The organism is Bacteroidota bacterium (assembly GCA_016711505.1).
GTDB lineage: Bacteria > Bacteroidota > Bacteroidia > AKYH767-A > 2013-40CM-41-45 > JADKIH01.
In genome coordinates, this window is the sequence record JADJSV010000009.1 from 1 (window position 1) to 194907 (window position 194907).

Below are 194907 nucleotides of genomic sequence, written 5' to 3' on the forward strand. Positions count from 1 at the left end.
TGACTCATGTGACTTTACTGACAATGTCATGGACGATCGTTCATCCGATCGATGAAGAAAGTCCGATGTATGGCTGGACAGCCGACGATTTCATTAAAAAAGAAGTAGAATTTCTTGTATTGATCAAGGCCTACGAAGAAACATTTGCTCAAACCGTTCACACCCGTTCTTCCTACAGGGCTGAAGAAATTATATTTGGTGCAAAATTTCTTCCAATCTTAAAACCCGGCGACAATAATTCCGTAACAGTTGAGCTCAATCGAATAAATGAATATACAACCACTCCACTTTTTGAAGAGTTGAAATATTCTGAAGAACCGAAATAATTTAAAATCATATCCATTGAACAAAAAAGCAATATCCGTTATTAAGTACATTATTTTACTTGCCATTGGTGTCGTATTATTATGGATAGCATTCAGGAAAGTCGATCTTCCAAAAATGATCGCCGATATTAAGAATGCAAATCTTTTTTGGGTTGGATTATCAGTTGTAACAAGCCTGGTAGCATTCACAAGCCGGGCAATCCGCTGGAATTTATTGATAGAGCCATTAGGTTATAAACCTAAACTCAGTAACACTTGTGCTTCACTAATGATCGGTTATCTGGCTAACCTGGCAGTACCCAGGTTAGGAGAAGTTACGCGATGCGGATCTCTCAACCAAACTGAAAATGTTCCATTTGATAAATTGTTAGGCACTGTTATTTTTGAACGCATCATTGATGTATTGTGTCTTCTTACATGTATCATTCTGGTAGCAGTATCAGAATACGAACGACTGGGAAATTTCTTAAATGAAAATATTTTCGATCCGATGAAAAGCAAGGTACATTCATTTATCAATTCACCGATATCAATTGCAATCGTCCTGATCATATTTCTTTCACTTTTAATTTTCTTATTCAAGAATAAAAAAAGCAAAGGTTTTATTTCGAAGTTTACAGTGATCTTAAAAGGAATCGGAGATGGAATGGTTTCTGTCAAAAGAATGAAAAAACCGTTTCAGTTTATTTTTCATACAATACTGATCTGGGCTATGTATTTCATGATGTCTTATCTCTGCTTTTTTGCTTTACCTGCAACTTCACAGTTAAGCTGGCATGCAGGTTTGTTTGTATTAGTAGTTGGCGGTTTAGGTATGAGTGCGCCATCTCCCGGAGGAGTTGGATCCTATCATGTTTTAGTCGCTGCAGGATTATATCTTTATGGCATATCGGACCAGGATGGAAAAACTTTCGCAACATTGATGCATGCCTCACAAACCTTGGTGGTGATTGTATTCGGAGCATTATCTTTCCTATATTTATTCCTCAAACAAAAGAATGGAACCGCTAACGCATCTTGATATTATAAAACGAAAAGTTGTTGATCTGAACCAACTTCAGCATTTGATTTACAGATGGCGTTTTTTATCAAAAAAGATAGTTTTCACCAATGGATGCTTCGATATTCTGCATTTAGGTCATATAGATTATCTGGCAAAAGCGTCAGATTTAGGAGATATTTTAGTGCTGGGAGTCAATTCTGATGCCTCCACCAGAGGATTAAAGGGCCCGAATCGCCCAATCAACAATGAAGAACAAAGGTCAGTTTTGCTTGCTTCACTGCATTTTATGGACGCAGTCATCATTTTTGACGACCCTACACCCATCGAATTGATAAAAATCGTACGTCCGGATGTTTTAGTGAAAGGTTCTGACTATAATTTGAGCAACATCGTCGGAGCCGATATCGTTCAATCTTATGGCGGACAAGTAAAAACCATCGATTTTTTGCCGGGTTACTCAACGACAATGATCGAGGAAAAAATTATTTCCGGCAGAAAGTAAATCTTGAATCAATAATAATTTTATATTTACAATAAAGAATAAAGAATGAAACCAATTCGACAATTTTCGGGACTCGTATTATTGCTATGTTTTGTAGCATTGTACTCCTGCTCTAAAGAAGAATACTTCAAATCTGAGTCAGGTATAAAAAAACAATTAGAAGGTAGTTGGAGTCTTATTCCAATTCCCCGGACTAATCCGGATCAGAACTGGGCATTTGACAATAATGACAAAATGACCAGAAGTGAATTAAACGTAAATTACACGGGCGATTTTACAGTGAGCACTTCACTTACTAAAGCTGAGATCAAACTTGAAAATTTCACTGTCGTTTCCGGTTCGTTCGACTATAATGGAACATGGGAAATCGTTCAACTGGATGATGATTTTCTTATCATCGCCAATGACCGGGAAGGAACTTCAGGTATAAAAGAATTAGAATTCACTAAGAAAAAATAATACTTCACACAGATATTTAATGATGAGCCAATTCCGGAAGGGGTTGGCTTTTTTCGTTTTTAATTTGAAGTTGGAGATTAGAAATCTCAACCGTCCGATAAAACTAATTTCATATTATAGTAAATCCTAGATGCAAGTTCCAGGTTTCAATTTTTCTTTTTTTGTTTGCCCAAATCGAAAATTAAAAATTGCTTCAACACTTTGAAATTGATTTTGATGAACGATATATTTCAAACAACCGATTTCAATTTTGGGTGACAATTTGGTTTTAATGATTAGACTTTTATTTCAGGAAAAAGCTGTGTGTTTAAAGAGTGCGCCCCTAAAGGTGCTTAGCGCTCTTGTATAGTCCAAAAGTTACCAAGATTTTGGCCCTAACGGGCCTTATCATCTATAAATTAAAAGCGAATACATCATTGCTTTTAACAAATGATATTACTCTGCTGACAATAATAGAGGCTAATCTGCAAACAATCTTTTATAAATAATCTCATTTCAATAAAACGAAATTTCAATTCATTTCAATAAAAGCAACTTTTATTCATTTTTCATTCTTCATTATTAATTTTAAACTACTTTCACACTTCTAAAAATTGATCAGTGGCTAAAATTAAAACGTCTTTCTTTTGTCAGAATTGTGGTGCGCAAGCGCCTAAGTGGACCGGAAGATGTCCTTCATGCGGACAATGGAATACTTTTGTTGAAGAAGTAATTCAACGAAAAGAAGATCTTCCCGGCTGGAAAAAAAAAGATGGTGTAAAAAAGAAAGTCGCACAAGCTCAGTTACTCAGCGAAGTAGCAATAAAAGATGAGCATAGAATTGCATTGCCCGATCAGGAAATGCATAGAGTACTGGGTGGTGGACTTGTTCCCGGATCATTGATCTTAATGGGTGGAGAACCGGGTATCGGTAAATCTACATTGTTACTTCAACTTGCATTGTCAATGAAGAAACAATCTGTTCTATACATCAGTGGTGAAGAGAGCGAGCAGCAGATAAAAATGCGCGCAGACAGACTGAAGCTTTCAAGCGAAGCCTTTTTTATTCTGACAGAAACTTCGCTGGAAAATATTTTTCAACAGATCTCTGCAATGCATCCGCAGATCCTGATCATTGATTCAATACAAACGATCTTCAGTAATAAAATAGAATCATCACCGGGAAGTGTTTCTCAGATCCGCGAATGCGCCGGAGAACTTTTACGTTTTGCAAAAGAGAGTTCTGTTCCTGTTTTTCTCATCGGACATATTACAAAAGACGGAACTATTGCTGGCCCGAAAATTCTTGAACACATGGTTGATACAGTTCTTCAATTCGAAGGCGATCGTCATCATGTATATAGAATTCTGCGTGCAAATAAAAATCGTTTTGGTTCAACGGCCGAGATCGGTATCTATGAAATGCAAGGTTCAGGTCTTCGCGAAGTAGATAATCCTTCTGAAGTACTGATCGCAAATCGCGAAGAAAGTCTATCAGGTGTTGCAATCTCCGCAACGATGGAAGGTATCCGTCCTCTTTTAATAGAAACACAAGCGCTTGTAAGTTCAGCTGTGTATGGTACACCGCAACGTTCATCAACCGGTTTTGACTTACGTCGATTAAGTATGTTGCTAGCTGTACTTGAAAAACGATGTGGCTTCCGACTGGGCGCAAAAGATGTTTTTTTAAATATAGCCGGTGGAATAAAAGTTGAAGACCCTGCAATTGATCTCGCTGTGATCTGTGCAGTATTATCATCAAGCGAAGACATTGCAATTTCACCAAGGATAGCATTTTCAGCAGAAGTAGGTTTGAGTGGCGAAATTCGTCCGGTCACAAGAATAGAGCAACGAATCAGTGAAGCCGAAAAAATGGGCTTCGAAGAAATTCTGATCAGCAAGTACAATCTCAAAGGATTAGACAAGAGTCGTTATAAGGCGATCCGGATTAATGCTGTTTCGAAAGTTGAAGAGGTGTTTCAGCATTTATTCGCATAGAGCAATTCTATAATTTAAACTGAATAAAATTTTTAACACTAAGATCACTAAAATTTGTCACAAGAACACATTGCGCTCTTGTGACAAAATTTAGTGATCTTAGTGTTTTATTTTTTTAATTTTTAATTAATTTTTTCAATACTCTTGAATTCTCATTTTCGATCGATAAGAAATAAACTCCCGAAGCAAGTTCGCCAACATTCATAGTCATTTGCATTTCAGAATTCGCCTGTTGTTTTTCGGAAATAAGTTTTCCATTCGCAGCAAACAATTTTACAACCTTATCGGAGTTAGTATTATCGAATTGGATAGTTATCTGATCAACAAATGGATTCGGATATATTTCCAATTGCATTGAATTTGAAATTGAACCGTTTCTACTAATAATAGAAATACTGATCGTATCACTTGCGCTACATCCATTTGCATCAGTTACCATAACAAAATAATCACCGCTGATCGCAGTTGTAATAAACTGAGTCGTTGCCGTTGTATTCCATGAATAAGAAGCAAACCCTGAACCCGCATCAAGCACTATTGAGTTTCCTGATTCCAGAGCAGTGTCATTTCCTAAAGAGATCACAGGAATAGAATTGATATTTGCATTTACTGCAATAGGTTCACTAGGACAAATCCCACCGGCAACAGCAAAATACTGAACACTGGAATTAAGAACAGGCGTAATGAATGTACTACCTGTACCGAGAATTGTTCCACCCGGTGCATCGAACCATGTAATCGTTTCAGATGAATTTGCATTTAATGTCAGAGAAGCACTTCCACAATTTGAAGCATCCGTTACTGAAATCGCTGATACAGGATTTACTGTTGCTTCAACCGCAACGAAATTACTCGGACAAATTCCTGCAGTCTGAATGTACATGGTAGTTGTCGTTGTTAAGATCGGAGTAGTAAATGAATTTCCTGTTGTGATAAAATTTCCATTGACAGCATCGTACCAGTTAATTGTACCACTACCATTTGCAAGTAGTGTGAAAGATGTCGGTCCGCATGCTGATGCATCAATACCTGTTGGATCAGCTTCAATTGGATTGACTGTTACATTTACTGCAACAAAATTACCAGGACAAACATCACCTGCCTGTACGTAATAAGTTGAAGACGCACTTAAGACAGGCGTTGTAAATACAGAACCAGTACCGATCACTGAGCCATTTGGTGCATCATACCAATTTATAATATCAGGAGAATTTGCTGTCAGTTGAACAGAAACTGCACCGCAAGCATTTATGTCAGCAACTGCAGGATCTGCAGGGATCTGATTGATGATTGCATCAGCAGCAACAAAATTACTTGGACAAATTCCTGAAGTCTGCGCATAATAAGTTGTGCTTGTATTCAAAACAGGAGTATTGAAAGTTGTTCCAGTTCCAACTAATGAACCGTTAGGCGCATCAAACCATGTTATAGTTCCTGAAGAGTTTGCAGTCAAAGAAAGTGCAGATGCTCCGCAAGAATTATCGCTTGTTGTTACAGGATCAGGAGAAACGGTATTGATAGTTGCCGTTACGGGAATAAAATTGCTGGTACAAACAGCACCTGCCTGAACATAATATACCGTTGTTGAATTTAAAACAGGCGAAGTAAAATTACTTCCTGTAAATAGAAGCGTTCCGTTTGGAGCATCATACCATTTTAATACTTCAAGTGATGATGCAGAAAGATTAACAGTTCCATTTCCACAACGGTTGTTATCAGTAACCGTAGGATCAGCTGCAAAGGCATCAATATTAGCATTTACTTCTACGAATGAACTAGGACAAATTGTACCGGCCTGAAGATAATACGATGTAGAAGTTGTCAGCGCCGGAGTTGTGAACGCAGATCCTGAAAAGAGCAAGTTTCCGTTCGGTGCATCATACCAGTTAATAGTTGAAGCTGAATTTGCCTGAAGAGTAATGATCCCCGAACCACAACGTGTTACATCATTTGTTGTTGGATTAGCAGTGATTGCATTTATTGTAGCAGTGACAGGAATTCTGTTGCTGATACAACCTACTCCGGCTTCAACATAATAAGTTGTAGTTTGTGAAAGTACAGGCGTACTATAATTTGTTCCTGTAAAAATTGAAGAACCACCAGTAGCGACTGTGTACCATCTGACAACAGCTGTGTCATTTGCAATAAGGGTAACAGAACCATTTCCACAATTCTCTGCACCTGTTACTACAGGATCTGCTGTAAACTGATTGATGATTGCATTAGCAGCCACTCTTGAACTCGGACAAGTTGTACCTGATTGTACATAGTATGTTGTTGTTGAATTCAAATTTGGCGTTGTATAAGTTAAACCTGTTCCTAAGAGTGTTCCTCCGGAAGTTGAAGAATACCAGGCAGCAGTAGAAGAATTTGCTGTTAGAGTTACAGTACCATTTCCACATCTTGCAACATCTGAAACAGCAGGCGGACTTGCAACAACATCAATCGTTGCAGTTGCAATTACACGAGAAGAAGGACAAACAGTACCTGCTTCAACAAAATAATTTGTTGTCGACGGAATTGAAGGTGTATTAAAATTTGTTCCTGTAAATAATAATGTTCCGCCGGTTGCTGCAGAGAACCAGTTGATAACTGCTGTATCAGATGCAGTAAGCAAAACACTTCCGGCACCACAACGGCTGGCATTTGTTACAACAGGCGCAGCTGTTATTCCATTGATTATTGCACTGACAGAAACTCTCGGACTTGGACAGAATGATCCTGCAGAAAGATAATAAGTTGTAGTTTGATTAAGTGAAGGCGTTGTAAAAGCAGTGCCGGTATTAACCAGGTTTCCTCCTACTGCTGCATCAAACCAACTGATAGTAGCTGTATCCGATGCAGTTAAATTTACATTTCCTGTACCACATCTTGAAACATTGCTTGTTACCGGAGAAGCCGTTACTGCATTGATGACAGCATTCACTCTTACCCGGACACTTGGACAAACACCTGAAGCCTGTACAAAGTAACCGGTAGATTGCGTTAATGAAGGTGTAGTAAATGAAACTCCTGTTCCAACAATTGTTGCAGAAGTAGAATCAGCAAACCAATTTAAATTCGATGTACCTGCTGCAGAAAGTACCAGAGTTCCGGTACCACATCTTGAAGCTGATGTTGTTGAAGAAATTTGTTCAACAGCACCTACTGTCAATGCTACACCTGATGAACTTGCCGAGCAACCGGAAGCTGTAACTTTTACAGAATAGGAACCGGCAGTTGATACTGTTATGCTTGTTCCTGTAGAACCTGACATCAGATTATTGTCTTTGTACCATTGATAAGTTGCACCACTAACTGAACCGACATTTAAAACAACAGAAGAACCATTACAAATTCCTGTAGAACCCGGAGTTGTGATCTGAGCAACAGGTCCTGAATATGCACGACCCGGTGACCCTAATAAACATCCGGCGAACCAATTGTTACCATCGTCTGCACTTGCAGTTTCATTAAGTCTTTCAAGTGTATATCCACCCGCATCAGCTGTTGTTGCAAATGGTAATTGATCTGAATACAAAACAGACATTTGCAACTGATCATTTCTGTCAAACAATCTCAACTCTTCTCCACTATTGGAGAAATCAAACTTAAAGTCTCCGATAACATTTGATACTGTGGGATAAACTGCACTAAATTTCTCAAGATCCGATGCTAAAACTAAATAACCATTTGCAGGAATAGAAGTTGTAACCGGCAATATGTAAGTATGATTATCAGCTTCATCTCTGAACATCCAGTTTGAAAGATCGATAGCCTGGCTGCCTCTGTTGTGGATCTCTATCCAGTCACCCGATTCATTCAACGAATCACTGTGATAATTCAATTCACTGAATGCTAATTGCGGACTAGCAGCTGAACCTGTGAAGTAACATGTAATAACATCGCTGGAAGTAAAGTTATAGGTTGCACTTTGATTCGTGTTATTCGATGAAATCACAACATTACTTCTCCAGTGATCAAATGTATATCCGGGATTTGGTATTGCAGTTATTGTTACCGGATTTCCATTAAAGTAAACTCCATTCCATGGATAAGTTGATGGAGTGATTGTTGAAATCTGAACAACACCTGCACCGGCCGGACTTACTTGTAAAGTTAATGTCACCTGACCTGACAGTTGAAATTCACTTTGAACAAAATTTCTTGCATAAGTAGGTCTGCTATTTGCAAAGGATAGCATGGAAGCAATATTTGTTATCCAGGTTGCTGAATCAATTCCGCCCCATTTTTCACTTTGCAGATGGTAATCATATTTAAGAGAATCTCTCAACAAATATGCATTGGCCTGAACATTTGAAGGAAGGAAGATCGTATTGACAAGATCGGCATAACGATTAATAAAATATCTTTTAAACGTTGCATTCTGTGTAAAATATTTAAAGAGATCTGAATTGTAATTATGCGGCGAAGCATTTCTTGCAACAGAAAGCATATTATTAGTAACACTACCATTATATCCTAATCCAAACTCAAGATCATAGATCAGATATTTAAATTTTCCATCGCCTTTTTTCGGTCTCCACAATTTTAAATTATTATTTGTTCCACCCATCCAGTCATCATTCGGATAATATGTTTCAGCGATAAAATAATCTGCCATATTCTGGAGATCCATCATCGAAGATATTGTATTGTAATAATCAGGATCAGAAGGAGAAGTGGTTGTAGCAAAATTGTGCATTGCGAAAAAAGCAGAATCACTTCCCTTTTTTACTTCAATACCCGTATAGAAATAACTTTCTTTCAAAAAATCGATCTCATCAGCTTTGTATCCATAATTACCTTCGACCCAATGATGATCATCATTTTCACGGAAATAATAAATTCCCCAGTTCTGACCATTGAGTGTTAAGATACAAGGTTCATAGGCAATATAATTATTGTAAGTGCCTTTCAGGATCCGGTTCATCAATGCATCCCGCATGTTGCATTTGTTACGGTCATTTCCTGCCATGTGAAGAATGAAATTATCCCATTTATCGTTCCATGGCTTAAGTGATTGTAAACTGTAATTAAGATTAGACAGACCATACTTATCACCAAGTTTTATTTCCAGACTCTTCTGTGGTGCTGAACGTGACCATCCTCCTGTTACTGCAAGACCAGAGTTAAATTTAAATTGCAGACTTTTATCTCTTTCATAAAATTCCAGTGTAACATCTTTTTCTAGATCCAGCCAGTAGTTTGCTCCCCAATGCGGATTGGCTGATGTATAACCGGGTCCGTCTGCAAAAATTCCGGTGTTATAATCATATAGGTTATCCGGATCAGTAGTTAATGCAACTACAGGTAACCTGGTCGTGAAATTTATAAAGTAAGTATTCGTGACCGTTGTGCTACCAATTGCATTTGGCGCAAATACTCTTGCACGAATTGTTTTAGTTGAAGAAATTGAAATCGGTGATGTATAAAGAGTACTTGTTTCAGTTACATCACTTCCATCATTTGTGTATCGAATACTTCCACCGGGAAATGTTGTAGTTAAAGAAAGTGAACGTGTTCCTGAATAAAATCCACCTTGCAATGAAAAAATAGGAAATGTTGCATAAGAGGTTTTGCAAATTGATCCGTTATTTGAAGTATTCGGAGTGGGCTGATCAGTTAAACACCAGCTTGAACCTCCATCCGGAATTCTGGCAATTGAATTATCGATCTCAAGATTTCCTGTTGACTTTTTATCAAGCAAAGAGTTACTCGCATTTGTCAGAAAAATTGTTTCTCCTGTTTTACTGATTTTAAAATCAGCATGAAAATATGTTGTTGATGAATAATGAAACCATGATGGTACAGAGGAAAAAAGTACTGAACCATTTTTGACAGAAAAAGTCAGATATGGATTTGAACTCATGTCATTATATGTTCCGGTAGTGTTGTGGACTTCAACCGCAAGTACGTTTGTTCCATTCACCAGAAGCGTTCGCAATTTACTGTAATCAAGATAAAAGCTATCCGGATATTCATTTTGAAAAAGAAGAGCTTCATGACCAAGAGGTGAAAGTTCATTCCATGCAGGAACAATTCCGGGCGAGCCTATATTCATTCTTGCAATTTCTACTCCGTTCAGATAAGCAACAAATCCATCATCGAAATCCATATTAAATACAGCACTCATAATTTTAGAGGTATCGGAAATAGAAAACGATCTTCTCATATAAACAGAAGCGCAACCGGTGATAGTTGTTCCGTCATCTGAATCACCCATTCCAATACCACCGTTTCCTGACGACCATGAACCATCATTGAAAGATGGTATTCTCCAGTTAGAAGTAAACGATGAAGTATTTGCACGATACTTCCAGTTATCACTTGCTTTCACAGCAGTTTCCCAATGTGTGAGAACAGTCTGATCAGTGTCTGCTGCAAATACAGTGACATAAGAACCGGCTGAAAGACTATAATCAGGAAAGCGGAATTTATAAGGTTTCAAAGAATCATCAGACAAACCATAACCACTAAGATTTACAGGTGATGAACCGGCATTGTAGATTTCAATCCAGTCATCATACTGATAATTTTCATCGGAGATCGTCTTCGTATTAGAGCTCTGAATTTCATTGATAACAATCTGTCCATTTGAAAAAAAACTGATTGTTACCAGAACTAAAAAAAGGATTAATTTGTAGGTGTGTTTCATCAATTAATATTAAATATTACTTTGCTAAAATGCGCTCCGAAACGTCTGAAATCAAGCCTTTGTGGTTAACACCCGGATATACTTCGCTAAAGCCCTATATAGCTTGGCCAAAAGATGATTTAACGTGGTGACGAAAAGAACCAACTTTACCTCAATTCTTTTTTAGTTTTCATTAACTATTTTAGTTTTGTTGGTTCCTCAAAAGTTGAAAATTTCATATTTTAAGGCGAAAAACTGATACAGAATCAGCAATCCGGATATCGTAAAGTCAGAACCTTTGCTAAAGTCTTGTAAATAAAGACTTTATAAACTTTCAGTACTCGGCCGTTCCGGAAGTAAAAATCTATATTAATTACTTGATTTTCAATTAAATACGCTTATAAAATTGATTCGTAATAAGAAATTATGCAGGATTACAGGAAAGTTTCGGCTTCTGGCACTTCTTGTCCTTGCATTTGTGACTATGGATAAGGTGCAAGCCAGTCATTCCATGGGTGCAGATCTTACTTACAAATGTCTTGGCGGAAACTCTTACGAAATCGAATTATCATTTTATCGTGATTGTGCCGGCATCGAAGCGGATTCTATTGCTAACATATTTTTTCAATCCTCTTGTTATCCTTCTTCATCAATACAAATTTCTTTGATTCCCGGAACCGGACAAGAAATTAGTCCGGCATGTCCGAATAACACAACAACATGCAACGGCGGAACATTCACCGGAATTCAGGAATATATTTATCGCGGAATAATTAATCTACCGGGACCATGTGTCGACTGGCAATTCAGTTATAATTTATGTTGCAGAAATAATGCGATCACAAATATTGATCTACCGGGAAGTACAAATATTTACATCTATGCAAATCTGAATAATGTAATTACTCCATGTAATAATTCACCTACATTTTCAAACAAGCCTGTTCCTTTTGCATGTCGTGGTCAGCAATTTTGTTACAATCATGGTGCATACGATATTGATGGCGACTCTCTCGTGTATTCTCTGATCACTCCGTTTGACAGTCCCGGAGTACCGATTACTTATTCGAGCCCATGGACAGCAACAAATCCATTGACATCATCTCCGGGCGTTACCTTGAATCCGCAGACAGGCGACATCTGTATGACGCCAACGAATCTTGAGATCACGGTGATGGCAGTATTAGTTCAGGAATTCCGGAATGGAGTTTTGATCGGTGAAGTTGAACGTGACATACAATTTACGATCATCGATTGCAATAATATCATTCCAACTGTTTCAGGAATAAATGGAACAAATAGTTTTTCGCAGACAGTTTGTGCAGGAACACAAACTTGTTTTAATATTAATTCAGGAGACGTAAACGGAACACAGAATACTTTTTTAGACTGGGACTACTCTATTCCGAATGCGACCTTCACAACTTTTCCCGGACAGAGAGAAACAGCAACTTTTTGCTGGACGCCAACATCAGCACAAATAAGTACGAATCCATATTGCTTCACAGTTACAGTCCGTGATGATAATTGCCCATTTGTCGGAAGTCAGATCTATGCCTTTTGTATAACAGTTACGGGAATTGTAGCAAACGCAGGCCCGGATCTAAGTGTCGCTTGTAATGCAACAACTCCAATCACTGCAACCGCTTCGGGAGGAAGTGGAATTTATTCCTATCTATGGAACACAGGCGCAACAACACAATCAATTTCAGGCGGAGCAGGAAATTATATTGTGACTGCTTCTGATGGAAGTTGTACTGATACAGATACTGCAACTGTTAATCCTGCACCCGGATCACCGTTGGCAGCATTTAGCAATAATGCAAATTGTACAAGTCTTGCCATTCAATTTACAGATCAATCTACAATTACAGGTGGAACAATATCAAGCTACAACTGGAACTTTGGTGATGGCTTCACAAGTAATCTTCCAAGTCCTTCGCATACTTATCTCGCACAAGGAAATTATCCGGTTCAATTAATTGTAACTTCCTCTACAGGTTGTATTGATACTGTTACTCAAAATTTGCACCCGACGCTAACTGCATCTAATGCAGGATTTGCCTTTAACAGTGGCTGCCTGGGATCAGAAATAAATTTTACAAACCAATCCACTTCACCATCAGCGATTACGTCAGTGTTATGGTATTTTGGTGATGGAGCAACATCTACTGCACCTAATTCTTCACACATATATTCAGCAGCGGGAATTTACACTTCCTCGCTTGTAGTAACAAATGTAGATGGTTGTAAGGATTCCACTATAGGAGTACTTTCAATTTTCGGTTTACCTGTAGCAAATGCAGGAGCTAATGATACGGTATGCGAAGGCTTAACAGCAAATCTGATTGCCTCAGGAGGCGTGAGTTATTTGTGGAACCCCGGAACATTAACTACTGCTGCTATAACAGTGACACAAAGTGCTTCTACAAATTATGTAGTCACAGTTACAGATCTCAACGGATGTTCTGCTACTGCAACTGCAAGAGTAGTGATATCACGCTTGCCGCAATTGAATCTACAGGATCCTACAATTTGTCCGGGAGCAACAACAAATCTGACCGTAAATGTTTTTGGTGGTGGTGGTGGTCCACAATCAAATTATACATACCTATGGAATCCCGGTGGACAAACGACACAACAAATAACTGTTGGTCCGGCTATAGACACAGATTATCTGGTAACCGTAACCGGAAGATATGGATGTGTTGTAACAGATACTGCAAGCGTCACAGTTGATCCGGCTGTAATTGCAAATGCCGGACTCAACCAGCAGATTTGTCCCGGTGATACCGCTACACTTTCAGCGGCTGGTGGAACTTTTTACCAATGGGATCAAGGGGCCGGCAATTCACAGCAGGTAAATGTTAATCCAAATATTACAACAACATATACAGTTACAGTTTTTTCAGCAGCAAATTGTACAGCCACTGATCAGGTCGATGTTATAGTACTCGCACCACCTGTTGCAGATGCAGGACTCGATGAAAATATTTGCTTCGGCGATTCTGTAATTCTGAACGCAAACGGCGGAAACAATTATCAATGGACACCGGGGAATATCAATTCACAGCAGGCAATTTTTTCTCCTGTATCAAATTCTGCCTATACTGTTTTGGTTACAGATGTGAATGGATGTAAAGCAACAGACACAGTAAATGTATTTGTGAATGCTCTTCCAGTTGCTGATGCCGGCCTCGATCAGGCAATTTGTTTTGGTACAAGTGCGACTTTATCTGCAACAGGCGGATCAGCATTTCACTGGCAACCTAACAATGACACTTCGCAATCAACTTCAGTAAGTCCTGATTCAAATTCTGTTTATATTCTCACAGTTGTAGATACCAATGGCTGTAGTGATATCGATTCTATTCTTGTAAATGTAAATCCATTGCCAAATACTGTTATGTCTGTAAACAATGGTTTGTGTTTTGGTGCAGTTAATCTCAATGCAAGTGTAAATGCAACCGGAGCGAGCGGTCCTTATACTTATTTATGGTCGCCGACAGGTGGAACTGCAGCAACTGCAACCGGACTTGCTCCGGGAATGTATTTCATAACTGTAACAGATGCGAATAATTGTATTCGTAATGATTCTGCGTATGTCGATTTTCCAACTGCTGTCAGTGTAGTTGCAAATGCAATTCCTGTTTCCTGTTTTGGTGGAAACGATGGAACAGCAAGTGCAATTGCAGCAGGTGGAACGTCAACATATACTTATCAGTGGTCGCCCAACGGTGGTCAGTCGAATGTTGCAACAGGACTATCATCCGGAAATTATATTGTTACAGCAACAGATGCTAATGGATGTACAAGTACAACAACTGCAATCATAGACGAACCTGATGCGCTTACCTTGAATCCGGCAGTAAATTCTGTCGCTTGTTATGGTGATAGTACAGGAAGTATTATTATGTATGTAACAGGAGGAACACCGGGATATTCTTTTCATTGGAATCCACTTGGTGGAACAACTTCAGTTGCAACTTCATTACCGGCAGGAACCTATTCTGTGATCGTTACAGATCTGAATGGTTGCACGTCCACATTAAATACTATTGTTCAACAAGCACCGCAGCTTAATCTGAGTGTTGCTTCTGTTCCGACAATTTGTATCGGACAATCCAGTGATTTACTTGCTGTGATATCAGGAGGCGTAATGCCTTATACAGCACTATGGAATACATCCGATACCGGAGCAAGTATCAATGTGTCGCCAACAACAACAACAAATTATACTGTTTCAGTTCATGATGCAAATAACTGTCCTGTTGCTCCTGCGAGTGTTTCAGTACCTGTTTATCCTCCACTGAATCTGACAACTGTTAGTGTGCCACCAATGTGTGAAGGCGGTACTGTTAATTTACAAGCTGATGGTTCAGGCGGTAATGGTGGTCCTTATTATTATTCATGGAATGACAGTTCAATTTTTGGAGCAACACCTGTTGTGCTACTTGTAAATGATACAACATTTACAGTAACAGTAAGCGATGGCTGTTCACCGGATGTGAATCAATCTATTCCTGTTACTGTATACCCATTACCGGAAGTAGATTTTACTCCACATGCAATTGCAGGTTGTACACCTGTTGAAGTTAATTTTGCAAACTTCTTTCCGCAATCACCGGGTTCACTTTATTACTGGGATCTCGATGACAATGTTATAACCAATGATACGAATCCTGTTCACACATATGTTACACCCGGTGAATATGATATTTCACTTACAATTGTAACAACCGATGGTTGCGCTGCAAGTCAGAATGTAAACAATGCTGTTACTGTTTTTGGTTTTCCTGTTGCAGATTTTTTCCAAAGTGCTGATGAGGTTCCTGAATTTTTACCTTCTGTGACTTTCACAGACAACAGTACTGATGCCGTAACATGGCAGTGGGATTTTGGTGATGGAAGCTCAGTACTTGATATAACACAACCAACACATGAGTATGCAGACAGCGGAACTTATCAGGTCAGATTGATCGTAATGAATAACGGTGGATGTATAGATACTACCTATGGAATCATCAGAGTAGAACCTGAATTTACTATTTACGTTCCAAATGCATTTACACCCAATGGTGATGGTGTGAATGATTCATTCTTTGCAAATGGTCTTGGATTTGTAAATTATGAAATGTGGATCATGGACAGATGGGGAAAACAAATTTTTTATTCTCAGGAAGCAAAGCATCACTGGGATGGATCATATTTTGGTGGTGAAAGAATCTGTCAGAATGATGTTTATGAATATATCATCAACGTGAAAGACTACAAAGGAAAATCACATAAGGTGATTGGGCATGTGTCGCTGGTGAGGTAGTACAAATTTTTCCGGTTCAGACCAATGGTTAATAGTTGGCTCTTAAAGTTACCACCGACCTTTAGAAAATTTAAAACTTGGTAAACAGCCACTTTTGCGTGGTAGCGGATTTTCCTACATTTACCTCAATTGTTTTTGTGGATTCATTAACAATGATAGATTCGTCATGTGTAGGAAGTGCCGAAATTTGAACGATTTCGGCTTTGGAGGCATAAATTGAGAGATTAAAGCACCATTAAACTTGCAGACCATAAAAAAAACTACCTGCTTATTTCGCATAAAAACGCTGTTTTTATTGCTGGTTTCTTTAACAATGGCAAAGCATGGAATGGCCAGCCATTCCATGGGGTCAGATCTTACCTACCGATGCCTGGGTGGAAATTCCTATGAGATCACACTTTCCTTTTACCGTGATTGCGCCGGTATCGATGCTGATCAATCAGCGGAAATATTCTTTCAATCTTCATGTTTCCCTGCCAGTTCAGTTACCATTAGTCTGATTCCCGGAACAGGTCAGGAAATCGGTCCGGCTTGTCCCAACAATACTACTACCTGTAACGGCGGAACATTCACGGGTATTCAGGAATTTATTTACAGAGGAGTTATTAATTTACCGGGACCTTGTGCAGACTGGCAATTCAGTTACAATTTATGTTGCAGGAACAATGCGATCACAAACATTCTTCTTCCCGGACAAACTCAGATGTATATTTATGCTAATCTGAATAACACTATAACTCCTTGCAATAATTCACCAACATTTTCAAATAAACCTGTACCGTTTGCATGCAGAGGACAACAATTTTGCTATAATCATGGAGCATATGATGCGGATGGTGATTCACTTGTATATTCATTGATGACACCATTCGATAGTCCGGGCAATCCGATAACATATTCCAATCCATGGTCAGCAACAAATCCGTTAACATCATCACCTGCTGTAACAATAAATCCATCGACAGGCGACATATGTATGACTCCGACCAATCTTGAAATTACTGTCATGGCAGTGCTTGTAAAAGAATACAGAAACGGAGTATTGATCGGTGAAGTAGAACGTGATATTCAATTTACAGTTATTGATTGCAATAATATTGTTCCGACAGTCACAGGGATAAATGGAACAAATAGTTTTTCTCAAACAGTATGTGCAGGGACTCAATTCTGTTTTAATATTTCTTCCGGTGATGCGAACTCATCTCAAAACACTTTCATTGAATGGGATTATTCAATTCCGGGAGCAACTTTTACAACATATCCGGGCACAAGAGAGACGGCAACTTTTTGCTGGACACCAACAACATCACAAATAAATTCCAATCCATATTGCTTTACTGTAACAGTTCGCGATGACAACTGCCCTTATGTCGGAAGTCAGATCTACGCATATTGCATCACAGTAACAGGATTAAATGCAAATGCAGGACCTGACCAGACAGTAGCATGTAATGCAACTACTAATCTGTCTGCAACTGCTTCAGGTGGAAGCGGAACATATTCCTATCAATGGAATACAGGTGCAATTACACAAACTATTACTGCCGGAGCAGGAACTTATATAGTTACAGCATCGGACGGATCATGTACAGATTCAGACACAGTAACTGTTACTCCTGCAGTAGGTTCACCGATGGCAGCTTTTAGTACAAATGCAAATTGTTCAAGTCTTGCTGTACAATTTACCGATCAGTCAACAATATCAGGTGGTGCAATTTCAAATTACGAATGGAATTTCGGCGATGGAAATATCAGTACACTACAAAACCCTTCGCACACATATGCAGCAACGGGAAATTATCAGGTTCAGTTGATAGTAACATCTTCAACAGGATGTATAGACACACTCATACAAACTTTGCATCTTTCTTTGAATGTTCCTGATGCGCTCTTCTCTTCACAAAACGGTTGCATTGGTTCGCAGATAAATTTTACTAATCAATCAACTTCTCCAAGTGCAATTAATTCATGGCTATGGTATTTTGGAGATGGCAGCAATTCAACAGTTTCAAATCCGGCGCATACTTATTCAACTGCCGGTGTATTCAATACATCATTGGTAATTTCAAATATTGATGGATGCAGAGATTCTATAGTACATCCTGTTACTGTATTCGGTTTACCTGTTGCAAATGCAGGAGTGAATGATACAATCTGTGAAGGATCTGTAGCAACTCTCTCTGCTACCGGTGGTACAACTTATCTATGGAATCCGGGAACTCTAACGAGTGCTTCGATAAATATAAGTCCAAGTGCATCAACGACTTATTCAGTAACAGTAACAGACAACAATGGATGTTCATCATCTGATGCAGCAAGTGTCCTGGTAGTAAGACAGCCGCAGATCAATGTTCAAAGTCAGACTATTTGTCTGGGCGCAACGGCAAATCTAAGTGTTAACTTTGGGGGTGGTGGTATTGGAAATCCTGCCGCTTATAATTATCTGTGGAATCCCGGAGGATTCACAACACAGCAGATCACTGTTGGTCCGGGAATTACAACCGACTATTATGTAACAATAAATAATTCTTATGGATGTTCAGTCAGTGACACTGCAACAGTAAATGTCAATTCAGTTATTGCAGCTGATGCAGGACTGGATCAACAAATTTGTCCCGGCGATTCTGCAACATTGATCGCATCAGGAGGAAGTTTTTTTCAATGGGATCAGGGCGCGGGAGCTTCACAACAAGTTACAGTGTTTCCAAATGTCACAACCATCTATACGGTAACTGTGAGTTCAGGTGCAAGCTGTACAGGAACTGATCAGGTAGAAGTCCGGGTACTGTCACTGCCACTGGCATTTGCTGGAACGGATGAAAACATTTGTATAGGTGAATCAGTAGTTTTAAATGCCTCGGGCGGTAATGATTATTTATGGTTACCCGGAAATGTAAATGGACAACAGATTACTGTTTCTCCAATCATAAATTCTACTTATGATGTTATCGTTACAGATACGAACGGATGCACTGCATCTGATCAGATCAATGTTGTCGTAAACAATTTGCCTGTTGCATATGCAGGTCCGGATCAATCGATCTGTCATGGAACGACAACAACGTTAGTCGCAACAGGCGGCAATAGTTTTCTCTGGACACCGGGAAATGATACTCTTCAAAATTTTGTGATCAGTCCTGATACAATTACTACCTATACAGTGCTTGTAACCGATTCGAATGGTTGTCAGAGTACAGATCAGATAGAAATAACTTTTTATTCATCACCCACTACAATCACATCTTCAACAGATGCATTTTGTTTCGGATCGTTTGATGGAAGTGCAAATGTTATTGCATCGGGATCACCAGGCCCTTACTCCTATTCATGGTCACCCGGAGGAGCTGTTACGCAAACTGCAACAGGCCTGTCATCCGGAATGTATTTTGTCACCGTCAGTGATTCAAATAATTGTATGGTTGCTGATTCTGTTTTTGTCGGACAAGCAAATGCAATAAACTTATCGACCGATTCTATTGCTGCATTGTGTTTTGGTTCTTCTACCGGCATTGCTACAGTTTCGGCATCCGGTGGTGCTTCAACATTTACTTATCAATGGTTGCCTGCAGGTGGTACAGCAGATACTGCATCAGCACTTGCAGCCGGAGTTTATTCAGTCATCGTTACTGATGCAAACGGCTGCACTCAAAGTGCAACAACTACTATTACACAACCTGCGAATATCAGTTTGCAATTTCAATCTGCTTCAACTCTTTGTAATGCCGACTCAAGTGGTACTGCAAGCGTTAATGTTAGTGGCGGAACAGCAGGATTTCAATATGAATGGGCACCAATGGGAGGAACATCTTCACTCGCCAACAATCTCAAAGCAGGAAATTATTCTGTAACAGTTACAGATAATAATGGATGTACATCATCAGGTTCAGTCACAGTCAATGAACCATCACCATTAATTCCGGTTACAAGTACGACAATGGCAAATTGTAATGTTGCAGATGGTAGTGCGACAGTAATTGTAAATGGCGGAACACCGAATTATTCTTATTTATGGTCGCCGGGCAATAGTACTTTGGCAAACCCTACGAATTTATTCGCAGGAATTTATACTGTCAGAATAACTGATAACAATGGCTGCACTCAGAATGCAATAGCAAATATTCCAAGTGGTGGCGGTCCTGTGATAAATGCAGTGACTACTCTGAATGCAACTTGCTTTGGTAGTAACAATGGAGCCGGATCAGTAAGTGTTACTTCGGGAAATGGTCCATTTACTTATAGCTGGTCACCAGGAAATTTTTCTAATGCGGTTGAAACAACTTTAGTTGCAGGTCAATATTCAATTCAGGTCACAGATGTGAATGGTTGTTTATCGATCGATTCAATAACAATATCGCAACCAACAATTCTTACATCTTCACTCAGCTCTGTACCTGCATCTTGCTATGGACTGACAAATGGAAGTGCCTTTGTAAACGTTACAGGTGGTACTTCACCTTATTCTTATTCATGGTCACCGTCGGGCAGCACAAATTCAAATGCGACTGCGCTATCAGCCGGAAATTACACTGTAACAATTAATGATAATAACGGCTGTTCACTATCAACTTCCATCTTTGTTGCACAACCACCTGCTTTGAATCTTATTATGAATTCAATTCCTGTTGCCTGTTATGGTGGCTCAGATGGAAGCGTAAGTGCAAGTGTTTCCGGAGGAACCGGAAGTTATACATACCAATGGAATCCTTCCGCAGCAAATACAAGCATGATCTCAAATCGTCCTGCGGGAAATTATTCTTTGGGAGTAACAGATGCAAATGGCTGCACAATTTCATCATCAGAATATATAGATCAACCGGATTCATTATCTCTGATAATAAATTCTTCTCCCGTTTCATGCAATGGTGGAAATTCCGGAAGTGCAAATGTAGTAGTAAGCGGGGGAACTCCTGTCTACAATTATCAGTGGCTACCTGCAGGTGGCACAAATTCAAATGCTATTTCACTTGCAGCAGGAAATTATTCTGTGACTGTAACAGATCTCAATGGATGTATTTCAGAAGCAACGACAATAGTATCTCAGGCGATTCCACTTACTGTTTCAATTATGAGTGTGCCTACGATTTGTATTGGAGAAAATACAAACTTGTCTGCACAAATTGCCGGGGGAGCTTCACCTTATTCTGTTCTATGGAACACATCGGATACCTCTGTAAGCATTGAAGTTTCACCTGTTACAACTACAACATATACTGTAGACGTTCTGGATGCAAACAATTGTCCGACAGCACCGGCAATCGTAACAGTGAATGTTCATCCACCACTTTCTTTATCAACTATTGGAGCACCGCCAATGTGTGAAGGAGAAACTGCTACTCTTCAGGCAAACGGATCCGGAGGAAATGGCGGACCTTACACTTATATCTGGAATGAAGGATCTGTCTTCGGAGAAACGGTATTAGTTGCACCTGTTTCTGATTCAGTATTTACAGTAACCCTGAATGATGGTTGCTCACCTGCAGTAAGTCAAACTATTCCACTAATCATTTATCCATTACCGGAAGTTGATTTTACTCCACACATGATTTCAGGGTGCACACCTGTGGAAGTCAATTTTGCTAATTATTTCCAACAACCATCAGGAACTTCATATTACTGGGATCTCGACGACAATACATTCAGTAATGATACAAATCCTGTTCATACCTATACAACACCGGGCGAATACGATGTTACACTTACAATCGTAACTCCTGAAGGCTGTGCAGAAAGTCAAACAGTAAATAATGCAGTAACAGTTTTTGGATTTCCTGTAGCCAATTTTTTCCAAAGTGCAGATCAGGTTTCAATTTTCCAACCGGTTGTTACTTTTACAGATAGCAGCATTGATGCAGTTACATGGGATTGGAATTTTGGCGATGGAAGTTCGGTCGTTGATATTACACAACCTATACATGAATATGCTGATAGCGGAACATATCAGGTACGACTTATCGTTATGAATAACGGCGGTTGTATTGATACAACATATGGAACAATAAGAGTAGAACCTGAATTTACACTCTATGTCCCAAATGCATTTACTCCGAACGGAGACGGAATGAATGATTACTTTTTCGGTACCGGTGTTGGTTTTGTAGATTATGAAATGTGGATCATTGATCGTTGGGGAAAAGTGATCTTTCATTCTCAGGAACAATCACAGCACTGGGATGGCTCATATTTTGGGAATAATAGTTCTTGTCAGAATGATGTCTATGAATTTATCATCAATGTAAAAGACTACAAAGGAAAAGCACATAAGGTGATTGGGCATGTGTCGTTGGTGAGGTAGAAAGGAGGGTACATTTTCTTTATTAAAAAATTAAACACAGAGAACACTAAGAAAAAAAATAAGGCCACAGAGCGAAGTCGTACACTCTTGTGCTCTTAGTGCAGAACTTAGTGATCTCTGTGTTAAAAAAAAAATCGAAGCCGCGAACTCCCAAATTATAAAAAGGTCGACTAGGAACCAGGAATTTTTAAATCAACGACAACGCTCCACTCGGACACTTCCCAACCTGATCCTTTATCTGTTGAGTAGTTGCACCTTCCGGTCGAACCCATGGTCTAACGCGGGGATCAAAAACAGAAGGCAAACCATTGAAACAATTTGCACAGTGAATGCACAACTTCGGTTGCCATAAAATGGTGACTTCGCCATTTGTATATTTCTTTTTTATTTCCATAGGATTAAAGTTAGAAATAAATTCACTATTTCAAAAAATGATAGGTGCTTTTTGTCAAAGGTCAAATACTTACTATTGTGTAGTAAACATATTTTCATAGGCAAAAAGTTACTTTTCGCTTACAATTCTCCGGTTAATTCTGTTCCGATTATTGAATATTACCTTATCTTGGGAGCCTAAACCAAATCACTCAGATCGTGAAAAAAATATTACTATTCTTAGCTTTCCTGTATTCTGTTACTCTTGTAGCATCGCCATTCCACGGGAAAATTGTGCCTTTTAAACAAGCTGATGGCACCAGTGTCGACATCAAACTTTTTGGAACGGAATATTACATGCGCGCAGAAGGATTAGATGGTTATACTCTTATCCGCGACAAAGTTTCAAACAACATTGTTTACGCTAAATTATCTGAAGACGGTGCAGAATTACTTTCTACCGGAATCATTTATAAAGGAACAAAGAATAACATTGTTACTCCAACAGCAGTATTGCAGTTTTCAAAACACATTGACATTAGTGTAAAAGCACGTAACAAAGTCATTGAGGAAAACAAACAAGCACTGAGTGGAAATGAAAAAGGAATATTTGAAAGAAATAGCAGCGGTGGTCAGGGCGGAAATCATACAGACGGAACTCCGATCAATCCTGTTTCCGGAAATATTACAGGTCTTTGCATCGTAGTTGATTTCTCCGATGAGCCGGGAGTTTTACCGATGAGTGAATTCGAAGATTTTTGTAACGATACAAATTATTCAAACTTCAGCAACAATGGTTCATTGCGTTCATATTACAGAGACATTTCAGGCGGATTGGTTAATTATGAAAATGTTGTTTATGGTTACTACCGGGCACCATTGACTTTCGCTGACTATGATGCAATGGGATACGCAGTCGGTGCGCAACAAATTTTAGGTCTTGCTTTAAACTGGATCGATGGACAAGGTTTTGACTTCAGCACCCTTTCATTGAATCCGGATAATAGCATAAAAGCAATCAACCTTATGTACACCGGTAATCCACCGGTGTGGGCGCAAGGCATGTGGCATCATAAAGGAAATTACAACGGATTTACTGCTGATGGAGTTCATTCCAATGATTACAATTGTTCGCCGGCAAACAGTCCGCTTGAACTTGCAGTTGTAGCCCATGAAAACGGACACATGATCGGCAAATGGCCGGATACATATAAATACGACAGTTCAACCGGTCCTGATGGAATCGGGTCGTTCGATCTCATGTGTTGGTATGGAAATTCATTTAACCCTACTCCACCGAATCCGTTGTTTAAAAATAACTGCGGATGGAATACTGCAGTTGATGTAACAAATTTCAATGGTATCATAAACGACACTGCAAATTCACTGACATGTTATCGTTACACTAATATCAATGACACAAATGAATTCTTCCTTTTAGAAAACAGATTTATGACAGACAGAAGTCTTTACATTGACGACGAAGGTTTAACGATCTGGCATATCAACAGAAACGGAAGCAATCAGAGTTTTGATCATGAAGTTTATTTAGTTCACGCCGGTAATGATATAAATGATCACTCTACTGCCTGTTTTAATTTAAGTTTCTCCAATGAATTCAGTGAGAATACTACACCTAATTCGAATTTCTACAATGGAGATCCAAGTGGATTAAGAGTTTGGGATATTGGCAATGAAGGTCCGATCATTACTTATAAATTAGGAACAGGCGCACCGGGACCTTCACTTAATCTTGCCTACAATACAATTTCCGGCGATGACAATGGAAACGGATTTCTTGAGCCCAGCGAATCAGCAAACATTGATCTGACATCAACTAATACCGGACAACTTAGTTCGGCTTCAGCAATTCTTTCCTGCGTTCCAATCGGTGCAAATGCATCTCTTGTAACTGTCAACACAAATCCAATTACTCTTGGAGTGATCAACGTTTCTCAGACGATCAATTCCGTTATAAATATTACAGCAGATCCTACACTTACAGTTGGATCGACGATTGACTTGAGATTTACCCTTTCGGATGGCAGTGATTCAATCTATATTACAAGAACGATCATGATTGGTATTTTGTGATCATGGACAATAATCTTCTTACAACATGTGAAGCAGTATTTTTAGATCCGGGTGGTTCAAATAATTACAATGATGATCTTGATTTTACGAAAACGATCATGCCAATTTCCGGTGGACAATTTATCACAGCAGATTTTCAGGCATTCGAACTGGAAGATGAAACAAATTGCAATTATGATTACTTAACTATTCATAATGGTCCGGATGCGTTTGCTCCGATAATTGGAAGTTATTGCGGATTAAACAGTCCGGGTATTGTTACTTCAACAGACAATTCAGGTGCGCTTACATTTGTTTTTCATTCCGATCAGGGGGTTACAAAATCCGGATGGGAAGCAGCGATCACATGTAGCGGACCTGTTGGTATAAACAATACAGATCTTGCAAATGTTGTTGAAGTCTATCCGAATCCAACAACAGGAATGATCAGTATCAGACTTAAAAGTAAAATCGAAGGTGTAATTACTATTACAGATATTCTAGGCAAGGCGATAACACAAGTGATGCTTAAAGATTCCGAAAAACACACGATTGATCTTTCCGGAAATGCAAAAGGGACATATTTCCTGAAATTCCGCTCTGAATCAGGAACTAACACTCAAAGAATTATTATTAATAATTAATAAGAATAATTAATAATTTTGCTGCCGGTTCAATTTCGAAACAACGGAATTGAATCGGCATTTTTTTTACGAATTACGAATCTCGAATTACGAGCTTAAACGACATCAACCTAAACCAAATTACAAAAATGAGTTCCCACGAAAGAGCACAACACGACGAAGCCAATAATGTAACCTATCAACGATGTCAGTATGCATATGAATATGCAAAACCGTTTATAACAGGAAAGAAAGTTTTAGATGTCGGTTGTGGTAATGCATATGGTACAGCATTGATGGCAGAGTCAGCGAGTGAAATCATGGGACTTGATTATGATCAGTCGACGATCGATGATAACAAGAGCAGATATTCTACAATTAAAAATCTTTCATTCAAGCGTGCAGAAATTCCACCGTTACCATTTGAAGATAATTCGTTTGATGTAGTAACTGCATTTCAGTTCATCGAACACATTCATGCACGCAAAGAGTTCATGAAACAATGTCTGCGGGTTTTAAAGCCCGGAGGCAAAGTAATGATCACTACACCGAATTCTAAAAAGTCGTTAGCACGAAATCCATTTCATGTTCATGAATATACATTCGATGAGATCAAAGGCGAGATCAGTTCATTGACCGGCGGTTATGCATTACAAGGTTTGAATGGCAATACGACCGTAAATACATATTACGAAGAGAACGGAAAATTTGTCCGTATGATCCTGAAATGGGATATTTTCAAATTACATCAAAAGCTACCTTCCGCCTGGCTTGCAAAGCCTTACAACCTGATCACGAATATGATGCGGAATAAGTTGAAAGAAAAAGTCGACACAACTACCCAAATCACCACCAAAGACTTCTTCCTCCAGCGCGAAAAACTCGACGATTGCTGGGATATCTACTTAGAAGCCAGTAAAAACTAAGCACTTAGCTAAGGCTTTCCATTTCAATTTCTAATAACCATCAATTTAAAATCCATTAATCCAATAATCCATTAATCCTGGTAAATCTTAGTTATTGTTTGCAAATTTGAATCAATTCACTACTTTTGCCGTCCCAAAACTGTCCTATGGTGTAATGGTAACACTGCAGATTTTGATTCTGCCTTTCTAGGTTCGAATCCTGGTAGGACAACATTTTGCGAATTCAACGCCCTGTAGGTCATATACTTACGGGGCGTTTTTCTTTTAATGAAAGTGCTGAGAGTCTGTGGTCAGATTTGTTATATTCACAACATGAAAGCACTAATTCTATTTTTCGTTCTTTTTACTACTCAGCTTTACCCACAACCAGTAATTACATTTCTAAATATTCCTGATTCATCAACTACAATATCACAACGAAGTTGTCAAAATGTAGATTTGATCATAACTCCTCCTGGGCCTAATCAGCTCTGGGATTATTCAGATCTGGATTCTTGTAATACTCTACCGGTTTATGCAACAACATTCTTTGGATGCTCTCCGGACATGTATCAATCGACCAGTTTTGATACAGCTAATATTGTAACCAATGAATATTTGTATTTTCAAATAAGTCCGGATATCTATCGCGAATTTGGTCGTAATCCACTGTCATATATAATCTCAACAAATGACCCAAGAGATATTTTACGATTACCTGTGAATTATCTTGACTCATTCAGCGATTACCATAGTTTTTCTGTAACTGCTCCCGGAACTGGAGGAAATACGATTGGAACCTCGTATGTAGTTGCTGATGCATAGAACATTAATTACAAATGCTGTAACATTGAACGATGTATTAAGAATTAGAACTTATACTGTAACTGATGGCTCATATGTCGATTCACATGGAAATCCATATTACAATCATTCTGTCAGTATAACATACTCTTTCTTTTCGGCAACTGCAAGATGCCCTGTATTGGAAATTCAAACAGATTCCATTGAAAATATCACTAGGATATACTATCAGGATTTCCTCAATCCGGTATTTGAATCAACCACAAATCCATATTTCAAAATTTCGCCAAATCCATCTACCGGAAAATTTTCAATTAGTAATGCGAGAAATGAAGAAATAGAAATCACTATTTATAATTCAGTTGGAAAAAAGGTTTATAAAACTTTATCTGAATCAAATAAAAAAGACATTGATCTGACAGAAGAGAATAACGGTATATACTTTTGTGTTATAATTGATGAAAACAATTCAGTTATTACAAAGAAACTAATCATTCATGATTGATAAGTTGATTAATGAAACGAAACAAGGAAAATTACAAATTTTAATTATATTTGTTTTAGGTTTCACAATGGCAAGTTGCACGAATCCATTCGCTAAGGGAACATGGGCACCGCTTCCATTTAAAAAGAAACAATTAATGAATGCTCCGGCAGATACAATCAAAATTAACAGAAATAAGTAATACTCTTTTTAAACATAAACAAAATGAAAAAAATAAGTACCATTCCTAAATTTTTCTTACTTATTGCATATTGCTTACTTTCTACATTTAGTGCAAGCGCTCAGGATACTATTTATAAACGCAACAAAGAAATTATCCAGGCAAAAATCATTGAAATTGGACTGGACGAGATAAAATATAAGATGCCTAATTATGTAGATGGGCCAACGATAGTAATTGCAAAAGATCAGATCTGGAAAATTATTTTTGCAAGCGGAGTTATACAACTCATGACACCGGAAATGTTTAATCCGGAAAATTATTCAACACAAAAGAAGAATGCTATCAAGATCGATTTTCTTGCTCCTATGTTTCGACACGTTACTTTTATTTATGAGCATAGTTTAAAACCCGGTCAAAGTATTGAAGCGAGTATTGGTATAATAGGAGTAGGATTTAATTTTGATGAGGGCACCGAGCAAAAAGGTGCGTTCGTGCGCTTTGGATATAAATTTATTAAAAGCCCTGACTATTATTTGAGAGGCATGAAATACGCACATATCCTGAAAGGAAGTTATATTCGTCCGGAAATTTTATTCGGAAGTTATTCTGAAAGCTATTCGTATCAAGAATATAACTATTATGGATATCCATCAAATACAACTACAACAATCAATGACCGTATCACTTACGGAGCATTTCAACTTTCTTTTGGAAAGCAATTTATATTCAACGATCTGTTTCTTGTAGATTACTACTTAGGAGTAGGCTATGCATTTTCCCATAATAAGGGAAGTTATTACAACGAAACTGTCCCTTATTTTGGAGTTTCAACTGCCGGCGAATCAAATCCATTATCTTGTAGCGGCGGTTTGCGAATCGGGTTTTTAATAAAATAAACTTACATACACTTTATTTAAGTCCCAGACAAAATCATGCCTGCAATAAGCAACGACCCCTTACATGGTATCACACTTGAATCCATCGTCAACAAACTTGTAGAGCATTACGGTTGGGAAGAACTTGGGAATATTATTCCAATAAATTGTTTTCGAAGCAACCCAAGTGTTAAGTCAAGCCTTACGTTTTTACGAAAAACACCTTGGGCGAGATCGAAGGTTGAAGCACTTTTTATAGAAATGAATAATGAATAATGGGCTGCTTAAGAAAGGGCTTTACTTATTGTGAAGGAAAATGAATTTAAAAAGAGTTAGTGAAAAGTGAAAAACGAAAAGTGAAAAGTGGGTACTTTGCAAAGTCATCTGTCATTGCAAAGTACCCGCTTTTCACTTTTCACTTTTCACTTTTCGTTATTCGTTACTGTAAGACAATCCGTTCCGTCTTCAACAACCTCCCATCAGTGATGAGCTTGTAAAAATAAATACCCGGAGAAAATTTGTTGATGTCCATAACCATTTCCTGTGCTTTGCTGAAAGAAGAAGTGGCTACCATTTTACCGGTGATATCGTATAACTGAACGGTAACTGAATTGAATTGCTTGCTGAGATCGAAGTGAATAATTTCAGTTGCAGGATTCGGGTAAACATTTGCTGATGAATTCTCAACTTCGTTCACAGCAGTTGTAGTACTTGCAGCGATGTAATTTGAAAGACTCAGATAATAAACGTTATTTCCATTTCCATTATCTTCATCAGCAATGTAGATCTCATTATCACTCGTAAAAGCTACTGCCTCTTTTTGTGTCCAGCCACCGCTGATATTAACTTGTGTGTGATCGCCACCAAAAAAATCTGAACCACTGAAGTTTTTGAAAATGTGTATGTGTGAATTCGACATTAATATCATTGCATCACCACTCGGACTAACATCGGCAGCTGTTGTGCGGTCGTTTGTATAAAAGCTATCAACTAAGTTTGCAACTTTAGTTCCTGCATTTTCAGAGAGTGAATACATCTTTGTGTATCCTATTGCTGATCCGTCTGCTTTTGTAAACAGATAAAGACGTCCGTTGAAATGCAAAAATGCTTCGACATCAAAGTTCATCCACGCAGAAGGAAAATCAGTTTGATCAGAAAAAGTAAACTCTATGATCTCTGGAGTTACTGTCGTTGTTGACGAATTGGATGTAGTATTTTAAGATCTTCCCAGTCAAAATTTGTTGCACCGGTAAGGGTTATTGTCTGTTGTAATGAGCCTGTCATTCCAACCTTATACAAACGATTATCTCCAAAACCATCGTTATGCGTCCAGAAAGAAGCGTTGCCGTTGAAGTCCAATCCTGAACATTCACCAACCGATGAAGGAAGCGACCCTTTAAGTGTCGCAGTAATCGCTTGTGAAGTATTGATAGTCAAGCACAAAGCAAGGCCAATAAGAATCCGAAAAGGATTTTTTGAAAGCATGTTTCCCATTATTAATAGTGATTGTAGTAATTCTTCCGATTCCCCTCAGAAGATACTGCAATGTAAGCGCGGCAAAGATAAAAATATTGTAATACGATGACTTCCTTACAATTATGAGGTTTTGAACAGTTTTTGCACATTTTGACCCTTCAAGAGGTCCGATAGTTTGATTTCGTTAAAAAAACCTAATTTTCTTTTTTGGAGGAAATATGAAGTTAGTCTTATTTCATTATTTTTCTACCTTCGCAGGCACTCAAATTTCTTTGATTCTATGAATTACCAGCGCATTAATAATGTAGTAGGTTGGATTGCTTTCCTGATCGCCTCTTTTACTTTTATTTCAACCATCGAACCGACCGGAAGTTTCTGGGATTGTGGTGAATTCATTGCAACAGCACACAAACTTGAAGTAGGTCACCCACCGGGTGCACCATTCTTTTTGATGCTTGCAAGAGTATTCATTCTTTTCGCCGGAGATGACATTTCGAAAATTCCAATAATGGTGAACATCCTCTCAGCATTGATGAGTGCGTTCACAATATTGTTTTTATTCTGGACGATCACAGCGCTTGCAAAAAAGCTTGTGTTGAAGAAAGCAGCAGAACTTACAACTGATAAAATTATTGCAATCATGGGAGCCGGTTTAGTTGGTGCCCTGGCATATACTTTCAGCGATTCATTCTGGTTCTCTGCTGTTGAAGGTGAAGTTTACGCAAGTTCATCATTCTTCACTGCTATCGTTGTATGGGCAATGTTCAAATGGGAAAATGCTTCTGAAGAACCACACAACCTGCGGTGGTTAATTCTTATCGCATATCTTATGGGATTAAGTATCGGAGTCCATTTATTGAACTTACTTACTATCCCTGCACTTGCATTTGTATACTATTTCAAACGTTATACAATTTCAACAAAAGGAATTATTTATACTGCACTTGTTGGAACAGCAATTCTTGGTTTCATTCAGTATGGAATCATTCTTGAAATGATCACTCTCGCAGGATCCATTGATTACTTATTTGTGAATGGACTAGGAATGCCTTTTGGAACAGGTATTATACTTTATAGTATAGTCATCATTGCATTTTTATTCTGGGCGTATCGTTACACCCGCAGAAAAGATATGCCGGTATGGAACACTGCTGTACTTTGTGTTTCATTTATACTCATCGGCTATTCAACGTTTGCACAAATTGTGATCCGATCAAATGCAAATCCGCCGTTAGATGAAAACAATCCTGAAAACGTTTTCAACTTTATCTCTTATTTGAAACGTGAACAGTACGGAGAACGTCCATTGTTCATGGGACAATATTATAATGCAAAGGTTGTTAACCAGGAAGAAGGCGACATGAACTACGCAAAAGTTGATGATGCCGATAAATATGTAGAAGCGGGTCGTAAGATCACTCCGGTATATGAAGCTGACAAGACCACTCCATTTCCAAGAATGTGGAGCAATCAGCCTAACCATATCAACGAATATAAAAAGTGGGCAGATATAAAAGGTGACCGGACCCCAACGTTTGGTGAAAATCTGAAGTTCTTCTTTGTCTATCAGATGGGTGAAATGTACTGGCGTTATTTTATGTGGAATTTTGTCGGACGTCAGAATGATCTTCAGGGTCCGGGTGGAATTACAAAAGGAAACTGGATCAGTGGTATCAAAGCTGTTGATGAATTCCGTTTAGGACCACAGGATAAAATTCCCGAAGGAATGAAAAACAATAAGGCGAGAAATACAATGTTCTTCCTCCCTTTTATACTTGGAATAATTGGAATGATCTATCACTATTCGCGCGACAATAAAGATGCATGGGTAGTAATGTTGCTTTTCTTCTTTACAGGAATTGCAATTGTGATCTATCTGAATGGTACACCACAACAACCTCGTGAACGTGATTATGCTTATGCCGGATCGTTCTATGCATTTGCCATGTGGATCGGTATTGGAGTATTATCCATTTATGAATTCTTAAAGAAAAAGATCAATGGCAGCACTGCTGCAGGTATTGCATCTGTAGTTTGTCTGGTAGCTGTTCCATTTGTAATGGTGAAAGCAGAATGGAATGATCACGATCGTTCAAATCGTTTTACTTCACGTGACTTCGCAACAGATTATCTGAACTCTTGTGAAAAGAATGCTATCATTTTTACAAATGGTGATAATGATACTTTCCCATTATGGTACGCTCAGGAAGTTGAAGGTGTCAGAACGGATGTTCGCGTTGTCAATTTAAGTCTACTGAATACTGACTGGTATATTGATCAGCTGAAAAGAAAATATTACGACTCAGAACCGATTGATATTTCATGGGCATCCGACAAATATAATTTAGGTAAACGTGATTACTTACCATATTATGACCGTGGAGTAAAGGGCTCTGTTGAGTTGAAAGAATTAGTTGACTTCATGGGAAGCGATAAAGCGGAAGCAAAAGCTAGAACAAATAGCGGTGAAGAAATCAATTATTTCCCAAGGAAGAATATTCGTCTGACAATCGATTCAGCACAGGTTATTGCAAAGGGAGTTGTTTCTCCGGAGAACGCAGACATGATCGTTAAAACAATGGAATGGTCAATCGGCGGAAGTTATCTGATGAAAAATGATCTGATGATCCTTAACATTCTTGCAAACAATAACTGGAAACGTCCGATCTATTTTGCAACAACTGTTGGATCTGACAACTACCTGAATCTTGAACCATACTTCCAGTTAGAAGGACTTGCATATCGTGTTGTTCCGATCAGGACAGAAGTTGCACAACAGGAAATCGTTCCCGGTCGTGTTGAAGTTGACAAGATGTATAACAACGTCATGAACAAATTCAAATTCGGAAACATGAACGATGAAAAAGTTTATCTGGACGAAAACAATTTAAGAATGACAACAAATTTCCGTATCAATTTCTCTCGTCTTGCAGAAGAATTAATGGTTACAGGAAAACGTGATTCAGCAATAAAAGTGCTGGACAAGTGTCTTGAAGTAATGCCTGACAAAACTGTTCCATACAATTACTTCATGGCGAAAGTTGCTGAATTATATTATCGTGCTGCCGGTGTGATGAATAAACCAAATGCACCACTTACGATAAATGATGCAGAAATGACCAATAAAAATGAACTTGTTGCAAAAGGAAATGCAATCACAGAACGATTATTAGCAATCTACGGCGATAACATGGAATATTATGCAAGTCTGAAAGGAACTAAATACTACAAACTTGTAGATGCAGAAATGAATCAGGCATTGTATATTCTTCAGGCAATGTCACAGACAATGAAACAAACTGATCAGAAAGCTCTGTCAGAAAAAGCTGAGAAAGCATTTGTTGATGCTGTTTCAAAAGCAGGAATGTAATTGAACTAATAAATTTGAAGCCGGTATTTCGAAAAAGGGACCGGCTTTTTTTTGATTCAATTATTTCCCTCAGTCGCGATACATATCGCTTAGGTGTCAACTTCAGATAAAAATAAATGAATAGTATATCGTTCTGTTGAAATGAGATTAATTAGAAAAAAATATTTTTTTCTAATTAGCCTTTACTGCTGTCAGCTAAAGCTAAATGTCTTTGGTAAAGGCTAATGAAGTATTCGTTGTTAATTTATAAATTATTCGGCCCGTTAGGCAAACTTTTGGTAACACTAGACTGTACATGAGCGCTAGAGCTACAGCTGATTGCAATATAATAGACGACATCTCACTTAATTTCAATAGAGATAAATATAATTAAGTTGATGTATAAGCGATAGTTATCGGGATCGCAGAAAAATACGCAGATAAGGCGCAGATTTTTGGAACGCTTTGCAAACCGTTCTAATATTAATTTGAATTGAAAAATGTTGTTTGATAAAAGTAAAACAGATCTGCGCCTTATCTGCGGAATCTGCGGGATACACATTAATATAATCCTAAAAATTGTACCTTGCAATTGAAAGGTATAACCAAATACCAATAAGCACATTATTAATTACAATTACTAATTGTCCACTCTCCTAGCTTCACTTACGAAAAACCTCTGTCTGGTCTGTGAAAACAGACAAGCGCGAAGTCTTTCTTACCTTTGATGATGGCCCAATTCCAATTATAACACCATGGGTACTTGAAACTCTTAACAAGTACAATGCAAAAGCAACTTTTTTTTGTGTTGGAGATAACGTGAAAAAAAATCCGGAGGTGTACAAAATGATAATAGAGAATGGTCACAAAATTGGTAATCACACCATGAACCATTTAAATGGCTGGACGAATTTCAACAAAACCTACTTCGAAAATATAGAAAAGTGTAATGCAATAATTCACTCCGATCTGTTTCGTCCGCCTTACGGAAAAATAAAACCTACTCAGATAAATCATCTTAAAAAAAATTACAAGATCATCATGTGGGATGTCTTGACAAAAGATTATGACGAAAGTGTAGTCGGCGAATATTGTTTCGACAAAGTCCGAAAAAACTGTAAACCAGGTTCAATCGTTGTCTTTCACGATAGTCTGAAAGCAGAAAAAAGATTACGGATTGCTCTTCCAAAAACCCTGGATTATTTATCGAAAGAAGGATATACTTTTTCTGCACTGCAATGAAAATAACATTTTTGATCTTTTATTCCATGTTGTTGTTATTAATTTTACAATCAACAACTTCTGCTCAGGATACACGTGGTACAATAGGCGTTGGAATTTCAGGCGGAGCCATGAATTATGAGGGCGACCTCGACGACAATTTTACACTCGTCTTTACAAAACCTGCTTTTGGATTGCATGCAATCTTCGTTGTTTTTCCAAGAATACATTTTCGTGTTGCAGTATTACATGGAAGTATTGCTGCGAATGATGCACAGGCTAATTTCACGAGCAATGGACAAAGAAACCTGAGTTTCTATAGTGACATCAATGAAGCAGGATTTCATATTCTGTATTCATTGCAAACGAGAAAGAGAGGATTTACGAAAAGAAATTTTGCTGTTCCATATGTATTTGCAGGGATAAGTTATTTTCAATTCGCTCCAAAGCGTTCAATTAATGGTGTAGAATATGATCTGCAATCAATCGGAACAGAAGGTCAGCATTTACCGGGAACATATCCTGAGCCTTATAAATTGCAACAATTTTCAGTTCCACTTGGAATCGGTTTCAAAATAAAAGTGAGTAAAAATTTTGATGCAGGAGCAGAAACGGGTTTCAGAAAAACTTTCACTGATTATTTAGATGATGTTAGTGGCAACTACCCCGACAAATCAGCATTATATAATGCACAAGGTCCGGTAGCATTGTATCTGAGTGATTCATCAGTAGAACCTAATGTTTCATTTTCACCACGTGGTAATCCAAAAAACAGCGACTGGTATGTTTATACAAATATCCATTTGACTTTTTATCTGACAACATCACTTTTCAAACCTTACCGATTGAAAAGTCAGTTTCGTGGGAATACTTGTAAAGGTTTGATGCCGGGGAAATAATCGCACCTCCATTCTCCTTATCCTATCTTCTCCTCCAGCCACAACCGATAATTTAAAATGTCGGCATCAGCAGCTTCTTTGTTGGAAGGAGTCAGAATGAGGTTTTTTATTTTGGTCATCAACGTTTTTTCTTTTCGAAGTGAATCGGTTTTGATCAGGTTTGAAATGGCTTCTATCATCAATACTTCTCTTTCATTTGATTTACGGGTGAAGAAATCGTTGTATTCTTTTTTAATAAGACGGATTTTATTTTCAAGTACGTCAAAGTCTTTCAACTCATAACGGATCATCAATTCAGCAATAGCGATTTTAAATTGCAACGACTGATCGGCAGTTATATAACCCTTCAGAATAAAAAGTTTATTCAGGCTCCGGATTGACTGATGATAATCTTTCGTATCAAAATATGAAACTGATAAATTCAGGTAGATAAACATTTCATAGAATGGAACAGAAACGATCTTTTCATTCGTCCGCATTTCATTTAAAATTTCAATAGCCCGGCCACGGTCAGATTTACTGTAATTGATCACCAATGAATTGTAATAAAAGAACAAATACTTGTCATAAAGCGACCGGCTAAATTCTTCCATTGCTTCACGCAATTTATTTGCATACACCAATGACTCTTTCACTTTGTTGTTCTTGAATAAAGCATTGATGATGTAAACAAGCATTTGAAGTTTTACATCATGATTTGTTTTATTAAAAAGTTTGTCGGATGTAAAATCGCCAAATGTTTTTAGCAGATATTCTTCAAGTGAAAAATAATCCCGTTTCTGCAATAAGATCTGACTAACGGAGTGATAGATCTTAAAACGCAACATCGGACTTTTCTGCAATTCTACATCTGATGAATATTGTTTGACCGTTTGTTCAAGAAGTTCGAGGACAGGGTTTTCATCTGACGAAAAATTTTGTGTAACCTTCATTTTATAACTTACAACGGCCAATACATCATCGATCGTTCTCACTTTTCTTATCTGTTCATGGTTTTGTAAACGGAGTTGGATGTATTTTTCAGGATCGATGCTTACCATCTCATGTGAGAGCCGGATGTAGTCACCATAAATTATATCCAGCAATTCTGCATTCTCGGTTTTGAGGGCTTGCGCTTCTGCCTTTTTTAAAAAATACAATGTTGTTTTTGTATTGTTCTTTCCTAAAAAATATTTCGCCAGAGAAAGCAAATGCAACAGATATAAATTTTCGTCATCATCAACATGCTGTAACATCAGACTTTTATTCAGATCCGCAAGCAATCGATTTCTTAAGCGGTAGAACGCATTCTTATCGCTCTTACGATAAAGTGTATGAACGATCTTTTCTTCATCGTATTCGTCGCCCGACTTCCGCATGTAGTCGAACAGTTTTTCATCCATCCTGTCTTCATGGTAATGACTTCTGCCCATAAAGAGCTTGAAGAAACGAACTTGTTCCTTCGACATACCTGAAACGATAGAATTTAATACATCCATGACAAAATTATTCTCAAAAAAGCTGATTTTTAGCTTGAATTTGCAATTACACCTATTTTGAATAAGTAAGAAATATAAAAAATTAAATAGTGTCTGTCAAGGCATTGTTTAAATTTGATTATTCAAATAAGAACAGAATGAAAATACGCTACATACTTTTGACCCTTTTCATGGCAGGAACTTTCCTGTCGTCTAATGCACAGGTGCATTTACAGATTTCAAGTCTGAGCAGATTCCCTGTTTCACCGACTGATACTGCTTATGAAAGTCTGACCTACGACAGCATCCTGATCCAGGTTCAGAACATTGGCAATACTCTTCTGAATGCTGATAACATTACGATTTTTATACAGGGAGGGACGCCTGCATCAGGGCCTGATATCCTCTATGAGGACACCAATGCGCTTTACTCTATTCAGCTCGGCAGTTCGGCATTGATCAATGCATCTGGCTTTGTTTTTAAGCCTACGCATTTTGAAGATGGAGATAATATTGTAGTTGTTTGGCCACAGGCCAGAACCACTCCTCATATATCAGACAGTCTTACTTTTCATATCTATTATGTTTCTCTGCTTGGTGGTTTAACAAACATAGCCGAAGAACCGGTTATTATCAGTCCAAACCCTTTAAACGATTTTGTTGCCCTCGAAATTCCGTTAAATATAGCTGCTAAACAGGTAAGAATTGTCGATATGTTGGGACGAACAGTCATTAAATTGAACGAAGGGTTCAACTATATTCCAACGACCGACTGGACTCCGGGTATGTACATTCTGCAATACACCGACAAATCCGGTAAGCCCGTTAGCAGAAGGTTGATTAAAAGGTAAGTGGAAATTGGTAAGTTGTGATTAGCACTGTACACCGGATTGAATGTGTTATTAGTTATTCGTTATTAACTATTCGTCCCTATCTTTGTTCTTTCTAAAATTATGGAACAAAAAAACCTCGAAGGAGGCTATTGTCGCAGTTTAACAGCTTATGAAAGATTGATCACCCGTGAAGTGAAAGTGGGTGATCTTATCATTGGCGGAAATCATCCGATCAGGATTCAGTCGATGACGACAACTGATACGATGGATACAATTGCAACTGTTGAGCAGAGTATCAGAATGATCGATGCCGGTTGCGAACTGGTTCGCATTACAGCGCCAAGTCTGAACGACGCAAAAAATTTAGCCAACATCCGAAACGAACTCAAGAAACGTGGCTATACGGTTCCTTTGATCGCTGATATTCATTTCACACCAAATGCTGCAGAAGCTGCTGCAAGAATCGTTGAGAAAGTTCGTGTGAATCCGGGAAACTATGCAGACAAAAAGAAATTTGAAACGATAGATTATTCCGATTCAACTTATGAAGAAGAACTTGATCGCATCCGTGAACGATTTGTTCCACTCGTAAAGATCTGTAAAGAATACGGAACCGCTATGCGAATCGGAACTAACCATGGCTCTTTAAGTGACAGGATCATGAGTCGCTATGGAGATACTCCATTGGGCATGGTTGAATCAGCTTTGGAATTTTTACGTATTTGTGAAGATGAAAATTATTTCAATATCGTTTTGTCGATGAAGGCAAGTAATCCGCAGGTGATGGTTCAAGCCTATCGTTTGTTGATTGCGAAAATGAATTCTGCCGGTATGAATTATCCACTACATCTCGGAGTAACAGAAGCCGGTGAAGGAGAAGACGGACGAATTAAATCTGCAGCAGGTATCGGAACATTACTTGAAGATGGTATTGGCGATACTATTCGTGTTTCGTTAACAGAAGATCCGGAATTTGAGATCCCTGTTGCTAAAGCACTTGTTGACCGGTATTCAAAGCGTAAAGTTCTATCTAAACCAATTCACGACATTACAATTACCGGAAAATTGAATATTGAATCGGATCTTCAATTATCATATTCACCATTTGAATATCAAAGAAGAAAAAGTACTCCTGTTGGAAATTTTGGCGGACATGATGTCCCCCGGGTAATTGCAGATTTAAGTGGGCTTGAAAACATTTCTGCTGCAGCATTATTTTCATGTGGATATCAATATGTGGTTGATGCTGACAAATGGAATATCGGCGACCAGGCTTGTGATTATATTTTCACCGGAAACAATCAGGTAGACTTTGATATTCCCGGAACACTGGGAGTTATTGTCAATCAAAAATCGTGGGAGCAAAACAGGATCAGAAATTATCCGCTTTTTACTTTTAACGAATATCTGAATTCAGAAATAAGATCAGCTTCATTGAACTTTGTTTTAGTTACAATTGAAGATATTTTTAGCGATACATTTAATTCAATAAAAAAATTCAGTTCAACTACAGTTTTAGTTTTTGAAACAGAAAATGAACATGGCATGGCTGAACAGCGCCGGATGTTTATTGAATTAAACAGATGTAAAATTGATTTACCTGTTATCATCCGCAGATCATATTCTCTTGACAACGTCGATGAAATCTCGCTTTATGCATCAACAGATAATGGCGCATTGTTCCTTGATGGTTTTGGTGATGGAATCTGGATCTCAGCTCCTCGCATTACTGCAAGAAAGCAATTGAATTCAACAGCTTTTGGAATTCTTCAGGCAAGCAGAACAAGAATATCTAAAACAGAATACATCAGTTGTCCGAGTTGTGGCCGTACATTATTCGACTTGCAGGAAACAACAGCAAAGATCCGAACAAGAACTGATCACTTAAAAGGAATTAAAATTGGGATAATGGGTTGTATAGTGAATGGTCCCGGAGAAATGGCAGATGCTGATTATGGATATGTCGGAACCGGAGTTGGAAAGATCACACTCTATAAAGGAAGAGAAGTTGTCTCAAGAAACATAGACTCTGAAAAAGCTGTAGACGAGTTGATCAATCTTATCAGGGAAAACGGAGATTGGGTAGAGCGAAGAAGTTAGAATTTTAAAGTTTCTCTATTACAACAATTAATTGCATTCCTGTTTTGGTCTTTTCCATAAATTTACGAAGTACACTATTTAAAAACGAAGGCAGGTAAGTAGGTCCGACAAAATAATGGTGGTCAACTACTTTATAGTTATTTATTGCGCCATTTAATTTGAACGACTTCAAGTCGAATTCGAAAAGATGGTATGGCGGATGCATCGGACTTATATTTGCCACAAAAGGCTGAAACGTAAATTTGTAGAATAGATTAAAAATTTTGTTTACAGTCCATGAAGAATTAGGAACTTCAATTTCAATTTTGCCACCTTTCTTAACGTATTGAAGAGCTTGTTTCAAGCTTTCAGAGGGCGAAGCGAGGTGCTCAAGTACAGCACCCATATTTATGTAATCAAAATAGTCATTCTGAAATTTTGCATTTTCAATAGAGCTCCGGACTATTCTTGATTCGGGTATTCCGGTTTTTTTTATAGCATAATCACAAAATTCTTCTGATGGTTCTACTCCTATTACATCCAGTCCTGCATCAAGCATTGCTTTCATTGCAAAACCAACACCGATACCAATGTCCAGAATTTTTCCATTCTGGCCCCCGTACCTGGTTGCTTTCAGTACTCTTGCATTATTACCGATGATATCGGGTTTAAAATAGCTTTCATTCCAATATTCAGCAGGTTCTACTCCATAATGATCCTGAATATTTATCGGCAATGGTTGCGGATTAGAAAAGATCAATCCACAGTTCATGCATTTCTGAATTGAAGTGATCAATGCAGGTTTTCGCCTCGGATTTTTACCTTGAGAACGATCCATCCTTCGACCTACCATTTTAAACCTGGTAGATGGACATTTACACATATCACATTCAGTGATATACCTGAATTTATAGGAGATTTCTTTCAATCGTGTCGTTGAATTATTCTACAAAGAACAAAAAAGAATTGAACAATCCATGGGGTTATCAAACTTTTAAGGCACCCTTTTGACTTTATTTTTTGATGTAATTCTGGAGAGCCTTAACATATCCTTCAAATGCTGCGATTCCTTTCTTTGTAATTTGTACGGTTGTCAATGGATAATTATCACGGAAAGTTTTCTCAACGGAAATGTAATCAGCCTCACTCAATTTTGAGATCTGCACACTCAAGTTTCCTGCTGTGGCTCCTGTCTTTTCCTTCAAATAAGAAAACTCCGCCTCTTTTACGCCGATGAGTACCGACATAATTGCGAGGCGAAGTTGCGAATGTAAAAGTGGATCTAATTCATCAAACATATTCACTGTGTTAGTATTCAGGAAGCTTTCTTAAACTTATTCTTGAGCATATGTCCTGGTATTATGTAACCAAGCAGTACGGCAAAGGCAAGGGCAATTAATTGCTGTTCAAAAAAAAGAAAGAAAGAAAAAGCTGCAAGGATCCAGTTGATGATCCCGCCTACAATGAGAGGTTTAAATTTCAATGCTCCTCCGGAAATAAATAACCAGAAGCCATACACAATCATTACCATCGGATAAGTATTTAATTGCAACTTCGACATGAAGAAGAGTACCATAAATAGTGAAACTAAAAATGATACCAATACATATTTCATCAATGAATCGATATATGATTTCACTTTAACTTTCTTTTCCTGTCTGCTGCCATAGATTGAAGTAACTATTCCGGCGGCCGGCATTAAGATCATCCAGCCTATATATGGATATTCATAATCGATCTTCAACAGAACAAAATTCAGAACCGTTGCAGCAAAAACTGTCCACCCCCAAAGCAGAAAATAAAAGCTCTCATCTTCCACTTCATGTTGGGCTGTCCTTATCATTCGTTCGATAAGTTCAAGACCTTGTTCAGAATTAATTATTTTATCATTTTCCATATTATTTCTTTTAAAGAATTATGAAACACTATACCTTTTATTTGCATTGCTCTAAAAGTTGTTCAGTTACTGCTTGTCCCCAATGAGGAACGATCTTATTTATCGGTTTTTCAGCTTTAAATTTATCCAACGCAGTCTGAAGAACAGGTAAAGCTTTATCTTTTCCACCACCATAATTTGCAGGAGTGTAAAATAGTCCGGAACCTTTCAGAAAATATGCACGTGGATTTTCCGGATTTAACATCAGCGATCTTTCAGTAAGCATTCCTGATTTAGGTCCAAGTTTTTGCCCTCGAGTCATCGGATCGATACTGATCTTCATTGAATTCACCCATGACTGAATCACAACGATCTCAGAGTTGTCAGGACTGATTTCATCAGCACGATTGATAATTGCTTCGGCTTTATCAAAGTACTCGTCCTTCTTTGCAGGAGTTTCCTGTTTCATGCCGATCATTACAGTGCAGAAAGCCTGGTAATACAACGGTAGCCATTCAGTAAGATTTGCATTTGCAATCCGTTCGAAGGTATTATTCGCAACGCTGTATGTTGTAATTTCTGTTGCAGAGTCGAGCATTGCAACATTTCTTTCCATGACAGCCATATATTTCGGATCACCTGCTTTTGAAGAAATGGAGATCACACTGATTAGGAGAATAAAAAGAATCTTTTTCATGAGTTTTTTGTTTTGAAGTAGTGTATGAGTATTACTTAATTGAATTTATCAGAATCATCTTTTTGTGAACCAATATTGACGAACATTCCTATAAAGAAAAATCTCGCTGATGTCGGTCCAACTTCCTGTCTTCTTGAACCATCGGAAGAATAATTATAGGAGAAAACATTTTTCACTCCCGGCACATTGTTAACGGAGAATACAAGTACCGTGAATGATTTTTTAATACTTGTAAGGTAACTGAAACTCACACTCAGGTTATGATAATCACGGGTGCGGTCACTAAGAAAGTCAGGATTATTGGGATTGTAATATGGCCGACCGGTGCTATATCCGTATGTGAGACTCGGCGCTAAACTTATCTTTGGAAAGAAATATTTGAACACTATACTACCTGTATGATTCGCAGCAAAAGTTGGCATTGCTTCCTTTTCAAAATTATTGTACAATCTTTTTGTATCGAGAAAAGAATATGAGATCCAGTAATCAGCTCTTTTAATTGTTTTCTTATCACGATAAAAAAATTCAATTCCTCTTGAATGTCCGTATCCATTATTCGTTCCCGAAAAATTATTCTGATTTAAGTAGAACAAGTTGCTGTAATCTTTATAATATGTTTCTATTCTATAAGTACGTTTATCACTTACATATTGATAATTCAGAATGTAATGCGTTGCCTGTTCGAAATTCAAACCGGTATTTGTATAACTCAGTATGTTATTTTTTTGCGGCACTTGGTAAAAATCGCCGTATGCAAAAGAGAACTGACTGAATTCACCGGTTTTATATGCCAGCGAAATTCTTGGAGCAAGATTTTGTTTACTCAGGATTTCAGAATTCTCTCCTCTGAGTCCAATTCTTGAAACCAGTTTCGTAGTTATGTAAAGATCTGCTTCGACAAATGCTGCAGTATATTTTTCTTTGAATTCAGTTGATGAGAATGTGGAGTAAGCTGTTGAACTATTCACATTTTGAAATTCTCCACCAAATCGTATGACAGAAAGTTCGCTGATAGGATGAGAAAAAGATAATCTTGTTTCAAGAAATGAATTTTTATTCTGAATCGGAAAATCATTTATAAAAATGAAATCTTTATTATCACTATAAGATGCAGCAGCATTTAATGTCCATGATTTCAAAACTATTTCTTTATAAGACAGGGAAGAATAAAAATTATTGTTGCGTAAACTAAAATCATATTTTCTTTCCAAGAGTGGATCTGCTGTATCAGAAACTGCAAGCGCAAGTTCATTCCATGAATAAGAAGCAAATGCTTTCAGCAATCCTGTCTTGGAAGTTTTATGACGCATAATGAAAGATCCGTTAGCAGCACGTGGTGATTTTTTCCAGTCGCGGTTCTGTGAAAACAATTTAAAATATGGACCAAGATCTGTGTAACCGCCAAAAACTCCGATTGATGTTTTTTTATTTTTAAGAAGTTTTGTTGTACCTCCACTTAATCCTATTGACATGACGCCGATATTTGTCATACTTTGATCAGGGAAATCCTGTGATTCCAGAATTAAAACAGACGACATAGCTTGACCGTATTGCGCCGAATAACCTCCGCTACTGAATGAAGTTCCTTTGAAAAGGAAAGGAGAAAATCTTCCACGTTGTGGTACATCAGGAACCGAAGAGAAATATGGATTGTCGACGAGTAAACCATCGATGTATGTTTTTGTTTCCGATGCATCGCCACCTCGAACAAAGAGTCCTTCTCTTTCACCTACTAAACCTGTACCCGGTAATGTTTGTATTGCACCATAGATATCACCGGAAGCTCCGGCTGTTGTAACAATGTCGAGCGGACGAAGCATTACCATTTTCTTTTCATCACTTGCTTCGAAAGAACCTGCGGAGATGGTTACCGTTTTCAATTCACTCACTGCATCTTTTAAAATGATATTGATAGAGAGTGGTTGTGATGACAAAGAAATTTTTTGTTCAAATGCCTGAAAGCCGATTGAAGTAGCGGCCAGGATTTTTTCTCCTGTCTCTGTTGTTTCGAAAGAATATTTTCCGGCTGCATCGGAAGTTGCGCCATCATAAGTGTCTTTGATGAAAATGTTAACGCCCGGAAGACTTACACCTTTTGAATCCTTGACGGTCCCGAAAATGGTCGTCTGGCCTGAAGCGGTTACCTGAATAAGTAGCAGGCTAAATAGTAGGAGTAGTTTTGTTTTCATGACCTAATTACATGACAAACATAAATTAGTTTACGTTATAAACCAAATTAAATGCACGAAAAATTTGTATTTTATTGTATTTGAGATGTTTATGGGTTTGGGTATTTCAGAAAAAAATTAAACACGGAGAAAAAGGAGTAAAAAAGGGAGAAAAAGGAGAATAAGAGGTTAATGTCTTTCGCAGCAGTCCATTTCATTTCACTTCACTTCATTTTACTTCATTTTACTTCATTCAATTTTTCTCCCTTTTTTCCTCCTTTTTCTCTGTGTTTAAAAAAATATTACCCAATCACACTGTCAACCCAGCTTTTCCCCCACTCCGACATTTCCTCTTCAGTCCATAATTCAGGGAAAAACACCCGGCGCTGGAAACGCGGAGGCAGATATTTTTGCCAGTTCGTTCCACCGGTTGCTTTGATGTCTTCCGGATCTTTTTGCAGATAACGGACTGCAGATTTATAATGACTTAATGGCCAGTTGATATTGACGCAAACATCTAATGTCCTTAATGCTGCTATCAACTTCGGATTACTTTTTTCTGCTTCAGGAAGTTTGTTATATAGCGTATGAAAATTAGTTGCAACTCTTTGCTTTGCCAAAGATATCAGAGTGTCAGAATATTTCTGCTCAAATTGTTCGAGAGTCAATGTCTTTTTCCCTGTTGCTAATTCTGTCGCACCTGCTTTCCAGTAGATGAATTCAAACATTTCTTCAATCGGAGAAGTTGAATTGAATTTATCTCGATGATCTTTACTCACCAAACGAATGAATTCTGTTGAACAGATCTCTATCATTCTGTATTGAGCGCTTTGGAAACCACTTGCAGGAAGCAAACTCATTCTGAATTTTAAAAATTGCTGATGCTCCATTCCATCCACCATGATATCGAATGAACGAATGAGGTTTTCAAAGTATGAATTGATGCGTGTTAAACGTGCAATAAAAAATTTAGCATCCAGATTTTCTTTTGCAGCTATCTGATCGAATTCATGCAGGCATAATTTGAAATAAAGTTCTGTGATCTGATGATACATAATAAAAATATGTTCATCCGGAAAACTTGTCTTTGGATTTTGCAGCGACAACAAAGTATCGACATGAATATAATCCCAGTAGGTAAGAAAATCTGCATACAACAATCCATCAAGGTAAGACAGCAGATCCTGTCCCATGGCATTGTACTTTTTCTCCAGCTCTTCTATTCGTTTGGCAACTTCGGGTTTGATTTCCATGGGGACAAGGTCGGAAAAAAATTCAATTCCTTGGAAGTTGTTACTGGGAAAGGATTCAGGTTTACAGGATACGCAATTTCCTTAGGAGCAAACAAACAGCTTATTGAATTGATAATTTTTGATTTGCATCTCCCGACCCCAGAGGGGTCACATATTGGTAGAAAAAAAATATGATTGTAATCACGACCCCAGCGGGGTCGCATATGAAAACGCCATGCAACATGCAACGAAAATAAAATTTATTTTTTCAAATGAAACAGATTGCCCAATCACATACGACCCCTCCGGGGTCGTGTTCACGAAAAACATTCGTTTTTCTACCAACATGTGACCCCGCTGGGGTCGGGCGTCGAATCATGCGACCGATATACAATTCTATTGAATCAAGATGACAAACCCAGAAGGGTCACATTTTGGCAGAAAAAAAATGTTTTTAATCATACCCCCCTTCTGGGTGGGGTTTCGCATCGAGTTTATGATAAATAATTTATGAAGTAATTTCTGAAAAATTAAAAGTTACCTATTGCAGGTTGACTTGTCAGGAAAGTATAATAACGTCCTTCTAACAAATTTCCATTTACTCAAGAACTTTTGACATATTGATACTTTCTCTTTACCAATGACAAATCCTTATTTCACTATAGCCGGCGGCCCTGCAAGATTCGAATAATCCACAAGATCCATCTTTATCGAACCAACCATAATATCTGTCTGAACCCGAACCGGAATTTTATTCTGGTCATCGCTTACCCAGATCGTCATGTCTTCCTGGTCTTTGAATACACGACCTTGTTGAAGCATTGGACGGAGTTTGATGCAACGGAAATTTCCTTTTTTGCTGGAGACAATTTCTCTTCCAAGGAATTTAAGATTCAGTGGAATCACTGCATCATCTAAATATCCTGTGACTTCAAAAATATCACCTTCTTTTGCTGATGTGAAATCAATTGTCCGCGCATAGTAGAATGCAGAAACTAGATCTTGTGTATTATCAGGAATAGCGATCGTTGCTTTTTCACTTTTTGCAGAATCAGAATAATGATTGAAGCTGACATTCTGATTGATGATATATCCACCTTCATTTACACGTCGGATAAACAACCATGGAATCATTGCGTCTCTGTCGACAATACTTTCATAACGATCACGAACTTTGAAGAACCAATCGAATGCTCCGACAGATTTACCACTTCCTACGAAATGATAACAATCGCGGCCACCTAAATTTGTATAATCGGGTTTGACTTCTAGAGTTGCTTCACCGGCATCCATGATACCATAATGGATCCTGAATTTTAAAACTTCGCCCGGCTTGAAGGCTGTATTATTTACTGATCGAAGTCCTGTTGGCGTTACACTGTCGGCTGAAAATCCGACGAAGAGTAATGCAATGAAAAGACTGATTTTATTTTTCATGCTAGCGGTTTTGCAAACACTGTACCGAAATGAATTTTCATATTTAAAGTTAACGAAAAAAGCGGCTGAAACATAACGTTTTCAGCCGCTTTTTATTTCTATAATGACAGGAGATGTTTATTCTTCTTCGTTTTCGTTCTTAATTTCAGCATTCTCATCGATTGCCTCAACATTATGCTCATTTTCCAGATAAATAGCCTTGCGATCAGGAATTTCCATCACTTCCTCAGCATCTGCCAATTCTTCTGATTCCATTGAAATTTCCTGAATTTCGGACATATCAGGTTCAACTTCAGGAGCAGATTCCAATGCTGTTACTTCTTCTGAATTTTCAGGAATATCTATCGAATTTACATCCGATTCCGGGTTTTCATTTTCAGAAGGAGCTGCATTTTCAAGATCAGAAGAATCCATCATTTCAGTAGCAGTACCGATCTCATTTCCATCTACATGAAGGTCTTTCAGTTGAGGAAGATCTTTCACATTCTTGATACCGAAGTAATCCATGAAATTACGGCTTGTGCTATAAAGTACAGGACGACCGGGACCATCACTTTTTCCTGAAATTTCAACTAATTCCTTTTCGAGAAGTTTCTGAACAGCATAATCACAGCTTACGCCACGAATGTGTTCAATTTCAGACTTTGAGATTGGCTGACGATAAGCAATGATAGCCAACGTTTCCATCTGAGAAACCGAGAGTTTTTTCTTCGATTTATGCTGAATAAGGGAGTTGATCGTAGGGTGATATTGCTTTTTCGTCAAAAACTGGTATCCTTCAGAGATCTCAATCAATTCAAATGCAAAGTCGTCCGATAAATATTTCGATTTAATTCCTTCAATAGCCTCGATAACCTCTTCATCTGTCAGTTCCCATTCGAACGACAATTTCAAAGAAGCCTTAATTTCATCGAGCGAAATACTTTGTTCTGAGCAAAATATGAGCGCTTCGACCTGTTGTTTTAATAACTCCATTCTTTCCTTTAATTAACGATGCGAATATTGATAAATAAACGGTTGAAAGCAAAATTATTTGTTGACAAATGTTAGTAAGTAGTGAGTGGTAAGTAGCACTGTCAAGTTAAATGGTAAGAGTCTGGCTCTGATGCAAGACATTGACAGCTATAATTTAATAAACTTTTCAACGATTGAATAATTCTTATCTTTTATTCTAAGAAAATAAATCCCAGTGCAGCTGTTACATCAATTTCATTGACAAATAAACCTGACTTTATAATACTTCCATTCATATCGAATAATTCAAATATACCATTTTCAACTTCTTTTTCACAACTTATTTTCAAGGTCTCGATAACAGGATTTGGAAAAACACAATTGGCAGATCCAGGATTTATGAGATCAGTGTTTGATTCAAGGGTTAAGCAAATTGGGTGAGATTGGTCGTGGTGGTAATTGAAAAAAGAATATGCAGTGATTGTAGGATGATTTGAAGGTAAAAATGAAGATAAAATTTGACCGGAAGCTGTTCCTGTATTCAATTGCTCATGAACAATGGACGCAGTTGTTGTAATTCCTGGTCCAAGACATGAATCATAGAGTTGGTAATTAAACTCAAATAAAGAAGTGTTATCATCAAAAAGAATTTTACCATTTGCAAACTCCAAATTTCCGTAACAAAATATTGAAGACATAGGCCATACTCTTGTCGCAAGAACAACACCATTTGGATTAGAATCCACCATGGTGAAAAAATTTCGTGGTTGGTCGCTGAAAAAGAGAATTGTGTTATTAGGAACCTCACTCTTTGCAGATGAGCTGATTTTTTTTGTTGCTTTGCTACCGGGGGCCAAAAGATGCTGACTGATTTGAAAGTAAATAACTTGAATCACTCATTAATTTGATTGAAGAAAAATAAGTATTAGATCCACGCCAAACTTCAAACCCTCCGCTAAAAACTCCATTTGTATCTATACGATTTGCTCCAAAATGATGAGTATTTCGCAGATCCACCACGCCGATTTTGTATGATTGAATAATGATGGATATTTTTGGGATAAAAATTTCTAACACTCGTTAGTATCCATAACAATTATTGAGGGATAATAATGAAGAATACCAGTTCCAGAAGTTTGCATTGATGAGAGATAGAGCAAATTTCCATCGCTTGAAATGGTCAATAGGGGTTAGTATAATAGTAGTAACTATTTTCCACTAAAATCTTTCCAACAAACACCCGCATTGCTGAAACAATTGCTCTTATTCCAATTGTGAATACTTTACATAAATAGTCGATTGACTAATTGATTGAAAAGAAAACAAGAATAGGAAAGTTAAGACACACAGAACCTTTAAATTCATAAATAAGTCTTTGGATTTGTAAAATATTTTCATGACCAATTTTCTTGTTTAAAAGTTGAATGTAAAATTTTAACTTCATAAAATTTGTTAATTTACGTGAATGAAATTAAAACACACGCGTTACCTAATAAGTCTTGATCAGATCTATAATTTCTTTTTCTTTAAAAAGTGGGCGATACTGGGCTCGAACCAGTGACCCCTACCTTGTCGAGGTAGTGCTCTAAACCAACTGAGCTAATCGCCCTTTTTCATGTAGGAATTGAATGTAAATAATCACATCTTGACAAATTTAGATAAATTGATCCGGTTGTCAGAAATTATTTTGAGCAAATACATTCCTTTTTGATATTCGCTCACATCGATAATAGTTGTCTCATCATTTTTTATACTCAGGTTTCCTTTTTCGATAAGACTATTATTTAAATTATAAATTTCATACGTAATTTCTCCATGATTGCTCTTAACTCCACTGGAGCGAATTCGCATGATGCCGGATACAGGGTTCGGAAACACGTCAAATGAAACTCGGTTATCTAATTGTTCATTATTTAAAACCAAACAGTAATCTATAGAATTAAATAAAGGTGGAGTAATGGTATGGTAGGCTCCAACTTGTACAAGTGAATTTTGTACAGGTGAAAAAGTTGATGTATTCTGAACTACAACCGAACTCACTTGCAATGTTTCAGGAGTAATTACCAATGTATTAGTTATACCTGATCCTAGACAAGAATCTAATAGAGAATAATCGAAATTGAATTTCGAAGTCCCATCATCATAAATTATTGTTTGGTTTTGAAACTCAATTCTCCGTTCGGTGAAATAGAATCATTTGGCCAAATTCTTCGCGCAAGGACTGCACCTGTCGGATTAAGGATTGCACCACCTGAAAAACTAACTGATCCATTATCCGTAAAATTAAAAAACATTATAGTGTTTCCGGCAGAATCAACTTCACTAGTTCCAGGATAACAATGGTAGCTATTTAGTGAGATTGACTTTCTCCAAATTGCAGAACCTGATCTGTTGATCTTTGTAACAGTACTCTTACTGCTAAAACTGCCAGTTGGAGTTATAGTACTTAAAATATAAGAAGAATCTTTCATCAATTCCATTCCATTGAAATACGTATCAGTTAACATCCAGGCACCAATTGCATTGGTCATGTTGCCTAGTGTGTCAATTTTGGTTCCTTTCAGATGATAAGAAAGAGTTATATAATAGTCAAATAGCCATATACCTCCGTCTATGTTGGCGATTGAACGTGAGCTCGAATAAGCGCCAGCTAAATTCACTTCCCAATATCGTATGGCTCGAGTATTTCCTGTTGTATCCAAAACAATTATTGCAGGATAATATGTAAGAATTCCTGTTCCAACTGTTTGCATGGAAGTGATGTAAAGAAATTTTCCATCACTCACAATCGCTTTTAGGTGATTTGTATCTGAAATTCCTGTTTTAATCTTCCCAGTGAAATCAAAAACCCACTCTGTATTTCCCAATGTATCTGCTTTATAAATCAGGTTATCTGAAATTCCATACATCGAGACTTCCGACTATACGATCTTGGCTGAATAGACTTTTAAAAATAAAAGTTAAGAAGAATAAAATAAAGAATTCATTATCAATTGATTTTTAATCAATGTACCGTTAAAATAAAATTTACTTTTTCAAGATCAGTTAATTGATTGTAAACAATCAGCTAATTTGGTTCAAAACATACAAAAACCTTGATCTAAAATCAATCAATACACACCTACACCCACATTGACAATTTTCCCAAAACAACAATAAGTTTCTTAGGTGATTGTCCATTAAGAAATTTTTGCATGTCAGCATTTGCTAATACTTCTTTCTCTATTTCTTCTTTTGTAATGACATAGATGAAAGCGCCAGATTAAATTTCGTTTTCCCGTTCAATGAGATCGGATATGCAAATTCTGATTCAACTAAATATTCTTCTTTGAATTCAGGGAATGTTGTTTTGGTTACGCTCTCTTTGTTTCCTAAAAGCTGCCATAATTCTTCTGCAATGTGCGGAGCATATGGAGATACAATGACAGTAAGCGGTTCAAGGATCTTTCTTTTGTTACATTTAAGATCAGTCAATTCATTTACACAGATCATGAATGTACTCACAGAAGTATTGAATGAGAATTTCTCTATGTCTTCCTTTACTTTCTTGATTGTTTTATGAAGTGCTTTGTATTCAGCTTTGGTTGGTTCTTCATTAGAAACATCAAACACAAGATCTTTTCCCGGCTCGGGAGTTTTGTGATACAATTTCCAGAGTTTGCGAATAAAACCTGAAGTTCCTGTGATGCCATTCGTATTCCAAGGCTTGGAAAGTTCTAGTGGACCGAGGAACATTTCGTATAGGCGCAAACAATCGGCGCCGTATTTATCGATCATCAGGTCCGGACTTACAACATTCCATTTCGACTTCGACATTTTTTCGACTTCGTTTCCGCAAATGTATTTTCCGTCTTCCAGAATAAATTCTGCATGTTTATATTCTTCACGCCATGCTTTGAAAGCTTCAACGTCCAATACATCGCCTTCAACAATATTCACATCGACATGCAATTGCGTATATTCGTATTGTTCTTTCAATCCGAACGATACAAACTTATTACTGTCTTTTATTCTGTAAACAAAATTCGAGCGACCCTGAATCATTCCCTGATTGATCAGTTTCTTTGCAGGCTCATCAATAGAAATATAACCACGATCGCATAAGAATTTCGTCCAGAAGCGAACGTATAATAAATGTCCTGTTGCATGTTCGGCACCACCTAAATAAAGGTCAACATCTTTCCAGTAATCAAGTGCTTTCTTCGATGCGAACTCTTTATCGTTGTTTGCATCCATGTATCTCAAAAAGTACCAAGATGATCCTGCCCAACCCGGCATTGTTGTCGTTTCAAGCGGATGACCTTTGTAACTCCAGTCTTTCGCTCTTGCCAAAGGTGGTTCGCCATCTTCTGTAGGCAGATATTTATCTACTTCGGGTAATACAACAGGCAGATCTTTTTCATCAACTGCATTTGCAATTCCATCTTTGTAATAGATAGGAATTGGTTCGCCCCAGTATCGTTGACGACCAAATACAGCATCACGCAAACGGAAATTTATTTTTCCTTTCCCAATTCCTTTTGATTCAATTTCAGCAATTGCCTTTTTGATTGCTGCTTTTACATCCAATCCATTCAGAAAATCTGAATTGATCAGCTTGCCTTCTTTAGCATCGTACGATTCATTTGAAATATCGCCACCGGAAACAACTTCTTCGATCGGTAGTTTAAAATGTTTTGCAAATGCATAGTCGCGTGAATCGTGTGCAGGAACTGCCATGACTGCTCCTGTTCCATATCCTGCAAGAACATAATCGCCTATCCAGATCGGAATATGTTTTCCTGAGAATGGATGAATGGCGTATGCTCCCGTAAATACTCCGGTAATATTTTTCACTTCAGCCATCCGTTCGCGTTCGCTGCGGTTCTTTGCTTCGATCACATAACTGTTGACTTCATTCTTATAATCATTCGTTGTAATGATGTCGACATATTCATGTTCAGGTGCAAGTGTCATATAGGTTGCACCAAAAATTGTATCAGGACGAGTAGTAAAGATCAATAGTTCAAGCTCAGAGTGCGCAATTTTGAAACGCACTTCTGCACCTTCACTTCTACCGATCCAATTTCTTTGTTGTTCACGAAGTGAATCAGGCCAGTCGATCTTATCTAATCCATCGAGCAAACGCTGAGCATAAGCAGTGATCCGCATCGACCATTGCTTCATCTCTTTTCTTTCAACAGGATAACCACCACGCTCGCTTACTCCATCTTTCACTTCATCATTAGCAAGTACAGTTCCCAATGCCGGACACCAGTTGACCATTGCTTCAGAGATGTAAGCCAAACGATAATTCAACAGTATCTCTGCTTTCGTTTTTTCATCAAACGATTTCCAGTCAGCAGCAGTAAACAACCATTCATGTGAATGAACAGCCTGAACATCTTTATTACCCGATGATTCAAATGTTGAAATAAGCAATGAAATATCTTCTGCTTTATCTTTAGCAGTATTGTACCATGAATTGAACAATTGAATAAAGATCCACTGAGTCCATTTGTAATATGAAGGATCTGAAGTACGAACTTCGCGCGACCAGTCGAAAGCAAAACCGATGTTATCGAGTTGCTGACGGTAACGGGCAATGTTTTCCTCAGTTGTTACTGCAGGATGTTGTCCTGTTTGAATAGCATATTGTTCAGCAGGCAAACCAAACGAGTCGTAACCCATTGGATGCAGAACATTGTAACCAGACAGTCTTTTGTAGCGGGCAAAAATATCAGAAGCTATATAACCAAGTGGATGACCGACATGTAATCCGGCTCCGGAAGGATAAGGAAACATATCGAGCACATAATACTTTTCTTTTGATGAATCAGTATCGGCGCGATAGGTCTGATTTTCTTTCCAGTACTGCTGCCACTTCTTTTCAATGATACTAAAATTGTACTCCATAATGCATTAACAATGATAAACAGGAATTCTGTTCAGTGAGGTTTAGTTGATGAACATGCGAATGTAGAAAAATAAGACGAAAGGTCATTTTTTTCGACCGACATACCGATAATCTTTTTATACTTTCGTTTCCTGAAAGTTATGCATCTCGATCAACCAAAAGAAGGCAATAAACGCCTCCGCTCCTCTTATGCTTCCTCCATAATCAGCGTTTCGCTCGTGCTGTTTATGCTGGGTTTGCTTGGTTTATTGATTTTAGATGCAAACAAGATCTCTGACTATGTGAAAGAACACATTCAGTTGAATGTCTATTTACAGGAAAATGTCAGTCAGCAAGACTTAAATATGTTTCTACAGGCTTTGAATGAATCAGATTTTGTTCGTTCAGCCAGATATGTTTCCAAAGAAGAAGCCCTTGACAGTCTGAAGAAAGAACTCGGCGAAGGTGCAATGGGTATGATCGATAATAATCCATTGCCGGCTACGATTGACATCAATCTGAAAGCCAGCTATGCCAATCCTGATAGTCTGAAACGAATCAAAGACCAGCTTTCTTCCATTCGTCTGGTTCAGGAAGTAGCATATCAGCAGACGGAGATCAAGAAGATGAATGAGAATTTCAGGACAGTTGCAATGGTCATTCTGATCTTTTGCGGATTGTTACTTTTTGTTGCAGTCGTACTGATCAATAATACCATCCGGCTTGCAATGTATTCAAAACGTTTCCTGATCAAGAGTATGCAATTGGTTGGCGCAACAAAAGGATTTATCCGGTGGCCATTTTTAAAGAAAGGATTTGTCCATGGTTTTTATGCCGGCATCATCAGCAGCATTCTCGTTGGGGTCATCATTTATTTTATCCATACCCAGTTTCCCGATTTCGGTCAGCTTTCCGATCTGAAATTGATTGGAATTCTTTTCGGCGGAATGATAGCCATCGGCATTCTTCTTTCGGGATTGAGTACTTTTTTTGCGATCAATCGGTATTTGAGGTTGCATGGGGATGAGCTTTATCTTTGAAATGGTGATTGGTGAGTAGTAAGTGGTGAGTAGCACAGCACGACTTTATAATAACCTGTTTTTCACTGATTTAAGCACCTTTAATAATTGCATATTGTTATTTATTAAATCGTACTGTGCGACTCACCACTTACTACTTACTACTTACTATTTTTCCCTATCTTGCGACCCGTTAATAGCAAAAAGCAATGGCAAAAAAAGAAACTAAATCGAATCTTGACTTTCCGTTTGGGAAGGAGAACCTGACATGGATGTTTATTGGCATCGGAGTTATTTTTGTGGGGTTTTATTTGATGATAGGTGGCGGTTCAGAGGATCCAAAAGTTTTCAATCCGGAAATTTTCAGTGCACGTAGAATTACTGTTGCACCTGTTTTAGTGATCCTTGGATTGGCGATTGAAGTGTATGCCATTATGAAAAAGAGTAAAGACTAGTTCTTTCACTTTTTTCTAAACGAATTCAACTCAAGAATTGAATTCATTCTATACAATAACAAATGACAATTTTCCAGGCCATTATCTTAGCCATCATTGAAGGGCTAACAGAGTTTTTACCTGTCTCTTCTACAGGTCACATGATAATCGGTTCATCGATGATGGGAATTGCCTCCGATCCTTTCACAAAATTATTTACTGTGAGTATTCAATTCGGCGCCATTCTTTCGGTAGTAATGATCTATTGGAGAAAATTCATTCCCGGAAATAATTTCGCAGAGACGTTTAAGTTTTATAAACGATTAGTAATCGCTTTCATTCCTGCAGCGATAATTGGTTTATTATTCAAGTCAGAGATTAATGCACTTCTGGAGAATGTTGTTGTAGTTGCAATTGCATTACTTGTTGGTGGAGTAATATTTATTCTGCTCGACAAATGGTTTGCATATGCAGAAGAGCGTGGTGAAAATGAACTAAAATCTGACAAGAAAGCATTTGTTATTGGTTGTTTTCAGGTCATAGCAATGATACCGGGAGTATCACGATCAGCGGCAACTATCATAGGTGGGTTGACACAAAAGCTGAATAAAAAAGCGGCAGCGGAATTTTCATTCTTCCTTGCTGTTCCTACCATGTTTGCTGCAACTGCAAAAGATCTTTTAGATTATGTACAGGATGGCGGAGTTGGATTGCAGGGAAATCAGATCATGTTATTAGTGATTGGAAATGTAGTTGCATTTTTTGTTGCACTGTTAGCCATCAGATCATTTGTATCTTATCTCACAAAACACGGATTTAAAATTTTCGGATATTATAGGATCATTGTTGGTCTGGCGATTCTCATTCTTTATGGAATGGGATATAATTTGCAGATCATCTGATGAGTAATTCAACAGACAGAATTATTCTCATTAACAAACCTCTTCGCTGGACTTCATTCGATGTTGTAAAAAAACTGAAGAAGCCTTTGCTTGAAGAATATCGTTTACTTTTTCCTGAAGAAGAACGAAAGCTGATCAAGCGATTTAAAGTTGGTCATGCCGGAACATTGGATCCATTAGCGACAGGACTTCTTGTACTTTGTACTGGTAAGCTGACAAAGAAGATCAGCGAAATTCAGGATGCAGAAAAAGAATATACAGGAACGATAGTCATAGGGTCAACGACTGCATCATATGATCTGGAAACTGAGCCGGAGAATTTCCAAAATTTTGATTTTGTCACTGATGAAATGATAAGAACGCTTGCAAAAAATATGGAAGGAGTTCAACAGCAAACACCACCGATTCATAGTGCGATTAAGGTTGAAGGACGACGAGCTTATGACATGGCCAGAAAAGGAATTGAAGTAGAATTAAAGTCGCGGGAGATCGAGATCCGTGAATTTGAAATTACCCGTATTGCGCTACCTGAGATCGATTTCAGAATAGTTTGTACCAAGGGTACCTATATCCGTTCATTGGCACAGGATTTTGGGAAGAAGCTGGGAACGGGCGGACATCTTTCGGCGCTTTGCAGGACACGCATAGGGAACTATGACTTGAAAAATGCGGTGAATCCACTGGATTTTTTGGCTCAAATAACTGAAAACAAGAACGTTAGTTCCGAATAAAAATATTAGGTCAAATCCTTTACAAGGGGGGTATCGCTGTAGTATATTTGCCGCCCGTTTGGGGTCAGCCTAACTACCCCAACAATTAAAACCAAACTATGAAATTATCCCAATTTAAAGTGAATGTCCCGGACACTCTGATAGCGACCCATCCGGCTAAGAATCGCGAAGATGCACGTTTGATGGTGTTAGACAGAAAGACAGGAAAGATCGAACACAAGCACTTTAAAGACATCCTTGAATATTTTACTGATGGCGACACGATGGTAGTGAACAACACCCGTGTATTTCCTGCACGTCTTTATGGAAACAAAGAGAAGACCGGAGCAAAGATCGAAGTGTTTTTACTTCGTGAATTGAATCGTGAAAGTCGTTTGTGGGATGTGTTGGTTGATCCGGCGCGTAAGATCCGTATCGGGAACAAACTTTATTTCGGTGATGATGATCTGTTGGTTGCTGAGGTGATCGACAATACTACATCAAGAGGAAGAACATTGCGTTTTCTTTTCGATGGTCCGTATGAAGAGTTCAAAAAGACAATTACAATTTTAGGTAACACTCCACTTCCAAAATACATCAAGCGTAAAGCTGAGCCGGAAGATATGGAACGTTACCAGACAGTTTTGCACGTAACGAAGGAGCAGTTGCTGCTCCGACAGCAGGATTGCATTTCAGTCTGCCATTAGTAAAACGTTTAGAATTGAAAGGCGTGAATTTCGCTGATCTTACTCTACACGTTGGACTGGGAACTTTCCGTCCGGTGGAAGTAGAAGATCTTACAAAGCACAAGATGGATTCAGAGCAGGTGATCATCACTCCTGAAGCATGTACTATTGTGAATAAAGCGAAAGCGCAGAAGAAAAAGATCTGTGCAGTTGGAACGACAGTGATGCGTGCAATTGAATCATCTGTATCTACTCAAGGCGAATTAAAACCATTCGACGGCTGGACAAACAAATTCATTTTCCCGCCATACGATTTCAGTGTAGCAAATTGCATGATCACGAATTTCCACATGCCTGAGTCAACATTGTTGATGATGGTTTCTGCTTTTGGTGGATATGATAATATCATGAATGCATATAAAGTAGCTATAAAAGAGAAGTATCATTTTTATAGTTATGGGGATGCGATGTTGATTATCTGATCGAGCTTTTTAATTAGATATTTGAAAATATAAAAGGGATTAAGGTGCGATGCACTTTAATCCCTTTTTATTTTGACGGAAATCATGCTTAAGATAATGTGGATGGCTTTCTATTTTTATTGGTAGGTGATTCTCTTGTCGAATTAACAAGCATTGTCTGTAACCCCGGCAGGAATGTCGCTTGACAGGTTACTGGTTTGAAAGAGCTTTCTTAATTTCCGCTCAACATTCCGCCTAGCGCGCAGGGTATTTACAAATTTATTCCATGGTGGAAGTTAACCTATATATAATATCAAACGCGCGCATAAGAAATTGGTAAATGCCCTGCACGCTAGGCGAATGTTAAGCGCAAGCTTGTATGCACTTTCAATAAGTAATACATCAAGCGTCATTCCGCCGGGGAATAAGGTACAACGTTTAAAAAAACAAAGGGGCTTAAAATGTTTTTACACACCTTAAGCCATTTAATATTTGTAAATTTAAATCGAAGCAATTCCCCTGCTAAGCGAAATATTGAATCCATCAACTCTCTCCTTTCCATTCCAATTGAAAAACTCGTAACATGATAGGCGGAATATTGAGCGGAAATTAAGAACACACTTTCAAATTAAGGGCATCATCAAGCGGTATTCCGCCGGGGAGTTTGGAAGTATTCAGTTAAAAAAAATATTTATTCCATGCATGTGTGACAGTGTATTCCTAATTCCCCGGCGGAATACCGCTTGAAATTTTCCTGGCATGAAACCGGCTACTTAATATCCGCTCAATATTCCGCCTATCATTGTACCTTTTATCAATTTCGAATTCGCAAATGCATAAATTACAATTCCCCTCCCATGCGTCCTTAGAAACCAAAAAGTTCCCCTTCGGGGATGACGATTGCGCGTGTAAAAATTGATGAGAGAAAAAAAGAAAAAGTTGCGCCTGCGGCGCAACTTTTTCTTTTTTTCTCTCATCATTATATGACTTTCCGGCCGTCACCCCCGAAGGGGAACTTTTTGGTCTCTGGAAGATTTCGTGGTCATCTATTGGTCAATGTTATCCATTATGTATTTAAAAGAGTATTAAACAAAAAAAATGGTTTAAAATGCAAAGCATCTTAAACCATTTGAAGCAATTCGAATCACGAATTACAATATTATTATGGAAAAATACCCAACGACTGATAACTCACGCCAAGCTTTCTGATCCCGCTTACAAACGCTGCAGTACGAAGGTCTTCAATTCGCTTATCCGATTTTTTTATTTCGCGGATCTCGTTGAAAGCGGAGATCATTGTTTCTTCTAATCCGGAACGGACAAGATCGATTTCATCAGCACCGTGTGTAATCACTTTTCTCTGGCGGGAATCAAGACTTTTTCCGGTCATCTGTTCAACAGACTTTATCATTTCAAGTGTTGAGGTTTCCTGGAAACGTTTTTCCATTCTTCCGAAACGGACGTGAGAAAGATTTTTCAGCCATTCGAAATAGGAAACTGTCACACCACCGGCATTCAGATAAAGATCCGGAATGATCATTACGTTTTTCTTGTTGAGGATGATCTCTGCGTTTTTTGTTACAGGACCATTGGCACCTTCAGCAATAATTTTTGCTTTGATGTTTGGTGCATTCTCTCTTGTGATCTGGTTTTCCAATGCTGCAGGAATTAAAATATCGCATTCCAGTTCAAGCATTGCCATTGCATTCTCATAATTCTTCGATCCCGGGAAATGAAGGATACTTCCTTTTTCTTTTCTGTGTTTGAAGAGTTCTTCAATGTCTAAACCTTTGTCATTGTAAACACCACCTTCTCTTTCAATCACACCGATAACTTTCGCTCCACCTTCCCTGGCAGAATTTTGCCGGTAGAAACCAACATTACCAACTCCCTGTACAATTACAGTCTTGCCCTCGATACCTGTTGTCAATCCAATTTCTTTCATGTCCTCAGCGTGACTCAATGCTTCACAGATGCCGAAGAAAATTCCTTGTCCTGTTGCTTCTGTTCTGCCTTGAATACCACCCTGACCTAAAGGTTTTCCGGTAACGCAACCCAATGCATTTATATCGTCATACTTAAAAGTTGCATACGTATCAGCGATCCATGCCATTTCGCGCGGACCACTTCCGTAATCAGGAGCAGGAACATCTATTCCGGCACCGATCATACTTTTCTTGATCAACTCAGTTGTATATCGACGCGTAATTTTTTCCAGTTGCTTTACAGTATAGTTCTGCGGATTTACTTTGATCCCGCCTTTTGCTCCACCGAAAGGAACATCAACAACTGCACACTTGAATGTCATCAGTGTTGCAAGTGCTTTTACTTCTTCTTCATTCACGAATTCACTGTAACGAATCCCGCCTTTTGTAGGTGTCTTATGATGACTGTGCTGAACACGAATTCCTTCGATCACTTCCAGCTTTCCATCTTTCTCAAGCGGGAAAGAAAATTTATAGATACTGTTACATATTTTTATCTGATGAAGCAGTCCCGGTTCAAAATCCGTCAGGGCTGCTGCTTTATCAAAGTAAGCCATGACGTCATTATAAAACTTCTGGCCATTCTCTAGATCATTGCTCATAGAAAGAGTTATTTTTTTATGTAAAAATAAGTAAGTTTTTAGATTGTGCAACTGACGGTTGTAGGAAGTAATTCAACCTTATTCGTTTATTCGTAATCAGAGATTTGAGAATAGGAATTAGATTGAATACCCGAAAAATTAAAATAGAAAATGCTAGTAATCACAATGTTCAACTAAAAAATAGTGTAGTAATTCTAATGAGTGAAGATTGTTCTTTCAATTAAGAAAACACTAATCCTGACTTTGCTCACGATTTAGTGCATTGAAAATTGAATTGATCAATGCTAAAATGATGCTGAAGAAAAAGGCAGTCCAGAAACCATCAACATTAAAGCCGGGAACAATTTTATCAGCAAGTAAAATAAGGCCGGCATTGATGACCAGTAAAAACAAACCGAGAGTAACGATGGTAATGGGTATTGTAAGCACAACTAAGATCGGTTTTACAATTGCATTGAGCACAGCCATTACAGCAGCAACTAAAAAAGCGGTAACTACAGAATCAACATGAACGCCTTTAAAAAGAAAAGATGCGATCATAACAGCAAGCGTACTTGTAATTAATTGTGCGAGAAGTTTCATGATTGATGTCGATTAAACAGTTAACGACTATTTCAATTTAATATCCTTTACATTCATCTGAATGCTGGTTTTATTATTGAATGTATTTTCATCAAGGCATAACAAATATCGAAAGGAATTTTTTCTCGATATAAATGAAAATGTTGTCCCATCTGAAATGCAATTCCATCCATACCGAAACGTGTGTTCTCGTCTTCAGCAAGATTTAATTTCAGGTGATTGTTTCCTACTACTCTCGACATTCCTGTATCACGTACATTGTCGATACGGAAAACAGGATTCATATTTCCCGGACCAAATGGTGCAAATTGTTTGAGGATATTAAAAAACGCCGGAGTAATTTCTGACAATTTCAGCATTGAATCAATTTCAATTTCCTGTGTCAGACTGTTTTCTTCAATTGTAGAAGCAACAATTTCTTCAAAGCGTTCTTTGAACTTTTCAATATTCTCGATTTTCATTGTCAATCCTGCAGCATACATATGTCCACCGAATTGTTCAAGCAGATCACTGCAACTTTCAATTGCATTATATATATCGAAATCTTTTACAGATCGGGCAGAACCCGTTGCCATACCATTTGATTCTGTGAGAATGATAGTAGGGCGATAATATTTTTCTGTCAACCGGGAAGCAACAATTCCGATCACACCTTTATGCCAGTTTGCATTGAATAAAACTGTAGAGCGACGTCTGGAAAATTCAGGATCTGTCTGAATAAATGAAAAAGCTTCCTGTGTAATTTTCACATCCAGGTTTTTGCGTTCTTCATTATGTTCTTTTATACGAAGAGAATTGGTAATTGCTATTGCAGCATTTTCAGAGATGAGCAATTCAACAGCATGACGTGCATCGTGAATTCTTCCGGCTGCATTGATCCGCGGTCCTATGATGAATACAAGATCATTCACAGTAAGATTATAATGTGGCACTCTGCGGTCATCTTCCGTGACATCTACAAACACAGGAACTTTTTCCATTTCAAGAATGGCTTTTATTCCCAAGCGTGGTTTGTAGTTCAATTGCTTTAATCCGAAATGAACCAGCACACGATTTTCTCCTACAAGCGGAACGATATCGGCAGCAGTACTGATTGCTACCAGATCAAGATATTGTTCAATTTCTTTAAAAGGAATTTTATGTTTCTGCGCATATCCTGAAATAAACTTGAACCCGATTCCGCATCCTGAAAGTTCGTCGAACGGATAAGTATCATCAGCACGTTTTGGATCCAGTACTGCAACAGCATCCGGCAATGTATCGCCCGGACGATGGTGATCGCAGATAATAAAATCGACACCCATTAATTTTGCAGCATGTACTTTATCGATTGATTTGATCCCGCAATCAAGTGCAATGATCAATTTGAAATCATTCAACGCTGCGTATTCAATTCCGGCAGTTGAAACGCCATAACCTTCTTTGTAACGATCGGGCAGATAGAAATCTACATTTTCATAAAAGCTTTTGATGAAAGAGTAAACCAAATGCAACGGCAGTTGTTCCGTCAACATCATAATCACCATAGACTAAAATTTTCTCATTTCTTGCAATGGCTTCTTCTAAACGAATAACAGCCTTGTCCATATCGGTCATTAAAAAAGGATCATGCAGATCCGTTACCGAAGGCCGAAAGAAAAGTCGGGCCTGATCAAATGTGGTGATCCCGCGACGAACCAGAAGATTAGCAAGAGTCTTGTTAATGTTCAGTTGCGAAGCGAGCGCACTGACCTGTTCCGGTTTCCCGTCAGGTTTCAATGCCCATCTTTTCTCACGAATTTCCACGTCTATCATACTGGGGTGCAAGATAACTAAAATGCACCCTTAAAATTAAGTTAACATTAAAAAGAAACATACAAGATGTGGTGTATAACTCCAAACGATTGGTGAAATCATTATTTAAAGGGCAAAAAATTAAGTTTTCACTCTTAAATTATCATGAAACTTTCATCATTCATTATCCTCATCATCTGCTGTATCCGCATCCACATCATGCTTAAAATTCTTTCCGGCAACAACGATTACTATTTCACCTTTCACTGTTTTTGCAGCGAAATGTTCTTTGCATTGCAATAAAGAACCGTGATAATTTTCTTCAAACATTTTAGAAATTTCCTTGAAACTCCTGCTCTTCTTTCGGGACCAAATATTGTTATGAATTGATCCAATGCTTTAACAAGTCGATAAGGTGATTCATAGAAAATCATTGTCCGTTCTTCTTCCCGTAATTTCTCCAGTCGTGTCACGGCCTTTTTCTGAGGTAAAATCCTTCGAACGTAAATCTGTCTGCAGGCAAACCGGAATTTACCAAAGCAGGAACAAAAGCAGTCGGTCCGGGCAGTGTTTCCACTTTGATACCATTGCGAATGCATTCTCTTACCAATAAAAAACCGGGATCTGAAATTCCGGGAGTTCCGGCATCAGTAACTAAAGCAATTGTTTCACCGGCAGCAATACGGTTCACAATATCAGCAACGATCTTATGTTCGTTGTGCATGTGGTATGACTGCAAACGTTTATCGATTCCAAGATGTCGCATGAGATTTCCACTCACGCGCGTATCTTCCGCTAAAATAGTATCGGCTTCTTTTAAGATCCGGATTGCCCGCAGCGTAATATCTTCTAAATTACCTACAGGAGTTGGAACCAGGTAGAGCCCTGTTTTTTCCATTATCCAAGATAACGTCTTTCCACTATATCCATGAACAGAGAAGCAACAGAAGGTTGTTTTTCCCAGTTATAATCAAGCGAAATTGTTTTCATGAATTCCTGAGCTTTATTCGAAGAGCCGCATGTATTCAGGTGTTCAACTGAAGAATTGTATTTCTGAGAATCACCATTAAAAAGCTGGTTGATGAATTGAAATTTTTCATTGAGTCCGATCGCTGCTTTCAGATCTTTAACAGGAACTTTATGCAAGTGATCAGAAACACTATGTGAACTTTGATTCATTGCAATCCGGTCGGCCAGTGTTTCATGGTCTTCGAATTTATGTGCTATAGAAGGCGAAGAAGCGAACATCTCATGCAGATCCGAATTTGATTTTTTCAGGTGATTGATCTCAGCTGCGTTTTCTGATTTAGAAATATCAGCCATTAATTTATCCATTGAAATATGACCATTTGTTTTCCGGAACTTCAACAGGCGCTTCACTGATCTCTTCTTTCCGGATCGGTTCAGGAGTTGAGGGAACATTCGTTGCTGCAACAGGAATATTTTCTTTCACTGAAGGAATTTCAGGAATGATTTCAGAAGTATGATTTGCAACAGGAGAATTAGGAATCACATTTGCCGGAGCCGGATTCGCAGGGAAATTCATTTTCATTTCCGCTAAATTGGAAACCTGCATTTCATTAAGTAGCTGAAGTGCATTCTGATAATTAAGTTGAAGTGCTAATTCATAAACTTTACGAATTTCAGCTAAAAAAACATCCATTTCAGCAGCAGGAATTGCCGAAGAATGTGCTTGCATGGAACGATGGAGGTCTCTGAGTCTTTCAGTCGAAAGAATCAATTGTTGATGAAGAATAGGGCTTTGCATGGGAATTCTAACGGAATATTCTGTAGGATGTTGTGGTTTTGGTAACATATTTCGGAGGCACGGTAGGGTAAAAGGTCAAGGGTCAAAGGCCAAGGGTCAATCGTTTCAATTCAAAGTTTGAATTAATTTATACAAAAAAATTATTACTTAATTAAAATTAGCACTTTATGAAAGACGAGCAGTATTGACCTTTGACCCTTGACCTTTGACCTTAATTTCGTACGTTTACGGCTCCTAAAAACCTTGTATGTTCCTCGAATCCCTATACGCCCGTGAAGTCCGAAAAGGTCATATTGAAGTGGTTTGTGGATCAATGTTTTCGGGGAAAACGGAGGAATTGATCCGTCGGCTGAAACGTGCAAAAATTGCCAAACAGAAGGTGGAGATCTATAAACCGAGAATTGATACCCGGTACGACGAAGTAAATGTCGTTTCTCATGATTCAAATTCCATTCACTCCACACCTGTAGATTCAGCAGCGATCTTATTATTGGCCAACGATGTCGATGTAATTGGCATCGACGAGGCGCAGTTTTTTGATGAAGAATTACCGGGTGTTTGTCAGGTTTTAGCAAACAGAGGTATTCGTGTAATTATTGCCGGACTTGATATGGATTTCCTTGGAAAGCCATTTGGTCCCTATCCCTACTCTGCTTTCTATTGCTGAGTATGTGACGAAGGTTCATGCTATCTGCATGAAGTGTGGAGAGCTGGCAAATTATTCGCATCGGACTGTTGCCGGAAAATCAAGAATATTATTAGGAGAGCAGGAAAGTTATGTACCACTTTGCCGTCATTGTTTTAATCAGGAAAGAAAAGAGAATCATTAATGAGCGAAACCACTTATAGCATCAATCAGATTGCAGTGGTTACAGGCGGACAGTTGATCCTGAACTGTCCTGGGCAATCTGAAATCCGAAATCTACTTACCGACAGTCGCAGAGTTCTTGTTGCAGAGAGTGCATTATTTTTTGCAATAAAAGGTGAGCGACACGATGGACATAAATTCATAGCCGATCTTTTCAATCAAGGTGTCCGCAATTTTATCGTCAGTGAATTCACTGACGAATTCAAAGACCTGAAAGCAAATTTTGTTGTAGTTGATGAAGCATTGAAAGCAATGCAGCAGTTGACTGCTCATCATCGTCTGAATTTTTCATATAATGTAATTGGCATCACAGGAAGTAATGGAAAGACCATCGTTAAAGAATGGCTTTACTCAATTGCTTCGTGCTGATCTGAATATTGTCAGAAGTCCAAAGTCGTATAACTCACAGATTGGAGTACCGCTATCAGTCTGGGAAATGCAGGAAGAACATCAGCTCGGAATTTTCGAAGCCGGAATTTCTATGCCCGGTGAGATGAAAAAACTGGAAGCGATCATTCATCCGACGATTGGAATTTTTACAAATATCGGTTCTGCCCACGATGAAAATTTCAAAAGTGAAGCAGAAAAAGTTCATGAGAAGCTGGAACTTTTTTCCGGAGTAAAAACTCTGATCTACAATAAAGATTATACGACCATTCATGAAAGTATTGCAACATTTCCTTTCAGAGAAAAAGACATTCAGATTTTTACCTGTTCAAGGAAATCGCGCGCAGACTTGCAAGTTGGTCGTGTAACAAAAAGTAATGACGATACTGAGATTCAGGCCGTCTATAAAAACGAATTCATCAATATTACTATTCCGTTTACTGATGATGCATCAATAGAAAATGCAATTCATTGCTGGTCGTTAATGCTGGTGATGGGATTTGATCAGGAAGTGATCATGGAACGCATGCACATGCTGAGTCCGGTTGCAATGCGTCTGGAAATGAAGACAGGAATCAATAATTGTTCTGTGATCAATGACAGCTACAACTCTGACATTGGTTCATTGACGATTGCATTGGATTTTCTCAATCAGCAGAAGCAACACGATACAAAAACATTAATTCTATCCGACATTTTACAAAGCGGAAAGAATGAAGAGAATTTATACAAAGAAGTTGCCGACTTATTACAGGCAAAGGGAATTCATTCGTTAATTGGCATTGGGCCGGCTATTTCGCGTCAGGAAAAATATTTTCCATGGCGAAAAAGTTTTTCCGTTCGACCGACGATTTCCTCCGCGATTTCAGTCCCGGCGATTTCCGTGATGAAACAATTTTATTGAAAGGCGCACGACTTTTCGGATTTGAAAAAATTTCAAAAGTGCTTCAGCAAAAAGCGCATGAAACTGTTCTGGAGATCAATCTGAATTCTATCATTCACAATTTGAATTATTATCGTTCAAGGCTGAAGCCACAGACAAAGATCATGGCGATGGTTAAAGCCACATCGTATGGCAGCGGTAGTTTTGAGGTAGCGAATATTTTACAATTCCATCATGTTGATTATCTCGCTGTAGCCTATTCAGACGAAGGAGTTGATCTGAGAAAAACAGGGATCACACTTCCTATCATGGTGATGAATCCTGAAGTGATGAATTTTGAAATGATGATGAAATATCGTCTTGAGCCGGAGATCTATAATTTCCGTCAGCTCAATCAGCTTTCAGAAGTTTTAAAGAAGCATGTTGGCGAACCTTTCAAGATTCATTTGAAACTGGATACAGGAATGCATCGGTTAGGGTTTGAAGAAAGAGAGATCAACGAATTAGTTGTTCGTCTGAATAACAATAAGCATTTACACATTCAATCTATTTTCAGTCATCTTGCTGGTAGTGATGAAGCCGAACACGATGGATTTACAAAACTTCAGGTCGATCGTTTTAAAAAGATGAGCGATGACATTATGAAGAATTTTAATTATCCGATCATGCGGCATATTCTGAATTCATCGGGTATCCTCCGCTTTAGTGAAGCGCAGTTTGAAATGGTGCGATTAGGAATTGGCATGTATGGATTTGCTGCTACACCGAATGAACAAAATCATTTGGAGCAAGCGGCTACTTTAAAGACAACTATTTCGCAGATAAAAAATGTTGCTTCCAATGAAACGATAGGTTATTCGCGCAAAGGAAAATTAAAACGCGATACCATCATTGCAACAGTTGCAATTGGTTATGCTGATGGGATCAATCGACGTTTAAGTAATGGTGTCGGGAAAATGTTGGTGAATGGAAAACTTGCACCGATCGTTGGAAATGTTTGTATGGATATGTGTATGCTTGATATAACCGATATTCCTGCGAAAGAAGGTGATGAAGTGATTGTATTTGGAACTGATTATCCGGTTACTGAAATGGCAAAGGCTACGGGAACGATACCGTATGAGATACTAGTGAATGTTTCGCAGAGGGTGAAAAGGGTTTATTTTCATGAATAGTTTTGGAATGCGGATTGCGGATTGCGGAATTAGGGGTCTTGCAAAAAGGTTTTATATTGAAAAGCCGTTACAAGTAATTTTTTAAAACACTAAGTTCACTAAGTTTTTAGCACTAAGAACACAAGTGAAGAGAGTTCAACTTGTGCTCTTAGTGCTAAAAACTTAGTGATCTTAGTGTTAAAATTTTTTGATACTAGAAGAACTTCGGCATCCTATTATAATGCCTTGCACGCTGACCAAGTTTGATCAGACTAACATAAGTAAAGTTGATTTCAATTGCGCTTGTTGAAGCTGCAGAATTTGAAAGTGAAGAAACATTAGAATCATAACTCAAGCCTAGTCCGACGGAATTGTATTCGAAGCGGGCAACCACATTCACTGCATCATTCCAACGATAGAATCCGCCGAGATAGAAATAGGCTTCTTTCTGATAATTTGTATAGCGTGATTTGAATTGAATTTTATTCTTGAACAAACCACCGAACATTAATTCTTTTTGAGGACCCTGAGACATGAAGATTGCTTTTGGCAAGATCCACATGTATTGTTCTTTATCGAGACTGATCTCGCCACTTGAATGAATAGTTATCTTTCTATTGAGAGGAGCATCTTGCTTTAAAAAGAAACTCACATTCGGACTACCGATATGTGCCATTGAAGCACCGATGTTGAAGAAATTCGAACCATCAGGAACATAGTAATAGTTCACACCGGCGTTGAAATCGAGATATGAGAATGTTTGCAGCTGAATGCTTTCTCCTGTTAATGTGAGTGGATCATAGCTATCACCATTCCATTGTTCATCCCATGTAGCTTTAGTAAGATCGAGTGACTGCTGATTGAGTCCGGTTTGAAAGCCGATCGTGAAAAACTGATCACCTTGATCAGTTAAACCCTGAGTATAAGACAATGAACCCTGGAACAAAGTTGATTGATATCCTGCTTCACCGGCTTTATCCTGATTTACCAATAAACCAATACCAAAGAAATTACTTCCCAGCGTACCTTTTCCAATTGGTGCATCAGCAGAAACATGGATGGTCTTATAACCATTTCCCAGACCTGACCATTGACTTCTGTAAATATTGCTAAGTCTGAATTTCCCGTCGAACACACCAGTGAGGGCAGGATTAACAACTAAAGGAGCATTATAAAACTGAGAGAAATGGACATCCTGTGCATGCAAAGTAGTTGCAACCTGCATTGCAAAAGCAATCAGCACAAGAGTTATTTTCTTAATTGGTAAAATTTTTCGCATTGAAAAATTTATTACTTGCTTATCGAATTAAAGTTACACTTCCCGTCTTACTAACTGAGGATTCATCATCGAAGTTGATAGTGAATACATATGTAAAGACGCCCGGATTAAGATCTTTGCCTTTATAAGTACCATCCCAACCAACAGATTGATTAGTTGTTTCAAATACTTTTTCACCCCATCTGTCATAGATCGTAAAGCGGATACCATAAAGATTATTTCCGCGAAGGAAAAGATAATCATTACGGCCATCACCGTTAGGCGAGAATGCAGTAGGGACAAAGAAATCGTTATTATGCAATATTGTGACTACAACCTGACGGGTTGTAAAGCATCCGAAGCCATCAGAAATTGTAACTACGTAAACGGTAGTTTCAAGAGGAGAGGCAATAGGATTTGGTGAAGTTGCGCTGTCTAATCCGAGTGCAGGTGACCATGAATACGAAACACCACCGCCGGCATTCAGCTGGTATGAACTTCCCCAATACATAGCAGTATCAGGTCCTACGAATGCAGTTGGAACACTTTCAATTCTTATGAAAGAATATTTTATGATTGTATCAGATCCGTATTGATTCGTGACGATCAATTGAACATCATATAATCCATCGGCAAGATATAATATGCCCGAAGGATTTTGCAGTGAAGAAGTATCAGGTACAGCACCCGGGAACGACCATGACCATGAAGTGAAAGGACCGCCGGCTATTATTTGTCCCTGGAAAGAGAATGGTGTATTTGAACAAGCCATTTGTACCGGAGCGATGAAATCAGCTTCGGGAAGCGGGCACGTGTCTGCTCTTATATATGCGGTCTTGGTGAACGATGCCGTTCCGTATTGATTACCTGCGGTAAGTGTTACATCATACGAGCCAGGTGCACTATAACATACACTTGGATTAGGCAATGTACTTGTTGCAGGCACTCCGCCGGGGAATGACCACGCCCATGTTGTTGCGCCACCTGTAGAAAGGTCAGTGAATGTGATACATTCTCTTTCGCAGATCAATGAATCGCTTGCAACGAAATCCGGATTTGGGGGAGTACAAGCATTTACAAGAATGTAATTAGCCTTCGTCATAGTATCTGCACCTGAAGGTCCACTAACTACTAATATTACAGAATAAGTTCCTGGATTAGCAAAAACAATGTTTGTAGGATTTTGTAACGAAGAAGCTCCGGGAGTTCCGCCTAAGAAAGTCCAGCTATAAGAAGCAGCTATAGTAGTTGTGTCAGCATAAAAATTTACAGTGTCACCTGCACACACAACTGTATCAGATGCAGTAAAATCTGCAATCAATTGTGTAGCGCTATAAACAGCAATGCTATCAATAGCTATAGAATAAAGTGCTTCTCCAACACCATAACCATCATTCGACCATTCAAATCCGATTTGAACTGTTGGATTATTTGCTGCTGAAGGAGGTAGAGCAACTGTATAAACTCCCCATGTTAACGAATCACTATTGCAAACAGAACTTGGAGGAATTCCTGTACCAATTGGAACCCATCCTGAACCACTATTATATTGTAGAGTTGCAGATGCTGCTATAAGATTATCAAGTATGTAGCTGAAAGAAACATAAAGGTCTGCAGCGCCTGTACAATTAATAACGGGAGATTCAACTCTTCTTCTAGTTGATTCAGTTGAATCAACTCCGCCTGGATCATAAATTGCACCACAATCACCAAGAGGACAATTTACCGGAGCTTGATTTGATAGTTCAGAACCTGCAGCATTTCCAATATGTAATGTTCGGTTTGTTTCAGAAGGAGAAGACATGCAGCCAACACGATTACAAGATCCAATCGGTCTACCTGGCTCTGTAGAACTTACATACCATTGATTTGCAAAATTTCCTTGGATTCCAATATCAGTAATCGTCCAAGTACCATAAGAACTTGCAATACTACCTGCATCGCAGACACCGGTCGAATTCGTACCGAAATCTTCAAAGAACACGGGAACCTGCGCATGAGAGTTCACTGATGAAATCAATGAAATCAGCGTAATAAGTAGGAGTCGGTAGATTTTACCGGAGAGTAATTGGAAATCCATACGGTTTAAAAAGCGAGTCAATTTACAATTATTTTGGAAATCCAACAGCATCTCTTTAGTGGTTCTGCATTAATTGATTAGTAAACAAATACAGGTTAAAATCAGTTTTTTGGGCTGCTTTAGTTATTTGTTCTTTGATTTGTTCTTTGTTAACATCTTTCATTCGGTTTCTCCTGATCAGATGCATGACCTTTTCTGTTAGGAGAAAGATCTTTTTTTCATTGTAACCTTCTGATTTAAAATGCTTTTCAATCTGTTCGATGAGTTCGTGAACACCATCGGATTGCGAAGCAATTGTTTTCAGAACGGGAATGGTCCAACCTTCCGTCATAGAATGATGCATGAGTTGCTTCAGACTATTAACTAAAGTATCGGCACCTTGACGGTCGGCTTTATTGACAACAAAGATATCGGCGATCTCCATTATGCCGGATTTCAGTCCTTGTACTTCATCGCCCGATTCCGGCACAACGACAACGACAGTTGTATCAGCCAGTCCTGCGATCTCCACTTCCGATTGTCCGACGCCAACTGTTTCGACGATGACCATATCGAAATTTGAAGAGCGCAGTACATCTGTTATTTCAATTATCTTTTCAGACAAACCACCGAGCGAACCTCGTGTAGCCAATGAGCGAATGAATACGTTGTTGTTGTTGAAATGTTCCGCCATCCGCAAACGATCTCCTAACAATGATCCATAGTTGAATGGCGAAGTCGGATCGACAGCAACAATGGCAACGTTTTTTCCCATCTGCGTCAACTCACGCAACAAAGAATTGATGAGTGTACTTTTCCCCGCACCCGGCGGACCGGTAATTCCAACAACAGGAATTTTTGCAGGTGATAATCCTTGAAGAATAGTTTCCCATCCAGGAAGTTCATTCTCCACCACAGTAATTGCCCGGGCAATCGCTTTACGATCGCCGGATTTTAGTAGTTGGATGAATGCGGATTGTTCCTGAGTCATTTTCGTTTGGCAAAGAAAGGAGAATGATTGGGATGTTTATGGGTTTTGGGGAGAAGTTGTGGGGGAATTTTTTAACAGGGAGAGTACTGTATATATTTATAATTGGAATTGATCTTGGAAAAATTTAATGTCGATATATTTTCTTTTCAAATCAAAAAAAATCTCTTTTTAATTCTTTCCTTGTTTTTATACCCTTTGCGGTATCTTTGAGAAAAATATTACATTCTCATGTGCGACCTCTCCGAGGTCGGGTCATTCCTCGGGGGTCGGGTCGGTCGGGGCTTTGTGCTTTGTACAAATATGCGACCTCTCTGAGGTCGGGTCCGTCGGGGCTTTGTGCTTTCTGCAAATATGCGACCTCTCTGAGGTCGGGTCTATCGGGGCTTTGTGCCTTTTACAAATATGCGACCTCTTCGAGGTCGGGTCCATCGGGGCTTTGTGCTTTGTACAAATATGTGACCTCTCTGAGGTCGGGTCCGTCGGGGCTTTGTGCTTTCTGTAAATATGCGACCTCTCCGAGGTCGGGAGTTTGGAAGATTTCCGGCAACTCATAACCTGTCTACTTAAAAAAAGATTTCAAAAATATTTTTCAATGTTCAATCCGTAGGTAAGCAATAAAGTTTCACGCTTTGTCCGGCTTATTAAATTGTAGTTGAAATCTGTAGAAAAGTTAAGAGACCTGAAAAGTTTACAAGAAAGATTGAGTGTATTTTTTATTATATAATCATTGCCATAATTTAATGACGGTTGATAGAAACCCATGCCATTGACAGTGAGTAAATTTTTGTATTTCCACCGGATATGAAGACGTGAAGAACTTCGGAAAGTTTCATATTCTTCTTTCAGACCTTCACTTGGAATTATATTGCTGTGTTCATAGATGACACCGGTGCTGATATTGATCCTGAAGCTTTCTTTGTCGAAAATATTATAAGCAATTCCAAAACCACCTTGTTCCTGATCATTAATAGCCAGTGAATAGCTTTTAATATAGTTTGCCAGTCCCCAGTAAAAAAAATGCTTGAAAGTCTTGTACAGATTAAAATCCAACGAACTTGAATAATCATTATTAATTTTCTTCGACTGACTTTCGCCATATATCCAGGAGCTGTTAGAGTTCAGAGAAATATCACTTCTGCGAAGTCCATATTTTATTCCATGATTGAACAGATAGTTGGTTCCGTCGTTTGTTGTATTAATATTGCCTGTTGCAGCTACGTTCAGGACATTGTGAATTGAATCATTAAACTGACCGGATGAAAATTCAGAATTTAAAACAAATATAATAAGCAGGAATATCCGGAACATGGAGGCAGAAATTGATTTAGGCAATAAAAATAAATAAAAAACTTTGAGCAAATGTATTTTGAAATTGTGCTACAATTTTTTCTTCTCTGATGAAAAATATTACGTTATCATGTGCGACCTCTCCGAGGTCGGGTCGGTCAGGGCTTTGTGCTTTCTACAAATATGCGACCTCTCCGAGGTCGGGTTCGTCGGGGCTTTGTACTTTCTACAAATATGCGACCTCTTCGAGGTCGGGTTCGTCGGGGCTTTGTGCTTTCTACAAATATGCGACCTCTCCGAGGTCGGGTTCGTCGGGGCTTTGTGCTTTCTACAAATGTGCGACCCTTTCAGGGTCGGCAGTCTGGGGAGTTTCTGACAGTTTAGGTTTTTAAAATTATCACGAAGTGTATTGTACGTTCGCTATTGTTGGGGTGTAGTCTGCAAACTACACCCCAACAATAGCGAACTGACTGGCGACTACATAAAATGTTAGTTCAGTAGCAACCTCACACTTTTCAAATCATTTATCCAAATATAAAAGTGGCAGGACGAAGTCTTGAAATTAAAAATTGTTGTTTCAAAACTTCCTACACAGACTTCGTCCGGGAAAACACGAAAGTAATTTGTTCACAGGCAATGGCTCAACAGTTTTCCTGGCAGAATCACGCAAATGTTTGTGTAGAAGAAAGTCATGAAGTATTGCAGCTTAACTTCTTGCCAATTACCGATTGCTCCTTTTGCTCTTGTACACTTGTGTTCTTGTGTTTAAAAACCTACCGCGAAAGCTCCCTCAATTTCCTGTACTTCAGATAAGTCGACCATGCAGAAATTTTTGCAATCGTAAATCCGGCACGACCATCTAAAAATCCGAAGTGGACGATGTAGTGATGGAGAAATTTTGCAATGGGATTGATGAGAAGTTTGAAGAAGGAGGCTTTCTTTCCCATCTTGAAAAAAGATTTCGCTGCTATATCAGCGAAGTATTCGGCTTGTTTGTAGTGCTCTTCTACTGTGTAGTAACTGTAATGTAAAATATCGCCTTGAAGTTTTCCTGTGTTGGAATCTCCGGTTGTCAGTTCGTATTTGCCGTGCGGATTGACTCCGGCCCACTGCCCTTTTCTGCTGTCCCACAAACGTAATTTGGTATCGGGATACCAGCCACTGTGATGAACCCATTTGCCGCAGTAGTTGGTGAGACGATTCATATAATATCCATCGTGAACAAAATTCTTTTTCACTTCTGAAATTGAATTGCGGAGTTTTTCATCGAGGGCTTCATCGGCATCGAGTGAAAGAATGTGTGGATACTTCGCTTGTGTAATGGCAAAATTTTTCTGCTGAATATGTCCTTCGAATTTATTTTCGATGAATTTTGCGCCGTAACTCAGACAGATCTCTTTTGTTTTGTCTTTGCTGAAGGAATCTACAATTACAATTTCATCTGCAATTCCTTTTACGGAATCCAGACAACGTGCAATATTGTGCTCTTCATTGAAAGTAATGATCACTACAGAAACAGGAGTCATATCTGCGGCTAATGTAGCGATTTTTCAGTGTCTCCTTCGCGGCGTTGATTGTAAAAGAGAATAAAAAATAAACCGACAAATGTTGCTCCCGGTTGAGTCTCTAACGTATCTTCTGTCAGCATAGAAACCAGACAGATGATCAGAAACAAAATAAAAATTGCAGGCAACTGCCGGGCTCTTCTTAATGGATATAAAAGTGCAAACAAAAAATACAGCAGTCCGGGAATACCAAATGCTGCAGCAATTGACAAATACTGATTATGTGAATTCAATCTGTGTGCTTCATCCAACCGTGTATTCATTCGTTCATACTGATTTTCAAACTCCGGTTTCAGATCACCGGTTCCTACACCAAACAACGGCGATGTTTTAATTACACCGACAGCAGCACGCCAGAATTCAAGTCGTTGAGCGACTGAATGTCCACTCGGATCACCGCCTTTCAGCAAATTATCAATCTCCCAGATCACCTGATTTACTCTTGAACGCAGATCCGACATTTTCTGAAAATTGACATTCGGTACTCCGGCTTCTATCGATTGGATTTCATTTTTGTCAGAGAATAAACAGCTGCAGAATCCTTCCGCATTCCTTTACTTGTTAAAAAGCGCACAAGAGTTGCCTTGATGGGTTGCTTTTTATGGTCAAGTGAATCTAAATGGATCTTACTTCTTTCATTCCATGCTTTTTTTAATTCAGGTATACAGAGATAAATATTTACCTGATAGCCATTCTCAAAATTATTGTCATCGAGATAAAAGTCGTATGGATTTCCTTGCGCTGTTTTATCGTTGACGTTGATTACTTCTTGTTTCTTATTATAAAAATCATGGATCAGTCCTGTTACATAAACTGTAATTGTTAATGGAATAGCAACGATCAACACAAATGAAAGTACTTTTTTAACCTTATTACCCGAGATAAGCAGATGATAAATAAGTACACTAACCGTTAGAATAACCAGCACGATCAATCCCGTCAGAGATTCAACAATTACTAAAAAAGCAGCGAACCAGATGGCAAGTAACAAGGCAATAAATTTTGCAACCGGTGTCAGTTCTTTTCTGTAACCAATATAAAACACAAGTGTGCAGATTGCAACACAAGTGAACAATGCAAACCGGATATGCGAAATTTTGTAAATAAAAATATCCCTGATGTCGTAGATGTCTCTGTGAATTATTCCGGTCAATACAGCAATGGCAGAAATCGTTCCTGCGAAGACAGCAAAAACAAATGCGCCCATGATATAGCGGAATTGTTTTTCGGTAAGTTTTTCAGTTCCGGAAATTATTATGGGAAGAAGTAATAAAGGCAATTTGATGCGGAGGTCTTTCATTCCGGCTGCAAGATCAGTTGTCCATAGGATTCCAACCAGATGCAAGAGCCAGATGCCGACAAAAACTACTGCGACTTTATTTGAAGTGAAACGCTTCCAGCGTTCTTTGATATTGCCTTCTAAAAAAAACGAACCGACTAAAAAGAATTGAGAAAGGCTTGTGAGAAATAATGAAACGGGTAATCCGGTGACCAGGAGGGTGAGACCGGTTAGGTAGAGGTAATTAGTTTTGTATTTTAGAAGTGGGGTCAAATGCTGAATAATGCTTATTTATTTCCCGCAGATTTGCGCGGAGTTGCGCAGAATTTCCGTAAGATTTTGTTTTAATGGTTAAAATTTTCTCCCGCAGATCTCGCGGAGCTCGCAGATTTAGCGCAGATTTTTTTTGAGTTATGAATTCTTTGGTCTTCTTCTGTCCAAATAGCTAGACCCATTTTGTTCTTGTTTTTTATTTCCCGCAGAGTTGCGCAGAATTTCCGCAGAATTTTGTTTTGATGTTTAAATTTTTCTCCCGCAGATCTCGCGGATCTCGCAGATTTAGCGCAGAGTATTTTGAGTTATAATTCCATGGTCTTCTTGTGTACTTGTGTTTTGTTTTTATTTCCCGCAGAAAAGGAGCAGATTTTTGCCGGATAATCGTGCAAGTGTGACCTCTGACCTCTGACCTTTGACCTTTTCAACAGACTACTTACTGTCATCCTTCTCGCCCGCATTCGCATTGATCGCTCCGGACAAAATTCCTGTGTAGGTGATTTTATCGTTCAGTACTTCGATGGCTTTTTTCACTTCCATATCGTGAGTCAGAGATTCTTTGATGCGTCCTTGCTGATAACCATAGCGTGAAGCGATCTCATCTTCGAGCAATGAAACGATATCTGTTTTATTTTTTTCGATGTCTTCCTGTTTGTTGTGTTTCAGTTTGGACTGAAGAGTTTCAATATCTGTTTTCAGAGTAGATAAATATAATTCATCCTCCGCATTCTTTTTGAAATCTTCAAGTGATTTTTCACTTTTTGTGATGTAGTCATATTCTTTGTCAGAAATATAGCTCAGGAAATCCGTCCAGTCTGCATTAGACAAAACGAAATCGCCTGCAGGAATAGTGGCATGCAATGTTCTGTAACGTGATGCATAATCGAAGATGATACTTTTGCTTACGAGACTATTGCAGATAGGGTTCATTTTTTTCAACGTCGTAGTATAATCAGGTTTTATTCCTCCGCCGTCATAAACTTTTCTGCCTGCTTTAGTTTTAAATTCACTTACCAGTGAATCAGGAATTTTTCCTACACTGCCATCTTCGTTTCTGTGAGTATAATCAAGGGCCTGAATACATCGTCCACTCGGAATATAATACTTCGAAGTTGTAATTTTCAATTGCGAATTATATGAAAGCGGACGAGTGGTCTGAACGAGACCTTTTCCAAAAGTACGCTGACCGATCACAACTGCTCTGTCAAGATCCTGAAGTGAACCGGAAACGATTTCAGATGCAGATGCAGAACCACTATTTACAAGAACAGCTAAAGGTAATTCAGTATCGATTGCTTCATTGACGGCTTTGTAAGGGCGATCAGCATCTTTGTATCTGCCTTTTGTACTTACAATTTCCTGTCCGCGGGGAATGAAAATATTTGAAGTGTTCACAGCTTCGTGTAATAGTCCGCCGGGATTTCCACGCAGATCTAAAACCAAACCTGACAAATTATTTTTCAATTTCAATTCTTTCAATGCTTCGGCAACATCTTTAGCGCAATTTTCTGTGAAGCTGTTCAGTTTAATATATCCGATCTTATTATCAAGCATTCCATAATACGGAACCGGTTTAACTTTGATCTCTTCACGCATGAGAATTTTTTCGAAAGGCTTCTCTTCACCTTCGCGTTTAATTAGTAATTTCACTTCAGTCTTTGGTGAGCCTTTTAATGCACGACTGATCTCATCTGTTTTTTTATTTTTTGTTGTCTTCCCATCAATTTCAAGAATGACATCTCCGGCACGAAGTCCGGCTTTGTCGGCAGGAAAACCTTCATACGGATCACTTACAATTACATAATCACCTTTCGGTCGTATTACAGCACCAATTCCACCATACTGTCCGGTCGTCATGAAGCGATAGTCTTCAATGTTTGATTCCGGAATGTAGTTGGTATAAGGATCAAGGCTTGAAAGCATTTCATCGATTCCTTTCTTCATTATTTTTCCCGGATCAACCGAATCGACGTAGTACATATTTACTTCACGATAGAGTGAAGAAAATATGTCGAGGTTTTTCGAAACCTCAAAATAATTATCGACGAAGGAATATGAAGTTATGGAAGCGATAGCAGTAAGGACAATTACTATTTTCAGCTTTTGGGTTTTGAGGAATTTTTTCATTTAACGTTTTTCTTTCCTGCAGATCTCGCTGAAGCGACAAATAGCTGCAGATTTTTTATTTCCCGCAGATCTCGCAGAACTCGCAGATTTGCCGCAGATTTTTTTAATTTAATTTCCAATCAAAAGTATTACTTACTCAGAAGTAAAATTTCCCGCAGATTCCGCGGATAAATTCGCGGATAAGGCGCAGATTCTCGCTACCTATCCAACCAGTGTGACCTTTGACCTCTGACCTTTGACCCTCATTATCACTAGTCTCTACCTTGCATTACCTATGGCAACGGATCATATCCATGTCCGCCCCACGGATGGCACCTTAGAATTCTTTTGATCGCCAGATATCCACCTTTCCAAGGACCGTATTTTTTTATTGCCTGAGTACCATAGACAGAACAGGAAGGTTCGAATCGACAGCTTGGACGAAGCAATGGCGAAAGCGCCAGCTGGTAAAAGCGGATGAGACCGAGAAACAATTTACTAAGAATGCGATTGAAGATCTTTAGCAAAGCGTTGTAATATTTGTTTTATTTTGATGTCGGCCTCAAAGAAACTGATCTGCGTTTTACCGGAGTAATTAAGGAGTAAAGCACATTGCAAATTCCGTTCAGCTAACAACGTATAAATATCTGATTTATTTTTACGATATGATTCGCGCATGAGTCTTTTCATGCGGTTTCTATCAACAGCTTTTTTAAAATTTCTTTTAGGGACACTGAAAGCAATCTGTGCGGGAAAGTCTGTCGGTAAAACAATTGGCAACCACATTAATCTGAAAGGAGCAATGACAATATTTTTACCTGAAGCCACAAGTTCCTCTATAGCTTTGCGACCGTTGAGCCGCTCCGCTTTCCTGAAAGTATGACGGCGGGGCAAAGCGGCGTTCATGAGGAAATTACTTGTTATTTTTCTTGATGTATTGTTCCAAAGCCATCGTCATAGATGGAGCAGCGGGAACAGGCGCCTGAATATCAAGTCGCAATCCGGCGTCAGTTACTGCTTGTGCAGTAGTTGGGCCAAAAGCAGCAATACGCGTGTTATTCTGTTTGAATTTAGGGAAATTTTTGAAAAGGGAAGTTATTCCGGATGGACTGAAGAAAACCAGAACATCGTAATTTACTTCTGCAAGATCGGAAAGATCGCTTGCTACTGTTTTATAGATGACAGCTTTAGTATAATCGATAGAATGCGAGTCGAGAGTTTCGAAAATCTCTTGCTTGTGAATATCAGTACAGGGCACTAAGAATTTTTCTTTCTTATGCTTTTTAATGAGATCCATTAAGTCGTTGATCGTTTGTTTTCCAAAGAAAATTTTTCTTTTTCTATAGACAACAAATTTCTGCAAGTAATAGGCAGTAGATTCTGAGATGCAGAAATACTTCATTGTTTCAGGAACAACGATTCGCATTTCATTACAGATCCGGAAAAAATTATCAGCTGCATTACGACTGGTCAGAATTACAGCAGAATGCTCAGGGATAGCAACCTTATCTTTTCTGAAATTAGCAGCAGGGATCGGTTCAACATGAATGAACGGTCGAAAGTCGATTTTTACGCTAAATTTCTTTGATAAATCAAAATAGGGCGACTTATCTGTTTCAGGCTTTGGCTGTGTAACCAGGATACTTTTAACTTTCAAACTACTCATAAATGGGATTTCCGTTTCGTTATAAGATATCGGGGTGCACAGTTGATTATGAAACGATGATCCGGATCAAAATCAACAAGGGCGCGATTTCAAGGGTGCAAAGATATAAAAATAAATAGAGCAGAGAGAAAGAAGGCATACTCAGTCCAACCAACACACCGCGAAACATCCTATAGGCAAAGGCTGTCCCGGCCAGAATCACTGCAATAAGGATGAGCCAGGAGGCTGAAATCATTTGATTATAGGCGATCAGGCAGACAAATGGCAGTAGAGCAATACCTAAGATGTTGTTTATCAGAAATGTATTGAAGATATAGGTGGCCATTTCCCGGTCAAGGTTAAAGAGCCAGCCACTAATTTTAAGTATCAGGAATTTCAGGGTGTATGCTGCAGAAACGATAACTGCAAAAAATAAGAACCTGCTGAAGCCAATTCCGATTCCCCCGATTTCCCAGCCGTAATAAACACTGATGAGATAAAGAAAAAGTGCAGCAATCAGATTAAAAACAATACTCAGATAGACAGATGCTCTTTGAACAAGTATGTTTTCGTCGCGTACAATCTGATTGGTAAGATTATTATTAACGAATGCAACCAGCATTTGCGAGAAATATTTATTGTAAAAAATTCTAAGTGCTGCGAAAACTGCAAGTACAACCAATATGATAGGAAAAACCATATAGGAGAAACGTGAGACCGGGCAATGGGTTCTGCACCTGTGGGGTGAAGCAAATGTCCTTTGTATATATCAGTGTATTTGCTTGCTACCGGTAACGTATCATTGAAATAAATTACTGAATCTGTTTTCCAGTAAGTGTGCAGGGCACTGTCAACATTGACTGATGCTATTCCGGAAGTATCTGTCAGCAATACACGCGAAGCCTGAACCGTGACAGTATCACTTAAAGTATTGGAAATTGAATTGAGCGAATCGACAGACATGCGACAAGGTGTAACGGATTGGGGTGGGAAATGTTGCTACTTTACGGTTTTTTATGAAAATCTGCAGGAAATTTATAAATGATTATTTCCCGCAGAGTTGCGCAGAATACGCAGAAAATCCGCAGAGATCTCTTCGAGATTAAATGTTGTATGATTTTTTAAGATTTAAAATCTAACTTCATTAAAGTCTAATAATATTTTCAATTAATTCCGTAGGAATTTCTGCGGTTTTTCTGCGTATTCTGCGCAACTCTGCGGGAAATTTTTAATGATTTGCTCCTTGAAGAGCTGCACAGAAGTCGCAGCTTTAGCGCAGATAGAATTTACTTGACTGCTTCCGTATCCTTCCCAAGTTTAAACATCCGAGAAATGTTAAAACTCAGTTTGTATCCGCCTTTACCCCATGAATCGAAAGTGTTCACCAGATAATCGTTTTCCAGAATTCCGGATGCGTTGCTGAACATTAATGTAAAAACGTGTCCGCCTGTTTCAATTTCTACTCCGGCACCGATAACATCGAAACGAGGGATGACAAGATTATCTCTTCCGAGAGTTTTTGAATAATCAAATATGATAGATGCGCTTGGAGTGAATTTAAAACGGAAACCACCGGAAAGACTCAAGGTATTGTTATCATCATCGGCACCGACAAAGTTTCTGTGTGTGAATGTTGGAATGACAACAACAGAAAGCCGTGATGAAAACTTTCTGGCAAGAATTAACTGTGAGCAATAAACAAATCTGTAATTATCATTTTTGAAATCTGCAGACTCTTTTACAGAGTAAGCTATGTTTGCAAAAGCTGAAACAGAAACCGGAATTGCATTGTCTGTTGTCTGATCAAGAATTCTATACTTCACTAAACCCTCAAGATCTTCGTTTCTTTTTGCACGTGCTACTCCTACCATCAGATGATCTGTGATCCCATAATGAAATCCGATACGGATATCAGCAGACTGATCAATACCGTACAGGTTATGAACTCCCCCTCCACTTTCCTTTCCCATGTTTCCGAACAAATGACTTATCCGAACATCAAGATTTCTTTTGCGCACAGTTTCATTTGTGTGAATATTGATGAGCTTATTTGTCTTGAACATTGCGAGTACAGGTTCGCGCTTTGGTTTTGATTCATCCTGTAACATTTTGAGCAGATCATCCTGGGCAAAGAGAAATGCAGAAGGAAAAAGGACAATCAATATAAATGCAATTATTTTTTTCATTTACCTGTACTTGTTTTCTGATATGGTTTATATTCAAGTGAAACATGAACTTCAATAATTTCAGCGATGTTTTCGAATAATAATTTCGGGACAGTGATCTTATGATCTTTCAATGCAACTTTAAAATCGGAAATTATTGTGATAGAAGTTCCGCTTCGTTTTATTCTTCCGACAAGAGTTAGCTCCTGCTCTACTCCGTGAATAGTAAGTTTCCCTTTAGCTGTAGCCGGAAATTCGCCATCCTTTGTAAGATCAACTTCTTCATTGATTATTCCTTTGAATGAAGCCATAGGAAACTTATCCGATTCCAAATATTTTTCATTGAAATGTTCCTTCATCAATTCTTTTTCAAAAATAAAATTGCGGACAGGAATAATTACGGCGATCTCACGGGTAAGCAAATTGATCATGCTTCCCGGCTGCTTATTTTCAGCAGTGATATCTTCTATCGGAGCATCAGAAAAAAATGTTACTTCACCTTTGCTGACAGTAAACATATCCTGCGCATTTACAGAAAAAGATAGGCAGATAGCAAGTAAGGAAAACAGTAGATTTTTTATCATCATTTTTCGGGATACCCTTGTTGAATCCATGTTTTTATTTGAAAATAATCGCACGCACTGAGATAAAATTTCTCGGGCATATGTTGCGGATCAGAAAGTGGTAATTCAATTCTGTATTCTATAGTTCCTGTTCGTACCCTGCTTACAACAGTTGCATATTGAGAATAATCATATGCTCCTCTTCCTCCCGGTGCATGACATTCTGTGAAATTGCAATTTGCATTCAGAATTGGTTTGATATGCTCATTAAAAGTGAAGCGAAGGCTGTCGCAGTTCGCCGGTCGAACAATGCTATTGACCAACTTGTCTTTTGAACAGGAGATTAAAGCGCAAACGAAAAACAGGGCTAGAAACCTTTTCATATGAAATTCAAATATAACAATTCTTCAGATACTCTGCGGTTTTTCTGCGTATTCTGCGCAACTCTGCGGGAAATATTCAACCAGATTTTTCTCCCGCAGAGCTGCGCAGAATACGCAGAAAAACCGCAGAGAAGTAAATGGCATAATATTTACATCCGAACTTAAAACTCTCTTTATGATATCCGGCAAATATATTCGTGGCTTACTGATTCTTGCTTTTCTCCTGACAACTATAAAGGTTAATGCTCAAATAAAATCTGATTATCCATTTCCTGTAAATTACCTGGCACTAAAAGCGCAGCAGAATACATATAGGATGGCGTATATGTTAGTTAAACCAACAAAACCAAATGGCAAAACGGTTGTACTTCTTCATGGAAAAAATTTCAATGGTGCATATTGGAAAACAACAGCTGAACTACTCTCAGAGAATGGTTTCACCGTAGTGATTCCTGACCAGATCGGTTTTGGAAAATCCTCAAAGCCGGAAAATTTTCAATATTCCTTTCAGCAATTGTCATTGAACACGAAAATTTTGCTTGATAGCTTAAAGATTCAGTCAGCAATTGTTCTAGGGCATTCTATGGGTGGAATGCTTGCGACAAGGTTTACATTAATGTATCCTGAATTTGTAAGTCAACTGATTCTGGTTGATCCAATCGGACTTGAAGATTACAAATTAAAAGTACCCTATCAATCGATTGACGAATTATATAAAAAAGAAATAAAACAAAATTTTGAGTCGCTTAAAAAGTATCAGCAGGAAAATTATTATCACGGTGAATGGAAACCTGAATATGATCAATGGTTAAATTTTATGGTTGAACAGACAATGCAAAATGATTATCCGGTTATTGCAAAAAACAATGCACTCACAACAGATATGATCATGATTCAACCTGTAGTCTATGAATTACAAAATATAAAAGCCTCCACATTACTGATCGTGGGAAGTCTTGACAAGACAGCATTAGGTAAAGATCAGGTTTCACAGGAAGTACAAAAAACAATGGGAAATTACACCGAACTGGCAGAAAAAACTCAGCGCATCATCCCTGATTGCGAACTTGAAATTATCGAAGGTGCAGGACATTTGCCGCACATAGAGTCATTTGATAAATTCAGTAAAGCACTATTGGATTTTCTTTTAAATTAAACAGTAAATGTTGCAGCTCATAATTGTATAGTCTACTGGCTTTCAGTAAGATTTTTCAACTAAAAACTCTTTCAACAGTCCAATAAACTGCTATCAGTGAAATACAAAGTGAAACCGGAATAGTAACACGGTTTCGATACCAAGGACGATCTGCAAAACGTGTCTGAAAAATCATTACAGCAAGGAGGATGACAGCAGTCTGCCCGGCTTCAACGCCAATGTTAAACGACACAAGAGCTGAAATAAAATCCTTTTCAGGCAAGCCGATTTCTGAAAGCACTCCTGCAAATCCGCAGCCGTGAATCAATCCGAATAAGAAAACAATAATCAGGCGCCACCATTTAAATTCCTTAAACAAAACATTTTCAATTCCGATGAATACAATTGACAAAGCAATCAGTGGTTCAATAATGTTTGAAGGAGGTGCAATGAATCCATTCATGGCCATTGCAAGCGTAATGCTGTGCGCGACAGTAAAACAGGTAACCTGTAGTAATACTATTTTAATCTTAGGTTTAAATAAAAATATTCCAAGAACAAATAATATGTGATCCAATCCAAGTGGAAGTATATGTTGAAATCCAAGTTTCAGATACTCCCAGAACAAATCACCTTTTGACATAGACGAAAAATCATATGCCATTGAATGCGCTTCAGCAAGCTGAGAGGTGAGGAGGAAAATCAGAGAAAACAGTAGTGGTTTTTTCATATCATTATGTGGATTAAAAATCCACAGCTCTTAAGCGAAGGATTATAAATCCTTCGCAGCTGTATCCTTCGCAGCTGTATCCTTCGCAACTTTAACCTTCGCAGCTTTATCTTTCATACAATTACTTAGTAGCAAGCATTGGCTTCATTTCCCATTGCAACAACTGTGAAATATTTGGATTTATCTGCATAGCTTGTTCTATCAACTGTTTTCCGGTTGAAGAATGACCGGCTTTCTTTTTTATAAGACCGGCTTGAAATAAGAGTACCGGATTTTTGGATTTGGTTCGCATTGCCTGAGAAATATATTCATTGGCTTTATTGTAATTACCCAATTTGTAGTAGACCCACGCAAGCGTTTGTTCAACATCGATATTATCGGGTCTGCGGTTATATTCTATTAATGCATGTTTCAGGGCACTGTTATAATCGTAAGCATCAAGATAAGCTATTGCAAGTTCTTTATCTGCATAATGACCGTGTGCTTCTTCGCTTTCATCGCCTTCCATTCCCGCAAGGAGAACAATTACTTTTTGCGCTGATGCAGCAGCTAAGTCCGGCTGATTACTGATTCGATATACTTCTGTTAATTCCTGCTGAAAAGCAAAATCTTCATTCATAGAAAGAGCTTTGCTGATATTGGAAATTGCTTCAGGATAATTTTTCTTTGTCTTATCAATCCTTGCTAATGCAGCGTAAGCCTGAGCAAAAGCCGGACGAAAATAAATTGCTTCACTATAGAGTTCCTCTGCCATTTTGAGATTTCCTGTTTGCTCGTAAATATGTCCAAGCTGCATCCTGCACCATTCAGTTTGCTCCATTCCGGGATAACCCGCGCTGACAGCTAATTCCATTGCTTCAATCGCTCCGGGATAGTCGCCATGAATTTCTCTCAGATAAGATATGCGGGAGTATGACCGTATATCCGGACGAAGTGATGCCATCTTATCAGCCATTGTAATAGCTTTTTCATAGTCGCCATTTTCAACAAAAGCATCGGTAAGAATTCCATATACGGCAGCGCTGTAAGGATTTACTTTCTGGGCAGACAGAGCAACAGGTATTGCTTCATCAAAATGATGTTGCGATAATAAAACAGTTGCTTTACCGATTAAGGCTTCATAGTTTGCAGTATCATTTTTCAGAACACTATTCAAAAGGTCTGCTGCTTTTGCATCATAGTATGCATGATTTCCTGAAGCACGTGATTCCTGAATGTATGCAAAAGCAAGTTTAACCTTTGCTTCGTTGTTACCAGGATTTTTACGTACTACTTCTATCAAAGACTCAATAGCATTTTTACTATTCAACCACTCAGCCGAAGAAGCTGATTCACCTTGACGAAGTTTTAATCCCAACTCAAGAGAATCTTCTTTTCTGAATTTAATGATTGCGAATGTAAAAAATGCAAACAGTGAAAAGAGGATTATGTAAGTGATGTTTTTTTTCATGGGTTGTAATTTGATGTGAAAGAAGGCAGGGACTATTAGTGAAGTAATATTTTAGTGTAAGTGTAAGTGTAAGGAAGTAAATAAAAAGAGGAGAGGTAATGGGAAACAAAACCATCCCCTCTTATTTGCTAAAAACAACCACTATTTTGCAATAGTCACTTTTAATGATTGAACAGTTGAACCATTGTTTTGCAATACGGCATAATATACACCTGCAGACAATGATGACCATTTCAATTCATAAGTATCGGCATCACGCGATTCGTTATTTACAGGAATAGCGACGATCTTTCCGTTTGTATCGTAGATCTTGATAGTCACTTTAGTTTTTGCTGTAACACGGTAGCGGATATTTACTACATCAGATGTAGGATTAGGATATGCTTCCATCAACAATTGCGGAGCTCCAACATTTACTCCCGGATTTGGGTTGATTGAAGTAACAACATAACCACCTGTACACAATCCGTAACCACTCCATGGAAGTTGAACGAATGGGAAAGTCGTGCGGAATGTTGTATCGTTGGTTTCAATACCTGTTGAATATCCTAATACTCCCAGAAGATCCGGAGTTAAAGGATTTCCACCAATTGTATAATCATCATACCATAGACCAATTGCTGCAAGTGCTGCACCGGATACTGCCTGAAGTTCAATACGAGTAACATCATCTTCTAAACGACGACCATTCGGGAAGCCATCCATATTTGGTATTACTTCAATATTTGTATTCTGATTGAAACGTGTATCCGTTAAACCAAGAACAGCAGCCTGAATAATTCCAAGTGAAGAGAAGTCAGGAGAATTTCTTGCAGTAACGGGAACTGCCATATTCAGACGAAGCATGTCGCCGAATGTTGGAAGGAAGTTATTGATAAAAGGTTTACCTGCAGAAAGCGGGTTACCAGGTGTTTTTCCTGTTGCCAGTTGATAAGGTGCAAGGTTAGGAACTCCGGTATAGAATATTGGAAGTAAATCCACAGAACGAGGTTGTCCCTGACGAAGCAAATATTTTCCGAAGATCGCTGTATCAAGTGCAGTTCCGTTTGTTGCCGGATTACCATACAATACATACAGACCATCTTTCGTATTTCCAAAATCAACATTTCCTAAAATTGTTGGTGAAGCACGTTGAATTCGTAGTGATGAAAGTGCAGGTACGGCGCCACCAAATAAACTATCATCCATATACAATCCTAATTCAGGATTTGTAAAATATTCATCGAAGTAAGTTGAATCCTGATATGGTGTTAATGAATTCCAGTAATCTTTCATTCCAATTGGAATCACTGCTTCATTTGTCAATGGCATACCTAAACGTGAAACCTGTACCCAGGCACCGGTGTGCGTTTCTGTACCATCACCGTTAAGAGTACGCAAAGCAGGACGACTTGCAGACGCCCAGACTCCGATCACGAAATCAGAATCAAGGATAGTTGTTGCCTGAGAAACATCTTTACCATCTTTCTGAAGATCTTCAATATCAACTTTGATTGCAATGACGTGAACGTTTTTACATTTCAAACCATCTTTAGGTGCGTCAACTCCTGTACCACCATTACGTGTTTGTCCAAGGTCAAAAATACCACCAAGATCCACAAAGAAAGGATCATCAGCCGGTCCGCAATAAATTTTTTCACCCGTAGAAGCTGTGTTGATAGCATCCTCAAACAATGTCTCATAATCCGGAGCATTTAATCCCACTGCAGAAGAGATCGAACGTGGTCCGATATTATTTGGTGGAACTACACCATTATTAATGATAGTAGTGAAAGCTCCGCCATTGATACTCTTTTCAGCAATATAAGATGTCTTCAGATTTTGTTGTCCTAAACGGATATTGAAGAATGTTGTAGGATCTTCATTCACTTTAGAGAACGTAAAACGATAAGTGATATCATCTCCCGAAGTTGATGCATCATTCTTTACGTGGATTTCATAGCGGACATTTTCTCCGAAGGAGAAATAGTTTGGTCCACCTTGCGGTAATTCAGCCGGAACATAAGCAGCGATCAGCGTTACTTTGTTGGAATCCTCCGGATCTCTGAATGCATACAGATCGGTATTATCAGCAACAGGGTCGTTACTAATTAGCGGAGCTTCTCTGTGGCTCGACGCTGTCAGCTCCGATGCGGGCTGATTAGCCAGGAATAATGCACCACCCACGAGGAGCAGAGCAATTCCCGCTAAGGAGAATTTGGTCTTTGTAGTCTTTGTCATTTTAAAATAGAATTTTGGATAGTTGGATAAATTTTAAGTAATGGCCATTACCTTTTTTAGAACCTACGGAGGAAATATTGATGTGGATTTATCTTTTTCGAAATTCGTAATTCGAGATTCGTGATACGAAGGCCTTGTTCAGAAAAAATTACTTAGCACAAGTGAAAAAACGATTATTTGGGAAAGTAAAGTAGCATAGAATGCTATGGCAAGGTTTTTTGTAGAGCGAAAAACATTTCCATCAAAAAAAATTTAATCTATATAAATAATTTTATTAGTAGTTCTCTGCGCTAAATCTGCGGGATCTGCGGGATCTGCGGGAGAAAAAACACACAGAAATTTTCCGATCGTGCGGGAGAAAAAACACACAGAAATTTTTTCCCGCAGATCTCGCGGAACTCGCAGATTTAGCGCAGAAGATCTCCTCGCTAAATCTGTGGGAGAAAAAACACACAGAAATTTTTTCCCGCAGATCTCGCAGATCCCGCAGATTTAACGCAGAAAATAATACGACTATTAAGAGTGGAGTTATGAAATTATAAATGCAAAAAATATCAACTATTCTTCCCCAGCAAATACATCTTTTCCAAAGTAGGACTCACACTTCCACCTTTGGGTTCAAGAGTAACGGCCCAGGCGTCGGCTTCGGGAATGTCTTTTACTTTTTGAATACCGGAAACTAATTCAAAAACTCCCGCATCAACAGGCTTGCCTCCGACGAGTGCCCAAAGTTGGTATTGCTTGCCTTCATCAGGAACCGGCAGATCAAGGATATCGATATAAGCTTGTTGCGTATTTTTATTCCAGTAAATACGGGCTTCATAATTTTTTGCTGTGTCAGTAGAAAAAAGCTGAATTACTCTTGCCTGCTGATCACGCATTACGATAAGGTCGTTGACATTTCTGTCGTACTCATTTTTAACGAGATTATAATTTTGCGCTAACTGATTTTTATCGTTCAGCAAAGATGAATATCTGTCTTCTGCTTCATTCCATCGTGAATAAAAGAACCATGAAGCGAAAGTGCTGACAACAAGTGCAGCCAGACAAGCGGCTATCATGTATTTGTAAGTAAGAGAATTATTTTCCCTTATCGGAACAACTTTCGCTTTTGGTTTCTTCGAACTTGTTGTTTCTATCGATTCAAGAATCTTAGCCCGAAGTTCAGGACGAGGATTGACTGCATGCGATTCTGCGTAATCGTCAAGTGACTCCTGAACTTTTTGCAATTCTTTTTTCAGTTCCGGATACAATAGCAACTTCTGCTCGAATTCCGTTTTTTCCTGCGGACTAAGGGCATGCATTGCGTACATCTCAACTACTCCTGAGTTTATGTATTCTTTAATATCCATTACTTACTTGAATCAAAATAATTTCTTAACCGTTGTATGGCAGCCCGAGACCGGGTCTTGACCGTTCCGAGCGGTATATTTAATTTTTCCGCAGCTTCTGACTGTGAATACCCTTCGAAGAAGAGTAAATCGATGATCTGTTTATATTCAGGTTCCAATTTCTTAACAATATCGCGAACACCTATCAGATCAGGATCAAACGAGGGTTTGTGATCTGAAATAGATACGGCATTATCAATAGATTGGTTTTTGTTTTGATTTACGAATTCTTTTGAACGTACTTTGTCGATGGAAAGATTCCGGCAAACGTTGACCATCCAGGTAAATAAACGACCTTTTGCAGAATCGTATTGTGTGAAGTTATTCCAGATCTTAAGAAAGGTTTCCTGTAAAACGTCTTCGGCAATTTCATCGTTCTGGACTATTCTGTGAATTACACCATATAAAGCAGAAGAATAATTATCATACAGAATTTCAATGCCGCGTTTATCCCTGTTGACAAGTAGCTGTATTAATTGATCTTCTTCTATTTTGGTTTTTCTCCCCACAAATAGTATTTTGGTTTAGGCGATACAAAGAAACAAAAAATAATCAATCTCATTTCCTGCGAAGGGTAATAATGAAGTGATCAGCTACCCGATCAAAAGGGTAGGTAAACCTCACTGCATTTTCAACCTTTGTCAGGAATTTGAAGGTGGCATTCAGTCTTTTTGGAAAAAATTCAAAATAAGGTGGCGGAACCAAAGAACATAGTCCTTCAAGCTTCACCATTGAAAATTCTTCACCAAAAACCTTTTGTATATACGTTTGAGAGAAGTAAAATGTTTTGAAAAATTCACCCTCAAGATGACTTTGTGCTCCGTCTTTTTAAACCGGCGAAAAGCTACTTTAAAATTTCCTTTTAATGCGAGTAAAATTTCCCATGGACAAACTTTTGGCATAATTACCAACGTAACTATTCCTCCGCTCATTAGATTCCTTTTAATTCCATCCACAACGGGTTGCAGGTCAGAAACGCAATTTAAACCTCCGAAATCTGAAAATACTACATCAAAAGGTCCTTCTGAAAATTGCGGGAGTTCGGTATAAGAACATAATTGTGTAGAAATAGAATTTTCAAGATTCAGATCCTTGATCTTTACATTCAAAGCATGGATCATTCCGGGAGCGACATCTGTTGCCAGCGTTTTCATTCCATAGTTCGAAAAAAAGACAGCATCGATACCTGTTCCACAATTCAATTCCAGAATTTTTGCATTAGCAGGAAAGTAGCGAAGACAGTGATCATGAATCCTTTTTCGCATGTACTGCAAAATCAAATTCTCATCTTCGATCTTATCGAACGACGGACTTTGTTTTGTAAACGCTCTTGCCGGACCTTCCTGAATCATATTGGTCTTTTCTTGTCCATTAAACCAAGTTTAAAACCATTAACCAATTTATAAATAGCATGTAAAGGCAAAAGCACACTACTTCTTACTTTAGATCCGGAAATGGTAGAAGGCGAGTTCACCATTTGCGAAAGGGACAATTTTCCTTGTTGCATTCTGAACATTCTGTGAACATACCGTTGAAGAATTTTATAGTAATTTTTTGGAAGATCTTTATTAAACATCAAAGCAAGTTCATCAGAATCTTCCCAATTGGACTTATCACCCAATTTATCTTTTACACTTTCATAAAAAACTGTTCCGGGAAGCGGATAGGAAACTGACACTCCAATATCATCCGGTTTTAATTCTGACACCATCTTCAACGTGAGATTAACATCATCCTTATTTTCTCCAGGATATCCAAATTGCAAAAAGAACGCAGCCTTCACTCCGGCATTCTTCAGTCCAGTTGTAGCTTCACGGATCTGCTTAACCGTAATTCCTTTATCCATTGCATCAAGAATTTTCTGTGAACCGCTTTCTGCACCCATCCATACAATTTCACATCCTGCACGTGCAAGATCAGAAATTGTATTGTCATTCGTAAGCAGATCTGCACGTGACTGGATCTTAAATCTGATTTTCAATTGTGATGCTTCAATAAGATCAGCAAATTCTTTTATCCATCCGGGCTTTAATCCAAAAATGTCGTCGGTCATCCAGAAATGACGCGCACCATATGTCGACTGTAAGAATTTTATTTGTTCGACAATTCTCTGTGGACTGTGCACATTATATCTGTTTCCATAAATTGGTTTTGCACACCAGTTGCAATGAAAAGGACAACCTCGAGTTGTACTAAGGTTGAGTGAAAAATATCCTGAACCAGCATTCCATCGTTCCTTGTACTTACTCATGTTTATCAAATCCCAGGCAGGAGTTGGCAGATCATCAATATTTTTTAAAACATTTCTTTTAGCAGTTTTAAAAATTCCTTTCTCATTTTTATATTGAAGTCCGGCAATAAATTCCGGAGAAAGATCAGAACCGGAAAGATGATCTATCAGTTCACCGAGTGTTTCTTCTCCTTCACCATAAATTATAAAATCAGCTCCGGCAGATAAATATTTTTCTGCATGATCAGTTGAATCACTACTGCTTACAATGACTTTAATATTTCGGGCTTTTGCAAATTGAATCATTTCAAATGCAGCTTCACGCATATTAGTAAGGCACATTTTTGTGAGATAATTAAACCCATCATCATAGATCACAAGATAGTCAGGCTGATCTTTTGCCAAAAATGGAATGATCTCTTCAGCAGAATGAGCAAACATTGAATCGAAGAGTGATACTGAATAGTTTTTACTTTTAAGAAAAGCAGCGGCAGAAAGTGTTCCGAGCGGTGGATATGGTTGTTGCATTTTCCATTGTTTCGGATCAAAACGAAGGAAATAACTATGCGTAAACAGAACTTTTTTCATGTCTCAAAACTATATCATGCTGTTTTTCAAAGTTGCTGAATTTAATATCGAGCTCCCTGAGAATTTTTTCCTGAAACCCATTCGGATGATGTTTGGAGACGTTCTTTTTTGTCCGCATCCGAAGATCAAAAGTTGATGCATCAAAATCCTTGAATTTTTTCTTCCAGTGCTTTAAGGTAAATTTGAAAAAATAATTGTCAATTGCTTCACCTAATGATCCCGAAAATATTTTTTCAAGGAATGATTTTATCCCGGGGAATTTTTCATCGATTAAGTAGTATTCACTTCTCAGTGGAAAATTCGGATAAAATGTTTTACTCCATTTATTTTCCTTCATGAAATTCAAATATTCTGAATAATTGTATACAGGAATGAGATAACTAACTTCTGTTGCAGTAAAAATATTCCTGTCAGGAATAGCTAGCTGATCTTCTGAAACAAAGTAATTCACACAAAAATTCTTTTTCGAATTTAAAAGAAAGAGTTTTTTGTATAAAACTAAAAATGTTCTTGTCAACCAGAGTCTGTTCCGTGAAGTGATTATAAAATAATCGATATCTGAATTTTCATCCATAAAGTTTTTCGAAAGTGATCCGCTGATCGTCACTGCTTTTACAAATGGAAACGATGCGATCAGGCTGCTGAATTTTTTCATCCGGTCAACCATTGTCTTTGCATACTTTTCCCCAGCAATTCTCCTATGCATATTGAATACAGAAGAGGAAACAGAATAATATCCTTCGTGAAAATAAATTTTCTGCTGATCAACTAATTCCAAAAGCACTTCCGCGACTTCATTTTCATCCTTCACTTCTATTTGAATAAGATCTTTGATCTCATTTATTGAAAGCGGATGATTGAAGATATCAAAATAGAGAAGTACACGAATAACTGCTGCTGACATTTCAACATTGAGTTCAGTACTTGTCCGATAAGAACTTGCGGGAGAGGGATTCATCTGGGAGAAAGGAAGTTTAAAGATACTAATTTTCTCTAAACTGTTATTTTAAAAATGTACAGGTTTTCAGTAAGGAATTGTTTGACAGAAACTGCCTTTATTGTAAGCGAGTTTTCTTTAGCTAATCCGAATATCTTAGTGAAATTACAATCTTCCGATAAGACCATATACATTTCAGAGGAAGAATCCATATGCTCTTTACATTGCACAAACAACTTCTGAAAATATTCGAAATCCTTTCCGGCATACCATGCATGATCGGAAGGTTTTCTGGCAACACCAGGATAAAATGGCGGGTTAACAATAAGTATATCAAAAACTCCAGTCTTTACATTTCCAAAAAGGTCTGACTCAAACACCTCAACACTTCCCGGATAATCATTTATTCGTTCTGAATTCAGTGAAACATTCAGTTTTGTATTTTCAATAGCTAATGGACAAATGTCAACTGCAGTAACATTCGCGCCTTCTTTTGCGGCTACTATTGAAATGAGCCCTGAGCCCGAACCTATTTCTATTACTTTCTTTTTAGAAAAATTCATGAATTCCAGAAATTCAAGCATAAAACTTGTGCTACTGAAGAACCTTGGATGAAAAACTCCGGGTTTAATTTTCAAAGCTACATCCTGATATTTGTAATTAGATTCTCTTGATGTGTACCACTCTACAAATGGTTTATAAATAAAATTCAAAATCCTTTTTCAAGAAATCGCACCGGTCTCTTAACTGCCTTCCGCTTCAGAATCTGTTCCATTGTTTTTACTTCTTTCATTTGAATGATAATTGAAAGATTGAATTATACGAACATCTACGAAAGTAATTGTAGCTGAGCGGGAAAAACAGTTGACTGAAACAGAAAATAGAGGGAGTTATTGCTTTAATTCGCATAATTTTTCAATTAAAAGCCTTCAATTTCCGGTTGGCGATACTTCCATAATTTCTGGATGGCTTTGATCTCATATGGGAATGAGTAACCTTGTTTTTGTACCTGAATGCAGAGATCTTTTCAGGATTTTTATCTTAGTATCGTTTAATCGGATGTAAGAATAAGTCGGAAAATAACCGTTCAAAACTGTTTCAAACTTCCGGATATAATCGATCATCTCAGAAGTTAACCAAGGTGTCAGCCGATTTTTGCGAAGATCGAATTTTTCCCATGCCGGTGAGATCCAGTCTTCCAGTTTCTCCGGATAATGAAATCCCGATGCCCGCACTTTTTTCATACAACTCACTTCCTTCGACAGGCACAGGTGAATATACATAAATGATAATTTCCGTATCCGGATTGATCTCTTTGATCTCTCTTATAAACTCAACGTCTCGCTTGATCTGTTTCCACGATTCTTCTTCCGTTTCACCGGGCATACCGAGTACAAAAGAATATTCCGGAATGATATCAAACTTTTTCATTCGTGCAGCGAAGGAGCGGATCTGAGCAGCGCTCTGAGTTCCGCCTTTGTCCATCCGTTTCAGGATATCATCATTCCCTGTTTCTGCTCCGAAGAAAATCATCTTACAACCTGACTCGCGCATGATTGCCAGTGATTTATCTGAATATTTATTTATTGTATCGATGCGGCCTTCGCCCCACCAGATCATGTTTTCTTTTTTGATGAGGTTTGAAAACTCTACCGTTCTTTTTTCTGAAACAAAAAAATTGTTGTCGTGAAATTCAATTGCATTTCCACCAAAAGTATTTTTCAGATAGAGAATATCTTTATAAATTTTCTCTGCTGATTTTCCTTTCCAGCGCGCATTGTATATAGGAACAACTGCGCAGAAGCTGCAGGTAAAAGGACAACCAAAACTGGAATGATATGCAATTGTTTTTGTACCAAGACAAGTCTTTCCAAGATACCTACGCATATCATAAAATCCATTCAACTGTGCATAAGGAAACGAAGGCAAAAGATCCTGATCGTAGATCTCATCTTTTTTTGTTGTAATTAATTCATCGGCTTCATTTTTAAAAATCAGATTTGGTAAAGCAGAAAAATTCCGTGTTCCCGTCTCGAGTTCTTTGAGCAGAGCCGGAAAGACTTTTTCACCGGGACCATTCACAACAAAGTCGACAAAACCGGAATTCAAAACCACTTTAGAATGGTTCGAAGGAAAATATCCGCCCCAGATAATTCTGACTTTTGGAAAAGACTCTCTGACTTTTTTAGAAAAAGGAATTGCCTGCTTAAGTTGTGGTCCGGGCATTACAGTTGATGCAAAGACAAAGAACTCTCCTGAAGCCAGGTATTTTTCAATTTTCGTCCATGGATCAACTTCCAGATTACCGTCAACGATTACCCATTCATAAAGTCCATTTAACGTAGCAGCCACCGACAAAACCGAATTCGGTATCCGTGGTTTTGAATTGGCAGCTCTGGGGTTGAATAAAAGGACTTTTTTCACAGGCGAAAGATATTGGTTTTTTAGGTAACTAAAGTCGTTTTATTTACCTGAAGCAGGTGTACTTCTAGTGGACATTTTAAAAAAACAGGAAATAAAGTAAATTGAAATACTAAGTTTTTGCACAAGAACACGAGTGATAATACTAAACCCGTAGTTCTAAATTAAAACGTTCCCTTCGACTTCGCTCAGGGACCGTGGGTTTTGGGCAGATATGTGAATTTTTGCGAAGAAAATCATTAAATTTGGCCCAAAAATTTTGGGTTTGGTTGTTTTCCCCCCCCTTTGCTAGTTAAATTTTCTTCGCAAAAAATTCACACTACTTATATGACGGTCCCCGGCGAAGTCGAGGCAATAATTTCGAACAACGGGTTAATTAATAATCCTTGATCTTGTGCTGTATTTAGTAATTTTTTGGGGTGAGCTTGTGTTAAAAGATAATACTTAATCTCAGATGAAAAGCATATGTGTTCCTATTCCGCTACCTTGCTTATAAAAGTCGCCGACAGTGATCACATCATTAACATCATCGTAAAGGTCTTCCTTTTTGTAGTGGAACATATCCATAGCTAGTTTGCACGCCCATAGTTTTACCCCGGAAGCAACAAGGATGTCTAGGAATTCATGCACATCAGGCATATCAATTTTTTCCATTTCCTTTTTCATCATTGAGGTTGCAAGTGCTTCCATTCCCGGCAGACCTCCAAGCATTGTCGGCATATGCATAGCAGGATTACCAACAGTTGCAACATGCAGATGCTCAAGTTTTTTCTTGTGGATTGCTTCAAGTCCGACGCATGTACAGAATATTTCCGCTTCAATTCCTTCCATTCTGGCACCATTCGCCAATACAAAGCAAGCATATACATTTTCCAATGTTGCTTTTGATAAGATGATCATCATCTTTCTTATTTCGCCATTAAATTCGTTCATACATTTTAATATTAAAACTCCTGACAATGCTTTTGAATTTCCGGCATTGACATACGGATTTTTTTAAATGATATCCTGCTATTACAGACAACTTGCAGGTTTAGGAATACCTGCGATCTTCGTTGATGTTTTCAACGGTCCTTGAGGAAACAAAGCATAAAATTCTTTAATGTCGACAACATTGCTTTTTCCGATCTTACGGATTGACAATGCAACCTGATTTTTATGTTCTGCTTGCAGATAATTAATAACTTCCCAATGACGATCTGTCAATTCGATGTTATTTTCTTTTGCAATTTCTATAGCGACGTTTTTATCCCATTGACTAAAATCCGTTAAATATCCTTCTGCATTAACTGCGATATTTTTTCCTGCTATTATCTTTTCCATATTTTATATTTTAATTATTAAAATTCTTTACCTGCTTCCTGCATTGTTGCAGAAACGAAAGGTATATGAGTTCCTTTTAGCAACATATTCCAATAGATCCAGCGGAAAGCGAGTTTACCCATGTGGTTCATTCTGCTTTCTTTTAATAATCTCAATGGCCCGACTCCGGGGAATGGGAATGTTCCCTCTACCGGTTCATGACTGTAGTTGAAATCAATCAGCAACGCTTTACCGTGCCCGGTTTCGATGAAACAATTTGCATGTCCATCGAATTCTTCTTTCAGAGGTTCATCATTTATAAATCGCTTTATATTTTCAGTTAAGATCTCCGCTTCAAAGTGAGCAACAGAACCGGCTTTAGAAGCAGGAATATTTGAAGCATCACCGATTACGAAAATATTCTTGTATGCTAAACTTTGCAATGAACCTTTGTTAGTTGGAATGTAATTGAGATCATCGCCTAATCCGGAGCGACCGATCATTTCATCACCTTTGTTTGTTGGAACAGTTACAAGAAGATCGAAGTCAAGTTCTCTTCCACCGTAGTCGATCAGTTTCTTGTTTTCCTGATCGATTTTTTCAACTGCAAAATCACTTTCAATATGAATGCCTTTATCTTTCAGAAGGTGATCCAATGCTTCAGTAGCTTTTGGTTTTGTAAATGCACCACTGAGAGGAGTTACAAAAGTGATCTCCACTTTTTCGCGGATATTTTTATGCTGGAAATATGAGTCAGCAAGAAACGCAAATTCCAAAGGAGCAACCGGACACTTTATCGGCATTTCAACGATGTGGACAAGCATTTTACCGCCCTGCCATTCACGTAATTTATTTCTGAGTGCAAGCGAACCTTCATAAGTATAAAAATCGAAAATGCTTTTATACCATTCGTTGCCGAGCATACCTTCCGTTTCTTCCGGAGCAGTTTTAGCACCTGTGGCAACTATGAGAATATCATAACTGTGATTTCCACCATCGGCCATCTGAACCTTATTTTCGCCGGGAACGATCTTATCGATCTTTCCTTTTATCAATTGAACACCTTTCGGAATAAATTCCTCAATGGTTTTGATGATGTCTTCAGGTTCATAAATATCGAAAGGAAGAAAAAGATATCCTGGCTGATAATGATGTTCAATACGTTCATCAATAATTTTAATTTCCCAATCCGGTTTTTTCAATTCGTGGCGAAGATGGTTTGCCATCATCGTCCCTGCGGTTCCGGCACCTAAAATTAAAATTTGCTTCATAAATCAGGTTTTAGCACTATTGGTTTAGTGAACTAAAATTAGATTTTCAACAAGTATGAGAAAGTGACGGAAATCAGGCCACGAGGTGACATTACGGGGTGACAAAGGTTTCGCCTGAAAATCCACTCGCAACCGGTTGTGCTTTCACCACCAAGGGGCTATATGTCAATAGAGTTTCAAAAGTAGATTCATAAATGTACAATTTAATTACTTTTAGATTATAACTTTTCAATTGCCAAAAGTTTATTCGGTGAGCTAACCTCACCCTGCCAATTTTATTGAAATTACGACAAAAAAAAAATTCATTAAAATCAACCGATAAAACTGAAACGGCAGAAATGAGATCTTCGAATTGACAAAATCAAACACAATCCCACTGAACCCAAATACAAAAAGCGAACAAATGAGAAACGCTATGAAACGCTCATTCTGTTTTTGCAATCCTATTAAAAGTGCAATCGGAAATAACACCAACAATAAATGATAGCTCGCCGATGCAGGAGAAAATGCCAAAGCGAATAATGAGAGGAATACAATTGAATATGAAGGTAGGTCGGAATGATTTCGTAATTTGTATAAAGTATAAATCAGAGTTGAAATTAATGCGAGGAACACAACAGCTTTAAAAATTAACATTCCATTTGGCCAATCAAAAACAGGATTTGGATTGATGATTTCCTCCTTCAAAAACAAATTCAACGCAAGTGAATTCCAGGATTGAAATGCAAAAGCATACGGGTTTTGTCCTTCGAGCTTTCCATTCAAATGATCAAACAAAACGGAATTTATAAAATCATTACACGATTTTATGCCGATAATGATAATTGAAAGTATTACAATTCCAACCAACGAGATTACGGTTGCAACGATTACTTTGAAATTTTTTCTGATCAAATATGCCGGCAATGTTACTATAGGAAAATATTTTATGGCTATTCCGAAAGCCAGTAAAAGTCCCGACCAACCGGATCTTTTTTCAGCCTGAATCCAGGCAAACATCCACATTAAAAGCACCAAAAGGTAAACTTGTCCAAGGTAGAAATTGTTATATAAAGCAATACCTGACAACAAAACAATTGATGCACTTTGCTGCAAATTGAGTTTAGAGATCTTCGAGAAAAGGACAATCACTCCATACAATAAGAGTATATTGATGCAAGTCCAGATTCTCTTTGCAGTGATCGGCTGAAAACCGGCAACCGGCAACATAATAAAAGCAGTTGGCGGCGGAAACGGAGCAAACTTTCCTTCCTGATCTATTCCATAGCTGTGAATCAGATCATTAAAGGTTTTGTTGGAATAAAGACCTGATAAATCCTTGCCCTCGAGTAACAATTTAGATGAAACATAGTAATTAGGGAAATCACTGCGAACATCAGTCATCGCCGGATAAATACCCTTCCAAATTTGAGTTAAAACCAACATTAAGAGGAAAATTCTGCCTGAAACCGAATTTGAGAAAAGCAGATTTTTGAACCACATCATTGGGCTAATTTAGGAGAATTCGGGAAGAGATGTTCGTGAAATTCTGCTAAATTTGCGATGCCTTTTGAAGGTCAAAGGTCAAAGGTCAAAGGTCAGAGGTCAGAGGTCAGAGGTCAGAGGTCAGAAAGGTCAAGGTCAGGTCAATGGTCGCATAGAGTTTGAAGAAAAAAAAGAAAAAGAAAAAAATGTCAAAAGACAGATACCAGTACCACGATTACTATTTTATGGATGAACTTCTTACTGACGAACATCGGTTAGTTCAAACAAGTGTACGCGATTGGGTGAAGAAAGAAGTTTCACCGATCGTTGAAGAAGCATGTCAGAAAGCAGAATTTCCAAAACAGTGGATCAAAGGTCTGGCTGAGATCGGTGCATTCGGTCCATACATTCCTGCAGAATATGGCGGTGGTGGAATGGATCAGATCGCTTACGGTATCATCATGCAGGAATTGGAGCGTGGCGATTCAGGTTTGCGTTCTACTGCATCTGTTCAAAGTTCATTGGTGATGTATCCGATCTACACTTATGGTAGTGAAGAGCAACGCAAAAAATATTTACCAAAACTTGCATCAGGTGAAATGATGGGATGCTTTGGATTGACAGAACCTGATCACGGTTCGAATCCGAATGGTATGATCAGTAACATCAAAGAAAAAGGCGATCATTTTGTATTGAATGGCGCAAAGATGTGGATCAGTAATGCGCCATTCGCAGACATTGCAGTTGTCTGGGCAAAAGATGAGCAAGGAATTGTTCGCGGAATGATCGTTGAACGTGGTATGAAAGGATTTACTACACCTGAAACACATGGCAAATGGTCATTGCGCGCAAGTGCAACAGGCGAACTTGTATTCGACAACGTTATTATTCCGAAAGAAAATATTTTACCGAATGTAAAAGGCTTGAAAGGTCCATTGGGTTGTTTAAATTCTGCACGTTACGGAATTTCATGGGGAGCAATTGGTGCGGCTTTGGATTGTTATGATTCAGCTTTGAGATATTCGCAGGAAAGAATTCAATTCGGAAGACCAATAGGTGGATTCCAGTTGACTCAGAAAAAACTTGCCGAGATGATCACTGAAATTACAAAAGCACAATTGCTTACCTGGAGATTAGGTGTTTTGAAAAATGAGAATCGTGCTACTCCTGCGCAGATCTCAATGGCAAAAAGAAATAACGTGAACATGGCATTGCAGATCGCAAGAGAAGCAAGACAGATTCACGGTGGAATGGGAATCACAGGCGAATATCCGATCATGCGTCACATGATGAATCTTGAATCAGTAATTACCTATGAAGGAACGCATGATATTCACTTGTTGATTACGGGTATGGATGTTACGGGCTTCAATGCATTTGAATAGTTTTTGTTTGTAATTGGTAAATTGAGATTCGTAATTAGAGAATCGTAATTAGAAATAATAAAAAAGCCCGGCGACAATTGATCTCCGGGCTTTTTTTAAATAAGGGTTTTCCATTTTTTCAATATTGACGACCTATCATTTATTTTTCGCAACCATTAATCGTCTGTTCACTATTCCAATTTTTCATTTGGTCACAATTATGTTTTTGGTTTTAAGATAAAATCTACTTTCAATTTATATTATTAGTGATGTAGTTCTCCCAATTAATCTACGTACTATGAAAACCGTACTTTTTATTTCACTTTTATCTTTGGTGGTTGTAAACGAAATCTTCTCGCAGGCGAATTGCTCAAATCCACTTCCAGTATCAGTTTGTCCGGATACATTATTATTGAATCAAACAAATGCAGGTATGGGCGATGATGCACCGGCAGGAATCAATTATACCGGAGAAGATCTGGTTTATAAAATCACTGTTCCGCTTACAACGATAAAAATTTTTATATCAATTGCTAATGCAACAGGGCTGATTCGGTCACGACTTGTAAAAGATAGTTGTACTAGTATTACCGGACCGGGTTTTCCTTTCAATACAGGAACAAATTCATACACTTTTAGTGTAAGCAATTCGACAACATACTTTCTCTGGTTGGATGCAGCTACTACAGTTACCTTTGACATAGGTATCGGAGCCGATACAAGTTCGACAGTTGTTAGCCATCCTGATACACAAGGAGACTGGTTGCCAGATCAATCAGGATGTTTGGTTCCTGTATTTCATCCTGCTAAACCATTCTATCAGGTAAAGTTCAATTCTGTTTTTCAGACTGACCCTATGACTTTAGCGCCACTAAATGTAGCCGGTTCATTTTGCATTAATACAATTCTAAAAAATACAACCGGTGACGAAGGTGTACGAAAATTTGAGTTCTCATTTGGTACCGGCTATATCAACATTCAAGCGCCGGACAGTATTGCAGGAACATACAATACAGGTTACTGGGTAAAATCAGGAACAGGAAATTTTATCAAATATATATTTTATGATGCAGCTTCTACAGGTCGAGGTGATTTTGATGGTTCACCAAATACTTGTTTGAGTTATGAATTTTGTTTTACTCTTATACCAATTTCAAACAGTCCTTCTATTACAGAAGTTGATGTTCAAGTGGAAAGTGATGGATATGGTGCGGCATATTCCGGTAATTTAAATTCGGGATGTTGTCCTGCGTATTTTCCGAATTGCCATTTCAACCTTGGAGGCAGTAGTTCAGGAGTAAACGGTTTCGGATTTGGTGTCAATGATCCCGGCGGTTCACTGCCTGTTGAATTAGTGAAATTTGATGTTGTCGGAGAAAATAATGCTATTCGGATTTCATGGACAACAGCTTCTGAAATAAATAACGATTACTTTACAATTGAAAGATCCAACGATGTAATAAATTGGATAGAAATAGAAAAGACTGATGGAAATGGGAACTCAACACAATATTTGAACTACTCTATCACTGATCTATTTCCTTTAAGTGGCACTTCCTATTACAGGCTTAAGCAAACTGACTTTGACGGCAAAACTTCAGTATTTCCCCCTAAGTCAATTCACTATGATGCAGCAAAAGATTTTGATGTTTTTCCGAATCCGGCAAAAGAAAAACTTATCATAAGAAATTTCTCTGAAGCTGAATGTGAGACGGAATTATATTCTGCAATAGGAATGCAAGTGTATACTCCGTTCTATACAACTTCAAAAGAAAAAATATTTGATACATCACAACTGACATCAGGCATTTACTTTCTGATCATCAGATCAAAAAACGAAATTAAAAAAAGAGAGAGAATTATAATCACTAAATAAACAGATCCGAAGAAACTCTATCTGCAAAATATTTTCCTTTTTCACTTAGAGTAAATACATTTCCATGGTTGAGCACAAGTCCGGCACTTATTTGAGATTCCAGTCTGATTAATAATTCTGAACTTAGATGATCACCAAATTCTTCTTTAACGAAATCCAAATTTACACCCCATCTGGTTCGCATAGAAGTTAAGATGTATTCATTGAATTTATCCTTCAAAGAAAGCTCTTCACTTTCCGCAGGAATTTTATTTTCAGCAAGTGAACGGATGTATACCGGATTATTCGAAACATTCCACTGACGGCTATCGCCATTATATGAATGTGCCGATGGTCCGACACCTAAATACTTTTCTCTCTTCCAATAAGAAGTATTGTGACGTGAATATTTTCCATTGCGTGCAAAGTTGCTGATCTCATAATGTTCAAAATCGTTTTCAGCGGCAGCTTTCATCAGCATTTCAAAATGCAAAGCAGCAGCACCATCATCAATATCCTTAACTTTGTTTTGTTTGATCATCGATGCCAATGCAGTTCTTGGCTCAACTGTCAGCGAGTAACACGACAAATGATCCACACCCAAACCAAAAGCGATCTTCATATTTTCTGACCAATCCTCAGACGAAAGTTCGGGCAAACCGTACATCAGATCAATTGTAATGTTTTCAAATCCCGCTGCCTTCGCATCGCTAACACATTGCAAGGCTTGAACAGCATTATGTGCACGATTCATCAACAACAGATCTTTTTCCCTGAATGATTGTATTCCTATGCTCAAGCGATTGACACCTGACGATTTCAACATCTGTAGTAATTCAATCGTAAGGTCATCGGGATTTGATTCTAAGGTGATCTCTGCATCTGCATCTACTTCAAAATTTTCATTTATTGTATTTAACAAAAGTTGAAGTTGATCTCTATTCAGCAACGACGGAGTTCCGCCCCCAAAATAAATTGTTTCGACTCTTTCTCCTGCTAAATAATTTTTTCGAAGAGTAATTTCCCGGACAATGGATTGAACCATATCATTCATCAAATCACGCGAAGTCGAAAAATGGAAATCACAGTAATGACATGCTTTTTTGCAGAAAGGGATATGTAAATAAATGCCGGACAAAATCTAGTGTGTAGTTTGAGTGTGTGGCGTGAGCAACTCACACCAATCCGAAACCTGCATTCCGACATCCGAAATCATTTCTTCAATACGATCCTGAAAGTCGTTCCTTTATTCATCTCTGAATTCTTCACGAAAATTTGTCCATCGTGATATTCTTCGATGATTCTTTTACTTAAAGAAAGTCCAAGACCCCAGCCTCTGCTTTTTGTAGTGAATCCCGGTTTAAAAATTGTTTTGTATGATGATTTCGGAATTCCTTTTCCCGTATCACAAATATCTATGTAAACAAACTGATGCTGATTTGTGATGTTCACATCAATCTTTCCATTTCCGCTCATTGCATCAATTGCATTCTTCAGAATATTTTCAATTACCCACTCGAACAAAGGCACATTCAATGGAGCCCATACTTCCGTTGCCGGAGTCTTAAGATCGAATATTACCTTATCAGAACTTCTTGTTTTTATGTATTCAACAGAATGTTTCAGGACTTCATGAATATTCACCTTCGTGAGTGATGGAGCAGATCCGATCTTTGAAAAACGTTCAGTGATCGTTTGTAACCGGTTAATGTCTTTCTCAATTTCATTGGTATAGTCGCTGCTCATTCCTTTGAGTCGCAAAAATTCCAGCCATGCAACCAATGATGAAAGCGGTGTTCCTAATTGATGCGCCGTTTCCTTAGCCATACCAACCCAAACCTGATTCTGTTCTGCCTTTCTGGAATTACTGAATGCCAGATAAGAAACGAGTAAGAAGAGTGCGATAACGGCTAATTGAAAATATGGATAATAGCGTAAACGAATCAGCAATTCTGAATCACGATAAAGAATGTATTGTTTGATAGTGCCGATATGGATTTCAATCGGATCGTGCACAGCGCGCATTTCAACGATCTGCTTTCTCAGATATTCTTCGCTCAGCGATTGCAACGAATCAAGGTTCCGGGAAGAGATGGGATTAAATTTATCGTCGGCCCAGATAACAGGAATTGTATTGTTGTTACTGATCACATTCGATAAAAAATTAATATCGGTATTCAACTCGCTCACATCCGCAAGACGGCGAGTTGCTTCTGCCCATAGTTCGATCTTCTTGCGTTCTTCAATTGCAAGTTTATTGACCAAACGATTGGTATACCAAAGGGAAGCGGTGCCGATCATTAAGGCTGCCAGGAGCAGCAATAATTTCCAACGTTGTTTTTGAGTATAAATATTCACGTAAAACTTGGTATTTGAATAATCTCCAGGCACTTACCTAAAGCATTCTCCTGATCCGATTGCGCAAAGATGCGGGAAATTCTTAGAATAGAAAAATCATTCTCCATCTGAACTCCAATCTATCTGCATTTCATCCTTCTTTTTTGGTTTTGAGGTCTTTACAGTGTCTTTTTTAAATAATCCAAACTCTTCCTTTAACATCGATTTCAGGTTCTGACTCTCTTTACTGATCTCTGTTTTGATCTTTTGTCCGGCAGCTTTCCGGTCGTAGGCAAACTTCGGATTGTCAACCGGACCTTTCATGGATAACATCAGCATGGTTCTGCCTAACCCATCATCTTCAATTTCTCCGAATTCTGTTGTGTTAGATCGCATCTTTTTCCCAAGAACATCTGACAATAATAACTGAATATGGTAGTCAACAATATTATCGAAACTATGAGTTCCATTTCCGGAAATATTGATGGCGCTTGATTTGATTTCCATATTCGGAATAAAAATTTTACGGTCCTTGATTGCTATTTTATTCGTCAGTGTCGAAAATTTAATTCTGTTCAGATCGGGCACCTTTATATATTTTGCCAATGCCTGAATCGGAGTGAAATTATTCAGCTCACCATTTTCAATTTTAATATCACAGGTAGAAATAACCCGGGCAGGATTGATCGTAAGATCTTTTGACCACATACTTGAGAATTGTACATCAGCACTCAACACACCTTTCACATTTTTCTCTGTCAAAGTTGTCTGGTCAAAATTTTCAAGTTCATTGAACAGTCGTGTTATGTCGAGGCTCACAAATTTTGCATCGCAATTCATCTGAATACTGTCGCGACGGGATGCATTGATCGTTGCTTCCATCTGAATTTCACCATCCATTGCTTTAAATTTCAATGCACGGCTGCTGATCACCTGACGTTCCATGTGAATATGCCCACGGACGGCTGAAGCCTGAAACTTTCTGAATTGCAAATTACCGATCGATACATTCAGATCACAGGTAAGTCTGGGATTGAATTTCATAATGTATGAAGTATCATCGGGAGAAGTTGTTGTTGCTTTGTTCACCAGGAATTCGTCCATAGCGAGGTTGTTGGAAACAACATCAGCAATAAAATCGCCGGATTGCTCCTTGATGAGGATGAAAGGAATAAAATTCTTGAAAACACCATCAAGTTTAAAATCGGTAGAGGAAATTTTTCCTGACAAATTTTCTATTGCAACGTCTTCATTCTTCAAAACAAAATTTCCACTCATGTTAATGAATGCAAGCGGATTGTTTTTAAGTTTGAAATTAACATGACTGATATCGACATTACCCGAAGCTTTTACTTCATACAGTTTATCTTTGGAAACATTTTGCAACTGACTTAACTTTCCACTGTAATAAACATTCATTGCAAGATTTCCAGAAAGTTGCTCCAATGTATCTGCATTGATAAATGGTTTTACCTGTGCCAGATCCAGTTGAGTTGATGCATGAATGGTGAGAAAAGCATTTTCAAGATCATCAATTCGTAACTCAGCTTTGATCTTATGACCACTTAAACTTGCAGACAATGCGGGAATATTTAAAAAACTTTTCCGGTAGATGATGAATTCCGGTAAGTACCTGAAAAATTTATTGCTGTTAATTCGATCGGATTATTTTCAGGAGAAAGCTTTCCGTCAGCAATGGAAAAATCTACTTTTACATCAGGAGTCTTCTCCCCTGTTGCCTCACCTTTGATCGTAGAATGAAAAACGAAACGACCTTTGCTTTTGAATGTTTTCAGCCTTGCTGAATATGCAGGTGGTAGTAATGAAATGAAAGATGCCAGATCAGCTTCATTGGACTTTACATCAAGGTCAACAAATACAGAATGCGGTGGAGCTTTTATATTTCCATTCAAATCAAATTTTACATCGGCAATCTGGACAAAACTTTTTTCAAAAGTATAAACATCCGTTTTTGTATTTACTTTCAGATTACTTGAGACTTCTACATCTTTCTGATTGATGTAATTTATATTCTTTACCAAGAGTTGATTTACAAATAAACTTGCCGAAGTAGTCAGTGTAAATTCATCACTTGAAAATCTTCCCGACAATTGAGCATTCTTTGTAAAAGCGTTGTAGTCCTGATGATTTTTTTCATCGAAATAAGAAATAGCGACATCCTTAAGAATAATTCTTTGAAGATCGATCACTCCGCCACTTGTTGTATCATCAGTTGTTTTCCAGAATTTATAATTCCCTTTTCCGGCTGTATCAATTCTGATATTCAGGTTACCTTTATCAAAAATGATTTTCCTTACCGTAACGTCCTTATTAAAAATACCTGTAATGTTAAAAAGCAGAGCAAGGCGGTTGGCATAAATGAGTGTATCTTTTTTCTTTGAATCAGTTACATCATAGATCAGAACATCATCCATGTCAATAGAAGCAAAAGGAAAATGGCGGATGACAGAAAAATTAAACTCCTTCACTTTTATCTCAGTAGCCAGATGTTTGTTCAGTTCACCGATGATCAGTTGTTTGATCTCCTTACTGTAAAACATGCTGATCGTGGCTGCCAAAGCGAAAAATCCGATGACAGCAATTGCGATGACTTTTAATAAGACCTTAATTACTTTCATCTGATCAAGCAGTTCGATTAGGGAACGCTATCGGTGATTTGAAATTGTACGACTGTAAGAATTGATAATAGAAAACGAAAACTTTGCTAAAAGGTTGCTTCTGAGCGATAAAAAGTAACGAAACTTAAAAGTTGTTTAAGATTTAAAGATTAACGTTGGGACATGGCAACATTAAACTTTAAACATTAAACAACCTTCAATATAGCAAAAAAGGCCTCACTCTCGTGAAGCCTTTCAACTATTTCTTTTCTTCCAGCATCAACTGTCTGATATATTTCACAGGAGCGCTGCCATAACTTAAAAATTTCTCATGCCAGTCTTTCAATTTGAACTGGTCACCTTGTTTCTTTTTCATTTCTTCACGGAAATCGTAGATCTCTGTGTAGCCAGTAAAGTAGCAACAAAGTTGAACCTGTGTCAATGAAACACGACGCCATTTGTTTTCTGCTTCTGTTTTTTGCTGGAATGCTTCATTCATCAATAGATTCAGAGCATCTTCCTTAGACATATTTTTCGTGTGAACGGAATTATCTAAAATGAAATTACAAGTACTTCTTAAATTCCATTTGTAGTACATCAGCCACATTTCAGGTTCGTTGTTTCCATAACCTTCTTCAAGCATCATTCTCTCCGTGTAAACTGCCCAACCTTCGATCATAGAACTTGCACCTAACAAAGATTTGATAAGGCTTGGCGATTGATTTGCATAAACCAGCTGTGTATAATGCCCGGGAATTGCTTCGTGGATATTCAGGATCTGCAAAATGTACTGATTGTATTCACGCAAATAACTTTCTGCGCGGTCTTTATCCCAACCTGATAAACTTCCAACGTTGTAATACGTGTTTCCTGTTTTATCATAAGGACCGGGAGCTGAGATTGATGCTCCTGCTACTCCAGCCATATAATCAGGTTCTTTTCTTACGACAAGAGGCTTTGATGGATCGATGTAAATAAGATTCTTTTCTTTGATGAAATCAACAAGAATCGGAATTTGTTTTTCAATTGCAGACTGAAACGAATCCGGTTGTACATGAATCAAAGACAGTTTGTCGATCATCTGACGGATCATTTGCAGACTGTCTTTCGGCATGTCTTGTCCTGCGAAATATTTTGGCCAGAGTTTTACTGAGATCTCAGCCATTTTCTGGTGCAATTCAGTTTTGTGAGCAATAGCTTTTGCCAAAACTTCATCGGCAGTATAACCTGACTGAATATCGAATTCGAATTTTTTCTTGTACAGATCATTTCCTAACCGGAAACTTCTCGGGCTATCATTTTTTAATGATTTCAGAAATTCTACATATGATTTGATAGCATCAACAGCAAGTTTCGAGCGTGTAGAAATTTCTGTTTTTTCACCTACCGGAAGTTTCGATTCTTTTAAAGCATTCACAAGATCATTCTCGAAAACAGAAATTCCACCGAGATTTTGTTCAATAGCAAGTTGTGTATGTTCAACAGTTGGGTTCTTGATATTTTTCTTTGCCGCTTCGTAATATGCCGGAACATTTACGAGTTTCATTCCAAGATTATGCAGACGATCATCAAGTGAATCATAATTGTTATTGATCATTTCCGCGAATTCGCCGGAAACATTATATCCTGCGGGATTCCATTCGCCGGATTTCATTTCATTGATTGACCAGACAATTGATTTCAACTGATTCTCTATCATATAAAGATCTGTCTTGTTGTTATCAGACAAATTTTTCAGATCGAATGATTTCAGTGAATCGAGATTTGCATTTGCAAAAGCAAGTTGTTTTGCATCATATGCAGCATCAGGAACAAATAAAACATTATCGAAATTGTGATATCCCTGACTACTGGCCCAACCCGGATAAATTTCCCACATTCTTTCAACGAAACCATTTTTGAATTGATCGAATTGCTGATTCTGATCTCCGCTTGTTTCAGTCTTCTTTGAATTACAACCAAAACCTGCTATGATCAATAGCGATAGAGTAAGTATCTTTTTCATAGTGCAATGATATGAAAATAATGATAGTATGGAAACCATGTATCACCCCAATCACACCTGAATTCTCTTAAGAATTTGTTAAATTATGTGAATAGTATCCATAAAAAAAGCCCCACAATGTAGGGCTTGTAATAATCTTTCAATCGGATCATTTAGATGCTTCAGCAAATCTGCGATTTACTTCATCCCAATTGATCACATTCCACCATGCCGACATGTAGTCAGGACGACGATTCTGATAATTCAGATAGTATGCATGTTCCCATACATCGCATCCAAGAACCGGAGTTCCTTTTACCTCTGCAATATCCATTAAAGGATTATCCTGATTTGGTGTTGAAGTAACTGCAAGTTTTTTATCAGCACCAACGATCAACCATGCCCAACCACTTCCGAAACGAGTAGCACCGGCTGTATTGAATTTTGTTTTGAATTCATCGAATGAACCGAAGGCAGAATCAATTGCTGCTGCGATGGCACCGGTAGGATTTCCGCCACCGTTTTGTTTCATCACTGTCCAGAACAATGAGTGATTGTAATGTCCACCGCCATTATTTCTGACAGGCATTGGATATTTTGAAATGGTTTTACAAATATCTTCGATGCTTAATTTCTCTGCATCAGATCCTGCAATAGCACCATTTAAATTTGTAACGTAAGCCTGATGATGTTTGCTGTGATGGATCTCCATCGTACGTGCATCGATATGTGGCTCTAACGCATTGTATGCGTAAGGGAGTTTTGGAAGTTCAAATGCCATTTGTATGTGTTTAAAATTTTAACAAAGATATGGGTAAATAGTGTTCAATTCTGTTAGGACAATAAAAATTTTAACACTAAGACCACTAAGTTTTTAGCGAAAATGGACCTTAAAAGGACATACGTGTTCTTGTGACAAAAGCTTAGTGAACTTGCGTTTAATTTTTAAGCGTTAACAACTAAACTAATTCTTATGCAAAGAAGCCATTAAAAACCCATTTGCAATTCCCACAATTAATCCCGCAGCAATATCTGTCGGAAAATGTTTACCCGCTTTGTAGCGGAGATAACCGGTAGTAATCGGAATAGCTGCTGCTGAAATATATAAATAAGGCAATGCTTTGCTATCAGGGTAATAAATACTGTAAACTGTAGCCGTGAAAGCAGCAGCAGAAGCTGTCATTGCAGTATGTCCTGAAAAAAAAGATGCATTTGCATCTGCTTTTCTTTTTTCACTCATTGGTGCTGATGGATTGTAAACAAAAGGCCGCGCGCGATCAAGCAGTCCTTTTACAAACTGGATCTCAGCACCTGCCAGAAAAGTAGTTTGTATGTATACAATTGACACACTCCCAAAATCTTTCCTGATTTCTTTATCTGCTAATAAAATAGCAGGCAATGCAATTGACGAAACCAGCATAACATCAGAAGCCTTTTCAGCCGAATGCGAATAATTTGCAGTTGCTCTTCTGTCAAATGAATTGATGTTCGAAATTGAAAGCGAATTGATTTCAGTTTCTGTGAGTGGAGTTTTGTTACGGTAAAAATAATTACCTCCGAAAAAAAGTGATATGCTTGCTCCTGAAATTATATAATCATTCGGTTCGGATAATTTAATTCTTTCCTGAGCACTGCTTATATTCCCAACAAATATTAGTTGAGAAAAAAGAATTACAACGACTCTGGAAAAATAATTCCGCACTTAACTGCCTTTAATTGCAACTTGTTTTTTATCGATCAGCTCAAGCGCTTTTTTCAAAGTGTTATCGAGTGATTGGATCACAGGATAAAAACCATCATTCTTCCACACTTGTCGTGCAATCAATGCTTTCATTTGTGTCCGCATGATCTCATCTGAAATTTTCATTCCTTCAGCATTAGGTTTTACACCACTTTTCTCTGCGAAAGAAACAAAATCATTAAAGATAGATTCATTGATCCTGAATCCTGAATTGAATTCATCAAAGGTTTTAAATTTATTTAAAGTACTTCGGTTGTTATCTACGTATTTGTAAACGAATTCAGTTATAAGGCCTTTTGAAGACACATCAGAATAATACTGTGATACACCACTTGTATCAAGCGATACAAAAATATCCGGCATAATTCCACCTCCTCCATAAACAACTCTTCCACCGGGTGTAGTGAACTTCAATGAATCACTGAAACGAATACTATCTGAACTCAAAAGTTCTCCATGCTTTAAACGGACAGCGAGTTCATTTTCGTAATCATCATATGTTCCGTCATAAGGTTTCTGAATACTTCGTCCGGTTGGAGTATAATATCTTGCAATAGTAAGTCTGATTGCAGAACCATCCGGAAATTCACTTTGTTCCTGAACCAGTCCTTTACCGAATGAACGACGACCGACAATTGTTGCGCGATCCCAATCCTGCAAAGCACCTGAAACGATCTCGCTTGCTGATGCACTTCCTTCATCGATCAATACGACTAAGGCACCGCTTTCAAAGAAACCATTTTTTGTGGCAGCATATGATTCTTTCGGACGCGAACGACCTTGTGTATAGACGATCAGTTTTTCTTCGGGTAAAAATTCATCAGCTAACTGAATTGCAGTTTTTAAATAACCACCCGGATTACCACGAAGATCAAGAACAAGATTTTTCATTCCCATTTCTTTCAGCTTCACAAAACCATCGATGTATTCTTCATAAGTCTTGTCGCCAAAGTGACTGACTTTTATATATCCTGTTTCAGGACTTAACATATATGATACATCGACGCTATAGATAGGAATTTTTCCACGAGTGATTGCATAGTCGATCTGTTTTCCTTTTCTGTAAACAGTCACTTTCACTTTTGTTCCACTTGGTCCGCGAAGATTTTGCATGACCATTTGATTAGTAATTTTTATGTTCGCAACATTTTTCCCATCGACCTTAATGATCCTGTCACCGGGTTGAATGCCCAATGCATCAGAAGGTCCGCCGGAAACTGCTGTAACTACCATGATCGTATCTTCCTGAATATGGAACTCAACTCCAATTCCATCGAAATTACCTTCCAATGGTTCATTCGTTGATTGAAGTTCGTCTGCAGGAATATATGCTGAATGCGGATCCAGCTTATGGAGCATTTCTTCAATAGTACTTTCAACCAGTTTTTTCTGATTTACGGTATCGACATATTCCTGATTTATATAATTGATAACATCATTCAGTTTATTGAATTGCCCTGTTCTGAATGAAAAAAACGAATTTTCATTTTTTGTAGATTGATTCAATCTCAATCCAACATAAATACCTACTGCAATGAGTCCACCGAAGATGAGTGGTAACCAGATTTTTAATTTGTTCACTTCGTTATATGATTTTATTAGCCGAATTCAATCGGCATCAATATACTTAAACTGATTTTTTTCGAAAATGTTTTGAAAATAGCTGATTTAACATCACTATAACATCCCAAAACAGGTTGATTTTAGCCTTAAAACGCAGTATGATTATAGATTTACAGAAAGTTGTTCTTTCTTCTGATATCTTTCCACCTGAACACCGAATTGTTTCAAAAATTCCACGCCTTCATCTATGCCAATACCCTTATATTCAGCATAGCTATTGAGATAGATCACTTTCTTGATCCCCATAGTAAAAATGATTCTCGCACAAGGTAAACATGGTGAAAGTGTAACATAGATCGTGCACCCTTCAATCGGAACGCCATTTTTTGAAGCATAAAGAATTGCATTTTGTTCGGCATGCAATGCCAGTGAACAGCTTCCTTTACTATCGCGTGGACACCCAACATCCGGCCATTCTTCATCACAATTGTGAGTTCCTGCAGGGGGACCATTATATCCTAATGAAACGATTCTGGTATCTTTTGTCAGAACAGATCCGACTTTTATTTTTACGCAATGTGATTTATGGGCCAGATTCTGGGCCAGCTCCATGTAGATCTCATCAAAACTTGGACGATGCATAGTGCAAATGTAGGTAATTTTGTCCTCATTAGGATAACAAGCAAGGTCTACTTCGCTCCACCTATTCTCTGAAGCCAGACTTTGGCATCAGAATAATCAGGTTTCAGGTCAAGTGCTTTCTGCCAGTTCTCCCGGGCTAACTGAACATTTTTTCTGAAGAAATAAATTCCGCCCAGGTTATAATATGCCTCCGCATTGGAAGGATTAATTTCAATAGCAGTTGTATACAAACGTGCGGACTCCTCAACTTGATTTTTTGCAAAAGCAACATTGCCTAGTTTGACCAGTTGAGTGCTGACCAAAGTTCTTCCGGCAGAATTTGAGATTAGTTTATCTGCTTCATTGAGTGCTAATTTTGCCTGTTGAATTGAATCCAGACTTGCATAAGAAAGCGCCATATATACAAATGCATCATGGAAATCAGGAATTATTTCAATTGCTTTTTTATAATTGGCAACTGCATTATTATAATCTGCCATTTTGAAATAAGCAGACCCACAATCATAATATGCTTTCGCATGATTCGGATGAACTGCTATTGCTTTTTTATAAAACAGAATTGCGGAATCATTTTTATTTAAATTAAAATACAGATCTCCGCGATTAACAAGTGCATCAGAATTTTCAGGATCATTGAGAATTGCTTTTTCATTGTCAAGAAGTGCATTTGCAATATCATTTTTCTGATAGTAGATAACTGCACGATTATGGTAACCATCAGGACGATGCGGAGCAAGTTTTATGACCTCTGAGAAATCTGAAAACGCTTTATCCATTTCTCCAATGGCTTCGTAATATTGACCACGATTCATATAAGAGGTAGGGACCTCCGGATCCTTTTCAATGATATCGTTCCAGAGAGAAAGACTGTTTTTCCATACCGGAATTCTTGCATAGGTAAGTCCTGTAAACATTATTCCTATAGCAACTAAAACAAAAGAGAACTTTTTTTCAAGGGCAGGTTTATTTTCCAGTAATGAAAATATGGCCATGAAAATTCCTACACATGCAAGATATGTAAATCGTTCGTAGATCAAAGCTGAATTGACTGCTACAATGTGCAGAACAGGGAAAATGCAAATCATAAAAAACAAAAGACTTCCTGCAAAACGCGGATTCTTTTTGTAAGCTAAAAAGATGCTACCAATTGCAAGTGCTAAGGTAATTATTCCTGTAATTAATCCAATGATATAATCTGAACTTCCACTTTCAGGAAAGCGGTGAATTGCAATCTGATCGAATGGAAGCAGAATTTTTACCACATACAAACCAAATGCAATTATTGAGTAAAGCACCTTGTCTAAGAACGAAAGCGGAACAGAAAATTTATCCGCAATGAGTTCACCTTCTCCTGAAATAGCGAATAATCCGATTAAGAATGCCAATACTAAAAAAGGAATTTTATTAATCAGTCGCTTTACTTCAAATTTCTTATCAAGCATCAGATCGGAAATGATCAGTACAAATGGCAATGTAATCGCCTGTACTTTTGACAATAACGAAATAGCACAAAATAAAATACTCGCAATCAAATAGAGTTTCTTTTCAGTGTGATAATATCTGAGGTACGAGAGCCATGACAACAAAAAGAAAAACAAATAGACAACATCTTTTCTTCCCGCTATCCAGACTACAGCTTCTGTTGCTAATGGATGTATGGCAAAAAGAAAAGTTATGATCAATGCTGAAACATCCTTGAACCGTAATTGTCGCAGACAAAAGAAAAGAAGCAAGACATTTGACAAATGAAAAAATAAATTCACTCCATGACTCCACCCCGGTTTTAATTTTGCCATTTCAAAATCAAAAGCAAATGTGAGTAACACTACGGGGTTATAACTCAGCATAAACTTGCTTGTAAAGATCTCTTTTACTTTTTCAAAATTTATGTCACGAACCAAGGGTGCTTCTTTGATATAGGCTTTATCATCCCAATTTGTTGAATCAAATTTTGTGACACCTTGATAGACAAAGTATGTCAGGATCATAACCACAAACAATCCCGATGCAATAAAAAGTTGTTTGCCCGACTGCTTATTTGGCTTCTTAACTTCCGGCTTTGGATTATTTCGGGACATAAATTCAGGTTTGAACGAAACTTGTTGGTTGGATTGCAAAGATTAGCAATTTAGGACGAAAAACCGACATCGCAAAGTGGTATAGGTCAAGTAGTTGCAAAGTAGTCGATCTTCTTGGGAAAGGTTTGCAGGTTACAGGTTTGAGGTTTCAGGTTTTGCCAACCTGAAACCTCAAACCTGTAAACCTGAAACTGAAAATTTTTCCAACCAATATACTTGAGACTGAAAACGATAATAAGAGAGGAATAGAGTTTTTCCTTTGAAATTACCCAATGATTTCTATTTTTGCATCAAACTTAATTATATGAAAAGGTTCTTAACACGCTCGCTCGCTTTTGGTTTGATCGCAATTACGGCAAGTTCATGCAGTAATAACAAGCCTGAGCAAACTACTGATGAATTTGCAGATACAACAACAGTTGTTGATACTGCAAAACAAAAAGCAAGAGAGAAACTTGAATTTAAATTCTTTTATACTATAGCAAATCTACCGTCACCGATGGAAATGATCAATGCTATCTATGAAAACAATGTTCCTTTCAACAGAGATCTTCTGAACTCATCTTCTAAAGCTGCTAATTATACTACTGCATACAAAAAAAGCAGTAAACTATGGTATCTATGGAATTGATATGGCTTATACTGCTTTCTATGGACAAAATCAGGATTTGCTGGATTACTATTCTACTACAAAGAAAATGGCAGAGAAATTAGGTGTTCAGGAAACCTTTGACAAATTTACATCCAGCTTCCGGGAGAACTCTGACAACAGAGATTCTTTAGTAAAGATCATTGACCGCGCTTATACCGAAACAGATTCTTATCTGAGAAGTAATCGCCGTCTTGAAGTTGCATCGCATGTCCTAGCCGGAAGTATTGTTGAGGTGCAATATCTTAGTATAGAATTATTAAAAAACATGGAATATGGTCCTTCAAATGCAGATCTTTTTGAACGTGTCTATAACCAAAAACTTTATCTGGATAATCTTATCAGTTTATTCTCTGATTTGAAAAACTATCCAAGTTCAGCACAATTACTTGAACAATTAAAAGGAGTCAAAGTTGTTTTTGATGAAGTAAAAGAACCAAAACAACTTACAAAAGAAAATCTTGCCAAAATGAGCGCAGCAATGGGTGCAGTACGGGCGGATATGATTAAATAAGTCAAAAGTCAAAATATGTGAAGAGGAATGGCAGCATTCCTCTTTTTTTTTGCTTTATATTTTGAGATTGTCACTTCCCTTTTTAATGTATCGTTCTTTTTTACTTTTGAATTGTGATTTTTGACTTATACAGAAAGCTTTTATTATATTTGACTACCTATGAGTGAAAAAATACTCCAGGCTCTGATGCAACTTTTTGCTATTGGAGCCGCCCTGGAACGATTAACATTACAAAGCCGATCTGTTGTTGAAGGATTTTTAAGACAGCAGGTAAGCTTACAGCGTGTCGATGAGTATCTGCGTCTGTTTGATGAATACATGGAAAAGTATTCAGGCAGTAGCGATGATATCACACGAACAAGAAAAAAAATTGCATTCAGTTCCGTGCGGGCATTACGAATCTGTACTGAGATCAACAAAGAATTAAATACTCGTCAGAAGTACATCGTTTTTTTACGTCTTGCAGAATTTATGCAATCTTCGGAACTGGAAATTACAGAACCGGAAAAAGAATTTTTAGAAACGGTTGCAAATGTTTTTAACATCAGCAGTGAAGAATATTCCCTTTGTCAATCGCTTGCAACTTCAAAATCTATTCTAAAAGATTTTGATTCACAAAATGTACTGATAGTAACTGCGCGCGAGAACATCGACATTCAGAATGCACATCAATTATTGCATGATGATTTAGATGGAATAATGATCTTCCTCTATTTGAAAAATGCTGGAATATTTTTCTTGTCATACCGTGGACAAGACTCATTTATTGCCAATGGCCAACCGATTGACAATAGCAGAGCAGCAGTAATTACACAGGGTGCTGTTATCCGTTGTTCACGTTTAAAGCCTATTTATTACAGAGACATTATCCGGCCATTTCTTTCGTCGAATGAGTCTGATACCTTTCAGTTTTCAGCAAGAAATATTGATTATGTTTTCAGCAATGGGAAAAAAGGGCTTCACAACATAAATTTTACTGTCAACTCCGGAAATCTGACCGGTATTATGGGTGGCAGCGGTGCCGGAAAATCTACATTGCTCAATGTTCTGAATGGAAGTATGAAACCATCATCAGGACAAGTTCTCATCAACGGAAAAAATATTTATGAAGGAAATATCGCTGAAGGACTAATAGGAAATATTCCTCAGGATGATCTGCTGATCGAAGAGTTAAGTGTCTTTCAGAATTTATTTTACAATACTAAACTTTGCTTTGGTGAATTAAGTGATGATGCCATTCAAACCAAAGTACTTGACGTTTTAGATTCTTTAGGATTGATGGAAATAAAGGATCTGAAGGTTGGAAGTGTATTGAACAAAACAATTAGTGGTGGACAAAGAAAGCGGCTGAATATAGGACTGGAACTTGTACGTGAGCCATCGATATTATTTGTTGATGAACCGACATCCGGTTTGTCATCGAGAGATGCAGAAAACGTAATGGATTTATTGAAACAACTTGCTTTGAGTGGCAAGTTGATCTTTGTTGTTATCCATCAGCCATCTTCAGATATCTTTCGTTTATTCGATCAGCTATACATGCTCGATACGGGCGGATACCCGGTATACTTCGGCAATCCGGCAGATGCTCTGATCTATTTTAAACGTCAGGTTCATCTTACCGATGCCGAACAAAGTGAATGCTCTGTCTGTGGAAATATAAATCCCGAGCAATTATTCAATATAATTGAACTACATGAAGTCGATGAATTCGGTAAGTCAACAAACAACAGAAAAATAACTCCTAAAGAATGGAATGAACTTTACAAAAATATAGAGACAGCAAATGTTGAAGACAGCAAACTGGAATTATCTGTAAAAAGAAATAAAAAAGCCGGACCATTCTCTCAGTGGAAGATCTTCTTTACACGCGATCTGCTTTCTAAACTCAGCAACAAACAATACATGCTGATCAATTTACTTGAAGCACCGGTTCTGGCACTGGTTCTTGGATTTATACTGCGGTATTCTTCAGCATCTGACTACGAACTGATCTCAAATCCAAATTTACCGGCTTACCTTTTCATCTGTGTAATTGTTTCTTTGTTCATGGGACTTTCTGTGAGTGCAGAAGAGATTATCCGCGACAGGAAGATCAGACAAAGAGAGAAGTTTCTGCATTTAAGTAAAACAAGTTATTTTCTCAGTAAGGTTAGTTTGCTGTTTATAATTTCAGCAATTCAAACTTTATGCTTTGTATTGATCGGAAATGCATTGATGGGAATTCATGATATGAACATGACGTATTGGATGATCTTATTCACTACAAGTTGTTTTGCAAATTTACTTGGGTTGAATATTTCAGCAGCACTTGATTCGGCTGTTACCGTTTACATATTGATTCCGTTCCTGTTGATCCCACAAATATTATTGAGTGGAGTCATCGTCAGATACGACAAATTACATCCTCTGATAAATTGTAATGAAGGAGTGCCATTGATTGGAAATGTTATGACTTCACGATGGTCCTATGAAGCACTCACTGTTGAACAGTTTGCCAATAACCCGTTTGAAAAACAATTCTATTCAGAAGAAGCTACTATGAGTCAGGCTACTTTTAAGAAAGACTGGTGGGTTGCAGCAATGCGTGAAAAGACAGACCGGCTTGAAAGAATGATGCTGAACAAAGCAAGTAAAGATTCTATTAATGTTCCTATTACAATTTTGAAAACTGAGCTTAGTTCGGAGCCCGCTTTGTTAAATTCAAAAAAGGCTGTACTCGTTTCTCAATTGACCTATGAAAATGTAAACCCGGGTACTATCACTTTACTTCGAAGTACGATGGATGAGTTAAGAGAGTTTTACATTGAAAAATTCAATAAAGCAAATGAGGCAAAAGAAAGAAAGATTGAAGGGATGACGTCAGGAAAAGACGGTGAAGCAGGATTTCTTTGGATGAAAAACAGATATGAAAATGAAAGTCTTGAAGAGATGGTTAGAAACAGCAACCAGGTTGAAAGGTTAGTTATTACAGACGAAAAGATAATTCAGCGTTTTGAACCGGTGTTCCATGAAAATCCAAATGAAAGTTTTTCAAAGGCACCAATGTTCTCATATTCAAAAATTGTTTTCGGAAATAAGACAAACACCTTGTACATAAACATGCTGGTGATCTGGCTTATGTCTCTTACGCTTTATATTACTTTGCAGTTTGATATATTCAGGAAAGTGATTGAATTGTTTTCAAAACGGAAATAAAAAATATAACACTAAGTTCACTAAAATTTATCACAAGAGCACACACTCATTTTAAATTATCACTTGTGTTCTTGTGCTGAAAACTCAGTGATCTTAGTGTTAAAATTACACATAGCAATTGAACGACTAAGCCTTCATCATTTCAAACGGAATTTTCACCAGTGCACTATAATCTTCGCCTGCTTCCATCATATCTTCATCGTCGACATCATAAAACCAGCTTACTTTCACGCTGCTCTTGCCACTGAGATTGATTGTTTCAAGTCTGCGAAAAACATCCAGCAAACATTTCGAAGAGCTGGTATTAAAATATTCCAATCTTACTTTTAATTCCGTTGAAGAATTTGGCGACTGACCATAATTATCTATCCATTCAAAAACAGGGCGGTAAAATTCCAGAGAGTTTTCCGGTATAGACTTACCTTTCAATTCAAGAATTCCTGTTGTAGCAGCAAAAGAAACCGATGGTGTCTTTATACTTTCTTCTATGATTAAATTATTCATCTGGTAGTAATATTTATGGTATTGAGATAGCTAAAATAAAGAATGAGTAATGTTCGTCGATAGGAACAAATTCATATTCCAATGGCATTTTCGATTTTCGTGCCATGTCCAGAATTCCCAGACCGGCACCTCCTTTTTCGGAAAGTTCAGCGACAGAGAGTGATTCCTGGTAATAGGTACGAAGTTGTTCAGGTGTCATAGCATTCATCCTTTCGATTTTTTCACCCAACGCTTTGATCGAATCATTCACAATATAATTTCCGGAAACAATTCTGTAATTTGAATTATCATCATTGGAAACAATGATGCCTGATTCAAATGGTTGTCCTTCATGCTCCGGCTTCAGCTGATGATGAAAAACATTCTGAACACATTCAACCATGATCAGGAAAAATTTTTTCCTTCTTTCGGTTGGGATATTCATTTCTTCAAAATGCTTATCCATCAATTCAGAAATTTTACCGGTAATACTCTCATCAATGACACCTTGGAAAGTATAGAGCACTTTTGCGGCGCTCATTTTACTCAAGTGTACATTCACAAAATTAGACAGCATAAAGGAGTGGTTCCGGATTGAATTGGTTCCCAATATTACAAATAATTCCGAATTTAATCAGCAGAACCGCGGCAAAGACCTGCAAATTTGCCCAACTTGATGAAAATGCTACTTTTGTGAACCATTCACTTTCATAAAGTCTGTATGTTGCTTTATATAACTATCCTGTCAGGGCAGATCCGGAATCAGAATTTATTCAGCGATATGGCGGGATGGCTGCTTCTATCCGGAAATATAATCTTACTCATCACCGGTTTTTTTCTATACAGATATATCACCAAAAAATATGCAGCTGAGAATAAAAAGATCTCTGACAAACTTAGTGACCGATCGTACAATGTAATGGTTCAGAAATGGGATCTGGAAAGAAAACATTTATCCATTTCACAACAAAATCAGGAGATACTGGACAGCCTGCATTATGCCAAGAATATTCAATCTGCAATAATGCCGCATGCAGATTCGATCGATAAAATTTTCACTGATGGTTTTGTTTTGTATATGCCCAAGGATATTGTGAGTGGCGATTTTTATTTCCTTGAAGAATTTAATGACAGGATCTATCTTGCAGTTGCCGATTGTACCGGACATGGAGTTGCCGGTGCTTTTATGAGTATGGTAGGAACGGCTTTACTAAAACAGATCATACTGCAAAACAAGTTTACTGATCCTGCAAAGATCCTCAATGAACTTAATGAAGGAATTGTAGAAGCACTTCGTCAGAAACAAACTTCTTCACACGGGGGAATGGACATTGCAATGTGTGTTATCGACAGGGCAGAAATGACATTGCAATTTGCAGGCGCAAATCGTCCACTGCATATTGAAAGAAACGATACAACAGAGCTGATAAAACCCGATAAATTACCTATTGGCGGATTCAACGCAGATGAGAACAGAACTTTTAAATCACAAAAAGTAATTCTGGAAAAAGGAGATCGACTTTATCTATATACTGATGGCTATGCAGATCAGTTTGGTGGGATAGAAGGCAAAAAGATCATGACAAAAAAATTCCGGGAATTGATCCGTGGAATCAGTCAAACACCCATGATAAATCAACACGATACTTTATTAAATTATTTCAACACATGGAAAGGAAAGTATGAACAGGTGGATGATGTGTTGGTTGTCGGGGTTGTTGTTAACTAATGAATAATTAATAATCGAGTTGTCAAGAATAATCTATAGTAATCCATGTGACACATCTATCTTAATCAAAGATAGTTTTAGTTATTTTGAGCAAAAAAAAAAGTTCAACAAAAATACAAGAAAAAAGGGTGAGGGGGCAGGGGGGAGAAAAAAAAAAAGGGGGGCCCGGGAAGGCCCCCCCCCACACCCCCCCAAAAAAAACCCCCCCCTTCTGCTCTAAAAAAAATTAGTTCTTAACTACTACAAGATATTTCGAAGCACTCCAGAATTTTTCAGGGTTAGTGATTTGAAGACTAACTACTTTTTTATTTTCTGTATTCAACGTATAAGAATCAGCCGGATGTGATGTAACGATCTTAGCTGTTTTACTATCGATAGGAATGTTGTTTGTAACAACATAATCGATTTTGTTGAATTTACTGTTGTCAACATTCGGTGCAAGTTTTGGAGATTTTCCAATTCCAATAAAACCACCTGTACGGTTGATCACTTTTGCTTCCTGAAGATCTTTTTGTTTTCCTACTACATAATAAGCAGTATGAAGAGCTGTTGTTTGATCATCAATAGTTTTTCTCTGAGCCATTGAAGTATTCGTCAATGTATCAACAGAAGTCTGAAGTTGTGCAACCTGCGTATTTAAGTTTGCAAGTTTTTCATTCAATGCAACTAATTCCAGATCTTTCTGAGCAATCTGATCATTAAGTAACTTGATCATTTTTTCAAATTCCTTAACCTTTCCGCCTGATGCTTTTACTTTACGGTTCAACTCAGCAATTTTCTTGCGGTTTTGATCCATCAAGTCATTGATAGCAGCAATATTCTGATTGATCCGCTCACGTGAAGTTGATTTCATCTCGCCTTGCTTCTCAACGTTGACACTGATAGCATCTTGTTTGTGTGCTACAGAATCAAGATTGCTTTCAATTTCATTGAAGGCAGAAAGGAATTCATTGATAGAATTGTCTCTTTCGCTGATCACAGAAGAAAGAGAATCGCTCGTACGTTTTGCTGAATCGATTTCAGCTTGTCTGTTATCGCATCCGGCGATAACTAACATTGTTGCAATTGCAAAAATTAGTTTTTTCATGTTTGTATATGTTTAGCTGGTTCAGAAAGAAGTGTTAAAGAGGATGTCAACTTCCCGAACAGCAAGGTTAAAATTCAATTATTATGTTACAAAGAACGATACTAAATTAGGAGGCAATGTGATGAACGATAAAAAGTTATCAGGCAATGATTGTAGATAAACCAATTTATCATTCTCATTTAAACATGACTTAAACAGATAAGGATTCAAAAAATTTGAAATGTATTTTAAAAATCATCTAAGGCATAGAATGTTTTTGAATTCTTAACATGAATTGAAGAAGAAATTTTTATTTAATAATTTTTTAAAGTTGGTCTTTAAATGAAGATGAAATCTGAAATGTGATGATCAACAACTATTACAAACAAAAAAAATTCCGTCAGCTGCATTCAAACCAAACTTAATGTCAGTTGTATTACTCAGGTTATTCCTAATATATAATTGCATTGGTTTTGTTAACCACGAAACAATCATTCACTTTAAAATGTTATATCTTATTAATCTGTAGTAAATTCCTAAATATTGATTTTCAGCTACTTACGTTACTTTATGACGATAGTCAGAAAAGAGTTACCAAAATTAAAGCAGGATATGCGGTGGAAAAGCCTCAGTTCGCCTAATATTCATGGAATACCTATATATATGTATTAAACTTGCAGTCCCGTTCTGAAAATAGCACGGACTTCTTAGTTAAATAAAACACTAGCCCTAAATTGTGTTCGATAAAATCATGAAATTATTTAAATTAAACTTGCCGCTATACATTGTCATTTTGTTAGCATGCGGCGCCTTTGCAAGCGGAAAATATATTTTATCCGGCAAAAAAACTTCCTCCGAATCATCAGAAATACATCAAGTGGTGAATTGTCCCGCATCCATGGAACAGGTCCGGTTAAAAGATTATGAATTGACCCATCCACTAATTCTTACAGACATCTCAGAGGAAAGTGCATCTCTAAGAAATATTCACGATAAGATCGAAACCTATGTTAATGCTGCACGATCAGAACAAAAAGCAGACGAGATCTCTGTTTATTTCCGTAAACTCGATAATGGTGCCTGGTTTTCAATAAATCCTAACCAAACTTATAATCCTGCAAGCATGATCAAGGTTGCTTATCTGATCACGTTTATGAAAATGGCGGAATCGAATCCGAATATCTTAAACAAAAAAGTATATTTTTCAAAACATTTTTCACAGGCGATCAATCAGAACATAAAAGATTTTCAGCTTAAAGAAGGTGTTCACTATACTATCGAAGGTTTATTGACTGCAATGATGGTACATTCCGATAATGATGCTACTATTCTTTTAGGTGAACAAATGAATGTAAATATTTTCAACGGTATCTTTAAAGACCTGAACATTCCTATTCCAAATCCTGTTACAGAATATTACATCTCTGTTAACGACTTCTGCAAATTCTTCAGAGTACTTTATAGCTCTACTTATACTCGTCCTGAATACTCAGAGTATGCTTTGAAAATGATGACCTACAGTACGTATAATAATGGACTGAAAAAAGGTATTGATCCAAATGTAAAAATGTCTCATAAATTTGGAGAACGGATCTTTGGCAGCAAGGCCCAGTTACACGAATTTGGAATTGTCTTTTTTAACAAAACCCCATATCTTATTGGAGTAATGACTAAAGGAAATTCTTTGACACAACTAAGTACAATTTTAGGTGATATTTCTAAGATCGCTTTTGATGAATATAAAATGCAAAATGGCATTTAAAGAATTCACGAAATAGAATCTCTATGATTGACATTTTCTTCAAGGCTTACTCAACAGTATTGAATTGAAGGCATTGTTTTCGAGCAAACTGTAATCGTACGACTCAATGTTATTATCACCTGATATATCGTACAAGTGATAATTTTCAACAAAATCAACAAAGGCATTTTCCATTATCAACAGATCTTCGTTATTGATCTGTCCGTTTTTATTAAGATCGCCGCTGAAAATTGAAAAAGTTCCATCACCGTTGCTACACAAATTATTTCCAAACGCTTTATTTGCTGCGTCTGTGAAATCATAACTTATCGGCGTCTGATCAAATAAAACAGGCGATGCGCTCCATGTTTGAAGTGAATTTCTGTGTTCAACAACAATGTAATACTGGGAATTCAAAATTGAATTTGGAAATTCAGATACAACTTCACCCTCTACCGAAATAAATGTTGTATCAATAAACTGAATTGAATAAGGAAAAACAGAAGATGCAAGTTCGATTACAATTGTATCAGAAATTACCGGTGAATTCAGAGGAGAATTCATTACCGACAAACCTTGATAATATCCCTGTATAAAAATCGTCAGATTAAGATTTATATTGCAATCTTCATCAATAAACCCATTGCAATTGTCATCTAAACTATTTCCACATACTTCCAATGCATCCGGATTGATCAGATCATTTCCATCATTGCAATCAGTATTGTTACTGATATATCCAGATGGTTGTTCACAATCCTGAATATAGATTGCAGGATTTCCGTAACCATCATTATCCGTATCGGCATACCAAAAACTTGCAGTATTTCGTACTACTTCGGCAAACGTATTCATAGTGGATGTACAACCGGAAGTCGTCTTAGTAGCTATGACAGTATAAAGTCCTGCCAAATTTCTGTTACCGAAACTTAATCCTGTTCCGGTTCCTGACACAGTTGTTCCAGCATAAACAGAATTATTGAACAAAGAATAATCTACTCCGGTTTCAGAATTGTTCAGCCCAACTGCAACTCCGGCATCCGGAACAGAGCAGAAACTTCCGCCACCTGTTACACTAAAAATTGTTGGTACGGGTAATTGAGAAATCAAAATTGTATCAGACATAATACTCAAACATGAAGTGCTCAAATCATTTGCGATAATGTAATAATTTCCCGTAGCAGCAAAACTCCCGAAGGAAATCGAAGAACCTGTTCCAGGAAAATTAATGCCTGTGCTTCCGTTAAAATCAAACAACTCATAATTTACTCCGGTCTGAGAATTTGAAAGAGTAATATTTAATCCGCCTGCACCGGGACAAATTCCTCCACCACCTGCAACTCCATATTGTATTGGAGAAATATCTTCATTAACCGTCAACGTAGAATTTAATGATAAACTACATGATGTGATTCCATTCGTTGATACAACTGAATAGACACCTGGTATATTCTGATATCCGAATGAAATCGGATTTCCATTTCCGGAAACCGGTATACCGATTGAATTACCATTTCTTTTTAATTGATAACTACAATTGGATTCTGAACCTGATAAGCCAAGTAAAGTTCCCGTACTACCCGAACAATAGCTGGAATTTCCGGTAATTGAAAATTCATTGGGTAATAAATTTTCTGTTACTGAAACCATACCATTCATCGTAGCAGTACATGATGTTGGAATGTAAGTTGCCACTACAGAATAATTTCCTGAAAGATGTTGTGAGCCAAAATCTAATGTCGAGCCTGTTCCTGATATTGGTGTTCCGGTATTTCCGGCATTCAATTGTAATTGGTAATTAACATTTAACTGACTTCCTGAAAGCAAAATTGCCGGCGCAGAATTTCCTGTACAGTAATTTCCACCACCGGACAAATTAAATATTTCAGGATTAGATGTAATAGAAATTGTATCAGACAAAGCTGTACAACCATTCGATGAAGTGATAGCACAAAAATAATTGTCCGGTGTATTTACGGTAATTGACTGTGTTGTTTGTCCTGAACTCCATACATAACTTGCACCAATATCAGATGTAAGTAACACTGAACTACCCTGACACAAGTTATTATTTCCGGTAACTGTAATGCCCGGAGTCGGATCTTGTGAAATTAATATTACATCATCAATTCTGTACTGGGCAGAAGTTACTCCTGTGTGAATAAATTGAATTGATAAATTAGATGAGGCGGGTAATCCAGTTACTGTTCTTAGAGCCCACGTTGCAGTTCCGCTTCCAGTAGGAAGAAGTGCATAAGAAAGAGTTGTGTAATTTATACCATCGACACTATATTGAACAAGCAAATCTGAGCCCGTCCCTGCTGTTGTGGATTTAAATATTCCAAAAGACATTTGAAGTCCTGTCATTCCTGAGGTATTTATTCCGGAAATAATAAAATTTCTTCCTGCTGTATTAGTTATAAATATATTTCCTGTTCCTGAAGCACCGGAATATCCCGCTGAAGGAGTTGTGTTCCTTACATCACCACTTCCCGACATTGTAAGCAAATCATTATCGAATCCATTCGCAGATTCATGAGCAGTCATTGATGTTGTCCCTCCTACACTGCCCATTGATTCAGAAAATATCTGATATTCAAATCCCAATGTACTTGTAGAAACAACAACATCTGATGATGTCGCTGAGCAACCACTGTTATCAGAAACAACAACTGAATAGCTTCCGCTTGTACTAACACTGATCGATTGAGTTGTTGCACCATTCGACCATAAGTAAGAATAACCGGCGATCGTTGAAAGATTAATTGTTGATGATTGACATAATGTAATTGGACCAGCAGGACTAACAGTTGCAACAGGAAATCCTGTAACTGAAATAGTTTGTGATGCACTTACGCTACAGCCATTCCCATCTGTATACAGGTAAGAAATTGTATGAGTACCTAATCCAGCTGTTCCCGGATCAAAAATTCCTGATGCAACACCAGGTCCGGAATAATTCCCGCCTGAAGGCGATCCGCCGGTAAGAGTAAACGGATCTGTTGTAACACAAACAGGATTCAACGGGCTGAAAGTAACAACAGGTTGCGTAAACAAATTCACCGAAATTGTTGAAGTCCCAACACAGCCACTCGAACTTGTTCCTGTTACAGTATAAATAGTTGAATTTGCAGGATTAGCAAAAACAGTCGCTCCTGAAGTCAAATTTAATCCCGATGCAGGAGACCAAAAATAGCTGTTAGCACCGGATGCAGTAATATTCGTTCCTGTATTTGAACAAATCACAGGAACTGCAGGAGTAAAACTAATTATTGGTATTGGATTGACTGTTACATTAATTGGGGCAGACAAAACGGGATCGCAAATCAAAATACTATTAACTGAATAAGAAGGAAAGGAAATCGACCAATTTACAATTGTTCCACCTGAATTTCCTGAAGCTCTGTCATAGACCCAAAGTCGCCAATTCCCATTAGGATTTAATGTCCCACTATTCAATGCAGCGAAAGTTGTTTTAGTGCTTGTGATACATGATGTAAAAACTGAAGTCCATGGTTTATATGTACTACTGTAAGGGGCACCCGTTGTTGGCAATTGCCCGGAACCTCCATCAGAAAAAATTGTATTGACAAAATTATCACCCGTATTGGATGAATTGCCGGTCCGATTGCTTAGTCCAAGAACTTCACCTGAATTCGATTGCAGAAAAACAACGAGATCTCCAACTGCTGTGTGATTAAGATTTATTTTAACAGAAATTCCGGAAGAGGCAACATTGCCGATATAGCCAGCTATTGCAATAGTACTTGAAGCACCGGTACAACTGTTATTAGGTATTGTATATGAATTTACATTTGAAAACGTTGCAGCCGGATAATTTGTAGTGATTGAATTTGAAGATTGCACTTGTACTTGATAATTTCCGGTTTGATTAGCAGTATAGTTTACAGAAGTAGCATTGACAATATCTGTTCCATTCTTTTTCCATTGGTAAGTTACACCAGATGTTTGATTACAACTAAGGACAACATTCCCGCCCGGACAAAATGAAGTTGGTCCACCGGCAGTGATAGATGCACTTGTATTTGGATAAACAGCAACTGTTGTTGAAGGCATCGCATTGTTTGTGCTAATTGTGTCACCTGAGAAATTAGTTGAAGCAGAAAATAAATAATTTCCGGAAGCAGACATGTTGACGATGCCTGTAAGAGGAATCATCATTGTTGCTCCGGGATTCAATGTACCGGAACTTATTATCGCAGACAAACTTTGAACAGATGATGAAGGGTGAACAACTTGTCCGGTAATCTGCAGATTATTGAATGCAAAATTGATACTACTCGTACCATAATTTTTCACATTAACCTGAATAGTTTGTGCTCCCGATGTACAGATATTAATTGAAGGCGATGCAAGACCACTGACTCCAAGATCTGCAATAGGGCAAGATGAATTTTGAAATTCCAGTTGACAGATAAGCGGTAAATGATCGGCAGCATAATGAAGAGCATTTGCAATATTAACAGGAACAGCAGTGTTGGGAAGTTGATTGATAGAATCATTGTAATGATTGCCATCGTTTCCGAGAGGAAACGTAGAACCGGCAACATAAGAAACTCCTCCCGACTGCATTAAAGCATTTGAAAAAAGTACCAGGTCAAACCGGTCATTTAGTCCGCCGGTAGATCCACCACCAAAAGCTCTTACTCTGGGCGATTGAGTGTGATAGGGCGCAAAACTTACATTGTTCCATGTCCCGGACATAACGATAGGGTCAATAAAGTGACCATCAACCCCGGGAGTAACTGCAAGTAATTTCTGGTAAGCGCTTTCGCTTGATCTGTAGAAATTGAAATCACCACATACAATAAAATTACTTCCTGAAGGTAATGCATTTGTATACTTACGTAATGTATCTACTTCCTGAGCACGCTGAGCTTCGTCAGGAGCAGTATTACTTGCTTTTAAATGCACAGAATAAATTCGGAAAGTATCACCTGATAAAATGTGGACTAATTTAAATTCAGAAATATCTCTGAGATCAGTTTCTATTGGTGTATTTGAAACAAAAGTAAATTTCGATGTCTTAAAAAATATTGCATTGTCTGTATCGAAGCCATTGATGAAGATTCCTGCAGAATAATTATTTCCTGTAGAGTTCAGAACATTATTCAGAAAAAAATCTACACCATTTTGACCCGTGACTTCCTGAGCTACTAGTATATCAGGATTTGCATATTGAACGATAGTCCGGAAATAAGGATTTCTTGTTGATGTATCCGAAGTGATAGTAGACTGAGCCGGATAATTCAACAAATTGTAATTCATAAAAACAACCTGCTCTTTTGCAATATCAACAGATTTACAAATTTGATTTCCTGTACCACAACCATTCGTTGCGGTAACACAGACATTTCCCGGAGTAGTTCCAAACGATGCAACGATTGATGATGTGCCTTGTCCTGAAGTTACAGATCCTCCGGCAGGCACTGTCCAGTTATAAGAACCGGCAGAAGAAACAGGTGTTATAGAATATGCCAGACTAGTTGCATTTAAACAAACACTTGATGATCCGGAAACTGATCCGGAAAGAACCGGAGCTACTGTTGAAACTTTTACAAGTTTGGTAGCAGAATGAGTTCCATCAGGCCCTGAAACTGTAAGTGTAACATTATAATCTCCTGCGGACGAAAACAACACATTTACTGATGTTGATGAAGAAGATGTAGTTGGTGAAGCTCCTGCACCAAAGTTCCATGAATAAGTTGTTATTGTTCCAGAAGAAGCATTTGTAAAAACAACACTTTGATTCGTGCACGGAAAAGAATTAGAAATAGAAAAATCTGCAACCGGAGCTGCAAATAAATTCTGGATAAACAGAAAGTAAATCAATCCGAGCAAAGCCGGTTTGAAAGTGGTGGATTTCGTGTACACGGTAAATTACAGGTATTGGCAGTAACACGCTTTTTTAGCGTGAATGTTAAAAATAGAGAAAGGGGCTGTAATATGCAAGTTTATTGGGTTTTAATGGGTTTTTGCTGCGGATACTTTATATTTCCTATCTTAGAATTTAAAAAAAACCGCATGAAATAATACTACTTATAATTTCCTGTGTTTTTCTAAGCAATTCAATCATTGCACAACATTCAACCGACAACTGGTTTTTCGGTATGAATGCAGGCTTACATTTTCCCGGACCAACTGTTATATCAGGAAGTTCACTGGCAACTACTGAAGGTAAAATCGAATCCAACAATTAAGGAATTAATAAAATTATAGCTTTTAATTATTAAAAAATTAAAATGAATTTAACTTTCACTGGAGTTTTTCAAATAAGAACTCTGATACTTTCAATATTTATATACGCTAACCTTTATTGTTCAATGGAATTAAGTGCTCAATCTGCATGGCCGTCAGAAAGCTGGTCTGCAGCTGCAAATTTAACTTCGGTAATGAGTACCAGTGGACTAACAGAATTAAGCAGTTTGTTTTTGAATAGCACAACAAACAGATTATACGTTTCGCATGGAGATGGAAAATTACGTGTACTTCAATTAAATATTGCGAATAATACTTTCTCGCAGATTGCAAACATTACATACGCAGGAGGCCCGGAAGGAATAACTCAAGTGAACTTAAGTGCAAATGAGTTCTATACTATCGATGAAGACAACTACCAAATCCGGAAATACACGCACAACGCAAATTTTTCTCCGACGGGTGTAACGCTATCAAAATCCTGGAACATTACTGCTGCACCATCAACAATGACCAACACCGGAAATGTCGGGCCGGAGGGAATTGCCTTTGTTCCGGATAGTTTCTTATTGGCAATTGGATTTATCAGCCAGGCAACAGGATTAGCATATACTGCATCAGTAAAAGGAATGGGTGGATTAATATTTGTAGCACATCAAAGGCTAGGCGAAATCTGGGTCTTCGACATCAATCCAAATGTCAGTAATGATTTTGCATTTGTAGGAAAATACAAAACAAACAATAATGAAAGTTGTGATCTGGCATTTGAAAGGACTACAGGATTATTGTATATCCTTCACAATGCAGGGCCAAATTCAATAGAAGCAACAGATCTGATTACAACATCAGTAACCGGCGGGAACAGGAAGTTCAACGTTAAGAGTGAGTACTTTCTTGCAACACCTCTTGACACTAACAAAAACGTCGAAGGATTTGCGATAACACCAAAATGTAATGACAGCACTAACGTAAGCGTATGGCTTTGTCGTGATGTTGAAAGTGTGGAACCTACGGCCTATAAACAAGATTGTTTAAGATGGTTTAATCCATTTACTTCTCCCGGAAGTTGTACAAATACAAATCCTGTTGTTTTGAATCTGAAAGTATTCATCCAGGGGTTTTATAGAGGCGGAGGAAAAATGCGGCCGGTACTCGATAGTATTAATTTTCCATTGAATTGCGACACCATCACTATTGAATTGCGGAAAAATGATGCAGGAAAGACACTGGAATCTTCAATGAAAAAAATTGTCGATATCAATGGAAACGTTAGTATAACTTTTCCTGCAAGTACTTTTGGAAAAAGTTATTATGTGGTGATAAAGCATAGACATTCGATGGAAACCTGGAGTAACCTTCCAATATTATTCAATTCAATTTCCCTCTCTTATTCATTTACTGACTTAGCAACAAAAGCATTTGGCGGAAATTTATCAAATTTGAACGACGGCAACTTTGCACTATACAGTGGCGATACTGATCAGAATGGAAATATCAACCTCAATGACCTTGCATCAATCGAACAACGACTCGTTCTCTTTACGTCAGGTTACAACTCATTTGATTTGAATGGTGATTATGTAGTTGAATCTACTGACCAAAGTATTATGGAAAATAATTCGCTTCTAAATATTTCAGTTCTCAGGCCGTAACGAAATGAGGTAGCGTTAATACATTTTTTTCTTCATATGTTCTTCAATCTGCGATGTAATCATATCCTCAAACCGGAAGTAACTATCCTTTTTTACGAAAGCACTGTTACTGACCCATTCTTCAGCTGCAAATTCACAAACGATATCAAGAATCTGATTTTCTTCCATTCGGGAATTGTCAGTCAGAAACTGCGACATTTTAAGTAACAATAATTTATTACGTTCTAAAATATCCGTTGCGATTTTCTCACATTCTCTTACAAGCTTCAGAACTTCTTCAGTATGTGTATGCTGATGTAAGATTGCGAGATCATCCTTCGTTGAAGCGAAGCGAATAAATATCGGATCATCGCCCATTGCATATTCTTTAATTGCACGGTTAGCCAGTTCGCTTACGCGCTCTATATCCTGAGAAACTCCGGAACATGTATTCTCCTCACCAAATATTAATTTTTCCGCTACGTATCCTCCTAAGCCGATAATTATTTCCTTTTTCATTACTTCAAGAGTCATCGGTCCTTCCGGCATATTTACTATACAAAATCCTTCACTCGTAGCTGAAGCTGTTTTTGAAACAACTAAAGAGGGAATTATTTTTAAAGTTAACGCAGCTAATATCGCATGGCCTGATTCATGAACAGCAGTATGTGCCTGAACATTCCTGTTATCCGATTTACGAAGTTCTCCAATTTTCAATAGTATTTTTTCTTTATGAATTGATATTACACTTCCTTCACTATCTATGAATTTAAAAACGAATCTCTCATTTTCACAAGACCAGTCAACAGCTTTTGCAGGTATCTGATTTGTGATAATATGCAAAACAACTTTACTGATATTCCCTTCGATAAGATTTTTTATCGTTGTAAAGACCGGACGTGTGCCTTGTGCGGGAAAAACCCCTTCACCATAAATTACATCAATAACGCTATTGCTAAAATTAATATTGAGGTCAAATTTATTTTTGACATATTCATTTAAGCCCGACAATTTCTGCGAAATGAGATCTCTGAAATTCTGCTTTGTAAAAGACCGGTAGATAATGTGATTATTCCCTAGTCGTGCAATCTGCTCATTTCTGAATCTTTTTTTCAGCGCATTCTTAATATGTGCAATATTGATCTTACAAGTAGATTCATATAATTCATCGGCACTTATATCCGGGTTGAGACTATTACTCATATAATATGCTTCATCCAGATTCCCCAGTACGAAAATTATTGATTTAGAAAGATCAATTTGTTTTACTGCATTTCGCTGGTTAGTCCCTTCTACTATAACTCTGACCAATCCGAAGAGATCACACTTTTCAATTCGTTCCTTTAACTTGATTCGTGAAACTGATTCATCCTTAAAAAGGAAATATAAACCGTCAATAAAATCTTCAGAATGAAAATAAGATTTGTCTACAGCATGACCACTACGTGTATTATTCTCAAAATAATATTCACTAAAGGTTTCCAGAAATTCTTTTTCCTTTTCAACGACTATGCCATTCTCAATCAGCACTCCTTTATCTCCACACTTTTGCAGATTCATTAAACAAAGTTCTGCTCTGATCAGATAATATGAATTCTGATACGGTATATAATTGATCTTACCACTATCAAGCATTTCCCAGATTACTCTAAGTTTATCCTTTCCTAATTCCTTACCTTCGCTGCTAACAGATCGTGCAAACTGAAATTCATCGAAACAAATTATTCCGTTTTGCTGATGAAAAAATTCAAGATCATCTGTGAACATGGTCTTTATCCAACTCGCAGAATCTGATTCAAATTCTCCCATGTCCATCTGGACATAGAGCTTTTTGTGATCCAGCAATTCAACGATCCTGTTTACAAGTGCGGTTTTCCCTGTGCCGGTTAATCCCCACATATTTATTATAGTAGGTCTTAACTGAGCATCCGGAAACAGAAACCAAGGCATAAGCAGATCCAATACTTCATCAATGATCCGCTCAAGTCCAATGAATTCAGACTTGAGCTGAACATTGATCTTTGATAGCAACTCCTTTTTTGCAATTATTTTTTGATATATTATTTTAGCTTCCATTTTAATTTTAACTTTTATTCATTCTGACAATTTTTGGTGTGAATGATCCTTCAATTTTAATAAGCCCTGTCTGGTTCTTCATTACAGTTTCGATGTCTTTGTATGCAAGAGATGATTCTTCAACACTTCCACCGATTAACATCGTTTTATTTTCAGCCAGGTTTGCATTCATTACTGACTTCATAATTGTTTCCCGCGCTTCCGTTCTCGACATTTTTCTCCCTGCGCCATGCGCAGCAGAATTCAATGAACCGTCAAGTCCAAGTCCACTTACTATATACCCTTTGCTCGTCATACTTCCCGGAATTATCCCCAGTTGATTTTTCGCTGCAGGTGTTGCACCTTTTCTGTGAACTATCAATTCGCGTCCATCATGAATTTCTTTCCATGCAAAGTTGTGATGGTTCTCAACTTTCAGAACCGGATTCAAACCAAGAACTCTTTCCAGATTTTTATGAATAACATCATGGCAGGCTTTTGCATAATCACCGGCAAGATTCATTGACATCCAATACTCCTGCCCTGCTTCATCGTCAAGACTCAACCAAGCCAGTTGCTGAAATCCTTTTGGCAATTTACATTTCTGAAGCGCAAGCTTTGTATATGTTGCCGCAATAGCAGCACCCATTCCACGCGAACCGCTATGCGATAGTAGTCCGATGTAATTTCCTTCAGGGAGATTAAGATTGTTATCAGAATGCAGAACTACATTTCCAAATTCAACAAAATGATTTCCCGTACCGGAAGAGCCTAATTGAAACCAGGCTTTACCATGAAGTCTTTTTAAAAGAGGTGTTAATAAAAACTCTTCTCTTTCTAATATTTCATGATTGACATCGAAGTCTAATGCTCCATCAGTTCCGAAATGCGTATAGCGTCTCAGAGCTTTTTGCAGATCATATTCTTTCTTCTGAATATAATCTTCAGGCAATGAATATATACTCAAAGCCATTCTGCAACCGATGTCCAATCCAACTCCATATGGAATTACAGCATTATCAGTTGCAAGTACACCGCCTATGGGCAAACCATATCCATGATGCGCATCGGGCATTAAAGCTCCTTTGACTGAAATTGGTAATTTCATTGCAGCTACCATTTGTTCCTTTGCATTTCCGGATATAAGTCTTTCCCCATAAATGTTGAAATCACCAGCATGTTTAAGCATATGAACCTGGTAATCCGTTTTTACTTTTGGTTTACCTAGAATTGCATTGGCCAATGAACTAAGATTTACGTGATTCAGGAATTCTTCCGGAGCCAGTAAAATGTTTTTTAATATTTCTAATTTTTCTTCTGTTGTATTATGTTTATAATGTTTTGTTAATATATTTATTGCTAAACTTTTAGCAACTTCATTCGGGAAATCAACTTTTCGAAGATGTTTTCCCTTTATGAGATTCTTTCCCATGATCTTTTTTTTAGGGTATAGACAGTCTTTTCCCAAGCCGCATAGCAGCGATTTTTTTTTGCAATACAATAGCATTACAAGAAAATCTTGTCTAAGATTTTTTTAATAAATAATTAGTAGGTTCCGGATTTTTCTGTCTTCCAGAGTTCTGTTTGATCTTTTTCGTAATTACAAAAAAGAACAAATAAAAAAGCCCGGTATAAACCGGGCTTAATATGATAATATCAGCAATTTCCGGTTTAAAACTTCGTATGTTGGTTAAGTGCTAACATAATATTTTCGTTTTTTCTGGTGGTTAAATTTTTATTCTGATGCAAATGTAAATTAAAAAAATCAAATGTCAAGTAAAATAAATAATTATTTGTTTTTGTAGTTCGTAAAATTCTGTTTTCTATTGTATCCATTATCTGCCAGTAAAAATTGCTTCTATATCCCATTCCATATGCAATTTCCCTTTCCAAAAATCAGGAATTTTTAGTTTATTTTAATACCTTAGTTCAAAATATTTACAAAGTAATCAACTCTCGCATTTCTCATTAAATGAAAAGCACTATTGATCAACCGTGGATAGAAACGGGATACTCTTTATTTTCCAGGGATGGCCTATCAGGATTAAAAATAGACCTGATAGCAAAAAAAATTGGTATCAGTCGCTCGTCTTTTTATCACCATTTTGCAGACATGGAAATTTTTCAGGAGAAGTTACTTGAATATCATTTAACAAGAGCCCAAAGGGCATCGGAAAGAGTTAAAGCTTGCAAAACAATGGACCCGGAATTTTTACATGCCATGGTTGAAGAAAAAGAATATATATTATTTAATCGTCATCTCCGTAATAACAGACAAATTCCGGATTATAAAACAAGTTTTGAAACTGCAATCGGAATGATGACATTACCGGTCATGCCATTATGGATAGAAATGCTTGGCTTACATCACAAACCCGATGTCGCCTTTAAATGTTAATGATGACAGCAGATATACTTTTTCATCGTATGACTGAAGAAAATATGAATTACGAATGGCTTAAATCCTTTTTAGATGAAATGAAAATATTTTTTAAAAAAAGTGGACGGGATAAAGCTATAAAGTTCTTTTAATCAGCCTGACACTGGGAGTAATTGCATTTTCACTTAAAATAATTGCATTTTTGCAGGATAATTAATGCGATAAAAAATGGCAAATTTCGCCCCGGGGCTATTTGAATAATAAATGCTCCAACTGATTTGATTAATCCGATAAATTTTATTTTTAAGTTCTTTGACGCCCTGCAAGGTAACCCCGCATTTTTCCCCTCTTGCAAGACTATCCACGCCAGCCGTAAGCATTATTAAATAAACAAAGGACTTTATTTTAAGCGACATTCGTAACCGCTTAAATGCGGGTTCTTTTTTGAATGAGGAATGGTATTGGTTAGTAAAAAAATTGTCTTTGAAGAATGGAAATTTGGAGTATGTTTGAAGCAGGAAATTAAAGTTTGAAAAAATGAATATTTTATCCTTAACTGTGAAAACTTTACACTTCCCATCATTGGACAGTAGTGTCTAAACATTAATTCAATGTATAATTACATTCGCACTTAAATTAAAATTCAAAAAAATGAAAATATTCTACACCCTCATCAGATTTCAAAAATTTGCGGTAATAATGTTGGCCTTAATCGTCCATATAAATTCAAATTATTTATCAGCGCAGTATATTGTAAACGATATAATTTATTCCACAAACAGTGTAACTAATGATGGAAAAGTTTCAGGTTACGAAACGCAAGGTGGAAACTGGTCGATTTGGCTTCCGGATTCTGCAAATGCAATTGTCAATATTGGCGGAGTTGCCCCGGGCTTAGGTGTTGGCGGGCAAGCACGTTTTTCAGAAAATGGTAATTTTATATGTGGTACAAGTATGGGCAATGGCGGCGCAGAGATTTCATTATATGATCGCTCACTTGATACATGGACAGCACTTGGAAGTTTAGGATTTTCAGTTGACAGCACAAAAGGTGGTGGCTATGGTATATCGGGAGATGGAAACGTAGTTGTCGGAAATTCGTGGGCTGACACAACCGGTGGTCTTGCATACACTCATGCAGTAGCGCATAACAACATTGAAGGTCTGATGGATCTTGGAACTTTATTTTTCGGCAGAAGCACTCGTGCAAATGCAACAAACTATGATGGCAGTGTAGTAGTTGGGTGGCAGGATTTTAATGGTCCATGGAAATCTGCGGTATGGAGAAAAAATCCTGCCGGTGGATATTTCCCCAACGAATATATTTTAATTGACACTGCAGGAAATCCTAATGACGAATATAATCAGATCGGAGAATGCAGTGCCGTTTCAGCAGATGGAAACTGGATCGGTGGTTACGGTGATTTCGCAAACAATAACGAACCATGGATCTGGAGCAGGGATTCAGGCGTTATCAATTTAGGAACTTTTCCGGGATTAGGAAATGGATATGTATCAGGAATTTCTGCCGACGGATCAATTGTGGTGGGTTGGTTTGACGGATTTTTCTTTGGTGATCCACGAACTCCATTTATCTGGACACATGAAAACGGACTTCAGGAATTTAATACGTACATAAGAAATGAATTAGGAGATTCAACATATACGCATCAGGTTTACACTGCTGAAAGTATTTCTCCAAATGGATTATACGTTGCAGGCTATGGAGTCGACACATCCACTTTTTTGTATTTCGCATACAGAGTAACACTTAATGGGACAACAGGAATATCTTCAACAACATCAGAAACAATTGAAATGTACCCTAACCCTACTTCAGGTTTTACAACAATTGAGAATAAAGGTCAGGCTACACTTACTGTTTCCGACATCAGAGGGCGAGTTGTAATAAAAACAGAAATCAATGGAAAATATTCACTTGATCTCACTGAATATAACTCAGGAATTTATTTTGTAACAATTTTATCGAGTGACAAAATGCGTACAAGTAAAATAATAAAAAACTAGTTAGGCGGTATTCGAATTACGAATCCCGATTACAATTTTACATATGGCGGGTAAACCATGCCAAGGTGACTGCGTTGCCTTGGCATTTTTTATTTCACAATTCACCAGATCTTTAAAATCAAATTCGTAATGTTTTGTCAGCTTTTTTAAATTACTATAAGTCATTTTTTTGCTCTATAAAATTCTTTGGCATATTATTTTAAAGTGTGGTTACTCAAATATTATTATAATTAGAACCAGGGTATGCAACCCTCTATATATTTGTAATGAAAAAGGTTAAAAAATCAAATAGAAACTCTTTCATTTACAGCAATAGTCTGATCATTGTATTTGCTCTTCTTTTTGCTATTTTCCAGATTGGTCAGATTATTATGGGTCATAAAGAGTATAATGACTTTCTGACTACACACCACCAGCCATCTATATCAATTTATCATTATTTGTTTTCGGGACATTTCATTCAGAGCACCTTTGAAAATTGGGAAAGTGAATTCTTTCAAATGGGATTGTTTGTTGTCTTCACTATTTTCCTGAGACAAAAAGGTTCCTCAGAATCCAAAGAAATCGGCAAAGAGGATGAAAGTGACAAAGAACCACAAAGTCACAAAGATGCACCATGGCCGGTTTTAAAAGGCGGATGGATTCTATCAATTTACAAATACTCTCTTTCTATTGCATTATTTCTATTGTTCATTTTAAGTTTTATTGCTCATTGGTATGGCAGCCTCAAAGATCAGAATATGAAAAATACTCTGGAATTAAAACCTCAGGTAAGTGCTATCGAATATATAAAAGATTCCAGATTTTGGTTCGAATCCTTCCAGAACTGGCAAAGTGAATTTCTCTCAGTTATGGTTCTTGTTTTCCTAAGTATTTACTTAAGGCAAATTGGCTCACCGCAATCAAAAGCAGTAGATTCTTCTCATGATGAATATAAATAAGAAGAATATGACTTAAAATATTTTTTAAAATTTTTTTTATACTCCAGGGATTTCCAATATGAAAGGCATACAATTTAAGTATATCTAATTATAACATCTAAAAAAACAGAAAATGAAAAATTCAGTTTCTCAAACAAAAAACAGAAAAGGCAAAGCAACTTCAAAGAAGGGAAGCAGCGCAAATCAGTCTTCAAAATCAGAAGGAATGGAATCTTCAAAACTGATGAAGTTATTTGAAGATGAATTGAAAGACATTTATTGGGCTGAAAAGGCATTAACTAAAGCCATTCCAAAGATGATCAAAAAAGCCACATCGGAAGAATTAATTGAAGCACTGGAAAATCATTTACAGGAGACAGAAGAACAAGTAAGCAGATGCGAAGAAATATTCGGCATCATTGGAAAAAAAGCTGTTGCAAAAAAATGTGAAGCAATGGACGGTCTTATAAAAGAAGCAGAAGAGATCATGAAAGATACAGATGAAGGATCTATGCGCGACGCCGGAATCATTTCAGCTGGTCAGAAAGTTGAACACTATGAGATAGCGTCTTATGGAACTCTTCGTCAGTTTGCCGAAACACTCGGACTGACTGATGCAGTAGAATTATTTGAAATGACTCTGGAAGAAGAAAAAGGTGCAGACGAAACTCTGACGGAAGTAGCTCTTTCTGCAGTTAATATTCAGGCAGCTGAGGAAGAAGAGGAAGAGGAAGTTGAATCCAAATAATTAAACTAATTTGATACCAGCTATTTTTCATGAAATGGCTGGTATCATTTATATTAATATTATGAATAGAGATCAGGGCAATTTATCAAAACAGCATATAAGTGTCTGGCATGATACTAACAATGACAACTCTTTGTTATATTCAAAACTGACGGAAAATTTAACAACTGATGTAGTAATTGTTGGCGGTGGTATAGCAGGAGTAACTATTGCATATAATTTATCAAGACAAAACTTAAATGTCGTTCTTGTAGAAGCAGGTAGTATTGGAAGCGGAGAAACCGGCAAGACTACTGCTCATTTGGTCACTGCACTTGATGACAGGTACTATGAACTGGAAAGAATTTATGGAAAAGAAAAAACAAAATTGATTCATGCCAGCCACAAAGAAGCTATTGATTTTATTGAAGATACGATAAGATCAGAAAGCATTGATTGCGATTTCTTAAGGTTAAATGGTTACCTTTTTCAGCATCCAACTGATGATGACAATTCATTAGAGAAAGAATTTAATGCTTGTAAAAATGCGGGGCTTGAAGTTGAACTTAAAAAAGGGATTCCCGGGACTGAATTTATTTTAAAGCCTTGTCTTGAATTTAAAGACCAGGCGCAGTTTCATCCGTTAAAATATATTAGCGGTCTAAGTAAGGCAATTCAAAGAAATGGAGGTAAATTTTTTACTGATACTCATGCCAGAGAGATTTCTGAAGAAGGAATTATCACTGACGGTGATTTTAAAGTAAACGCCAAACACGTTGTTGTCGCAACTAATACACCGGTAAACAATAAAGTTGTAATGCATCTCAAACAATATGCATATCGTACTTATGTTATCGGTGCTTTAATTGAAAAAAACTATTTACCTAATGCCTTGTGGTGGGATACAGGAAATTTTGACCTTAATAGCGATCTCGCTCCATATCATTATATCCGACTTCAAAAATACAATGAAGATTTTGACCTATTGATTTGCGGTGGAGAAGATCATCCTACAGGTCTGCCGGATGCCGATGGTAAAGGGATTTCAGAATCAAACAGGTATGATCTGCTTGAAAAATGGTGTCGCACATTCTTCCCGATAAAAAATATTATTTACCGATGGTCAGGACAAGTTATGGAACCAATGGACTGTCTTGCATACATAGGACACAATCCTATGGATAGTAAAAACATTTATATAGTTACCGGAGATTCCGGAAATGGAATGACCCATGGAACAATCAGCGGTCTACTTATCCCGGATCTAATTCTAGGCAGAGAAAATAAATACGAAGATATTTATTCTCCATCGCGATTTAAGATCTTTAAAAAGGATCAGTTTTTTTAAAGAAGTTGCAGGAGGGTTTGTAGCTTATCTGAAAAACAAACCTGATCATCCGGAAAATGAAAATGTTTATGAAATCAAAACCGGCGAAGCTAAAGTTGTAGAAATAGATAAAAAGAAATATGGCGTTTTTGTTGATGAAAAAAATGAACTGCACTTTGTTTCTGCAGAGTGCACACATTTAAAATGCATTGTAAACTGGAATTCTGATGAAAAAAGTTGGGATTGTCCCTGCCATGGAAGCAGGTTTGATCATTTAGGTAATGTGTTAAACGGTCCTGCTAATTCTCCTTTGAAATATTACAGTGAAGATGAAATAATCCGTGATTAAGAAAAGTCACTGTTTTTTTATAGTCTTCTTCCAGTAATTTTTCAGAAATCCTTTTTTGCCATACACCGGATCCTTCTGAGGAATGGATAAAGTACGAATTTTTGTTATTGCTTTTTTATATTCTGCAGGAGTTCCTGTATTAGTATCATAATCCTTTCCTTCCGGATAAGCACCAATACATATAAAATTTTTTGAGGCTTTAAGACATTTATGCCCGACACCGGCCGGCAAAATCAGGATATCTCCGGCAGTGACTTCTACTCTTTTACCTCCGGGACCACCAAGAATAAGAAATGCCGATCCCATGCTTATTCCTAAGCATTCATGAGTATTACTATGATAGTGATGAAAATTATATATTCCATTTTTCCAGGTGTTACTCCAGTTGTTGGTTAAAAATATTTTCTGAAGTAATTCCGATGATCTGTTTTTTTGTTTCGGGAGATTTACCGCACTTCTATAAATTAATACAGGTAGCCTGTTATTGGGAAAATTCTTATTTCGCTTGAGTGAAATTATTAAAATATCCGGTATTTTATTGATCCGTTCTTTCATGCAGCAGATTTTACTATCTGTGAGATAAATGAAAATAAAAATGCGCAGGATCTTTTTTTAATTTCCAATGGAGAGCCGCGGAATTGCTTTTTCTTTCTTGTAAGTTTATTCTTGTACAGAACTGAATAGTATACTGTACCAACAGGTTTATTTCTGTTTTCAGAGCCTCCTTCTGAGGCAAGGCCTGTAATGGAAGCGTGAACATCTGCTTTGATTAATAATTTAAGTTTGCGCACAAGCTTGTCAGTTATTACCTGAGATTCTGCAGTATGCTTTTTTATCAGAGTTTCAGAAAGGCCCATCAGATTTGTTTTTACAGATTTATCATTACATATAATTGCTCCTTTGAAGATGTCAGATGTAGAACTTATACTTCCAATTTTATGTGATAAATATCCGCAACTCATGCTTTCAGCAAATGCAATAGAAAGCCCTCTCGCTTTCATCATTCTTGCAAAATTTTGTTCGGGTCTCATATATGAAGATATGGTTCATTCAATACCTGAAATTCTGTGCCATTTATACAGGTAGATACACAAAAAATTTAGCCCCTTTACCCACTACGCTGGAGGCATAAATAAATCCATTATGATTTTCTACTATTCTCTTACAAAGTGCCAGGCCAATACCTGTCCCTGAATATTCATTTCTCCCATGTAATCTCTGAAACAAAGAAAAAATCAATTCGCTATACTTTTCTTCAAAACCAATTCCATTATCTTCAAAAACAATTCTATAATACTTCGCGTTGGGAGGATTTTTAATTGACTCAGAAATTTCTGTTCCCATTACCACACTTGACGAAATTCTGATAACAGGATCGACTTCGCCAAATTTCAAAGAATTGCTAATCAGGTTAGAAAACAATTGGCCAATCTGAATCTGATTACAGAATATTACCGGCAAAGAATCGCTGATAATAACAGCATTTCTCTCAGTTATTAAAAGTTCAAAATCTTGTTTTACATCATTAAGGACTTTATTAAGATCCACTATCTTCATGTCATTTTTTCATCATGATTTTTCGAAAGCCGGCTGTAATTCAATAATGATTTGATCAGATCTGACATGCGCTGTGCAGAAAATTCAAGTTTTTCAAAATACTTATTTACAAATTCCCTGTCATCGTAATTTTCCTGAATTAATTCTGCAAAAGTCTGAATTTTTCTAAGTGGTTCCTGCAGGTCATGTGATGCCACGTACGCAAATTGTTCGAGGTCTCTGTTTTGAATTTCTAGTTCCGTTAAATAAGCAGCTAACTTCTCTTCTGCAATCTTTTGCTGTGTAAGATCTCTTGTTACCTTGGAAAAACCAATTACTTCATTTTCCTTATTATGAAGTGCAGTGATAACAATTGTTCCCCAGAATCGTGTACCGTCTTTGCGTACCCGCCATCCTTCCTGAACGGCTTTACCATGTTCTTTGGCATAATTTAAAAGTCTATCAGGCATCTTCGAATTTAAATCTTCAGGAGTATAAAACAATTCGAATTTTTTTCCGATTACTTCATCACTTCTATATCCTTTTATTCTTTCAGCACCGGCATTCCAATTCTGAATAATTCCATTAATGTCGAGCAAAATTATTGCATAGTCCTGCACCTCCGCTATCATTTGATGATAGCGTTCTTCGCTGTCACGCAAGCTATCTTCCCAAATTTTTCTATCGGTCAGATCTCTTGTAACTTTACAAAAGCCAATTACTATTTTTTCTCCCGAATGAATTGCAGTTATTGTTATACTTCCCCAGAATTTTGAACCATCCTTTCGCTTACGCCAACCTTCATGAATTGCTCTTCCTGCACTTCTGGCCTGTTCAATTAATTTATCCGGAAGTTTATTCCTGATATCTTCATCAAAGTAAAATGTACTAAAATGTTTTCCAACAATTTCCTCTTCAGAATAATACTTAATTTTCTGTGCACCCAGATTCCAATTCCGGACTATACCATTTGTATCCAGCAAAATAATCGCATAATCCTGAATTTCCTCTATCATTCTCTGATAAAGATTATCGCCATCTATTGAATCGCTCCAATTATTATTACTCATTGATTGTGTTCATAAAAGACTATTTAGAAATTTTAAGCAGTTGTAAAAATCTGGTTAAGCTTGTTTACCAACTCTGCGGTCTTAACCGGCTTAATTATAAAATCATTTGCCCCTAATTCAAGTGCTTCCGAAGATGTTGATCCTCCCGAAGTAGTCGAATACATAAATATTTTTGTTTTCTCCAGCCGCTTAATTTTTTTCAACTCTTTCAAACTTGCAATACCATTCATCTTAGGCATGTTCACATCCAGAAAAATAAATTCCGGAGTGTATTCAATTTTCGATAACAAATATGAAATTGCTTCAACACCACTATCCAGTATCTTACAATTAATATTTTTACCTGTTTTCTTGATACAAATTAGAAAAATGTCCTGATCATCTTTGTCGTCGTCTACAAGCAGACATTGTGTGGATTCAATCATAAGTTTTATAAAAAATTAGCTTTCCATTTTTCAGATCTTGCAAAGGTAAATTTTCTCTATAAACTATTGAAAATAACATGCCTCAGATCTTAAACCGGCACTTTGACTCGTAATTAAAATGTCACTTAACAAATTGTTTAAACAAATGTCTGATTTAATTAAACGCTTTGATAAATGAATTACAAGTTTTTTGGCACAGGATTTTAAAAAAGATTTCATCCAATAATACATCAATACAGAAAATTCTTGTCCGGGATTCACACGAATTTGTTCCACTAAAATCAGAATTACTCAAAAAACATGGCAAAAACACCAACTTCAAAAAGCAAGGAAAATAAAAAAAACTCATCCGTAAATAAAAAAACAGATGATCTGAAAAAAAACACTATTTCTTCTGACGATCAGTTTCTGACAACAAATCAGGGAGTAAGGATCAATGACAATCAGAATTCTTTAAAGGCAGGTGAACGTGGTCCTACCTTACTTGAAGATTTTATTTTTCGTGAGAAGATAACACATTTTGACCATGAAAGAATTCCTGAGCGGATAGTGCATGCCCGTGGCTCAGCGGCACATGGAGTTTTTCAGGTATATAAATCGATGAGTAAATATACCAAGGCAGGTTTTCTGACAGATACCGAAAGACAAACTCCTGTCTTTGTTCGTTTCAGTACAGTTGCAGGATCCCGGGGCAGTACAGATCTGGCTCGCGATGTACGGGGCTTTGCTGTAAAATTTTATACTGAAGAAGGCAACTTCGATTTAGTGGGGAATAATATGCCCGTATTTTTTATTCAGGACGCAATTAAATTTCCTGATCTGGTGCATGCAGTTAAACCAGAACCACATAATGAAATTCCACAAGCGGCATCGGCTCATGATACATTCTGGGATTTTATTTCATTACTACCGGAATCTTCTCATATGATCATGTGGTTAATGAGTGATAGAGCTATACCGAGAAGTTATAGAATGATGGAAGGCTTTGGTGTTCATACATTCCGTTTCATCAATGCTAAAGGGAGTTCAACTTTTGTAAAATTTCATTGGAAACCTATTTTAGGAGTTCACTCACTAGCCTGGGATGAAGCTCAGAACCTTTCAGGAAAAGATCCTGACTTTCACAGAAGAGATTTATGGGAAGCAATTGAATCCGGTGCCTTTCCGGAATGGGAACTAGGAGTGCAGCTGGTAGCTGAAGAAGACGAACACAAATTTGAGTTTGATCTTCTTGATCCGACAAAATTAATTCCTGAAGAATTAGTTCCCGTGATACGAATTGGAAAAATGACTTTGAATAGAAATCCTGATAATTTCTTTGCAGAAACAGAACAGGTAGCCTATCATGTCGGACACATTGTTCCGGGAATAGATTTTACAAATGATCCATTGATGCAAGGCAGATTATTTTCATATACTGATACACAATTGAAACGATTAGGAGGACCAAATTTTCACGAGATCCCAATCAACCGCCCTGTTTCACCTGTACACAACAATCAGCGCGATGGCCATATGCGTCAAACGATTAATAAGGGACAAAGTAGCTATGAACCAAATACCACTGCAGGTGGATGTCCGTATCAGGCATCTATGAAAGACGGAGGTTTCTTCTTTTAACGAGAGGATCGATGCTCATAAAATCAGGGAACGTAGTGATAGTTTCAAAGATCACTTCAGCCAGGCAACCTTGTTTTTTAATAGTCAGAGTGAACACGAAAAAGATCATCTCATTAATGCACTTCGTTTTGAATTAGGGAAAGTTGAAAATCCGGATATACGTGTCAGAATGCTAGGAATTTTATCGATGATTGATAAAGGTCTGGCGAATAAAGTTGCTGAAGGACTTGGTCTGAAAGTTCCAAATGATATCGGATTAGTCAATCAAAGTATTCCGGCAGATGCCGATCCTAAGTCTTATCAACCAATTAAGAAAAGAGTTCGATAAATATTTCTGAAGCGCTAAGTATGGCGAACACTCCTAAAGATTCTATTGCCACTAGAAAAATAGCAGTATTAATTGCAGATGGCGTGAATGCAAATTCATTAAATAAAATGAAAAAAGCATTGGAAGATGCAGGAGCAAAGCAGAAACAGTTGCACCACATCTTGGAAAAATTAAATCAGATTCAGGACAAGATATTGTCGCAGACAGAAGTTTACTAACTACTCCTTCTGTTGTATATGATGCAGTGTATGTTCCGGTGGTAAAAAAGTATTGGTGAGTTAAAAATAATGCTGATGCAATTCATTTCTTAAATGAAGCATTTAAGCATTGCAAAGCAATTGCTGTGGATAGAGATGCTACTGAAATTTTAGACAATACTTATTTTGCAAAAAAGTTACCTGATCCGGGAGTAATTACAGGAACAAAATCTGAAGCATCAGCAAAGGATTTCATTTCAGCCATTGCTCAACATCGCTTTTGGGAAAGAGAAAAAGCAAGAAAGGTTCCTGCATAGTTTCTTTAAAACAAATTAAAAACATAACAGTAATGGACAAAGATAAATATGTTCTGATCACAGGTGGAACGATGGGTATCGGGTATGAACTTGCAAGATGTTTTGCCGAGGAAAATTATAATCTTGTATTGGTTGCAAGATCCAAAAAGGATTTGCAAAACAGAAAAAAGGAATTTGAAAATAATTTCGGAATCAAGGTTCTGACAATTTCAACGGACCTTTTTAATCCGGAGAATGCAACAAAGGTCTATCGAGAAATAAAGACAAATAAAATCAATGTAGAAATATTGGTGAATAATGCGGGACAAGGTGTGTATGGAGAATTTTCCGATACAGATATTAAAAGAGAAATATCGATTATAAATTTAAATATTTCCAGTCTTGTAATTCTCACAAAATTATTTGTAAAAGAGATGAAGAAAAAAGGAAGTGGAAAAATTCTCAACGTTTCGTCAATTGCAAGTAAAAGTCCGGGGCCTTTCCAATCAGTGTATCATGCAACAAAAGCATTCGTTCAGTCATTCACTGAAGCAATCAGGGATGAATTGAAAGATAGCGGTATAACCATTACAGCTTTATTACCCGGTGCAACCGATACCGATTTTTTCAATAAAGCTGATATGACACGTTCAAAAGTTGTAGTCGAAGGTAAACTTGCTGATCCGGCTAAAGTAGCAGAAGATGGTTTTCTGGCATTGATGAGTGGTGATGATAAAGTTGTTTCCGGAATTGCAAATAAAGTAAATGTCCTAATGTCTAATCTAATGCCGGAAAGCACTGTTGCAAGAATGGTGCATAAACAACAGGAACCTGTAACAAAAAATAAAATTAAATCACCACAGAAAAAAATGCCAGATAAAAAACCGATTGATAAAAAAATCAGCTTTAAAAATTAAAAAAAATCAGCTGAAGAAGTAATTTGATTAAATAAAGCAAAGAAAAATAAGATACATGAAAGCAGCAGTTGTTCACCCGGGTGGTAAAATTCAATTTGAAACAGTTAAAGACCCGATTATAGAAAAACAAAGTGACATAATTCTAAAAGTAACTTCTACAGCAATCTGTGGAAGTGACCTCCATATATACAGTGGTGCCCTTCCTCAGGCACGGCCATTAGTAATGGGACATGAATTTATGGGAATAGTAGAGGAAACTGGAAGTATAGTAACAAAACTGAAAAAAGGTGATCGGGTGATTGTTCCATTTCCGATCGCATGTGGACAGTGTTTTTTTTGTGACCATCAGTTGCCGGGACATTGTGAAAATAGTAATCCCGAACACTACGGTCCTGAAGGTGGACTGCTAACTCAGAAAGGCGGCGCACTATTCGGCTATACGGATTTATATGGAGGTTACGATGGTGGACAAGCACAATATGTAAGAGTGCCATATGCAGATTTTGGTCCCAGTTAGTTCCGGAAAATTTGACAGACGAACAAGTGCTATTCTTGACTGACATATTCCCAACAGGTTATAGTGGTGTAGATTGGGCTGAAGTTAAAGGAGGAGAAACTGTTTTGATTTACGGTGCAGGTCCTGTTGGAATTATGGCTGCTAAAAGTGCATGGCTTCGGGGAGCAGGGAGAGTTATAAATGTTGACACTGTTCAGTATCGTCTTAATAAAGCAAAAGCTGCTGCAAATTCAGAAACTATTTTATGGGAAGGAAGTGGAAAAAATGTAATTGATTTTATAAGATCAATTACCGGTAATCGTGGTGCAGATGTTTGTATTGAAGCAGTAGGTTTTGAACCGGACAGAAATGTAATTGACCGGGTCAAATCTACTATCAATCTTGAGAAAGGTTCTGTAAAAGTCCTTGAAGCTTGTATGAGTGCTGTTCGTCGCGGTGGAGTTGTATCGGTTCTTGGAGTTTATCCGACAACATACGACAATTTTCCAATCGGTCAGTTTTTTGATAAGGGAATTATCCTTAAAGGCGGTCAGGCTCCTGCACATAAGCACATAGATAAATTAATGAATTATGTGATTGGAAGGAAGGTGAAGTTAGACGATATCATAACTCACAGACTTCCTCTATCAAAGGTCGAACATGCTTACAGTATTTTCAAGAACAAAGAAGAAGGTTGTGTGAAAGTGATTCTTGATCCGTGGGCTTGATCTGCTTTCAATTTAATCACACAAAAAGTACCAGACAATAATATCAAATTAGTTTGAACGTCTATTTTTTACTAAAAAGAAAATTTATATAAACTTGAGTGAATTAGCGCAGATACTTCGAGCCTGAATCAAAAGTAATATTCATTACTTGTTAGTTCCGTAACTGATAGACAAGAATGGAATGTCTTCTATCAATGGCTGATTTGTAAAACTATAACCGGCATTTATATAGATTTGGTCGGTAATGTAAAAATACATTTCCATTGTTCCTGTAAAAATAGTTGGGCTGGCTGGCACTCCTTTCCTGGTTGAATAATATGTTCCATATATACTTTTATCCAGCACTTGAAGTATAGAACCTAGAAAACGGAACGACAGATTTCCTACCATATTTTTCTTTAAATCCAATTTATCTCCGGATTTGTAATTTGAATTATGGCCAACTAGAGGTATTAGATATCTTAAATCGAGTTGATGACTGAAGAATAGGCACAAGAAAACTAGTTCCTTTCCTACGGTTTGCGATATCAATTGCTTTTGCCCCAAATCGGAAATCAAGTTGTGCTCCCCCGAACTTCGCGGTTTTCAATGTCTCCATTATTGGCAAAATATCCGACTTTGGACATCGAAAAATTAATCAGACCGCCCAATTGACGTATTAAATCTCCTCTCAAATATTGTTCACTGTCAGCTTCAGCATTTGCAACTGCAGGAACAAATTAAATAAATAAAAATCCCAAAAGCCTTTTCCAATCAGCGCAGAAAATCTATATGAGTTTAATGTTACTTTCGGGGTTGCTGATGCGCTACCGAGTCCTGTTCCCAAGCTAAACTGACTGAATGCTGCAGGCGGTTTCGGTTCAGTAGCCGAGGTTGTATCTACTGACTGGCCATTCATATTCAAATAGAATAAACATGTTGCAATAATTAATTGAAATGATTTCATACTTTTTGCATTATTTACATTTTAAACTCAACAATTTTTTGAATGGAGAAGGATAAATCAAGACCTACAGACTCGATAAATAACTTTATTTCATTTATAGATTCTTCTTAATAAGACTGAGGGAAATTAATAAATAAATGAATAATACAATCTATTCTACAATTATTTTCTTAATTCCATTTCCGGCAAATGATCTATAAGTGACGTAAAAATTACCTTGACTATCCTTAGTTACTCCGTGTGGTTCTAACGTTCCGATTGTAAACTGGTAGGCTGTAGAAACTAATCCAGCAGGTGTGATCTTCCTGATTGCCCCATTATTTTTATCGGCAATATAAATATCCGATTTGCTATCTATAAATATTCCCTGTGGATCATTAAATGCTGAAGATGTTCCTTGACCATTAGTAAAACCCGGTGTAAGACTACCTGCAAAAGTTGTAACTACTCCGGAAGGGGTTATTTTTCTGATCAAATTATTTTCAGAATCCGTTATGTAAACATTTCCTGATGCGTCCGTAGCGATACCATTTGGACTTAAGAAAGTTGCTGAACTATCTTGTCCATCAGCGTTGCCGGGAACACCTGTGGCTCCGGCAAAATGTGAAATAGCAAATCCCGATCCGATTCGTATTATTTTGGATATGTTATATAATCCAGGATTTGTTACGTAAGCAGTTCCGCTATTGTCTCTGGTAAATGCTATACCACCATTTACCGGATTAAGGTCATTACTTGAAAACCAATTGGAAACATTTCCGACAGGATTTATAGTTCTTATTGCAGAACCATTTTCAGCAACAAAAATAGAATTGCTATTATCAACATAAATAAAGGAAGGATCGTTAAAACTTGCATTAGTTCCTGTTCCATTTGAATTTCCCGGTGAAAATGCGCAACCTGCAAGCATACATGGTGAATAACCATCATTCTTATCTAGTTTGAAAATACAATTCAAACCAAAATCGCTAAAATAAACATTTTCAGACGCATCAAGGGCAATGCCTCTTGGTTCTATATAATTCATGGTAAAACAGTCAGGAGTACTTCCACAGGGAGGTACGGAATGAACATCACCGATTTCAACTACAGTATATCGATATATATATGTAAACAGTGGTGAAGTTCCGAAGTGTGTTAGCTCCGCATCAAGATCAACAGTAACTGCTCCACTACCACATCCCTTAGGGACTTTCACAATTATCTGATTTTGGTTTCCACTGACGATTGAATCTGCGTCAACGAGAACTCCATTTATTTTTATAATGTTTGACTGTGGATCGGAAGAAAAATTAATTCCAGTTATCGTCAGATTTTCATATGCATGCGCCTGTGCCGGACTAATTGCAGTTACGGATGGACAATTAGGACAATCATCAGAATCAGAATCATCTTTCTTGCATGAGCTGATCAACTATAAAAAACATACATGCAAATAATATAAACCCATCCCTTATCTTATTTCGTTTCATTTCAAACTTGTTTATTAATATTGTATTCGATTTATAATTTGTTAATCTATCTAAATTTTGAGAGTATAATTTATTTTTTCAACTATAATTTTTTTCACCCCGCTGTTACCGGATGTGAATGTTACATAAAAATTTCCCTCACTATCCTGCGTAATTCCATTTGGCTTTGGACTATTCATTCCTAAGGTAAATTGATAAACCGTTGAAACAAATCCTGAAGGAGTTAATTTTCGGATCGAACTATTTTCATGATCTGCGACATAAATATTATTATTTCGATCGATGAACAATCCTAACGGCCTGTTAAAAGAAGCGAGATTACCTTGTCCATTTGAAGAACCCGGCAAAGTACTTCCTGCCAATGTGCTGACAACACCTGCGGGGCTGATTTTCTTATCAGATTGTTTTTTGTGTCAGATACAAATACATTTTCCTATGTTGTCGACCACAATTCCTGTCGGGCTATAAAAACTTGCAGTAGTATCAGGTCCATCGGCATAACCGGAATCATTTAATGAACCGGCGAATTGGGTATGTGAAAAGATACCGCCAGAATGATTTATCTTCCAAATAGAATGTGATGAAGGATTTGTAACATAAGCAATTTCTGAATTATTCTGAAGAAAAGCAATTGCCCCTCCTGCCATATTTAAATCATTATTACTATACCAAGGTGCTACCGTGCCAAAAGATGTTACTGTCCTGATGGCCGTCCCATTTTCCGGAACAAACATTGTCCCATCACTGTTTATTGCTATGAATGAAGGTGAGTCCATAGACGCTTGGGTTCCCGAACCGTTAGTGCTTCCCTGTCCACAACCTGCTACCAGGCAAGGATCATAACTACTGTTCTTCTCCAGTTGAAAGATTTGATGTAATCCGGCATCTGAAAAAAACACATTCTCATTTTGGTCAAGAACAATTCCCATTGATCTTTGAAATCCACTTGACGGACAACTACTGGATCCTGAAGCGCAGGGCATAACACTTAATCCTGTTCCTCCAATATCAATTGCAGTATATCTGAATAGATAATTAAACTGAGGTGGAGATCCAAAATTTGTAAGTTCTGCATCTAAATCTACTGTTACACTTCCGCTGCCACAACGTTTTGGAACTTTCACTATCAATTGCGTTTCACTTCCACTTAAAATAGAATCAGGGTTAACCTGAACACCATTGATCTTTACAATATTTGATTGCAGATCGGAAGAAAAATTTGTTCCTGTAATTGTCAGTATGTCATAACCGTAAGCTTGGGTCGGGCTAATCGAAATAACTGAAGGACAATTTGGACATTCTTCATCCGTTTCCTTTTTCTTACAGGAATTTAGAAAAACCAATAACGCTAATGAATACAAAAGTACTAGTGTATATTTTGCTCTCGTTGCTTTCATTTTCGTGATTTAATTCAATATAATTTTTTTTACGCCATTTAAAGAATCAGAAGTATAGGTCAGATAAAAATTTCCTTGCCTGTCTTGCACCACACTATTTGGTTTAACATCAGACATAGAATTCGAAAATTGATAGACTGTGGTTACCATACCTGAAGTAGTTACTTTTCTGATGGCCCCGTTAGTTTTGTCAGCTACAAATATTTCATCTTGTTCATTTATAAATAAACCGCAAGGACCGTTAAATGCTGCTGCGGCACCTTGTCCGTTAATAAAACCGCTGTTAAATCTTCCTGCAATTGTTGTGACATAACCTCCTGGAGTAATTTTTCTTATTGTATTATTAATCATATCGGACACATAAATATTTCCCACACGATCCACAACCATTCCTGTTGGTGTACCAAAGGTTGACAAACTATCGGGTCCGTCACTATTTCCTGGGTCACCAGTGCCTGCAAATGGAACAACGACATAAGTATTACCTATTCGACTAATTTTCATTATTTTAGGGAATCCTGTTTTGCAAGCATAAAGTATATTTGGATTATATCTGTCAAATGCGAGACCTCTTAATCCCGATAAAGAATTGTTCATTACAAAATTTCCTACTGTACCATTTGGAGAAATGGACCGTATAGTATTCCCGTATTCAGAAGCAAATAAATTATTATTGTTATCTATTGTAAAAAAGTACGGACTCTCAAATGAAGCTGAGGTTCCATTTCCATTTGCATGTCCTTGAGTACCTCCACAGCCGGCAAACATACATGGATTATAATTATCACTTGCATCAAGCTTGTAAATGCAATTTGCGTAAGTATCCGAAAAATAAACATTCTCCGATTGATCAAGTCCAATGCCATTTGGATATAGATAAATTCCCACCACACATGCAGACCCTGCACCGCAAGGAAGAATGTTGTTTCCTGTTCCGCCTATGTCAATAACAGAATAGGTATACAAATAAGTAAACTCAGGCGGAGTTCCAAAATTTGTGAGTTCTCGCATCCACGTCGACTGTAACTTTTCCGCTTCCACAGAGTCTAGGCACTTTCACAATCAATTCCGAAGTGCTTCCGCTCCAATATTGAATCAGGTCAATCTGAAATACCGTTAATTTTACAATATTAGATTGTGGATCCGAAGAAAAATTATTTCCTGTAATAGTCAATTGATCAAAACCGTGAGCACTCGTAGGACTGATCGCCGTTACTGTTGGACAATTAGGACATTCGTCATCTGTGTCCTTTTTTTTGCAAGAATTTAAAAATATTCCTGCAATAACTAATAATAATAAAAAAAATTTAGAATCTGCTCTTAATAGTCTCATTTTTATTTTTAGATTTTATACTAATTCAGAATTATTTTTTTAACTCCGCATTACTATTCGATTTATAAGTAACATAAAAATTTCCTTGTTTATCTTTTATTACTCCGGTCGGTTTTACATCTGACAAAGTACCTGTAAACTGATACACCGTCGTTACAATACCTGTAGTTGTCACTTTTCTGATTGCACTGTTAATCCTGTCTGCAACGAAAATATCTTCATTCTCATCTATAAATAATCCTCGAGGAAAATTAAATGCTGCTTCATCTCCAGTGCCATTAGCGAATCCCGCAACAGTTGATCCTGCCAAGGTTGTCACCATTCCGGCTGAGGTTATCTTTCTAATGGTATTATTGGCAGCATCTGCAACATAAATATTTCCTGAACGATCTGTTACAAGACCTTCCGGTTGGTAAAAACTTGCAGAGTTACCTTGACCGTTCGCATGACCTATGTTTCCATATGAGCCTGCAAAAAATGTAATATCAAAATTATTTCCAACTTTAAGTATTTTCCAAATCCCGCGACTTAGAAGATCACTAGCATATGATATATCAGGATTACTTTTATCAAATGTAAATGCAGTCAGTGTTTGAAAACTGGGATTTGTACACCAACGGCTAGATTGACCATTTGGACTTACACTTCGAATACTATCAGTTGCTTCAGGAACATACAATGTATTATTAATATCTAAAGTAAAAAAGTACGGCCTATTAAACCGACTTGATGTACCATTCGAATATATCCGACCTTGTGTATCAGCACACCCGGCAAACATACATGGGCTATAATTATTTCCTGCATCGAGCTTATAAATACAAAACTCGTCCGAGAAAAAAACATTTCCTGACTGGTCCATTCCTATACCAAATGGATATGAGTACCCAGTCGAATTACAGACAGGAGTATTACCACATGGCTGAACATTTACGCCTGAGCCTCCAATGTCAATGACTGAATAAAAATAATCATAAATAAAATTGAGGAGCAGTTCCATAATGAGTAAGTTCCGCATCAAGGTCAACTGATACCGGACCACTGCCACATAGTCTGGGAATTTTTACAAACAACTCCGTTTTGCTTCCACTTAAAATAGAATCCGGTGAATTACTATTCCATTTATTTTAACAATATTTGAATGAAAGTCATCAGCGAAATTACTACCGACAATTTTTATTGTATCCAGTCCTTTTGCATGATTAGGAAAAATGCCGGTTACAGATGGGCAATTAGGGCAATCATCAGCATTGTCCTTTTTATCACAAGAAACTAAAACAATACTATAAAACAATACTATTAAAACGGACAAGTTAAGTTTAGTAAATTTTAATTTCATATAAATTTTATTAATATTTTAAACTTCATTTTATAATTTTTGCAATACAGCACTCATATACTTAATAACGTGTTATCCCTTTCTTTCAATTATTAATGAAATTTTTCCATCAAATCTCTCTATGAATTTTACTATTTATTCGAATTGAATCTTTCTGATACAATGATTACCTGAATCTAAAACAAATAAAATATTTCTATTATTATCATATGCTAAACCTAACGAGTTATTGAATCTAACCTGTTGCGGATCCTGACTTTCCACATACCCAGGATCATCGCTTGAACCCATGAAATTAATTGTTTTTCCGGTAGAAATATCGATTTGTCTAATGGAATGTTTAAATGCATCTATGAAATAAAGGTAACCGTCGCCATATACAAGTTGGTCGGGAATGGAAACTTGAACAGGGAATGGACTGTTTACACTTCCCGATACCCCGTTTCCAACTACAGTTCCAACTGTGCCACTATTTAATAGTTTTCTGATATAATAAATATCTGATATATAAATATTTTTAGTTTCATCCATCGCAAGTTTAGATGGATATTGAAATAGAGCAAGATCAGCAAGACCATCCAAATAACCTACAGCTGCCTGCCCCGCAATTGTTGAAACCATTCCTTGTGGTGTAATTTTACGAATGAACGCGTTAGAAGATCCATCCGGATCACATACATACAAATTATTTTCCTGGTCAGATATAATTCCAAGCGGCGCATAGAACTTTGCAGAATTTGATAAACCATCTACATGCCCAGAAGATGAAACGTCACCTGCTACTAGTATTGGAGAAATACTTTGAAGAGCAATTGGTAACTCTAAAAATTGCATGTTGCCAACATGTAAATAATTCGCCTCCTGCATTGATTCCCAGATTATTTAATGTGAATCCCAAAGGAACTTCAAATGTAGATGCTGTCAATCCATCAGGGTTTATTTTCCGGATTTTATTATCTTCACAAGTATAGAGTACATTTGTACTTTGATCAATTACAAGTTCACGAGTATTGGAAAACTGAACAGGGTTATCTTGTGAAACTGTAGCGGTAGGAGAACCAGCAAATAATGAAATTGTAACTCTTTTCAAGTATTTAAAAATTATATTTTCAGATGAAAAAAGTTCACTGTCATAAAAAACTTTCACCACTCCTGTGCCACATGCTTTAGGAACACGTGCTCTTACCTCTGTATCCGAAACGACTTCTATGCTATCAGAATCTACTACAACACCATTAAATGAAACTGTAATTGGTCCTTCATCTGTTTTTTGGAGATTTGACCCTTGAATTGAAATCCAATCTTGATGATATCCTTCCTCGGGTAAAATTTTTGAAATCTTAGGACAATTAGGACAATCAGTATCATCCTCGTCTTTTTTACATGAAGAATTTATCAGCACGATTAATGTGATAATAAATATAATTTTGTTCGCTGAAGTATATCGAAAGTTCATTAGTTAGTCTGAAGGAGTTTAATTTATTAGAGTGTTGTTTTCTTGTTTATTCCTAACAATGATTATTGAAGAAATCCTTGTATTAATTAATTGCCTGGTGCTTCACATCCTGTAGGTCCAAATTGAAAATGAAAGTGATTAACATGAGCAGCTCTAACGCCACCTTCAGGAGTATCAGGATGTAACACCATTCCACCTTTTAATGGAACACCGGAATCCATATACCTAGCTGCAATTTCTTCATCACTCAATTCATTGTCCTGGTGTCCTGGCAAAATAGAACATTGAAATAAAGACCAGTTATATGCATCTCTGAAAAAGGAATAGGGCAAACCATCAGACTCTTCAAGTCTGTATGTAATTTGTCCATCAACAAATTTTTCAGGATGTTTATTTCCCCAGTCATTGTTCACTCGAATTACTCTCTCTCCATTCTGATCTTTACAACAATTCCGGAAAAATCAATGCCCTCCCTGTATTGTGGCAATCTAAAGGATTCGTTCCACCTTGACCTATACCGGCAGTATGAAGTTCTACGATTTCACAATTGTTAGCTGGACCCCAAGTTACTTGTAGCCAAGAAGTAAATTTATACAAGAACAACAGCATCCTTGCATCAACATTATGTATAGCTGATGCAGAAAGTTCGTTTTGAAATGCAGCAATATCAGTTGCATCATGAATATTAAAATAATCATTGCCATAATGATGGGCAACACTCATTTTAATAAGTTTAATCAGAATTCCGTTAATAATATTATCAGCTAAGTTGATTGTTTTATAAACAGACTTGCCATTTTTTACAGAAAGATTTGCGGAATTATCAATAAAATCGCCTACAACAAATGGAGGATTCTCGAATCCTGCTAAATAGTTTACTACATCTACCACCTGAGTATATGAAAGATCGCGTGTTCGAGAAGCATCACTGATGTAAGTTGCGTATTTCGAAACCCCACTTGATTCGCTATAGTTATTTACTATGTCCTGCGACCGAGTTATTGTAGAAGATATTATAAGCAAAAAAGTTAGGCCAAATTTCATTTGACTAATTTTGCTTATATAAAACATATAATCTATCATTCTCACCATCTTTAGCTTTCCATAAAGTCTGATCCATAAATCCTAATTTTTCCATTGCAGCCATAAGATCAGTAAATGTCATAGAGCCCGAAACTCCCTTCTCAGGTGGCCAAGGATCAAGATAGTGTACAATTGTTCCATCTGCAGTTCCATCACCTTTCATTCCTTTTACTAAAATTGCATGTGCACCGCCACCACCATTCTCCATTATAAAAACCACAGGACCGCCAACACTGGTTAATAGATCAGCGAAACCTTGTACTCCGTAACATTGAGGATAATCAAACGACAAACCAAGCAACTCTCCTACATCTTTTGTGTCCTTAGGATAAAGGCCAGATGAAATATCCACTTTAGGCAATGCTTCGCTAACATCTTTCTTAATGGATTCTACCGTTACAGATGTTTTAGTACTGTAACTTAAAACCATAGCTGATGATGCAGCCCAACAAGTATTATTATCAATCTGAGGGGTGAGATAAACTTCATAATCAATATCTATATTCTGAGAATTGACGTGATTATTAATTAAAATAAAGCCGAGTAAAAATAGAACTTTTTTCATAGTGTGGTTTTTTGTGTGTTATTGTTTAAGAGTGATCATAAAATGCAATTTATTAATTAAATTAATAATATTAATAAATTATAATAATTAATATTATTAATTTAATTCCAAATCTATTAAAATACCTGTTTAATGTTGTTAAAAACCAAATAAATCACTTTCTTGGAAGAGCATCTACATATAGAAGATTTCCTTTAGCAGCCTTTCGACCGCTTTCTATATTAGAATTATCATTCAACAACCAGTTTATTTCGTATTCGTAAGCCGGACTATTCTTGAGTTGTGCAAAGTCAATTTCAGTAGCAAGCATATCTTTGGAAGGTACCAAAGTAACTTGTTTCACCTGCTCCTGCCCTCCAAGACTATAAAAAATTCTGACATCAATCACTCTGACATCCTGTTCAGCAAGTCGTGCAGAATCCGCTTCAATTTTAACTGATCTGCGAATTAAAGGCGGAGTAAGCGTAATTGCTGCTTGAGTAGTAGGTGTCCATGCACTATCTATTGTACCCCCACCAAAAAAAGCTCCATTGAATCTTATATTCATAATCAAGCCATTTTTACGGTCTGCATCACCCGGCATCCAGCCGTACATAACACGGAAATTATTTCCCATTGTATTAAAGTTCACTCTGTCAACTCTTATATCGTCAGTAGTAATATCTCCTTTGGGATGTTTCTTCCGGATTGCAAGTGTTACATAATTAATATACTGCTCGAAATCTTTAGTATCGCCATCCACAAAAGTTGTGATTTCACGCTGAACATATAATGGGTCCCATAAATTAATTTCACGGAAACATTCAGCACAGTCTATCTTACCAATATTTCCGGAAAAAACTTCCGGAAGAGAGGTTGTAAAATAATGTTTTGCACTTGCAGTATATTTACCTTGGTGCTTAATACTTTTTGTCTGGTAGACCGCAGAAACTTTTATTGATTTTAATAAATTTAGTCCCAACCCTACGGGAGTCATACTGAGTTGCCGCTGTTGTAGCTGCTCTAATACAGCTGATGTTACAGCTCCGGCAGTTTCTCCGGCAACTTGTGCAGTAGAATTGCCTGATGAATTGGAATTCTGCGAGCTGTTACGTGGCTGCGTTTGAGTTGCTCCGGAAGAAGACGAGGAAGCAGTTTGTGTCGTTCCCGACTGAGCAGAATTTTGTGAAGTCGAACTTTGAGAATTTGATGACGCTGGCTGCAGAACAGGTGGCGGATTTTGCGGATCAGGTTTTTCAGGTGAAGTTTGCGTACCAGGTGATGTAGATGATGGAGATACGGAACGCGGATTTAGAGGATCCGGTTTACCTGCTGACTCTTGTGTATTTGATGATGACGATGTCGCAGAAGGAGTAGTATTTTGCGGATCGGGTTTATCTGAGGAAGATGTAGAAGCAGGAGCAGAAGAGTCTGGCCAAGGGTCTTGTGGACGATCTCTTTCTTTTGTAATCGTCGTAGAACTTTTTGAAGGATCTGAAGCTAATTTTGAAATGGGGGAATTTGCAGTTCCCTGCTGAGCGCTATTTCCCTCTTTAGCAGGTAACGAATTTGATGTAGTTGATGTACTATTTTTTTCAGAAACATTTTCCTTTTTAACAGGCTGAGAAGAAGAGGGCGGTAATGCCACCTCCTGAAGGCTTAGGGATATCCTTTGGTTTTGAAACAGAAGCGGGTTGATTCCCGCCTGAATTCTGCGCACCACTATTGCGTTCTTCTCGAGCAGGAGTAGACGCTCTTGATGGTTCAGGTTTATCTGATAAACTCTTAGAAGCATAGTCAAAAAGTGCATTGCTATTCTTATTCACATCATCCAGCATACTTTTTCCACCTGCATAAGACGGCTTTGAGAGTGCATCCCATTTTGCTCCTTGCTCACTACCAAAGGATGTAAAGCACATATCAATTAATTTGTTTTCAATTGTAGACATAACCTTTTCCATTGCCTGATCCTCGCCGATCATCGTCACTCTGATTGCTCCCGATTCTTTCAATTCTTGAGTTGTCTTATTGATCTCAGCAGAAAATATTGGCATTCCAAAAGCACCTTGAAATGTTTCGTGATTATATATCTTTGAAAAATCCATTTCAATTGAGAATTCAACCGGACTTTGATAACCGGCAATTATCATGTCCAGAGTAATTGAAACAGGCGGAGTTGGCATCTTCATCATCTCCCATAAAATTTTTGCATTCTTTTTATCAAGGATCATTGAAACAGCAATATTGTCGCCTTCAAGTATTGGAGCTTTTCCTACACCTAAGACATTTACTTTCTGCTGTTCTTCAGGCATGAAAGAAACCAGACTTACCGTACCACTGCGATAAATTACCGGTCCCATAATTTTTGCTTCCGGATTTAAACGCTTTGCAACACTTTCCGCCTTTCGTTTTTCAGCATCACTTACATGAAGGCCAACCAGAAAGTGAACTATACCTCCACCATCAGCTTGAATTTCTGATTTGTTCTGATTCGTTTCACTGAGTTTGTTTTCTACAAATCGAAGAAATGAAAACCTTGGTTTACCTTCAGGATCTAAAGCAATACTTATTTTGTTTGGCAGATAATAGTATTCATTTGACTCTCCTTTAATAGAAAAAGAACGGAATAATTTCAGATCACCTGCATCTACAGGTTTATCAAGTAAGATTCTTTGGGAAAACTCTTTTCCTTTATCTTGTGCGCTTCCTCTCTCCAAATCAATAATCAATAATAAAAGCAGAAGTGTAAACGCGAATAGACGTATTGTATATTTTTTCATCTTACTTTTATTTTTTCATTACATCCTTTACAACACCAAATAATTCCTGAAACCCATCTAATACTTTATCAGAAGTAACTGTTCCATCAGGAGAAGGAGAAATAATTGTTTTAGCCGCTTCCTTTGCTTTTTGAAATGCACTGGATGACTTATCTCTAAATTGTTCCGGAATTGTGGCATAAACATAATCATCATTAATTTTTGCATCCCAATCTGTGGCAAGTTTTCCTTCTTCTTTATGATTGTAAATGATTCTATAAGCATATCCAGAAGTATTTCTATCCATGAAAATCATTTGAGTTGCTTCTGGTTCTCCTTTTGCTATGGAAATTGGCAAATTAGCTTCGAGTTCCTTCCCAAATTTCATATATCGTACTTGAAGTGTTGCTCTGACTAAATTTGCTCACTTCATCTCAGTAGGATCCGCTTCAAACGTTATTGTACGAGGCATAATTGGGGGAATCAAAGTTACTGCTTCCATTTTTCCCTTTTGCCAAGCAGGGTTTTCGGGAAATACATTCCCACCTCTTAAACTCCACTGCGATGCATATTCATACATTTCGGGATTTTTATCTTCACCTCCAGCATAAGTCATAGCTGCCGTTATTCCTTTTTCAGCAATAAATTTCTGATCAAATGTTACTCTACTTATAAATGGATTACCGGAAGATCTTTTCTTTCTTACATTTACTGTAACGAAATTTACTTCTTTTTCAAACATCTCCTTAGCTTCCAAATCTAAAACAAATCGAATATCCATGTGCTTATAAAAAGGATCATTTAGATTGACAGACGATACGCATGTTTTATTGTTTTTTAATCCATTATACCAAGCACCTAGATTTCCCGAGACAGCTCCTTCCCAAACAATTGGAAAATCTTCACTAAAAGTTATTACACTAGTTTTGTGAACATATTCTGCTTTTATTTTTGTAAGATTTACCGAATATGTGCGATCCACTCTTCTATCATCTTCATCTGAATTTTCAATTCCGGTATTCATTTTTGGCATACCGGAGGTATCCGGATCTTTATTTTCCTCAGCCTTCGTATCATCTTCAGGTAAACTGAATTTTTCAGCAAAATATTGAAAAATAATTCTTTAATTTTACTATTGTTGCCATCATCATACATACATTCCATACGAAACACGATAGCACCACTTGAGATTAGTGCACTGTAAGCTTGTTGCATTTGACTATAGGAAAGGGTTTCATTTGTGGTTTTATCATCTTTGTCATCATTATTATAATAAGTTTGCTTCCCGTTAATATTTAAGCTGTTAAAAGCAGAAGCAAATTTCGTATAATCCAATACTATACTACCCTTACAACCTGTAACCATTGTTTGATATTTATAATAAAAGTCTATAGATAAATCGGAAGCTCCGCTTGCTTTTTCAAATGTTGCTGCCATTAGTTGAGCGCCATACTTTTGTAAATTGGCAGCTATAGCAAATTTGCCACTTTCTATTAATGGTGCTCGTCCGGAACTTAAACTTGTTTTAGTCAGTTTCTTATCACTCATTACAGCAGAAGTAATCCGGTATGAATCTGCGACAGGAAATAATTCAAGAGGTCCGAGTACTTTAGCCCCAGGAATTTTAGCAGTTAGTTTTTGCTCGAGTTCCAACCGTTCGGCCTCAGTCAAACCCCATTCACAATTCAAATGTAACAATGCACCGCTTACGCCACCTTGATCTTCTCTCTCTTCAGTTACATATTTTAAAAACAAAAATACCGGGTTTCCGGATTCCGGATTTGTAGAAAGTTTGAGATGTGGTGGCAAGTAATAATAATCTTTGCTCGCGGGTCTATCCGCTAGACTTGTAGCAGCAGACTGCATTGAATTGTACCTGCCAAATAATGTCACAGTAGTTCCATTAGTCAAATGAACTGTGATTCTGTTTCTGTTTTCTACAGGTTGTCCCTTTGAACTACTAATAAAAAAGTTGAAAAAGTAAGGATTAGAAGTAATTTTCGAATAAAATGATTGTTATTCTTCATAGAATTTGATTTTTGTGTGGATTTAATATTTTAAATTTAACTAAGTATCTGTGTAATATTCGCTCAGTTAAAAATTTACCATTCTCAGGGACTTTGGGAAATTTTAAAATTCGTGAATTTTCTTGTTGTCTTACAATTACGCTATACAATTCATTTGGTGTTGTAAATTTTATGAACAGTAATTTTTCAAACGCATTTACCTTTTTATTTAATATCCTTTCAAAACTATTTCTGACAAAATCAGAGCAATTGTTTTTTATTCCATGAAATTGAGGAACTGCAGAAACTAAGCTATCTAGGTACTTTAAAATCGCCATATCGTCCTCGTAAGTTGTTTTCATGGAAACAATAGCATCGCATGGCCGTCCTTTTTTATGAGGAATTCCGTAGAAAGCAATATCATTTAAAGTAAGTTCTTTGTTTCGGAATGAATTTATTTTAAACACTTCTCCATCTATATAATGAGTGATCTTATAAAGATCAAAATGGTCTACTTTAGGCCAGAAATCATAATAAACAATACCTTCACTTTGAACAGTATCCAAAGCTGAAGTAACTTTTTCATCAATTATTGTATCCCGAATAATAAAATCATATTTGTCAATTGCTATACCTAGAATGTCCGGTATGACCACTATAAGTAAAGTAGGTAATCAAATAGACATTACCAAAGCTCAAATTATTTCCAAGTATAAAACTTAAACTAAATAATAGAATTAGTTTCATTATATAATTGTTTTTGAATTCCGAAATTCACAAAATAAAAAAATAATATCCCCAATATTCTTGATTTTAATTAATCGGGATATTATCAACAAATAAAATTCCACTGCTACCCCTTATTCATAATTTCCCTTTCATTTCCATCCTCCAGTATCCATGTTATTTTATAGTTGTAATCAAAATTATTTTTTGGAAGGGTTAATTCAAATTGATTTCCTTCAAATCCCTTACCAATTCTAATTGTTTGCTGGGTCTTAACTATTTCGTTCATAAATATATAATTAATCTGAACACTAACCGCTCTGACCTTATTTTTTTTCAATCGTTCGATATCTCCATCCAACTGCACAACACGCCTTTCATAAGGAGGATGTAAATTGATTACTGCAGAATTTTGGGTTATCCAATCGGTTTCATATACCCTCCCCCTTTAAACGCATAAACCGCTTTATAATCGTATTGGAGCCATTTTTCGCGATCTTTATCTCCTGCGTTTCCTTAAACAATTTCTATTCTTTCTTTTTCATTGCTAATTTTTTTTGTTAAGTTCAATTCTTGAATTGTAGGAATTGATTGTTCATGGTTTTTTTTCAATATTACGGTAACATTATCTATTATCTTATCAAACTCTGGCATTACATCACCGTCAATATTTATAAGTATTTCACGCTGCTGAAAAGTGGGATCATCCATATTGATATCCCGAAAAAACCTAATATCATCTCCATATTTCTTAAATAAATCTCCCATATTAAATACCATAGTATGGTAACGTTCAATTGAAAGACGGCTGTTAAAGTTAAGAACAGTGTTTCCTGAATATTTAAATTCTTTAAGTTGGTACAATTTATTTGAATTTATACTTAATGCCTTTGTTAAACTTCCTATTCCAAGCAAATCTATTTGTGAATTAACCTTTTCGTTAGCTTCCAATTGCTCCTGCTTAGGCAGCTTTTCGGGATCAATGGGTGCAAACAACATCTCCGTAAGTTTACGGTATGCGTGATCTACGATTGTTTCCATACGTTCATCACTTCCTGAAGAAACCAACTCAACTGCCTGGTTTTCTCAATTCATTTATAGGTTTTTGACACATCATTACTCACGAAAAGAATATTCGTTTTCTGATTGATCGTTTCTGATGAATAAACATCGTTTCCAATTCACTTTCAATTTAGCATCATAAGCATCAGATAAACCTTCAAATGTCATTTCGAAAATTACAGAAACATCCGGAGTATTCATTTTAAAACTTTCTAGTAATAACTTAGACCTGCTTGGATCCATTTCAAATGAGAGAGCAATTCTTCCACCTTCGAGAACTGGTGCTTCACCTGTAGATATAACAGATCTTACTAACGCTCCTTTTTTTTCGGAACTTAAGATTGATGATATTAAAGTAAATCTGCCTTCTTTAAAAATGACCGGTCCTAGAATACTAACATTATGAATTCGTGTAATTTGCCTGAGCTCTTCCTGAGCAACATCAATTTTATCTTGTGGAGTATCATAAGTAATCACAAAATGCAAGACAGCTCCACCTTCGGCTTCTGTTATCGATTTCCCGGAATCTTTAATAGAAAGAACATTCTTTACATATCGCACAAAGGAAAATTGAGGCCGTTTTTCGAATCAAGAGCAAGATGCGGTTACTTGGAAGGAATAGATACTTTGCGGAATCCGAAATAAGAGGAAAGCACCACAAACCATTTACATATATGCCTCTATCAATCAGTATTCCCTGCCCGCTCGAACGGATAGATAAAAGTAAAAGGGTAGAATTAAATAAAAATATCTAATAATCACTTTACGCATATCCAGTATAATTAGTAAGGTTAATGGGCTAATATTTTAAATCCTTCAATTCAAATATTAGTGGAAACTACTTGTGTCAATAATTAACTTACATGAGCAGCAATTGTACATCACTTTCCAGGAGGTACAATATTAATGTATCCGGAATCAAATACTTTTAATGCATCTTTAACTTCACCTTCATTTGAATGCCATGTGGTTTGAAACACAACCTCTTTCTGCGGATCGTGATACAATGATGTTTTCAAAGTCGACTCTGTATCAGTTGCTCCTCAATAAAGCTTTTTCTAACCACCGTTTTTTTTTCCTGCAAGGGTTGTAGCAAAAACTACGCTTGCTGTGACATAATTTTTTCCAGAAAAGCGATCTATCCCATCAATTTCAAATATCATTTTTTTGAAGGGCAATACCAAAGACACAGCTGGAGTGTTGGATTTAGCCCATACATTTTCATCTGTTGGGAAATAAACTGTTTTTGTGTCACCTTTTAAACTCCATGCTATCTGATATTCATAATCTAGCCAATCTGAAGTTTCAATTCCCAGTCGAGGATAAACAATTGTTTTATAGATTATCCCATCTTTGATATCCTTAGAATTAAAAAACAACTGATGAGTCTCATCGGCCTGATTGTTTGAATATCTTTTTCTAAAATTAACAGTAACAAAATTAATAAGGTCATCAAAAGCATCAACAAACTCACCGTCAATCTGAAAGTTCACTTCTCTTTTCAAAAATGCCGGATCATTCATATCTACTATTCTGAAATATTTATTATCGACTCCAGTAGTTTGATATATCCCCGATATTTCCAGATGTATGAACTGGTACTTTTATAGTCGTTGTTTTACTTAAGTTCAAATAAAAACTTTGCTGGCGAACATCTTTTATATCTTTCAATATATATTGGTTATCTGTCACGTATTGTGGATTGTTGTATTTGTCTTTTTTAGGGAATAGAAATCCGGTTGCAATAGAAAATATACCACCTGTTGCAATATCAAGAGCACCTGTTGTTATTGCTTCTGTCATTTCACCGACAGCTTGTCCTGCTACAGTTTTCTCATCTTTTTTTTGTTTCCCGGGAATATCAACACCATCCATTGCATCAACTTTTTTAGGAACTTGCGCCCAACCCGTTTTATTATCAAACATCAGTTCAGTAAGTTTACTTGTTACGATATCCAGGATTGCATCTAACTGTTTTAGAGCCGCCTACTGTTGAGGAACGGTCAAATACTTCAACTTTCATAGCACCATTTTGATAAAGTGAATCCATTGACTGTCTGATTTGTTCTCTTGTATACTCTTTTTGGTTATTTTGAAATTTACTAAGGTGCTGATAAACTGTTTTCATATCTGCAGTAACTGTTGCATTATACGCCTGAACTGCCGCTTCATAATACCCATGAACGGTTACAGAGACATCAGAGGTAGGGCCTGTCAAAGAATTCCAAAGCAAAGTTGCTCCTTCCTGATTAAGCAATGCTGCTACAGCAGCTTTTGAACCAGCAGTTAAGGGTGCATATCCGGATGAAACCAGTGACCTTGTAAAAACATCCTTTCCATCTTTATTGCTCAAGATAGCTGAAACGATTTCGAAGGTTGGCTGAAAACTTTCTCCTTCGGGTGTCTGAGGCTGCATCATAGGAACAGGCCCTGCTATTTTTGCTCCTGAAACTTTCTTACGCAACTCCTTTTCAAGTAACTCAACTTCTGCTATCGGTAGAGTAAATTGAATAAGTGCATGAAATAAACCTCCACTTGTTTCTCGGTTCAAGCCCACATACTTCAGACATAAAAATTCCAATGTACTATCCGGCTTCATGCTAAGACGAGGATATGTAGGAACATAAAAATATTGTTTCGGGTCATCGCGATCCTGAAGCAATTGAACCCCTCTCACTATAATAGCGCCCTTTTCATAATTAACAATCGCATCCGCTTTGTTGCTTAAAAGCAAACTTATAATAATAATAATTTGAAAATAAAAACTTTTCATTTTATGCCTAGTTAAATTATTTTAATTCCGTCGTAATGTCAATTAATTTATTCCAATCTTTTTCCTCTAACCACTTACCATATTTAGGTGCAGCATCATTATTAATTTCAATAATACGGTATTTATATGGTTTGTTCAATTTTATTGCATATTTAAATTTTAAGTTTCTTGAATAAATGTCCGGTGACGACGCAAAAAATGTAACGTTTTGCCTCACTTCATTACCATCCATTCCTGTTGCGCAGATTTCCAATCTTTTTGCATACAGATCCTTTCTAATTTCATTATTAAAATCGTAACAACGAATATCCATTACTGCATACCCAGGAGGAATCCAACTTTCATTAATGTCTATTTTCTTTATTTTTCCGGAATGTTTTTTGATATCTATCGTTACCGGAAAAGCATCAGCTTTAATCAATATCATTTTTGAGATGGAATCCATTTTTTCTTCCTTAAGCATTTGGTCCATTTGCTCCCTAATTTGCTTGCTTTCTATTCCAACTACTGAAATCTGAGGTTTCAAAATATTTTGGACACCAGTTGCATAAAACGCATATCCAATACTCATAAGAACCTGACCTTTTGAAAGTGCATTCCAGAAAAGTTGTGAGGAATAATTATCTAAGTTCAAATTAAAAGTACGTTCAGACCAGTATTCAGAAGTTTCGCTTTCTGTATCCTCTTTTTCATCAAACGTTCCATCAAGAATCGCTGGAGTCACCGGTCTATGTTCCGTTTCTTCTGCGAGAGCATACACAAGTGTTGCTTGATTTTTTCTGATTGGGATTGGGATTAGTTCTATCTTGCTTCCATATTTCACACTTAACAATTGATTTACTTTTCTCTTGATTCAGATGGTGGATTATTCATTTTCACTGTAAACTCAAGTAAACTTTTATATTTGAAAACTCCTTGATCCCCCATAACTGCTGTACCGGAATATCTTAATTGCAAAAATTGGAATAGCGGATCTCCGAAGTTATCTGTAGCCATGATAAGTGTACCCGGTGAATAATAGAAGACATTTTTCTTTATCTGATCAGGATAAACCTGTAATCCATTTATCATTTCTCCATCCGAAATAATAGGTTGCGCAAATAATTTACAAGAAAAAATATAAAGAAAAATATATATCAAAAAAAACAATGTAGATCTCATTTAAACACCTATTTTTTTGCTCAGGTAAGTTCGCACCCATACTTTTTCGGCCGTATTTTTATTCATAAAGACTTCTAATTCTTTTGTTCCTATCCATGATGTCCCTTCAAAAGTTCTTTCATCTGTTAAAAAAGATAACTTATATTCGAAGTTTAAATCCTTTTCGTTCCATACATAAAAAGGTCCCACTTCAAAGTCTTGTCGATCCTTGTTAATAGTAATCGTTTTCTCTGTCGTTGCCATTCCTCTCGGGTCGAAATATTTAGATCTTATTTTTATTTTTAGAAAAGTTGCTCCATAAGAACTAAGTAAACCCATCGAATGAAACTTAACAATTTTCTGCCGCCCACTTGATGTTCCGCTGCTGAGCATATCTGAAATTTCCTGCGTACATTCTTCACATGGAATAACTTCATACTCCATCCACATTCGCAAAACCTTACCTGGATCATCTATCCATGCCGGAACAAATTCTGAATCAAATTTAACTTTGGATTTAGATAAAACAACGGGACTTCCAAGATTCCATGTATAAATGCATGGGCTGGAAACTCCATTAATTGAATTCATAATAAATACATGAATATTTTTCAATTTAACTCCAAATGGTGTTGGATTTTGCCATACATTTTCTCTCCAAGTTTGAGGGTCTAATTCAAATCGACCAAAAGTAGATTTATCAGCAATTTTTAATTTTAAAGGAATTGAATATTTGACTGCCTCATTGTCGCTTTTATATGTCAACTCACCACCGATATCACTATTTTCCTTTAATGCTGTAATCATGAAATTTGTTGCATCAGCCGTTGCAGACATAGATATATTAATTGCATCATAGATAGATGAAGGAATTGTAACATTACATTTATCAGGAGGGACATTAAATCGTGCAAGATTATCCTTTATTGTAGCTTGCGCATCTGTCGGTTCAGATACAACCAGGTCAGTAAATGACTTTCCATTTAGAAAAGAAGCTAACGTAGATCTTACAAATTCAAACTCATTGTTTGTTACATTAGAATTTAACGATGCAAGAATATTTACTTGGCCTTCACCACTTGAATTCGTATTTCCATAAAGCATACTGAATTTATACCCTTCTTCTGCGTCCCAACCTAATGAATATGATGCAGGTTTACAATAAAACTTACCTGATGCGGGATTCTTATCGACATATATTTCATCTAAGGCGATATCAGAAATTTCCACTGGTCTGGTGAATTCATAATCGCTTTTAATATGCTTAAATAAATTAATTTGATTTTGATTCGATGGCCCTTGAGGTTCCATGTCATTTTGTACCGGATTTGGATTAGCTTTAACAACCGTGAATGGTTTCGCATTTACATACTCCCCAATTTTTATTTTGGTCTTATATGACTCATTTACTTTATTGGAATTGGCAGGATATGTAGATTTATTACTCCTATTGATATCTGTTACCTTGCGATCTTTTTAGAACTTCTCTGTATTTATTATTTGCGTTCGAACCGGAAGGCGGACTAGTTGGTTGTGCAGTTTGGTTTGGTGAAGATTGTGAAGGCACAGTACCAGGTGCTTGTAATGAAGTGCTGTAATTAGAAATATATTTGGCCGTCTTGAATGGAAAACAGGCTTAACATTTACAATAATATTTTCATTACTAGGAAGGACTTTCCATCGCTTAGGAAATTCAAAACAATATATTTTACCTTTCTCATGATTAGATGGTGAATAAACTATTCTCAATAGATTTGATTTAAGATAGAAGTTTTCAGAATAAGATAATGGTAATTTAATATCTAATTCTAACATTCCTGAAGTCCCATTAACAGGAATTATCTGAGCCGGTATTTCCTTTGCTCTTCTCCTTTGTTATTGAGTGTAACAATGGTCACTTTTCCTCCTTCAAAATCATTGAAATAAATTTCTCCCTTTACTTGCATGCAGCGATCTTCCAGAATGGACACGCGCTCAATCATTGGATTTGAAGATGCCTTTCTTGCTTTGATCCGGCCCCCATTTTGGAAGTCCCCCACCAGGCAATTCAGCCTGTCTTTCTTTTTGAATATCTTCAACTGCACAAGTGTATTTTTTCAGATCTGCATTTTTCAATCCGCTATAATTGGTTAGACTTTGCGAGACAGATAAAGATGCATTAAATAGAAATGGCATTAAATAAAAAAACACGTTTCGCAACATTTTCATTTAAACTTATTTTTATATAAACATTATCTTTATTTATCAAGAGGAAACAGTACATAAAATGTCTTATCAGTTATTTATGCAAATTCCATTTAAATTATTCCACAAACACTTGCACTGGAGATATTTTCTTATGACAGAATTTCCTTTGTCAACCACATATAAGTTATCATTTTGATCTACTGTGATCAGAGAAGGACGAGAAAAAGAAGCATCGTTTCCAATCCCATTTATCACCGAATCTGTTCCATTACCTGCGAAGTTCGAAACAGCATATTTATAATTATAATTAAATATAGGTGCTTCTCCGCTAAAAGTCAATTCATCATCGATATCAATTGTTACATTACCTGTACCACATCCCTTCGGCACAAATACAGTAAGCGAGTCAGACGAACCTGTAATTATGGAATCACGACTAACCTGAACACCATTTATTTTTACAATGTTTTGTCTGTAATCACTATTAAAATTTTTTCCATAAATATTTAATATTGCACCCGCTCCACCATGAGTTGGTGATATAGATGTTATCCTGGGACAAACAGGACACGGATCATTACCCTGATCATATTTTTTACAAGAGAATAAAAATACCGAAATCAAAATAAATAAGTGATATAGTATATCAGAATGCTTTTTATCTTCATCGTTTAACTCGTGTTAGGTGTGCAAATTAATAATTAATTTAAGAATAAAAAACTTAATTTCATCATTTAATTGATTGCGTGAATATATGAAAAGGGCATTAATAAACTAAAGCCCGAATACGAAACACTGTAGTAAATATGGCGACTACTTAGAACAGTTCTATCACATATGCACTTTACTTTTAAAAAAGTATATTTGTATATGCGACTAACCTTTATTCTTCTATTCTTTGCTCTGAATGCAGTTTCCGCCGATTTCTATTGGGTCAATGGTACCGGAAACTGGAGCGATCCATCTCATTGGGCAACTACAAGCGGCGGAACAGTATTCAATACAAGCCCTCCGGATTCAATAGACAATGTCTATTTCGACAGCAACTCATTTCTAAGTGCAAATGATACTGTTTATCTCGACACATATTTTTCTCTTTGCGGGGATTTTTCAATTTCAAACTTAACTTTTCCTGCAACTTTCATGGCTGATCCTATTGCCATTGCTTTAGAGACACATGGATCTTTTAGTATTGATTCCACTGCAAACTGGAAATTCAGCTTGCCTTTATGGCTTGCCGGATTTAGTAACCATACATTAACATGTAATACCGGAAGTACTTCTTTCATTTCACCGATTCTGATTCAATCGCCCGGCGGACAATATAGTCTTGGAAATAATGTCCATTGTAAATTTTTCACTATCAACGACGGTTCATTTATTTCAAATAGCTTCGATGTTATTTGTGATTCAATGTTCACTGTTCAAAGTTTGTCCTATATTTCTTTTGGAACCTCACTTATCAGCTCCGAATTTGGAATGGATATTTTTCCTGCATCAACTCCTGTTACTGCAAATTTATCTGCGGACTCATGTAAATTTAAAAGTCACTATTTCAGTACAGGTCCTGATATACAAAATCTTTTTCTGTTCAATGTCGAAGCATATGATGTTACAGCTTATTTAGCCTATTTCGATACTCTCAATGCGCACTCTTTTTCAGGAAGCCGAAATATTGTGCATGTACTTTCATCTCTGGATTCAGTGCTTATCATTAATAATGATATTATCTACTATCCGGATTCAACTAACGATTTCAGACAATTTTAACAGGGAATGAGTTGATCATGAACGGAAAAAATCATGCAGACTATATAGAATTCACACAACCAGTTTCCAATTTTCAGTTAGGAGATACTTTATTCATTCACGGTGCACTAATTGTCAATTCGTATCCGGGAAACAATGGAAGCATGAGTTCTTTTTCTTTTCAATCGGTTTTAAGTGTTGACACGGGATTGGTTTGTCTTGATTATTTGCTGATAACAAATATTGCTGCAATTGGCGGCGCACAATTTTTTGCAGGCTATAACAGTCTTGATAATGGCGGAAATACGAATTGGCAATTTAGCGCGTGTAATGGAAGTAATGTCTGGCCGGGTGACGCAAACTATGATCTGCAGGTAAACAATCTTGATATACTTACAATTGCTTCTGCATTCGGTTCAAGCGGACCTGTCCGGCCTTCTGCAAGTTTATTATGGGTTGGTCAGCCATGTATTGACTGGACTGATACTTTAGTTACAGGCCTTAATGTTAAACATGCGGATTGTGATGGTTCCGGGAATATAGATTTTTCAGATACGCTTGCTGTATATCAGAATTACGGAATGAATCATCCGGCACGATCGATTCAACAACCTATGCAGGTAATGTCAGGTGGAAGTTTATCCGTCACAATTGCAAATGATACAATCGGATTGAATCAGGCAATACGTATAAATATAGACTTAGAGAAGTATCCGATCCTGTATCAGCAATCTATGGAATTGCTTTTGATGTTCATTTCAATTCATCGCTTGCCGAAGTTGATACAACATCGTTTGATTACAGTAATTCATGGATGGGAGAATATGGTACAGATATGATTGCAATGGCAAAATCTGATGGTGCAGGAACAATTCATTTCGCCTTGAGTTCAATAACACATTCAGATCTGTCAGGATTCGGAAACATTGTTTCATTCGATCTTATTTCGACCGGCGCAAATCTAAATTCATCCACATTACAAATACAACCATCTCAGGTTGTGGCCATGCAGACTAATGAAATTTATGAGTCGGTGATCTCCACCGGAGATTCAGCAGTAATCGATTCTTCTTTCATTACAATCATTCCGGAACATCAACATATTGAAATGGAAATTTATCCAAATCCGGCACAAAACTATGTTCTGGTGAATTTCAAAAAATGCTGGGAAGCATTTAATAAGTATTACAGATATTGCAGGAAGAATTGTTTTCAGTTCAGAATTTGAAAAAACAAATAACAGGATTGATGTATCACAATTTGAGAATGGATATTATTTAATTCGGGTTGACAATGAACCAGCTAAACAGCTACTCGTTTTCAGACAATAAATTCTCTAATATCAATCACATTTAATCTCGGAAAAATCAACTCCGTTTCGAATTAATCTATTATTAGCAATATATTTCAAAAAAAATGCACGAAAAAATTGAGAGGGAAACAGTAAAAACACAACTTCAATTTATCAATTTTGTATGGAAGCCATAGCTCTCAATAATGAAGACGCCCAATAATAAATATTATTTCCGACAATAGTATCCCGCATTTGTATCATTCTGCTTTGTTGTTCAGAATTTGACATCGCCAGAGCATTTCTGATAGCAATTGCTGAATTTTCTATGTCATATGGATTAACGATCAAAGCTCCGGTAAGATCGGTGATGCTCCTGCAAATCTGCTTAAGATCAACACACCATCGTTTTCATTTCTGGTGGCGACAAATTCTTTAGCAACCAGATTCATTCCATCATGCAATGAAGAGACAATACACATGTCTGCATTTTTATAATAAGGATTAATTTGTTCATGACTATGATGACCTTTCAAAAAAAGTATAGGTTTCCAGTTTTTACTTTTAAACCTTAGATTGATTCGCTCTGCTTCTTTTTCCACATTACTCACCATGTCCGAATAACTTTTTATTAAAGTCCTGCTGGGTGCACCTATTTGCACCAAAGTAAATCGACCAATATAATCGGGAAATTTTTCAAAGAATCTTTCTACAGATAAGAATTTTTCGATCAGGCCCTTAGTATAATCTATCCTGTCAACACCTATAGCCATAAATTCCGCATTGATTCCATGAACGCCAAGAATTCTTTTAATCCCTTCTTTTCTGGATTTATCATCAAGGTCTTTTAATGTAAATGCTATACTGATAGGAAATGCTTTTACGTGAGTATTTCTTCCATTCATCTTAACTGAAAATTTTTCCCAGGACACTCTTGACTCAAGCGTATTATTAACAGTTTCCAAAAAATGATTACAGTGATATTGGGTATGAAACCCTATCAGATCTGCACCGAGCATTCCGGTGAGAATTTCCTTTTGCCAAGGACAGATTCCAAATGATTCGGGATTAGGCCATGGAATATGCCAGAAGATGGCTACTCTTGCTCTTGGCTTTTTACGTTTGATCAATTCAGGAAGTAATGCAAAATGATAATCCTGGATCAATATAAATGGTTGTTCTTCATCCTTACATTCTTCTAAAATAGTTTCTGCAAATTTCTCATTGACTTTTTATAATATTCCCAGTCTTCAATTCTGAAAGTTGGCCGGGTATGAGCGAGATGACATAAAGGCCAAAGCCCTTCATTTGAAAATCCATAATAATAATGGCTTTCCTCTTCCTTTGTCAACCAAACCCGTTTCAAAGTATATTTAGGATTTAATGGTGGTACCTGAACTTTATCATCCTTATCAACCGTTTCTTTATCTGCATCACCGGAACCGGAAGCGATCCATAATCCGCCACAAGCTTTTAATATTGGCTCCATAGCTGTGATCATACCGCTGGCCGGTACGATACATTTTATTTCTTTACCTTCATGAATATGCATGTATGGTTCGCGATTCGAAACAACAATCATCTTTTTCCCATTTAACAAATTGCCCATTTCAATTTTCAGCCGATCGGAAGTCCATACAGATTCCCCGGTAGTTCTCAGTCTGGCTTCTTCCTCTGCTTTTGCCTGGGCTTCATGCATGGCTCTTGCTATCTGGGTAATTTCTGCATGTAACGGGGCTAAAAACTTTGCAGGAGGATATTCATTTAGCTTTTCAAGATTTCCCATTCGAGCAGATTTGATCCAATCGGAGACTCTATTGATCGGACTGAAGATCCCCCATTTTAAAATTACGATGGTGATCAATGAAACAAAAAGCGCCTGTAGAAACCATCTGAAAAAATTTCTGAACCAGATCTTATCCAATAAATTTTCAATATATGCAGGATCACTGTAAAAAATGATCGCATTATTTGCAATTCCTTCTCTGGTCAATGGTTTTATATATTGATATAATTTTTTCCATCAACTGATATAAAATTTCCATTAATTGAATCCGCTGCTATAGATTGTAAAACGTAATCCTTTGAATTATCAAACGCAACTTTCAGATTACTCACAATACTGTCATCACCAAAGTATATTGTAATTCCTTCAAGATTATATTTTTTACAAATACTATCAATTGAATAATTCAGGTTTCCTTTCTGACTTTGTACAAATTTAGTTTCAGATAATTTTAAAGAAATGTCAGCCATTCTTTTTCAAGATCATCAGTCAGTTTTATCCTTTCAGCAGAGACCTGATAAAAAGTAAATCCCAAAGCAACAATACCTACAGAGATTACAATGGCAACAACTAAAGCAAGGTTTATACGCATGATAATATTTTTACATTTCTATTAAGCGTAAAACTCAACAGAAATAAAATTTGTTAATCATATAAGGGCCGGTCGAGTTTTCAGGCGATCCGGAAAACTGCATTCATTAATCCAACATGACTATATGTTTGCGGAAAATTTCCCCATTGACTACCGTTGGTCCCAATATCTTCACTCAGTAAACCTACGTGATTTCCGGTTGCAATAAGTTTTCAACCATTAAAGAAGCTTCTGCTACTCTTCCCACACAAGCAAGTGCTTCGGCATACCAGAAAGAACAAATCATAAATGTACTTTCCGGAACACCAAAATCGTCGCTATGCTTATATCTGAAAAAATATCCTTCCGGCGATTTAAGTTCCCTTTCTAATGCTGCTAAATGATCTTCGCTTTTGCGAATCAGGATCCAGATAACCCATAGAGATCAGTTTTAAACTACTGGCATCGAGTTGATCGACATCAATTGCCTGTGTATATGCTTTTCTAATGGGGTCGTAACATTTTTCAATATTCGAAGCAGCGAGATTTCTGAGTTGTTCTGCTTTCTGAATTAAATTCTGATCACCAATTGCTTTACCAATTTTTTAATGCAGCTCTGCCCCTGCCCAATGAAATAAATATGTATAACAATGTAATTGACGTCGGTTTCGGAATTCCCAGATGCCCGCATCAGGCTGATCCATTGTTTCTTCAATTTTATTCAGAAGAAAATGAATAATATCAATGGATTTCTGAATTAGGTTGTGTGGTTAATCGCATATCAGTATACAATGGCATGAGGCTAACCATTACCTGACCATAAACATCATTCTGAATATGAGTATAAGCATCATTTCCTAATCTTACCGGTGAATTATTATTGCGATAACCTTTTAAAGGAAGTTCCTTTTCGAAAATAATTTTGTCACCGGTAATTGAAGATAATGGTTGAATATGATCCGTTTCAGAAGCAATAATATTTTCAATGTATAAGAAATATTTTTGTGATTCTTCAAAATGCCCAATGCTATTCAATGCATATAAAGAATAATATGTGTCACGCATCCAGCAGTAACGATAATCCCAATTCCGCCCTGATTGATCACATTCCGGAAGACTCATACTTCCTGATGCAATTATTCCACCGGTATCTTCGTACTGATGTAATTTTAATATCAATGCCGAACGAATCATTTCCTTCTGATAGACGGAGGGAATTGCTGTTGTCTTGACCCAATTTCTCCAAAACTCTTTTGTCTTATTAAAAAACAATTCATAAGTACTTTCCAGTCCTGATTCTAATGGTAATTCATATGAGAATGCCAGATATCTTGGCTCAGAAAGAACAAAACACTTTTCTTCAAAATATAATTAAGAGAAATGTCAGTAGTAAGGCGCACGTTTGTACCAACATCCATAAACCTCAGGTGATTACTACCTGAAAGCACTTCCGGCTGTATCTCACCATAATTGCCAACCGGCTTACACGTGACTTTTACCATCGGTCTTCCTTCCATTGATTCAATTTTCTCAGAAGCATTAATGGCGGAAATATCTTTCTTGCTGTAAAAATCGCGGTGCAAAATCAGTAACTCTGAACTTTCCGTCTGAACAAGTAAATTCAGTGCAAAGAATATTTGTATTTTCAAGATAGTATTGTTTGCTTGTATAATTATCATCCTGCGGACAAATACTGAATGTGCCACCTTTTTCCTTGTCCAGTAATGATCCAAATAAAAAACTGCTATCGAATTTAGGCATGCACAACCAATTTACATTTGCATTTATATCGATATATGCCAGGTAGGAACAATTTCCAATAACACCCATTTTATACTTGTGTACCTGTTCATCCATAAACTACTTTGAAATTAATTAATGATTAGTTTTTATTGTTCTCCATAAGGTGCTCTAAGAATAAAAGAACCTGCTTTACATTTTCCAGTGAATGCTTGGCAACGGTTGGACCCCTTCCTACTTTTATAGTCTCAGCTTTTTTATTAGTTGAAAGTTCCTGAAACATTTCTTCATCTGTTTTATCGTCACCAATCGAAATGATGTAATCAAATTTGTTTTCATTTATCAAATTCTTTATTGCGCTTCCTTTCCCTATCTTATTTGAAATTATTTCAACTACCTTATCACCATCGATCAATTTCAGGCCAAGTGAAGTAATTGAATTTTCAAGAATACGGATCAATTCTCTTGATTGCAAAAAGCCAACATCATCAGGAACATTCCTGTAATGCCAAACCAATGAAAATTGTTTCTCTTCTACAAATGAATTGGGGCTGGCAAAAGTAAAACGATTCAAAACCGGAAGTACAACTTTTTTCCACGAATCAGAATTATCAAACAGATTTCTCCAGCTACCATTCAATTTTATCATTGCGCCGTGTTCAGCAATGATTTCAATTGGAAGATGACCGATAAATCTTTCCAGATCAAGATGGCCCCTGCCGGAAATAACAACAACCAATCTCGTATCAGGTTTATTATTTATTCTATTCAGAAGGCTGAGAACTTTTCTGTAGGAAATGCCTTTTCAGGTCTTGGAACAAATTCAACCAACGTCCCATCATAATCCAGGGAGTACCAACCGCTTTTTCGCTTTATCGAAATTCTCTTTTACTTTCATGCTTATATTTAATAAAGCCATCTTTTTGCAATTATCAGAATCAATTTTTGAAAGACACCTAGAAATTCGAATTTCACCTACGGAGAATAATTCATTGTTGTCTAAAAATGATATCCTCTTGCAAAAACGACGGCGAAATGAATTATAAATACATGTGCCCTCAATTATTTGCCAAAATGCTAAATTAGGGATAGTAAATGGACTTTCTATAAAATCAGGTGTATATTATTTTACACACTCCGAAAATTGTTGATTTTTATCCCCGAAATCCACATTCCTGAATCGTTTAAGAACGTCTGCATTCCTTCAAAATATAATTTCACAATTCGAAATAAATAATTTTCAATTCATTGTTATATAAAATATAAAACGAAGTGCCTAAAGATATCGATGCTACATGTCTGAGTGCAGGAATTTATTTTATCAGAATCAATGATAAGGTAAAAAAAGTTTATCAAGAATTAAATTATTAAGATTTGCTTTCAGGTAACGGGTCATGGCTACGTATAAATTGTTGGTAGTAACTATTTTTATTTAAATACAATTCAATATTCACGTCCGACACTCTAATCAGGACATGGGTCTTTAACACTCCAGAGCCTGCTCAATATCAAAATAATATCTTCATAGTTTTCTACGCCTATTGAAAGTCTAATCATCTTTTCAGTGATTGAAAGTTCTTTTTTCAATTTATCATCTACATCACTGTGAGTCATCGTTGCAGGATGCTCGGCCAGACTTTCAGTGCTTCCTAAACTTACTGCAAGTTTGATCAGCTTAAGTTCATTCAGAAATTTGAAAGCTTCCTTCTCCCTCCTTTGATATCGAAAGAAATCATTCCGCCATTTGTAAGACACTGACGATTTCTGATCCTGAATTGTTCGCCATCTTTTTCGGTGAGATTGCCGAGAAAATATACTTCTCAACTTTGGATGTTTATTTAAAAATGCTGCAACTTTATCTGCGTTCAAAGCTTGCATGTCCATCCGTACTTTCAGTGTTTCAAGACTTCGCAAGAGTAACCATCCTGTATTTGGACTTGCCATGTTACCTAAAAAGGTTCGCAGTCCTTTTACTCTTTTATCATTTCACCTGAACCAAGACATGCACCGGCTATCACATCACTATGTCCGCCGATATATTTTGTAGCAGAATATAACACAAGATCAGCTCCATGTTTTAACGGATGTTGCCACAAAGGACCGAGGTAAGTATTGTCGACAGCCAGGAAAACCTCTTTCTCTTTTGTAGAAAAATATTTTGCAATTTCCTTTTTAGCCTGAATGTCTATCAGATCGTTTGTTGGATTCGCAGGAGTTTCGATATAGATCATTGCAAGTTTGTCTGCAAGTCCCGAATCTTTCACCATCTGAATGACTTCATCTTTCTGTTGCCCTACTTTGAAAGTAATCACATTGATATTGAATTTCGGAAGAATCTTTTTAATGAAGTGATCGCTACCCCCATATAGCGGACTACTGATAAGAAGCAGATCTCCGGGTTTTAGAAATTCGAGTAGTACAGTAGTTATTGCAGACATACCACTTTCGAAAACAGCACAAGCTTCTGCTTCATCCCAAAGTGTAAGTCTGTTTTCCAGAATTTCCAGATCCGGATTATTGATTCTACTATATATGAGTCCGAGTTCTTCACCGACATTTTGTTTTCTCAATCCATATGCTACTTCGAAAAAAGCTTTGCCTTCTTCAGCATTTTTGAATACAAAAGTGGATGTTTGAAAGATCGGACATTTTATTGCACCTTCTGATAATTCGGGCTTATAACCATAAGACATCATCAGGCTTTCGTGTTTCATTTTTCTGGACATAGCTTTCTATTAGGACTAATTTATCTGTCATTATTAACGGATTGATTCAAAATAGGGGTATTTCCCGAGTAACTGCTAATAGAAGGTTGTGAATAATATCATTCTCTTTCTCGCACCTTAATGCAAGTACTTTGAAATGAGGCCATTTCTCACTTGAAGATATGGAATTGACAGCTAATTGATCGTCCGAACAATTTTCAAAAGCCATAAAATTATCCTACTTTTGGCCCACCAAAATTAAAATGCCCAGGTGGCGGAATTGGTAGACGCGTCGGTCTCAAAAACCGATGGTAGTAATGCCGTACCGGTTCGATTCCGGTCCTGAGTACTGAACCGGACAACTCAAGAAATTCACTGAGTTGTCCGGGTTTTTTTCGCGTAAACCCTTGTCAATGTGGAGATACAGAAGAATTACCGAATTTAAATTTGTGGTTCGATATTTACTATTCTCAAAAACGAACTTTTCAGGAAATATCGAACCAAGCAAACGAGTTTTTCTCTCTAATGAAATTTCAGAATAGTGTTGACTTAGCTTTTTTAATTGAGCGATTCCTTTTTCAATTACAAGATCTGTATCCTTTACATTACTATTTACATCTGTCATTTCGCTTTTGACCTCGACCAATTGCACTTCGTATTTAGATTTGAGGTTTTGATATTCCGAAACCGAAATTTGTTTATCGGCGAACATGTCTTGAAGATTTGCCAACCTATTTTGGAGTGTTACTAATTTTTCGTTCAATGATGATTTCTGTGATGCAGTCTTCTTGGCCTTTTGTCCTAGTGCTTCCTTTAGCATTTCTCGATAAAGTGAAATAATATCTTCAGATGGTGTAAAGCAATCTAAAACCGATAGCATTTTTCATTAGCTTCATCAGAACGGAAACGAGTTTTTTTACAAGTGTTGCAGTGATAATAAAAATACTGCTTTCCTGATCTGCTTCGCGATGGACTTCCAGTCATTAAGCCTTCACAATTTGAACACTTCAACACTCCTCGCAGTGGAAGCTCATTGCGCTTTGTGGTGATGATAGGCCTGTTTCTTTTCTTTACATTTCCGTTTAGAATTTCTTGAACTTTGTAGAAAGTTTCTTCGGATATCAGAGGTTCATGAATTCCATCAATCAAATATGCAGCTTCTCCATTCTCTGCAGGAAATGGAATTTTCCCCATGTAGACAGGGTTTCTAAGAATTTCCGATAGCATTGACTTTTTAATTCCCTTGCCTTGCTTTAGTAATTCGATTCCGATTTCAGTTTGAGTTAGACCCTTCACAGTTTCTTCGAATGCATACCTGACACTATCTGCCGATTCACTTGGGATTATAATAGGCTTATTGTTTTCATCTCTCACGTTTTTATATCCTCTAGGAGCACAATTTACCCAGCGGCCTTTTTTCCAGGCACCTCTGATACCACCCAATACTTTTATAGAACGTCTATCGTTTTCAATTTCAGGTAAAGCAAGATAGAACGCAAGCATAGCTTTGTTCTCCGGAACAGTCATGTCAAGTGGTTGTTCAATAGCGTATGGTTGAATTCCGAGTTTCTTCAAAATACCAATCATCTCATAAGCCTCTGCAATATTTCTTGAGAAACGATCCCAAGAAGTAAATAGTAGCAGATCGATCTTTCCTTTATTCGCTTTAGCAAATTTTAAAAACAATTTAAAGGCCGGTCTGTCGAACGTTTTTGCGCTAAAATCTTCTTTGAAAGAATGAACAATTGCAATATCATTTCTTTGGCAATGATTAGTGAGACTATCGATCTGCACATCTAAGGAATATCCCTTTGCCTGCTCATCGCTCGATACTCTCGCCTACAGCTCTTTTCATCATGTTTGATTTTGAATCTTAAGATAATTGCGATTCAAACTTGTTTAGAAACTCAATTGTCAATTTGCCTCTTCATCAGTGTATTTGTTACCGTTTTTTCTAATAGATTTTTACATTTTTTTTTGTTAACATTTTGCAACATATGCAGTGAATGCCATGCAAGGGATTCATTCTTATTATGATTAGAGCCGAGCCAATTGGTCTTTTTAGTTTATCTTTTTTACTTTATATAAATTTTTTGATTTCGGTATTTAATAAACGCTTCGTCATAGGCATTTAGTCCAAGTATTTTTTTTATTTGAATAGCTTTGTCTCCGTTGATATTCAGTTCCTCGGTAACATCAATTACAAGGTCATCTTTTCCTTTTAATCGAATTATTATTTCGGTAAAGTTTCGTTCTCTAATTGCCTTGATTATTTTTTGTTCGTCGCTATTCAGTAGCCCCAAGGAAAAACTGTATTTCTCTAAATGAACTTTTTCAAGTAATTCACCTAGAATCGGATTAAGTAAAATTTGAATATGATCATGGTTGTATGGATTCGTTTCCATTGGCATATTCTGAATAGCGCTATGGAGTAAGCACGTAAAAATCATTTCATTTTCGCTCTTTGATTTGAATGCAAACAATACTCCTGTCTCATTCATTAAAAGCAAATTAAAGACTGTCGATGCAAAAATTGTGAAAAGAGGTTTGTCTATAATGGAATTCTCATCAATGTTTTCGCTTAAAAATTGTAAGCCTCTTTTTGCTGAAAGCAATTGTTCTGCACTGTATTGTTTTGACTCTTCAAAATGTTTGATCATCTCCGGCCAATTTTTTATGGCTTGAATAAATACTTCCGGATTGTAAATCAAATTTTTCATATTAGAAAGTTGTTTGAATGGTATTCCAAATTGCCGAAGTTTAGAATTAACCTTTACCCAAACATATTCAACAAGGTTAAGCTTGACTCTGTCATTTTCATTTTCTGCCTCAAAAGGAATCATACCCTTTGATTTCCAATCGAAAAAGGTCCACGAATTGACGCCAGTAGCCGATAAGGGAATCGTCCTTTCCATTATTCTAGGGTAGTGAAACTTGACTTTTTCGATAAAATCGAGGCCCATTTCGTGAATTAGCTCATTTTCCATTATTTTTTATAAATCTTATTTGTGATTACAAATATATAATATATATATTTGTAATCACAAATATATAAAAATTAAAATTTAGGCACATGAACGAAGAAGAATTAAACAAGGTTCCTAGGTCGCATAGGATTTGCCCGGGATGCGGAAAGGAATTTGTTGCCCACCATAAAAGTCGAGAATACTGCAACGAAGTTTGTTACAACACCCATTACAATTCGAAAATCAGAAACAATCAAATGCACAGACTTCAGCAGCAGAATTTTTGCATAACAGCTATCAGAACACTGATTGGAGAAAGTAAAAGCGCAATTGTTTCAACTGCGGACCTCGATTCCATTGGCTTCCCCTTTGACATGTATTCCAATCGAGAAAAACACTCGCCCATAAGCGAAAACCATTACGTCTGGTATGGCCCGTACCGTTTAAACTTAACATTAGATTATCAAATTCAAATAACACTTAAAAATGCATAACGTTCCAGATCATATCCTCCGCATATTCGGAGGGCCGATACCGCCAGACCCGGTTAAAAAAATTAATCAAATGGTTGTGGTTGCAGGGTTTAGTATATTAGTGATTGCTGTAATTATAATTTACAATCAATCGAATGAGACTAAAAGAGAGCAAATCTGAATATAGCCAGCAGATTGCAACAGAATCTTAAATCCATTTCCTAATATTTAATAATTTTTTTGGTAAAATTAAATTTTCCTTTCGATATTTTAACAAAGTAGATTCCACTCGGGAAATCTACAATATTTAGTGATTTTTCTTGAAGGGCTGTTGCAAAATATTTATAAAACAATTTTCCGTAAACATCAGTTATAGAAATAGAGACTTCATTCTCAGAAATACCCAAATCAATCGTTATGTTTTCGCTTGTCGGATTTGGAAAAACTGAAATTAAATCAATCTTCATTATTCCGTGAATTTCTGTGGACAGATTATTCCCATACTTTACAACACATAAATTAGAAGTATTAGAAACTTGATCATAGTTTGATTGTCCTGCAACATAGAAATTATTACTATTATCTAGCGCCATTGCATAAGGTGATTCTCCTAAAGTATTTGAAATAAGATATTCATCATTCCAGATTTCAGTCAATGAACTATCAATTTTATATGTTACAAAATCGTAAACCGAAGTATTAGAAAACCCAATGCCTGATAAGTATATATTACTTGAATCATCAATGACAATGTCGGATAGATTGAACATACTATAATTTGGCAGAGAAAAATTTCTTGAATTAATTAAATTCCCGGCCGAGTCAAGTTTTAATATTCCGAAGATATCTCCTGATAAAAGAATGCCATTATTAAAATAAATATTATCATTACTGTCAATCACAAATTTTCTAGACCCTGACCCTTCAAAAGAGTTTCTCCAAATTTCATTTCCAAAAGTATCAAATTTTGCAATAAATGAATTACGATTAATAACTGTATCTTGTATGAAAGCAGATACTAAAATATTTTCCTTTGAATCCAATTTAATATCCCAAGGAGCATCAAAATCATGGAGTGTTCCATCAATTGTGCGATACCAAATTATATTGCCACTCTCATCATAGCAAATAAGAATAATATCTTCATTATTCGATCCTATGACCTGACCATATCCGATGCAATAAACTCTTCCATTATTACCAGCAATTACTTTCTGAGCAAACGATCTACTTATATTTAAACCTGAATCACTTTTAATCCAAATTAGATTTCCAAGTGAATCCGTTTTAATTAAATTAATATGAGATACTGATAAGGAATCATAATAATTTCCAATGTTAAATAAAAATCCATTGGTGGATCTATCGATTTGAACATTGAAAATTTGTGCCGAATCTCCTCGATAATAGGTTTTACGCCATAAAAGAAACCCACTAGTATCAAATGCTTCAAGATAAGTATTTGGCAAAGAATTGAGATATTGTCCCGATGAAAATATAGTAGATTTACTATCGTATATCAGATTACCAGTAGTCCTATCACCTGAGGAAGTCGTATCAAGAAATAGCAAACTCCCGCTGTTATTCATTTTAATAAATATTGGAAGCATTGAAGTGCCATTAGAAATAATTCCACTGATGTAAACATTGTCATGATGGTCGCATACTACACCATGGCCATATCCATAATTAATTCCACTGGGATTAAAATCATATACCCATTCACGAAGTATTTGAGAATTAGATTGCTTCAAGAAAGCGAAACCAAAAAAGAGAAATAATATAATTTTTTTCATTTACTAGGTTTTAAATTAGCAACATCAACTTAAAGTGTATTTGTTTGTTCTTTAAAAATTACAATAAGCTAATGTATAATAAATCTCCGGAAATCTTATTTCCGCTTTAGAATTTCTCTTTGCTGTTGCAACATCTAATTCCCAATATTCTCCCTGTGCTTTACCAATAAACACTTTTCGCAAAACAGAAACTATGCTTTCCCATATTTTTTTCCGCCTTTTTCGAAATTTCCGAAAAATATTTTTACAAAATTGAGTTCGGAAAAATTGAAAATTCCGGAGTAAACCAAATTATTTGACGTCAATTAAAGTTCATTCTGTAAACAACCGTTTACAACAGTAATCCTCCGTTTACGTCCGTAGTTGTCCGTTTACGGGCGTTTTCACGAACCTTTTCCATGATAATTTCAGCAGAAATAGAAATAAATGATGGTCAATGATCGAGAAAATGCTTTAATTAAATCGACATAATAGAAAACGTGTCTTGCGTGGGTTTTACTTGAATTCCGCAAAAAAAGTAAATTCCGCAAATTTAAAAGTAAAATAGAGCCGTTTTAATTTCAAAAACGACGTTTTACTTTTTTTGCGGGAAAAGATTTTTTTACGGCTTTTACTTAGATTTTTATACAAAAAAACAACGATTGGTTGTGGGTTTAAGATTTTGAAAATCTGAATTTCGTTTTTCACATAAGGCTGTTATTATAAGGAAATCTAAGCGCGCACTACTTGACTTTAAATTGAATACTAAAATTGCTTTTCTCATATAAATATGCGTGTTGAAGACGTGGAATATTTCATTATGTTTGAGAACACACTAATTTAAAAACCACACGCTATGAAAACAATTACTCTGTTTTTTACAATTTTGATTTCATCACTTGTTTCTATTTCGCAAACACCTATTAATGGCCTAATTGGTTATTGGCCATTCACCGGCAACTCGAATGATTTTTCCGGTAATAATTTTAACGGGACCGTAAATGGTGCAACACTTACCACTGATCGATTTGGCCAAATAAATAGCGCATATGAATTTAATGGATCATCAAATATCCAAATAAGTAATTTTACTGATACAAGTCAAACCTTTACAATAAACCTTTGGTTTGACGCATATACAAACGGTGATCCCGGTACATGGGAGTTCTTGCATCGAAGCGATAGCATAAGCAGATTTAATGCTGCTTGGAATGTGTCATGGGGTAGACAAAACAATTCAAATTACTTACATTCCATTCTTTATACAACAACCGGAGATCTAGTTAATTTATCTGATTCCAATATGACACTAAATTCTTGGTACATGGCCACAATCACAAACGATGGTGACATGAAAAGAATATACGTAAATGGAATTTTAATTGATTCTTTAGCGACCACTGGTACTACTATTGATTATACTAATAAAAACCTAATATCAATTGGTTTTGATTCTCAAATCAATTGGTTCACGGGAAAAATTGATGACATTCGAATTTATGATCGAAGTCTTTCAGATGCTGAGGTAACTTTATTATATAATGAAACACCAAACAGCTACTCATGTATTATTGGATCGTTGCCTGTGAGTATATTCCAAGGACTTATAGCATGGTATCCTTTCTGTGGTGATGCTCATGATGAAACCGAACATGGCCACAATGGAATTTTAAACGGAGCAACACTCTCGACGGATAGATTCGGAAATCTTAATAGCGCATATTCTTATGATGGATTAAATGATAGTATTGCGATCCCTAATGCACCGGAATTGAACATTCAAAACGGTCAATCATTTTCTGTAGCACTATGGATGAAATCGGATACCTTAAATAGTGCAAAATATTTTTTATCAAAATATTCAGGTGTAATGGGCCAAAGCGAAGCGTATGCATTCGGAACTCAAGATGTTCCTAATCCGGGAGGTTTGTACTCCTATTTCGAGCATTCCGGTGGAAATATAGAAGTTCGCGGTATAACTCAAGTTGCTGATACAAACTGGCACCAATTTGCATACGTCTTCCATTCAGGCGTAGGAATTACAACATATATCGATGGACAAATTGATACAATGATTCAATCCTCATTTGCAGGAAGCATCACAAATAATTTAGACCTTACAATAGGTGCTGGAGGGTTATCGCAATTTTTCAAAGGAAAATTAGACGATGTTAGAATTTATAATCGCGCACTTGACAGCACAGAGGTAACAGCTTTGTACAACGAAAACATTTGTTTCCAAACAGTAACTGTAACGGACACACTTATAATAAATGCCAACTTAACCGGTTTTAATCCTGTGACCTACCAAAATAGCATTAAAATATATCCCAATCCCGCATACGATCATATAACGATCGATAACGGAAGTAATTACTCAACACTTGCCGGATATACTTTACGTATCGATAATTCACTCAGCCAAACAGTCTATTCTACTATCGTTAACCAACAGATTTACAGTATTGACTTAAACTCTTGGACAGGCAACGGGATTTATTTCGTTATCTTATAAATTCTACTGGGCACTTGGTTGATGTTAAGAAAATTGTGATTCAATGAAAAGTAAACCATTCTAGATATATTCCAGAGTCCAAAGATTAAGACAGCCAAAAATTGTCAATTAAAAGCGAAAATGCAACTTACAAGAATATTAAAAGCATTTCTGTTTTTGTACTGGTAATCTTCACCTCTTTTTGCCACCCCCAAACTAATTCCCACCATGTCAAAGTAAATGGATATTACAAGAAAGATGGAACTTATGTTCAACCATATTTTAGAACAGCACCGAACTCCACAAAAGCAGATAACTTCTCGACAAGGGAACGTCAATCCATATACAGGAAAACCGGGTTGGATTAAACCTAACAATTCTTATAATACGTTTTATTACAGCACCTACACTTATAACCCAAAAGTTAATGCAAACAATGATGAAATAAATACATCGCTCCCATTAAAATATAAAAATAGGACATATATTCAAGATGAACATAATACATACAGCTGCTATCTAACCGTATTTGACGAAAGAACTTTTAATGTATTTGATATGAATGACAATTTAATTCTATATTTAGTAATCAATCATAGGGGAGATTGGAGAATCTTTGATAACAATTGGATTTACATTAAAACAATTTTTGTAACAACTGAATGATGAAAACAAACTGTCTACTTACATTTTTTCATTTTTATTGTAGTCTTTTGTATGCACAAACTGATTATGAAAGTCCATTTGGATTTACACTTAAGTTCGATAAAACATGGAAGCGATTGCCCAGGGAGATCTTAGAACAACGAATGTCAGATGTCAAAGACTATCTAAATTACAAAAAAGAAATTCGGTTTGACGCTTGCTACCAAAAAATCGGAAATGCTAATATGGACTATCCCTATATTCTGTTCAAAAACCTACCAGCTACAACAAAAAACCAAGACGAAATAAAATTAATTCAAAATAGTTTCTTAAACAATTCAAATTTCGATAGCAACATTAGTAATATCGTCAATGGCAAAGTTAGTGTTGATATAAAAATAGGCACCAATTATTATGATGCCCAAAACAACATTCTTATTTATACTTATGACATGGGTATAAGTATAAAGGCAATTTAGTTAGCTTATTTGCATTTTATATAGGGAAAAACGCCAGTATTGCAATATATTACTACTCATATAAAGACAATTCAAGTATGATAAAGAATTTCTAGACATTATTTATTCTATCAAGGATAAAGGTATGAAAACAGAATTGTCTGGCTTTGTTAACAAACATGACATAGCGGCTAATTACTATAATGAGGGCAAATTAAAATCTGCAAGTGGAAACAGAAAAGAAGCGATTAGCATGTACACAAAGGCTATTGAAAATTATCCGATTGAAGATTCTTATTCCAAATCAGAAGCATATTATAATAGGGGCCTAAATAAAAGATATTTAAATGACCTTAAGGGAGCAATTGGTGATTATACAGAAGCTATAAAATTAAGGCCAGACTATTACAAGGCATATAATAACAGAGGTTATGCCAAGATAATTCTTGAAGATTTTCCTGGTGCAATTGCCGACTTTACCATGACGATTAAATATGACAATTATAATACTGAATTTACAAATATAGCTATGGGAAACAGAGGTATTGCAAAAAATAAAAAGTGGCCAGAATGGCTGCGCGGATATTAAAAAGGCAATAGAATTAGGAAACACAAAGCTTTACGATATTTTCAGTGAAAATTGTAAATAAGGAAAGTTAAATTATATATATTTCACAATTTAAAAAGCAAACCTATGTTTAAAGATCCATTTTCATTTGAAGGGCGAATAAGAAGAAGCGAATACGGAATTTCAATTATTATTTACCTGATATTGTATTGGCTGGCAATATTTTTGGCAATTGGCATTGGAAATGATCCTGGTGCTGTAATTTTTACAATTTGTATGATCCCATTGATCTGGTTTGGTTTAGCGCAGGGGGCTAAAAGATGTCATGACATTGGGAATAGCGGATGGTGGCAGCTAATTCCTTTTTATGGGTTATGGATGTTGTTTCAAGATGGGACACCTGGCCAAAATCAATATGGTGAAAATCCTAAGGGTATAATGAATCAATCTCCACCTTTTATCGTGGATCCACAAAATCCACAAACTCCACAAAGTGGATATCAAGGCGGGTATCTTGGTGGCCATAATAATCCCAACACCAACTATGGTTCAAATGTGAATCCCCAAAATGGTAGTGGATATAATGACGGTGATTTATACAAATAAACTTAAAAAAATGTACGACTTAAGAAGTTTAACGATTAGCAGTACAAATCCTGCTTAATAATCTATTTAATTGACCAAAGTGGTTCAATGGGTGAAAAGTTTGTGTTCTTCTCATACAAAATCAGTTGAGTTATCAGATGCTATAAATGACATCATTTACAAGTGTGGGATTACGCTGTATTGGAAATGCTGGCGAATTAAAAATAGATTTGAAATTGCAATTATTGTTTTATGGAAAAAATGAAAGTACCGTTCAATCTGGTTGGGAAGGTCAATTATCCAGGAAAGTAAGGGTTGTTTCGATTAAGAACATTTTTGAATATCCATTATCACGAGAGAAACGACAAACCTATTTGGGTTCGTCCTTACTCAGGATCTGATACCAATGAAAAAGCATTTGAAAATGCAAAACGTCTATATAATGATTGGATTAATTGGGGAAACCACAAGATTACATCACTCAATAATAATAAACATTACTGATGGTGAAGCTACAGACTCCGGCAGCAATTTCAATACATTACGAAATGAAATAGAACAGATAAAACACTGAGGCACTAACTATGGAGGTGTTAACATTTTAAATATTCACATTTCAGCACGAGCAGGCGAAAAACTGCTTTTCCCAAATGACGTTTCCAATAGCAATGATAGGTTTGGAAAACTTTTATTTGAAATTTCGACCCCACTAAATGATAACATGGTGCGAATTGCACAGCAGAAAGGATACAACATACAAAGCAACGCAAGG

Annotated in this window: 161 protein-coding genes, 3 tRNA genes and 11 pseudogenes; 57 read left to right on the forward strand and 118 right to left on the reverse strand. The window is 37.1% G+C overall.

Going from position 1 to position 194907, the window contains the following annotated elements; all coding sequences use genetic code 11:
- From IPL24_11065 to radA, 5 genes are all read left to right on the forward strand, one after another.
- On the forward strand, positions 1 to 326 hold a 326-nt coding region (locus IPL24_11065), incomplete at its 5' end, for an Inward rectifier potassium channel Irk (protein MBK8364190.1).
- Positions 327 to 342: 16 nt separating this feature from the next.
- Positions 343 to 1347 (forward strand): flippase-like domain-containing protein, encoded by a 1005-nt coding sequence (locus IPL24_11070; protein MBK8364191.1) that lies wholly within the window; start codon positions 343 to 345, stop codon positions 1345 to 1347.
- Positions 1325 to 1831 (forward strand): D-glycero-beta-D-manno-heptose 1-phosphate adenylyltransferase, encoded by a 507-nt coding sequence (rfaE2, locus tag IPL24_11075; protein ID MBK8364192.1) that lies wholly within the window; start codon positions 1325 to 1327, stop codon positions 1829 to 1831. Before IPL24_11070 ends, rfaE2 begins: the two co-directional genes overlap by 23 nt.
- Positions 1832 to 1876: 45 nt before the next feature.
- Entirely contained in the window at positions 1877 to 2290 is a 414-nt protein-coding gene (locus IPL24_11080; protein ID MBK8364193.1) for a hypothetical protein, read from the forward strand.
- 600 nt (positions 2291 to 2890) lie between these two features.
- Positions 2891 to 4267: a DNA repair protein RadA gene (radA, locus tag IPL24_11085; protein MBK8364194.1), complete on the forward strand. Its 1377-nt coding sequence runs from the start codon at positions 2891 to 2893 to the stop codon at positions 4265 to 4267.
- Between the two features lie 115 nt (positions 4268 to 4382).
- On the opposite strand, the gene IPL24_11090 is transcribed toward radA, so the two are convergent.
- Positions 4383 to 10904, reverse strand: a complete 6522-nt coding sequence (locus IPL24_11090) for a CotH kinase family protein (GenBank protein MBK8364195.1) — start codon at positions 10902 to 10904, stop codon at positions 4383 to 4385.
- A gap of 385 nt (positions 10905 to 11289) precedes the next feature.
- Here IPL24_11090 and IPL24_11095 point away from each other — a divergent pair, with 385 nt between their 5' ends.
- Together IPL24_11095 and IPL24_11100 are read left to right on the forward strand one after the other, a co-directional pair.
- Positions 11290 to 16203, forward strand: coding sequence for a PKD domain-containing protein (locus IPL24_11095; GenBank protein ID MBK8364196.1), 4914 nt, complete (start codon positions 11290 to 11292; stop codon positions 16201 to 16203).
- 313 nt (positions 16204 to 16516) lie between these two features.
- Positions 16517 to 22495, forward strand: a complete 5979-nt coding sequence (locus tag IPL24_11100) for a PKD domain-containing protein (protein MBK8364197.1) — start codon at positions 16517 to 16519, stop codon at positions 22493 to 22495.
- Positions 22496 to 22682: 187 nt separating this feature from the next.
- Here IPL24_11100 and IPL24_11105 read toward each other — a convergent pair whose 3' ends face one another.
- Positions 22683 to 22889, reverse strand: a complete 207-nt coding sequence (locus IPL24_11105) for a (4Fe-4S)-binding protein (GenBank protein MBK8364198.1) — start codon at positions 22887 to 22889, stop codon at positions 22683 to 22685.
- A 197-nt stretch (positions 22890 to 23086) separates the two neighbouring features.
- Here IPL24_11105 and IPL24_11110 point away from each other — a divergent pair, with 197 nt between their 5' ends.
- From IPL24_11110 to IPL24_11150, 9 genes are all read left to right on the forward strand, one after another.
- On the forward strand, positions 23087 to 24961 hold the full coding sequence (locus tag IPL24_11110) for a M6 family metalloprotease domain-containing protein (protein MBK8364199.1): 1875 nt from the start codon (positions 23087 to 23089) through the stop codon (positions 24959 to 24961).
- A gap of 2 nt (positions 24962 to 24963) precedes the next feature.
- A complete protein-coding gene (locus IPL24_11115) occupies positions 24964 to 25584 on the forward strand; it encodes a T9SS type A sorting domain-containing protein (GenBank protein ID MBK8364200.1) in 621 nt (206 codons plus the stop codon).
- Between the two features lie 128 nt (positions 25585 to 25712).
- Positions 25713 to 26489 carry a class I SAM-dependent methyltransferase gene (locus IPL24_11120; GenBank protein MBK8364201.1) on the forward strand — a complete coding sequence of 259 codons (777 nt, stop codon included), beginning with the start codon at positions 25713 to 25715 and terminating at the stop codon, positions 26487 to 26489.
- Positions 26490 to 26629: 140 nt separating this feature from the next.
- A tRNA-Gln gene (locus IPL24_11125) sits at positions 26630 to 26700 on the forward strand.
- Positions 26701 to 26801: 101 nt separating this feature from the next.
- A complete protein-coding gene (locus IPL24_11130; GenBank protein ID MBK8364202.1) occupies positions 26802 to 27293 on the forward strand; it encodes a hypothetical protein in 492 nt (163 codons plus the stop codon).
- Positions 27286 to 27777, forward strand: a complete 492-nt coding sequence (locus IPL24_11135) for a T9SS type A sorting domain-containing protein (protein ID MBK8364203.1) — start codon at positions 27286 to 27288, stop codon at positions 27775 to 27777. The genes IPL24_11130 and IPL24_11135 overlap by 8 nt, the downstream gene beginning before the upstream one ends.
- Complete coding sequence (locus tag IPL24_11140; GenBank protein ID MBK8364204.1) at positions 27770 to 27958, forward strand: hypothetical protein; 189 nt, start codon at positions 27770 to 27772, stop codon at positions 27956 to 27958. Before IPL24_11135 ends, IPL24_11140 begins: the two co-directional genes overlap by 8 nt.
- 23 nt (positions 27959 to 27981) lie before the next feature.
- Positions 27982 to 28836, forward strand: a complete 855-nt coding sequence (locus IPL24_11145) for a hypothetical protein (GenBank protein ID MBK8364205.1) — start codon at positions 27982 to 27984, stop codon at positions 28834 to 28836.
- A gap of 36 nt (positions 28837 to 28872) precedes the next feature.
- Entirely contained in the window at positions 28873 to 29091 is a 219-nt protein-coding gene (locus IPL24_11150; protein ID MBK8364206.1) for a DUF2132 domain-containing protein, read from the forward strand.
- A gap of 163 nt (positions 29092 to 29254) precedes the next feature.
- On the opposite strand, the gene IPL24_11155 is transcribed toward IPL24_11150, so the two are convergent.
- The gene (locus IPL24_11155; GenBank protein ID MBK8364207.1) at positions 29255 to 29941 is read right to left on the reverse strand and encodes a T9SS type A sorting domain-containing protein; all 687 of its coding nucleotides are present in this window, start codon (positions 29939 to 29941) and stop codon (positions 29255 to 29257) included.
- 56 nt (positions 29942 to 29997) lie between these two features.
- Positions 29998 to 30300 carry a hypothetical protein gene (locus IPL24_11160; GenBank protein ID MBK8364208.1) on the reverse strand — a complete coding sequence of 101 codons (303 nt, stop codon included), beginning with the start codon at positions 30298 to 30300 and terminating at the stop codon, positions 29998 to 30000.
- A 271-nt stretch (positions 30301 to 30571) separates the two neighbouring features.
- On the opposite strand from IPL24_11160, the gene IPL24_11165 reads away from it, so the two are divergent.
- The 3 genes from IPL24_11165 to IPL24_11175 all read left to right on the forward strand — a co-directional run bounded on the left by IPL24_11165 (position 30572) and on the right by IPL24_11175 (position 35760).
- Entirely contained in the window at positions 30572 to 33661 is a 3090-nt protein-coding gene (locus IPL24_11165; protein MBK8364209.1) for a DUF2723 domain-containing protein, read from the forward strand.
- 669 nt (positions 33662 to 34330) lie between these two features.
- Positions 34331 to 34882, forward strand: a complete 552-nt coding sequence (locus IPL24_11170; GenBank protein MBK8364210.1) for a polysaccharide deacetylase family protein — start codon at positions 34331 to 34333, stop codon at positions 34880 to 34882.
- Positions 34879 to 35760, forward strand: a complete 882-nt coding sequence (locus tag IPL24_11175; GenBank protein ID MBK8364211.1) for a hypothetical protein — start codon at positions 34879 to 34881, stop codon at positions 35758 to 35760. The genes IPL24_11170 and IPL24_11175 overlap by 4 nt, the downstream gene beginning before the upstream one ends.
- Before the next feature lie 17 nt (positions 35761 to 35777).
- Here the strand turns inward: IPL24_11175 and IPL24_11180 are convergent, their stop codons facing one another.
- On the reverse strand, positions 35778 to 37238 hold the full coding sequence (locus IPL24_11180; protein MBK8364212.1) for a hypothetical protein: 1461 nt from the start codon (positions 37236 to 37238) through the stop codon (positions 35778 to 35780).
- Between the two features lie 137 nt (positions 37239 to 37375).
- Between IPL24_11180 and IPL24_11185 the strand changes: the two genes are divergently transcribed.
- Together IPL24_11185 and ispG are read left to right on the forward strand one after the other, a co-directional pair.
- Positions 37376 to 38068 (forward strand): T9SS type A sorting domain-containing protein, encoded by a 693-nt coding sequence (locus IPL24_11185; GenBank protein ID MBK8364213.1) that lies wholly within the window; start codon positions 37376 to 37378, stop codon positions 38066 to 38068.
- A 102-nt stretch (positions 38069 to 38170) separates the two neighbouring features.
- Positions 38171 to 40150, forward strand: a complete 1980-nt coding sequence (ispG, locus tag IPL24_11190; GenBank protein MBK8364214.1) for a (E)-4-hydroxy-3-methylbut-2-enyl-diphosphate synthase — start codon at positions 38171 to 38173, stop codon at positions 40148 to 40150.
- Positions 40151 to 40154: 4 nt separating this feature from the next.
- Here the strand turns inward: ispG and IPL24_11195 are convergent, their stop codons facing one another.
- The 14 genes from IPL24_11195 to IPL24_11260 all read right to left on the reverse strand — a co-directional run bounded on the left by IPL24_11195 (position 40155) and on the right by IPL24_11260 (position 54388).
- Positions 40155 to 40967, reverse strand: a complete 813-nt coding sequence (locus IPL24_11195; GenBank protein ID MBK8364215.1) for a class I SAM-dependent methyltransferase — start codon at positions 40965 to 40967, stop codon at positions 40155 to 40157.
- Between the two features lie 175 nt (positions 40968 to 41142).
- Positions 41143 to 41427 (reverse strand): transcriptional regulator, encoded by a 285-nt coding sequence (locus tag IPL24_11200; protein ID MBK8364216.1) that lies wholly within the window; start codon positions 41425 to 41427, stop codon positions 41143 to 41145.
- Positions 41428 to 41444: 17 nt separating this feature from the next.
- A complete protein-coding gene (locus tag IPL24_11205; GenBank protein ID MBK8364217.1) occupies positions 41445 to 42026 on the reverse strand; it encodes a hypothetical protein in 582 nt (193 codons plus the stop codon).
- 37 nt (positions 42027 to 42063) lie between these two features.
- Complete coding sequence (locus IPL24_11210) at positions 42064 to 42702, reverse strand: hypothetical protein (protein ID MBK8364218.1); 639 nt, start codon at positions 42700 to 42702, stop codon at positions 42064 to 42066.
- Between the two features lie 35 nt (positions 42703 to 42737).
- Complete coding sequence (locus IPL24_11215; GenBank protein ID MBK8364219.1) at positions 42738 to 44891, reverse strand: TonB-dependent receptor; 2154 nt, start codon at positions 44889 to 44891, stop codon at positions 42738 to 42740.
- A 281-nt stretch (positions 44892 to 45172) separates the two neighbouring features.
- Positions 45173 to 46123, reverse strand: a complete 951-nt coding sequence (locus tag IPL24_11220) for a tryptophan 2,3-dioxygenase (protein ID MBK8364220.1) — start codon at positions 46121 to 46123, stop codon at positions 45173 to 45175.
- Between the two features lie 630 nt (positions 46124 to 46753).
- Positions 46754 to 47539 (reverse strand): DUF3108 domain-containing protein, encoded by a 786-nt coding sequence (locus IPL24_11225; protein MBK8364221.1) that lies wholly within the window; start codon positions 47537 to 47539, stop codon positions 46754 to 46756.
- A gap of 117 nt (positions 47540 to 47656) precedes the next feature.
- Entirely contained in the window at positions 47657 to 48514 is an 858-nt protein-coding gene (gene scpB / locus IPL24_11230; GenBank protein ID MBK8364222.1) for an SMC-Scp complex subunit ScpB, read from the reverse strand.
- Positions 48515 to 48661: 147 nt separating this feature from the next.
- Positions 48662 to 48724, reverse strand: coding sequence for a hypothetical protein (locus tag IPL24_11235; GenBank protein MBK8364223.1), 63 nt, complete (start codon positions 48722 to 48724; stop codon positions 48662 to 48664).
- Positions 48706 to 49242, reverse strand: a complete 537-nt coding sequence (locus IPL24_11240) for a hypothetical protein (protein MBK8364224.1) — start codon at positions 49240 to 49242, stop codon at positions 48706 to 48708. Before IPL24_11240 ends, IPL24_11235 begins: the two co-directional genes overlap by 19 nt.
- Positions 49243 to 50027: 785 nt before the next feature.
- Positions 50028 to 50102: transfer RNA gene (locus IPL24_11245), tRNA-Val, on the reverse strand.
- A gap of 29 nt (positions 50103 to 50131) precedes the next feature.
- Positions 50132 to 50533, reverse strand: coding sequence for a T9SS type A sorting domain-containing protein (locus IPL24_11250; protein MBK8364225.1), 402 nt, complete (start codon positions 50531 to 50533; stop codon positions 50132 to 50134).
- A 107-nt stretch (positions 50534 to 50640) separates the two neighbouring features.
- Positions 50641 to 51402, reverse strand: a complete 762-nt coding sequence (locus IPL24_11255) for a hypothetical protein (GenBank protein ID MBK8364226.1) — start codon at positions 51400 to 51402, stop codon at positions 50641 to 50643.
- Between the two features lie 313 nt (positions 51403 to 51715).
- Entirely contained in the window at positions 51716 to 54388 is a 2673-nt protein-coding gene (locus tag IPL24_11260; protein ID MBK8364227.1) for a leucine--tRNA ligase, read from the reverse strand.
- Positions 54389 to 54529: 141 nt separating this feature from the next.
- Between IPL24_11260 and IPL24_11265 the strand changes: the two genes are divergently transcribed.
- The 5 genes and pseudogenes from IPL24_11265 to queA all read left to right on the forward strand — a co-directional run bounded on the left by IPL24_11265 (position 54530) and on the right by queA (position 58601).
- Complete coding sequence (locus IPL24_11265; GenBank protein MBK8364228.1) at positions 54530 to 55408, forward strand: ABC transporter permease; 879 nt, start codon at positions 54530 to 54532, stop codon at positions 55406 to 55408.
- 188 nt (positions 55409 to 55596) lie between these two features.
- Positions 55597 to 55842 (forward strand): DUF3098 domain-containing protein, encoded by a 246-nt coding sequence (locus tag IPL24_11270; GenBank protein ID MBK8364229.1) that lies wholly within the window; start codon positions 55597 to 55599, stop codon positions 55840 to 55842.
- Between the two features lie 62 nt (positions 55843 to 55904).
- Entirely contained in the window at positions 55905 to 56723 is an 819-nt protein-coding gene (locus IPL24_11275) for an undecaprenyl-diphosphate phosphatase (GenBank protein MBK8364230.1), read from the forward strand.
- Positions 56723 to 57454, forward strand: coding sequence for a tRNA pseudouridine(55) synthase TruB (gene truB / locus IPL24_11280; protein MBK8364231.1), 732 nt, complete (start codon positions 56723 to 56725; stop codon positions 57452 to 57454). The genes IPL24_11275 and truB overlap by 1 nt, the downstream gene beginning before the upstream one ends.
- Before the next feature lie 98 nt (positions 57455 to 57552).
- A pseudogene (gene queA, locus IPL24_11285) lies at positions 57553 to 58601 on the forward strand (tRNA preQ1(34) S-adenosylmethionine ribosyltransferase-isomerase QueA).
- Positions 58602 to 59742: 1141 nt separating this feature from the next.
- Here queA and IPL24_11290 read toward each other — a convergent pair.
- The 6 genes and pseudogenes from IPL24_11290 to IPL24_11315 form a co-directional block, all read right to left on the reverse strand.
- Positions 59743 to 61167: a Glu/Leu/Phe/Val dehydrogenase gene (locus tag IPL24_11290; protein ID MBK8364232.1), complete on the reverse strand. Its 1425-nt coding sequence runs from the start codon at positions 61165 to 61167 to the stop codon at positions 59743 to 59745.
- A 231-nt stretch (positions 61168 to 61398) separates the two neighbouring features.
- The gene (locus IPL24_11295; GenBank protein MBK8364233.1) at positions 61399 to 61749 is read right to left on the reverse strand and encodes a phage holin family protein; all 351 of its coding nucleotides are present in this window, start codon (positions 61747 to 61749) and stop codon (positions 61399 to 61401) included.
- A 27-nt stretch (positions 61750 to 61776) separates the two neighbouring features.
- Positions 61777 to 63543, reverse strand: a pseudogene (recJ, locus tag IPL24_11300) (single-stranded-DNA-specific exonuclease RecJ).
- Between the two features lie 156 nt (positions 63544 to 63699).
- Positions 63700 to 64420: pseudogene (gene rsmI, locus IPL24_11305) on the reverse strand (16S rRNA (cytidine(1402)-2'-O)-methyltransferase).
- Positions 64420 to 64857, reverse strand: a complete 438-nt coding sequence (locus IPL24_11310; protein MBK8364234.1) for a hypothetical protein — start codon at positions 64855 to 64857, stop codon at positions 64420 to 64422. Before IPL24_11310 ends, rsmI begins: the two are co-directional and overlap by 1 nt.
- Positions 64850 to 65338, reverse strand: a complete 489-nt coding sequence (locus IPL24_11315; GenBank protein ID MBK8364235.1) for a hypothetical protein — start codon at positions 65336 to 65338, stop codon at positions 64850 to 64852. The genes IPL24_11310 and IPL24_11315 overlap by 8 nt, the downstream gene beginning before the upstream one ends.
- 199 nt (positions 65339 to 65537) lie before the next feature.
- On the opposite strand from IPL24_11315, the pseudogene IPL24_11320 reads away from it, so the two are divergent.
- A pseudogene (locus tag IPL24_11320) lies at positions 65538 to 66120 on the forward strand (thymidine kinase).
- Positions 66120 to 68603, forward strand: a pseudogene (locus IPL24_11325) (bifunctional UDP-N-acetylmuramoyl-tripeptide:D-alanyl-D-alanine ligase/alanine racemase). The pseudogenes IPL24_11320 and IPL24_11325 overlap by 1 nt, the downstream one beginning before the upstream one ends.
- Before the next feature lie 193 nt (positions 68604 to 68796).
- On the opposite strand, the gene IPL24_11330 reads toward IPL24_11325, so the two are convergent.
- The 15 genes from IPL24_11330 to IPL24_11400 all read right to left on the reverse strand — a co-directional run bounded on the left by IPL24_11330 (position 68797) and on the right by IPL24_11400 (position 84096).
- The gene (locus IPL24_11330) at positions 68797 to 69861 is read right to left on the reverse strand and encodes a PorP/SprF family type IX secretion system membrane protein (GenBank protein ID MBK8364236.1); all 1065 of its coding nucleotides are present in this window, start codon (positions 69859 to 69861) and stop codon (positions 68797 to 68799) included.
- A 19-nt stretch (positions 69862 to 69880) separates the two neighbouring features.
- The gene (locus IPL24_11335) at positions 69881 to 71920 is read right to left on the reverse strand and encodes a PKD domain-containing protein (GenBank protein ID MBK8364237.1); all 2040 of its coding nucleotides are present in this window, start codon (positions 71918 to 71920) and stop codon (positions 69881 to 69883) included.
- 55 nt (positions 71921 to 71975) lie between these two features.
- Complete coding sequence (gene meaB, locus IPL24_11340) at positions 71976 to 72890, reverse strand: methylmalonyl Co-A mutase-associated GTPase MeaB (protein ID MBK8364238.1); 915 nt, start codon at positions 72888 to 72890, stop codon at positions 71976 to 71978.
- A gap of 576 nt (positions 72891 to 73466) precedes the next feature.
- Positions 73467 to 74198 (reverse strand): DUF481 domain-containing protein, encoded by a 732-nt coding sequence (locus IPL24_11345; protein MBK8364239.1) that lies wholly within the window; start codon positions 74196 to 74198, stop codon positions 73467 to 73469.
- Positions 74199 to 74950: 752 nt separating this feature from the next.
- Complete coding sequence (locus IPL24_11350) at positions 74951 to 75703, reverse strand: glycosyltransferase family 2 protein (protein ID MBK8364240.1); 753 nt, start codon at positions 75701 to 75703, stop codon at positions 74951 to 74953.
- 8 nt (positions 75704 to 75711) lie between these two features.
- The gene (locus tag IPL24_11355) at positions 75712 to 76203 is read right to left on the reverse strand and encodes an O-antigen ligase family protein (GenBank protein MBK8364241.1); all 492 of its coding nucleotides are present in this window, start codon (positions 76201 to 76203) and stop codon (positions 75712 to 75714) included.
- A 32-nt stretch (positions 76204 to 76235) separates the two neighbouring features.
- Positions 76236 to 77294 (reverse strand): hypothetical protein, encoded by a 1059-nt coding sequence (locus IPL24_11360; protein MBK8364242.1) that lies wholly within the window; start codon positions 77292 to 77294, stop codon positions 76236 to 76238.
- Positions 77295 to 77726: 432 nt separating this feature from the next.
- Positions 77727 to 79421, reverse strand: a complete 1695-nt coding sequence (locus IPL24_11365; GenBank protein ID MBK8364243.1) for a S41 family peptidase — start codon at positions 79419 to 79421, stop codon at positions 77727 to 77729.
- A 272-nt stretch (positions 79422 to 79693) separates the two neighbouring features.
- Positions 79694 to 79918, reverse strand: coding sequence for a membrane protein insertion efficiency factor YidD (gene yidD / locus IPL24_11370; GenBank protein ID MBK8364244.1), 225 nt, complete (start codon positions 79916 to 79918; stop codon positions 79694 to 79696).
- A complete protein-coding gene (locus IPL24_11375) occupies positions 79899 to 80306 on the reverse strand; it encodes a ribonuclease P protein component (GenBank protein MBK8364245.1) in 408 nt (135 codons plus the stop codon). The genes yidD and IPL24_11375 overlap by 20 nt, the downstream gene beginning before the upstream one ends.
- Positions 80307 to 80313: 7 nt before the next feature.
- Positions 80314 to 81066, reverse strand: coding sequence for a uroporphyrinogen-III synthase (locus IPL24_11380; GenBank protein ID MBK8364246.1), 753 nt, complete (start codon positions 81064 to 81066; stop codon positions 80314 to 80316).
- 46 nt (positions 81067 to 81112) lie between these two features.
- Entirely contained in the window at positions 81113 to 81745 is a 633-nt protein-coding gene (locus IPL24_11385; protein MBK8364247.1) for a DUF4271 domain-containing protein, read from the reverse strand.
- Positions 81746 to 82331: 586 nt separating this feature from the next.
- A complete protein-coding gene (locus tag IPL24_11390; protein ID MBK8364248.1) occupies positions 82332 to 83231 on the reverse strand; it encodes a hypothetical protein in 900 nt (299 codons plus the stop codon).
- A complete protein-coding gene (locus IPL24_11395) occupies positions 83228 to 83794 on the reverse strand; it encodes a YceI family protein (protein ID MBK8364249.1) in 567 nt (188 codons plus the stop codon). The genes IPL24_11390 and IPL24_11395 overlap by 4 nt, the downstream gene beginning before the upstream one ends.
- A complete protein-coding gene (locus IPL24_11400) occupies positions 83794 to 84096 on the reverse strand; it encodes a hypothetical protein (GenBank protein ID MBK8364250.1) in 303 nt (100 codons plus the stop codon). Before IPL24_11400 ends, IPL24_11395 begins: the two co-directional genes overlap by 1 nt.
- A 235-nt stretch (positions 84097 to 84331) precedes the next feature.
- On the opposite strand from IPL24_11400, the gene IPL24_11405 reads away from it, so the two are divergent.
- Complete coding sequence (locus tag IPL24_11405) at positions 84332 to 85312, forward strand: alpha/beta hydrolase (GenBank protein ID MBK8364251.1); 981 nt, start codon at positions 84332 to 84334, stop codon at positions 85310 to 85312.
- Between the two features lie 55 nt (positions 85313 to 85367).
- On the opposite strand, the gene IPL24_11410 is transcribed toward IPL24_11405, so the two are convergent.
- The 14 genes and pseudogenes from IPL24_11410 to IPL24_11475 form a co-directional block, all read right to left on the reverse strand.
- Entirely contained in the window at positions 85368 to 86021 is a 654-nt protein-coding gene (locus tag IPL24_11410; protein MBK8364252.1) for a HupE/UreJ family protein, read from the reverse strand.
- A 121-nt stretch (positions 86022 to 86142) separates the two neighbouring features.
- Positions 86143 to 87471, reverse strand: a complete 1329-nt coding sequence (locus tag IPL24_11415) for a tetratricopeptide repeat protein (GenBank protein MBK8364253.1) — start codon at positions 87469 to 87471, stop codon at positions 86143 to 86145.
- 141 nt (positions 87472 to 87612) lie between these two features.
- Positions 87613 to 89691, reverse strand: a complete 2079-nt coding sequence (locus IPL24_11420; GenBank protein ID MBK8364254.1) for a DUF4331 family protein — start codon at positions 89689 to 89691, stop codon at positions 87613 to 87615.
- 554 nt (positions 89692 to 90245) lie between these two features.
- Complete coding sequence (locus IPL24_11425; protein MBK8364255.1) at positions 90246 to 91043, reverse strand: anti-sigma factor; 798 nt, start codon at positions 91041 to 91043, stop codon at positions 90246 to 90248.
- A complete protein-coding gene (locus IPL24_11430; GenBank protein ID MBK8364256.1) occupies positions 91043 to 91591 on the reverse strand; it encodes a sigma-70 family RNA polymerase sigma factor in 549 nt (182 codons plus the stop codon). The genes IPL24_11425 and IPL24_11430 overlap by 1 nt, the downstream gene beginning before the upstream one ends.
- A 216-nt stretch (positions 91592 to 91807) precedes the next feature.
- On the reverse strand, positions 91808 to 92434 hold the full coding sequence (locus IPL24_11435) for a class I SAM-dependent methyltransferase (GenBank protein ID MBK8364257.1): 627 nt from the start codon (positions 92432 to 92434) through the stop codon (positions 91808 to 91810).
- Positions 92431 to 93900, reverse strand: coding sequence for a B12-binding domain-containing radical SAM protein (locus tag IPL24_11440; GenBank protein MBK8364258.1), 1470 nt, complete (start codon positions 93898 to 93900; stop codon positions 92431 to 92433). Before IPL24_11440 ends, IPL24_11435 begins: the two co-directional genes overlap by 4 nt.
- The gene (locus IPL24_11445; protein MBK8364259.1) at positions 93875 to 94858 is read right to left on the reverse strand and encodes a hypothetical protein; all 984 of its coding nucleotides are present in this window, start codon (positions 94856 to 94858) and stop codon (positions 93875 to 93877) included. Before IPL24_11445 ends, IPL24_11440 begins: the two co-directional genes overlap by 26 nt.
- Positions 94859 to 94893: 35 nt before the next feature.
- A complete protein-coding gene (locus IPL24_11450; protein ID MBK8364260.1) occupies positions 94894 to 95550 on the reverse strand; it encodes a methyltransferase in 657 nt (218 codons plus the stop codon).
- A gap of 206 nt (positions 95551 to 95756) precedes the next feature.
- A pseudogene (locus IPL24_11455) lies at positions 95757 to 97261 on the reverse strand (B12-binding domain-containing radical SAM protein).
- A 447-nt stretch (positions 97262 to 97708) separates the two neighbouring features.
- The gene (locus tag IPL24_11460; GenBank protein MBK8364261.1) at positions 97709 to 98191 is read right to left on the reverse strand and encodes a DsrE/DsrF/DrsH-like family protein; all 483 of its coding nucleotides are present in this window, start codon (positions 98189 to 98191) and stop codon (positions 97709 to 97711) included.
- 81 nt (positions 98192 to 98272) lie between these two features.
- Positions 98273 to 98581 carry a TusE/DsrC/DsvC family sulfur relay protein gene (locus tag IPL24_11465; protein MBK8364262.1) on the reverse strand — a complete coding sequence of 103 codons (309 nt, stop codon included), beginning with the start codon at positions 98579 to 98581 and terminating at the stop codon, positions 98273 to 98275.
- A gap of 17 nt (positions 98582 to 98598) precedes the next feature.
- A complete protein-coding gene (locus IPL24_11470) occupies positions 98599 to 99831 on the reverse strand; it encodes an NAD(P)/FAD-dependent oxidoreductase (protein ID MBK8364263.1) in 1233 nt (410 codons plus the stop codon).
- A 261-nt stretch (positions 99832 to 100092) separates the two neighbouring features.
- Positions 100093 to 101166 (reverse strand): DUF2029 domain-containing protein, encoded by a 1074-nt coding sequence (locus tag IPL24_11475; GenBank protein MBK8364264.1) that lies wholly within the window; start codon positions 101164 to 101166, stop codon positions 100093 to 100095.
- Positions 101167 to 101501: 335 nt separating this feature from the next.
- Between IPL24_11475 and IPL24_11480 the strand changes: the two genes are divergently transcribed.
- The gene (locus IPL24_11480) at positions 101502 to 102680 is read left to right on the forward strand and encodes an acyl-CoA dehydrogenase family protein (protein MBK8364265.1); all 1179 of its coding nucleotides are present in this window, start codon (positions 101502 to 101504) and stop codon (positions 102678 to 102680) included.
- A 277-nt stretch (positions 102681 to 102957) separates the two neighbouring features.
- Positions 102958 to 104535, forward strand: a complete 1578-nt coding sequence (locus IPL24_11485) for a T9SS type A sorting domain-containing protein (protein MBK8364266.1) — start codon at positions 102958 to 102960, stop codon at positions 104533 to 104535.
- On the opposite strand, the gene hemW is transcribed toward IPL24_11485, so the two are convergent.
- The 10 genes from hemW to IPL24_11535 form a co-directional block, all read right to left on the reverse strand.
- Entirely contained in the window at positions 104528 to 105652 is a 1125-nt protein-coding gene (hemW, locus tag IPL24_11490; protein ID MBK8364267.1) for a radical SAM family heme chaperone HemW, read from the reverse strand. The genes IPL24_11485 and hemW overlap by 8 nt on opposite strands.
- 74 nt (positions 105653 to 105726) lie before the next feature.
- Positions 105727 to 106815, reverse strand: coding sequence for a HAMP domain-containing histidine kinase (locus tag IPL24_11495; protein ID MBK8364268.1), 1089 nt, complete (start codon positions 106813 to 106815; stop codon positions 105727 to 105729).
- A gap of 153 nt (positions 106816 to 106968) precedes the next feature.
- On the reverse strand, positions 106969 to 108432 hold the full coding sequence (locus IPL24_11500) for a hypothetical protein (protein ID MBK8364269.1): 1464 nt from the start codon (positions 108430 to 108432) through the stop codon (positions 106969 to 106971).
- Between the two features lie 11 nt (positions 108433 to 108443).
- Positions 108444 to 109490 carry a hypothetical protein gene (locus tag IPL24_11505; GenBank protein ID MBK8364270.1) on the reverse strand — a complete coding sequence of 349 codons (1047 nt, stop codon included), beginning with the start codon at positions 109488 to 109490 and terminating at the stop codon, positions 108444 to 108446.
- Between the two features lie 238 nt (positions 109491 to 109728).
- A complete protein-coding gene (locus IPL24_11510) occupies positions 109729 to 111474 on the reverse strand; it encodes a DUF885 domain-containing protein (protein ID MBK8364271.1) in 1746 nt (581 codons plus the stop codon).
- A gap of 148 nt (positions 111475 to 111622) precedes the next feature.
- Positions 111623 to 112234, reverse strand: a complete 612-nt coding sequence (locus IPL24_11515; protein MBK8364272.1) for a superoxide dismutase — start codon at positions 112232 to 112234, stop codon at positions 111623 to 111625.
- Between the two features lie 183 nt (positions 112235 to 112417).
- Positions 112418 to 113155, reverse strand: a complete 738-nt coding sequence (locus tag IPL24_11520; protein MBK8364273.1) for a phosphatase PAP2 family protein — start codon at positions 113153 to 113155, stop codon at positions 112418 to 112420.
- On the reverse strand, positions 113156 to 114775 hold the full coding sequence (locus IPL24_11525; GenBank protein ID MBK8364274.1) for a S41 family peptidase: 1620 nt from the start codon (positions 114773 to 114775) through the stop codon (positions 113156 to 113158).
- A 144-nt stretch (positions 114776 to 114919) separates the two neighbouring features.
- Positions 114920 to 115399: a dCMP deaminase family protein gene (locus IPL24_11530; GenBank protein ID MBK8364275.1), complete on the reverse strand. Its 480-nt coding sequence runs from the start codon at positions 115397 to 115399 to the stop codon at positions 114920 to 114922.
- A gap of 47 nt (positions 115400 to 115446) precedes the next feature.
- Positions 115447 to 117477: a tetratricopeptide repeat protein gene (locus tag IPL24_11535; GenBank protein MBK8364276.1), complete on the reverse strand. Its 2031-nt coding sequence runs from the start codon at positions 117475 to 117477 to the stop codon at positions 115447 to 115449.
- Positions 117478 to 117781: 304 nt separating this feature from the next.
- On the opposite strand from IPL24_11535, the gene IPL24_11540 reads away from it, so the two are divergent.
- The 3 genes from IPL24_11540 to IPL24_11550 all read left to right on the forward strand — a co-directional run bounded on the left by IPL24_11540 (position 117782) and on the right by IPL24_11550 (position 121838).
- Complete coding sequence (locus IPL24_11540) at positions 117782 to 118108, forward strand: hypothetical protein (protein MBK8364277.1); 327 nt, start codon at positions 117782 to 117784, stop codon at positions 118106 to 118108.
- Position 118109: 1 nt separating this feature from the next.
- On the forward strand, positions 118110 to 118640 hold the full coding sequence (locus IPL24_11545) for a hypothetical protein (GenBank protein MBK8364278.1): 531 nt from the start codon (positions 118110 to 118112) through the stop codon (positions 118638 to 118640).
- A gap of 159 nt (positions 118641 to 118799) precedes the next feature.
- On the forward strand, positions 118800 to 121838 hold the full coding sequence (locus tag IPL24_11550; protein MBK8364279.1) for an ATP-binding cassette domain-containing protein: 3039 nt from the start codon (positions 118800 to 118802) through the stop codon (positions 121836 to 121838).
- A gap of 126 nt (positions 121839 to 121964) precedes the next feature.
- Here the strand turns inward: IPL24_11550 and IPL24_11555 are convergent, their stop codons facing one another.
- Complete coding sequence (locus IPL24_11555; protein MBK8364280.1) at positions 121965 to 122342, reverse strand: DUF1987 domain-containing protein; 378 nt, start codon at positions 122340 to 122342, stop codon at positions 121965 to 121967.
- A gap of 13 nt (positions 122343 to 122355) precedes the next feature.
- Entirely contained in the window at positions 122356 to 122862 is a 507-nt protein-coding gene (locus tag IPL24_11560; protein MBK8364281.1) for a hypothetical protein, read from the reverse strand.
- 180 nt (positions 122863 to 123042) lie between these two features.
- On the opposite strand from IPL24_11560, the gene IPL24_11565 reads away from it, so the two are divergent.
- Positions 123043 to 124050 carry a SpoIIE family protein phosphatase gene (locus IPL24_11565; protein MBK8364282.1) on the forward strand — a complete coding sequence of 336 codons (1008 nt, stop codon included), beginning with the start codon at positions 123043 to 123045 and terminating at the stop codon, positions 124048 to 124050.
- A gap of 226 nt (positions 124051 to 124276) precedes the next feature.
- Here IPL24_11565 and IPL24_11570 read toward each other — a convergent pair whose 3' ends face one another.
- On the reverse strand, positions 124277 to 125137 hold the full coding sequence (locus tag IPL24_11570; GenBank protein ID MBK8364283.1) for a hypothetical protein: 861 nt from the start codon (positions 125135 to 125137) through the stop codon (positions 124277 to 124279).
- A gap of 730 nt (positions 125138 to 125867) precedes the next feature.
- Here IPL24_11570 and IPL24_11575 point away from each other — a divergent pair.
- Positions 125868 to 126878, forward strand: coding sequence for a serine hydrolase (locus tag IPL24_11575; GenBank protein MBK8364284.1), 1011 nt, complete (start codon positions 125868 to 125870; stop codon positions 126876 to 126878).
- A gap of 39 nt (positions 126879 to 126917) precedes the next feature.
- On the opposite strand, the gene IPL24_11580 is transcribed toward IPL24_11575, so the two are convergent.
- Positions 126918 to 132752: a PKD domain-containing protein gene (locus IPL24_11580; protein MBK8364285.1), complete on the reverse strand. Its 5835-nt coding sequence runs from the start codon at positions 132750 to 132752 to the stop codon at positions 126918 to 126920.
- 368 nt (positions 132753 to 133120) lie between these two features.
- On the opposite strand from IPL24_11580, the gene IPL24_11585 reads away from it, so the two are divergent.
- Positions 133121 to 134728 carry a hypothetical protein gene (locus IPL24_11585; GenBank protein MBK8364286.1) on the forward strand — a complete coding sequence of 536 codons (1608 nt, stop codon included), beginning with the start codon at positions 133121 to 133123 and terminating at the stop codon, positions 134726 to 134728.
- Positions 134729 to 134743: 15 nt separating this feature from the next.
- Here IPL24_11585 and IPL24_11590 read toward each other — a convergent pair whose 3' ends face one another.
- Both IPL24_11590 and IPL24_11595 read right to left on the reverse strand, forming a co-directional pair.
- Complete coding sequence (locus IPL24_11590; protein MBK8364287.1) at positions 134744 to 136783, reverse strand: hypothetical protein; 2040 nt, start codon at positions 136781 to 136783, stop codon at positions 134744 to 134746.
- A 7-nt stretch (positions 136784 to 136790) separates the two neighbouring features.
- Positions 136791 to 138194 (reverse strand): RtcB family protein, encoded by a 1404-nt coding sequence (locus IPL24_11595; GenBank protein ID MBK8364288.1) that lies wholly within the window; start codon positions 138192 to 138194, stop codon positions 136791 to 136793.
- Positions 138195 to 138734: 540 nt separating this feature from the next.
- Here IPL24_11595 and IPL24_11600 point away from each other — a divergent pair.
- From IPL24_11600 to IPL24_11620, 5 genes and pseudogenes are all read left to right on the forward strand, one after another.
- Positions 138735 to 139160, forward strand: coding sequence for a helix-turn-helix transcriptional regulator (locus IPL24_11600; GenBank protein ID MBK8364289.1), 426 nt, complete (start codon positions 138735 to 138737; stop codon positions 139158 to 139160).
- 633 nt (positions 139161 to 139793) lie between these two features.
- Entirely contained in the window at positions 139794 to 141170 is a 1377-nt protein-coding gene (locus IPL24_11605; GenBank protein MBK8364290.1) for a T9SS type A sorting domain-containing protein, read from the forward strand.
- A 266-nt stretch (positions 141171 to 141436) separates the two neighbouring features.
- Positions 141437 to 142111 (forward strand): hypothetical protein, encoded by a 675-nt coding sequence (locus IPL24_11610; GenBank protein ID MBK8364291.1) that lies wholly within the window; start codon positions 141437 to 141439, stop codon positions 142109 to 142111.
- 112 nt (positions 142112 to 142223) lie between these two features.
- A complete protein-coding gene (locus IPL24_11615; GenBank protein MBK8364292.1) occupies positions 142224 to 142838 on the forward strand; it encodes a ferritin-like domain-containing protein in 615 nt (204 codons plus the stop codon).
- Positions 142839 to 142899: 61 nt separating this feature from the next.
- Positions 142900 to 144493, forward strand: a pseudogene (locus tag IPL24_11620) (FAD-dependent oxidoreductase).
- Positions 144494 to 144499: 6 nt separating this feature from the next.
- Here IPL24_11620 and IPL24_11625 read toward each other — a convergent pair.
- Genes IPL24_11625 through IPL24_11645 form a run of 5 tightly spaced genes read right to left on the reverse strand, consistent with a single transcriptional unit; the run spans position 144500 to position 147524 of the window.
- Positions 144500 to 145018: a hypothetical protein gene (locus IPL24_11625; protein MBK8364293.1), complete on the reverse strand. Its 519-nt coding sequence runs from the start codon at positions 145016 to 145018 to the stop codon at positions 144500 to 144502.
- 26 nt (positions 145019 to 145044) lie between these two features.
- The gene (locus IPL24_11630) at positions 145045 to 145524 is read right to left on the reverse strand and encodes a nicotinamide-nucleotide amidohydrolase family protein (protein ID MBK8364294.1); all 480 of its coding nucleotides are present in this window, start codon (positions 145522 to 145524) and stop codon (positions 145045 to 145047) included.
- A gap of 43 nt (positions 145525 to 145567) precedes the next feature.
- Complete coding sequence (locus IPL24_11635) at positions 145568 to 146041, reverse strand: hypothetical protein (protein MBK8364295.1); 474 nt, start codon at positions 146039 to 146041, stop codon at positions 145568 to 145570.
- A gap of 5 nt (positions 146042 to 146046) precedes the next feature.
- Positions 146047 to 147099 (reverse strand): PAS domain S-box protein, encoded by a 1053-nt coding sequence (locus IPL24_11640; GenBank protein ID MBK8364296.1) that lies wholly within the window; start codon positions 147097 to 147099, stop codon positions 146047 to 146049.
- Between the two features lie 32 nt (positions 147100 to 147131).
- Positions 147132 to 147524, reverse strand: coding sequence for a response regulator (locus IPL24_11645; protein ID MBK8364297.1), 393 nt, complete (start codon positions 147522 to 147524; stop codon positions 147132 to 147134).
- Between the two features lie 300 nt (positions 147525 to 147824).
- On the opposite strand from IPL24_11645, the pseudogene IPL24_11650 reads away from it, so the two are divergent.
- The 5 genes and pseudogenes from IPL24_11650 (at position 147825) to IPL24_11670 (ending at position 152106) form a co-directional block, all read left to right on the forward strand.
- Positions 147825 to 149472, forward strand: a pseudogene (locus tag IPL24_11650) (catalase).
- A gap of 20 nt (positions 149473 to 149492) precedes the next feature.
- The gene (locus tag IPL24_11655) at positions 149493 to 149690 is read left to right on the forward strand and encodes a hypothetical protein (protein MBK8364298.1); all 198 of its coding nucleotides are present in this window, start codon (positions 149493 to 149495) and stop codon (positions 149688 to 149690) included.
- 80 nt (positions 149691 to 149770) lie between these two features.
- Positions 149771 to 149986 (forward strand): hypothetical protein, encoded by a 216-nt coding sequence (locus tag IPL24_11660; protein MBK8364299.1) that lies wholly within the window; start codon positions 149771 to 149773, stop codon positions 149984 to 149986.
- A gap of 32 nt (positions 149987 to 150018) precedes the next feature.
- Complete coding sequence (locus IPL24_11665; protein ID MBK8364300.1) at positions 150019 to 150882, forward strand: SDR family oxidoreductase; 864 nt, start codon at positions 150019 to 150021, stop codon at positions 150880 to 150882.
- A 55-nt stretch (positions 150883 to 150937) separates the two neighbouring features.
- A pseudogene (locus IPL24_11670) lies at positions 150938 to 152106 on the forward strand (glutathione-dependent formaldehyde dehydrogenase).
- 144 nt (positions 152107 to 152250) lie between these two features.
- Here the strand turns inward: IPL24_11670 and IPL24_11675 are convergent.
- From IPL24_11675 to IPL24_11830, 32 genes are all read right to left on the reverse strand, one after another.
- Complete coding sequence (locus IPL24_11675; GenBank protein ID MBK8364301.1) at positions 152251 to 152514, reverse strand: hypothetical protein; 264 nt, start codon at positions 152512 to 152514, stop codon at positions 152251 to 152253.
- A 262-nt stretch (positions 152515 to 152776) separates the two neighbouring features.
- Positions 152777 to 153052: a hypothetical protein gene (locus IPL24_11680; GenBank protein ID MBK8364302.1), complete on the reverse strand. Its 276-nt coding sequence runs from the start codon at positions 153050 to 153052 to the stop codon at positions 152777 to 152779.
- A 151-nt stretch (positions 153053 to 153203) separates the two neighbouring features.
- Complete coding sequence (locus IPL24_11685; protein MBK8364303.1) at positions 153204 to 154466, reverse strand: IPT/TIG domain-containing protein; 1263 nt, start codon at positions 154464 to 154466, stop codon at positions 153204 to 153206.
- A gap of 108 nt (positions 154467 to 154574) precedes the next feature.
- Positions 154575 to 154886: a hypothetical protein gene (locus IPL24_11690; GenBank protein MBK8364304.1), complete on the reverse strand. Its 312-nt coding sequence runs from the start codon at positions 154884 to 154886 to the stop codon at positions 154575 to 154577.
- Between the two features lie 51 nt (positions 154887 to 154937).
- Positions 154938 to 155921, reverse strand: a complete 984-nt coding sequence (locus IPL24_11695) for an IPT/TIG domain-containing protein (GenBank protein MBK8364305.1) — start codon at positions 155919 to 155921, stop codon at positions 154938 to 154940.
- A 9-nt stretch (positions 155922 to 155930) separates the two neighbouring features.
- Positions 155931 to 156932: a hypothetical protein gene (locus tag IPL24_11700; protein MBK8364306.1), complete on the reverse strand. Its 1002-nt coding sequence runs from the start codon at positions 156930 to 156932 to the stop codon at positions 155931 to 155933.
- Positions 156898 to 157254 (reverse strand): IPT/TIG domain-containing protein, encoded by a 357-nt coding sequence (locus IPL24_11705; protein ID MBK8364307.1) that lies wholly within the window; start codon positions 157252 to 157254, stop codon positions 156898 to 156900. The genes IPL24_11700 and IPL24_11705 overlap by 35 nt, the downstream gene beginning before the upstream one ends.
- A gap of 31 nt (positions 157255 to 157285) precedes the next feature.
- The gene (locus IPL24_11710) at positions 157286 to 158254 is read right to left on the reverse strand and encodes a hypothetical protein (protein MBK8364308.1); all 969 of its coding nucleotides are present in this window, start codon (positions 158252 to 158254) and stop codon (positions 157286 to 157288) included.
- A 90-nt stretch (positions 158255 to 158344) separates the two neighbouring features.
- Complete coding sequence (locus tag IPL24_11715) at positions 158345 to 158593, reverse strand: IPT/TIG domain-containing protein (GenBank protein ID MBK8364309.1); 249 nt, start codon at positions 158591 to 158593, stop codon at positions 158345 to 158347.
- Between the two features lie 135 nt (positions 158594 to 158728).
- On the reverse strand, positions 158729 to 159427 hold the full coding sequence (locus tag IPL24_11720; protein ID MBK8364310.1) for a hypothetical protein: 699 nt from the start codon (positions 159425 to 159427) through the stop codon (positions 158729 to 158731).
- The gene (locus IPL24_11725) at positions 159366 to 160049 is read right to left on the reverse strand and encodes a hypothetical protein (protein ID MBK8364311.1); all 684 of its coding nucleotides are present in this window, start codon (positions 160047 to 160049) and stop codon (positions 159366 to 159368) included. Before IPL24_11725 ends, IPL24_11720 begins: the two co-directional genes overlap by 62 nt.
- Positions 160050 to 160135: 86 nt before the next feature.
- Positions 160136 to 160462 carry a hypothetical protein gene (locus IPL24_11730; protein ID MBK8364312.1) on the reverse strand — a complete coding sequence of 109 codons (327 nt, stop codon included), beginning with the start codon at positions 160460 to 160462 and terminating at the stop codon, positions 160136 to 160138.
- Between the two features lie 28 nt (positions 160463 to 160490).
- Entirely contained in the window at positions 160491 to 161093 is a 603-nt protein-coding gene (locus IPL24_11735) for a hypothetical protein (GenBank protein MBK8364313.1), read from the reverse strand.
- Positions 161094 to 161097: 4 nt separating this feature from the next.
- Complete coding sequence (locus tag IPL24_11740) at positions 161098 to 161697, reverse strand: C39 family peptidase (protein ID MBK8364314.1); 600 nt, start codon at positions 161695 to 161697, stop codon at positions 161098 to 161100.
- Positions 161698 to 161851: 154 nt separating this feature from the next.
- Positions 161852 to 163324 (reverse strand): hypothetical protein, encoded by a 1473-nt coding sequence (locus tag IPL24_11745; GenBank protein ID MBK8364315.1) that lies wholly within the window; start codon positions 163322 to 163324, stop codon positions 161852 to 161854.
- On the reverse strand, positions 163290 to 164456 hold the full coding sequence (locus tag IPL24_11750; protein MBK8364316.1) for a hypothetical protein: 1167 nt from the start codon (positions 164454 to 164456) through the stop codon (positions 163290 to 163292). Before IPL24_11750 ends, IPL24_11745 begins: the two co-directional genes overlap by 35 nt.
- A gap of 7 nt (positions 164457 to 164463) precedes the next feature.
- Positions 164464 to 164823, reverse strand: coding sequence for a hypothetical protein (locus IPL24_11755; GenBank protein MBK8364317.1), 360 nt, complete (start codon positions 164821 to 164823; stop codon positions 164464 to 164466).
- 36 nt (positions 164824 to 164859) lie between these two features.
- Entirely contained in the window at positions 164860 to 165459 is a 600-nt protein-coding gene (locus tag IPL24_11760; protein MBK8364318.1) for a hypothetical protein, read from the reverse strand.
- The gene (locus IPL24_11765; protein ID MBK8364319.1) at positions 165456 to 166328 is read right to left on the reverse strand and encodes a hypothetical protein; all 873 of its coding nucleotides are present in this window, start codon (positions 166326 to 166328) and stop codon (positions 165456 to 165458) included. Before IPL24_11765 ends, IPL24_11760 begins: the two co-directional genes overlap by 4 nt.
- 130 nt (positions 166329 to 166458) lie before the next feature.
- Positions 166459 to 167097 carry a hypothetical protein gene (locus tag IPL24_11770; protein ID MBK8364320.1) on the reverse strand — a complete coding sequence of 213 codons (639 nt, stop codon included), beginning with the start codon at positions 167095 to 167097 and terminating at the stop codon, positions 166459 to 166461.
- Positions 167098 to 167294: 197 nt separating this feature from the next.
- Complete coding sequence (locus tag IPL24_11775) at positions 167295 to 167507, reverse strand: hypothetical protein (GenBank protein MBK8364321.1); 213 nt, start codon at positions 167505 to 167507, stop codon at positions 167295 to 167297.
- A 176-nt stretch (positions 167508 to 167683) separates the two neighbouring features.
- Positions 167684 to 168208 (reverse strand): hypothetical protein, encoded by a 525-nt coding sequence (locus IPL24_11780; GenBank protein MBK8364322.1) that lies wholly within the window; start codon positions 168206 to 168208, stop codon positions 167684 to 167686.
- Positions 168209 to 168283: 75 nt separating this feature from the next.
- Positions 168284 to 168790, reverse strand: a complete 507-nt coding sequence (locus IPL24_11785) for a hypothetical protein (protein ID MBK8364323.1) — start codon at positions 168788 to 168790, stop codon at positions 168284 to 168286.
- A gap of 320 nt (positions 168791 to 169110) precedes the next feature.
- Positions 169111 to 169248: a hypothetical protein gene (locus tag IPL24_11790; GenBank protein MBK8364324.1), complete on the reverse strand. Its 138-nt coding sequence runs from the start codon at positions 169246 to 169248 to the stop codon at positions 169111 to 169113.
- A gap of 39 nt (positions 169249 to 169287) precedes the next feature.
- Positions 169288 to 169752 (reverse strand): hypothetical protein, encoded by a 465-nt coding sequence (locus tag IPL24_11795; protein MBK8364325.1) that lies wholly within the window; start codon positions 169750 to 169752, stop codon positions 169288 to 169290.
- A 22-nt stretch (positions 169753 to 169774) separates the two neighbouring features.
- On the reverse strand, positions 169775 to 170155 hold the full coding sequence (locus IPL24_11800) for a hypothetical protein (GenBank protein MBK8364326.1): 381 nt from the start codon (positions 170153 to 170155) through the stop codon (positions 169775 to 169777).
- 13 nt (positions 170156 to 170168) lie between these two features.
- On the reverse strand, positions 170169 to 171002 hold the full coding sequence (locus tag IPL24_11805) for a hypothetical protein (GenBank protein MBK8364327.1): 834 nt from the start codon (positions 171000 to 171002) through the stop codon (positions 170169 to 170171).
- A gap of 16 nt (positions 171003 to 171018) precedes the next feature.
- Positions 171019 to 171825, reverse strand: coding sequence for a hypothetical protein (locus tag IPL24_11810; GenBank protein ID MBK8364328.1), 807 nt, complete (start codon positions 171823 to 171825; stop codon positions 171019 to 171021).
- A 14-nt stretch (positions 171826 to 171839) separates the two neighbouring features.
- Positions 171840 to 172073, reverse strand: a complete 234-nt coding sequence (locus tag IPL24_11815; protein MBK8364329.1) for a hypothetical protein — start codon at positions 172071 to 172073, stop codon at positions 171840 to 171842.
- Between the two features lie 90 nt (positions 172074 to 172163).
- Complete coding sequence (locus IPL24_11820) at positions 172164 to 173372, reverse strand: hypothetical protein (GenBank protein MBK8364330.1); 1209 nt, start codon at positions 173370 to 173372, stop codon at positions 172164 to 172166.
- A 744-nt stretch (positions 173373 to 174116) separates the two neighbouring features.
- Positions 174117 to 174350 carry a hypothetical protein gene (locus tag IPL24_11825; GenBank protein ID MBK8364331.1) on the reverse strand — a complete coding sequence of 78 codons (234 nt, stop codon included), beginning with the start codon at positions 174348 to 174350 and terminating at the stop codon, positions 174117 to 174119.
- Between the two features lie 66 nt (positions 174351 to 174416).
- A complete protein-coding gene (locus IPL24_11830) occupies positions 174417 to 174953 on the reverse strand; it encodes an IPT/TIG domain-containing protein (protein MBK8364332.1) in 537 nt (178 codons plus the stop codon).
- 246 nt (positions 174954 to 175199) lie between these two features.
- Between IPL24_11830 and IPL24_11835 the strand changes: the two genes are divergently transcribed.
- The 4 genes from IPL24_11835 to IPL24_11850 are packed head-to-tail and all read left to right on the forward strand — an operon-like array spanning position 175200 to position 177409.
- Positions 175200 to 176099, forward strand: a complete 900-nt coding sequence (locus IPL24_11835) for a hypothetical protein (protein ID MBK8364333.1) — start codon at positions 175200 to 175202, stop codon at positions 176097 to 176099.
- A 17-nt stretch (positions 176100 to 176116) separates the two neighbouring features.
- Positions 176117 to 176917 (forward strand): hypothetical protein, encoded by an 801-nt coding sequence (locus IPL24_11840; GenBank protein ID MBK8364334.1) that lies wholly within the window; start codon positions 176117 to 176119, stop codon positions 176915 to 176917.
- Entirely contained in the window at positions 176893 to 177306 is a 414-nt protein-coding gene (locus IPL24_11845; GenBank protein ID MBK8364335.1) for a hypothetical protein, read from the forward strand. Before IPL24_11840 ends, IPL24_11845 begins: the two co-directional genes overlap by 25 nt.
- Entirely contained in the window at positions 177230 to 177409 is a 180-nt protein-coding gene (locus tag IPL24_11850; GenBank protein MBK8364336.1) for a T9SS type A sorting domain-containing protein, read from the forward strand. Before IPL24_11845 ends, IPL24_11850 begins: the two co-directional genes overlap by 77 nt.
- Positions 177410 to 177543: 134 nt before the next feature.
- Here the strand turns inward: IPL24_11850 and IPL24_11855 are convergent, their stop codons facing one another.
- The 8 genes and pseudogenes from IPL24_11855 to IPL24_11890 all read right to left on the reverse strand — a co-directional run bounded on the left by IPL24_11855 (position 177544) and on the right by IPL24_11890 (position 184192).
- Positions 177544 to 177720 carry a trehalose-6-phosphate synthase gene (locus tag IPL24_11855; GenBank protein MBK8364337.1) on the reverse strand — a complete coding sequence of 59 codons (177 nt, stop codon included), beginning with the start codon at positions 177718 to 177720 and terminating at the stop codon, positions 177544 to 177546.
- Positions 177717 to 178574 (reverse strand): trehalose-6-phosphate synthase, encoded by an 858-nt coding sequence (locus IPL24_11860; GenBank protein MBK8364338.1) that lies wholly within the window; start codon positions 178572 to 178574, stop codon positions 177717 to 177719. The genes IPL24_11855 and IPL24_11860 overlap by 4 nt, the downstream gene beginning before the upstream one ends.
- Positions 178568 to 179362, reverse strand: coding sequence for a trehalose-6-phosphate synthase (locus IPL24_11865; protein MBK8364339.1), 795 nt, complete (start codon positions 179360 to 179362; stop codon positions 178568 to 178570). Before IPL24_11865 ends, IPL24_11860 begins: the two co-directional genes overlap by 7 nt.
- A 5-nt stretch (positions 179363 to 179367) precedes the next feature.
- The gene (locus IPL24_11870; protein ID MBK8364340.1) at positions 179368 to 179625 is read right to left on the reverse strand and encodes a hypothetical protein; all 258 of its coding nucleotides are present in this window, start codon (positions 179623 to 179625) and stop codon (positions 179368 to 179370) included.
- Positions 179607 to 179747, reverse strand: a complete 141-nt coding sequence (locus tag IPL24_11875; GenBank protein MBK8364341.1) for a hypothetical protein — start codon at positions 179745 to 179747, stop codon at positions 179607 to 179609. Before IPL24_11875 ends, IPL24_11870 begins: the two co-directional genes overlap by 19 nt.
- Before the next feature lie 80 nt (positions 179748 to 179827).
- Positions 179828 to 181583 (reverse strand): annotated as a pseudogene (locus IPL24_11880) (glycoside hydrolase family 15 protein).
- Positions 181584 to 181608: 25 nt separating this feature from the next.
- Positions 181609 to 182265 carry a trehalose-phosphatase gene (gene otsB / locus IPL24_11885; GenBank protein ID MBK8364342.1) on the reverse strand — a complete coding sequence of 219 codons (657 nt, stop codon included), beginning with the start codon at positions 182263 to 182265 and terminating at the stop codon, positions 181609 to 181611.
- 665 nt (positions 182266 to 182930) lie between these two features.
- Positions 182931 to 184192, reverse strand: a pseudogene (locus tag IPL24_11890) (cystathionine gamma-synthase family protein).
- A 244-nt stretch (positions 184193 to 184436) separates the two neighbouring features.
- Between IPL24_11890 and IPL24_11895 the strand changes: the two are divergent.
- Positions 184437 to 184520, forward strand: a tRNA-Leu gene (locus tag IPL24_11895).
- 515 nt (positions 184521 to 185035) lie between these two features.
- Here IPL24_11895 and IPL24_11900 read toward each other — a convergent pair.
- Entirely contained in the window at positions 185036 to 185965 is a 930-nt protein-coding gene (locus tag IPL24_11900; GenBank protein ID MBK8364343.1) for a recombinase family protein, read from the reverse strand.
- A gap of 281 nt (positions 185966 to 186246) precedes the next feature.
- A complete protein-coding gene (locus IPL24_11905; GenBank protein ID MBK8364344.1) occupies positions 186247 to 187158 on the reverse strand; it encodes a hypothetical protein in 912 nt (303 codons plus the stop codon).
- Positions 187159 to 187244: 86 nt separating this feature from the next.
- On the opposite strand from IPL24_11905, the gene IPL24_11910 reads away from it, so the two are divergent.
- Positions 187245 to 187631, forward strand: a complete 387-nt coding sequence (locus IPL24_11910; GenBank protein ID MBK8364345.1) for a hypothetical protein — start codon at positions 187245 to 187247, stop codon at positions 187629 to 187631.
- Positions 187632 to 187831: 200 nt separating this feature from the next.
- Here IPL24_11910 and IPL24_11915 read toward each other — a convergent pair whose 3' ends face one another.
- Entirely contained in the window at positions 187832 to 189406 is a 1575-nt protein-coding gene (locus IPL24_11915; GenBank protein ID MBK8364346.1) for a T9SS type A sorting domain-containing protein, read from the reverse strand.
- An 835-nt stretch (positions 189407 to 190241) separates the two neighbouring features.
- On the opposite strand from IPL24_11915, the gene IPL24_11920 reads away from it, so the two are divergent.
- From IPL24_11920 to IPL24_11935, 4 genes are all read left to right on the forward strand, one after another.
- Positions 190242 to 191900, forward strand: coding sequence for a LamG domain-containing protein (locus IPL24_11920; protein MBK8364347.1), 1659 nt, complete (start codon positions 190242 to 190244; stop codon positions 191898 to 191900).
- 788 nt (positions 191901 to 192688) lie between these two features.
- Positions 192689 to 193003, forward strand: coding sequence for a hypothetical protein (locus IPL24_11925; protein ID MBK8364348.1), 315 nt, complete (start codon positions 192689 to 192691; stop codon positions 193001 to 193003).
- Positions 193004 to 193127: 124 nt separating this feature from the next.
- On the forward strand, positions 193128 to 193571 hold the full coding sequence (locus tag IPL24_11930) for a tetratricopeptide repeat protein (protein MBK8364349.1): 444 nt from the start codon (positions 193128 to 193130) through the stop codon (positions 193569 to 193571).
- Between the two features lie 105 nt (positions 193572 to 193676).
- Positions 193677 to 194156: a DUF805 domain-containing protein gene (locus tag IPL24_11935; protein MBK8364350.1), complete on the forward strand. Its 480-nt coding sequence runs from the start codon at positions 193677 to 193679 to the stop codon at positions 194154 to 194156.
- The last annotated feature ends 751 nt before the right edge of the window (positions 194157 to 194907 follow it).

Bases quoted from the DNA above. Each gene is read 5' to 3' on its own strand.
- IPL24_11215 (MBK8364219.1), bottom strand. From the start codon at position 44,891: ATGAAAACAAAACTACTCCTACTATTTAGCCTGCTACTTATTCAGGTA.
- IPL24_11805 (MBK8364327.1), bottom strand. From the start codon at position 171,002: ATGAAAAGTTTTTATTTTCAAATTATTATTATTATAAGTTTGCTTTTA.
- IPL24_11105 (MBK8364198.1), bottom strand. From the start codon at position 22,889: ATGGAAATAAAAAAGAAATATACAAATGGCGAAGTCACCATTTTATGG.
- IPL24_11460 (MBK8364261.1), bottom strand. From the start codon at position 98,191: ATGAACGAATTTAATGGCGAAATAAGAAAGATGATGATCATCTTATCA.
- IPL24_11710 (MBK8364308.1), bottom strand. From the start codon at position 158,254: ATGGAACTGCTCCTCAATTTTATTTATGATTATTTTTATTCAGTCATT.
- IPL24_11835 (MBK8364333.1), top strand. From the start codon at position 175,200: ATGCGACTAACCTTTATTCTTCTATTCTTTGCTCTGAATGCAGTTTCC.
- IPL24_11935 (MBK8364350.1), top strand. From the start codon at position 193,677: ATGTTTAAAGATCCATTTTCATTTGAAGGGCGAATAAGAAGAAGCGAA.
- IPL24_11570 (MBK8364283.1), bottom strand. From the start codon at position 125,137: ATGAAAAAACTAATTTTTGCAATTGCAACAATGTTAGTTATCGCCGGA.
- IPL24_11380 (MBK8364246.1), bottom strand. From the start codon at position 81,066: ATGAGTAGTTTGAAAGTTAAAAGTATCCTGGTTACACAGCCAAAGCCT.
- IPL24_11595 (MBK8364288.1), bottom strand. From the start codon at position 138,194: ATGGGAAAGAATCTCATAAAGGGAAAACATCTTCGAAAAGTTGATTTC.
- IPL24_11225 (MBK8364221.1), bottom strand. From the start codon at position 47,539: ATGAAAAATAAAATCAGTCTTTTCATTGCATTACTCTTCGTCGGATTT.
- IPL24_11735 (MBK8364313.1), bottom strand. From the start codon at position 161,093: ATGAAATTTGGCCTAACTTTTTTGCTTATAATATCTTCTACAATAACT.
- IPL24_11410 (MBK8364252.1), bottom strand. From the start codon at position 86,021: ATGAAAAAACCACTACTGTTTTCTCTGATTTTCCTCCTCACCTCTCAG.
- IPL24_11200 (MBK8364216.1), bottom strand. From the start codon at position 41,427: ATGTTTGATGAATTAGATCCACTTTTACATTCGCAACTTCGCCTCGCA.
- IPL24_11365 (MBK8364243.1), bottom strand. From the start codon at position 79,421: ATGAAAAAATTCCTCAAAACCCAAAAGCTGAAAATAGTAATTGTCCTT.
- IPL24_11345 (MBK8364239.1), bottom strand. From the start codon at position 74,198: ATGTTCCGGATATTCCTGCTTATTATATTTGTTTTAAATTCTGAATTT.
- IPL24_11150 (MBK8364206.1), top strand. From the start codon at position 28,873: ATGCCTGCAATAAGCAACGACCCCTTACATGGTATCACACTTGAATCC.
- IPL24_11505 (MBK8364270.1), bottom strand. From the start codon at position 109,490: ATGAAAGTAATTAAGGTCTTATTAAAAGTCATCGCAATTGCTGTCATC.
- IPL24_11265 (MBK8364228.1), top strand. From the start codon at position 54,530: ATGCATCTCGATCAACCAAAAGAAGGCAATAAACGCCTCCGCTCCTCT.
- scpB (MBK8364222.1), bottom strand. From the start codon at position 48,514: ATGGAGTTATTAAAACAACAGGTCGAAGCGCTCATATTTTGCTCAGAA.
- IPL24_11175 (MBK8364211.1), top strand. From the start codon at position 34,879: ATGAAAATAACATTTTTGATCTTTTATTCCATGTTGTTGTTATTAATT.
- IPL24_11565 (MBK8364282.1), top strand. From the start codon at position 123,043: ATGTTGCTTTATATAACTATCCTGTCAGGGCAGATCCGGAATCAGAAT.
- IPL24_11655 (MBK8364298.1), top strand. From the start codon at position 149,493: ATGGCGAACACTCCTAAAGATTCTATTGCCACTAGAAAAATAGCAGTA.
- IPL24_11260 (MBK8364227.1), bottom strand. From the start codon at position 54,388: ATGGAGTACAATTTTAGTATCATTGAAAAGAAGTGGCAGCAGTACTGG.
- IPL24_11545 (MBK8364278.1), top strand. From the start codon at position 118,110: ATGGCTTATACTGCTTTCTATGGACAAAATCAGGATTTGCTGGATTAC.
- IPL24_11130 (MBK8364202.1), top strand. From the start codon at position 26,802: ATGAAAGCACTAATTCTATTTTTCGTTCTTTTTACTACTCAGCTTTAC.
- IPL24_11100 (MBK8364197.1), top strand. From the start codon at position 16,517: ATGGCAAAGCATGGAATGGCCAGCCATTCCATGGGGTCAGATCTTACC.
- IPL24_11610 (MBK8364291.1), top strand. From the start codon at position 141,437: ATGAAAAAGGTTAAAAAATCAAATAGAAACTCTTTCATTTACAGCAAT.
- IPL24_11390 (MBK8364248.1), bottom strand. From the start codon at position 83,231: ATGAAAAAAATAATTGCATTTATATTGATTGTCCTTTTTCCTTCTGCA.
- IPL24_11205 (MBK8364217.1), bottom strand. From the start codon at position 42,026: ATGGAAAATGATAAAATAATTAATTCTGAACAAGGTCTTGAACTTATC.
- IPL24_11755 (MBK8364317.1), bottom strand. From the start codon at position 164,823: ATGAAATTTGGGAAGGAACTCGAAGCTAATTTGCCAATTTCCATAGCA.
- IPL24_11870 (MBK8364340.1), bottom strand. From the start codon at position 179,625: ATGGCTGACATTTCTTTAAAATTATCTGAAACTAAATTTGTACAAAGT.
- IPL24_11925 (MBK8364348.1), top strand. From the start codon at position 192,689: ATGTCAGATGTCAAAGACTATCTAAATTACAAAAAAGAAATTCGGTTT.
- IPL24_11465 (MBK8364262.1), bottom strand. From the start codon at position 98,581: ATGGAAAAGATAATAGCAGGAAAAAATATCGCAGTTAATGCAGAAGGA.
- IPL24_11780 (MBK8364322.1), bottom strand. From the start codon at position 168,208: ATGGAAACAATCGTAGATCACGCATACCGTAAACTTACGGAGATGTTG.
- IPL24_11815 (MBK8364329.1), bottom strand. From the start codon at position 172,073: ATGATAAATGGATTACAGGTTTATCCTGATCAGATAAAGAAAAATGTC.
- IPL24_11530 (MBK8364275.1), bottom strand. From the start codon at position 115,399: ATGCATCGTCCAAGTTTTGATGAGATCTACATGGAGCTGGCCCAGAAT.
- IPL24_11405 (MBK8364251.1), top strand. From the start codon at position 84,332: ATGATATCCGGCAAATATATTCGTGGCTTACTGATTCTTGCTTTTCTC.
- IPL24_11695 (MBK8364305.1), bottom strand. From the start codon at position 155,921: ATGAAAGCAACGAGAGCAAAATATACACTAGTACTTTTGTATTCATTA.
- IPL24_11135 (MBK8364203.1), top strand. From the start codon at position 27,286: ATGCATAGAACATTAATTACAAATGCTGTAACATTGAACGATGTATTA.
- IPL24_11575 (MBK8364284.1), top strand. From the start codon at position 125,868: ATGAAATTATTTAAATTAAACTTGCCGCTATACATTGTCATTTTGTTA.
- IPL24_11120 (MBK8364201.1), top strand. From the start codon at position 25,713: ATGAGTTCCCACGAAAGAGCACAACACGACGAAGCCAATAATGTAACC.
- IPL24_11210 (MBK8364218.1), bottom strand. From the start codon at position 42,702: ATGAAAAAGATTCTTTTTATTCTCCTAATCAGTGTGATCTCCATTTCT.
- IPL24_11375 (MBK8364245.1), bottom strand. From the start codon at position 80,306: ATGAACGCCGCTTTGCCCCGCCGTCATACTTTCAGGAAAGCGGAGCGG.
- IPL24_11310 (MBK8364234.1), bottom strand. From the start codon at position 64,857: ATGGATAAATTAATGGCTGATATTTCTAAATCAGAAAACGCAGCTGAG.
- IPL24_11875 (MBK8364341.1), bottom strand. From the start codon at position 179,747: ATGCGTATAAACCTTGCTTTAGTTGTTGCCATTGTAATCTCTGTAGGT.
- IPL24_11750 (MBK8364316.1), bottom strand. From the start codon at position 164,456: ATGAAAAAATATACAATACGTCTATTCGCGTTTACACTTCTGCTTTTA.
- IPL24_11680 (MBK8364302.1), bottom strand. From the start codon at position 153,052: ATGAAATCATTTCAATTAATTATTGCAACATGTTTATTCTATTTGAAT.
- IPL24_11420 (MBK8364254.1), bottom strand. From the start codon at position 89,691: ATGACAAAGACTACAAAGACCAAATTCTCCTTAGCGGGAATTGCTCTG.
- IPL24_11615 (MBK8364292.1), top strand. From the start codon at position 142,224: ATGAAAAATTCAGTTTCTCAAACAAAAAACAGAAAAGGCAAAGCAACT.
- IPL24_11630 (MBK8364294.1), bottom strand. From the start codon at position 145,524: ATGAGACCCGAACAAAATTTTGCAAGAATGATGAAAGCGAGAGGGCTT.
- IPL24_11355 (MBK8364241.1), bottom strand. From the start codon at position 76,203: ATGTCGGATCTGCGTTCAAGAGTAAATCAGGTGATCTGGGAGATTGAT.
- IPL24_11915 (MBK8364346.1), bottom strand. From the start codon at position 189,406: ATGAAAAAAATTATATTATTTCTCTTTTTTGGTTTCGCTTTCTTGAAG.
- IPL24_11585 (MBK8364286.1), top strand. From the start codon at position 133,121: ATGAATTTAACTTTCACTGGAGTTTTTCAAATAAGAACTCTGATACTT.
- IPL24_11700 (MBK8364306.1), bottom strand. From the start codon at position 156,932: ATGCGAGAACTCACAAATTTTGGAACTCCGCCTGAGTTTACTTATTTG.
- IPL24_11180 (MBK8364212.1), bottom strand. From the start codon at position 37,238: ATGGATGTATTAAATTCTATCGTTTCAGGTATGTCGAAGGAACAAGTT.
- IPL24_11640 (MBK8364296.1), bottom strand. From the start codon at position 147,099: ATGAGTAATAATAATTGGAGCGATTCAATAGATGGCGATAATCTTTAT.
- IPL24_11080 (MBK8364193.1), top strand. From the start codon at position 1,877: ATGAAACCAATTCGACAATTTTCGGGACTCGTATTATTGCTATGTTTT.
- IPL24_11090 (MBK8364195.1), bottom strand. From the start codon at position 10,904: ATGAAACACACCTACAAATTAATCCTTTTTTTAGTTCTGGTAACAATC.
- IPL24_11605 (MBK8364290.1), top strand. From the start codon at position 139,794: ATGAAAATATTCTACACCCTCATCAGATTTCAAAAATTTGCGGTAATA.
- IPL24_11665 (MBK8364300.1), top strand. From the start codon at position 150,019: ATGGACAAAGATAAATATGTTCTGATCACAGGTGGAACGATGGGTATC.
- IPL24_11270 (MBK8364229.1), top strand. From the start codon at position 55,597: ATGGCAAAAAAAGAAACTAAATCGAATCTTGACTTTCCGTTTGGGAAG.
- IPL24_11495 (MBK8364268.1), bottom strand. From the start codon at position 106,815: ATGATCGGCACCGCTTCCCTTTGGTATACCAATCGTTTGGTCAATAAA.
- IPL24_11800 (MBK8364326.1), bottom strand. From the start codon at position 170,155: ATGTTTGATAATAAAACGGGTTGGGCGCAAGTTCCTAAAAAAGTTGAT.
- IPL24_11560 (MBK8364281.1), bottom strand. From the start codon at position 122,862: ATGAGCGCCGCAAAAGTGCTCTATACTTTCCAAGGTGTCATTGATGAG.
- IPL24_11385 (MBK8364247.1), bottom strand. From the start codon at position 81,745: ATGGTTTTTCCTATCATATTGGTTGTACTTGCAGTTTTCGCAGCACTT.
- IPL24_11240 (MBK8364224.1), bottom strand. From the start codon at position 49,242: ATGGTGGATTCTAATCCAAATGGTGTTGTTCTTGCGACAAGAGTATGG.
- IPL24_11395 (MBK8364249.1), bottom strand. From the start codon at position 83,794: ATGATAAAAAATCTACTGTTTTCCTTACTTGCTATCTGCCTATCTTTT.
- IPL24_11485 (MBK8364266.1), top strand. From the start codon at position 102,958: ATGAAAACCGTACTTTTTATTTCACTTTTATCTTTGGTGGTTGTAAAC.
- IPL24_11330 (MBK8364236.1), bottom strand. From the start codon at position 69,861: ATGCGAAAAATTTTACCAATTAAGAAAATAACTCTTGTGCTGATTGCT.
- IPL24_11725 (MBK8364311.1), bottom strand. From the start codon at position 160,049: ATGAACTTTCGATATACTTCAGCGAACAAAATTATATTTATTATCACA.
- IPL24_11760 (MBK8364318.1), bottom strand. From the start codon at position 165,459: ATGAATACCGGAATTGAAAATTCAGATGAAGATGATAGAAGAGTGGAT.
- IPL24_11350 (MBK8364240.1), bottom strand. From the start codon at position 75,703: ATGACTCCTGTTTCTGTAGTGATCATTACTTTCAATGAAGAGCACAAT.
- IPL24_11165 (MBK8364209.1), top strand. From the start codon at position 30,572: ATGAATTACCAGCGCATTAATAATGTAGTAGGTTGGATTGCTTTCCTG.
- IPL24_11155 (MBK8364207.1), bottom strand. From the start codon at position 29,941: ATGAACTTTGATGTCGAAGCATTTTTGCATTTCAACGGACGTCTTTAT.
- IPL24_11645 (MBK8364297.1), bottom strand. From the start codon at position 147,524: ATGATTGAATCCACACAATGTCTGCTTGTAGACGACGACAAAGATGAT.
- IPL24_11715 (MBK8364309.1), bottom strand. From the start codon at position 158,593: ATGAAATTAAAATTTACTAAACTTAACTTGTCCGTTTTAATAGTATTG.
- IPL24_11910 (MBK8364345.1), top strand. From the start codon at position 187,245: ATGAACGAAGAAGAATTAAACAAGGTTCCTAGGTCGCATAGGATTTGC.
- IPL24_11515 (MBK8364272.1), bottom strand. From the start codon at position 112,234: ATGGCATTTGAACTTCCAAAACTCCCTTACGCATACAATGCGTTAGAG.
- IPL24_11335 (MBK8364237.1), bottom strand. From the start codon at position 71,920: ATGGATTTCCAATTACTCTCCGGTAAAATCTACCGACTCCTACTTATT.
- IPL24_11275 (MBK8364230.1), top strand. From the start codon at position 55,905: ATGACAATTTTCCAGGCCATTATCTTAGCCATCATTGAAGGGCTAACA.
- IPL24_11535 (MBK8364276.1), bottom strand. From the start codon at position 117,477: ATGTCCCGAAATAATCCAAAGCCGGAAGTTAAGAAGCCAAATAAGCAG.
- IPL24_11470 (MBK8364263.1), bottom strand. From the start codon at position 99,831: ATGAAGCAAATTTTAATTTTAGGTGCCGGAACCGCAGGGACGATGATG.
- IPL24_11115 (MBK8364200.1), top strand. From the start codon at position 24,964: ATGGACAATAATCTTCTTACAACATGTGAAGCAGTATTTTTAGATCCG.
- IPL24_11720 (MBK8364310.1), bottom strand. From the start codon at position 159,427: ATGCAATTTTTAGAGTTACCAATTGCTCTTCAAAGTATTTCTCCAATA.
- IPL24_11930 (MBK8364349.1), top strand. From the start codon at position 193,128: ATGAAAACAGAATTGTCTGGCTTTGTTAACAAACATGACATAGCGGCT.
- IPL24_11540 (MBK8364277.1), top strand. From the start codon at position 117,782: ATGAAAAGGTTCTTAACACGCTCGCTCGCTTTTGGTTTGATCGCAATT.
- IPL24_11220 (MBK8364220.1), bottom strand. From the start codon at position 46,123: ATGGAAATCAAACCCGAAGTTGCCAAACGAATAGAAGAGCTGGAGAAA.
- IPL24_11290 (MBK8364232.1), bottom strand. From the start codon at position 61,167: ATGAGCAATGATCTAGAGAATGGCCAGAAGTTTTATAATGACGTCATG.
- IPL24_11435 (MBK8364257.1), bottom strand. From the start codon at position 92,434: ATGATTCAGGAAGGTCCGGCAAGAGCGTTTACAAAACAAAGTCCGTCG.
- IPL24_11480 (MBK8364265.1), top strand. From the start codon at position 101,502: ATGTCAAAAGACAGATACCAGTACCACGATTACTATTTTATGGATGAA.
- IPL24_11185 (MBK8364213.1), top strand. From the start codon at position 37,376: ATGAAAATACGCTACATACTTTTGACCCTTTTCATGGCAGGAACTTTC.
- IPL24_11295 (MBK8364233.1), bottom strand. From the start codon at position 61,749: ATGAAACTTCTCGCACAATTAATTACAAGTACGCTTGCTGTTATGATC.
- IPL24_11740 (MBK8364314.1), bottom strand. From the start codon at position 161,697: ATGAAAAAAGTTCTATTTTTACTCGGCTTTATTTTAATTAATAATCAC.
- IPL24_11920 (MBK8364347.1), top strand. From the start codon at position 190,242: ATGAAAACAATTACTCTGTTTTTTACAATTTTGATTTCATCACTTGTT.
- IPL24_11145 (MBK8364205.1), top strand. From the start codon at position 27,982: ATGAAAAAAATAAGTACCATTCCTAAATTTTTCTTACTTATTGCATAT.
- IPL24_11705 (MBK8364307.1), bottom strand. From the start codon at position 157,254: ATGAGACTATTAAGAGCAGATTCTAAATTTTTTTTATTATTATTAGTT.
- IPL24_11255 (MBK8364226.1), bottom strand. From the start codon at position 51,402: ATGTATGGAATTTCAGATAACCTGATTTATAAAGCAGATACATTGGGA.
- IPL24_11555 (MBK8364280.1), bottom strand. From the start codon at position 122,342: ATGAATAATTTAATCATAGAAGAAAGTATAAAGACACCATCGGTTTCT.
- IPL24_11195 (MBK8364215.1), bottom strand. From the start codon at position 40,967: ATGGATCGTTCTCAAGGTAAAAATCCGAGGCGAAAACCTGCATTGATC.
- truB (MBK8364231.1), top strand. From the start codon at position 56,723: ATGAGTAATTCAACAGACAGAATTATTCTCATTAACAAACCTCTTCGC.
- IPL24_11510 (MBK8364271.1), bottom strand. From the start codon at position 111,474: ATGAAAAAGATACTTACTCTATCGCTATTGATCATAGCAGGTTTTGGT.
- IPL24_11600 (MBK8364289.1), top strand. From the start codon at position 138,735: ATGAAAAGCACTATTGATCAACCGTGGATAGAAACGGGATACTCTTTA.
- meaB (MBK8364238.1), bottom strand. From the start codon at position 72,890: ATGACTCAGGAACAATCCGCATTCATCCAACTACTAAAATCCGGCGAT.
- IPL24_11425 (MBK8364255.1), bottom strand. From the start codon at position 91,043: ATGGATATTAAAGAATACATAAACTCAGGAGTAGTTGAGATGTACGCA.
- IPL24_11845 (MBK8364335.1), top strand. From the start codon at position 176,893: ATGGGAGAATATGGTACAGATATGATTGCAATGGCAAAATCTGATGGT.
- IPL24_11590 (MBK8364287.1), bottom strand. From the start codon at position 136,783: ATGGAAGCTAAAATAATATATCAAAAAATAATTGCAAAAAAGGAGTTG.
- IPL24_11795 (MBK8364325.1), bottom strand. From the start codon at position 169,752: ATGAATGATCCGGCATTTTTGAAAAGAGAAGTGAACTTTCAGATTGAC.
- IPL24_11825 (MBK8364331.1), bottom strand. From the start codon at position 174,350: ATGAAAATGTTGCGAAACGTGTTTTTTTATTTAATGCCATTTCTATTT.
- IPL24_11905 (MBK8364344.1), bottom strand. From the start codon at position 187,158: ATGGAAAATGAGCTAATTCACGAAATGGGCCTCGATTTTATCGAAAAA.
- IPL24_11840 (MBK8364334.1), top strand. From the start codon at position 176,117: ATGAACGGAAAAAATCATGCAGACTATATAGAATTCACACAACCAGTT.
- IPL24_11160 (MBK8364208.1), bottom strand. From the start codon at position 30,300: ATGCTTTCAAAAAATCCTTTTCGGATTCTTATTGGCCTTGCTTTGTGC.
- IPL24_11550 (MBK8364279.1), top strand. From the start codon at position 118,800: ATGAGTGAAAAAATACTCCAGGCTCTGATGCAACTTTTTGCTATTGGA.
- IPL24_11445 (MBK8364259.1), bottom strand. From the start codon at position 94,858: ATGAATCCCTCTCCCGCAAGTTCTTATCGGACAAGTACTGAACTCAAT.
- IPL24_11415 (MBK8364253.1), bottom strand. From the start codon at position 87,471: ATGAAAAAAAACATCACTTACATAATCCTCTTTTCACTGTTTGCATTT.
- IPL24_11315 (MBK8364235.1), bottom strand. From the start codon at position 65,338: ATGTTACCAAAACCACAACATCCTACAGAATATTCCGTTAGAATTCCC.
- rfaE2 (MBK8364192.1), top strand. From the start codon at position 1,325: ATGGAACCGCTAACGCATCTTGATATTATAAAACGAAAAGTTGTTGAT.
- IPL24_11440 (MBK8364258.1), bottom strand. From the start codon at position 93,900: ATGAAAAAAGTTCTGTTTACGCATAGTTATTTCCTTCGTTTTGATCCG.
- ispG (MBK8364214.1), top strand. From the start codon at position 38,171: ATGGAACAAAAAAACCTCGAAGGAGGCTATTGTCGCAGTTTAACAGCT.
- IPL24_11140 (MBK8364204.1), top strand. From the start codon at position 27,770: ATGATTGATAAGTTGATTAATGAAACGAAACAAGGAAAATTACAAATT.